Here is a 217,911-nt window from a genome sequence, read left to right on the forward strand (position 1 = left end):
ACGAGCGCACGGTGCTTTCCGTCGCGCGCACCGTCTGCGAACAGTGCCGACTGTGTACCGATCTCTGCCCACGGCATCTGATCGGCCACGAACTCTCTCCGCACCTGCTGGTGCGGGCGGTGAACTTTCACCAGGCGGCCACGCCGCAGCTGCTGCTGAGCGCCCTTACCTGCTCGGAATGCAACGTTTGTGAAAGCGTGGCCTGCCCGGTGGGGATCTCGCCGATGCGCATCAACCGCATGTTAAAACGCGAGCTGCGGGCGCAAAACCAGCGCTACGTAGGGCCGCTGAACCCGGCCGACGAAATGGCGAAATATCGCCTGGTGCCGGTGAAGCGGCTGATCGCCAAACTGGGACTAAGCCCCTGGTACCAGGAAGCGCCGCTGGTTGAAGAAGAGCCGTCAGTAGAAAAAGTCACTTTGCAGCTGCGCCAGCATATTGGTGCCAGCGCAGTACCGACTGTTGCCGTCGGCGAGCGCGTGACGCGCGGGCAATGCGTTGCCGATGTCCCGCCTGGCGCGCTCGGCGCACCCATTCACGCCAGCATCGACGGCGTTGTATCGGCCATCAGCGAACAGGCCATCACGGTTGTAAGAGGTTAACCATGTCTCAGGCTATAGGAATTTTAGAACTCACCAGCATCGCCAAAGGCATGGAGCTTGGTGATGCCATGCTGAAAAGCGCCAACGTCGATCTACTGGTCAGCAAGACCATCTGCCCAGGTAAGTTTTTACTGATGCTGGGCGGCGATATCGGCGCTATCCAGCAGGCCATTGAAACCGGTACGTCGCAGGCCGGCGAGATGCTCGTCGACAGCCTGGTGCTGGCAAATATTCATCCCAGCGTACTTCCGGCCATCAGCGGCCTGAACAGCGTCGATAAGCGTCAGGCGGTCGGCATCGTCGAAACCTGGAGCGTGGCGGCCTGCATTAGCGCCGCAGACCGGGCGGTGAAAGGCTCAAACGTCACCCTGGTGCGGGTGCATATGGCCTTCGGTATCGGCGGTAAATGCTACATGGTGGTGGCGGGCGACGTTTCTGACGTCAATAACGCCGTGACGGTTGCCAGCGAAAGCGCGGGCGAGAAAGGGTTGCTGGTTTACCGCTCGGTGATCCCGCGCCCGCATGAAGCCATGTGGCGACAGATGGTGGAGGGATAATGGAAAGACAACCGACAACGGATCGCATGATTCAGGAATACGTGCCGGGGAAACAGGTCACTCTCGCGCACCTGATTGCTAATCCAGGGAAAGATCTCTTTAAGAAGCTGGGCCTGCCGGATGCAGTGTCCGCCATTGGCATCCTTACCATCACGCCGAGCGAAGCGTCGATTATCGCCTGCGATATCGCCACCAAATCCGGCGCGGTGGAAATTGGTTTTCTTGACCGATTTACCGGTGCCGTGGTGCTGACCGGCGACGTTTCTGCTGTGGAATATGCCCTCAAGCAGGTAACGCGCACGCTGGGCGAAATGATGCAGTTCACCACCTGTTCGATCACCCGGACGTAACGTCATGAAGCGTTTGATGTTTATCGGCCCCAGCCAGTGCGGGAAAACCTCGCTAACCCAAAGCCTGCGCGGCGAAGCGCTCCATTATAAGAAAACCCAGGCCATTGAATGGTCGCCGATGGCCATCGACACGCCGGGCGAGTACCTGGAGAACCGCTGCCTGTATAGCGCCCTGCTAACCAGCGCCTGCGAGGCCGACGTTATCGCCCTGGTGTTAAATGCCGACGCCCAGTGGTCGCCCTTTTCTCCGGGGTTTACCGCCCCGATGAACCGCCCGACGATTGGCCTGGTCACCAAGGCCGATCTCGCCGAGCCGCAGCGTATTTCGCTGGTTGCGGAATGGCTTACGCAGGCTGGCGCCCGGCAGATTTTTATTACCAGCGCGCTGAATAACTCGGGTCTCGACGCCGTGCTGGATTTTCTGAATTCGAAGGAACCTTTATGTCTTACAAAATAATGGCCATTAACGCCGGTAGCTCATCGTTAAAGTTCCAGCTGCTGGAGATGCCGCAGGGCGACATGCTCTGCCAGGGGCTGATTGAGCGTATTGGAATGGCGGATGCGCAGGTGACAATTAAGACGCACAGCCAAAAATGGCAGGAAACCGTCCCCGTTGCCGATCATCGCGATGCGGTAACGCTGCTTCTGGAAAAGCTGCTGGGTTATCAAATCATTAACAGTCTGCGGGACATTGACGGGGTGGGCCATCGTGTGGCGCACGGCGGTGAGTTTTTTAAAGACTCGACGCTGGTCACGGATGAAACGTTAGCGCAAATCGAACGTCTTGCCGAACTGGCCCCGCTTCACAACCCGGTAAACGCGTTGGGTATTCACGTTTTTCGTCAACTGTTGCCTGATGCCCCTTCCGTAGCCGTGTTTGATACGGCATTTCACCAGACGCTGGATGAACCCGCCTATATTTACCCGCTTCCCTGGCATTATTACGCGGAACTGGGGATTCGCCGTTATGGCTTTCATGGCACCAGCCATAAGTATGTCAGCGGCGTTCTGGCGGAAAAGCTGGGCGTACCACTCAGCGCATTACGGGTGATTTGTTGTCATCTTGGAAATGGTAGCAGCATCTGCGCCATCAAGAACGGGCGTTCGGTCAATACGTCGATGGGCTTTACGCCGCAGTCAGGCGTGATGATGGGCACCCGTAGCGGAGATATTGATCCCTCTATTCTGCCGTGGATAGCCCAGCGCGAAAGCAAAACGCCGCAACAGTTGAATCAGTTATTAAATAATGAGTCAGGCTTGCTGGGCGTTTCTGGCGTGTCGTCTGATTACCGCGATGTCGAACAGGCAGCCAATACCGGTAACCGGCAGGCTAAACTCGCTCTCACTCTGTTTGCCGAACGCATTCGCGCCACCATTGGCAGCTATATTATGCAAATGGGAGGACTGGATGCGCTGGTATTCACTGGGGGAATTGGCGAGAACTCAGCGCGCGCCAGATCGGCGGTTTGCCATAATTTGCAATTTTTAGGCTTAGCCGTTGATGAAGAGAAAAATCAGCGTAATGCGACATTTATCCAGACGGAGAACGCCCTGGTGAAAGTCGCCGTCATCAACACCAACGAAGAGTTAATGATCGCACAAGACGTTATGCGCATTGCGCTACCGGCCACGGAAGGGCTTTGTGTACCAGCCTGAGAGGGTTATACGACGCATTGCGGCAAGTCATGGTAATAACGCTTTTACCATGACACTATGCGCGCACACTATTCGTACCTGAAAGGTGATAACGTGGCTGTTGCGCAATGCCCCGCCTCATGCGGGGAACTTATCCAGGGATGGATTCTGGGCAGTGAGAAACTGGTCTCCTGCCCCGTTGACTGGTACAGCACCGTAGCAGTCACGGCTGCGCCGCCGTTGGTCAACGAGCGCCCATTGTCGCGGGCGATGGTGGAGCGCGTTCTGGCGCACTGGCAGTATCCTGCGCACTGGAGTAACGAGATTCGCGTCGATGTACGTTCGTCAATTCCCGTTGCCAAAGGCATGGCCAGCAGCACCGCAGATATTGCCGCTACGGCAGTGGCAACGGCGCATCATCTTGGCCATTCGCTGGATGAAACTACCCTTGCACAGCTTTGCGTCTCAATCGAACCCACTGATAGCACCGTTTTTCATCATTTAACGCTGTTTGATCATAATAATGCGGCCACGCAAATCGCCTGCGAGCCACCGCCGCCAATCGATTTGCTGGTACTGGAAAGCCCGGTCACACTGCGCACGCAAGATTACCACCGTCTCCCTCGCCAGCAGAAATTAATAGCAAGTTCAGCAACCTTGCAGCAGGCCTGGAATCTGGTGCAGGAAGCCTGTATAACACAAAATCCGCTCCGACTGGGTGAGGCGGCTACGCTTAGCGCTATCGCCAGCCAGACGCTGTTACCTAAGCCGGGCTTTACCGCCCTGCTGTCGCTGGTCGAAGAGTGTGATTTATACGGATTGAACGTGGCGCATAGCGGTAGCGTGGTGGGTCTGATGCTGGACCGGAAACGTCATGATATTGCGCGCCTGAAAGGTAAGCTGGCAGAGAAAAAACTTACCCGACACTGGCCAAAACAACATTTACTCAAGATGGTCACAGGCGGGGTCAAACTGCAGTGAGAGCCTGATATACGCTCCCACTGCCGTAGCGCATTATTCGGCTTTTACATCGGCGTGTTTCATTTCGCCCATCGCTTTCAGCTTTTTGGAAATGTCGCGACGCTCTTTGGATATTTCGGCATTTTTAATGATGTAGTCATCAACGCGATCTTCATAGTCGCTTTTCATACTGGCGATGATACCCTGAATCGCCTCAACGCTCATACCTGGCTTGATGTAGTCGCTCAGGTTGTCCAGCAGCAGCACACGCTTCTGGTTGTCACGGATCTTCTTCTCAATGTCCTGAATTTCACGTTGCAGTTTATTTTTGCGACGGAACAGACGAACAAACTCCAGCACGTCCTGGAAAGAAGGCTTGGTTGTTTCCATTTTTACACCCCTGATAATGTGAGATTCGGATTCGTTAAGCAACTGCTAGTGGATAAACATTACGTTTATCCCCGTCATACTTCAAGCCGCCAGAGGAAACACCGTTACGTCGCCGTCTGGGGAAACCTGAAGGTTCGGAGATAAAATCGTTGCCAGTAGCACTCATTTTATCCTTATATTAGTATCATACTCTTAATCTTTGCTGAATCGAAGCAGCAACAAATTCATTCGCCCCATCTGCTTTTTATTTGCGCAAAGCCCGGCAGATCAAATGCGAAAGCAGTTCCAACTGTCGGGCCGTTTCCATACTTAGCCAAACATAGCCGTGGATGGGGGTTTCAGCCACCGCGTCGCCCTGCTGCTCGTTCATTAGCTGCCGCAACTCGGCAGCAATATCATTCAGTTTACCGGTATTTGCCAGTACCGGCTGCGGGTTGCCTTCATACAACGCGTGGGCGATCGTTAGCAAGGTTTGCTGCGTCATCTGCTGGGTTTCACGCAATGTGTGCGCGTTAAGCATCACAAAATGGCTGGCGCGCGTCGCCCAGTGGGCATTGATTTGTAATTCAAGCATACAAACCAGATTGCGGTTGATGGTCTGAATGGCCTCGAAAATAGATTTTTGTATCCGGGTTTCTTTACTGGCGGGCGTTATCAGCCCGCGCATTTTGACGACATCGTTCAGCAATCGTTGCAAATGTTTATCCAACCGGGGGCGCTCCAGCAAATTCGGCGACAGCGCTGCCTGATACACCCGATTATACGCCGTGACGCAATGCGCCAGTTGGATGCGCCAGTGCAAAAAGGCGCGCTGGGGCCAGATGCCGGTAAACAACATTGCCAGTAGCGACCCCAAAATCACATCCCCGCCACGCCATAATGCCGTATTCATATCACCAGCAGGAGCGCCGACAACAACGGCGAGCGTTATGCCTATCAGTAGCGCCTGATACGGTTTTTTCCCTAATGCCAGCCAGCCGCACAAAAACATCGCTATCGCACACCACACCAGCATCAGCGGTAAGGAAAAGAGCTCCAGGCGTAGCGCCACCAGCCCTAACGCCGCGCCCAAAATCGTACCGCCTATGCGCTCAAAAGCACGAGGCACTACATTTCCCCAGAATGAGATGGGCCCCATAATCACCACTAACGTGATTAGCGGCCATGTGCCCTCGGGAATAGAAAACAGACGAACCAGCAGAAAGGTAAGAATGAACGCCAGGGCGATACGTATGCCATGCACGATGCGATAATGACGGTACAACCGTATTTCAAAAGGGCTTAATGACTTATCGGCACGCACGCTTGCGCTCCTTACGGGAATAGCAAAAAATGCATTGTACCTGCTTTATAGCAAAAATAGCGCACTGGCGGACGGAACACATTATCCGTCCGCTCTTTTCAGCCAGGAAACCAGTCGATCACTTCCGCTGTACCGGAATATACATTTCAATATCCCAGTATCCATCTTCCATACCGTTATTCAGATAGGTTTCAAAACAGGGCGCAGAGGCTATCTGATAAGCGCTATCCTGCTCCAGGACGTCAAAAAACCGTTCCCACGGCTTCGCAAAGTCACGGTCTTCCACTCGCGCGACAGCAGTGGCATATTCGCCGCCTTCAATGGCGGTCACGATTACGCCTTCACTATTGTCCGGCAGGATGAAATTCTCTGCCACGGACACCACGGTATCGCAGCGGAGTTTTTCTGCAGGTACGACATCTGGATTGTCGTAATAGACGGCAATCCATTCAACTGGCACGATCCGCTGTCGATCCACCCACGTCATCAGTTGTTCAAAACCCTGCTTCACGGTGTGTTCCCATGGACCGACCATGTGGAAACCGGCTATCTTGCGTTTTTGTTCCTGCCTGATTTCGTAATCCATGCTGCCTCCGTCACTTTACCATACTGTATGAATGTACAGTATAATTACAGCATTTTACGGTCACAAGGACAGCGTGATCATTTTGTGAGCAACCTCGCAATCCTGCCCTTTTGACACCTCAGATGACGGTGAACGGTATGTGACAACGGCTTACGCTTTATGCTGAAAATAGTCGCTCAGACGAGAGAACATACCGCCTTTACCCACCGATTCCAGAGTGACCAGCGGCCACTGAGCGATCAGTTTATCCCGATCGTAGAGCTCTATTTCACCTACCTGTTGATGAGCGGCGATTGGCGCCTCCAGCTCTTTTCTATCCAGCACATATTTTGCTTTGATATGCGGAATTTCCGCTTTAGGCAGCGCCATCCAGAAATCCTGTTCCGTACCCAGCGCAATCTTTTCTTTGTCTCCATACCAGATTCGCTCGCTGCCCACTTTTTTACCGCTGTGCAAAATCTGCACCGTCGCAAAGTTTTGCAGGCCCCACTGCAACAGTTTTCGCGCCTGTTCTTCACGGCCTTTCGAACTTTTCGCTCCCATCACAACAGCGATAAGTCGACGCTGCCCGTCCACCGCCGATGCGATAAGATTAAATCCCGCCCCCGATGTGTGTCCGGTTTTAAGCCCATCAATATGCATGGTCTTATCCCATAACAAGCCGTTGCGGTTCTGCTGCGTGATGCCGTTCCAGGTCAGGCTTTTCTCGCTGTACATGTGATAAAATTCAGGTTCGCCGTGAATAATCGCCCGGGAGAGTACAGCCAGGTCATACGCGGAGCTATGTTGTCCCGGCGCATCCAGACCGTGGACGGTTTCAAAATGGGTATCCTGCAAATTGAGTTTTTTCACATAGCTGTTCATCATCGCCACAAACTGCGGCTGCCCGCCCGCGATATAATCCGCCAGCGCCACACAAGCATCGTTACCGGAATCCACAATTAAGCCACGGCTTAAATCACGCACCGACACGCGATCCCCTTCTTTTAAAAACATCAACGAGGAGCCGACAAACACCGGATTATCCTTCGCCCAGGCGTCGCGCCCAACGGTGACGATATCGTCAGGGCTGATACGATGACTATCGATGGCGCGATCGACGACGTAGCCCGTCATTAGCTTGGTAAGGCTGGCAGGATTACGTTGCTGGTGTTCATTACCGGCGGTAAGAACCTGTCCCGTAGTGTAATCCATCAACACCCAGGCGCCTGCATCAATGGCTGGCGGTTGGGGAGCAAAACTTACGGCATCGGCCGCAAGCGCAGGAGAAAGGTGCATCGCGAATAAAGAAGCGGCAATAAACAAACGGCGTTTCAACAGCATGTCCTCAGGATGGTCTCTATTTGCCGTTCTTTTTACGGAAGTTCAGTTAAACAAACATGGATAAATTGCAAGAAAATGTGACACAAGGCACATTTTCTTGCTGATATTATTTTATGGATACGCTCAGACGGCGGACTTATCCCCGCGCGGCGCGGTACGATGACGATGATAGCCGTCAACCATGCTACGGAAAATTTGTCCCGGCGTGTCGCCAAGAGTACACAGATAGAGATGCGCGCAAATAAACAGTAAGCCGATGATAGCAAGCGCCATATGCAGCACCAGCATCACAGGGCCCAGACCCGCAACCTGCGGATAGAGACACAGCAAACCGGTGATGATTAACAGCGGTACCAGCGCGTACATAATCGCCAGATATGCCAGTTGTTGCAGTGGATTGAACTTATTCTGCTCTGTTGCCGCGAACGGATGCGCTTCCCCTTTCATAATGCCAAAAAGGTAAAAACGCGTCTGGCGTATGCAGCGCGTTACCAGTCCGGAAAAATTTACCCGATAGTGACGCCCGTTACCTGTGGTGAGGTTGATCAGCACAAACCCGACCCAGAAAGCCAGTAGGGCAAAACCACACCAGGTATGCACTTGTACCATTAGCGCTACAGGGCCGAGAGAAAAATGACCAAATAAACCGCTTAACAGTAATAAAACAAACAGTAACGCATTTCCCCAATGCCAACGGCGAATCGCCAGCGAGTAGAGATAGTCACGATGCTCTTCGCCGCCCGCCGTTTTTGGCGCCAGCATCCGGCGCAATAACGCATGGATAACCAGCCCAACAAGCATGAGCAGCACCACGACGCCTGCGTAAATTAACCACAGCGGCCAATAATCTGGCGCATAATGTAGTTCCGCTCCCCAGATAGTATTCATGCTTTACCCTCCTGATGGACTTCTTTACGACGGTACAGACTGACCGCGCCGCTACGCGCTTCCTGCTGGCGATAGACCTCTTTCTGACCGACCCAGCGCTGGATCTCGCTCTCATCCAGTCTGCCGAATTTCAGCGCGTCCGTTGGGCAAACGGATACGCACGCCGGAGACTGGCCAGCCGCCAACCGCGTGTCGGCACAGAAGTTACACTTGTCGGCGACACCGGTTTGCGGATTCAAATAGCGCACATGGAAAGGACACGCGGCAACACAATAATCGCAGCCAATACAGCGCGATTTATCCACCTGCACGATCCCGTTTTCATCACGATATGACGCTCCGGTAGGACAAACGCTGACACATGGCGCATTTTCACAGTGCTGACAGGAGACGCGGACAAATTGAAAATGGGTTAGTGCGTTGGATGCCTGTTCAGGGGCGCGAATTTGTACCTGTACGCGGCTAAATCCCTCCGGTACGTCATTAAGCACTTTGCAGGCAACGGTACACGCCTGGCAGCCGATACAACGTTTTTCATCATGCAGCATGACGTACTGATTCGTTAAATGATTCATGGTTCCCTCCTCCCTCATGCCCGGCTCAGTGTCACGCCTGCGGTATGCACTACCGTACCGGATACCGGACTCGTCACGTGCGGCAGTAAATTTCCGCAGTGGATACCGTGTGTCGTCGCCGCCGTTTTGGCCCCAGCTTTAGCGCCAAATCCCATATAGACAAAAAGCGTGTCCGGGCGGATTCCGGGCGTCACCAGCGCCTTACCTTTCTCTTTACCCGTAGCATTTTCCAGCCAGATCTCATCGCCGGTCTTAATGCCTTTTTCTTGCGCCGTTTGCGGATGGACCCAGACCGCGTTATCCCACATTAGCTCGCTGAGTAAAGGTACGTACTGCGTCGCGCCATTGGTATGCACGGCCACCTTGCCCTGAATGAAGTAAAGCTCATTCTCTTTTTTAAGCGCAAAGTCACGAACGCGCGGAACGCCGTAGCCTGGGAGCAATTCCTCCAGGGTTGCGGAATAAAGTTCGATTTTGCCGGAGGGCGATTTGAAGCGAAGCTGTTCGCCATAGGTGTTGTCGCTGTCCGTCGCGATAGCGCCGGGGTAACGCGCCGTAAACTGGCGAACGGATTCTGGTTCGCGTAATAGCAGCGGAACGCCCCATTCGAGATACCCTTTCTGTCGCAGTTCCTTCGCTAAGGCATGGTCGCCGTTCAACTGATAGAGTTGGCGCGTCTGCATATCCTGCCACGGATAGTACTGCCCTAATCCCAACTGCTCGCCAAGTTCTTTCCAGATTTGCCAACTCGGACGCGCCTCGCCAATCGGCTCTACGACCTGTTGGCGCAGAGCGTAAGCCGGGTGCAGTCCCGACATATCCGATACCTCTTCGTCCCGTTCGAGATAGGTGCATTCCGGCAGCAGATAGTCGGCATACGCCGCGCTCTCGCTCAAATAGACATCGCAACTGACCACCAGATCCAGTTGCTCAACGGTTTTTACCAGGTCCGAACGACAGGTGACGGTCTGGAAAGGATTATGCCGCGACATAATCCACGCCTTTATCGGGTAAGGCTTCTGGGTTAACACCGCGTCAATAATGCTTTGCACCACGCCGCCGCCAGCGGCGATATATTTAAACTGCGGTGCGACCAAATCGATGCGTTGCGCCGTCGGTTTCGGCATATTTTTAATGTTGAGTTTCGCCAGCGTTGGCGCGACCTTTTCTCCGGCCAGTTTATTGTAAACAGACGCGTTTTTTTTCTGATATAGCCCGCCTTCGCGCTCAATATTACCGAGCAGCACATTAAGCGTAAAAATCATACGCCGCATATCGATCTCTTCCTGCGAGAACGTCGCGCGATGACCAGGACTGACAATAGCGTGAGGCGCGCAGGCGGCCAGTTCGCGTGTCACCCGGACAATAACGTCGGCTGGGACATCGGCCTGCGCGGCGGCCCATTCCGGCGTCGTCTCTTTTACCGCCTGTGCTAACTGTTCAAATCCGCTGGTATAACGCTCAACAAAAGACGCATCGTAGAGTTGTTCATCAATCATGACGTGGCACATCGCCAGCAGAACCGCTAAATCCCCCCCGGGACGAATAGCGTGCCACTCATCCGCCTTGCTGGAAAATATCGACAGACGCGGATCGAAGCTCACCATTTTGGCCCCCTTCTCCTGCGCGGTCATTAACTCATGGGTATCGGCAACTTCAATCCCTTCATACAAATTGTGGCCAAACGAAACCAGATAGCGCGTGTTAGCGATATCCATCGCCAGATCGCCGCCCATCATCACTTTTGCCGCAATGGCTTTCCCGGCAGGGCATGTTGAGGCGTGCGTAAAGGTATTAGGCGAACCAAAGGCCGTAGCCAGATGGAAAAGATGGCTGGAGAGCGAGCCCGATTTGGAAGAGAAAGCCACGCTCTCGGGGCCATGCTGCGCTTTGATGGCATTCATTTTCGCCGCGATTTCCTGGTAAGCCTGCTGCCAGCTAATCACCTGCCATTCACCGTCACCGCGTGGCCCGGTGCGTTTCATAGGTTTTACAATCCGTTGCGGGTCATTGACCAGGCTGACGCCGCTCCCGCCCCTGGCGCATATGCGCGTCCCCTGCTGCGGCGCAGAAGGATTGCCCTGGATAAAAACGGTCTTGTTATTGACTACCTGCGCCTGAATAGGGCAACGAAAGGAACACATTTCGCACAAGCTTGGCGTTAGCGTGGTTTTACCGTTAATGCCGGCAATCGGGTTGCGCGCCAGCGCCCCGGGCGGAAAAGCGCCCAGCGCGCAGGCAGAGCAGCCGATGCCCACCCCCTGCAAAAAAGAACGACGACTAATGCTCATATAACCTCCTGTTATTAGATATAGCTGAAGATTATATTTAATTTGTATTATGAAATGTCGGCTTCAATCACAATTTGAAATAGTTGTTAAAATGAACACGCCAACACGATAAAACCTTTTATTTTATAAATATTTTACATTTCCTGAACACGCACATGGACTGTCATTGAATAATCAGCAGAATTACCAAACAACCCGCTGTTAATTATAAAAATGATACAATTCCAATAACACGTAATAATATTTAAAAGAAAACGATTATTTCCTGAAAAGCGATTTCACGCGCTTTACGCAGTTCTTTCTCATACGCGCCGGAATGTCCGCCGACGATATCCCGAATGCCGGTGAAAAACGCTGGTTGAGCATCGAAGCGGGTTTACTTTTGCGTGCACACGGGCTTCGTTACCCGACCCGCTCCCTTATGCCTTGATTTTTCCGCAGATACGTCAGCGTCCCACAATACGGTGACATGATGACAGGATGGACACTTTCTGAAAGAAACCTGCCAGATAACATGGTGAATTGTGATCTCCATCGCCATACCGACATATGAAGCTTACTTTTAAGGCGTTAAAAATCCAGACCGTTTTTCCATAATGATGTTGATAAGGAATTCTAATGAAGATATCATCAGGCGCAATTAATTTTTCTACTATTCCTAACCAGGTTAAAAAATTAATTACCTCTATTCGTGAACATACGAAAAACGGGTTCGCCTCAAAAATAACCAGTGTTAAAAACACGCATGCTTCTTTAAATGAAAAACTTAAAACAGGAAAGAGCTCATCGATTGAGTTCGCGTTACCACAAAAAATAAAAGACTTCTTTCAGCCGAAAGATAAAAACACCTTAAACAAAACATTGATTACTGTTAAAAATATTAAAGATACAAATAATGCAGGTAAGAAAAATATTTCAGCAGAAGATGTCTCAAAAATGAATGCAGCATTCATGCGTAAGCATATTGCAAATCAAACATGTGATTATAATTACAGAGTGACAGGTGCGGCCCCGCTCCCCGGTGGAGTCTCTGTATCAGCCAATAACAGGCCCACGGTTTCTGAAGGTAGAACACCACCAGTATCACCCTCCCTCTCACTTCAGGCTACGTCTTCCCCGTCATCACCTGCCGAATGGGCTAAGAAACTCACGGATGCACTTTTACGACAGAAAGCCGGAGAAACCCTTACGGCCGCAGATCGCGATTTTTCAAACGCAGATTTCCGTAATATTACATTCAGCAAAATATTGCCCACCAGCTTCATGGAGCGAGACGGCGATATTATTAAGGGGTTCAACTTTTCAAATTCAAAATTTACTTATTCTGATATATCTCATTTACATTTTGACGAATGCCGATTCACTTATTCGACACTGAGTGATGTAGTCTGCAGTAATACAAAATTTAGTAATTCAGACATGAATGAACTGACTTTACAGTATTCAATTACTACACGACAACAGCCCTCTTTTATTAATACAACATTAAAAAATACGTTTATACGTCACAAAGCCAACCTCTCTGGCGTTATTTTAAATGAACCGGATAATTCATCACCTCCGTCAGTGTCAGGGGGCGGAAATTTTATTCGTCTAGGTGATATCTGGCTGCAAATGCCACTCCTTTGGAGTGAGAACGCTGTGGATGGATTTTTAAATCATGAGCACAATAATGGTAAAAGTATTCTGATGACCATTGACAGCCTGCCCGATAAATACAGTCAGGAAAAAGTCCGGGCAATGGAAGACCTGGTGAAGTCATTGCGGGGTGGCCGCTTAACAGAGGCATGTATCCGGCCAGTTGAAAGTTCGCTGGTAAGCGTACTGGCCCACCCCCCCTATACGCAAAGTGCGCTTATCAGCGAGTGGCTCGGGCCTGTTCAGGAACGTTTTTTTGCCCACCAGTGCCAGACCTATAATGACGTTCCCCTGCCGGCTCCTGACACATATTATCAGCAGCGCATACTGCCTGTGTTGCTGGATTCGTTTGACAGGAACAGCGCCGCCATGACTACTCACAGCGGACTCTTTAATCAGGTGATTTTACACTGTATGACAGGCGTGGACTGCACTGATGGCACCCGCCAGAAAGCTGCAGCGCTTTATGAACAGTATCTTGCTCACCCGGCGGTGTCTCCCCACATCCATAATGGGCTCTTCGGCAATTATGACGGCAGCCCGGACTGGACAACCCGCGCTGCAGATAATTTCCTGCTGCTTTCCTCCCAGGATTCAGACACGGCGATGATGCTCTCCACTGACACGCTGTTAACAATGCTAAACCCTACTCCTGACACTGCATGGGACAACTTTTACCTGCTGCGAGCCGGAGAGAACGTTTCCACCGCGCAAATCTCTCCGGTAGAGTTATTCCGTCATGACTTTCCGGTGTTTCTCGCCGCATTTAATCAGCAGGCCACGCAGCGACGCTTTGGGGAGCTGATTGATATCATCCTCAGCACTGAAGAGCACGGGGAGCTGAACCAGCAGTTTATTGCCGCCACGAACCAGAAACATTCCACCGTGAAGTTGATTGATGATGCCTCAGTGTCGCGTCTGGCCACCATTTTTGACCCCTTGCTTCCTGAAGGCAAACTCAGCCCGGCACACTACCAGCACATCCTCAGTGCTTATCACCTGACGGACGCCACCCCACAGAAGCAGGCGGAAATCCTGTTCTGTCTCAGTACCGCATTCGCACGCTATTCCTCCAGCGCCATTTTCGGCACTGAGCATGACTCTCCGCCGGCCCTGAGAGGCTATGCGGAGGCGCTGATGCAAAAAGCCTGGGAGCTGTCTCCGGCGATATTCCCATCCAGCGAACAGTTTACCGAGTGGTCCGACCGTTTTCACGGCCTCCATGGCGCCTTTACCTGTACCAGCGTTGTGGCGGATAGTATGCAACGTCATGCCAGAAAATATTTCCCGAGTGTTCTGTCATCCATCCTGCCACTGGCCTGGGCGTAGTCCAGCCTCAACCCGCATGGAATTAAGGGACACAGCGTTGTGTCCCTTTGTAAATAGACCCGTTTTAGTCCATGCATTTTTTGAGCTCCCGGCCAGATTGACCCTGGCCTAAATTCCATACAGTACTAAATCAGAATCAGTAATTTCAGATGGACCGGAATATGGTTTACCATAGAGGGAGCGTAGCTTAGTGTCGCTGATGATCATTTTAGTATTTTGTACTCACCATCGCATGTACGAACATTAGCAACGATATCAATTGGTGTACAAATACAATCAATCAACGACAAAATAAAAGAATAAAATATTTCATATACAGATAACATCAGGCGTGTACATCAAGTGACAGTTAAAAACGACAGCATACAGAGCACATTCCTCTTCCACGATTACGAAACCTTCGGTACGCATCCGGCCCTCGACAGACCTGCGCAATTCGCCGCGCTCCGTACGGATAACGACTTCAACGTTATTGGCGAGCCGGAGGTGTTTTACTGCAAACCCGCCGATGATTATCTACCGCAGCCCGGCGCGGTGCTGATTACCGGCATCACGCCGCAGGAAGCGCGTGAGAAAGGAGAAAACGAAGCCGCTTTCGCCAGACGCATTCATGCGCTGTTTACCGTTCCTAAAACCTGCGTTGTGGGCTACAACAATGTACGTTTTGATGATGAAGTCACGCGCAATATTTTTTATCGCAACTTTTACGATCCCTACGCCTGGAGCTGGCAGCATGATAATTCACGTTGGGATCTATTGGATGTCATGCGCGCCTGTTATGCGCTGCGCCCGGAGGGAATTAACTGGCCGGAAAACGACGACGGCCTGCCCAGCTTTCGTCTGGAACATTTAACCCAGGCGAACGGGATCGAACACAGCAACGCGCATGATGCAATGGCGGATGTCTACGCCACTATTGCGATGGCGCAACTGGTGAAAACACGCCAGCCGCGGCTGTTTGATTATCTTTATAGCCACCGCAGTAAACATAAACTGGCGGCGCTGATTGACGTTCCGCAAATGAAGCCGCTGGTGCATGTCTCCGGCATGTTTGGCGCGTGGCGCGGTAATACAAGCTGGGTCGCGCCGCTGGCGTGGCATCCTGAAAACCGTAACGCGGTGATCATGGTCGATTTAGCAGGCGATATTTCTCCTCTTCTTGAGCTGGACAGCGACACCCTTCGCGAGCGGCTTTATACGGCCAAAGCCGATCTTGGCGATCACGTCGCAGTGCCGGTAAAGCTGGTGCATATCAATAAATGTCCGGTACTGGCGCAGGCGAATACCTTGCGCCCGGAGGATGCCGACCGACTGGGAATTAACCGCCAGCATTGCCTGGATAACCTGAAAGTGTTGCGTGAAAACCCGCAGGTCCGCGACAAAGTGGTGGCGATTTTTGCCGAAGCCGAACCTTTTGCCGCCTCGGATAACGTTGATGCCCAGCTTTATGATGGTTTTTTCAGCGATGCCGATCGCGCAGCCATGAAAATCGTACTCGAAACCGAGCCGCGTAACCTGCCCGCGCTGGATATTACTTTTGTCGATAAGCGCATTGAGAAGCTGCTGTTTAATTACCGCGCACGCAATTTTCCCGGTACGCTGGATGACGCAGAGCAGCAGCGCTGGCTGGAGCATCGCCGTCAGGTGCTGACGCCGGAGTTTTTACAACAGTATGCCAATGAATTGCAGATGCTTTCTCAGCAGTATGCGGAAGATAAAACAAAGCTGGGGTTGCTGAAATCACTGTGGCAGTACGCAACCGAGATTGTGTAATTGACCAATGCCTGACGGACATTGTTAATCCAGAGCGGATAAAGAGTGACGCCACCATCCGGTAAACATGCTGGATGACAAAAAAACCGGAGGCACTGCCTCCGGTTTTACTATTGCCGATAATACGTGCGATTACGCGACGTCTTCGTACTGTGGAACCGGGTTGCGGAAGCTTTTAGTTACGCACGCCAGATAAATCAGCCCGATACCCGCCCAGATCAGGCCCAGTACCATTGAGCTCTCTTCCAGGTTAACCCACAACGCACCAACCGTGAGCGCGCCGCACATCGGCAGGAACAGATACTGGAAGTGATCTTTCAACGTTTTATTACGCTTCTCACGGATCCAGAACTGCGAAATCACCGACAGGTTAACAAAGGTAAACGCGACCAGCGCACCAAAGTTAATCAGCGCCGTCGCCATCACCAGGTCAAAATTAATCGCCAGCAGCGCGATCGCCCCGACCAGGATGATGTTCATCGCTGGCGTACGCCATTTCGGATGAACGTAACCGAAGAAGCTTTTCGGGAATACGCCGTCGCGCCCCATTACGTACATCAGGCGCGCTACGCCTGCATGCGCTGCCATACCGGAAGCCAGCACGGTGATAGTAGAGAAGATCAGCGCGCCCACCTGGAAGGTTTTACCCGCCACGTACAGCATGATTTCCGGCTGAGACGCATCCGGATCTTTAAAGCGAGAGATATCCGGGAAGTACAATTGCAGGAAATAGGTTGCAAAGATGAAGATCAGGCCGCCAATCAGCGCGGTCAGGAAAATCGCACGCGGGATCACGCGTTCAGCATCTTTGGTCTCTTCCGACAGGTTACTGATGCCGTCAAAGCCAGTAAAGGAGAAGCACAGGATCGTCGCTCCCGTAATCATCGGGATAACGTGCGCATCGCCGGACCAGAACGGACGGGTGCTCGCCAGCGTACCGGCGCCTTCGCCTTCAAATACGCCATAAACCACCATGCCCAGAATGACCGCAATCAGCACTACCTGTAGCACCACAATCACGGTGTTGAAGTTAGCGACTGATTTGAGGCTGCGCAGGTTAAAGGCCGTCATAAAGGCCACCAGCGCCACGACAAACACCCATGACGGAATGGAGGGCACCAGCGCTTCAAAATAAATTTTCGCCAACAGAATGTTGATCATCGGCGCGAACAGATAATCGAGCAGAGAAGACCAACCCACCATAAAGCCAACGGTCGGGCTGATGGATTTCTGGGCATAGGTGTACGCCGAACCCGCGGAAGGATAGCGACGCACCAGTTTCCCGTAGCTCAACGCCGTAAACAGAATCGCGATTAACGCGAATGCATACGCCGTCGGTACGTGACCGTCAGTGAGGCCTGAAACGATACCAAATGTATCGAACAGCGTCATCGGCTGCATATAGGCAAGACCCATCATTACAACCGGAACTAACGTAAGCGTTTTACGTAATTCCACGCGAGAGGTGTTTGGAGTAACGTTATGCGACATGGTCATTCTCCTTTACGGCGAATGCCGTCGCGTAAGCAAAAAATTGCCCCATTTTCTGGATTCCTCAGCGACAACAACTGTCGATTTTTAAGTAAGTATCTATCCGGTACGAAGCCCGGCCTCTTGGTATTGAATGATGTGTTTGAAGCAAAAAAATAACCGACGCGTATTAAAACGTCGGTTAGTGTCATTTTTTGCAAGCGGCGTATTCTGCCCTAAATTGAAGTGAAATGACAAGAGAATGCGAGCGCGTTCAAAAAATTATTTTTCATAAGCGATTGATTTTTAAACCGGCGATTTTGCATACACCCCAGCAATAGCATTATTTGCTAAAATTTCATCCCGCCACCAGCCGCTGGCCAGCCCGGCGGTCTGTTCATTCCAGCCAACCCACACCGGTTCATAGACGATTTGCGCTACAACTTTCTTCTCTATAAGCGCGCCGCTTTCCAAAAATCGCTGCGCCAGATAACGCGGTAAATAGCCGCATCCCAGGCCGCTAATTTGCAGCTCCAGCTTGGTTTTAAAATCAAACACGGTAATCGCTTCCTGAGCGTCGAGCAGTTCAGACCCTATTGATCGCGAGGAATGGACGCTATCGCCAACCACAATCGCGCGAAAACGTTTGATCGTCTGGCGGCTAAGCGGTTCCTCTTCATGAACCAGCGGATGATGCGGGGCGACAGCAAACACCAGTTCAAGATCGCCCAGTCTTGCAAAGCCAAAGCCGGTGTCAGGCGGCGGCGCGCGCATGGCGCCAACGATGATATCCGCCCTTCCCTGCGTCAGCGTCTCCCATGAACCGCCGAGAACGCCATTGACAAATTTAAGGCGCGTCACGCTGTGGCGTTGATAAAAAGCGTCGATAAGCGGGGCCAGAAGAGAAAAGGGAAAGGTATCATCCACACCGATGACCAGTTCGTTCTCCCAGCCTTCATGCAGTTTAATCGCCTGCTTTTCCAGCTCGCGAACGGTGTGCAGCACTTCACGGCCTTTTTCCAGTAGCATCTTACCGGTTCGCGTAAATCGCGCGCGATGCCCGCTACGGTCGAGCAGTTGGATATTAAGATCGTTTTCCAGCTTATGAACGGTATAACTGAGGGCGGACGGCGTTTTGAATAATTTTGCCGACGCCGCCGCGAAGCTGCCTTCTTTTTCTAACGCATCAAGAATAATCAGAACGTCCAGCAGTGGTTTCATACTCGTCCCCTTGCGCTATATGGCGACCACCTGCTGGACAGCGACTCACTCCATCGGCATCACCAGCGGATCGGGATATTGATATTCAAATCCCAGCTCATTACAAATCCGGCTACCGTCGATAATCTTCCCTTTGCCGTTGTCCGGTGCGTCACGAAAATGCGGCGGCGCCATTCCCAGCAAGCGCGTCATTTGCGGATAAAACACGTTGCGGGCTGGATGCGCCGGCGCACATATATTATAGATGTGCCCTCCTTTCGGCGCCTGTAGCAAGAGGGTAATTGCGCCAACCACGTCTTCAAGATGCACCAGATTGACCCCGTGTTGACCATCCGGCGCGGTTTTTCCGGCAAAGAAACGACCGGGATGGCGTCCAGGCCCGACCAACCCCGCCAGCCGCAGAATATCTACTGACGTGCCCGGCAGATTATGCAGCCAATCTTCCAGTTCCTTCAGGGTACGCCCGCTGGCCGTGACCGGATTACGCGGCGTATTCTCTTTCACCACGCCTTGCGCATCGCCGTAAACAGACGTCGAACTGGTAAAAATAATACGCGGGATACGATAAGCCAGCGCGCTGTCGACCAGCTCCTGCATCGCCTGCAGATAAAAATCCTCTCCCGGACCGCTACGGCGCGCGGGCAGTGTTATCACCAGCGCATCGACATCCAGCAGAGCGTCAAGATCGTCCGCCTCACAGACCAGCTCCGGCTCCAGACGCAGCGGATAGCTTTCAATTCCACTCATACGGGCCGCTTCCACCCCGTCAAGGGTGGTTTTGCTGCCGGTAACCTGCCAGCCTCTCGCTGCCAGCGACATTGCCAGCGGCATGCCTAACCAACCTAAACCGACAATTGCGACCTTTTTCATCCATTTTCTCCTGACTTTAACGCCTTATACATAAGGCTACGCCAGCCCGCCGTGACTGACAATTCATACTATAAATGCGAAATGAAAAAAGCGCTTGCTTTAAGGCGTAAAAGTGGTTTAGGTTAAAAGGTATCAAATGAATAAGCATTCATCGGAATTTTTATGACACGCGTTCAATTTAAACACCACCATCATCACCATCATCCTGACTAGTCTTTCAGGCGATGTGTGCTGGAAGACATTCAGATCTTCCAGTGGTGCATGAACGCATGAGAAAGCCCCCGGAAGATCATCTTCCGGGGGCTTTTTTTTGGCGCGCGATACAGACCGGTTCAGACAGGATAAAGAGGAACGCAGAATGTTAGACAACACCCGCTTACGCATAGCTATTCAGAAATCAGGCCGTTTAAGCGATGATTCACGAGAATTGCTGGCCCGCTGCGGCATAAAAATTAATTTACACACTCAGCGCCTGATTGCGATGGCGGAAAACATGCCGATTGATATCCTGCGCGTGCGTGATGATGACATTCCGGGTCTGGTGATGGATGGCGTGGTCGATCTCGGCATTATCGGCGAGAACGTGCTGGAAGAAGAGCTACTCAACCGCCGCGCGCAGGGCGAAGATCCGCGCTATTTTACCCTGCGCCGTCTTGACTTCGGCGGCTGCCGTTTATCGCTGGCAACGCCGGTTGACGAAGCCTGGGACGGCCCGGCCGCGCTGGACGGTAAACGTATCGCTACCTCTTATCCGCACCTCCTCAAACGCTACCTCGACCAGAAAGGCGTCTCTTTTAAATCGTGTCTGTTAAATGGTTCTGTCGAAGTCGCGCCGCGCGCGGGGCTGGCCGATGCTATCTGCGATTTGGTCTCTACCGGCGCGACGCTTGAAGCTAACGGCCTGCGTGAAGTCGAAGTTATCTACCGCTCTAAAGCCTGTCTGATTCAGCGCGACGGTGAGATGGCACAGAGCAAGCAACAGCTGATCGATAAATTGCTGACCCGTATTCAGGGCGTGATTCAGGCGCGCGAATCGAAATACATCATGATGCACGCGCCAAGTGAACGCCTGGAAGAGGTTATCGCCCTGCTGCCAGGCGCTGAAAGGCCGACAATTCTGCCGCTGGCGGGCGAGCAACAGCGCGTGGCGATGCACATGGTCAGCAGCGAAACGTTGTTCTGGGAAACCATGGAGAAACTGAAAGCGCTTGGCGCCAGCTCGATTCTGGTACTGCCGATCGAGAAGATGATGGAGTGATCTGACGCCTGATGGCGCTGCGCTTATCAGGCCTACGTAATGCGTTGATATTTTGGGTTCTGTAGGCCGGATAAGGCGGAACCCTGTGATGGAGTAAAGACCATGAGCTTCAATACCCTGATTGACTGGAACAGCTGTAGCCCTGAACAGCAGCGTGCGCTACTGACGCGTCCGGCGATTTCCGCCTCTGACAGTATTACCCGAACGGTCAGCGATATTCTGGATAATGTAAAAACACGCGGTGACGATGCCCTGCGTGAATACAGCGCTAAATTTGATAAAACAGAAGTGACAGCGCTACGCATTACCCCTGAAGAGATCGCCGCCGCCGGCGCGCGTCTGAGCGACGAATTAAAACAGGCGATGGCCGCTGCCGTCAAAAATATTGAAACGTTCCATTCCGCGCAGACGCTACCGCCTGTAGATGTGGAAACCCAGCCAGGCGTGCGTTGCCAGCAGGTTACGCGTCCCGTCGCGTCTGTCGGTCTGTATATTCCCGGCGGCTCGGCTCCGCTCTTCTCAACGGTGCTGATGCTGGCGACGCCGGCGCGCATTGCGGGATGTCAGAACGTGGTTCTGTGCTCGCCGCCGCCCATCGCTGATGAAATCCTCTATGCGGCGCAACTGTGTGGCGTGCAGGAAATCTTTAACGTCGGCGGCGCGCAGGCGATTGCCGCTCTGGCCTTCGGCAGCGAGTCCGTACCGAAAGTGGATAAAATTTTTGGCCCCGGCAACGCCTTTGTAACCGAAGCCAAGCGTCAGGTCAGCCAGCGCCTCGACGGCGCGGCTATCGATATGCCTGCCGGGCCGTCTGAAGTGCTGGTGATCGCCGACAGCGGCGCAACACCGGATTTCGTCGCTTCTGACCTGCTCTCCCAGGCTGAGCACGGTCCGGATTCCCAGGTGATCCTGCTGACGCCTGATGCTGACATTGCCCGCAAGGTGGCGGAGGCGGTAGAACGTCAACTGGCGGAGCTGCCGCGCGCGGACACCGCCCGGCAGGCCCTGAGCGCCAGTCGTCTGATTGTGACCAAAGATTTAGCGCAGTGCGTCGCCATCTCTAATCAGTATGGGCCGGAACACTTAATCATCCAGACGCGCAATGCGCGCGATTTGGTGGATGCGATTACCAGCGCAGGCTCGGTATTTCTCGGCGACTGGTCGCCGGAATCCGCCGGTGATTACGCTTCCGGAACCAACCATGTTTTACCGACCTATGGCTATACTGCTACCTGTTCCAGCCTTGGGTTAGCGGATTTCCAGAAACGGATGACCGTTCAGGAACTGTCGAAAGCGGGCTTTTCCGCTCTGGCATCAACCATTGAAACATTGGCGGCGGCAGAACGTCTGACCGCCCATAAAAATGCCGTGACCCTGCGCGTAAACGCCCTCAAGGAGCAAGCATGAGCACTGAAAACACTCTCAGCGTCGCTGACTTAGCCCGTGAAAATGTCCGCAACCTGGTACCGTATCAGTCCGCCCGCCGTCTGGGCGGTAACGGCGATGTCTGGCTGAACGCGAATGAATTCCCGACAGCGGTGGAGTTTCAGCTCACCCAACAAACGCTTAACCGCTACCCGGAGTGCCAGCCAAAGGCCGTGATTGAAAACTACGCGCAATATGCTGGCGTAAAGCCGGAGCAGGTGCTGGTCAGCCGCGGCGCGGATGAAGGGATCGAACTGGTGATCCGCGCCTTCTGCGAACCGGGAAAAGACGCCATTCTCTACTGTCCGCCCACTTACGGTATGTACAGCGTCAGCGCCGAAACCATTGGCGTAGAGCGCCGGACGGTTCCCGCGCTTGAAAACTGGCAGCTGGATCTACAGGGGATTTCCGACAACCTTGACGGCGCAAAAGTGGTGTTCGTTTGTAGCCCCAATAATCCCACCGGGCAACTTATCAACCCGCAGGATCTGCGCACGCTGCTGGAGTTGACACGCGGTAAAGCGATAGTCGTCGCCGACGAAGCTTATATTGAGTTTTGCCCGCAGGCCACGCTGACAGGCTGGCTGGTTGAATATCCTCATCTGGTTATCCTGCGCACATTGTCGAAAGCTTTTGCGCTGGCGGGTCTGCGCTGCGGCTTTACGCTGGCTAATGAAGAGGTGATCAACCTGCTGTTAAAAGTGATCGCCCCTTATCCGCTTTCTACGCCAGTGGCGGATATCGCCGCCCAGGCGCTGAGCCCGCAGGGAATAAACGCAATGCGCGATCGCGTGGCGCAGACAGTGCAGGAACGTCAGTATCTGGTGAATGCCCTGCAACAGACCGCCTGCGTAGAACACGTCTTTGACTCTGAAACCAACTATATTCTGGCGCGGTTTACCGCCTCCAGCAGCGTGTTTAAATCCTTATGGGATCAGGGCATTATCTTACGCGATCAGAATAAACAACCTTCTTTAAGCGGCTGCCTGCGGATTACGGTCGGCACCCGCCAGGAAAACCAGCGCGTCATTGACGCCTTACGTGCGGAGCCAGTATGAGTCAGAAGTATCTTTTCATCGACCGGGACGGAACCTTAATTTCCGAACCACCGAGCGATTTTCAGGTAGACCGCTTTGATAAACTGGCCTTTGAGCCAGAGGTGATTCCCGTATTGCTGAAGCTGCAAAAAGCCGGTTTTAAGCTGGTGATGATCACTAACCAGGATGGACTTGGCACGCAAAGCTTCCCGCAGGCGGACTTCGACGGACCGCACAACCTGATGATGCAGATTTTCACCTCTCAGGGCGTACGCTTTGATGAGGTGCTGATCTGCCCTCACCTGCCCGCAGACGACTGCGACTGCCGCAAGCCCAAAGTGAAGCTGGTGGAGCGTTATCTTGCGGAACAAGCGATGGATAGCGCCAACAGCTATGTGATTGGCGATCGTGCGACCGATATCCAGCTCGCTGATAACATGGGCATTACTGGTTTACGCTATCACCGTGAAACGCTGAACTGGACGATGATTGGCGAACAGCTAACGAAACGCGATCGCTATGCGCATGTGGTCCGCAACACCAAAGAGACACAGATTGATGTCAGCGTCTGGCTGGATCGCGAAGGCAACAGCAAGATTAATACCGGCGTCGGCTTCTTTGACCATATGCTCGATCAAATCGCCACCCACGGCGGCTTTCGCATGGAGATTACCGTTAAGGGCGATCTCTATATCGACGATCACCACACGGTAGAAGATACCGGACTGGCGCTCGGTGAGGCATTAAAACTGGCACTCGGCGACAAGCGCGGTATCTGCCGTTTTGGCTTTGTACTGCCGATGGATGAATGTCTGGCGCGCTGCGCGCTGGATATTTCCGGTCGTCCGCATCTGGAATATAAAGCTGAATTTACCTACCAGCGTGTGGGCGATTTGAGCACAGAGATGATTGAACACTTTTTCCGCTCACTCTCTTACACGATGGGCGTCACTCTGCATCTCAAGACTAAGGGTAAGAACGATCACCACCGTGTCGAAAGTTTGTTTAAAGCCTTTGGTCGGACGCTACGCCAGGCTATTCGCGTGGAGGGCGATACATTACCGTCCTCGAAAGGAGTGCTGTGATGAACGTCGTCATCCTTGACACCGGCTGCGCCAATTTAAGCTCGGTAAAATCCGCCGTGGCGCGCCACGGTTACACCCCGGTGGTCAGCCGCGAAGCGGAAATCGTATTACGCGCTGACAAACTCTTTCTGCCCGGAGTCGGTACGGCGCAGGCCGCTATGGATCAACTGCGCGAACGTGAACTGATCGACTTAATTAAAGCGTGTACTCAGCCGGTACTGGGTATCTGCTTAGGGATGCAACTGCTGGGTCGTCGCAGCGAAGAGACGCGCGGCGTGGATCTGCTGAACATTATCGAACAAGACGTGCCGAAAATGACCGACTTTGGTCTGCCGCTGCCGCACATGGGCTGGAATCGCGTGTATCCGCAGGCGGGCAACCGGCTGTTTCAGGGCATTGAAGATGGCGCCTATTTTTACTTTGTTCACAGCTACGCGATGCCGGTCAACCCGTGGACTATCGCCCAGTGCAATTACGGCGAGCCGTTTACCGCGGCGGTACAGAAAGATAATTTCTTCGGCGTACAGTTCCATCCGGAACGTTCGGGCGCGGCGGGCGCACAGTTGCTGAAAAACTTCCTGGAGATGTAATGATTATTCCGGCATTAGATTTAATTGACGGCACCGTGGTGCGTCTCCACCAGGGTGACTACGCCCGGCAGCGGGATTACGGTAACGATCCCCTGCCCCGTTTGCAGGATTACGCCGCCCAGGGCGCCGGGGTGCTGCATCTGGTAGATCTGACCGGCGCTAAAGATCCGGCTAAGCGACAGATACCGCTGATTAAAACCCTGGTCGCGGGCGTGAACGTGCCTGTTCAGGTCGGCGGCGGCGTGCGTACCGAAGAAGACGTTGCGGCATTACTGAAAGCTGGCGTTGCCCGTGTGGTCATCGGTTCAACGGCGGTGAAATCCCCTGACGTGGTGAAAGGCTGGTTTGAACGTTTTGGCGCGCAGGCGCTGGTGTTGGCGCTGGACGTTCGCATAGACGAACACGGCAACAAGCAGGTGGCGGTTAGCGGCTGGCAGGAAAATTCCGGTGTCTCGCTGGAACAACTGGTGGAGACCTATCTCCCCGTCGGCCTGAAACATGTACTGTGTACCGATATTTCTCGCGACGGCACGCTGGCGGGCTCTAACGTTTCGCTGTACGAAGAGGTATGCGCCAGATATCCGCAGATCGCCTTTCAGTCCTCCGGCGGTATTGGCGATATCGATGATATTGCCGCCCTGCGCGGCACCGGCGTGCGCGGGGTGATTGTCGGGCGCGCGCTGTTAGAAGGGAAATTTACCGTTAAGGAGGCCATCCAATGCTGGCAAAACGTATAATTCCGTGTCTGGATGTTCGTGATGGTCAGGTGGTAAAAGGCGTACAGTTTCGCAACCATGAGATCATTGGCGATATCGTTCCGCTGGCCAAACGCTATGCCGACGAAGGCGCGGACGAACTGGTGTTCTATGACATTACCGCCTCCAGCGATGGCCGCGTAGTCGATAAAAGCTGGGTGGCGCGCGTTGCCGAGGTGATCGACATTCCGTTTTGTGTAGCGGGCGGTATCCGGTCAATTGACGACGCCGCCAAAATTCTTTCTTTCGGGGCGGATAAGATCTCTATCAACTCCCCGGCGCTGGCTGACCCAACGCTGATTACCCGTCTGGCTGACCGTTTTGGCGTACAGTGCATTGTCGTCGGGATTGATACCTGGTTTGACGACGCCACGGGGAAATATCATGTTAACCAGTATACCGGCGATGAAAACCGTACCCGCGTGACGCAGTGGGAGACGCTGGATTGGGTGCAAGAGGTACAACAGCGCGGCGCGGGGGAAATCGTCCTGAATATGATGAACCAGGACGGTGTGCGTAACGGTTACGATCTGACGCAGTTGAAAAAAGTCCGTGACGTTTGCCGCGTGCCGCTGATCGCCTCCGGCGGCGCGGGCACAATGGAACACTTTCTTGAGGCATTCCGTGATGCCGATGTCGACGGCGCGCTTGCCGCCTCCGTTTTTCACAAGCAAATCATCAATATTGGCGAATTAAAAGCGTACCTGGCAGGCCAGGGCGTGGAGATCAGGATATGTTAACAGAGCAACAACGCCGCGAGCTGGACTGGGAAAAAACCGATGGCCTGATGCCAGCCATCGTGCAACATGCGGTATCCGGCGAAGTATTGATGCTGGGCTATATGAACCCACAAGCGCTGGACAAAACCATTGAATCCGGCCATGTCACGTTCTTCTCACGCACGAAACAGCGTTTATGGACCAAAGGCGAAACCTCAGGCCATGTGCTGAATGTCGTCAGCATTGCGGCAGATTGCGACAACGATACACTGCTGGTGCTGGCAAACCCTGTCGGGCCGACCTGCCACAAAGGTACCAGCAGTTGCTTTGGCGACGCCAGCCATCAGTGGTTATTCCTGTATCAACTGGAGCAGCTACTGGCAGAGCGCAAAACCGCCGATCCGGCCAGCTCTTACACGGCGAAACTGTACGCCAGCGGTACCAAACGTATTGCGCAAAAAGTTGGCGAAGAAGGTGTGGAAACCGCGCTGGCGGCCACCGTCAATGATCGTTTTGAATTAACCAATGAAGCGTCTGATTTGATGTATCACCTGCTGGTGCTGTTGCAGGATCAGGATCTCAACCTCACCACCGTGATCGACAATCTTCGTAAGCGTCATCAATAAGCGTAAAAAAACCGGGCAATGCCCGGTTTTTTAATGAGAAATTTTACCTGTCGTAGCCGACCACCATCCGGCAAAGAAGCTTACAAGGCTTTTGGCTTATAGCTACGTAGCGCATTGCGTCCCAGCACAATCCCGGCACCGATCATCCCACCCAGCAATACAGCCAGCACAAGGGTAATGGCTTTTTTCGGGCTATCGCGACGGACCGGCAGCGTCGGCTTCATCACATAACGATAGACGTGCACCGTATCGGCAGTCACTTTCAGATTTTTAATGTCCAGCAGTGTCTGCTTCGTCTGGAAATAGGCCGGAGAAAAGACCAGTGGACGCGTCGCTTCGTTCTGTATCATCGATTTTAGCGCATCGCTCCCCAACAGGAACATCGTGTCCTGGGTAACATCCTGGGTTTGCTGAATCTGCGGCTGCGTGATTTTGGCCTCATCCGCATAGCGCAACGCTTCTTCGATTTGCTTAATACGCAGATCTTTTTGCTCCTGCGCCACAACTTCCTGCGTCTCAAGGGACTCCTGCAACGTTTTGGTTTGCAGCGTGATGTTATCTTTCAGGTCAACTTCCAGTTCCTTAGCGACCTCTTCATCCACCTGTTGGATATATTCCGCCAGCCGACGCTGCGCCCCTTCAGCGGTAGTACTCACATAAGAAACCGAGAGTGGCAGCGCCTGCCCCTTTACCGACTGTTCAATGGTGAGCTTTTCCCGCTCTTTCTGATTATCCAGCGCTTCCGATAATGCGGAAAACGCAGAGCTAAAGCGGCTTATAAAATTCGCCTGCACTTCAGAGATTTTGGGGGCATTGCCGCCATACAAGACGTTGAGCGCATTGGTATAGGTGGCAACCTGCGCGGCATCAGGTTGGGTAATAATCGCCGTGGATGTCCATTTTTCTTTGGCTATCATCAGGTAGCCTACGGCCAGCAAAATGGCGATAATAACGGCTACAATAATGGTCATCTTCCCACGCCATAACTGTAGCAATAACTCAATCAAATCAATCTGTTCCGGATCGTTCCCACGCCCGGAAGACGTATTACTATCCACTGTCATAGATACCCTAACTAAAAAAAGGATGAAGCTGGAGACAGTGTAGTCATAAAGCAAATATATGCCATAGGATTAATGATAAAAATCAGACATTATTTCCATTTGGTCAATAAATCATCGGGACTCATCAGCCCCGATTGCCTTATTAATCACTACCGAAAAGATCGCGGGTATACACTTTTTCAGCAACATCCAAAAGCTCTGCCGCCATCCTGTTGGAAATAATGACATCCGCCTGCTGTTTAAAGCAGTGCAAATCACGTTCAAGACGTGAGTTAAAGAAAGTATCTTCTTCCATTACCGGCTCATAGATGATGACCTCTACGCCTTTCGCTTTAATGCGCTTCATAATCCCCTGAATCGATGAGGCGCGGAAGTTATCGGAGCCACTCTTCATAATCAGGCGATAAATGCCCACCACTTTAGGCTTTCTGGCGAGGATAGCGTCGGCAATAAAATCTTTACGCGTACGGTTTGCTTCAACGATAGCGGAGATAATATTATTAGGCACCGACTGATAATTGGCCAGCAACTGTTTGGTATCTTTTGGCAAACAATATCCGCCATAACCAAAAGAGGGATTATTATAATGATTGCCAATACGCGGGTCGAGGCACACCCCTTCAATAATTTGTCGGGTATTTAATCCTAACGTTTCAGCATAGCTGTCTAATTCATTAAAATAAGCGACTCGCATAGCGAGATAAGTATTGGCGAAAAGTTTAATAGCTTCCGCCTCAGTGGAGTCCGTAAACAGCGTTGGAATCTCCTGTTTAATAGCGCCTTCCTGGAGTAATGCGGCAAATTCTCTGGCGCGCTCAGACTGTTCCCCAATCACGATACGGGAGGGATAAAGGTTATCGTAAAGGGCTTTACCTTCACGTAAAAACTCCGGAGAGAAAATGATATTTTCTGTCGCAAACTTCTGACGCATTGCCGTCGTGAAGCCAACCGGCACCGTAGACTTAATAATCATCACGGCTGCGGGGTTGATGCTGATCACATCCTGAATGACCGATTCCACACTGGACGTATTAAAATAGTTGGTTTTGGGATCGTAATCCGTAGGCGTAGCAATAATGACGTAATCTGCATTCTGGTACGCATCAAACTTATCCAGCGTTGCCCTGAATCTGATGTTATCTTCCTTTAAAAATTGCTGAATTTCTTTATCAACAATCGGAGATATCCGATCATTTAACAGTTCAACACGGGAAGGAACAATGTCTAACGCCACCACATCATGATGTTGTGCAATAAGCAAACCATTAGACAAGCCAACATAACCCGTCCCGGATATCGTGATTTTCATTATTCGCTCTCAGAATTAACTTAATTATGAATCATGATGTATTTCGCATCCTGATAAGATATTAAAGTTTTAACGCCTGAGTATATAAAGTGCAACGCAGACGAAAACAATTCAGATTATCTTCATTACGATAAACACAGATTATTAAGTTAATATTAAGCAAAAGCGATAAATCAATAAGAATAGAGATAAAAAAAAGCCCGGTATTAAACCGGGCTTAAACATTTTTGCAGAAATTACTCCAACCATTCGGTATGGAAAATGCCTTCTTTATCAGTACGTTTATAGGTGTGCGCACCAAAGTAGTCACGCTGCGCCTGAATTAAGTTAGCTGGCAGTACTGCGGCGCGATAGCTGTCATAGTAGGCCACTGCCGCAGAGAATGTCGGCACCGGAATGCCGTTCTGCACCGCGTAAGCCACAACATCACGCAACGCCTGCTGGTACTCATCAGCAATTTTCTTGAAGTAAGGCGCTAACAGCAAATTGGCAATACCAGCGTTTTCTGCGTAAGCATCGGTGATTTTCTGCAGGAACTGAGCGCGAATGATACAACCCGCACGGAAAATCTTAGCAATCTCGCCGTAGTTGAGATCCCAGTGATATTCATCAGACGCGGCGCGTAACTGCGAGAAGCCCTGCGCATAGGAGACGATCTTGCCAAGATACAGCGCGCGACGCACTTTCTCGATAAATTCCGCTTTGTCGCCCGCCGGCTGCGCTTTCGGGCCGGAGAGCACTTTAGATGCGGCAACACGTTGCGCTTTCAGCGAAGAGATGTAACGCGCAAAGACAGATTCGGTAATCAGCGACAGCGGTTCGCCCAGATCCAGCGCGCTCTGGCTGGTCCATTTACCGGTCCCTTTGTTGGCGGCTTCATCAAGAATGACATCCACCAGGTAGTTTCCGTCTTCATCTTTTTTAGTGAAGATGTCTTTAGTGATGTCGATCAGATAACTGCTCAGCTCGCCGTTATTCCACTCGGTAAAAGTGTTCGCCAACTCTTCATTGCTGAGGTTCAGGCCGCCTTTCAGCAGGGAGTAAGCTTCAGCGATAAGCTGCATATCGCCATATTCAATACCATTGTGGACCATCTTGACGTAGTGACCAGCACCATCGGCGCCGATATAGGTCACGCACGGTTCGCCATCTTCCGCCACAGCAGCAATCTTCGTCAGGATCGGCGCCACCAGTTCATAGGCATCTTTCTGACCGCCAGGCATGATAGATGGCCCTTTCAGCGCGCCCTCTTCACCACCGGAAACACCGGTACCGATAAAGTTAAAACCTTCCGCAGACAGCTCGCGATTGCGACGGATTGTGTCCTGGAAGAAGGTGTTACCGCCATCAATAATGATATCGCCTTTTTCCAGATACGGTTTCAGCGAATCGATAGCTGCATCAGTACCTGCGCCCGCTTTCACCATTAACAGGATACGACGAGGCGTTTCGAGGGATTCAACAAACTCTTTCACCGTGTAATAAGGCACCAGCTTTTTGCCGGGATTCTCGGCAATCACTTCTTCGGTCTTTTCACGGGAGCGGTTGAAAACGGAGACGGTATAACCACGGCTTTCGATGTTGAGCGCGAGGTTGCGCCCCATCACTGCCATACCGACGACGCCGATCTGTTGCTTGGACATTACATACTCCTGTCAGGTGTGGAAACCCTGCCACAAACGGTCATGGCAGGTTAAAGGTGAATAGTATGTTAACTCAAAGGTATGATATTAAGGTAGCGATTGATGCGTTCAGATTTTACGCAGGCTATTTTATACAATTATTATTCAGTACTTCTCGGTAAGCTTAATACGCACCATCTCGCCGCAAAACAACTTTCGCTGTTTTAAACAGAATGGCAATATCATTCCAAAGCGTCCAGTTTTTAACATACCAGGAATCAAAATAAACACGAGTGTCATAATCAACATCATTACGCCCACTCACTTGCCATAGACCTGTCATGCCCGGCTTTGCCATCAAATAATAATCAACATCATCACAATAACGCTCCAGTTCATCCGAAACGATAGGTCGTGGTCCAACCAGGCTCATATCACCTTTTAGTACATTAAAAAGTTGTGGCAACTCATCAAGGCTAGTTTTACGTATAAATCGACCTACAGCTGTGATTCGAGGATCATTTTTCAGTTTAAAATCTTTTTCCCATTCAGCTCTGGCAATAGGATCGTTAGCCAAAAGTTCTTTTAGTACCTCTTGAGAATTCATAACCATAGAACGAAATTTGTAGCATGGAAAAAGTTTTCCATGCCGGCCTACTCGCTGGTGACCATAAATAGCCGGACCACCATCTCGAGTAACTTTATACCACAGATAAATCATAAGTGGTGATGCAATTATAAGAATCATTATTGAACAAACAATATCAAATGTCCGTTTGAGAAAACGGGACGACCTTTTAGCCAAGTTATTTTGTATCCTTAATAACATAACTTCATGGCTAAAGATAAAAGACATATCTGTATTATATAACGGCAATCCTCTAAACGAGGGGACGACAGTAACAGAACGACAATGATGTTTTGAAAGTTCACGTAGCCAAAAATGTGTTTTCTCCAACTCGGTGTATTCATAAGCAAGGATATAATGGACATCACCTGTACGATTTAAATCCCAAATAGTCTCAGTATCCTTTATCACCGGCAACATATTTATTTCAGCATCTGACGCATCCGTATCAAAAAAAGCGATAACATCAAACCCCATCATCTCCTCACTTTGCAGCGCAGAATATGCACCACGAGCATTCTGTCCGCTCCCCAGGATGATAGTTTTTTTCTTCCAGATACCTAGCTTGTTCAATAAATGCTTTGTAAGTGCGCGAAAAAAAGGCACCAGGATTATGGCAAAAGTCCAACAAAACACCCAGACATAGCGTGAAAACTGCCATTTTGTAAAAGCAATTAAAGCCAAATCAAACACAGCAAAAATAACGATAGTACGAATAACCTCTTTCAACTCATACCAGAATGGCTTTCGATATGTATAGTGACGCAGCCGAACCCAAAACCATCCAACGCATACTATAGATAGAATAAAATGTGATATAAATCGATTATCCAATTGCTCTTGTGGTACAAATCGCTGAACTTCATCAAAGATTAAATATACAACACCTAGCGATGCCCATAAGGCTACATTAAAAAACAATAAATCTGATATAGCCAATAATATTTTGCATAAATTTGGGTTATACTTATTATCAAAACGATCCATTTAATCCTCACCCTCAACCTGGGTACCAGATAACCAGACAAAGTATTACTGGAAAGAAACGCTCTATATCAACAGCCATTAAGCTCTACCCAGTTTGCTTTTGATATTAGAGAGAACAGTTTCAACAATATTACATGCATCCTCTTGCGAGTCAGCCTCCGCATAGCAACGCAACTCAGGGGCATTGCCTGAAGGTCGTAAATGAATAATATTATTGTTATCGATAGTGATTCTAAAGCCATCAGTAACATCAGAATGTAATATATGATGTTTATTAAAACCAATATACTGCAAAAAATCCTCTTGATCTGTCAAACCAAGATTTATTAGAGACATACTTGTTTTAACACTTATATCCTGTAATCTGTTTGAATAGGTATAGCGAGCAGGAAGTTTTTTAACAAGCTCACTAATACTTTTGTCCTTGCTACCAAACAGAAGCATAATGGCAGGTAATAAAGCATCACGTGTTGGTAATGCCTTAAGTAAACGCTGATTAATATAAACATCGCTACCTAGCAGAAAGCCACCATTCGCTTCAAAACCAGCTATACAATTATAGTTTGCAGATAATTTAGCAAATGCTGCAATCACATAGGGTGAACCAATCTTTGTTCGTTCCACATGTTTAAAAAAGTTACCAGATGAGATTGTACTGTTGCAGCTTACAGGAATAGCGACTGCATCAGCAGCTAATTCGAGAGAGCACAGAAGGCCTAATATATCTCCTCTTAACCAATTTCCATATTCGTCAGCTATCAGAGGGCGATCTCCATCACCATCAGTTGAAAATATAGCATCTAACTGATATTTTTTTGCCCATGTGATTGCTTTATTTCTATCATCTTCACTTACAGCTTCAGTATCAATAGGAACAAATTCGTCGCTCCTTGCTAAACTAACAACTGTAGCACCCAACATTTTGAATAACGTCTTATAGAGATCACGACCCGCACTAGAATGCTCATAAATTCCAATGCGCTTATTTTTTAAGAATGGCATTGGAAATAATGAGGTATATCGTAGAATATAATTTCTAGCAGCGATTGTGGAAATTGTCAATTGTTCAAGCTTAGGCTTCATAAATGAGGCTTCAACATGAATAATAGCATTCTCATCATCTTTAGTAATTTCACCATCTGGCCTATAAAATTTCAGGCCATTACGGTCAAAAGGGATATGACTGCCAGTAACCATGATTGCAGGTACTTTATCGGAAATTGATTGATGAGCTAAAGCAGGTGTTGGAATTACGCCATAGTAAACGGTTTTAATTCCTTTTTCTTGCAAAGCAGCAGCACAAGCTTGAGCCATCGCGTAACTGCTTGGACGATTATCAATTGCGAGCGCAACCGTTGTAAATGAGAATCTTTGCTGCATTACTGTCAAAAAGGAAATGGTAAATGCTGCGCAAACTTCGGGTGTAAAATCGGTAACAAGGCCGCGGGCACCACTGGTTCCAAAATTAATTCCAGATTTGTTGATAACATCGTAAGTATTATATATATTTTTCATCAATTCATTACTCCAGATATCCAGAATGTTTCTCCAGGCGAATAATATCATCCTCCGCAAGATAGGTGCCAGATTGAATTTCTATTAGTTCTAATGGAATAGTCGCGGGGTTTTTTAACGTATGAACTGTATTAGCAGGTATAAATGTTGATTCATTCTCCGAAATTGTAAAAATTTCTTCCCCCTTAGTAATACAAGCAGTACCAGATACCACTATCCAATGCTCAGCACGATGGAGATGCATCTGAGCAGCAAACTTCGCGCCTGGTTTAACAGTTATTCTTTTAACTAAATAATTATCGCCACTATGAATTACGCTAAATTTTCCCCACGGTCGGAAAACCTCTAAATGTTTTTTATGTTCGTTTCTATTATTAGCTTTTAAATAATCAACAACTTTTTTAACATCCTGGACTGAATCTTTATCAGATACTAATAAGGCATCTGCTGTCTGCACGATAACTAAATTATTTACTCCGATTGTACTAATAAACGATTTTTCAGAATAGATATAATTATCTTTACTATTATATGCAAAAATATCGCCATGTAATACATTACGTTGTGGATCTTTCTTAGAAATATCCCACAGTGAAGACCATGACCCCACATCTGACCAGCCGGCATTCATCGGTACGACAACTGCATGCCTAGTATGTTCCATTACCGCATAATCGATAGAATCACTAGGGCACATTGCGAATGCTTCTTTATCAATACGGATAAAATCAAGATCAGGATTAATACTCCCTACCGCATTTTCACATGCTTGGTAAATATCGGGGGACAGATCCTTTAATTCTTGTAAGTAACTACTTGCACGAAAAAGGAACATACCGCTGTTCCAATAATATTTCTCTGAATCTACATAATGACGCGCTGTATCGAAATCAGGCTTCTCTACAAATTCGGCTACAGAAAAAGCATCTTCCCCGATTGCTTCACCTCTACAAATATAACCGTAGCCAGTTTCGGCCTGTGTGGGTACAATACCAAACGTTACTAGCTTACCTTGTGTTGCAAAAAATTCAGCGTGATTGATAGCTTTAAGAAACACTTTCTCATCGCGGATGACATGATCCGCAGCAAGGACAAGCAAAAGCGGGTCTTCATCGACGACATTCTGAAGTGAACAAAAAGCGGCCAGCGCTATAGCTGGGGCTGTATTACGCCCCACTGGCTCTAATATGATGTTATTTGCTAGTTTATTTATAGCTCGAAGTTGTTCAGCGACAAGGAAGCGGTGACTATCATTACAAATGACTAAAGGTTCTCCAGCCAAAAGAGGAGTCAATCTTTTAATGGTGTTTTGCAGCATAGATAATTCACCATCTACGCTTAAAAACTGTTTCGGATGCTCTTCACGTGAAAGTGGCCACAAACGGCTACCAATCCCACCGGCCATTATTACTGGTATTAATTTAGACATTCAATAAACCATAATTAACGTTTAATAATCTGTTCTGTTTTGAAAAGATTCCACTTTTCATTAACAAAGTTCTTAAATTCTTGTTCAAATCTTGATCGAGAAAATTTTTCTGCATTTTTTCTACAAGCCTGAGATGTAAAAAATGATGCATTTTTTTCAAATTCACTAACAGCTTCATGCAAAGAAGCAATATTCTGTTCCTTGAAGAAAATGCCAGTCGGTTCCTCTACACCTAGTGGGCGAACGGTTTCTAAGGCCCCCCCCTTCCCAAAGGCAATAACAGGGGTACCGCAAGCTTGAGCTTCGACAGGTATTATTCCAAAGTCCTCTTCCGCTGCAAAAACAAACGCCCTGGCGCTCTGCATATACTCTTTTAAAACAGGAAAAGATTGATAACCGAGCAATTTTATATTGTCTGTAGCCTTGCTCTTTATTTTTTTCATCTCCGGTCCATCACCAATAACTACTAATTTCTTTTCCGGCATTTTACTAAAGGCTTCGACAATAAGATCAATACGTTTGTAGGGTACCATACGGGATGCTGTGAAATAATAGTCTTGCTTTTCATTTTTTACTTCAAAATTATCCACATCTACAGGCGGATATATAACTGAAGCCTCACGTCTGTATACTTTTTTAATTCTACGCGCGATATATTGAGAATTAGCTATAAAATGATCAACCCCATTTGCGGTTCGAGAATCCCAAATTCGTATTTTGTGAAGAAGCCATTTTGCTAACCAACCTTTAATTCCTTTATTCAGGTTAGACTCATTAAGGTACTGATGCTGTAAATCCCACGCATATCGAATAGGAGAATGAACATAGCTAATGTGAAGCTGATCTGGTCCGGAAATAACACCTTTTGCAACGGAATGGGCGCTACTAATGATGATATTAGCATCTGATAAATCAAGTTGTTCAATAGCCAGTGGCATTAGTGGTAAATATTTCTGGTAAAATTTTTTAGCTTTAGGTAAATTTTGAATAAATGTGGTAGTCGCATATTTCCCCAGAAAATGTCTTCTTTGTTCATCCGTTAGAAAATCAACCACCGAATATAACTTCGCTTCAGGAAAAATATGCAGGATGGCAGATGATACCTGTTCGGAGCCTGCATAACTTAATAACCACTCATGAACGAGAGATATTTTTATTTCATTTATTTCCATCACATGCCTCTGTCAGTACCATTTCAATCTCACTAACCACGTTTTGCCAATTGAACCTCTTTGCCCGCAAAAGCCCCTTTTGGATTAAATGCTTACGAAGTTCAGAATCATTAATTAACCTCGAAATTCCTTTAGTAATAGCATCTTCCGAAAGAGGGTCGACAAGAATCGCTGCATCTCCAGCCACCTCTGGCAATGATGAAGTTAGAGAAGTTAATACAGGAATACCACAGGCCATGCTCTCCACTACAGGTAATCCAAAACCTTCATATAAAGAAGGGAAAACTAATCCTAACGAGCCCTTATATAACGATGGTAAATCTTTTTCAGACACGAACCCAAAGAACTTTACACGTTCACTTAAACCATGTTGTATTATTAGTTTTTCTAAATCATTACAAGGATTACCAGTAAAAACGAGTTTTATTGCTGGATCAATATCTGCTTTGGCAAAGGCAGATATAACACACTTCTCATTCTTATGAGTTTTTCTGTTTCCTACACATAGCAAATATTTATAGCCTAAATTCAATGGTTTTACATCGGCATTAAATAGACTAGATACCCCATTATATACCGTGACTATTTTATTAGGGTTTACACCTGACCATGCTACTATTCTTTCTTTTGAAAAATTCGAAACTGTGAATATTTTATATGCTTTTCTACAACCGCGCTTTATTATAAAATTATAAAATAACCTCTTAAAAAGAGAGGAATTATCATTTAAATCCAGATGATTTAGATCATGTATTGTTATTATGAACTTTTTCGAACAAAAAAGTGGTGGGATATAGCCAGGAAGAAAAACCACATCAGTTTTCTTTCGCAGAAAAATATTGACTGCTAAACCTAATGGGGCCAGCGGAGAAGCACATTTTCTATATAGTTCCTCCTTAGATATATCACATAGTAGTTTAGAAATTTCATCAGTAAAACGTCCAATACCCCCTTTATTAGACCAACTAATATCCATCAAAACCTTTTTATTATTCATTATCGCGTGCACCGTCTATTTGTTAATTTTAAAAATGGAATCAAAGCTAAAACTGTCCAATAATATATAGAAAAAGTTGATGACGAAGGTGCTGAACTTAACGCTGCACTTATAAAATATATACTTCCAAAGAGAAAATATAATCTATAGTGCATATTGCTACAATGACTGCCATATATTCTATTTAGTAAAGTTGAAGAATAAAATTGACTTGCTAGATAAATAATATTTATGATTAAGCCAATAATACCAGTCTCAAGGGCGATCCAGAAAAAATAATTATCCGTATTTAACCTATTATCTTTTACCGAAAGCATGTTTCCTGAACCTTGAGTACCCAGACCTATACCTGATGGATGTTCTGACAGGAAGTTTAATGAATTAATTGCCATATCTATCCGTCCCTGTGTAGATCCACGCGATGCCTGAGACGAATCTGTAAACCTGCCGATCAAAATTTCTGTATAGTTGTCAAAAATATTAGTAGAAATTGCTAAAACGGGTATAATTATTACAAATAAAGTTATTCCACAAAGAAGCATCTTCCGATTTGAAATTATATAAAGTGCGTAAATAAGCGCAGCAACAAGTATTGCTCCTCTAGTAAGACTCATGCAGATCGCTATAAATAGCACAAAACTAATAATAAGCATCAATAATCTTTTATATCCTTGGGAAAAACACTCCATACATAACAAAACACCTAATGTGAGCATATATCCAAAATTGAGAGCATCACTAAAACCGCCTGTAGCCCGGACCATCCCATCATAGCTATTAATTAAGTTTAATTGTTCTCCTGCATAATGCTCATCATATCCGAGCAATTTAATGAACTCTCCATTCATTAGTACATCAATAATAGATATTGTCGCAACTATAAACATTAGAAAAATTATGTAGCAAACTATTTTTTCAATATTTAAGGATTGCGGGTATGATACTTTTAAAATCACTAATGCTATGAAAACTGCCGGGAATAAAATATAACTCCGCCCCCCCATAATTGCTTGAATTTTATCCGGTGAGAATATAGTTAACGCTATTACCCATAGTATTACCGCCGACCATGAAAAAATAGTAAAAATCAACGGAAAATAAGTTTTTTTCCTATCAATGACAAATCGAACTAGCACTAACGCCACAAAAAATACATTGAGTACATCCCTTAGGATTGCTCCTGGTGGAAATGGCAGCATACCCACCATCCACGAACTAATATATGGAGAAAATAAGTTAACGCCTAATATCGCAGCAAGAAGTATATTCATAACATTTTTTGAAAGTGGAGGTTAAATACCAAGACGCGGAGTACCGCCTTTTTTGCTACGAATGTATTTAATTAAAGCATCATAGCCCCTCCGTTTTAGTACATACCCTAAAAAGGCATGCACATAGAAAAGCTTTTCATTTGAAAATCCCATTTCCCGAAATTTATTTATCATTTTAATATAAGTATAAAGAGGCAAGTCGAGTTGATCTCGAATATAAGGATAAAAATAGTTCGCTAAGTCTTTTCTAATTCCAGCATAAACGCCATCAATTTTTGTTGTATCTTCTATATATTTTGCAATTAGCAACAAGCCTTCAACCATATGTATACGGCCCTCTGGTTTATACCCCCCCGGGGTGAAAACTCCTTTTTCAGTTCCAGCGTTACCAAAGTCAGGAGCCTCTGTATCCCTCGACAATGTCATCACGTCGCTAAAATAGTATCCCTGACCTTCAGCCATTAGCATACCAGCAAGGTACATTTGATAATATAAACGCCCATCAAATAAATCACTCGATAGTTTTTTTGCTTTTTCAGCATTGACAATAAAGCCTGAAATAACTCCAACTCTACGGAAGAAAAATTTAATGGCATCAGCCCCCGGCTGAAATAAAGTATCGTCTGTTAAATGACGAACAGTATCACATAACTCATTCGGATTTTCCTTAAACCAACCATACGCTCGCGTAGCCAATACAATTTCAGGATTAGCCTTCAAAACTTTCACTATTTTTGATAACGCTCCATCTGCTAATAGATCATCGTTGCCCATGATCATGCAATATTTACCTGTCGTCAAACTAATGCATTTTTTTAAATTCTTATCATAGCCTAAATTATCTTCATTGAAATTAACATGAAGATTATGTTTATTATTTTTTGCTTTATAGTTTTCGATAATAGAGTTTATCTCATCTCTTTGTGGAGATTTATCTTCACAAACAATGACCTCAAAATCATTATTGTTTAAACAATAATCTTGATTATATATGCTATCCAGTAGTGGCTCTAAAAACTCAGCTCTATTATAAGACGGTATACAAATACTGATAAAAACATTCATTTTAAAATACCTTTATTACTTTAGCAGGAACCCCACCAATTAAACATGGCTTATCGACTTTTAAATCCTTGACGACTGAATTAGCTGCGATTACACAGCCATCACAAATTTCACTACCAGCCAGAATTACTGCATTATCTCCAATCCAGCAGCAATTACCTATTTTAATAGGAGCAATATCACCTAATGGCTTATTTGCTGGCGGTTCTATTTTCGGACTGCATACTTTATAACTGCCATGGCTATGATCGCCTATATAAACTTTGCTACCAATTAATATATCGTTTTCTAAAATTAAACATGATACGCAAGAAATATGAACATTATCACTTAAACATATACGATCACCTATGTACAAATAAGGTTCAAATTTTTCATCACCATAATTATATACAGCTTCAATCCAGCAGTTATCACCAACCCGCATACTACCCCATTTGGAAGAGGTGTTATTTTTTGCAGAGTAAGGTTTGACATTCAATTTAAAATTCTTCCCAACCATTTTAAAATCATATCCGCTAAGCAGAACAAAAAACTTCGCTTTTAATTTCCGCCTAACTTTACTCAATAATGATATGATAAGATTTAATTTTAATCTTAAAATATAGACAAGCATTAGATAGTCCTATAAGTCGTTTTCAGCAAACCACCTTGAATAATTTTTATTTATGCATTAAAACCGTCTTTATAATATATTTTATTTTTCTAACTAAAGGCACAGTTTTAGGGTATAGATAGAAAAACCTAAGCCCATATTTATATATAATTAAATCTATAAATGCACTATCGCAATCTCTTAAATAATTATTTGTAGCAAAATTTTTGGTTTTATCTTCATCGCCTATGAAGTTAAGTAAGAATAAACATGCTGATGCGCGAACTCTCTTACTTACACGGTGCTCTCTGGGATAAAAAACATCAAAGATTGTCGCAAGATTATTAGAAAAAACCTTATATAAATGATATCCACCTGAATTATCTGGCTCAGCCTCAATTATATTATTATGGATAACTGCGAACTCTCCACCCTGTTTAAGTAATGGCAATTGCCATGTTAAATGCATAAGATATTTTCCAGTAGTTTGCGGACTGAAAATACCAACGGCTTTGACAATTGCATCAGTTTTCTTACATATCATTCCAGAAATAAACGTGAACATAACTTTCACGTCTGAAATAAAATCTACATCATTTGTGTAGAATGACGTCCTAACATCAGCATTATAATTTAACTCAGTCTTTGCTGCTGAGTTTACATACACCATATCTAATGCAGGCCGGGACTTTAATATCGAAAAAACCTTCGAAATACCATTTTTGACTATTAGATCATCATCGCCAATCATCCAAAGATATTTTCCATTTGATAACTCAAAACATTTCTGGAAGTTACCATCCATTCCTAAGTTTTCTTCATTTAGATGATAAGTACTATTTCTTATTTTATCTAAGCCACTCTTGGCTATTCTTGCTGTTTCATCTGTTGAAGCATTATCACAAACAATAACCTCGAGTTCATCATGACAATAGTTCTCCTGTTGAATTATACTATCAAGTAAACGAGCCAAACATGAAGAGCGGTTATATGTCGGAATAGCAATAGTAAGAAGAGGTTTTTTACTCATAAGAACTCTTGAATTTTTTAAAGATTATATAAGTTTGAGGAACAAAATATAACCACGTTAGTGCTGCATACATTAACATGTAGAACCTCGAGTACTCTAAATATGCAACAAACAACATTGTAGTTATAGTCAAGAGAGCCATTATACATGATGCCAATGTCATTTTTTCAGTTTTATGCGCTCTTATATAGGTTGCAAAGCAAGCTACAATGTGATTACCAATAATTGCTAAAGATAAAAAGAAAAAATCCTGCAATCCCAAAAACCGCTCGCCAATGTTTGAACCAGATAATTTCAATAACCATAATGAAATGTATACACCAGTTAACCCTGTCAAGACAAAAAAGGATGATTGCATTACTGCACTTTTGAACGATTTACTCAGTTCCGCAAGTTGTTTGTTGGAAACCATTACTCCCCATTTTGGATATTTAGTGGATATCCAAGCCAGGCCCGTAGCCATTACCATATTGCATAATGTTAAAGACATCCCTAACTGCCCTGCATATATAGCCCCGAAATATTTGAATGCAATGGGGGTCATAACAAAATAAATAAAATACCCTGACATCCAACTTAGAGCAATTCGCCATTGCATAGGAAATATTTCATTAACCCATGAAATACCACCTTCAGTATATTTATTTTTATACCTTAAAGATTGCAGGAAAATTTTTTTAAAATACTTATATGAAAATATGGAGAAGATGATAGTCCCTGAAATAGCTATTGCAGACGTAGCATATAGTCCAAAGCCACTAATAAGTAAGCTTACTGCCAATATACCAGCTAACAGCGACTGATACATTCTCATTTTATTCACATCAGTAATTAACCCACTCCCTTCAGCGACAGAAAGTACAGAAACAAGAAAAATATTAAAAGCTGTAACTATTGTTAATAATAACCATGCCCCTTGCCAAGGTACACCTAAGCCTTCTTTTTGCGTAAAAAAAACATACCCGATGGGACCGACTATTAATATTATTAGCAAAGCTATTACTGCATACCATTTTATTGCCAACCGAAATAACGATAGGTAACGTTGCTTATTTTTACTTTCACCTATAATATCTCGTTCAGAATAATCATATTTTAACGCTGACATTTCGTGGCTAGCGAATTGAATGATTACCGTTGATAGCCCCAATTCAAATATTATCTGTAGTGCCACTACTGAATTAAATGTATAATAATAGCCCTGTGCGTCTTTAGATAAATGGTGTGATATTAACATTATTAACAGCAAACCCGTTAATACAGATATTATCTTACCAAAAATAACATAACGAATTGCTTTATCTACACCTAACATTCTAATAATACGATTCATTAATCTTTCATACTCAACATTTTTTTCACACCCTTCTCAATAGAAAACTCGGCACTCCAACCTAATTGAGTCAAGAAAGAGGTATTTGCATGTGATTCCATAATCTCATCATCACGCATCGCAACTGCACCATAATTTATCTTACTACTACTATGCGTTTCTTTTTTTATTATCTCAAACACTTCTTTTAGCTCTATCGATTTTCCAGTCCCCACCTCGACATCATAGTGTCCAGCGTTAAAACCCTCCTTTAAAATTTTCAAATAGGCCGAAACAACATCGTCTATATAAATAAAATCTCTTTTCTGCCTGGCGATCGTACAATCAATATCTTCATTGTTTTTCATTTTTTTGATAATATAGGGGATTATTTTACCTGCTTTATCCCTCTCACCGTAAACATGTTCTAAACGTAAATTTATAAAACAAACGTCTGGATGTTCCTCTACGTATATTTTTGATAGTTCTACAAAATGTCTTTTAGATGCCATGTAAGAACGCATATATCCATAGTGCTTCTCATATTTCCCAAAAAAAGAGTCAGTAGAAATAAAGAATTTAGTTTTAAGCGCTGGCATTAACTCAAGCAGTCTTGTTGGTAATAGGACATTACATTTATATTGTTCAGATATAGGGGTTCTGTTTCGACCATAGTCTGTTGCAATATGGACAATCGCATGAATATTCATAGATGATTGACATATTTTTTCTATATCTTGTATATTCAACCATTCAATCAAGGTATTGATAATCGTTGGCTCGGTTATAGGACGCTTTAATGCAATAATACTATAACCTTCCTTTATGAGACTATGTAGTAGATGGGTACCTACAAAGCTAGTAGCGCCAGTCATTAGGATTTTCTTATTCACATCAAGCATCCTATTCTAAAAATTAGAAATTTAAACCAAAAAATTCTTCAAACTTACTTACGACATAATCTAAATGCTCTGTAGTCAAGCCTGGATAAATACCAATCCAGAACGTTTGATTCATTATACGGTCGGTATTTGTCAACTCACCCACTACACGATATTTCACATTAGCAAAATACGGTTGGCGAATCAGATTTCCAGCAAACAGTAAACGTGTACCGATTTTTGCTTCATCAAGGAATTTCACCAGTTCGACACGGTTAACACCGCTAGTTTCTTTCAGGGTGATAGGGAAGCCAAACCAGGATGGGTCTGATTTCTCTGTTGCTTCTGGTAATTCGAGGAATTCAGTGCAAGATTGCAAACCCTGTTTCAAATAGGAAAAGTTAGCTTTACGCTGCTCTACAAACTCTTCCACGCGTTCTAACTGAGCCAGACCACATGCTGCCTGCATGTCCGTGATTTTGAGATTATATCCGAGGTGGGAATAAGTATATTTGTGATCATAGCCTTGAGGAAGTGACCCCAATTGCTGACCAAAACGTTTACCGCAGGTGTTATCGCATCCTGGCGCACAATAACAATCCCGGCCCCAGTCACGGAACGACTCAATAATTTTCTTCAGTTCACCTGACCTGGTGAATACAGCACCACCTTCACCCATTGTGATATGGTGAGCCGGATAAAAACTAACGGTTCCGATGTCACCAAAGGTACCTACCATCTGGCCTTCATAAGTCGTCCCAAGGGCATCACAGCAGTCTTCAATCAACCATAAGTTATATTTATCGGCAATCCGACGAACTTCACTCAGGTTAAATGCATTACCGAGTGTATGAGCGATCATTATCGCTTTTGATTTCTCAGTAACTGCAGCTTCAATGAGAGAGGCATCGATATTATATGTCGGGATATCAACATCCACGAATACCGGTATTAAACCATTCTGGATCGCCGGGTTTACTGTAGTCGGGAAGCCAGCAGCGACAGTAATAACCTCATCACCAGGTTTGAGAGCACGCTCGCCTAATTTTGGGGAAGTCAGCGCAGTCAGTGCCAGCAAGTTTGCCGAAGAGCCAGATGTAGTCGTTAAAACATGAGGAACCCCAATAAATTCCCCAAGTTTTTTCTCAAAGGCATCATTGAAACGACCAGTAGTTAGCCATCCATCAAGAGACGCCTCAACCATCAATTGTAACTCTTTGGCACCAATAACCTTCCCGGAAGGAGGCACAACGCTTGTACCTGCAACAAAAGGTTTCGGGCTCAATGCCTCATTCGCATACTGAGCGACAAGCTGAGAAATTTGCTCACGCAGGTTATTTGCTGTCATTACTTTGATTCCTTAAACTTATTTTCTTAACGAGTAGTTGCAGACATATAGTCGCTGATTTCACGCTTTGAACAAATCAACATATCTTCGCCGCGAATCCATGCTTTATGCCATTTTACGATGCGACCAAGTGTTTCAGTCAATCCCCAACGCGGATGCCATCCTAATTGCATATTTGCTTTAGAGCAATCCAGTTTCAGATAATGTGCCTCATGAGGATGATTCTCACCATCCAGTAACCAGCTTGCATCATCACCCCAAAGCGTGACCATCTTGTCAACAATAAATTCGACCGTCTTCGCATCTTCATCACGCGGGCCGAAATTCCATCCTTCAGAAAACTTAGCACCTTCTGTATATAAGCGTTGCGCCACCACAATGTAACCAGAAAGAGGCTCCAGTACATGCTGCCATGGACGGATAGAATATGGGTTTCGAATAATAACCTGCTGGTTATTTTCAAATGAGCGCAGAATATCGGGAATTAAACGGTCTTTAGCCCAATCGCCTCCGCCTATGACATTACCAGCCCTCACAGACGCCAAACCAACGCCATGTTGCTCATAATTTGCAGGATTGAAGAATGAGTTCCGGAATGCAGACGCGACTAATTCTGCACAACCTTTACTATTAGAGTATGGATCGTACCCTCCCATGGGTTCGTTCTCACGATAGCCCCACACCCACTCACGATTGTCGTAGCACTTATCACTGGTGATATTTACGACTGCCTTTATGTTACCTACTTGCTTAACTGCTTCAAGCAAATGGACAGTACCCATAACATTTGTTGAGTATGTTTCGATTGGCTGTTCATAAGATAGGCGCACTAAAGGCTGGGCTGCCATATGGAAAACAATTTCTGGCTTAAATTCTGCAATAGAATTGCGCAGCTTTTCAAAATCACGAATATCGCCAATATGAGATTCCATAAGATCATTAAGATGCACTATCTCAAATAAACTTGGAACAGTTGGCGCATCAAGTGCATAGCCTTTTACAATTGCACCCATTTCAGTCAGCCATAGCGAAAGCCAGCTTCCTTTAAAGCCAGTATGGCCGGTAACGAATACACGTTTACCTTGCCAAAAATTTTTATCAATCATCTAGTTACTCCCAGGTTTTCCACGGAGCTTTACCTTTTTCCCACAGCCCTTCGAGGTAAACTTTATCACGTAGGGTATCCATCGGCTGCCAGAAACCTGGGTGTTCAAAAGCCATTAACTCCCCCTGTTGTGCCAATGTCATTAATGGCTCTTGTTCCCAGGTTGTTGCATCGTTATCGATGAGATCGATAACCGATGGATTCAACACAAAGAAACCACCATTGATCATTGCCCCATCGCCTTTCGGTTTTTCCTGGAATGACCGGACCTGACCAGCTTGGATATCTAATGCGCCAAAGCGTCCTGGTGGAAAAGTAGCTGTTAAAGTCGCTTTCTTACCGTGAGCCTTATGGAAATCGATAGTCGCTTTGATATCAAGGTCGGCAACGCCATCACCATAAGTAAACAGGAAAGCCTCGTCATCTTTTACGTATTCAGCAACACGTTTCAGACGACCACCAGTCATTGAAGAATCACCCGTATCAACCAATGTGACATTCCATGGTTCAACACGTTTATGGTGAACTTCCATACGGTTTTCAGCCATATGGAATGTTACATCTGACATGTGAAGGAAGTAGTTCGCAAAATATTCTTTAATCACATATCCTTTATAACCACAGCAGATAATAAAATCCTTGATACCATGCACAGAATACATTTTCATAATGTGCCAAAGAATAGGCTTGCCACCAATTTCTACCATCGGTTTTGGTTTTACAATTGTTTCTTCACTTAGTCTGGTACCAAGTCCACCAGCCAGGATGACCGCTTTCATAAATTACCCTCAATATTATTTAGATGCAGTAAATGCATCAGAATAGAAATGTTCTACAGAGAGATTTTTCATCATAAAGTCCTTTTTACTGGCATCGATCATCACAGGTGAACCACATGCATATATATCGAAGAACTCTAGAGAATCAAAATCATTCATCACGGCATGATGGACAAATCCCTTTCTCCCCCCCCATTCGGCGTCATCACCAGAAACAACAGGGATATAGTGAACGTTGTCGTACTGTTCACTCCACTGCTGCGGTAATGCAGAGTAAAAATCTTTACTATCTTGCATTCCCCAGTAAATGTAGATCTCACGACGACATTTCCCCTGAATGAGATGCTCAACCATTGATTTAACTGGAGCGAATCCAGTACCGCCTGCAAGGAAGATTATAGGTCTGTCACTTTCACGAATAAAAAATGTTCCGCAAGGCCCTTCAATGCGCATAAGAGTATTTTCTTGTAACTCCCCAAAAATGAGCGAGCTCATCTGACCATTGGGAACATTCCTTACATGCAACTCAATACCATTCGACTCATCACTATTAGCGATAGAATAACTGCGAGTTACACCTTTATAATGTAAATTGATATACTGCCCTGGAAGGAAGCCAATTTTTGCTGTTGGTGGTGTGCGTAACTTCAAAGTCATAACATCGCCTGAAACCAGTACAGCACTATTTACCTTGCATGGGACAATTTTTTTTGTCTGTCCAGCTAGTTCAGGAAAAAAATGCGCATTTAGCTCAAGGGCGGTTTTAGGTTTACAGCAGCAGGTTAGTATTTTATCACCCTGTCCAAAAATATTACCTTTGGAGTCAACAACTTCTCCCGCCAACAAATCGGACTCACAGATACCACAATCACCCGCTTTGCAGCTATGTTCAAGATGGATGCCAGCCGATAGCGCAGCATCGAGGATTGATTCATCCTCTCTTCCGGAAAATTCAATATTTGATGGAAAAATCTTAATAATATGAGACACGATGCTTACTCTGTTAACAAGGCTTGATGCAGTAAAGGTGCTGCAGCATCTTTTGCTGAAAGCTCAGGCAGCTGAGAAAAAGGCCATTCAATACCTATTGTCTCATCATTCCATAGAATGCTACCTTCCGATGAAGGTGAATAATAATTAGTTGCTTTGTACAAAAACTCTGCATAATCACTGAGAGTAACAAAACCATGAGCAAAACCTTCTGGAATCCAAAGCTGTCGCTTATTCTCAGCAGATAGATTTACGCCAACCCACTGACCAAAAGTAGGCGACTCTTTTCGGATATCGACCGCAACATCAAAAACCTCACCGACAGCACAACGAACTAACTTACCCTGTGCATTTGCTCCTCTCTGAAAATGCAGCCCTCTGAGTACGTTCTTTTTGGATTTTGAATGATTATCTTGAACAAATGTAATTTTACGTCCAATCAACTTTTCAAAGGCCTGCTGGTTATAACTTTCAAAAAAGAATCCCCTCTCATCACCAAAAACTTTAGGCTCTAAGATCAAGACATCTGGTATTGCTGTTTTAATCACAATCATCACTTATAAACCTTTCACCATCGTCAGCAAATATTTGCCATAATCATTTTTTAATAATGGCCCAGCCAGTTCTATAACCTGTTGTGCATTTATAAAATTTTTACGAAATGCGATCTCTTCCGGGCAGGACACTTTTAGCCCCTGGCGTTCTTCGATGGTTGCAATAAAATTACTGGCCTCTATCAAACTCTGATGCGTTCCCGTATCCAGCCAGGCATAACCGCGCCCCATCATAGCGACAGACAATCTTCCCTGCTCCATATAGATACGGTTAATATCCGTGATTTCTAACTCACCGCGAGCGGAAGGCTTAAGATTTTTCGCCATCTCCACCACGCTATTATCATAAAAATACAGCCCCGTTACCGCGTAATTACTCTTCGGTTGTAACGGTTTTTCCTCCAGACTAACGGCTGTGCCACTTTGGTCAAACTCAACCACACCGTAGCGCTCCGGATCGTTTACATGATAAGCAAAGACGGTAGCACCACTTTCTTTATTAACGGCAGCTTCCATTAACTTTGGTAAATCATGACCATAGAAGATATTGTCACCCAGTACTAATGCACAATCATCATGACCAATGAACTCTTCACCAATAATAAACGCCTGTGCTAAGCCATCCGGGCTTGGCTGTACTTTATATTGAAGATTCAGCCCCCACTGGCTGCCGTCTCCCAGTAGTTGTTGAAAACGCGGCGTGTCCTGTGGCGTACTGATGATCAGGATATCCCGAATGCCTGCCAGCATAAGCGTGGAAAGGGGATAGTAAATCATCGGTTTATCATAAATTGGTAGCAATTGCTTACTTACCGCCATGGTCACCGGATAAAGACGAGTGCCGGAGCCCCCCGCTAAAATAATGCCCTTACGCGTTTTCATTTCCATTTCTCATTCATAGAAAATGCCCTGATGGGCATTTAAATTTATCAGATGGTTGTCGTCGTAAACATTTCAGTCAGCATACGCTTAACTCCTAATTCCCATTGCGGCAGAATAAGGCCAAAATTACGCTGAAACTTTTCAGTATTGAGACGCGAATTTCCAGGTCTGCTCGCCGGCGTCGGGTAGGCGCTGGTCGGCACAGCATTAAGCTCAGTCAGCGCAAGCGTTATCCCTGCTTTGCGCGCCTCGTCAAAGACTAAGGCCGCGTAGTCATGCCAGGTTGTGGTTCCCCCGGCAACCAGATGGTAAAGACCTGCGATTTCTGGTTTCTTTAACGCCACACGGATCGCATGAGCCGTGCAGTCAGCCAGTAATTCCGCACCGGTTGGCGCACCGTACTGATCGTTGATGACTGAAAGTGTCTGACGCTCTTTCGCCAGACGAAGCATTGTCTTTGCGAAATTATTGCCCTTACCTGCATAAACCCAACTGGTGCGGAAGATAAGATGCTTAGGGCAGTTATCCTGCAGGGCCTTTTCTCCCGCTAGTTTGGTCTTGCCATAGACATTCAGCGGCGACGTAGCGTCCGTTTCCTGCCATGGGATATCGCCGGTACCAGGAAATACATAATCGGTTGAATAATGCACTACCCATGCGCCAGTTTCGTTGGCCGCTTTAGCGATGGCTTCCACACTGGTGGCGTTAAGTAACTGCGCCAGTTCTGGTTCAGACTCTGCTTTATCTACTGCAGTATGGGCTGCTGCGTTAACAATCACATCGGGACGAAGCTTACGAACGGTTTCGGCAACGCCTTTCGGATTACTAAAATCACCGCAAAACTCTTTTGAATGGACATCCAGGGCAATCAGATTCCCTACCGGTGCCAGAGAACGTTGCAACTCCCAGCCTACTTGCCCTGTCTTACCAAAAAGTAAGATATTCATTACTAGCGTCCTTCATAGTTCTGTTCTATCCAACTCTGATACGCCCCACTTTTAACATTGTTTACCCATTGAGTATTTGCAAGGTACCATTCCACTGTTTTACGAATACCGCTTTCAAAGGTCTCCAGCGGTTTCCAGCCTAATTCGCGGCTAATTTTACCTGCATCAATGGCATAACGACGATCATGGCCCGGACGATCCGCGACATAAGTGATTTGTTCACGATAAGAAGTCGCTTTGGGTACAATCTCATCCAGCAGATCACAGATGGTAAATACCACATCGAGATTTTTCTTCTCATTGTGTCCACCAATGTTATAAGTCTCCCCTGCCTTGCCTTCAGTCACTACCATATGAAGCGCGCGAGCATGATCTTCTACATATAGCCAATCGCGAATCTGATCCCCTTTGCCATAAATTGGCAAAGGCTTTCCTTCCAGTGCGTTCAAAATGACCAACGGAATCAGTTTTTCAGGGAAGTGATAAGGGCCATAGTTATTAGAACAATTGGTAACGATCGTTGGTAGACCATAGGTACGCCGCCAGGCACGGACTAAATGATCGCTGGATGCTTTTGACGCAGAATAGGGGCTACTTGGCGCATATGCCGTCGTTTCAGTAAATAACGGCAGCGTAACGCTGTTTTCAACTTCATCAGGATGCGGTAAATCGCCGTAAACTTCATCAGTGGAAATATGATGAAAACGAAAATTATTTTTTTTATCTTCGCCAAGTGCAGACCAGTATTTACGCGCAACTTCAAGAAGTACATAGGTGCCGACGATATTGGTTTCAATAAATGCTGCCGGCCCGGTAATCGAACGGTCCACATGACTTTCCGCAGCCAAATGCATCACCGCGTCCGGCTGGTACTGCTCAAAAATACGCGTTATTTCAGCGGAATCACAAATATCCGCGTGTTCAAAATTGTAGCGATTACTTTCAGAAATATCGGAAAGGGATTCAAGATTACCGGCGTAGGTTAATTTATCAATATTAACTACAGTGTCCTGTGTATTCTTAATAATATGGCGGACAACAGCTGATCCAATAAAACCTGCCCCGCCAGTAATAAGTATCTTCACTTTTCTATTCCATAAGGCGTATTTAATGTGGTATTTAATTTGCCAATAAAAATTAATTGCTCAAGTCGTTACACACGCTACCGCCCCTGGCTCATCAGCTACCAGTGCACTGCGTACATATCGACTTGTTACAAACCTCGCCCAGCAGGGCAAAGCTCACTAAAACTTAAACGCTAATTGTCTTATTAATTGCATCCGGAAACAAGGATTAATCTTATAAAATCAGCATTAAAATGCTCCAGATAACCCCTTGTTACTTAAGCCCTTTATACAAAACTAAAACGGCAGTCAACACTCGTTTCAGCCAACTTGCCGCTTCGAATGTTCACTGCCGTTATTATGTTTATCACCAACCATTTATCACGGTTGTTAATACTTATTCATGCAGAAGCTGCTCTATGCTCTTACGGAACTTCGCTCCTTCTTTCAGGTTGCGCAGCCCGTACTTCACAAATGCCTGCATGTAGCCCATTTTTTTACCGCAGTCATAGCTGTCACCCGTCATTAGCATCGCGTCAACCGACTGTTTTTTCGCCAGCTCAGCAATGGCATCGGTGAGCTGGATGCGGCCCCAGGCGCCCGGTTCGGTTCTTTCCAGTTCCGCCCAGATGTCGGCTGAAAGCACATAACGGCCTACCGCCATCAAATCGGAATCCAGCGTCTGCGGCTGATCCGGTTTTTCGATAAACTCCACAATCCGGCTGACTTTGCCTTCATTATCCAGAGGTTCTTTCGTCTGGATAACGGAATACTCCGATAAATCACCTTTCATGCGCTTCGCCAGCACCTGGCTGCGACCCGTTTCATTGAAACGCGCCACCATCGCCGCAAGGTTATAGCGCAGCGGATCGGCGGTAGCATCATCGATAATAATATCCGGGAGTACCACAATGAAAGGGTTATCGCCCACGACCGGACGCGCGCACAGAATAGAGTGCCCCAGCCCTAACGGCTGTGCCTGGCGAACGTTCATAATCGTCACGCCCGGTGGGCAGATAGATTGCACTTCCGCCAAAAGCTGACGCTTAACGCGCTGTTCAAGAAGTGATTCAAGTTCATAAGAGGTGTCGAAGTGGTTCTCAACGGCGTTTTTAGACGCGTGAGTCACCAGTACGATTTCTTTGATCCCTGCAGCCACAATTTCATCGACAATGTACTGAATCATTGGCTTGTCGACGATCGGTAGCATCTCTTTTGGGATTGCCTTGGTGGCAGGCAACATATGCATACCCAAACCCGCTACCGGTATAACTGCTTTCAAATTCATCATTGTTTCTTCCACCTGTAAAATGGTTGCTGAATTATAGCTCTTTAGCTTGTTTTCGCCAGCATGAATTACTCTGCTGCCAGGGATAATGATGGCACGCTCTACATTACGTCTTAGTCGGCACCATAACATTAAGTATGAACAACTTTTTCCCAGGAATTTTCGTAAAAATAACGGTACTTACCCTCCCCGCTTCGGCAGCGGAAAATTCACTGCTTCGACATTCACGGTTTGGTGATTAATCCTGTCGATATCCACGGAACTCTGCCCGTTTTCATTGATGGCATGAACATTAGCGAGGGAAAGCAGCGTGTCCTGGCGGGCCATAAATTGACCACGGACATCTTTACGCAAATCGAAATGCATTTTTAACGCCGGGCCAATCGCTGAAGTTTGCATCACGTTGATATTGCGCAGAAAGAGGTGCTGCGGTTGATTATGCAGTTCCAGCGTAGCACGCGTCATCCGTACGTTGGTGATGGCGACAAAAGAGGGGGTGTTACCGGAGGAAATTTGAATGCCGCGTAATTTATAAGCAATCTGGCGATTATCCAACCGAATAGCGTTTAATTTAAAGTTTTGCGGAATTGACAGGTATTTTCCTTTAACGACGCCATAGCCGATGAGCATCCCAGCACTATTCGTCATATCAATATTATCAATGACGAAATTATCACAGCCATAAATTGCGATCGTTGCGTTATCAATACCCGCCTTTTTACTGAAATCGGGCGTGATGTTTTTGGCTTTGACATTGCGAATGACGAAATGTTTGCCATTTTCTACGTGCACCAGCTGTCGGCAATCAGATCCGGTAATATTGGCCACCACAAAGTTTTTTACTGCCTGGTCTTCAGGATAACTATTGTCATAGGTGCTACCCGCCAGCCCGATGCCGATCCCCCAGTTGATTTTGCCATTGGTACAATCAATGCGTTCGATGACATGATCGGAAATCAGGATGTCGCGGTCGTGAATCGCGACATTCCACTCAATGGCGTCCCCCTGTAAATCTCTAAAACGGCTATGCGTAATCCGCGCTCCATCCATTTGGTTATGAAATCCCTGGCGGAGAATGGCGTAGTTGGCGTGGGTAACGGTGATGTCATCGATAATGAGATTACGCATCACCTGCGGTTCCTTACCGCCGATGAAAATTTGCGCGACGGGGCCAAAGCCGCTCATCGTCACGCCTTTAATCACACAGTCCGACCCGCGAACATCCAGCGTCACATTGTGCAGACTGCCGCCCTGCTCCCCCACCACCTGACACCCGTCCTGCAAAATAAACCGTCCCCGGCCATTCCCACGCACCGCGCCCTGTACCCGCAGCGTTTTTCCCGCCGGAATCGTTATCGCCGCATTGATATTTTCACACACCCATCCTGGCGGTACGACCACGGTCTGCCCGTCGCCGAAGGCCTGTTTGAACGAGGCGATACCGTCATCCGCCGGATAATCCTTAATATTGACGGTCTGGCGAGGTTCACGCGCCTGTACCGGCAAGGCGCGTAGAAAAGGAAGAACAGCAAGCGCGGAACCTGCCGTCAGGAGGGTACGTCGGGAGAATTTAGTCGTGGGCATACCACCTCGTTTATATCGTTTGTAGCAGGCTGGCTAACTGGCGATTAATCGCCTGCTGATTAAAATCTTGCGCCACTTTTTCACGGGCGCGCGTGATCACCGACTCCAGCGTGTCGTGGTCAATCCGGCTGAAATCAGCGAGTCGGGCCGCCAGCGCCTGCGCATCGTTTTCCGGCACCAGCCAGCCGGATTTGCCGGCCTCCACCAGTTCCGGAATACCGCTATGCACGGTAGATACCACGGGAATCCCTACCGCCATCGCCTCCATCAGCGCTACCGGAATACCTTCCATATCGCCATCCGTACCGGTAATCGACGGCAGCAAAAAAACATCGGCGTCATCCAGCATCGCCTTCACTTCATGGCTCGGTTTAAACCCCGGCATCTCAATGACATCCTCTAGCTGATACTGCTCGATGAGCGTGCGCAGCCGACGTTCCCACGGGCCAATCCCCAGAATGCGGTAGCGAAACGCCACGCCCTGTGCTTTCAGTTGCCGACAGGCTTCAATCGCCACATGCAGGCCTTTTTTTTCTGTCAGGCGCGCGACGGAAATCATCTCCAGCGGCATCCCTGGCGCTTTCACCGAACGATGGGTAAAACGCGTCATGTCGACGCCCATGCGCGAAACGGCAATCTTTTCCGGCGGACAGCCCATACTTTTCAGGCGACCGGCCCACAGTTCGCTGATGGGCAGCATCAGATCGCCACGACGAAACAACTGCTGATACTCCGGCGTGTAATGACTGAGCACTTCGCGGCTGGAAATATCAATCCCGTGGAAAATAGTCGCTATTTTGCCGCGAAGCACGCCCAGTTCGCGTAGTTTGGCCGCCGTCACGCCCGCCGGACCAAAGTGTGCGATAAACACATCCGCCACAAAAGGGTGGCTCACCTGCGCGCAAATCGCGGAAAGGATCAAATTGCGTGATTCATCGCCATAGCGGGTAAAATTGAGCGCTTTCCAGGTCGCCGCCCGATGCAGCCCCGGCAGCGTTTTACATGCCCGGTAGCGCAGTTTCGCCAGCCGTCCCTGGGGCTCATCCTGTAACCAGCGGGTTTTCGCCGCCAGGCCATACTTCTCCCAGGCGGCGTGAGTATGTTGGGTATCGCCTTTTTGTAACGCGACAATCTCCACCTCATGGCCCATATCAATAAACGCAGTAATCTGATTCAGCACAAAGGTTTCCGATGAGAGTGGAAATTTCAGCAGAAAAAAGCTGACTTTCATTGCGCCTCCCGAATTCTGTCGAGAACAGATTTGATCATCGTGAACCCTTTCGCCCGCTCCTCGGTGACGGCGTTAGCCACTTTTGCCTTTAGCGCAGGCAATTGATTGAGCGTATCGGCCACCACGCTTTGTAATGAACCGTTCAGCAAGTGACGGATATCGATGGCCAATTCCGCCAGGCCTAGCTGCTGCATAATCCCGGCGGATTTATGTTCATAATTAATGGCGATGGCGGGTGTGCCAAAATTCATGGAGATAATGGCGGAATGCAGGCGCGTCCCGATGGTCAGTACGCAGGATGCGAGGATCTTTCCGATTTCCACGTCATTGAGTTCGTCCATCGCGATATGGAAATGCTCTGAGTCGTTTACATACTTCGCCATCCGTAACGCAACCATCCGGTCATCGCGGTTATAGCGATCGATACTGGTGCAGGTCGACAGCGCCAGTACCTGATAACCGTCCGCAATCAGGCGATTCACGACCTGGGCAAATGCCTGCTCATAGGCCTGCTGAGTGGTGCCCAGGCGTTTATCAAACGGCTCCAGATCGCGCAACGTAATCGCGACGGTTTTGCGGCGCGCGGTGACGTCCAGCCAGTGCTGCACAGCATAACTGGCAACAAACTCGTCGTGACGGCGTTCGACTAACCAGGCGGTATCCACCCCCTGCTCCACTTTCCGGGTATCGATCTGCGCGGCGGTCATCAGATCGCGGCTGACGGTTTCACGCAGGATCAGCGCACTGGTGCGCCCAAAAACATAATTGGCGAGCTGGTTAAAGTCAGGGTTCTGGAAAGGGCCGACGCTATGTCCCACCATATAAATTGGTTTGTTCGCCATAAACGCGCACAGCGGATATTCAAAGTGAGTCAAACCGTATAAGTCGACATAGTTTGAACCGCCCACCTGAATGACGGCGTCATACTGCGCAATAAATTGTGCGAATTCGGCAAATTCCGGCGCGATAGCAAAATTACGCAGCGATCCTTCCTGGGCGACTTTAGACAATAAAATTTTATGCTGAAAACGACGGCGTAATACTTTTTTCACCCGACCGTTAAGCCCTGCCGCCGCCTGCTGTTTCTGGCTTAACTGATACAGCGGGTCGGCAATAATCGGGCGCCCCTGCAACCAGGCGGAACTCACCGGGAAACGGCTCATCACATCCATCTTCGCCTCTGGCGCCTGTTGACGGATGGCATCAAGCAAACCGCGCATAATGGCGCTATCACCACGGTTGCCGCATGTGTGGTTGCCTAAAATTAATAATTTCATAAATAGCCTCTTATATCCCCGTCATCCGACACGTAATAACTTTTTCAGTTTTGCACTGCCAACAAGCTGATTTTTAATTTCCATCACCAGCGCATTGCGTGAAAAAATAATCATTAAAATAAAACTCAAAATACCGACCATAACCTGTAGTGCGAATACCCCCGACAACGGTAAATAACCGTCGACCAGCTTTCCTGCGCCGTAGCTGGTAATAAATGTTGGCAATGAGAGATAAAACGGTAGCCACAGGCTGAGAATATACTGACGATAGCTGGAGCCGAGTACCGGCTTAATCATCACGAAATAGCTCAGAATGGTGTTGATGATTTGCACCACCAGGAACCCCAGCGTCACGCCAATCGCCCCCGCCAGATGGCCGCCAATGAGAATTGCCGGGATAAACAGAAACGTTTTAAAGACGTTGAATTTAAAGCTGATATCCACGCGCGCTTTCGCCATCAACAGCGAACCAATCGGGTTGCCGACCGAGCGCAACAGCCCCACCACGCACAGCAATTGCAGGATCGGGATAATGCTGTTCCACTTCTCGCCAAACACTAACGGCACAAAATTGTTCGCCACTACCATCAGGCCCAACAGCGCGGGAAAATTGATAATTCCCACCACGGAAAGCAACTTATAGAAGTTGACGCGCAGCTTCTCGGTATCGTCCTGGATTTTGGCGAATGCCGGAAATAGCACGCGAGTAATGATGGGGTTAAGCTTCGCCGGCGGCACAACAGCCACGTTGTACGCGAGGTTATATCCCCCGGCGACGCTTGCGCCGAGAATTCTCGCCAGTACCAGCGTCGATAAATTCGTGTTGATGTAATTGACGATACTGTCCGCCGTCAGCCACGCGCCAAAACGCAGGTTCGTGGACACCGATGCCAGCGAAAAATGCAGCCCCGGACGGTAAATCTTGCGGCCGAAGTAACCAAACAGCAGCGTTCGCACCGCACTGTTCACCAGATAGCCGAGAATCGCGGTTAACGCCAGCGGCCAGTAATGGGCGCTAATCACCGTAAAGGTGAACCCCGCCAGCACGGAGGTCGTTTCGATCATGCCGATCTTATTGAACTCCAGCTCTTTTTGCATCAGCGCGCGGAACTGCTGCCCGTGAGGGATCACGATGAACGCCAGCGACAACGTTTTGATTAACGGCGCGAGATCCGGGTTATGCAAAACATGGGCAATCGCATCGCTCAGCCAAAAGACCACCGCAAATACCACAATCCCAAGCCCAACGTTTAGCCAGTAGAGCGTGGTCAGCTCCAGATGCCCAATCGTTTTACGCTGGATAATCGAGTTCGCGATGCCAAAGTCCGAGATCGTGTCGGCCAGCGCGATAATCACCAGCGAGACGGTCAACAGGCCAAACTGGTGGTTGTCGATGATCCGCGCCAGCACCGTCATCTGAATTAACCCCAGACCGATAATCACTATCGTGGCGATAGCCGACCATTTAGCGCCGCTGATCGTTTTTTGTCGTAAACTCATTCTTTTCTCCAGAACCTGTTCACAAGGCGTCATTGGCGCAGCCAGATTGAGCACTGACCTGGTTCAATATGGCAAGTAAAATAGCCTTGTGGGTCAGGTTCTTAATACGCCGCTTTATTAACAAACCCTTTAAAAATAGTCAGAAAAACGATTTTGATATCGAACCAAATACTCCATTCGCGGATGTATTCCAGGTCGAATTCCACGCGTTTTTCCATTTTCTCCAGCGTATCGGTCTCACCGCGCCAGCCATTAATTTGCGCCCAGCCGGTGATGCCCGGCTTCATCTTGTGGCGTAGCATGTAACCTTCAATCAACTGACGATACTGTTCGTTATGCGCCACCGCGTGCGGGCGAGGACCGACGATGGACATCCCGCCGGTTAATACGTTGATAAACTGCGGCAATTCATCCAGCGAGGTACGACGCAAAAAGTTACCTACCCGGGTGACGCGCGGATCGTTTTGCGTCGCCTGGGTAACGACCTTATCGTTCTCCATTACCTTCATTGAGCGGAACTTCCAGACCTTGATCGGCTTGCCGTCCATCCCGTAGCGCGTCTGACGGAAAATCACCGGCCCGGGCGAGCTCAATTTGACCGCCAGCGCAATGCAGCACAGTACCGGTGAGATGAGCAGCAGAATCAGCGACGCCAGCACGATATCTTCTGCCCGTTTAAGCAGACGGTTAATCCCTGACAGCGGCGTGTCATACAGCGGAACGACCGGAACGCCGCTCATCTCCTCCACGCGCGAGTGGAGAATATTAAAGGTGAACACATCGGGAATAAGGATCACCGAGCAGGTGGTGTCGGCCAGCTCGCGCACCAATTTTTTCACCATGGCGCCGTCGCTCATTGACATGGCGATATAAACATTGTGAATTCGCGAGGCTTTCGCATCGTCAATTAACTGCTCGAAGTTCCCGGCCCAGTCAGCAGAGACGCCGCCCGGTTTGGGATCGTGATAGACGCCCACCACCTCAAAACCCAGCCACGGCTCATTACGGAAGCTATCCAGCAACGCCTGGCCCGCAGGCAAATCTCCGGCGACGGCGACCCGGCGAGTGTTATAACCACGATTGCGTAGCCAGCCCGCGCCGAAACGAATAAATGAACGGCATAACACTAAGCCCAGGCTGGACAGCGCATACCAGGCCAGCCAGGTGGCAAGGCGGTTGTCAAAGTCATCATTAAACGCCACCAGACCGGCGCTGAAGATCAGGCTCAGCGTCCAGTTTTGCAGTAACAGCGTTAACTCTGTCGACATTTTGACGCCGCGCCAGGAGCGATAAAAATCGGTCATCCCGCCCAGCATTTGAAAAACAACCAGCGTAATCAGCGCCACCAACAGGTGCATGTACAGGAATGGCAGTCCACTGACTTCACAGATGAACCACAGCCCGCCAAACATGATGGTGATATCTGAAAAGCGTTGCACCATAGAGATTAACGATGCATTGGTTTTGGCTCGTTCGCGCTTTTTTAGATTTGTCATCGTTGTTCCTGTGATTGGCCCCTTACCCGCAGGCGGTAAGGGGAGATCTGACGTTACTGATTCAGCAGCGCCAGCAGAGTGCGTGTTCGCGCTTCCATCAGCGGAATATCGCCGCGTGATTCCACATTCAGGCGCACCACCGGTTCGGTGTTCGACGAGCGCAGGTTGAAACGCCAGTCCGGGAATGACATGCTGAGTCCGTCCGTGCGGTCCACCGCCTGCGCCTCTTCCGCGAAGTGCGCTTCCACCCGCGCGATGGCCGCTGCCGGCTCCGCCAGCCTGCTGTTGATTTCCCCGCTCGCCGGGAACGCCGCCATCCGGTCGCGGACCAGTTCACCCAGCGACTGTCCCTTCAGGCACACCAGCTCCGCCACCAGCAGCCACGGGATCATTCCGCTGTCACAGTAGGCAAAATCACGAAAATAGTGATGCGCGCTCATTTCCCCGCCATAAATGGCATCCTCCGTACGCATCCGCTCCTTGATAAAGGCATGTCCGGTTTTTGACATCACCGGCGTCCCGCCCGCCGCCGTCACCACTGCCTCCGTGTTCCAGGTCAGGCGCGGGTCGTGGATAATCTTCGCCCCCGGGTGTTTTTCCAGAAACGCTTCCGCCAGCAGCCCGACGATGTAGTACCCCTCGATAAACTGCCCTTTCTCATCGAACAGGAAGCAGCGGTCGAAGTCGCCGTCAAAGGCGATGCCCATGTCCGCCCCGTGTTCAATAACGGCCTTGCGGGTGTCGTCGCGACACTCCGGCAGCAACGGGTTGGGAATGCCGTTCGGGAAGGTGCCGTCCGGGGTGTTGTGGATTTTGATGAACTCCACCGGCGCGCCCAGCGCCTTCAGACGCGCTTCGATGGCGTCAATGACCGGCCCCGCCGCCCCGTTGCCGGAATTCACCACCAGCTTCAGCGGGGTGAGATTGTTAACACTGATGTAGGCGAGCAGGTGGTCGATGTAGGCGTCGCGCAGGCTGATTTGTCTGTAGCTGCCGCGCGCGGCGTCGTTCACCGGCGGGAAATCGCCCGCTTCCGCCAGACGCTGAACGTCGCGCAGACCGGTGTCGCCGCTTATCGGGCGGGCGCCCTCGCGCACCAGCTTCATACCGTTGTAGTCCATCGGGTTATGGCTGGCGGTCACTTCAATACCGCCGTCCACGCCGAGGTGGAAGGTGGCGAAGTAAATCTCTTCGGTGCCGGACATACCGATATCCAGCACGTCGACGCCCGCGTCCTGTAACCCTTTCGCCAGCGCCAGCTTCAGCGCCTCGCTGGTCAGGCGCACGTCGCCGCCCAGCACGATGGTTTTCGGTTTTAAATATTCGCCGTAAGCGCGGCCAATCCGCCACGCGATATCTTCATTGAGCTCTTCGCCCAGCCTGCCGCGAATGTCGTAGGCCTTGAAACAGGTTAATTTTGTCATGTTCTTACCCTTCTTCAGGCAACAGTTAGCCCTGACCGTAAATGGCCAACATCGTTATTGTTGTTCATTGCCGGATGGCGCGTTGCGCTTACCGGGCACCATTGCAGGCGTCAGACCCGCCCGTAACGGTCCTCGAACCGCACCACGTCGTCCTCTTCGAGATACGAGCCGGAACGCACTTCAATTAAATCGAGCGGTATTTTTCCCGGATTTTCCAGGCAGTGGGTCGCCCCCAGCGGAATATAGATGGACTCGTTTTCACCGATCAGCTTAACCTCGCCGTTGATGGTGACTCTGGCGGTCCCCGCCACCACCACCCAGTGCTCGGCGCGGTGATGGTGCATCTGCACCGACAGTCCTTCCCCCGGCTTGACGGTAATACGCTTCACCTGATAGCGCTCGCCCGCGTCGATGGAGTCGTATTTGCCCCACGGACGGTAAACCTCGCGGTGCATGTGGTGCTCATGGCGTCCGTCGGCCTTGATCTTCTCCACCACCTTTTTCACGTCCTGCACCGCGTGGCGATCGGCAATCAGCACGGCGTCTTTGGTCTGCACCACCACCAGATCCTTCACGCCGACGGTGGTCACCAGGCCGGATTCAGCGTAAACGTAGCTGTTTTCCGTTTTATGGCTGATGACGTCGCCGTGGTGGACATTTCCCTCCGGGGTGTGGGCGCTGATTTCCCACAGCGAGGACCACGAGCCGACATCGCTCCAGCCCGCGTCCATTGGCATCACCACCGCGTCCGCCGTCCGCTCCATCACCGCGTAGTCAATGGACTCTTCCGGACAGGCGAGGAAGGCCTCTTCATCCACGCGAATGAAGTCAAGATCCGGATCGACGCCGCGCATCGCCTGTTCACAGGCGGCCAGAATATCGGGGCGGAACTTTTTCAGCTCTTCCAGATAGCGTCCGGCGCGGAACAGAAACATGCCGCTGTTCCAGTAGTAATCGCCGCTGGCGACGTAGGCCTGGGCGGTTTCCAGCCCCGGCTTCTCAACGAACTGCGCCACCTCAAAAGCCACCGCATCCGTCGCGCCCGGCACGACATCACCGCGCCGGATATAGCCATAGCCGGTTTCCGGCAGATCCGGCACGATACCGAAGGTCACCAGTTTGCCCGCGTCGGCACAGGGTATGGCGCCGCGCACCGCGTCGCGGAAGGCCTCTTCATTGGCGATCGCATGATCCGCCGCCAGTACCAGCATCAGCGGATCGCAGTCCGTATGCTGGCGCGTCGCCGCCAGCGCCGCCAGCGCAATCGCCGGCGCGGTATTGCGCCCGGCGGGCTCAAGAATAATGTTCTCCGTCAGCTTATTGAGCTGGCGGAGCTGTTCGGCAACGATAAAACGGTGCTGTTCGTTGCAGATCACCACCGGGCTTTCGCACTCCACGCCGTTCAGACGGCAAATGGTGGTTTGCAGCATGGTGAGATCGCCTTTCAGGCACAGAAACTGTTTTGGATAAAGCACGCGAGAAAGCGGCCACAATCGGCTACCGGAGCCACCGGCCATCACAACCGGGTAAAGTTTTGTCTGACGCATTATCATCCCCGAATATCTGCAATAAATTGGCGTAGCACGTTCTCTTTATTGAGCGTGCGTTCGGCGTATTCACGTGCCGTCATGTTGTTTTTCGGCATGGCGAGCGCCTGGCTAATCCCGTCGACCAGCGCGTCGGTCGATTCCGGTTCCACGCAAACGGCGATGCCCGGATAGCGCGCGCAAAGTTGTCCTAATTCGGTGTGCGGCTCAGCGGTAATCACCGCATTACCGCCGACCGCCAGAATGTTAGTCAGCTTGGAGGGCAGTACCGCATCCGCTGCGCCGCGCTTTTGCACCACCAGATGGCAGTCGCCCATTTTCAGCAGCGCGGGTAAGGCGTCGTAAGGCTGCAGCGGGAGGAATTTAATATTTGCCAGGCCGCGTTCGCGGGCCATGTTCTCCATCCGCGCCTTGCCGCCCCCCTGGCCGACAATCGCGAAAATCAACGGTCGATCGCGTAATCGTTCCGCGGCGTCAATTACCTTTTCCAGCCCTTGTTTTTCGCCGATATTGCCGGAATAAAGCACAATTTTTTTGCCCTCTGGCAAGCCAAGCTGCTGACGCAAAGCCGTCACGTCAGCGTCATTAACGTCCTGAAAGCGCGCCACTTCCGACCAGTTCGGAAAAAAGAGGATTTTTTCCGCCGCGACGCCCTTTTCCCGCGCTTTATTCATCATGGAGCGAGAGATGGTCGAAACATTATCAACGTTACGCAGCGCGCTGCGTTCAAAGGCCGTCGCTAACCGCGCTATGCTGCCGCGCTTGCCTTTTCCCGCCATTCCTAAGCCGAGCATGGCGTCCACTTCGTAATCCTGAATATGCAGTACGGTACGCGCGCCGGAGAGTGTCGCCAGCAGACGCATTCCCGGCGTACAAAAGAGCGTCGGTACAACGCCGATAATCCGATCCGGCTTCCAGCGACGCTGCGCCATCAGTGGGAAAAAACTGCTCAATGCAAAGCTCCCCAGATGAAGTAGTCGTTTTAGGGTGGAGGGCTGTTTCGGCACATACAGCGGGCAGCGCCAGACGGTAGCCTCGCCCTCTTCCCGGCGATAGCGCCAGGCGGAATAGCGCTCACCGACCTTCCACTGCGGGTAGTACGGCGGCGCAGTAATGACCCGCACCTCATGGCCTTCCCGCGCCATCCACGCCACCATTTCGCCGGTATATTTGCCGATACCGGTCAGTTCCGGCGAATAGTTAATGCCATAGACCAGGATCTTCATAGGCCCACCGCCGGCGCGTCAGGAGAGAAGTAGGCCCGACTGTTCTCATGAACATTGTCGCTTGCCAGAAGCTGTTCCGGCGTCAGCCAGCGGTAACTGCCATGCTGCGCGTCAGGCAGGCGTAAATCGCTCTCCGCCACGCGCAGACGAAAGCCGAGCACGATGTAGTGAGTTGAAAAATCCTCACCGGAAAAGTTGTCGTCATAGAAGTGCTGCCAGACGCCATAAAACGTCCCTGCCGCCAGCGGCAGACGCACGCCCAGTTCCGCCTGCGTCAGGCGTGCAAAGGCGGCCTCCAGCGTTTCGTCTTTGCGCACCCGTCCCCCCGGCACAAACCAGTAGCCCTGCGCCGGACGGTTGAGACGCTGGCCCAGTAAAATTTCCCCCTGGCCGTTTTCCACAATGAAATCGAGGGAGATGAGGGGCGTGGCCCGCACCACGGCGGCGAAATCTTCCTGACGTAAAAACATTGTCACCCCCGGAACCGTTGCTGATTCTCAAGGAACCACTGGTAAGTACCGGCAAGCCCTGCCTCCAGTGAAATTTCGTGATACCAGCCAAGCTGATGCAGGCGCGTGACGTCGAGCAATTTACGCGGCGTGCCGTCCGGCTTCGCGGCGTCGAACACCACCCGGCCCTGGTAACCCACCACCTTTGCGATGGTCTGCGCCAGCTCGCGGATGGTGCAGTCCACGCCAGTGCCGACGTTAATGTGCGACAGCATCGGGGCAGTGTTCTCCTGCCACACTTCGCGCGCCAGCTCCATCACGTGAATACTGGCCGCCGCCATATCGTCAACGTGCAGAAATTCACGCATCGGCGTGCCGCTGCCCCACACCACCACCTCCGGCGCGTGGCTCTGCGCAGCCTCATGAAAGCGGCGCAGCAGCGCCGGGATCACATGTGAATTGTCCGGATGGAAATTGTCATGCGGGCCGTACAGGTTGGTTGGCATCACCGAACGGTAGTCGCGACCGTACTGCCGGTTGTAGGACTCGCACAGTTTAATCCCGGCGATCTTGGCGATGGCATACGGCTCGTTGGTCGGCTCCAGCGTCCCCTGCAGCAGCTCGCTTTCCGCCATCGGCTGCCTTGCCAGTTTCGGATAGATACAGGACGAACCGAGAAACAGCAGTTTGTTCACGTTGTGCAGGTGCGCGGCGTGAATAATGTTGCTCTCTATCATCATGTTTTCATAAATAAAATCCGCCGGATACGTGTTGTTGGCGACAATGCCGCCCACTTTCGCCGCCGCCAGATAAACCTGGTCGATACCCGCCCCGGCAAAGAACGCCTGTACCGCACGCCCGTCGAGCAGATCCAGCTCATCGCGGGTGCGCAGCACCAGCTCCACGTCGCCGCGCTGCGCAAGCTGCCGTACAATGGCGGAGCCCACCATCCCGCGATGGCCCGCCACAAAAATTCGTTGCTTATTCATTCTCAGGACTCCAGCGCGATGGCCACCTCGTAACCGTGAGATTTCAGCAGTGAGTGTTTTTTCGCGGCTTCCAGATCGTTCGCCACCATCTCGGAGACCATCTCCGACAGGGTGATTTCCGGTTTCCAGCCCAGTTTCTCATGCGCTTTGGACGGGTCGCCCAGCAGGGTTTCCACTTCCGCCGGACGGAAATAACGCGGATCAACGGCCACAATCACATCGCCCGGTTTCACGCCCGGCGCATCGTGTCCGGTAACGGATACCACGATCCCTTTCTCATTAATGCCTTCGCCTTCAAAGCGCAGTTTTATCCCCAGTTGCGCCGCCGCCAGCTCCACAAACTGGCGCACGGAATACTGCACGCCGGTGGCAATCACGAAATCTTCCGGCTGCTCCTGCTGTAACATCATCCACTGCATCCGCACGTAATCTTTCGCATGACCCCAGTCGCGCAACGAGTCCATGTTGCCGAGATACAGGCAGGACTCCAGTCCCTGCGCGATATTGGCGATGGCGCGGGTGATCTTACGGGTAACGAAGGTTTCGCCGCGACGCGGAGACTCGTGGTTAAACAGAATGCCGTTACAGGCGTAAATACCGTAGGATTCACGGTAGTTGACGGTGATCCAGTAGGCGTACAGTTTCGCCACCGCATAGGGAGAACGCGGGTAGAACGGCGTGGTCTCTTTCTGCGGGATTTCCTGCACCAGCCCGTACAGTTCCGAGGTGGAGGCCTGGTAGAACCGCGTTTTCTTTTCAAGACCGAGGAAGCGAATCGCCTCCAGCAGGCGCAGCGTGCCCATCGCATCCACATCGGCGGTATATTCCGGCGACTCAAACGACACCGCCACGTGGCTCATTGCGCCCAGATTGTAGACCTCATCCGGCTGCACTTCCTGTAAAATGCGGGTCAGGTTGGAGGCGTCGGTCAGGTCGCCATAATGCAGATGAAATTTCGGGTTGCAGCTGTGCGGGTCCTGATAAATATGGTCCACGCGCTCGGTATTAAACGATGACGCGCGGCGCTTGATACCATGCACCTCATACCCTTTTTCCAGCAGAAATTCTGCCAGGTAAGACCCATCCTGTCCGGTTACGCCAGTAATGAGAGCGACTTTTGACATTTTCATTTCCTCAAATAGTCCCGTTAGGGAGTAACTTTCTGAACGCGCTGGCGCGTTACCACTGCGGGATTGCCCCGACAAATCGCATTTGCCGGTAATGATTTAAATACGCTGCTGCGCGCGCCGACGACGGTGCCATGACCTATCGTCACGCCGGGCGCGACAAAAACATCGGTTGCCAGCCAACATTTTTCGCCAATAACAATCGGCGCGGCGTTAATATCGAAATGGGCGCTGGTATAATCATGGCTACCGGTACACAAATACCCTTTTTGTGAAATAACCGCATGTGCGCCAATATTAATTTCACCCAACGTATATAACACAGCGTCGTCGCCTACCCAGGCATAATCGCCGACGGTTAATTTCCACGGATAGGTAATTTTTACTGACGGTCGAATAACCACATTCTTTCCAATTTTGGCGCCAAACAGACGCAGCAAAAAGGCTCGCCAGCGATACAATATTTGCGGCGATCCGGCGAATAATGTCGCCTGTACCGCCCACCATAATTGTACTTTTAGCGCATTAGCGCCGCGGAACCCTTTCGGCACCGTAAAGCCGCTAAGATCCTGCATAATAACTCCCGGTGATTAGACTTTGTTATACCGCGCTTTTGTTTTACCCGTCGTTTTCAGACGTAATAAATAGGATAATTGCGCCCAAAACCCTGGCACACGTAATATTTTTCGCTGTACGTTTTTTGCATCCTGACATAATTCCAGATTATTCGAGGTTGACACGCCGCCCATCGAAAATTCAGATACCAGTCCGTTAATTCGCCGAAAAGGATAGCCTGCTTTATAGAGACGGGCCGCCAGCGCATAATCTGAAGAGACATGATATTGCAGATCATAAGGATACTTTTTTAACGCTGCCGTCGGGAAAAATATCGCCTGATGGCTGGCTGGCAAACTATGGTAGATATAATACCCGGGTTTAGCCTTCCGGCGTATTTTATGCCCGCCGCCGAAATCCAGCAGCGCGTCGCCAATATACATCGCCTCGCCCTTTTGTCGCGCCAGTTGGCGGACAAACAGCGCGGCATCATCATGGAACGCATCACCGGAATTAAGAAACAGGGTATAGCGCCCCTGCGCCAGCGCAATGCCTTTGTTCATGGCATCATAAATACCGCGATCCTTTTCACTGATAAAACGCAGGTTAAACTCACCGTGACGTTTTTGCAGAAATTCGCGCGTGCCGTCCTCCGAACCGCCATCCACTACGATCCATTCAAATGACAGACCCGGATCGCGCGCCAGATTGCGCAGCGAGCGCCAGGTTTTTACCACCCCTTCGTAATTGCGAAAGGCGACGGTAACGACGCTTAAAAACATGCCACCACCCCGTTATGAAATTTTTAACGCCTTGCGCAAAATGAACGGACAGACGATTAAAAAAGCATATTCCGGGCTAAATATTGAACCGGTAAAAAACAGTGACACCGGCGTAAAAAGATAGAGCTGTACCCGAAAATTGCGATTATCGCCAAACGCATTTAGCGCCATTTTTAAAACTTTCCCCATATACCACAGCGTCATTAGCACTGCGAACCAGGAAAAATAAATAATCAGCAGATACAATCCATTGTCTATGGTTTTCCCGACATCCGCACCGTTAAAGATTCCGAATGATGCGACATATTCATAAAGTGAGCCAAATCTGACTACACCATCAATATGGGTCAAGGAATATCCGACCATGACTAACGGGCCCACAATACGATAATAAGAAGATGAGCCTTCCGTCCCTAAATCGCCAAGTCGTGTCGCGATATAAGGAAATGCAATAATTACCCCAACCAAAAACAGGGTTAATGAGACCAGCGCCAGTGGAAGTTTTTTCTTTATCGCATCCTTATTCAAATATTGGAACGCCCACTCCAGAAGGTAAAACAGGATAAAGGTCATTACCCCTGAAAATGATCCTGATAATATTATCCCTGCCAGAATCATAGCATCGCTTTTCGGTGTTTTGATACCAAACTGTTTGATGCTCAGCCAAATTGAGATTAGTGCCAAAGCGAAAAATGCCGGTTCAAAATAAAGCGCAGTGGTACGCTTACCGCCAAATTTTATGAAGTTCAGTACGTAGCTATTACTGTAAATGAGATATTTCGAAATTCCTTCCATAATACTGCTGCCGCCGGTAAGGATAATTTGCGCCATCTCAACCGCGGCGAGCGCGACCACTATACCCACCACCAGATAAAAAAAACGCAAAATCTTTCGGTGGTTATGCACGGAAATGGTTTTGAATCGGATACTCCAGACCATCCCGATAATGACCACAATATAGACAAACAGCATCGTGGACGTGACATATTTACCAGCATTCAGCGACTGGCCGAACAGGAAGTTAAATGCCGTAAGCCCCGCGCCGATGCCTAAGGCGATCATTAATTTTTTTACGCTAATGCGTTCCACAAATAACAGCAGCAACAGCGGTAAAAAAGTGACGATGGTAATGGGAAAGCTTTCCCCCAGTTGGGCAATCTTGACATTGACCAGTAGGTAGATCAGCGGCAGCAGCAGATAGCTACAGATTCTGATAGAACGAGACATACTCCTCCAGCATCTGTTGACCGCTGTACGCGACGCGGCTACGCATACGAAAGGCGTCCAGCGTTGCGCCGAATACCGCCTGAGCAATCTCTGGCTTACGCCGCTGCGCCAGGCGCAGTACATCTGTAGCGGCAAAAGTCTGGCCGCCGGATTTCGCCAGCACCTCCTGCGCCGCCTCGCTGTGGGTGGCGATTACCGGTACGCCGATCGAGAGCGCTTCACACAAGATCAGCGGATAGTTATCGACCCGCGAGCTAAAGACCAGCGCATCCATCTCATTGAGCGCGCTCATTAATTTGCGCTTATCGGTTTCAAAACCGTGATTAACAACGTTTTGGCCAGTAAAAGGCGAAAATTTACCGAAGGTATGCAGTTCAATTTTTTCGCCCAGCGCCATCATGTCGTGTACCAGACGCTGGTCAGTTTTGCCGTCATAACGCAAGTCATGCGCCACAATGGCAATTCGCGGTTTGCCCGGATTCAGCGGCACAGGTGATAGCTGCGCGAGAATCGCCTCGGTCGCCAGATCGATACCGTTGTTAATAATCTGGCAGCGCCCCGCGCCATAAACGCTGTTAAAGGCCTCGGCCACGTGCTGGCTCGGCGAAATAAACCGGCAGCCCAGCCGCAGCATGTCCCGAAAGCGCTGACGTTTGCCGCCAATAAGCTGGTGCGCCCGATCCACCCTGACCGGCGGATAATTGCTTAGGGTCGGACATTTTTGGCAGCCGCTTTTCCAGCCCTCGCAACCGTCGGTGAAGGCGCAACGCCCGGTGACGCTCCAGTGATCGTGCAGCGTCCAGACCAGAGTGACGTCTGGTTTTTGCGCTTTGACTTTTTCGCAAAACGTCACGATGTCCGCCAGGTTTAGCCAGTAACTGTGGAGAACATGAAAATGCAGCACCAGCGGGCCGGATGTCTGGATAACCGTGCGGTAAAGATTGTCGAGATTGCCAAACAGATCGCGATTCAGGAAACGAAACAGCGCGATATTAGCGATTGCCGTGCCGCGCGGCGTCTGTTTTATCACCTGCGGATAACGGTGGTGGCTGACGCTTTTTTTTCCGCCTTTGCCATAACCATAGACAAAACGTGACGTCAGCCCTTTTTGCAATGCCCGCAGATGGAGATCCAACGCCACTCCCGCCGCGCCGCCTTCCGCCAGCCGTACATTAAATTGCAGAATATTCATGTGCTGACCTTCACCCGTGCTTTTTCCCCCACCACCAGCGCATGGTCCGGAATACTGTCAAGCACCACGCTACCCGCGCCAATCGTGACGTGATTACCGATAGTAATATCGCCAAGCAGGATGACATTCGCCCCCAGCTCAACGCCGTGACCAATCACCGGACAAGCCAGACTGTCCGCGCCGCGATTGCCGATGGTGACGCCGTGGCGAATGGTAAAATCGTCGCCGGCGACGACATGTTTGTTAATCACTACCGCGTAACCATGATGGATAGTGAACCGCCGACCAATGGTCGCGGCGGCCTGGATTTCATACCCGAACAGGCATTCCGTGATCACGCGATACAGCACCAGCACCGGCGCAGCCCACAGATTATTCAGCACATTCTTTTTGCGCCAGACGGAACAAAAATGAGCGATACGGTAGGCCAGCACCATGCAACAGGGGCGTAAGCTCCAGCTATTCGCGCGTAAGTCTTCCAGCATCGTTATCGCCCCCGCAGCCCGGCCGCCAGGCGTTTGCTGTTACGCACGGAGAGCAACGTCAGCAACGTGCGCCAGGTCATTCGCTTATTGCGAATTTGGTACAGCGTAAAAAGCTGGTATTTTTTGCTGGCGCGATCGAATTTATCTTTGTGCTTACGATAAAAATGGAAATAGCCGGAGAACTTTTTCGGCGAAGAGGTAATCTGCATCTCGCCGTGGTTGATATGTAAAATTTGCGTCGCCTCTTCGACTTTCCACGGTTCGCCATACTCCACCACCATGCGCAGAAAAATGTCGTAATCCTGCGCCGCCTTGAGTTCGGTATCGAACAAACACGCTTTAAAGCGCCAGGCCCAGGTAAAAACCTGATTGCCAATAATATTGCGCTTGTAGAACAAGCGGCGCGAATAAGGGGATTTCGGATACAGCGGCAGGCTGGCAGGCTGAGAGTAGACCTCGCCCTCGCACACATAGTCGTTGGCATACAAAAAGGCGTGCGTAGTCAACTGGTGTTTATGGGCCAGAAACACGCTCAGACGGTTGGGCGTCCATTCATCGTCATCATCAATACCGGTAATGTAGTGCCCTTGCGCCTGCATAATGGCCTGGTTGCGAACCGCGCAGGCGCCGGTATTCCTGGCGTTATGAGTATAACGAACGCGCGGGTCGTTCAGCTCCTCAACAAATTGTTGTAGCTGCTGATAAGACGAGGAGCAATCATCCACGATGATCATCTCCCAGTGACGGTAGTCCTGACGTAGTACTGATTTAATCGCCCGGATAGCCAACTGCTGCCTGTTCCAGGTTGGCATATAAATTGAGATCAGCGGATTGTCTGTTGTCATGCTTATTCCCCAGATAGTTTTGCCGCATGGCGCTACGCTTGTCCGGCCTACAGTCACAGGCCGCGCCATCCGGCACGCCTTATTTTTTATTTGGAATCTGACTGGTATTCATACTCGTAATAGCCATAATCCTGGTAGCCCGTCGCCCGGCGGAAAATGGAGTTGAGAATGACGCCTTTGACCTGAATGCCATTCTGGTCAAAACGGCTCAGACTGGTTTCCACCTCTTTTAAGGTGTTGACGGCATAACGCGCCACCATCAGCGTTGTCCCGACGTGACGACCCACAATCGCGGCGTCCGTCACGGCCAGAATCGGCGGCGTGTCGATTAATACCAGATCGTAGCGGCTGCTTGCCCAGGCGATCAGCTCGCCGAAGCGCTCGCTCATCAGCAGTTCCGATGGGTTAGGCGGTACCTGACCGCGCGGAATAAGATCAAAATTAGCGATCGCCGTGGGTTTCGCGCAGGAGGCTATCTCGCCTTTGCCCGCCAGAATGTCAGATAAGCCGTCCACGTTATTGGTGCCGAGCAGTTCATGGGTGTAGCCTTTGCGCATATCGCAGTCGATCAGTAATACCCGTTTATGCGTCTGGCTGATGACGGCCGCCAGGTTGGCGCAAACAAAGGTTTTGCCGATAGAGGGGCTGACGCCTGTGAGCATGAGTACATTATTTTGCGCCTGCATCATGGCGAAATGCAGGCTGGTGCGCAGGCTGCGAATCGCCTCAATCGCCAGATCGGTCGGATTGCCCACCGCCAGCAGTTGGCTCTGCTTGTAACGCTTAATTCCTTTAATGGTTTTGACGCTATCGCGCGCTTTTTGCCATTCCGACAGCGGAATACTGGCATAGACGCTGATCCCGTGCTCCTCCAGCGCCTGCGGGCTTTCAATACCGCGATTAAACAGCGAGCGCAGCAGCACGCCGACAATCGATAACATTAATCCCAGAATAATGCTGCCGAGAATAATCAACGCCTTTTTCGGCTTCAGCACGCCCGGCTGGGTAATCGCCGGGTCAACGATGCGTACGTCGCCAACGGTGCTGGCTTCGGTGATTTTCAGCTCCTGCTGTTTATTAAGCAGTTGCATATAGACCTGCTGGCCGGACTCCACATCGCGGGTCAAACGCACAATCTCCTGCTGGGTTTTCGGCATTGCCGTCACCCGCCCGTTCAGTTTGGCTTTTTCATCTTCCAGCGCTTTACGTTTTTCCAGCAGGGTGCGGTAAGCCGGATGCGCTTTGGTAAAGAGCTTGGAAATTTCCGCCTCTTTAAACGTCAACTCATTCAACTGGGCGTCGATATTAACCATCGAATCGAGCACCGCCTTCGCCTCCAGCGGTAAATCCACCGAGTCTTTATCCTGGCGGAAAGCGTTTAGCTTGTTTTCCGCCACATCCAGGCGGCTGCGGACTTCCGGCAGTTGTTTTGCCAGAAACGCCAGGCTCTTCCCCGCCTCTTCAGATTTCCGCGCAATATCCTGTTGCAGATAGTTACGGGTAATACTGTTGAGAATGTCGCGGATCTGGTCGCGATCCTCTCCCGTGAACGTCAGGCTCAGAACGCCGGTATCTTTGCCGGTTTCCGTTACGGTGAGGTTATTTTGCAGGTTATTAATCATGCCAAGCGTTGAGAATTTACTCACCGTAAATTCCGTATCAGGACGGGCGTCAATCGCCTCTACCTGCATCGTCACGCCGTCTTTATTGAGTGGCTGGCCCACAACGCCCTGAGCGCTAAATCCGCCGTCGCTAACCAACTGATAACGTTTGTCGCCCAGCACTTTGAGGGTGAAGATCTGTCCGCTCATCGTCTCTGGTCGGGTGAATGTCGTGACTTTCACTCTTTCATTCTGACGTCCCATCAGCCGCTCCCACCCGGCGCCGAACAGCGGAAAGGTGTTTTTGGTGACGGCAATATCCAGATCCAGATCGTCAACGGTCTTCCCCAGCACCAGACGCGATCGAATGAGCTGAATTTCCGCATCGGAAGCCGGCGGCTTATTCGCTAATGCGCTGTTGATATCCTGTACCAGCGAATTACCGGCGTTTTGTTCAATCTGCACCAACGCATCGGCGCTATAGATGGGCGTGGCGAAGAACGTATAAATTACCGCGCACAGCGCAAATATGGCCGTCGTCCCCAACACCCACCAACGCGCTTCAATCACCGTTCCGACCAGACGCCCGATATCGATTTCATCGCTACCCGTAACCGCCGCAGATTGTTTTACTTTTTCTGTCATGGTTTTCCCTGCTCTGCATTCAGTGCCTGCGCCCACTGGCGGGCAGACCTTTCCAGTAATGTGTACACCGCCTCAAACGCATCGCGGCTTTTGCGATACGGGTCTGGTATTTCACGCTCGCTGTCCCAGTGACCAAACAGCATTACCTTGCCGCGCATTTCCGGCGCAATGTCGCACAGGGCGGCGATGTGGCGTTTCTCCATCGTCAGAATCAGGTCATATTCCCGGCACAGACGCGCGGAAATTTGCCTTGCGCAGTGATTTTCCAAAGACAGATCGTGGGCGCTCGCCACGCTCGCCGCCGCAGGATCGGCTCCTTTGCCGACCAGCGCGCCTAACCCGGCGGACGCAACCGTCAGCGAGGGATGAAAGCGCTTTAGCAAACGTTCTGCCGTCGGGGAACGGCAAACATTCCCCACACAGACCACTAAGATTTTGTTAAACATAACGATTACCAGGAATGAATGTCGCTGGCCGTATCCGTCATATAACGGACACCGCTAATGGTCGGCAGCAACTGATTGATCAGACGGTTCCAGCGAGCAACCGGCGCGGTCGTGACGTACACCACATCGTAAGGCTGAAGTCGGAATTCCGTCGCCATCACTAATGACGTGGCGTCAGACATATCAAGCTGGTAGATATTGGCGATCTTGCCGCCGCGTCCCCCCTCGCCTTTCAACGGACGAATCACAAAAATGCCGCTGGCGTTGGAGGTGGTCAGATCGATGCCTTCCGCATTGCCTAATGCTTCGGTGAGCGTCATGCCGCTGAAATCCATTTTGAGGGTGCTCTGTTTTTTCACTTCGCCCATGACAAAGACTTTCAGATCGTCATTGCGCGGCACATACAGAATGTCGCCAGGGTAGAGCAAGCGGTTCTGGCTAAGATCGCCATTTTGCATCAGCGCCTGTAGCGAAATGCGCTGTTCTTTGCCGTTGTGCGTCAACACGACGTTGCGCCAGTCCGCCATATCGGTCAGACCGCCCGCGGCGTTAATCGCATCCAGGACGGTTAGCGGTACGTTAGTAATGGCCTGCTGACCGGATTTATTCACCTGGCCGGAGATGTACGCTTTTTGCGAGCGGAAAGCGGCGATATTGACATCCACCTGCGGGTCCGCAATGTACTTCGCTAAACGCCCGGTAATATCGCTGCGAATCTCTGACAAAGTTTTACCGACGACGCTAACCTTGCCAATGTAGGGATAAAACATGGTGCCGTCCGGCTGAACCCAGTTGCCGGTATCGCTTGAGCTACGGTACTGGCCCGCTGGCGTGGTCAATTCCGGGTGATCCCAGACGGTGACATTCAGCACATCGCCAGGCCCGACACGATACTGATAGCTGGCGATCTCCTGGTCCAGCGACATATTCGGTTGCGCGACATTGGGCCGCGGGCGTAATTGCTCAACCAGCCGTGGCGTCAGCGGATACACATTGACCATCCGGTCGAGATCAAAGTCAGCGTCTTGCTGTTTGATCACATCTTTCCCCATCGTAGACATATTGCTGCCCGGAAGTACTGTGCAACCACTTATCAAGCTGAGCGACGCCAATAATGGCATCAATTTCATTTTGGATTTCATCATTGATTATTTATCACTTTGGCAGAGTCATTATCCTGTGCAATTTAAATAGCGGCTTCGTCCGTGCACATTTACCTTGCAGTTAATGGCAGAGAAAATTAACTGGCATCATTCTGAAAAAAAATCAATTCATCCGCAGGCTATTGACAGAATAATAAAGGCTTATATTCAGGCTTTCAGGCACGCTACCGCCCCTGGCTTCTTAGCTACCAATACACTGATTATTCTAAATTTTCGCATTCCCCTCCGATTTCATCCTCGTTCAGATAAAAATCTTCAGCGAAATAAAGGTTACGTATTAATAGTTTTCTCGATGTCGTGACAGGATATTTAAGAGCGCTATCTTAATCCTGCAAGAATTGTTGCAGCTAACCTAATGACAGGCAAGGTAACAAACCCGCCATTCTATATTTTTAAGATTAATATTAAATGAATTAACAGATGATTTTAGGATTTTATTGATGTTGACAATATTTATTTACTCCACTCCACCTGCGATATTTCCTAAATATATTCTTGACATTATTTAGTTTCCGACAGAAACATTACGGCTATTTTAAAGTTATTTTATAGCCGCGTAACAAAGATAAATTGCTCTGCGGCATTGCATTTTTCCGCCGTATTATCCATGATCGAATTGTGACAATTGTCATATTACAGAAGGTATTGCTCTTACTATGGAATGGATTGCCGATCCGTCAATCTGGGCCGGACTGGTGACGTTAATCGTTATCGAACTTGTTCTCGGCATTGATAACCTGGTCTTTATTGCCATCCTCGCTGAAAAACTACCGCCGGGGCAGCGCGACCGCGCGCGCATTACCGGCCTGATACTGGCGATGATCATGCGCCTGCTGCTGCTGGCGTCAATCTCGTGGCTGGTCACCTTGACTAAGCCGCTCTTTAGCGTACAGGCGTTAAGCTTCAGCGCCCGCGATCTGATTATGCTGTTCGGCGGCTTCTTCCTGCTCTTTAAAGCCACCATGGAGCTCAACGAACGGCTGGAAGGGAAAGATAGCGCCAACCCTACCCAGCGTAAGGGGGCGAAATTCTGGGCGGTGGTCGCGCAAATCGTGGTGCTGGACGCTATCTTTTCTCTCGACTCCGTGATTACCGCCGTGGGGATGGTCGATCACCTGGCGGTCATGATGGCGGCAGTGATAATCGCCATTAGCCTGATGCTGCTCGCCAGCAAGTCCCTGACCCGATTTGTGAACAACCATCCCACCATTGTCATTTTGTGCCTTAGCTTCCTGCTAATGATCGGCTTTAGCCTGGTGGCGGAAGGGTTTGGTTTCCACATTCCGAAAGGGTATCTGTACGCGGCTATCGGCTTCTCGGTAATGATCGAGGCGCTCAACCAACTGGCTATTTTTAACCGCCGCCGTTTTCTTTCCGCTAACCATACGCTGCGCCAGCGCACAACGGAGGCCGTGATGCGGCTGATTAGCGGTAAAAAAGAGGATGCCGAACTGGATGCGGAAACCGCCGCGATGCTGGCAGACCATGACGACAGCCAGATTTTTAATCCGCAGGAGCGCAGGATGATTGAGCGGGTGCTGAATCTCAACCAGCGCACCGTAAGTAGCATCATGACGTCGCGTCACGATATCGAGCATATCGATCTCAACGCGCCGGAAGCGGAAATCCGCGCTCTGCTGGAAAAGAACCAGCATACGCGTCTGGTCGTGACGGGTGAAAATGAACAGGAAGATTTACTCGGCGTCGTCCACGTCATCGATCTGTTGCAACAATCGCTGCGCGGCGAACCGCTCAACCTGCGGGCGCTGATTCGCCAACCGCTGGTTTTCCCGGAAACATTGCCGCTGCTGCCTGCGCTGGAGCAGTTCCGTAACGCCAGAACCCATTTTGCCTTTGTCGTAGATGAGTTTGGCTCGGTTGAAGGCATTGTGACATTAAGCGATGTCATGGAGACTATCGCCGGTAATCTGCCGAATGAAGTCGAGGAAATTGACGCCCGCCACGATATTCAGAAGAACCCGGACGGTTCCTGGACAGCAAACGGCCATATGCCGCTGGAGGATTTGGTGCAGTACGTGCCGCTACCGCTGGATGAAAAACGGGAATACCATACGATTGCAGGATTATTGATGGAATATTTGCAGCGCATACCGCAAACCGGTGAAGAGGTTCAGGTGGGCGATTATTTGCTGAAAACATTGCAGGTAGAAAGCCATCGAGTGCAGAAAGTGCAGTTAATTCCGCTGCATAACGGCGAGCCAGACCAGGAGATGTAACGTCTGTTCGCCTGCCCCGGCCTGCTTACCAGGCAGGCCGGAGGCGCGTTAGCCTCGCCATCCGGCGCTGCCCTTTGGCCAAAAACTACAGCTTATTCAGCAGCTTCTTCACATCTTTACCGTTGCGGGTATCTTTATTGCGATCCGCCCAGTCATTGAGCCGACGCTTCGCCTCATCCTGTAAATGCTTACGCAATAACTGATCCACTTGCAGGGTATAGTTCAGCTCCTGCCACTTGCCATAGACGCGCAACGGCACCGGCGTCTCTTTCAGGAAGGTGATCAGGTTGCTATTGCCGTTCCAGCCGCCCAGCACACGCAGATTAAATTGTGTATCACAGCTCTGCTTAACCAGATCCAGCGTTCCGCTGCCGGTTAACGCCAGCATAGAAGATTGCCCGACCATGTCGTCGAGCGTCAGCGTGCCCTTATTTAGCGTCAGATCGGTCGTGAAGCGATCCAGTCGGGTCGCGTTGTCCATATTTTCCTGCGACTGCTGCGCGTCGCCGCCGCTTCGCTCTACGGCCTGCTGCACCAGTTGCTGGAAATTCATTCCTTCGAGGCGCGTATTGCTCATGTCAACATGCGCTTTTCCTTTCCAGCTGTGGCGAAATGCCTCTGCGTCAATATCCGCCCCGGAGAAATCGCCAACCAGCGACATCTTACCGGTCAGGCTAATCGGATAATTGAAGGCTTTCAGGATAGTCCCAATCTCAACATGGTTGAGGCGAGGATGGAACTCGATGCGTGGACTGGCGGTGCGGGCGTCCAGCGTGCCGGGCAGCGACATCTCTCCGTCGGCCAGTTTCCCCTGCAACTCGGTGATATCCAGCAATCCGGCCTGATTAGACATCTTCGTCGAAACCTGGGTAAAGTCCATTCCCCGCCAGCGAACTGAATCCGCCTGTAAAGCAATCTCCGCCGTAAAGCTTTGCAGCCCCTGATAAGGCGGCGCACCAACACGCGACGCGATAACTGGCCTGGTCAGGGGGAGCGTATTTTGCCCCTGCGACACCGCGCCGCCCGTCTGTGCCACGGCGCTATGATGCGGCAACAGGTTGTCCAGATTAAGCTTGCTGGACCGGAGGTCAATTTGCCATTCCGGCTGCTCCGCCAGCGTTACCTGAACATGCCCGGTCAGAGAACTGTCATTCGCCGTTAAATTTAAGTGGTTAAATGAAAGACGTTTTTGCGCCTCCTGCCACTGCGCCTGCAATTGTCCCTGCCCCTCAATCCCCTGCGCCGGTAGATCCGCGCCCTGCAATTGCCAGCGCAGTTGCTCAATACCCGCGGTTAAATTATGCGGATAATCGGAAGCATCCACCGTTCCGCTGAACGATAAAGCAAGATCCCGCTGATCGCGGTTCACGCGTCCCGAAAAATCAAACGTGCCGCGATGCTCGGCATCTTGTTCCATATTCAGACGAATATCGCGCACCGTGACCTGATCATCATTTTCATGTTGGAAAACCAGCACGCTGTCGGCAACGCGCAGGCTACGAATATCAAACGACCAGCCGCGATCTTCCGCTACGTCCGGCAAGGTATTATCTTTCGGCGCGACCGGCGCATCATCACTGCGTACCGCTTCCGTTTGCGGCGTCAATTGAATCACCCCGCCTTTCAGCATCACCTGCTTAACATGAAGCTGATGACTCAACAGCGGCCATAAAGCGACATCCAGGCGCATATTGTCAGCCCGCACCAGCGGTTCGCTGGCGCCTCGCGCCGTTAGCGTCATTCGCCCGGAAAGGATGCTGAGTTGCGGCCATACGTGCCAGCGCAGCGGCCCGTCAAGTTGCAACTGATATTCACTACGCGCGGCAACCTGCTGCACCATATAGGCGCGGAAATCATTCGGATTGACCAACAATACCAACGCAGAGAATCCGGCCACCAGCACGACCAGGAGAATCATCAGCGTCGTCAGAAATCGTCTCATGCTACCCTCAATGGACCGGCAGTATTGCGCCGAATGGCTCAGTCTTTATCAATCCGGCTGGCAACAGCGCCCTGCTGATCGCGATATTTGGCATCCTGACGGCGGTTATAAGGCCGCGCCGCCGGGCCGGACAGCGGCTCAAAGCTCAGCGCGCCGATGAGCATACCCGGACGCAACGCCAGCGGCAGCTTCCCGGAGTTGTAAAACTCAAGCACAATGCAGCCCGACCAGCCGGGATCGATACGGTGCGCCGTCACATGCACCATCAATCCCAGACGCGCCAGCGAGGAGCGACCATCCAGCCAGCCCACTAAATCCGGCGGCAGGGTAACGGATTCAAAGGTGACGGCCAGCGCCAACTCGCCCGGATGCAGATAAAATGCCTCGCCGTCCGGCAAAACGATTTCATCGCTCATCACGCGATCCAGCGCCGCGCTGACCTCATCTTTCGGCCCGCTCAGATCGATAAACGCCGCCGTATGGCCACGGAAGGTTCGAAATTTATTGCCAAGACGTACATCGACCGTCGCGCCGTTAATGCGCTCTACGGGAGGTCGCGGGGTGATAGACAAACGGCCTTCATCCAGCCAGGCTTCAATATCTCGGTCGCATAAACGCATGGCACTTTCTCCTTTCGCGCATCAAGCCCTTAAATCAAGCACATCAAGGGCTAACCAGGTTATCACTGAACGGTACACAATTCGCCAGATTTATTCAAAGAACTGGCTGATTTTCGCTTTCAGAATATCAATAGCGATGCGGTTTTTACCGCCGCGCGGCACGATAATATCCGCATATTGTTTGGAAGGCTCAATAAATTGCAGGAACATCGGACGTACCGTTTTCTGATATTGCGCCATCACCGAATCCATTGAGCGACCACGCTCGTTCACATCGCGTTTGATACGGCGCATCAAACAGATATCCAGCGGCGTATCGACAAAAATAGAGAAGTTCATCTCTTCACGCAAACGCGCGTCGGTCAGTAACAGAATACCTTCAAGAATAATCACTTTCTTCGGTTCTACGCGAACCGTTTCCTGCATACGGGTATGCTCAACATAACTGTATACCGGTAATTCAATCGCCGAACCGCGCTTGAGCGCCTGAAGATGCTGAAATAGCAGGCTGTGATCCATCGCATTCGGATGGTCATAGTTGGTTTTTACGCGTTCTTCCATCGACAGATGGCTTTGATCTTTGTAATAACTGTCTTCGGGAATAACGCCAATATGTTCGTCACCCACTTGTTCACGCAATTCACGGTAAAGGGTACTGGCAATAAGACTCTTGCCGGAAGCCGATGCGCCAGCGATACCGATAATGACGCACTGATGAGACTGATCAGTCATAAATTTAGCGACCTGATTAACCTGGATGTAAGGAAGGGGGCGCCGAAACGCCAAACGCGGCAATTATAGGGATTTCAGCAGCGCGATACCAGTCCGGCGCTATGCCACGGTGAATTTGTTGGCGGCGCATTCGACGTCGCGACGTAAAAGCGTTCAGTTTTAACGCGGGCAGCGGTTTTATCGACCCGTCTGGAGGAGGAATACGCCGGGAGCCACAATTTATATTCAGCCAGCGTATAAATCATTACGCGTTTATACTAGCATAATCACAGAGTAAACTGACGCGTCCGGTATTCCGCGACGTTACCGGCGATTCGGATAGAGTGGTAATGAGTAAACCATCCCAACATGTTTTCGTTACCGTCCCCCACCCGCTATTGCGTCTGGTCAGTTTAGGCCTGGTCGCGTTTGTCTTTACGCTCTTTTCGCTCGTATTATCGCGTGTCGGCACCCAACTGGCGCCGCTGTGGTTCCCCACCTCCATTATGATGGTCGCGTTTTACCGCCATGCGGGCCGTCTGTGGCCTGGGATCGCGGTCGCCTGCTCGCTCGGCAGCATCGGCGCCTCACTGACTTTATTTCCGGCCGCCTCGCTTAACTTTAGCTGGACGGCGATAAATATTATCGAGGCGGCCACTGGCGCGATACTGCTGCGAAAACTGCTGCCCAGCTACAACCCCTTACAAAATTTGAATGACTGGTTTCGTCTGGCTATCGGCAGCGCCGTGATTCCGCCGCTACTCGGCGGCCTGTTATTTTGGCTGATAGCGCCGGAAGCGGTCGCCTCGAAAGCGTTTCTGATTTGGGTATTATCGGAAGCCATCGGCGCGCTGACGCTGGTGCCGTTAGGTTTACTGTTTAAACCACACTATCTATTGCGTCATCGCGACCCGCATCTGTTGCTGGAAACGCTATTGACGCTGGTCATTACGCTGGCGCTAAGCTGGCTCGCTATGCGCTATATTCCGTGGCCGTTTACGTGCGTTATCGTCCTGTTGATGTGGAGTGCGGTGCGCCTGCCGCGAATGGAGGCGTTTTTAATTTTTTTAGCTACCGTTATCGTGGTCTCGCTCATGCTGGCCAATGACCCCACGCTGCTCGCCACGCCGAAAACCGACGTGATGGTTAATATGCCGTGGCTACCTTTTTTAATGATCCTGCTGCCTGCCAATATGATGACGATGGTGATGTACGCGTTTCGCACGGAACGTAAACATATCACCGAGAGCGAATCCCGCTTTCGCAACGCGATGGAGTATTCCGCCATTGGTATGGCGCTGGTCGGTACGGAGGGTCAGTGGCTACAGGTCAATAAATCTCTGAGCCATTTTCTTGGCTATAGCCAGGATGAATTACGCACGATGACATTTCAGCAATTGACCTGGCCGGAAGACCTGAATAACGACCTTGAACAGCTAAACATGCTGGTGCGCGGCGACATCAATAGCTATTCCATGGAAAAACGCTACTACACCCGCAACGGCGATATCGTCTGGGCGCTGCTGGCCGTCTCGCTGGTTCGTCATAAAGACAATAAACCTCTCTATTTTATTGCTCAGATCGAAGATATTAACGATCTCAAGCAAAGCGAGCAGGAAAACCAGCGGTTGATGGAGCGTATTACACAGGCGAACGACGCGCTGTTTCAGGAAAAAGAACGGTTGCACATCACGCTTGACTCTATCGGAGAAGCGGTGGTGTGTATTGATGTCGCGATGAATATCACCTTTATGAACCCGATCGCCGAGAAGATGAGCGGCTGGCGGCAAGAGGATGCTTTAGGCGCGCCATTATTAACGGTTCTGCGCATTACGTCAGGTGATAAAGGGCCGCTGCTGGAGGATATTTATCGCGCCGACAGGTCGCGATCGGACATGGAACAGGAGATAGTGCTCCATTGTCATAACGGCGGTAGCTACGATATTCATTACAGTATCACGCCGCTCAGTACGCTTGACGGCGATAAGATTGGTTCGGTTCTGGTTATCCAGGACGTTACCGAATCACGAAAAATGTTACGCCAGCTCAGCTACAGCGCAACGCATGACGCCCTCACCCATCTTGCCAACCGCGCCAGTTTTGAAAAACAGCTTCAACAGCGCCTGCAAACAATACAGGAATCGCCTCAACATCATGCGCTGGTGTTTATCGATCTGGACCGTTTTAAAGCGGTTAACGACAGCGCGGGACATGCCGCCGGCGATGCCTTATTGCGCGAGCTCGCGTCACTGATGCTCAGTATGCTTCGCTCCGGCGATCTCCTGGCCCGTCTGGGTGGCGATGAGTTTGGCCTGTTGCTGCCGGATTGTAATAGTGACAGCGCGCGCTTTATCGTGACGCGGCTTATCAACGCCGTTAATGAGTATCACTTTATGTGGGAAGGACGCCTGCATCGGATCGGCGCCAGCGCCGGGATCACAATGATAAATGAACATAACTGCCAGCTCACAGAGGTCGTGTCTCAGGCCGATATTGCCTGCTACGCCGCGAAAAATAGCGGTCGAGGCCGTCTGACCGTGTACGAACCGCAGCACGCATTAACCTCCTCAAAGGGAATGATGCCGCTGGAAGAACAGTGGCATATGATTAAAAATAACCACCTGCTGATGCTTGCCAGAAACGTCGCGCCGCCGCGTACGCCGGAGGCCACCAGCTTTTGGCTGGTCTCACTCAGGCTGTGGACCAGCGAAGGGGAAGTGATGGAAGAGCGCGCGTTCCGGGCAGGGTTAGCCGACTCCGCGCTGCATCACGCGCTTGACCGACGGGTATTCCATGAGTTTTTCCACCATGCGGCGACCGCCGTCGCCAGCAAGGGATTAAGCGTTGCGCTGCCGCTGTCCGCCGCGGGATTATACAGCGCGACCCTTATTGATGAGCTGCTGGAACAACTGGAGCATAGCCCACTGCCGCCACGGTTATTACACCTGATTATCCCGGCTGACGTTATCGTTAAGCAGGCGCAGACCGCCGCTGCGACTCTGCGAAAACTGCGGCAACGCGGCTGCCAGGTGATTCTCAGCCATGTCGGGCGCGATTTACAGCTGTTTAATTTACTGCCCCCGCATATCGTCGATTATTTACTGCTGGATAGCGACCTTATCGCCAACGTTCATGAAAGTTTAATGGATGAAATGCTGACCTCGATCATCCAGGGACACGCCCAGCATCTGGACATCAAAACGCTCGCCGGGCCGGTACAAAACCCACAGGTGCTGGATACGCTCTCCCGTATTGGCGTGGATCTGATTTATGGCGACACTATCGCCGAAGCACAACCGCTGGATTTATTACTGAATACCAGCTATTTCGCTATCCATTGACGGTTGCCAGCCGTGGGTATACCAGATATGCAGTAGCGCGTAGGAACGCCACGGTTTCCAGCGCTCCGCGTAGCGACGGATCTGCGCGGCCGTCATCCCGGCGAAGCGCTGCTTAATTAAGTAATCATCGGGTAAAAAGATATCTTTTGCCTGCCAACCGCGCAGGGCGAAATAGTTCGCCGTCCAGCGGCCAATTCCCGGAAACGTTTGTAAATTTTTAACGCTCTGCTCAATATCCGGCGGCGCGGCGAGCGCCAGTTTTCCCGCCAGCGTCGCCTGCGCCAGATGAATCAGCGCTTCGGCGCGCCGCAGCGGCATCCCCAGAGCTTTAAGCGCCAGCGGATCGGCCAACGCCAGCGTTTCCGGACCGGGAAAACAGACATAATCGGGCGCATCCGGCAACGCCTCGCCATAGCGGCGCGCCACTTTCGCCGTCAACCTTGCCGCCATCGCGACACTCACCAGTTGCCCCAGTATCGCCCGCACGCCTTGTTCAAACGTATCAACCGATCCCGGTAAACGCAGCCCCGGTCTGTCCTCGCCCAGTGGCCCCAGCACGGCGGCAACCTGCGCGGGCTGGCAGTCAAGATCAAACAGACGCGAAACCTTCGCCAGACACGCCGGCGCGACGGGAAGTAATCCGGCGCTCACGCTGACCTGCACAGTGTGGGTGGGCAGATGGGGGCTCACGCTGATCAGTCCGCGATGCTCGCCCACCACCAGGCTGCGCGCATAAAAGCCCTCGCCTACCGTTTCCACGCCGTCCACCGCACGCGCGGCAAGAAAGCCCAACATCCACGACCAGTCGTAAGGCGGCTGCCAGCTCAGGGTAAACATACTTTTCTCCTTTATTTGACCTTTCAGCATAAACGCTAATCGCACGTAACGCCTTGCTTTCATATTCCAGTTGTCGCCGCGACGACATTTCGCTAAAGTCACGCCCCTTCTTCACTGGCATGGGGATTTTAAGGTGTTTATAGGATTTGATTACGGTACGGCAAACTGCTCGGTCGCCATTATGCGCGACGGGCATCCACAGTTGCTGACAATGGAGAATAACAGCGCATTACTGCCGTCTATGCTGTGCGCGCCGACGCGCGAAGCGGTGAGCGAGTGGCTGTATCGCCATCATGATGTGCCGGCAACGGACGAAGAAACCCAGGCGCTGCTACGCCGCGCGATACGCTACAACCGCGAGGAAGATATTGAGGTTGGCGCGCAAAGCGTACAGTTTGGTCTGGCGTCGCTGGCGCACTATATTGACGATCCCCAGGAGGTCTGGTTTGTCAAATCGCCAAAATCCTTTTTAGGCGCCAGCGGCCTGAAACCGCAGCAGGTCGCGCTGTTTGAAGATTTGGTCTGCGCCATGATGGTACATATTCGTCATACGGCGCACAGCCAATTGCCGGAGGCCATTACCCAGGCGGTGATCGGTCGCCCGATCAACTTTCAGGGACTGGGTGGCGATGACGCGAACCGCCAGGCGCAGGGTATTCTGGAGCGGGCGGCAAAACGCGCCGGTTTTCAGGAGGTGGTATTCCAGTATGAACCGGTTGCGGCGGGCCTGGACTACGAAGCTACGCTGCGGGAAGAGAAGCGTGTGCTGGTCGTGGATATTGGCGGCGGCACCACCGACTGTTCCATGCTGCTGATGGGGCCGCAGTGGCGTCAGCGCGCCGATCGTGAAAGCAGCCTGTTGGGGCACAGCGGTTGCCGCGTGGGCGGAAACGATCTGGATATCGCGCTGGCCTTTAAAAATCTGATGCCTTTGCTGGGCATGGGCGGCGAAACCGAAAAAGGTATCGCCCTGCCGGTGCTGCCATGGTGGAACGCCGTGGCGATTAACGACGTCCCGGCGCAAAGCGATTTTTACAGTAGCGCGAATGGTCGTCTGTTGAACGATTTGGTTCGCAACGCGCGTGAAGCAGACAAGGTCGCGTTGCTGCTCAAGGTCTGGCGTCAGCGGCTTAGTTACCGCCTGGTACGCTGCGCGGAAGAGAGCAAAATCGCCCTTTCCGGCCAGGCGGATGTTACGGCGAGGCTGCCATTTATCAGCGACGACCTGGCGGTCGCTATCAGCCAGCAAGGACTGGAAGCGGCGCTGGATCAACCGCTGGCGCGTATTCTGGAACAGGTGCAACTGGCGCTGGACAGCGCGCAGGAAAAACCGGATGTCATCTATCTGACCGGCGGCAGCGCCCGTTCGCCATTGATTAAAAAAGCGCTTTCCGAACAGCTACCGGGCATACCCGTCGCTGGCGGCGATGATTTCGGCTCCGTCACCGCAGGACTGGCGCGCTGGGCGGAGGTCGTTTTCCGCTAAGCGCCTCGCAAGCCCAGCGCTGATGGATTGACATTATTCTTGATGTGGCTTAACGTCAGGAGTGAGGGTAAGGGAGGATTCCTCCTCCCCCTGGTGTCTTAGTAAGCTGGTAGGCTAATCACTAAGAGTATCACCAGTATGATGACTACCTTCATCATAACCCTTTCCTTATTTTGGCCCCTTCCTCGGGAGGGGCTTTCCCGTTTCAGCGTCCTGCTGAAATCGGTGGCTTACCTTCATTGCCGTGCCGCCACTTTACCGCACTCCGGCGCGTTAACGATTTTCACCGATAAGAGTTGCGTAGCGCCTCGCAAAGCGGGCCGCCATTCAGAATAATCCCGGCCGTGTTCCATAATTCCTCCATTTTTCTCCCTTCCCTGCTGACTACAATAGAGGGAGCAACATTCCGCAAAACGTTTCAGGATGAGAAACTTATACCGATGAAAGGCAGTAATACTTTCCGCTGGGCAATAGCGATTGGGGTTGTAGTGGCCGCCGCCGCATTCTGGTTCTGGCATAGCCGTAGCGAAAGCCCGACCGCCGCGCCGGGCGTCGCCGCGCAAGCGCCGCATACCGCCGCCGCAGGTCGCCGCGGTATGCGCGACGGCCCTCTGGCGCCGGTACAGGCCGCGACCGCGACCACGCAGGCCGTACCGCGCTATCTGAGCGGGCTGGGTACCGTGACCGCAGCGAATACCGTTACGGTGCGTAGCCGCGTGGATGGTCAACTCATCGCCCTGCACTTTCAGGAAGGTCAGCAGGTCAACGCAGGCGATCTGCTGGCGCAAATCGATCCCAGCCAGTTTAAGGTCGCCCTGGCGCAGGCTCAGGGACAGTTGGCGAAAGATAACGCTACGCTGGCGAATGCGCGTCGTGATCTGGCGCGCTATCAGCAACTGGCAAAAACCAATCTGGTTTCCCGTCAGGAACTGGATGCGCAACAGGCGCTGGTCAACGAAACCCAGGGAACCATTAAAGCGGATGAAGCCAATGTCGCCAGCGCGCAGTTACAGCTCGACTGGAGTCGTATCACGGCCCCGGTCTCGGGACGCGTGGGTCTGAAACAGGTGGATGTCGGCAACCAGATTTCCAGCAGCGATACCGCCGGTATTGTCGTCATTACGCAAACGCACCCGATTGATCTCATTTTTACTCTGCCGGAAAGCGATATCGCGACCGTAGTTCAGGCACAGAAAGCGGGGAAAACGCTGGTCGTAGAAGCCTGGGATCGGACTAACTCGCACAAATTGAGCGAAGGTGTGTTGCTCAGTCTGGACAACCAGATTGATCCCACGACGGGAACGATCAAAATTAAAGCACGCTTTACCAATCAGGACGATACGCTGTTCCCCAATCAATTTGTGAACGCCCGGATGCTGGTCGATACCGAACAAAATGCCGTTGTGGTGCCTGCCGCGGCGGTGCAAATGGGCAATGAGGGCCACTTTGTGTGGGTGCTGAACGACGAAAATAACGTCAGCAAGAAGCGGGTAAAAATCGGTATTCAGGATAACCAAAACGTGGTGATCAGCGCAGGCTTGTCGGCAGGCGATCGCGTCGTTACCGATGGTATTGATCGGCTGACGGAAGGCGCAAAAGTCGAGGTTGTTGAGCCGCAAACCACCGTGGCGGATGAAAAATCCCCTTCCCGCCATGAAGGTCAAAAAGGAGCGCGCGCCTGATGCAGGTATTACCTCCGGGCAGCACGGGCGGCCCTTCGCGTCTGTTTATTCTGCGCCCCGTGGCCACCACTCTGCTGATGGCGGCGATTTTACTCGCCGGGATTATCGGCTATCGCTTCCTGCCCGTCGCCGCTTTGCCGGAGGTCGACTACCCCACTATTCAGGTTGTTACGCTCTACCCTGGCGCCAGCCCGGATGTCATGACCTCCGCCGTCACCGCGCCGCTTGAGCGCCAGTTCGGCCAGATGTCAGGACTGAAGCAGATGTCGTCGCAAAGTTCCGGCGGCGCATCGGTGGTGACGCTACAGTTTCAGTTGACGCTGCCGCTGGACGTTGCCGAGCAGGAAGTACAGGCGGCGATTAACGCAGCCACCAATTTATTGCCTTCCGACCTGCCGAATCCGCCGATTTATAGCAAAGTCAATCCGGCGGACCCGCCGATTATGACGCTTGCCGTCACCTCAAACGCGATGCCGATGACCCAGGTAGAGGACATGGTAGAAACCCGCGTGGCGCAGAAGATCTCGCAGGTCTCCGGCGTCGGACTGGTGACGCTTGCCGGCGGGCAGCGCCCTGCGGTGCGTGTAAAACTGAATGCTCAGGCTGTCGCCGCGCTCGGTCTGACCAGCGAAACGGTCCGTACCGCAATTACCGGCGCCAACGTCAACTCGGCGAAAGGCAGTCTGGATGGCCCCGAACGGGCGGTGACGCTTTCTGCTAACGATCAGATGCAGTCTGCCGACGAATACCGCAGGCTTATCATCGCGTATCAAAACGGCGCGCCGGTACGGCTGGGCGATGTCGCCACCGTCGAACAGGGGGCGGAAAATAGCTGGCTCGGCGCATGGGCGAATCAAGCGCCGGCTATCGTGATGAATGTTCAACGCCAGCCTGGCGCCAATATCATTGCGACAGCGGACAGCATTCGCCAGATGCTGCCCCAACTTACCGAAAGCCTGCCGAAATCGGTGAAGGTCACGGTCCTGTCCGATCGCACCACCAATATTCGCGCTTCCGTGCGCGATACCCAGTTTGAACTGATGCTGGCGATCGCGCTGGTCGTCATGATTATCTATCTGTTTTTACGTAATATTCCTGCCACAATTATTCCCGGCGTCGCCGTACCGCTGTCGCTTATCGGCACCTTTGCGGTGATGGTATTTTTGGATTTTTCCATTAATAACCTGACGCTGATGGCGCTCACTATCGCCACGGGTTTCGTGGTGGACGATGCGATTGTGGTGATTGAGAACATCTCGCGCTACATCGAAAAAGGAGAAAAACCGCTGGCGGCGGCGCTCAAAGGCGCGGGCGAAATCGGCTTTACCATTATTTCCCTCACCTTTTCACTGATTGCGGTGCTGATCCCGTTGCTCTTTATGGGCGATATTGTTGGTCGACTGTTCCGCGAATTTGCGGTGACGTTGGCGGTAGCGATTTTAATCTCCGCCGTCGTCTCTTTGACGCTCACGCCCATGATGTGCGCGCGTATGCTCAGCCAGCAGTCTCTGCGTAAACAAAACCGCTTTTCCCGCGCCTGCGAGCGGATGTTTGACCGCGTGATCGCCAGCTACGGACGCGGATTAGCGAAAGTGCTCAACCATCCGTGGCTTACATTGAGCGTGGCATTCGCCACGCTCCTGCTCAGCGTTATGCTGTGGATAGTCATCCCGAAAGGATTCTTTCCGGTACAGGATAACGGCATTATCCAGGGGACGCTGCAGGCGCCGCAATCGTCATCGTATGCCAGTATGGCGCAACGTCAGCGCCAGGTGGCGGAGCGGATATTACAGGACCCGGCGGTGCAAAGCCTGACGACTTTTGTTGGCGTAGACGGCGCTAACCCCACGCTGAATAGCGCGCGCCTGCAAATTAACCTCAAGCCGCTGGATGCGCGTGATGACCGCGTGCAGCAGGTGATCTCCCGGCTGCAAACCGCCGTGGCGACGATTCCCGGCGTGGCGCTGTATCTCCAGCCGACGCAGGATTTAACCATCGACACGCAGGTCAGCCGCACGCAGTATCAGTTTACCCTGCAGGCCACGACGCTCGATGCGCTCAGCCACTGGGTGCCAAAACTGCAGAACGCGCTACAGTCGTTACCACAGCTTTCCGAGGTAAGCAGCGACTGGCAAGATCGAGGATTAGCGGCCTGGGTGAATGTCGACCGCGACAGCGCCAGCCGTCTGGGTATCAGCATGGCGGATGTGGATAACGCGCTCTACAACGCGTTCGGACAACGCCTGATTTCAACGATTTATACCCAGGCGAACCAGTACCGCGTCGTGCTGGAACATAATACCGCCAGCACGCCGGGCCTGGCGGCGCTGGAGACGATTCGCCTGACGAGCCGCGACGGCGGCACCGTACCGCTCAGCGCGATTGCCCGCATTGAGCAGCGCTTCGCTCCGCTCTCCATCAATCATTTAGATCAGTTCCCGGTTACGACATTTTCGTTTAACGTGCCGGAGGGCTATTCGCTCGGCGATGCGGTGCAGGCGATTCTCGATACGGAAAAAACGCTCGCCCTGCCAGCGGATATTACAACGCAGTTTCAGGGCAGTACGCTCGCCTTCCAGGCGGCGCTGGGCAGCACCGTCTGGCTTATTGTCGCCGCCGTGGTGGCGATGTATATCGTGCTCGGCGTGCTGTATGAGAGTTTTATCCATCCGATCACGATTCTCTCAACGCTGCCTACGGCGGGCGTCGGCGCGCTGCTGGCGCTGATCATCGCTGGTAGCGAGCTCGATATTATCGCCATTATCGGCATTATTTTGCTGATCGGCATCGTGAAGAAAAACGCCATCATGATGATTGACTTCGCCCTCGCCGCCGAACGCGAACAGGGGATGAGCCCGCGCGACGCTATCTTCCAGGCCTGTCTGCTGCGTTTTCGACCGATTCTGATGACCACGCTGGCGGCGTTGCTCGGGGCATTGCCATTAATGTTGAGTACCGGCGTTGGCGCGGAATTACGTCGCCCGTTGGGGATCGCGATGGTGGGCGGCCTACTGGTCAGCCAGGTATTAACTCTGTTTACCACACCGGTGATTTATCTCCTGTTTGACCGCCTGTCGCTGTACGTGAAAAGTCGCTTTCCGCACCATAAAGAGGAGGCGTAGATGCGCTTTTTCGCCCTTTTCATCTACCGCCCGGTCGCCACCATTTTGATTGCCGCCGCCATTACGCTGTGCGGCATTCTGGGCTTTCGTCTGCTGCCGGTCGCTCCGCTGCCGCAGGTCGATTTCCCGGTGATTATGGTTAGCGCCTCGCTGCCGGGCGCCTCGCCGGAAACCATGGCTTCGTCAGTGGCGACGCCGTTGGAACGCTCTTTGGGACGCATTGCAGGCGTCAATGAAATGACTTCCAGCAGCTCGCTCGGCAGTACGCGCATTATTCTCGAATTTAATTTCGATCGTGATATTAACGGCGCGGCGCGCGACGTGCAGGCCGCCATTAACGCCGCGCAAAGCTTGTTGCCAGGCGGAATGCCCAGCCGCCCGACTTATCGCAAGGCCAACCCGTCCGACGCGCCGATTATGATTTTAACGCTCACCTCGGAGAGCTGGTCACAGGGCAAACTGTATGATTTCGCCTCTACCCAACTGGCGCAAACCATCGCGCAAATTGACGGCGTCGGCGATGTTGACGTCGGCGGCAGCTCCCTGCCCGCAGTACGTGTAGGCTTAAACCCGCAGGCGCTCTTTAACCAGGGCGTCTCGCTGGATGAGGTCCGCGAAGCGATCGACAGCGCCAACGTACGCCGACCGCAAGGCGCAATTGAAGATAGCGTGCACCGCTGGCAAATCCAGACCAACGACGAACTGAAAACCGCCGCCGAATACCAGCCGCTGATTATTCACTATAACAACGGCGCGGCGGTACGCCTGGGCGACGTCGCCAGCGTCACCGACTCGGTGCAGGATGTCCGTAACGCCGGGATGACGAACGCTAAACCCGCTATTTTATTGATGATCCGCAAGCTGCCGGAGGCCAATATTATTCAGACGGTCGACGGCATCCGGGCAAAACTGCCGGAACTGCGGGCAATGATCCCCGCCGCTATCGATTTACAAATCGCCCAGGATCGTTCGCCGACGATTCGCGCGTCGCTGCAAGAGGTAGAAGAGACGCTGGCTATCTCTGTCGCGCTGGTGATCCTGGTGGTGTTTTTATTCCTGCGTTCCGGGCGCGCCACGCTAATCCCCGCCGTCGCCGTTCCCGTTTCGCTCATCGGCACCTTCGCCGCCATGTATCTGTGCGGCTTCAGCCTCAACAATCTGTCGCTGATGGCGCTGACTATCGCGACCGGATTTGTCGTTGATGATGCCATTGTGGTACTGGAAAATATCGCCCGCCATCTGGAGGCGGGAATGAAACCTTTGCAGGCGGCATTACAGGGTACGCGGGAAGTCGGGTTTACGGTCATCTCCATGAGTCTGTCGCTGGTGGCGGTATTTCTGCCGCTGCTGTTAATGGGCGGTCTGCCAGGGCGATTATTACGGGAATTCGCCGTTACCCTCTCGGTGGCGATTGGCATTTCGCTGGTGGTCTCGCTCACGCTGACGCCGATGATGTGCGGCTGGATGCTTAAATCAAGCAAACCGCGCACCCAACCGCGTAAACGGGGCGTTGGCCGTCTGCTGGTAGCTTTGCAACAGGGTTACGGCACGTCGTTAAAATGGGTGCTTAACCATACGCGTCTTGTCGGTGTGGTTTTTCTTGGCACCGTTGCGCTGAACATCTGGCTTTATATCGCCATCCCTAAAACATTCTTTCCGGAGCAGGATACCGGCGTGTTGATGGGCGGTATTCAGGCTGACCAGAGCATCTCTTTCCAGGCCATGCGCGGCAAGCTACAGGATTTTATGAAAATTATTCGCGACGATCCGGCGGTGAATAATGTCACTGGTTTTACCGGCGGCTCGCGGGTGAATAGCGGCATGATGTTTATTACGCTGAAGCCGCGCGGCGAACGCAAAGAGACGGCGCAGCAAATCATTGATCGACTGCGGGTCAAACTGGCAAAAGAACCCGGCGCCAGGCTGTTTCTGATGGCGGTACAGGATATTCGCGTCGGCGGGCGGCAGGCTAACGCCAGTTATCAATACACATTGCTGTCTGACTCTCTGGCGGCGCTGCGCGAATGGGAGCCGAAAATACGCAAAGCGCTCTCGGCCCTGCCGCAACTGGCGGACGTAAACTCCGATCAGCAGGATAACGGCGCGGAGATGAACCTTATCTACGACCGCGACACCATGTCACGGCTGGGTATTGATGTTCAGGCCGCAAACAGTCTGTTAAATAATGCTTTCGGCCAGCGGCAAATTTCCACCATTTATCAGCCGATGAACCAGTATAAAGTGGTGATGGAAGTCGATCCGCGCTATAGCCAGGATATCAGCGCGCTGGAGAAAATGTTTGTTATCAACAGCGACGGAAAAGCGATTCCCCTCTCTTATTTCGCCCAATGGCGGCCCGCCAATGCGCCGCTGTCGGTGAACCATCAGGGACTTTCCGCGGCGTCCACGATTGCCTTTAACCTGCCGACCGGCACATCGTTATCGCAGGCGACAGAGGCCATTAATCGCACCATGACGCAGCTTGGCGTCCCCTCGACGGTACGCGGCAGTTTTTCCGGAACGGCGCAAGTCTTCCAGCAGACCATGAATTCACAGCTTATTTTGATAGTGGCGGCGATCGCTACCGTCTACATTGTGCTGGGGATACTGTACGAAAGCTACGTCCATCCACTGACCATTCTCTCTACTCTACCATCGGCGGGCGTTGGGGCGCTTCTGGCGCTGGAACTCTTCAATGCCCCTTTCAGCCTAATCGCCCTGATAGGGATCATGCTATTAATTGGCATTGTGAAGAAAAACGCCATTATGATGGTCGATTTTGCGCTTGAAGCGCAACGAAGCGGCGGCCTGACGCCGGAACAAGCCATTTTCCAGGCCTGCTTGTTACGCTTCCGTCCAATAATGATGACCACGCTGGCGGCGCTGTTCGGCGCACTGCCATTGGTGTTATCTGGCGGAGACGGTTCGGAATTACGGCAGCCGTTGGGGATAACCATTGTCGGCGGTTTGGTCATGAGCCAGCTCCTGACGCTCTATACCACGCCGGTGGTGTACCTCTTTTTCGACCGTCTGCGGCTGCGTTTTTCGCGTAAAAATAGCAAACCGGTAGTAGAGATATGACAGAACTTCCTGACAACACCCGCTGGCAACTCTGGATTGTGGCATTCGGCTTTTTTATGCAGTCGCTGGATACCACCATCGTCAACACTGCGCTGCCCTCCATGGCGAAAAGCCTGGGGGAAAGCCCGCTGCATATGCACATGGTAGTGGTGTCATATGTTCTTACCGTCGCCGTGATGCTCCCCGCCAGCGGCTGGCTGGCAGACAAAATCGGCGTGCGTAATATTTTCTTTGCCGCCATCGTGCTGTTCACGCTGGGTTCGCTGTTTTGCGCCCTCTCCGGCACGCTTAATCAACTGGTATTAGCGCGGGTTTTACAAGGCGTAGGCGGCGCGATGATGGTGCCGGTCGGACGCCTGACGGTCATGAAAATCGTGCCGCGCGCGCAATATATGGCGGCGATGACCTTCGTCACCCTGCCGGGTCAGATCGGGCCGTTACTCGGCCCCGCGCTGGGCGGGGTGCTGGTGGAATATGCTTCATGGCACTGGATCTTTCTGATCAATATCCCGGTGGGAATCGTCGGCGCTATGGCAACCTTTATGCTGATGCCAAACTACACCATAGAGACCCGGCGTTTTGATCTGCCGGGGTTCCTGCTGTTAGCTATCGGCATGGCGGTACTCACCCTGGCGCTGGACGGTAGTAAAAGCATGGGGATCTCGCCCTGGACATTAGCCGGACTTGCTGCGGGCGGCGCGGCAGCCATTCTGCTCTATCTCTTCCATGCTAAAAAAAACTCAGGCGCGTTATTCAGCCTGCGATTGTTCCGCACGCCCACGTTTTCACTGGGGTTGCTGGGCAGTTTTGCCGGGCGTATCGGCAGCGGTATGCTGCCGTTTATGACGCCGGTCTTTTTGCAAATTGGTCTTGGTTTTTCACCGTTTCATGCCGGTTTGATGATGATCCCCATGGTGCTGGGCAGCATGGGAATGAAGCGGATTGTGGTGCAGATAGTTAACCGTTTTGGCTATCGTCGGGTTCTGGTAGCGACCACGCTCGGACTGGCATTGGTTAGCCTGTTGTTTATGTCGGTCGCGCTGCTCGGCTGGTATTATCTCCTGCCGCTGGTACTGCTTTTGCAGGGAATGGTGAACTCGGCGCGCTTTTCTTCCATGAACACCTTAACGCTAAAAGACCTTCCCGATACGCTGGCCAGCAGCGGCAATAGCTTATTATCGATGATTATGCAGCTCTCGATGAGTATCGGCGTCACTATTGCCGGAATGCTGCTGGGTATGTTTGGCCAACAGCATATCGGGATAGACAGTAGCGCCACACATCACGTCTTTATGTACACCTGGTTATGTATGGCGGTTATTATCGCGCTACCGGCGATAATTTTTGCCCGCGTGCCGAACGATACACAGCAAAACATGGTCATTTCACGGCGTAAAAGGAGCCTGTAATGAAAGTCTGGCGGCCCGGAATCACCGGCAAGCTGTTTCTGGCGATTTTCGCCACCTGCATCGTGCTGCTGATCAGTATGCATTGGGCCGTGCGCGTCAGTTTTGAACGCGGATTTATTGACTATATCAAACACGGCAACGAGCAGCGGCTACAAATGCTGGGCGATGCGCTGGGCGACCAGTACCAGCAACACGGCAACTGGCGTTTTTTACGCAACAACGATCGCTTCGTTTTCCAGATCCTGCGTTCATTTGAGCATGACAACGACCGCGATAAACCCGGCCCCGGTATGCCGCCGCACGGTTGGCGCACCCAATTCTGGGTCGTCGATCAAAATGGCCGGGTGCTGGTCGGCCCACGCGGTCCGGTGCCGCATGACGGTACTCGCCGCCCCATTCTGGTCAATGGCGCCGAAGTCGGCGCGATTATCGCCTCTCCTGTCGAGCGGCTGACGCGCAATACGGATATTAATTTTGATATGCAGCAGCGGCGCGCCAGTTGGATGATCGTGGCGTTATCAACGTTGCTGGCCGCGCTGGCGACATTTTTGCTGGCGCGTGGCCTGCTCGCCCCGGTCAAACGGTTGGTCGAGGGTACGCACAGACTGGCGGCGGGGGATTTTACCACGCGCGTGACTCCAACCAGCGCCGATGAGCTGGGAAAACTGGCGCAGGACTTTAACCAGCTTGCCAGCACGCTGGAAAAAAACCAGCAGATGCGCCGCGACTTTATGGCGGATATTTCCCACGAACTGCGCACGCCGCTGGCGGTATTGCGCGGCGAACTTGAAGCCATTCAGGATGGCGTTCGCCAGTTCACGCCAGAATCGGTTACCTCGCTACAGGCGGAAGTCGGTACGCTTACCAAACTGGTTGACGACCTGCATCAGCTGTCGTTGTCTGACGAGGGCGCGCTGGCTTACCAAAAAACGACCGTCGATCTTGTTCCCCTGTTGGAAGTCGCTGGCGGCGCGTTCAGAGAACGCTTTACCAGCCGGGGGCTAACGTTACATTACGCGTTGCCGGATAGCATGACCGTCTTCGGCGACCCGGATCGCCTGATGCAACTGTTTAATAATCTACTGGAAAACAGTCTGCGCTACACCGACAGCGGCGGCGGCCTGCATATTTCCGCCGAACAACGCGACAAATCATTATTCCTGACCTTTGCCGATTCTGCACCGGGCGTCAGCGATGAACAGTTACAAAAGCTTTTTGACCGTTTTTACCGCACGGAAGTGTCCCGTAACCGCGCCAGCGGCGGTTCTGGACTGGGGCTGGCAATATGCGTCAATATTGTACACGCGCATAACGGTCATCTTCACGCCGCTCATTCGCCTTTTGGCGGGGTTAGCATTACAGTAGAGTTACCGCTGGATCGCGATTTACAGAGAGAAGTATGACTGAATTACCCATTGATGAAAACACGCCGCGCATTTTGATTGTTGAAGATGAACCCAAGCTGGGACAGCTGCTTATTGACTACTTACGCGCGGCGAGTTACGCCCCCACGCTCATCAATCATGGCGACAAGGTACTGCCGTATGTGCGTCAAACGCCGCCGGATCTGATCCTGCTGGATCTGATGCTGCCGGGTACCGATGGTCTGACGCTATGCCGGGAGATTCGCCGTTTTTCCGACATCCCCATTGTGATGGTCACGGCCAAAATCGAAGAGATCGACCGGCTGCTTGGACTGGAAATCGGCGCCGATGATTATATCTGTAAGCCTTACAGCCCGCGCGAAGTCGTGGCCCGCGTGAAAACCATTTTGCGCCGCTGTAAACCGCAGCGCGAACTCCAGCAGCAGGATGCCGAAAGCCCGTTAATGATTGATGAAAGCCGCTTTCAGGCCTCCTGGTGTGGTAAAGCGCTGGATTTAACCCCCGCTGAATTCCGCCTGCTAAAAACCTTATCGCTTGAACCGGGTAAAGTTTTTTCCCGCGAGCAGTTGTTAAACCACCTCTACGACGACTACCGTGTGGTGACCGATCGTACTATCGACAGCCACATTAAAAACCTGCGCCGTAAACTGGAATCGCTGGATGCCGAACAGTCATTTATACGCGCGGTCTACGGGGTGGGATATCGCTGGGAAGCGGATGCGTGTCGCCTGGTATAATGATTATTGGCATAACAATAACAAGGTCGTAAGACGATATTTTCCGCCAACGCTATTCTGGCGGAATTAACACACTGCCCTCTTTCATTTGGCCGAGCGGTATCCCGAAAACCACGACGAACGCGATCGGGGACAATAAATTATTTGGCCGCTCTTTTTAGTTTACCGATATACTGTGAGTAGTTTTTTAAACTTATTGCGCATTAATTCATTAAGTGAATCTAAAAATACATAAACATAATACCAGCTTAATTATACATGGATTTTTATGACAGAAACGTCATCTCACCGCTATAAACCACGCAATATAATAAATGCGCCAAATGTAAAATCGTCTATTTTTTCCCGGAGCCAACAACGCGGCGACAGCGAAAATATCCAGCGCTGGTTAAGCAACCATTTTTATCGTTGGATCATCGGTGACTTTCCTCATGTTTATCCTGTGCGTTCCGTCGCCGATTATGCCGTTTATTTTAGCGCTGATGCAGAAATCCCCGCCTGGCTGGCGCCAAAACTGGGTGGCGATGAGCGCTTTTACTACCTTAACGTTCAGCACCCGCAACTTATGGCAATGGAAAGAGATTTAGTGGAATTTCTTTCGCGTCAGGAAGGAAAGCGGCTGGAAACTAAACTGCAGCGCATCAACTGCTTTACCGTGCTGGCAATGCGCGAAGCGGAGCATCAAAAAATGCAGCGCCTGCGTGAACAAGGTTGGTATCCCTCCAACAGCGAGGCGCTAAAACCGGTGATGACGGTGAATAACGGTGTACTGGTTGAGCTTGATGCAACAAACCCCGGCCTGCGCAGTGAGATGGCGTATGAATCCTGGCATATGCAACACTGCGTCGGAGATTTTGATAATAAAGGCGCGCTTTCCGGCGGCTACGGCGATTACTACGCCCGGCAAATTGAACAACAAAAACTTCGCCTGTTCAGCCTGCGCGACGGCAATAATATTCCCCACGTCACAATAAGCCTGGTGGTTGGTAATAACGGCCTGAGCATTGATCAGATTAAAGGTAAGCAAAATCGCCACCCTATTAAGAAATATGCTAACGATGTTTTATCTCTGTTACGCCATCTGCAACCACTTCCTGAACGCCACGCTGATTGCGAAGGGATGGGAATAGTTTATGAATCGACGCCGGAATATTCAGGTTGGAAATTTATTACTCATATTCATGACCTCAATTTTCTGCTCAATGTGCTGCATGACAATTTTCATTTAATGGAACACTTCCCCACTCCCCCGGTAGCTTTACAGTGGCTGCTGCTGCACAGCGCCCCGGAGGCACTGCGCTACCTTCAGGTTGTTGATCCTAACGTGGCGACGGCTGCGGAAATGCTGTTTCCGCAGCATGAATGGCATCCTACGCTTGCCGGGAAAAACACCAGTAGCGAACCTTTCGAAATTGAAAGCCTGACGCTACAAACCACGCGCTATCTTTCTGCAACCAGGGAGGAGCGCTAATGTTCTGGATTGTTCTTATTATTGCCGCCCTATTTTTTAGCTGGCGCAACTACAAAAAAAACAAACCGCTGATTGCGGCCCGTATCGCCGAGGAGAAAGAAAAAGATCGTCTGAAGGATCTGCGTCGCGATACCCGGCGGCGGCAATGGGCGCTGGCGCTAGCCGATATCCTCGCCCGGCGCAACGGGCTACCGACCAAAGGCGTTGAACTGGTCTTCAAACTTGACGATGACAAACGCCGCTATCTGGCGCAGCAGGTAAAAAAAGAGCTGGGCTTGAGCGAAAACCTCGACGGCGCGGCGTTACGCCACAAGGTTGAGGATATCTTACGCCGCTGGCCTGCGGGCATCGGCAGCTCGCCGCGCACGTTTTATCATCATCTGGCGGCCCAGGGCCAGGTCCGCGACGCGCTGGCCTTCGACTGTATGCGCACCGCCTTTCTGACCCGCTGTATCGCCGGGCTCGACTGGTGCGACGTACATCAGGCCTGGCTGGTGTTATTACTTAACGCCCAGCGCGCTCAGGACTGTTTTGATTCCTGGGAGGATTACGCCACCGCCTACGTTCGCGCCCGCCGGGTATGGCTCACGCTACGTGACACGCCAACAGCGCTTGCCGGACGGGATTTACAGGAAGCCACCCATTATTTGCAAGACCCGGTCAGCCGCTGGCGACAACTGCCGTGGAATGAATTCAAAATTTTCGAGCCGATTTAAAGGACGCTTTATGGAACAGGATGATCGTCTGCTCAACGCTATGTTTGAGATGTGCAACCACAAAAATCCCCTCAATGACGGGCAACGAGAGTGGCATATTGCCGATATTCCCGGCCTGCTGCGCGAAGAACGCTATGACGAACTGGACGAACGCTACAACCAGGCGCTGACGGAGAGCTTTACCAGCCGCGAAGCGGAAAAGCGCTATTTCTTCGCCTGGAATCAAATGGACAACCCTTTTTACGATATGGACACGCTGGTTGAGGCTGGGCCGCAAGGATTAGCGCTGATCAAAAAGTGGCAGCGCGCTCGTCCCCGCTCCACTCACGCCTGGCTTGCCGAGGCGCAATACTGGAATCACCGTGCGTGGCTTTACCGCAGCTATGGCTGGGCGAGAGAAACCACCCGAGCGATGTGGATCTGCGCCGCCGCCTGCAACGAACGGATGGTCATCGCCGCGCTCAATGCTATCGACTGTGAACCGCGCCAGTGGATGGCGGCGGCCCTGACCAGCACCAACTCAAAAGTCTTCGGCCAGCCCGACTGGCTGGTTGAGTTCCTCGTGGGCGCGGATGTTGCCGGGCAGCCATTAATGGAGGATCTGGCTGAATATCATCGCCATTCACCGCAGGAGGTGGACGCGCTGATGGCCCATTCCGGGCTGTCGTTTGCCGACGCGGTTTGCCCAAATTTGCCGCGCCCGTCCGTATTGCCGGAGTGCGATGACGATGCCGGGCAAAAATACTGGCTCGCCGTCTGCCTGGCTATTTTCCCGACGGCATTTTACGTGCTGGATGAATATATCCCGTTTCGTATGCCACGCTGGAGAGGGTCTCACGAGGAAATCCGCGAATTTCTGGAATCAAGCGTATGCGATCACCTTTCTGCCGCAGAACGTGAACATCTGGAGCTATTAATCTGGTGGGACGATCACCGCGATCTGCGCATCAAAGAGGTTGACTCCCCGGCAGAACAGGAACGTATTATCGCCAAAGCCGAAGAGATTAGCCTACGAGCGCATATCCAGGAATCTCGCCACAACGCGCTGGAGTGGCTGCGGGTCTGCTATAGCGATCTGGACGATAATGACGCGCTCTGGCGAACCCTTCAGCGTTCGATCGTGGAAAAAGTTAAGCTCAACAATTACTTCTCTGATGACACGATAAAGTTCGCCCTGCGCGATTTTCCTGACACCTGGTGGATGTATAACTTTCTCTGTCAGAATGCGCAGCAAACGGAATTCGCAGTGCCGAAAATCCGTCGTGGCTACTTTCAGTACGCCGGGTTATTGGGTTTCGAAAAGGATGAGGCGCAAGGCCTCGCCTGGCTCGATAGCGTCGCCGACATTCAATATAACCATAGCTGGCGGGCGGCGATTAAAAATTTCAACTGGTTCGGGCTCCCGGAACATTTCGTGCCGCTGGCAGAGCTGGGCGCACAAAGAAATATACCCGCCGCGCTAAACCTGCTGGGCCTTGAACACAATAATAAAGAGAACAACGGCCTACTACCTTACGATCCTGCCATCGCGTTAGGGTATTTTCAGCGCGCGGCGGAGATTTTGCACCGGCAGTTAGCGCTGCGCGAGAGCACCCCGTACAAATTAATAGATAACGGAGGCTATACCGACTATGAAAATGACCTGCAAAATATTCATTTCAGCATCGGCGTCTGCAACCAGCGTCTGAGTAAACAAGAACCTGATACCGAAAAACGTTCCGCTTATGAAAAAGAACTGCTCGATAATCTCTGGCTGGCGCATCAGTTCGGGCATAAAGAGGCCTGGGGCTTGTTCCTGCTGAATATTTTTGAAGTGAAGGATATTACGCTGGCGCATAAGCATCTGGAACTGGTGCAACAAGAGGCCAACAAAGGCACGCTACATGCTATGGTGACCCTATCGCGCCTGCACGGTAATAAACACGATCGAACGCTGTTTAATATGAAGCTAAGCGCACGCTGGGCGCATTTTGCCTTCACACTTTACCCGGATAATGAAATCGTTATGGACTGCCTGGTCCACCTGCATTTCGATTCTTTCTGGAAACGCTTTCGTTTCGCCTGGTATACCGTCCGCATCCCGAATTCAGAGCTGCCGGGACAGGTCAACTCAATGGTGTAATGGAGTGATAATACAAAGAAAATCTCTATTTCTTTGCGCCCTGCTTCTACTCTGCGCCACCGCCAGGGCTGAAATTACGGAGCAGCAGATCGAGGCCGACTGCGCAAAAATTCCAGTTTTGGCCAGCCAGGGCGAACAGCTTTACAAGACCCAAAAATATGCCAAAGCGCGCGACGCTTTTGAACAGCAGGCCGCATGGAGCGAAAGCTGCGCCCTTGACGACAACGCCATCGCGACGGCCTACAACAACGTGGCGCTAACCTGGATACACGAAGGCGAGTGGCGTAAAGCCCGCGCCTGGCTAATGCTAAGGCCGAATGATAGCAAGTCGATCTACAACCTGAAACTTATCAAAGATAAGCTATCGGCCCTACCGCCACCGGTTTTTGCGGCGGGTGAATACTGGCGCTATGCCGGACGCGCCTCCTGGAACGTGCTTAACGTGAAGGCATTACCCACCCCATCACGCTATCAGGTTAATTTTCAGGGTTACTGGTTCGGTTTAATGGGGATCTACTTCGGCCCCAATATCGGCGAGTTCTCCGCAACGGTAACGCTGGAAAACGATAAAGCCATCGTGGCGCTTCGGGAAGGCGATGATATTCACTGTGACATTTCACTGGCTTTTTCTTCTGAAACCATTGATGCCAGCACCGATACGTTTGTGGACTGCGGTTTTGGCGCAAATGTCCGCGCCGACGGGCACTATTTGCGCGTTGAATAAATCTGGCGCGGAAACTGAAATTTCATGATTAACCTGAGTTCAGTTGAAATTAACAATCTATTTATAATTCTCATAACGTTCCTCATTCTTTCCTGCTATCCATATTAACTTAACACCTCCATTACAATTATTAATGTCGTAAGCATGATATATTTAACGCTCGCTTCTTTTTTTTACCCTGTGATACTTCATTTCTGGATATCAATTTGAACCGACCATTTTCCATTTGATATTGTTCCTTTATATAAATCTGAGGCGCCTGATCTTTAAACTTTATAGTTACAAGCTGACCATCTTTGCTGTCTTCATACCACCTATATATAACATAACTATCAATGCTTATTGTGTAATCCTGGCGGATGACAAAATCAGAAAAACGCACGATATCTTCATAAGCAAAAAAGCTACTAAGCAATAAAGCATCCACCAGGTTTCCTTTTGCATCATAACTATTTATTTGTACATTAAGCAATAACGTATCAGACTCTCCAATTTTATTATAAATTATCAACTTGTAAGTATTACCATCATGTTCAAAGTACCCTAATTCATAATAACGAACACCATCACCAATATACGGAGAAAGAAAATTCTCACCTTTTACCGGCACCTTAATTTCCTGTTGATTAAATAAGTTAGTTTTCTCTTTATATTCACCTGGTGATTTTAACTCCATTACATTATCATCGGAATTAATATCCTTATAATAACAAGCCAATTGCGCAAACTGCGTGGAATCAACAGGAAGAACCAATTCTTTACTCTTTTGATTATTACAACCAACACTTGTTAAAATAATGCCAAACAATATGGCCGAACGCAGTAAACATAAAGAAAAAGTTAATCTATAACTATTCATAGTCGGCATTAACATTGGATTATATGTTGAAAACTATATAATAAAATATTGTCATCATACATTGTTGTATTTTTCAATTAAAGACTCATGATATGATTGCTAAATAAGCGTCAATTATTAAGATGTGCAGATGACGGTGTTGATACCAATTTTTAGTGTTTTTGCTGTATCGCGCACGTCAGCACCATTAAAGGCCATATCAACAATGTGTTCTTTGACGCCGGGCTTACGGGCTTCACAGGTATAAGACAACTGGAAAACGCGTCTACATGACCGGCAACGAAAGCGCTCGTGCCGGGAAGAACTATGACCATGACGATAAATTTCATCTGAATGGCAACAGTAACCATAGAAAACCTAAAATAACAGTACATACTATAAATTCTATCGATTGAAGGCATTACCCCTGTATCCCCCACAAAACGTTGCCCCGGAGGATAGAGCTCGTTTACAAAACACCACATTATTCACACTTTATTCTTTCTGTACTATTTAAAGAACTTCCAAACTCATAAAAATAGTTCATATTAGTAATATAATCATGATAATTATCATCATTTAATTCACGTTCCTTCTGCATAACCAACGAAAACAATTCGCTGTCAGACTTAACATCATAGCAACCATGAACTGACATCACAGATAACAAATATATAATTGTCATTTTTTCAAAAGAACTATTTGTGGTGGAAAGTTTGTCTCTCAATAGAGGAATAGCCTTCGATCCCATAGGGGCAATACCATCAGCCATCCATAATGGATATGGTCTTTTAGCACGTGTACCATAATAATAAAAATCATACCTTTTATCTAAAGGCAATCCCTTCATATACACCAAAACATCCTGGATAGAGTGCCCGTTGAGGGTACTCCTGACATATTCAGGAATAGAAGACTGGCAAGCTGTTATCGCCGCAACGAATGATATGACCATAATTATAGAGAAAAATTTTTTTGACATAAATTATCACCTGCATCAGTTATTTTTTTCATATCAGATTTTATTTTATTCCCTGTCGCATAGGCATCCTTTTCAAAACCAATATTTCAAAGTCAGAAAAAATGCACGGCACGATAAGAACATTAGCTGGTATCTGACAATCAATCACTATCACTAAATTTGCGTCATTACCGGATTCTACATATTTAAATAAATACCATCATGATTTCCCAAAATTCCTCCAAGCCAGAGCATGTTCCTTAGATTTTACTCCCAATAACCCCTCTATTTCCCCCCATAAATGTTGATTGGCGTCTGTCGATGTAACTATTGCCTCAACAAGACCTGTTGCTATGGCAGTGGCTAATTCATCATTATCTGAAGTTATTCCATCTTCAATATATTTAAACAATAACTCTTTTTTAACACAATCAAGTTCAGAAAATATCGCTACCAAAGACTTACCAATCTGCGAAAATAGCATAATCAACGGTGACTCATCAGGAATCCAATACTCATTAACGGACCCAATTGTTTCTGATATAGAGTCCGAAAAAGAACTAAGTTTATCCACATAGTCAGCAATAATTTTATCCATTACTCTCCCCTTAAAGCTCGCTGTAAATCTTTCAATATATTCTCTGCCGCCGACCTTCTCACCAGTAGACAATTCATAAAGCACAGCATCCGCAGTGCTTCTGCAAATAGCCCCATTTTAGTTCAATGCATTTTTTGAGAGCCCGGCCAGATTGACCCTGGTTGAGTTGTATCCATTTCTTGTTTGGACCAACATCCCCCCCCAATGCTCTACTTTTCCATCAGAATATGGTCACAGTGGCAAAGGTAGAGTTTTCTCTCCAGCTCATGGTGTGGCTCCAGTTGCCCCGTCATCTGCTCCGGCGTCAGTCCGTCCCTCTTGACTGAAATTCACACAACTCATTGATAATAAAAAAATATTTACATCATAGCTAATTCTTTAATTTTTTCAGTTCTTGTAGCTTGTTTTGAGCACCTATATCACCATTTTTTGAAGCCAATCCCATCCAATAAATAGCTTTGTCCAAATCATAATACTTTGAAAAGGCTGGATTTGTATTGGATAAATAAATACCATAATTATATTGAGCTATGATATTTCCTTGAGATGCAGATATCTCCAAATACCTTAATTGTTCGTCAATGTTATTTATGGTGAAGCAATAATATTGATATAATCGAAATGATGCTTCCGAGTCTCCATCTTTCGATTTGTTTTCAAGCTCGAATTTTTGCCCATCCGTTAGATTATAGATGGTGGAAGTGGATTCCGACCTCCATTTATTACCGTCTTTAGACTTAGTCATTTTGCCACCAAATGTGTAAAATGATACTATTAACATTATAAATACAATAACAAATCGCATTTATTTCCTCATCATATAAATTTATTTTATATCTCCTGGTGTCTGAAGCGCTCCAGTGGTCGTTGATACGGGTTTAATCCCTCCATAAGCCCTATCGGGTCCTGTATGATATTCCTCCTTTGCAGCAAATCATACCATCGACATCAGTTGTAATCTCGACACCAGATAATTTTATATCTCATTAGCAGTAGCACAGATAGACTATTATTCACAAACATTTTCTTTTATTTTTTTTATCGATTCATTAATTTTATCTATAATACGTTCATCTCTAAATTCATTTAATAGTTCATTTAGAATAGGAAGTAATTCTTTACTCCCGGCATTCCCGGCTGCAATAATAATTTCATCAAAAATCACATCTTTCTTAAGTTCTTTAATTATGGTTTCCAGAACACGTTCATCCTTTCTCTCTGCCAGACCTGATATAACCTCAATTCTTATATCATCATTCGTATCCAATAACATCCCCACAAACTCCTCTCTGATATCCTCGGTGTCATATTGATTGAAATTTATAGAAAATGCAGCCCAATTCTTCACGTCGCTATTATTATCACGAAGTAAACATAGCAATAAAGGTATTGTCGAGTTATCATTAATATTTGATAGTGCTGCTGCAATTGCACATCGAACATTTGCCGATTTATCATGAATTACTTTAGTGCATAAATTAATAAATTCCTTTTCGAAATGTTTGTCTTTTTTACAAAAACACCCTAACGCATTGATAATAGAGGCTCTTATCAAGACTGATTTATTGAGTTGGAACATGTTTTCTAAAAAACAAAAAGATTTTCGCAGTTTCTCATATGACATGGTCATTTGACTTAAAATAGTAACTCCAATTTTCTTTTTATAGTTATCCCTGGAATGACAAAGATTCATGGATAAATTAAAAACATCGTCTCCACTTAATATTTGCAGGCAAAATATAGCAGCATTTCTTTTTAAGGGGTCATTATCATACAAAATAGGAGTGAGTTGTTCTATTGTGTAGTTTTTATACTTTTCATATAGAAAAATCTCTCTTCTTTCTTTTTTTTGTTTGTATTTTTCAATAACTTTCATAACGATTATCACTTGGTAATTTTATCTTTGGATTGCCGTGTATGTTTGCATCCCCATGCCTTCATGGTGTACTTGTCTCCAGTGCAGTAAATCTACCATCTGCAATTAACTCTTCGAGCATCTCACATCGGCCAGGTTTCTTACCTGTACTTTGCCCTCGCTCACTTATTAATGAATCAACCAGCTTCTGTATTCCTGTGTTAGCTTGATTAGGCGCGGGTGAGTATGAACGGCAGCGGGCCGGGCAGCGTGAAGTCGGTCTCACCCGGCAGCACCTTCGCCCCCGGCAGCGGGTTTACCGGCCTCGCCGGACGTCATTCCGCCCGGACACACCGAGCACGCCACGCCTGTCGGCGCGCCTATCAGCCCCCCCCCGCAGCCCCTGGACTATCGGGCCACCTTCTGCTGTCATATCATTCTGGCGCGCCGCTGGTTTTCCGCTCATCACTCAATTCCTTTTATTATTTAATTTGATGTGAGGAATAAGGTATGTACGTATTTATCACTTGTGATACTCCTCGTTTTTTATCATTTTCCCCACCAAACAAAACCATTGAACATATCCACCAAATAAAAACCACCCCCATATTGCCACTGTCAAAACATATTCACTGTGAATGGTTGTAAAAATAAAACCAAAAGACAATAAAAATAAAAACAAAACAATAGCAAATATTATTCCTGTCGGAAATGATATTATTACCATCCCATACATCATAATACTATTCAGTTCACTTATATCGTAATTTGAATCTAACTGAGAAAGTCTAAGTAAAGAAACACATAATATAGAGATTGACATTGTTATCCAGATCATTTTTATACTTCTAATAAAGTGTTTCATTATAACACTCCAGTTAAAATAAATCTCATAAGCCGTCCTGCATTATTCCCGGAACATTTCATCTGACATGTTTTTAAAGTATCATTAGACCAATCCTGACAATTATTGACCAATCCAAATTTCATCGGGAACATCCAGTCGGGTAATACGGTATAAAAAGGCCTTGCTCCTTTAAGTTTTTCTTTTAGGCAGCTTTCAATACAATCATTATCTGGTTCGACCGATTCGCACCGGCTAGCATCTTCTCTCGTATCGTTGCTCGCTTTTCCTGGTCCTAACATTCCATCAGTTGGCCATTCTCCTCGTTGATCCTGACCACCACAAACATATCCATTTTCCCCGTCAGGAACACAAAGATATTGATGATTTAAAGGATTACCCCATATATCAGGGCCACTTTTTTCACCCGTACCTCCTAGTGAATGCAATGGTTTAGTACATTTTAGTGTTTCCAATCCTAATGGATCTATATCTGTGACCGGATTCAGCGGATATTTATAAAGGTTTCATCCCCCGGCTAATCCGATAGGATCCTGCGTGATATATATTCCCTGTTCCGGATTGTAATAACGGTACCGGTTGTAATACAGTCCCGACTCCTCATCGTATTGCTGCTCCGGCAGCCGTATCACCTGCTCCAGGTGCTCAGGGTTTTCCTCACCCGACAGGTTTTCCCATTCATTAAACGCTACTAACTTATACAATACTTCTATTAACGCCGATTAACATCTGCGATAGTCTCTAATAACCACGATAATATAGGTTTTTACCTACTGGTCACGATGCAAGCCTCTACTAGCTCTCCTCGTTTGCTGCGTTTTTTCATCACGTAAGTTTTCGATAAGAGCGTCGACATCACGATCAAAGTGTGATGACTTTTTTATATATCGAATGATATCTTCCGATAAAAATTGGTCGGGATCAATAAGTGCCAACCTAACTAATTTCATCAATTCATCTTTAGATGGTTTCTTCTTTAACCACCAATGAAACGCGCCATTCCGATCATGTTCCGAACTATCCTCATGACCAACCTCATATCCATTAAGTTGTTTTAAAAACAATAAATCAGGATACATATCAAGGTCTAACCACTCCATTGGAAAAGACATTAATGTTATAAACTCTATTTTGTTCATAAACCACCTTATTAAACAGGATCCGCACCAGTATATTGAATTTCTCCACCTAACCTTTCGAATATCTCACACATCGACACATCCCCACGCAAACACCCTTCTCAAGCAGCCCCCATTGATATATATTGTAATAGTAAAAGGTCAGCACTTAATAACTTACCAAATTTAAAAATCATCTTCTGCCTGGCAGATAGAATTTTCTTACTTGCATCAGATAGTTTTCTACAAAATGAGCTTTGTTCCTTTGTCATTTTAGTTGAATCTGCTTCAGAAAGAGGTTTCCATGTATCGGTACTTACACGAGGACCATCATTTTTCCCTAAGTGAATATGATCTGGAGCATGGTCAGGCCGAAATCTGTGGCCTCTGGGCCAGGGTTCGCATGTACCGAAGTAGGACCATTAGCCCCAGGGATACCTTGTCCAAGGTTAACCAGCCCCAAAGGGTCACTTCTGCTAATCGGATTTAGTGGATACTGGTACAGGTTCCATCCTCCCATCAGCCCAATCGGATCCTGCGTGATGTACCTTCCCTGTTCCGGATTGTAATAACGGTGCCGGTTGTAATACAGCCCCGATTCCTCATCATATTGCTGCCCCGGCAGCCGTATCACCTGCTCCAGGTACGCCGGATTTTCCTCACCCGACAGGTTTCCCTATTCACCATATTTCCGCACGTCGACAAAGTTATCTTAAATATCAGATCAGTCATGCCTATAGATTGTGTACCATGCGAAACATCGAGCCAACCTATCTGGAATGTATGGAACATGATCTTTTACCCATTTTTCTATATTTTTTTCCTCTGATATTTCAGCCGCACCACTCCATATTGTGATAAAATCATCCTTAAACTCATCTCCAGAATAAAAAATAAACGCCTCATCGGCACCATATGTTTCTATATAGACGATTGAACTATTTTGCTCTTTAAAAAATTCGAGTATATTTAATCGTTCTGTTTTTAGTTGTCTTTTGATATTATTTTGCAAAGAATCTCTTTGTGCAGCACTTAATTTATCAGACATATTAGTACATGGTGTTTTTGCAAATGAAAAACCACAAGCCAGGCAAAATACTAACGTACATTTAAGTATATTTATTCTTATCCATCTCATTATCTCACATCCCCAAATTTCATATTCACCCGATTTTATTATTTCAAAAAAGCTCTTGACATTTCCCCTTCTTATCCTGCAATCATCCTCGTTCATCGCCACATCCAAACGCCAGTACAATTTATTTCTCACATTCCAATGATTTCTCATCGCATTAGAAAATTTTTCTGATGTTAAATCCGATGAACTTATATAATATCTCACCCAACATTTCCTGTTCTTTCTTTCCGCTATGTTTCTCTGAACGAAAAGATACCGTCACACATAGTTTTTTAACCCCTCATTCAAATGTAAAATCAATTAGCTCATCCGGAACATCACTGACAATATGAGTCACATGTTATTTAACATTAAATGAGAAATATATTTCTTTGTAATCTTTAAATAAGGGTGAATCCCCTACGCCCATAAAAATGAACATTATTTTTGTTGGTGGTAATGCCACCTCTGCCTGAAGGCACTGATCTATCAGGGAAAGATCATAACAACCATAACTCAAACATTAATTTATGAATTTAGTAATAACGCAACATTAATCTGTAAAATCCAGCACTGACTTGTATTTAAAAAGTTGTATTTAACGTGCTAAATATACGACCCCTGGTTATTTTATTCTTTATCCAGACGTGTGCAAAAATATACTTTCATACTCTCGTCATGATGCTGAAGGTTAAATTTAATTCATTTTAAAAGGCTAAAACCCGGATGAAGTTCTACCTCGTCACCAAATCAATTTACCACCACCACCTATATAACTTCGGCCTGGGTATGGAAGTATAAACATGTCATCACATTTTTCCCTGGAACACCCCCAGTATATCGTTTCCTTACCATCGGACCATTCTGCCGTGGCAGCAGCATTAATAGAAAAATGCCATTTTTTCTTATTATAAATCAACTCACCCGTTATTTCACAGGGAAACCAGAGCCAAAATCCAGTCATGGTATCACTCATTTCCTTGTATTTATCACTTAACGAAAATATTTTTTCTATCTGACTTGCATTTAAAACCCATTTATTGCATAAGTTTCTATCCCCAGGCTCTTTATTATAAGGACTCATATAATGGGACTGATTTATTTTTAATATCTTCATATCAGCAAAACAATAACTCACAGAGGATAAAAATAGAATCACAAAAATAATCACATTATTCGCTTTCATATTAACACTCTATCCAGGTCGAACGCATACCATTGTCGTTTAGTCGAGCGACGGCGGGCATATAGTTTTCCTCATTATATATTGATGTGATTTTGTATCATTGCAATTATAATATTAAAGTTACCTTACTCAGTTTAGTAAAAAAAGGCAGAACATGTTTGACGTCAATATTATTTAACATTCTATGAAGAAGTACAAATTCAAACTAACAGTTTGCACTTGCTTTTTGAATAAATAATGAGAAATTTTTTATCTGACTTGTTCTTTGCCCTAATTACTACAAATCCGTGAGTTTGTACTCGATTTTACATTATTGTCGATAGTCAGGAATTATTGATATATAATTCAGTAAATTTGACAAATTCGTTTCAGAATGACCTTGCTTTTATGTGAACTTCATTCATTTTTCAAACCGTTTCATATAATCTTTTCATGCAAATTTTCTTGTCATACACATTGAAAACATATAACAAAAATATGTTCACGATATATCCAATTAATATTTCATACCATCATTAACTTCATCATCATAATTTATGAAATATAGAATTATTTTAGTGTGACACGTTTGAGTGGCAACCACTCACCAGGCTGAGAATATGAAAACATTTTCCCTTTTATATAATATGCTTTTCCTTTATTGCTTATCTCAAATTGCGGTGATGGATATGGACATGCATTTTCTTCGTCGCCGTTATAGTATAATGCCAAAACACCAGAATTGATTTTTAAAGAGTAGTCACCAATGCATGTTATCCCCGCATGCCAGGTTGTCATGGATAAAGAAGCACGATTATTTTTACTATCTATCTTTAAATTATATTGTAAAAAAACCTGACTCCCATCATTTAACTCCTCGCCAAGTTCCTCGACTCTAAAGTTACCATCCCATTGTGTTTGAGTAATCGCAAAAGAATTTGCGCTCCATAAGCAAGAAAAAATAAATAGATACTTTATAAAATCGCCCATACCACTAACCCCTGATTTAATATGTAGAAGGTTTCAATTCAGTATTCAGCATTGTCACACTATACACAAAACCATTCAAGTTGCATCAGGGCGGCAAGGATTTGCTATTGCGCAATGCGTAAAAAACATCAAGAAAAATATATTTTTTATAATAAAATCTACTAATAAGTAGATTCAATGGATTCCATCTTATCAATAGGTATTTATCATTTTCTTTTCAACCTCAACCTGATTTCCTCTTAGTACTGAGTATCGTCTGCGATCGTTAATTCTACCTCTGATGATATCTCGTTAAAAAATAACGCTACCGCCATACCCTGGTTTACAAACCTGCACACCCTAAGATTACTCTCTTATCTGCATTAAGAATATCATTGTGTTTTTTTTCGGAATATATAAAGATTACCCATAGTGGATACATAACGTGAGCCAAATTAGTCAAAGACGGGATCACTGACGCTATAATAAGTCAAATGACCTTTTGTATTTTCTTTAATGCATGTTGCCGAGGTGATTTCACCTTTATTTTTTAGTGAATTAGTTTCATATTCAGGAAATGCTTTATTTAAATTCTGAATATTGAGGGGGTGCCATAACATCCTGATAGCAGAAAGATATAAATAAGCAGCCATTTACCCTGATTAAACATATATGCCTCACGCACTACAATCTTCCGTGACCAAATCCAGCAGCGTTAAACTCCACCCTTTGCCCAAGCCATGAAGCTCGCTCAGATGAAAAATCAAACCATCACCCCATTCTTTCGGCACTGCCACCACTCGCTCTGATTGCAGCTCAAGCCGCCTGGCGTTTGCTATACGGGTATCAGACGCCTGATCCCCATTATCCGCTCCATTCACCATGCTAAACGTCAGCAGCGCATTATTAGTACCGGTATAGCTGACAAAAAAACCGGCGTGATCCCATCCCTTTTCACAAACGTACTCAACCTCCGTGTGGTGATCAAATTCGTTATCCACAGGAATATGCTCTGAAAACCAACCTACCTGCCCCAACAGGTAGTTAAAACCGGGTATCGGCTTATTAATATCAAAACTTTTCATCCACTTATAATCAACCCCAGCCCCAATTCGGTACAGCACATACATCCCAACTTTTTTATCAATCAGGGCATTAATTTTCGCGTTGTCTCGCTGCTGAAAAGCGATAATCACCTGTCTTGCCGTCTCTTCAAACGACGGAGCGGCACAAACGGGATGCGCGACCATTCCCAGCAGACTCAACGCGATGGCCGTGCGGCTCATTTTCATCATTGGCTCTCCATTAACATCCGGTGTTCTATTAGCGCCAATATACTCTCGCAATATTTACTCGGCCTGTCCGTAAGCGTACAATGCCCGCCCTTAAAGTGAGGACTCTCCTCAAGCCGCCTCATCAGGTGAGGCGGATCTGACCTGTCATCAGAACGAGAAAATGATGTTTAAACCAGAACTTCTTTCGCCGGCGGGAACGCTGAAAAATATGCGTTACGCTTTCGCTTACGGTGCCGATGCCGTCTATGCGGGCCAACCACGCTACTCTTTACGCGTGCGTAATAACGAATTCAATCACGAAAATTTGCAGCTTGGTATCAACGAAGCCCACGCGCTCGGAAAAAAATTCTACGTGGTGGTGAACATCGCCCCGCATAACGCCAAGCTCAAAACCTTTATCCGTGACCTGAAACCCGTCGTCGAGATGGGCCCGGATGCGCTGATCATGTCCGATCCAGGGTTGATTATGCTGGTACGCGAGCACTTCCCGGCAATGCCGATTCACCTGTCGGTACAGGCTAACGCCGTAAACTGGGCGACGGTAAAATTCTGGCAGCAGATGGGGCTGACCCGTGTGATTCTCTCCCGCGAGCTGTCGCTGGAAGAGATTGAGGAAATTCGCCAGCAGGTGCCGAATATGGAAATAGAAATTTTCGTCCACGGCGCGCTATGCATGGCCTATTCCGGCCGCTGCCTGCTTTCCGGCTACATCAATAAACGCGATCCGAATCAGGGCACCTGCACCAATGCCTGCCGTTGGGAATATAACGTGCAGGAAGGAAAAGAAGACGTTGTCGGCAACATCGTGCATAAGCATGAACCGATTCCGGTACAGAACGTTGAGCCGACGCTCGGTATCGGCGCGCCGACGGATAAAGTGTTTATGATAGAAGAGGCCCAAAGACCGGGCGAATACATGACCGCGTTCGAAGACGAGCATGGCACCTATATCATGAACTCAAAAGATTTGCGCGCTATCGCCCACGTGGAGCGCCTGACGAAAATGGGCGTCCACTCGCTGAAAATCGAAGGCCGCACCAAATCCTTTTATTACTGCGCCCGTACCGCGCAGGTCTACCGTAAGGCCATCGACGACGCCGCCGCGGGTAAACCCTTCGACCCTACGCTGCTGGAAACGTTGGAAGGTCTGGCTCATCGCGGCTATACCGAAGGTTTCCTGCGTCGCCATACGCACGACGATTACCAGAATTACGAGTACGGGTACTCCGTTTCCGAACGCCAGCAATTTGTCGGCGAGTTCACCGGCGAGCGTAAAGGCCAACTGGCGGCCGTGGCGGTGAAGAATAAATTCTCCGTTGGCGATAGTCTGGAGCTGATGACACCGCAGGGAAATATCAATTTCACCCTGGAACAGATGGAGAATGCCAAAGGCGACGCTATGCCGGTGGCGCCTGGCGATGGCTATACCGTCTGGATGCCCGTCCCGCAGGACGTTACGCTGGATTACGCACTATTGATGCGTAATTTCTCAGGCGAATCAACGCGTAACCCCCATGCTAAGTAGTTAATTGCGGTTATTTTTTCATGACGGGAAGATTCTTAGAAATTGATCACATACCGCTTCGCTCAATGCGGGTATTATTCAACGCGCTGAAAAACATAACCCATAAATGCTAGCTGTACCAGGAACCACCTCCTTGGCCTGCGTAATCTCCCTTACGCAGGCTTATTTTTTGCGTTTAATCAATAAAAAAGTGGTACTTCCCGCCATATCCAAAATTGACCACACTAACCAAAGCGCAAATGGGCGCTTAGGTTTACAGACCTCCACTATTCATGGCCAGCCAGCAAGTCACAATCCTCCCGCATCCGGTCAGACTCAGGACTTAGCATTCTGACGTTTACGTTTAACATCAGTGAATTAAATCAATAACTGCTTTGTGCGGACTTACACAAAAAGTTTCCAGGTTATTAAATTAAGGTTAAAAACTGATAATTTAAGCGTGTAAAAATATGGCACGTTTTAATGCCGCTTTTACAAGGATTAAAATAATGTTTTCCCGGATTAGAGATTTGATTTCATGTCAAAGTAATACTCAAACCATCGCACCTACGCTCAGTCCACCTTCATCAGGCCATGTAAGTTTTGCTGGGGTTGATTATCCTCTATTACCACTAGATCACCAAACGCCGCTCGTTTTTCAGTGGTTTGAACGCAATCCAGATAGATTTGGTCAAAACGAAATTCCCATTATCAATACGCAGAAAAACCCTTATCTTAATAATATTATCAATGCTGCTATAATAGAAAAAGAAAGAATTATTGGTATTTTCGTTGATGGCGATTTTAGCAAGGGACAAAGAAAAGCATTGGGAAAATTGGAACAAAATTATAGAAACATAAAGGTTATTTACAATTCTGACCTTAATTATAGCATGTATGATAAAAAGTTAACGACGATTTATTTAGAAAACATCACCAAACTGGAAGCTCAGTCAGCAAGTGAACGAGATGAGGTCTTGCTTAACGGGGTAAAAAAAAGCCTGGAAGATGTCTTGAAAAACAATCCGGAGGAAACGCTTATTTCATCTCATAATAAAGAAAAAGGTCACTTATGGTTTGACTTCTACAGAAATCTTTTCCTGCTAAAAGGAAGCGATGTTTTTCTGGAAGCTGGTAAACCTGGTTGTCATCATCTGCAACCAGGCGGCGGTTGCATATATCTTGATGCAGATATGTTACTTACTGATAAACTCGGTACTTTGTATTTACCTGATGGTATCGCTATCCATGTAAGTCGTAAAGATAATCATGTTAGCCTTGAAAATGGGATTATTGCTGTTAACCGCAGCGAGCATCCAGCATTAATAAAAGGACTCGAAATTATGCACAGTAAACCTTATGGCGATCCCTATAATGACTGGCTCAGTAAAGGGTTGAGGCATTATTTTGACGGTTCTCATATACAAGATTATGACGCATTTTGCGATTTCATTGAATTTAAACACGAAAATATCATTATGAACACAAGCAGTTTAACTGCCAGTTCTTGGAGGTAATCATGATAGCCTTGTTTTACTCACCCTTCCCACCGTCACGTATAATCGGTATCCAGAGTTATTCCTTTATCCTGTAAAATGTGATACAGATTCTCCATTGATCTAATAACTACCTCAATTTCACATTCAAGTTTCTCTACAGAACTTTCATTGAGTGAGAAGTTGAGAGCCAGTAATAATGATTGTGAGTTATTATCATAACACAAATGTGGTCCATTATTCTCTGCAAACCATAAATTAGCATTGAGAAATTCAAAAGCAAGATTATTATTATCCGGAGGTCTTCCGCAAAAACCGTATATCATTATATACTCACTGTTAGTGCTTGTTAGTAAGATACGGTAACGGTTATCTATAATAAATGAGCATAATCTGTTTTCGTCAAAGACAATTGAATCGGTATTTAATTTTAGTGAAAACTGTCTTAATAAGCGATCGGCTCTTGAATACATAACACCCCATACTCTATTTAAAGCGTTTCTATATAAGTCATAAGCCTCTGGTCTGGACGCTTAACACCCCGTGTCATCGTCAGAATTCGTCTTTTCCCTATGACTTGCTGTGTTTGCTCATTTATGGCCAGGCTGGCCGGGTTCTGACGCCATTTGCGCTAAGGTATAGTCCGGCGCATATTCCCATCATACCAATTCCCCCCATGCCAAACGATGCGCCTAAAACCGTCAGAGCGGTAGTATATGCAGCACCACTACTGACACTGGCGACAGCCCCTGAGCATACCCCACTGAAAATACCTGTAAACAATGCCGTGGTTCCCACGCATATTAAACATCTGGGTTTATTGCCGTGAGCGTTAAACTCAACGATTTCAGCTGCCGGAATTTCTTCATTACACCGTTCAGAAGGGGAGAGCAATGGCGTTTGCGCATTCACGCCTGAAGTAACATTCATATAAACCTCTTCATGCACATGCCTGTTTATGTTTATGATAAAAGCGATACCTCAGGCAACGGTACGACTATAAGACACCGCGCTAAGTCATCATCTAAATAGGTTTTATTTGATAACAAGAATAGTGTACTGCTAATAGTGCGCCTTGTTCCTGCCAAAGCAGTCTAAAGAACATTTCGATTTTATGCTATTAAAAAGTATGTTTGGTAATAAATATCAGGTTTTTATCTGATATTATGAAGTTTGAAATTAATACTGATAACTGACGTATGTTCGTCTTGTTAATTCTCCGTTTCGTTATTAAAGGCGCTATATCGGAAAGCGTCTGACTACCCCTTGTGGTTTCCTTGCACTCTTACAAGCGATACTCAATGCGCATACCGGCATCTCTCTTGTCGCCATTTGCCTTAAACCATGCTTCACTTACCGCTGCGTACAGCAGGAAGAAAAACGGTAAAGCAATAAGTGCGCAACATTTCAATTTTCATCCTGTTCTGACCTCGCTTTTTCATTTCTGCTATACACTTTCTGGAGATTGTTGTTCAACCTATTAAGGCATAACGGATGGCTAACTTTCCCGCCAGCTTACTGATCCTCAATGGCAAAAGCGCTGATAACCAGCCGCTACGTGAGGCCATTACTCTACTTCGCGACGAAGGTATACAGATTCACGTTCGGGTAACCTGGGAAAAAGGCGACGCGCAGCGTTACGTTGATGAAGCCCGTAGACTGGGCGTTGAAACGGTGATTGCCGGCGGCGGAGACGGTACCATTAATGAAGTGTCGACCGCGCTCATCCAGATCCGCGACGGCGTAGCCCCTGCACTGGGCCTTTTGCCGCTCGGCACTGCCAACGATTTTGCCACCAGCGCCGGTATTCCTGAAGCGCTGGACAAAGCGCTGAAACTGGCGATTGCCGGAAACGCGATGGAAGTTGATATGGCCAGGGTCAATGATAAAACCTGTTTTATCAATATGGCGACGGGCGGTTTTGGCACCCGCATTACCACCGAAACGCCGGAAAAACTTAAAGCCGCGTTGGGCGGCGTCTCCTATCTTATTCACGGTCTGATGAGAATGGATACGCTGACCCCTGACCGCTGCGAAATACGTGGCGAAAACTTTCACTGGCAGGGAGATGCCCTGGTGATCGGCATCGGCAACGGTCGTCAGGCCGGCGGCGGGCAGCAATTATGTCCCACCGCGCTGATTAACGACGGGCTGTTACAGCTACGGATTTTTACCGGCGAAGAACTGCTGCCGGCGCTGTTTTCCACACTCACGCAGTCAGATGACAATCCGAATATTATTGACGGCGCCTCAGCGTGGTTTGATATTCATGCGCCGCATGAAATCACGTTCAATCTGGATGGCGAACCACTCAGCGGACAAGAATTTCATATTGAGGTGCTGCCTGGCGCATTACGCTGTCGGCTGCCGCCAGACTGCCCGTTGCTACGTTAATAACACCTGTCGCTGGCCGGATGCGCTCACATCCGGCTTTTCTTCGTTGAACTCAGGCGATGGTGACTTTGCTATCCAGATAGACATCTTGTACGGCGTTAATCAACTTCACGCCATCAGCCATCGATTTCTTAAAGGCTTTACGTCCCAGAATTAGCCCCATTCCACCGGCTCGTTTGTTGATCACCGCGGTACGAACCGCGTCGCCGAGATCAGTGTCACCGCCGTCCGCGCCGCCGGAGTTGATAAGCCCGGCGCGTCCCATATAGCAGTTCGCCAACTGGTAACGAACCAAATCAATCGGGTTATCGCTGGTCAGTTTGCTGTACACGCGATCGTCGGTATAGCCGAAGTTGACCGCTTTATAACCGCCATTATTCTCGGCCATTTTCTGTTTCACAATATCCGCGCCAATCGTAGCGGCCAGATGGTTGGCTTGCCCCGTCAGGTCAGCGGATACATGGTAATCAACGCCGTCTTTTTTAAAGGAAGAATTACGCAGGTAAGCCCACAATACGGTCACCATACCCAGCTCATGCGCACGCTCAAAAGCGGCGGAGATCTCTTCAATCTGGCGACGAGACTGTTCCGAACCGAAATAGATCGTCGCGCCTACCGCCACGGCGCCCATATTGAACGCCTGCTCAACGCTGGCGTACAGGGTCTGATCGTACTCTGTCGGATAGCTCAATGTTTCGTTGTGATTCAGTTTGACCAAAAACGGAATACGGTGCGCATAGCGCCGTGAAACTGAGGCCAGTACGCCGTAGGTAGAGGCCACGCAGTTACAGCCGGCCTCAATCGCCAATTCAACAATGTTTTTTGGGTCAAAGTAGCGCGGGTTGGCCGCAAAAGAAGCGCCGGCGGAGTGCTCCACTCCCTGATCGACGGGCAGTATCGAAAGGTATCCTGTTCCCGCCAGGCGTCCAGTATTATAGAGCGTCTGCATATTACGCAGAACGGCTGGTGGACGATTATTGTCAATCATCACCCGGTCAACGTAATCCTTGCCGGGTAGATAAAGCTGATCGGAAGGAATGGTCATACAACGATGCTGTAAAAGGCTGTCGGCGTCTTTGCCAAGCAACTGCGCAATATCAGTCATAGCTATGCTCCCGTAAGTTCCGATAGGGTATCGGAAGGTGAATAGTCCTGCCCCGCAGATTGCGGGTCGCAATAAGCCTGGTACTGACCGACCATTTTTGCCAACTTTAGCGCATTTTTTCGGCGCTATCTGCTGACTCGATTCACGTCCGAAAAAGTGTTAGATCGGTCAAAATTAATGCTCAATGGTATTTAAAAGGTACTATTAAATGGTATTGTCGTGGCGTACCTTACCTGTCATGAAGGATTCAAAAATGAAAACGACCTTTAAACTGTCGTTCATGATGTTCGTGGAGTGGTTTATCTGGGGTGCCTGGTTCGTCCCCCTGTGGCTATGGCTAAATAAAAGCGGGTTTTCCGCCGGTGAAATAGGCTGGTCTTATGCCTGTACCGCCATTGCGGCGATCCTGTCGCCGATTCTGGTCGGCTCCGTTACCGACCGTTTTTTCTCGGCGCAAAAAGTCCTGGCGGTACTGATGTTTGCAGGCGCCGTGCTGATGTATTTCGCGGCGCAGCAAACCACCTTTGCCGGATTCTTTCCGCTGCTTCTGGCCTATTCATTGACCTATATGCCGACCATCGCGCTGACAAACAGCATTGCCTTCGCTAACGTACCGGACGTTGAACGCGATTTTCCACGCATTCGCGTTATGGGAACCATTGGGTGGATAGCCTCCGGCCTCGCCTGTGGATTCCTGCCGCAAATGTTAGGCTATAACGATATTTCCCCCACCAACATTCCACTGCTCATAACCGCCGCAAGTTCAGCGTTGCTGGGCGTATTTGCGTTCTGTCTGCCAGACACGCCGCCAAAAAGCACCGGCAAGATGGATATTAAAGTGATGCTGGGGCTGGATGCGCTGGTCCTGCTGCGCGATAAAAACTTTCTCGTTTTCTTCTTCTGTTCCTTTCTGTTTGCGATGCCGCTGGCCTTCTACTACATCTTCGCTAACGGCTATCTGACGGAAGTGGGAATGAAAAACGCCACCGGCTGGATGACGCTCGGCCAGTTCTCTGAAATCTTCTTTATGCTGGCGCTGCCCTTTTTCACTAAGCGCTTTGGTATTAAAAAGGTATTATTACTTGGTCTTATTACCGCTGCGATCCGCTACGGCTTTTTTGTCTATGGCGGCGCGGAAACGTACTTCACTTATGCCCTGCTGTTCCTCGGTATTTTGCTGCACGGCGTGAGTTACGATTTCTACTACGTCACCGCCTACATTTATGTCGATAAAAAAGCGCCGGTTCATATGCGTACCGCTGCGCAAGGGCTTATCACCCTCTGCTGTCAGGGATTCGGCAGCCTGCTGGGCTATCGTCTCGGCGGCGTGATGATGGAAAAAATGTTTGCTTATCCGCAACCGGTTAACGGTCTGACATTCAACTGGGCGGGCATGTGGACGTTTGGCGCAGTGATGATTGCCGTCATCGCGCTACTGTTTATGATTTTCTTTCGCGAATCGGACAAAGAGATCACTGCTATTGACGATCGCGATATTGCGTTGACACAAGGGGAAGTAAAATGAAAGCAGAACGTATTCTCGGTGCTCTTTACGGGCAAGCGTTAGGGGATGCGATGGGAATGCCCTCTGAGCTGTGGCCGAGAACGCGCGTCAAAGCGCATTTCGGCTGGATTGACCGCTTTCTGCCCGGGCCAAAAGAGAATAATGCCGCCTGCTATTTTAACCGCGCGGAGTTTACGGATGATACCGCAATGGCACTCTGCCTGGCCGACGCGCTACTCGAATGCGAAGGCAGCATTGATCCCGAGATTATTGGACGTAACATCCTCGCCTGGGCGGAACGCTTTGATGCGTTCAATAAAAATGTACTCGGCCCGACGTCAAAAATTGCGCTGAACGCGATTCGCGACGGCAAACCCATCGCGGCGCTGGAAAATAACGGCGTGACTAACGGCGCGGCCATGCGCGTTTCGCCGTTGGGCTGCCTGTTGCCGCCAACTAACCTGACAGCCTTTATAGCAGAAGTAGCGTTAGCCTCCAGCCCGACGCATAAATCCGATCTGGCGGTGGCTGGCGCCGTGGTTGTCGCCTGGGCCGTCTCGCGAGCGGTTAACGGCGACACGTGGCAAAGAATTGCCGACTCGCTCCCCGCCGTCGCCCATCAGGCGCAGACAGCGCGTATTACCACGTTTAGCGCCTCGCTATCGTCACGTCTGGAACTGGCGCTAAACATTGTCCGCCGCGCCGACGGCGTCGAATCTGCCAGCGAACAGCTCTATCAGATCATCGGCGCGGGAACCAGCACCATTGAATCGGTTCCCTGCGCTATCGCCATGGTGGAACTGGCGAATACCGATCCTAACCGCTGTGCCGTGCTGTGCGCTAACCTCGGCGGCGATACCGACACTATCGGCGCGATGGCTACCGCCATTTGCGGCGCGTTGCACGGGGTAAGCGCCATTAACCCCCAGTTAAAGCAAACGCTGGACGAGGTTAATCAGCTGGATTTTGCGCGCTATGCCGTTGCGCTGGCGAGTTATCGTCAACGGCGGGAGGCACTATGAACGGCGCACGGTTGCTGACATTATTACCGACCCTGCATACCCGGCGTCCGCTCACCGTTATCGGCGCGGCAGTGGTCGATATCATTGCCGACGCCTGGACGTTGCCGCGTCGCGGAGGCGATATTGAACTGCAACAACAGAGCGTCAATGTCGGCGGCTGTGCGCTGAATATTGCCGTGGCGTTGAAACGACTGGGGATTGACGCCAGCAATGCGCTGCCGCTGGGCCAGGGCGTGTGGGCGGAGAGGATTCGCCGCCGTCTGGCAAAAGAGGAATTATCCAGCGTGATTGACGCGGTTGAAGGGGATAACGGCTGGTGTCTGGCGTTAGTCGAACCGGATGGCGAACGCACGTTTATGTCTTTTAGCGGCGTGGAAAACCAGTGGAATGCGGACTGGCTGTCGCAGCTCAGGACACCGCGGGACAGTCTTGTCTACCTGTCCGGTTATCAACTGGCCTCGTCCTGTGGCGAACCACTGATCCAGTGGCTGGAAACCGTCGACGATGTCACGCCTTTTATCGATTTTGGCCCACGAATCGGTGATATTACAGACGACGCAATGGCGCGCATTATGGCCTGCCGACCCATCGTCTCCCTCAACCGCCAGGAAGCCATCATCGCTGCGGAACGCGCCGGGCTTGCGACCGATACGCGCACTTTCGGCGAAGCATGGGTAAAACGCTTTTCCGCGCCGCTGGTGGTGCGCCACGATAAAGACGGAGCGTGGTATTTTAGCGCGCAATCTTCCGGCGTTGTACCAGCGTTTCCGGCAACCGTGGTGGATACCATCGGCGCGGGCGACAGCCATGCTGGCGGCGTGCTGGCAGGACTGGCGTCAGGCTGGCCGCTCGCGGATGCCGTACTGCTGGGAAATGCGGTGGCAAGCTGGGTGGTCGGGCATCGCGGCGGCGACTGCGCGCCCACGCGCGAGGCGCTACTCCTCGCACACAAAAACGTATAGGTCGCTACGACAATAACTGATGCTGTATTCAATAGGCCGCTGCTGCTGATCGAGCGCCACCTGCTTAATCACCAGCACCGGCACTTTACCATCCATTTGAATATGCGACTGAAACTCATCATCCGGCATCCGGGCGCTGACGCGGGATCGGGTACGCTGAGGGTAAATGTGCTGGCGACGAAAATAGTCATACAACGAAATGCCAATCGCGTCGACATCATGAATCAGATGCGCGGGCACCCAGGACTCTTCAATCGATACCGCGTCCTCATCAACATAACGAATGCGTTTGAGTAAAAAGACGTCGCTGCCTGCGGGGATCGCCAGGTGCTGCGCGACCTCATCCGGACAACTTACCACGCGTTTGTTAACCCATAGCGTATCCGGTTTTTTGCCGCGCAAGACAACCTGCTGAGAAAATCCCCGCGCCTCTTTCAGGGAATATTCAAAGATATTATTGATTTGCGTACCGTAGCCACGGGCGCGCGTGACGACCCCCTCTTCTTCCAGCGCCTGCATCGCTTTCCGTACCGTGATACGCGAGACGCCAGTAAGCTGGCTGAGATCGCGTTCGCCAGGCAAAATATTACCGTGCTCAAGAATACCGATGCGCACGGCATCCTTTACCGTCTGGGCGAATTTCATGTATAGCGGCGTATTATCCGCCGCTGAAATTCGTTCATTCAGTTGCGCGATGAGCCGGGTATGCGCTTGTTCCATTTATCTTTCCTGACGACGGGTCTGTAGGCAGTATACTACCACCACGCGTGGAAATGATGTACCGGACCAATGCCCTTCCCCACTTCCAGCGTGTCCGCCTGCGCCAACGCCGCCGAAAGCCATGCCTTCGCCTCGTTTACCGTCTCTCCCCAACAACGATGCCGGGGCCGTAACGCCGCCAGCGCCGCCGACAGCGTACAGCCCGTTCCATGCGTATTTTTGGTGTCCACACGCGGCGCGCTAAAACGTTGCTCGCCCTCACGGGTAAAGAGCCAGTCCGGGCTTTGCGCATCCTCTAAATGCCCGCCTTTCATCAATACCGCTTCACACCCCATCGCCAGTAACGCCCGCCCCTGCGCCAGCATCTCCTGTTCCGTACGCGCATGGGGCGCATCCAGCAATGCTGCGGCTTCCGGCAAGTTAGGCGTAATCAGCGATACCTGCGGCAACAGCCGGACGCGTAATGTTTCTATCGCAGAGGGCGAGAGCAGCGGATCGCCGCTTTTCGCCAGCATCACCGTATCCAGCACCACATTACGTACATGATGGCGCTGTAGTCGTTCCGCCACGGCCTCGACAATATCGGTTTCCGCCAGCATCCCGATTTTTGTGGTATCAATGCGCACATCGCTGAGCACGGAATCAAGTTGAGCGGCGACAAAGTCCGGCTCTATCCGGTACACCGACTGTACGCCACAGGTATTTTGCGCCACCAGCGCGGTGATGACCGAACAGCCATACGCGCCCAGCGCGGAAAAGGTCTTGAGATCCGCCTGGATACCGGCCCCGCCGCTGGGATCGGTGCCGGCAATCGTCAGCGCGTTAATTCGTTGCATTGGCCGCCTCCACATCCAGATGATAGAGCGCATCAAGAAAAGCCGGGATGAAGCTACCCGGTCCTTCGCTACGCTCTGCCGCGGCCTGTCCAGCCAGTTTCATCCAGCAGCAGGCCGACGCGACATTGTCCAGCGCGGCGCCCGGTAACGCGCAACTGGCGGCGACGACCGCCGACAACGCGCAGCCGGTGCCTACAATGCGAGTCATTAACGGATCGCCGCCAGGAATGCTCAGCGTGCGCTGACCGTTAGTGACGTAATCTATCTCTCCGGTAACCACAACGATGCAGTCTATCTGACGCGCCAGCGCCTGCGCCGCAGGCAGTGCGGCCAACGCCGCCTCGGTGGTATCTACGCCGCGTCCGCCCAGCGCCATGCCGGATAACGCCAGGATTTCCGAGGCGTTGCCGCGTATTGCCGCCGGGCGCAGGGGCAAGAGATCCAGGCAAAATCGCCGACGAAATTCCAGCGCGCCCACCGCGACAGGATCAAGCGTCCACGGCGTTTTGGCATCATAAGCGCTTTCTACCGCCGCACGCATCGCGTCAGCGCGTGAGGCGGTTAAGGTTCCGACATTAACCAGCAAGGCGTTGGCGATGACGGCAAACGGTCTGGCCTCGACAGGATCAATCACCATGGCGGGTGAAGCGCCCAGCGCCAGCAGCGTATTGGCGGTAAACGTTTGTACAACGTCATTCGTCATACAGTGCGTAAGCGGGGAGAGCGCGCGAAAGTGTTTTAACGTATGCGCCGCAAGCGTGCGGCAGTGCAGGTCAGGCTGCATGGTTCAGCTCCTGCCCGCGTGAAGAAGGGACACGAGCAGTGTCAGACTTCCCTACGCTGGCATTATCCAGATCAGGTGGTACGGGTATTTCTCAGCCTTCACAAAGAAGGGCACCCCGAGTCGTCAAGCCCCGCCGTGTTAAGCGGGGGTTTCGCTATTAAGCATACTGTCTGCGCCAGACAATGTAAATTTACAGCCAACAGCGGACGATAATTTCAGCGTTATCAGATAGTTCTCAAAACCTATTCGGTTCTGGCAAACTTGCTGGCGGATATGTTGCTGCACGACGCTTTCGTTTACACTTTTTACGAAAAGGGGCGTGAGATAACAAAATAGCGCTTGTCAGATACGCCACCAGCAGAAATGATACACACGATGTTAACTGACCCGCATATGTGGAGGGTAAAAGTATGAAAAGTAAGTTGCTGCCTTGCGCGCTGTTGCTTGCAACCAGTTTTGCATGGGCCGCCCCCGCGACAACGGGCATTGATCAATATGAGTTAAAAAGTTTTATCGCCGACTTCACCCACTTCAAGCCCGGCGATACCGTTCCGCAGATGTACCGCACCGATGAGTATAATATTAAACAGTGGAAATTACGTAATCTGCCCGCGCCAGATGCCGGTACTCACTGGACCTATATGGGCGGCGCGTATGTACTGATTAACGATACCGATGGAAAAATCATCAAAGCCTATGATGGCGAGATTTTTTATCATCGATAAAAAAGCACACTCTCCGTTAAGGAGAGTGTGCTTAGCATTGATTACTGATAACTTGTAATAATATAAACACTACTTTTTACATTGCCCGGTTGGACGTTACCATATTTATAGTATTGTACACCCAGCTTCAGTTCTGAAGCTTCAGTCATTTCTTTATTATATCCTAACAGTTGCCTTTTCTCATCAGAGTTTACATGAATAAGGTTATCATTAAGGAAAATTTTAAACCCAACATTTTTTGCACTATCGGCGCTTGTTAATTCATTTGCCAAATAATCTCCATTGGTTGCTGAAACGGCAGAAAAATGATAATTTACAATACTTGTCGTCATTCCCAGCCCTCCATCACATGTAAATTTCAGTGCATCAGGAAAGTATTCGACCTGAGCATTACCAGCCAACAGATCACTTAATGAAATAGGAGGCAACGTAATCTCATTATTAGACAAAGAACATGTTGTCTTAGTAAAAAATATTTTTATCGGCACTTTAAAACTATATTCATGATTGGTGTTATCATGATTACAAATAGCTGCTCCATGACAATCCAATGGTTTAACTTTGATATAATTTCCTAACAAAAAAGCTTCACCTGCAGATTTGGCTTCAATACTATTATCATCTGACTCCACTTTTACCACCTTAGCCAACACCTTGTATTTTAAGTTATTGTTTAGTTTACTGGCTTGAGAAGTCTCATTGGCTTTTTGTTTTCCTGTTTGGCTACCATCAACAAACAATGTCACATCAACATACAACCTATGTCCGCTATCATCTTTTATTTTATATCTTACAGTCTCCCCATTACCACTTGAATACGTTGTCTTAAAGCGGTTTTCTACAGCAGTCCCTCCCAAACAATGGAATCCAGAGAAAGAATCTGGAAATACCATTGATACTTCTTTTTCAAAAACATTCCTGCTATCTAATTTAATTTCAATTACATCCTCTATTTTTGTATTACTAGCAGATTCCGGATTTATAATATAACAATACGCTTGCAAATTTGAAGATATAAAAATCATAAATAACATCAATAAATATCTCATGACATTCCTCACCGACAAATATAAACTTTACTTTCATCAATCGTTTTGCCGAAAGTGATTGAGCATGAAAGTCCCTGTTGTTTATCAATCGCCACATTTATTTCCGGCGGTACTTCATTGGTGCGAATAAAGAGCTGGCTTCCCTGGCCTACCACGCCAATATTATGTCCATGAATATCCTCTACTTCGTAACCAAAGGTCAGCGGTGAACCATCGGGACGCTGCGCCCGGATATACCAAGGTTTACGTTGGTCGGTATCAAACGTCGCCAGAACGACTGCCCCCCGATATGGGGCTGTATTACGCCGATTCCCTTGCAGATCGGTTTCACTATTAGTGTTGGAGACATCCAGCATCAAGTGGTTTTCACGATACGGCGTTAAACCATCGTAGACCACCACGCCATTACGGTTGGTGGTGCGGTATTTCTGCCCATTAACATACGCTCCTTCCAGGCCCGGCGCATGCATCACGGCAAACGTTTCCGACAGTCGGTTGGCTAAATTCACGCCCCCAGACCAGGCCACCAGCCCCCCGGAAATACTGCCGCCAGTTTGCGTGTATTTAGAAGACTGACTGTAGCTACCGTTAAGCGTGGCGACCGGCGCATTCCACGTCAGATTCCCGCCAGCCGTTGTCTCGCTGTCCTGCCGTTGATGGCTGAGATTCACCCCATAGTTAAACTGATCGCGACTGCCTGCGGTGCCGGAAAGCCCGGTATTATTTGACGCAAAACCGTCATCATCAAAGGTCGTTGAGTTAGACACATACAAATGCCTGCGCGGAGCGCTAATATCATCTCCCCAATCGAACGGAATAGAGATAAAGACGTTAAAACGCTTATCTTCGTGATGATCTTCATCGTAAGTCTGGCTGGCGGAAAAGGTATAGCTAATCCGTTGCCAGCTATTGGAATAGCTCAGCTGATAATCTTTACTGTTACCGCTACGCCCCCAATAATCACGCCACAGCGTGCTCAAAGATACAGAGCCCCAGCCCTGCGGCAAAGATTGGCTGACGTTCGCCGAAAAACTGTTCTTACGACCAAAATCGTTCTGATAATAATCCGCAATGTCGTACACATCATTTTCATCACGATCATAGCTGTCTTTGTTATTGGCCCAAACGTGATCGTTAAACGTTCGGTAATCTCGTGACGAGTAACGATAGGCAGCAAGCCCAAAACGGGTGGCGGTTTGCGTCAAATACTTGTTATAGGCAATCTGGTAACTTTGCCCGTCAAACACATCACCATTGTCTTGCTTGCTATGCGATTGTGTCATATCGACGGAAATCGCGCCGATACGCGTATTCCAGCCAGTACCCAACGTAAATGCATTGTAGTTATCCGCCAGCATGGTGCCGCCGTACAGCGTTAAGAGATTATTCAGCCCGTATTGGTAGCTCATCTGCGCAAAATCGGTCTGGTTGCTGGCGCCTTCGATATGGCTACGCCCTGCCGCAAAATCATATTTTGAAACACCCGGCTGCAACATATTGGGCACCGCAGCATAGGGCACCAGATAGGTTGTTACCGATCCGTCAGCCTCTTTGATGCTAACATCAAGATCCGCACCGCCGCCTGCCAACTGTAAATCCGCAATAGAGAACGGGCCTGGCGGAACCTCTTTCTGGTAAACCACAAAACCGTTCTGTTCGATGGTGACCAGCGCGTTACTTTGCGCAATCCCCTGCACCAGCGGCGTAAAATTCTGTTTTGAGTTCGGCAGCATCTGCATATCGCGATACAGCCGTACGCCACGAAAACGCACCGCATCAAAAATATCTGATGAGGTATACATATCCCCGGCACGCAGAGTGCCCAGAATTTGCGGGATGCCGCGCTCCAGATACAGGGTGTTGCTTTTCCACTCCCCGCTGCTGTCATCGGTTTTGTTATAGCTGGCATCGGAATGCAGCTGCCAGCCCAGCAGGTTTAACCCGCTGGTGAAACGCGCGTAGGTACTTTTACTGTTGCCAGAATCCTTATAGTCGCTGTAATACTGGCTGGCATAGTACGAGGTATAGAAGGCATTAATGCCACGATCCCAGTTTTCCGGAGGAACATACCCTTGCTCAAGTTCATCGACAAACGCCTGCGGAACGCTAAGATCCAGACGAAACGTGCCAATATTCCAGGCATAACTGCCCCCTTGTACCGCCTGCTTCAAGGTTGGGCATTCATTCTGCTTGTCCAACGCTTGTATATTTATCCCCAGACGCGTTAATGCATCGCGGGATAAACAGGTGTCATCCGGATTATCCTTAACAGTAATATCATACTTACCACGCCACTGCTTATTGACGTAGATGTCAATATCATATTGGCCTGGCAGGGGTTGGTTATCATCGAGGCGAAAATCAGAAACCCTCTCACCTTTCATTCCACCCATCATAAAATTTGTATCAAACGATTCTTCTGCGGCATGGGCGTCAATGCCGAGTAGCAACAGTAATACCGCCGAAGCAATCGGAGTCATCCTTAACATAACCAGCTCCTGTTATTTTAAGCTGACGTTATCGCTAATATAATTACCGTGATCGTCAATAATGGTCATTTTATACTGATTGGCATTAGCACTTTTTAATGCCACATCTGCACTGGAGAGCGGTGCAAGCATAATACTTTCGTTATTTATTTTAACACCATTAACTTTAACTTCTATTATCGTGACCCAATTAGCTGTATCATTCTGAATAGAATAACTACTAGCAGTACGTTTCATGGACAGTTTCTGAAAAGTACCTCTATTAACTGGGGCAATTCCTTTAGGCCGATAGAATAATTTGATGCGATTCTGCATGGCAAATTTCAATACATTTTTACCGGTACTATTTGGATTGTTTGGTGGAATATCCAGTACGTTGAGATAAAACAAACTTTCTTTATTATTTGGTAGCATATTTGGCATTTTTTTAATTTTAATCTGCTGACCTGAATCCCCAGCCACCTTCGCAACAGGAGGTGTTAGCAAAAATGGAACCTTAATCTTTTCCGGTGGTAACGATGTATCTCCATCATCAATCCACGACTGAACCAATGAAGAACGCCCACCCTGATTCATTAACTGCACCAGTACTTCATTTTTCTCTGCTGGATAGATAATGCGAGTACCGTAAATAACCACACCGGCATTTGCCGTTGAAATGAAGAACAGCGAAAAAAAAAGAAGTTTTTTCATGGGTAACTACCTTATAAAAGGCCGGCAGGTTATGCCGGCCTACAAATCAATTATATGCAGCTTGCAGTGTTACGGTAGCGTTCACATCCCCTGACGTTACTGCGTCAGTACCTTGCTTAGCATAATAAACATCCAGTGGAATCGTATAGATCTTATCTGAGTCAAAATCTGTGGCTCCCACGATGATATTATTTGAGCTATGATCAACAGCTTTGTTTTTATATTTCAAAGCAAAACCGACACCTTTAGCACCATCAGGTAACGTATTTCCAATTACACCTTCAGCATCTAAAGTTGGTGCCTTGACAGTAATATTCAGACTTTTTCCTTCTTCAATACCTGGGCAGTAAATTTTGAGATGTGTGGTCTGTTCCGTGATTGGTGTATAAACCGAACCGGGACTCATCGTATCAAATACATTAGTTTCAACCTGACTTAACACCACATCCTCTGAATTATTTCCTGACACAAACTGGCATGATGTTCCAACTACGGTGCCAATAATGTTTAAAGTTCCGGTATCTTCAGCAAACGCCCCAGCACTCATAAATACAGCAGACAGTACAGCAGCAGAAATAATTGAACGTTTCATAGTATCTTCCTTAATAAAATAATTTCTATTTGTTAAGAGGGTTAACTCTTGGATTTAAATTCGCACACCAAAAACGTTACTGCAATGTAAACGTGTTGTTTTATTGATTTAAAACAAGTTACAAATATCAATATAGTTGTAGCAAATAAGTGAAGGTGAGTACTATTTTAAAATCTAATAAATTAGCGTAATTAATTGACAATAATTATTTGTATCGCAAATAAAAAAAGCCTCTATCATTCATCAAAATGATAAAGGCTTAATAAACAATATATTTTCTTAGTCGTAGCGATTTAACACTATCTGTCGTGTGGAATCCCCAGGAACAGCGACAATTTCAGTAACAATGCCTTGTGCAGGAGTGGGGGTAACATTGTTAATATCTGTATGATGAAGAGTCTGACCACATCGCTGCTGCACCGTATTATTCACAACATCAGTACTGCATGTTGGTTCAACAACCCTCCCGGTAATGGTTAAGGTTGCCGTATCAGAAGCCAAAGCCTGTAAACTCATTCCATAAGCCAAAGTTATAAATCCCAAGAATAAACTTTTCTTCATTGCGTTCATTATTCCTGTTTTAAGTGGAAAACAGCGTACAAGCCATTTTTCCGTTGAATTATGTATTAACGTCCCTGCTAAAACCAATTGGAATGGTAGATTAATGAGATAGGTTTGATCAATTCAAATGATGCATTGAGGCGAATTATTCAGAAAAAGACATGGATTATACAGGCAGGATAAACAATATTACGCAGCTTTTCCATTCCATATATTCACCGCATCAATATATCATTGATGCGGTGAATAAAATTTAACGCCAGAAATTACACCGCGCGGAAGGCGATTTCTCCCGGAATCACTTCACCCTGCCAGTAAAGCTGTGCCGCAACGCGATCGGCCAGTTCGCGATAGATCGCGGTAAAGTCGCTCTCCGGACGGCTAACCACCGTCGGCGTACCGCGATCAAGATCTTCGCGCAGACTAATATGCAGCGGCATCTGACCCAGAAGCTGAGTATGGTATTTTTCCGCCAGCTTCTGCGCGCCGCCCGTGCCGAAGATCGGTTCGTGATGGCCGCAGTTGCTACAAATATGCATACTCATATTTTCCACAATGCCGAGCACCGGCACTTCCACCTTCTCGAACATCACGATACCTTTTTTGGCGTCGATTAACGCGATATCCTGCGGCGTAGTCACCACCACCGCGCCGGTAACAGGAATGTTCTGCGCCAGCGTTAGCTGAATATCCCCGGTTCCCGGCGGCATATCCAGTACCAGATAATCCAGATCCGGCCACAGAGTCTCCTGTAACATCTGCATCAGCGCCTTACTGGCCATTGGGCCGCGCCATACCATCGCGTTATCGTCAGTCACCAGATAGCCGATCGAGTTGGTCGCCAGGCCGTGAGACATAATCGGCGCCATATGCGTACCGTCTGGCGATGTCGGGCGCTGATCTTCTGCGCCAAGCATGGTTGGGATCGACGGACCGTAAATATCGGCATCGAGAACCCCGACCTTTGCGCCTTCAGCCGCTAACGCCAGCGCCAGGTTTACCGCCGTGGACGATTTACCCACCCCGCCTTTACCGGAGCTCACGGCAATGATGTTTTTCACGCCATTAATGCCAGGCTGATTTTTGACGCGTTTCAGCGTCGCAATGTTGTACGACAGTTTCCAGTCGATCGCTTTTGCGCCTGTAATACGTAACAGATCGGCGCTGCATTGCTCTTTTAATACCTCAAACGCGCTGTTCCAGACGAACGGCATGACCAGCTCAACGTGCAGCGTATCATCCATCCAGGCGACGTGGTGCAACGCCTTAAGCGTGGTGAGGTTATGCTTCAGGGTTGGGTGCTGAAAATTCGCCAGCGTCCCGGCGACCATCGCTCGCAGGGTATCTGGTGATTTGGCCTGGGATTGTTCGTTCATCCCGACTCCTTTTGTAGTTCTGAAAAGTACGATTGTAACTTTGTAGTTTACTCCAGCGGTAACAATTATTCATTTACGGATAAATGCCCTTATCGATTGGCGCAGTAATTACCATTTTGGTACTATCAAAGCCCTTTTTTACAACAGAAGAAGTAATACCCACTATGACTCAAGTCGCGAAGAAAATTCTGGTAACGTGCGCGCTGCCGTACGCCAACGGCTCTATCCACCTCGGCCATATGCTGGAGCACATCCAGGCTGATGTCTGGGTCCGTTACCAGCGAATGCGCGGCCATGAGGTTAACTTCATCTGTGCCGATGACGCTCATGGCACGCCGATCATGCTGAAAGCGCAGCAGCTTGGTATTACGCCGGAGCAAATGATCGGTGAAATGAGCCAGGAGCACCAGACCGATTTCGCCGGTTTTAATATTAGCTACGACAACTACCACTCAACGCACAGCGACGAGAATCGCGAGCTGTCCGAGCTGATTTATACGCGCCTGAAAGAGAACGGTTTTATTAAGAACCGCACTATCTCTCAACTCTACGATCCGGAAAAAGGCATGTTCCTGCCGGACCGATTTGTGAAAGGCACCTGCCCGAAATGTAAATCCGCAGACCAGTACGGCGATAACTGTGAAGTGTGCGGCGCGACCTACAGCCCGACCGAACTTATCGAACCGAAATCCGTGGTGTCCGGCGCGACGCCGGTAATGCGTGACTCCGAGCACTTTTTCTTTGACCTGCCGTCATTCAGCGAAATGCTGCAGGCGTGGACCCGCAGCGGCGCGCTGCAGGAGCAGGTGGCGAACAAAATGCAGGAGTGGTTTGAATCCGGCCTGCAACAGTGGGACATCTCCCGCGACGCGCCGTATTTTGGTTTCGAAATCCCGAACGCGCCGGGCAAATATTTCTACGTCTGGCTGGACGCGCCGATTGGCTATATGGGCTCCTTCAAAAATCTGTGCGATAAGCGCGGTGACACGACCAGTTTTGATGAGTACTGGAAAAAAGACTCCGACGCCGAGCTGTACCACTTCATCGGCAAAGACATCGTCTATTTCCACAGCCTGTTCTGGCCGGCCATGCTGGAAGGCAGCCACTTCCGTAAGCCGACCAACCTGTTCGTTCACGGTTACGTGACAGTGAACGGCGCGAAGATGTCTAAGTCTCGCGGCACCTTTATTAAGGCCAGCACCTGGCTGAAACACTTTGACGCCGACAGCCTGCGCTACTACTACACCGCGAAGCTTTCTTCACGCATTGATGACATCGACCTGAACCTGGAAGACTTTGTCCAGCGCGTCAATGCCGATATCGTCAATAAAGTAGTCAACCTGGCATCCCGTAACGCAGGCTTTATCAATAAGCGTTTCGACGGCGTGCTGGCGGCTGAACTGGCCGATCTGCAATTGTATAAAACCTTTACTGACGCCGCTGCGGTGATTGGCGAAGCATGGGAAAGCCGTGAATTCGGCAAAGCTATCCGTGAGATTATGGCGCTGGCCGACGTCGCTAACCGTTATGTTGACGAGCAAGCGCCGTGGGTGGTGGCTAAACAAGAAGGCCGCGACGCGGACCTGCAGGCCATTTGCTCAATGGGCATCAACCTGTTCCGCGTGCTGATGACGTATCTGAAACCGGTACTGCCGACGCTTTCTGAACGCGTTGAAGCTTTCTTGAACAGCGAACTGAACTGGGATGCCATCGAACAGCCGCTGCTCGGTCACAAGGTCAACACCTTTAAGGCGCTCTACAATCGCATCGACATGAAGCAAGTTGAAGCGCTGGTTGAAGCGTCTAAAGAAGAGGTGAAAGCCGCAGCTGCGCCGGTTACCGGCCCGTTAGCCGACTTCCCGATTCAGGAAACCATCACCTTTGACGATTTCGCCAAAATTGACCTGCGCGTAGCATTGATTGAAAACGCTGAGTTCGTAGATGGTTCTGACAAATTGCTGCGTCTGACGCTGGATCTGGGCGGCGAGAAGCGTAACGTCTTCTCCGGCATTCGTTCCGCCTATCCGGACCCGCAGGCGCTGATTGGCCGCCAGACGGTAATGGTCGCCAACCTCGCGCCGCGCAAAATGCGCTTTGGCGTCTCCGAGGGAATGGTGATGGCCGCAGGACCTGGCGGGAAAGATATCTTCCTGTTAAGCCCTGATGACGGCGCGAAGCCTGGCCAACAGGTGAAATAAGCAACAAGCCGGAGCATGCTCCGGCTTTTTTAACCGCTTAATCCTGACTGGCATATCACCCCATCCGCGTGTTTTAACTTTTTCCTTAATAAGCAATAGCGTTAAGACTCCATATCCGGACTGCTAAATAACGGCTAAAAGTCATATTCTATCTCTCCCTGATACATTGCTATTACTGGGTTAAATTAATTCATTGAAATTATTTTAAAAACCCAATCATTATATAAAATGGAGTTTTAGATGAAAATTTCTGGCAAGTTATTGTCCGCGGCTTTGGCTTCCGTACTGGTGTTCTCTCTTGCTGGCTGTGGCGATAAAGAAGAATCAAAGACCTTTAACGCAAACCTGGCGGGGACAGAAATTTCAATTACTTACACCTATAAAGGTGACAAAATCATTAAGCAGACGTCTGAAAGTAAAATCAGCTATGCCACTGTAGGCGCTAAAACGAAAGAAGATGCCGCCAAAATTCTCGATCCGCTGAGCGCGAAATATAAAAATATCGCCGGAGTGGAAGAAAAATTAACCTATGAAGATACCTATGCCCAGGAAAACGTCTCTGTGGATATGGAAAAAGTGGACTTTAAAGCGTTACAGCAAATCTCAGGGACAATGGTGTCCGGCGATACCAGCAAAGGTATCAGCATGAAACAAACCCAGACGCTGCTGGAAGCAGCTGGTTTTAAAGAAGCGAAATAACTGGCAGGCATAATGTATTGCATCGACTGGTAAAGTCGCTCAGGGCGCTGCTTCGGCAGCGTCTTTTCTTTATGAATTCCGAAAAAAGACAGCCTCGCTGTAAGTCCCCTCGCCAAAGCCTATAATCCCTGAATTCCTGGCCACACCAATACTTAACGACAAGGAATTGTTATGCGGGTTCTACGCCTTATGGCACTGCCACTATTCGCGCTCTCTCTATCGGTTAGCATAACTGGCTGCGATCAGAAAAACGATACTCTCCAGGGAAAGCAAAATAACATGACAGCGTTTATCAAGAAGATAGCCGCTAACAAAGAGTCAGAGGAAACACAACGCTATGCAGGTAATCTCAACGATATTGAAATCAAGTTAACCTATTACTACAAAGGGGATATCGTTTTACGTCAAATATCTGAACATAAAATACTTTATAAAACCCTGAAAGCCAATAATAAAGAAGAAGCACAAAAAATGCTGAGTCAAGTCGGCGAAGCTTATCAGGGTATGCCGGGTTTGACTGAACGAATCGACTATTATGATAGCTATGCTACGGAATATGTGGATATTGATTTTACCCAGGCAAAAATAAGCGACCTCTGTAAATTGCCAGGATCATCAATTGACAACTGTTCCGCGTACTATCTGTCAATGATTCGCTCGCAGAAACTGTTGGAAGAGAGCGGGTATCATAGAATCAATTAGTATAATAATGCGTTTTCCCGGTCAGACAGGACGCTGCCGGGAACAATACCGCAGAATTACTTCGCCGCGTGTTCACGGGCCGCCAGACCGCGCAGAAAATAACGCATAAACTGATCGCCGCATTCGCGGAAGTTCTTATGATCCGGCGCGCGCATCATCGCAGTGATCTCTGGCATTGAGACACGAAACAACTGACCGGTAAGTATCGCCAGGATATCATCTGTTTTTAGCGAAAAGGCAATACGCAGCTTTTTCAGCACAATATTGTTGTTGATACGACGTTCCGCCGTCAATGCAGGCGCCGCCTCATCTTTGCCGCGTTTTTCATAAATGAGGCCATTGAGAAATGAGGACAACACGATATCCGGGCAACGCTGAAACCCCTCTTCCTCTTCTTTGCGCAACCAGATTGCAATCTGCTCCGGCGTAGCATCAACGTTACCCAGCGCCAGGATACGCGCCAGATCGGTATTATTAGCTTTTAAAATGTAGCGCACGCTACGCAGAATATCGTTACTCAGCATGAGGCCTTCGGTCGTTTCTATGGCAAAACGATATTCTAACAGTCTTTTACAGGCCAATCGCCTCTTTTAAACTTTTCAGATAGCGACGGCTTACCGGCACCGTCAGGCCGTTGCGTAAAATCAGCTCTGCCTGCCCATTATCCTCCAGCCGAATTTCCTGCAAATGGGCCATATTCACCAGAAACTGACGATGACAACGCAGTAGCGGCGTCCGGCTTTCCAGCGTGCGCAGCGTCAGCTCGGTAAACCCCTCTTTACCTTCACTGCTGGTCACATAAACGCCGCTCATACGGCTACTGACAAAGGCGACATCATCCATTTGCAACAAATAGATCCGGCTGTGTCCGGTACAGGGAATGAATTTAAGCGCCTGCTGGTTTTCCGGCAGCAACGAAACATCCTGTTTACTGCGCTCCTGACGCAGACGATGTAACGTTTTTTCCAGCCGTTTCTCCTCTATCGGCTTGAGCAGATAATCAAAAGCGTGTTCTTCAAAGGCTTTGATGGCGTATTCGTCAAACGCGGTTAAAAAAACGATATACGGGCGGTGTTCCGGGTCAAGCATTCCTACCATCTCCAGTCCACTGATACGCGGCATCTGAATATCCAGAAACAGCACATCAGGTCGCAGCTTATGTACCGCGCCAATCGCTTCTACCGCGTTCGCGCACTCTCCCACAATCTCAATGTCATCCTGCCCCTGGAGCAAAATCCGCAGATTTTCCCGCGCTAACGGCTCATCATCCACAATCAGCACTTTAATCATGCGTCCTCCTCCAGTGGAAGTCGTAATGTAATTCGGGTAAAACAGTCCGGCTCGCAGGCCACGCTAATACCATAATCATCGCCAAAGTGTTCGCGCAGACGTTTATCCACCAGACTCATCCCCAGCCCGCTACTGCCGGCGGAAGGCTGATACAGTCCCGCATTATCTTCAATATCTAACATCAAATGCTGCCCTTCGCGCCGGGCGCGAATAGCGACGTTACCGGTATCAAGCAGTTGCGACGTGCCATGTTTAATGGCGTTCTCAACAATCGGCTGTAATGTAAACGCAGGCAATTTCTGACGTGAAAGCGTCGATGGAACATCAAGCTGTACCTGCAGACGCGACTGAAAACGCGCTTTTTCAATTTGCAGATAAGCGTTCACGTGTTCAATTTCATCCGCCAGCGTGACAATTTCCGACGGGCGTTTTAAATTTTTGCGAAAAAAAGTCGACAAGTATTGCACCAGTTGGCTGGCCTGTTCGCTGTCGCGGCGAATCACCGCTTTAATGGTATTGAGCGCATTAAACAGAAAATGCGGATTCACCTGCGCGTGCAACAGCTTGATCTCTGACTGCGTCAGCAACGCCTTCTGCCGTTCATACTGTCCGGCCAGGATCTGCGCGGATAAAAGCTGTGCAATACCCTCTCCCAGGGTGCGGTTAATTGAGCTGAAAAGTCGGTTTTTCGCTTCGTACAATTTAATGGTGCCCATGACTCGCTGATTTTCGCCACGCAGCGGGATCACCAGCGTCGAGCCGAGTTTACACTGCGGGTGTAGCGAACAGCGGTACGGCACTTCGTTGCCATCGGCATAAACCACCTCTCCGGTTTCAATTGCTTTCAGCGTATAACCTGATGAAATGGGTTTGCCCGGTAGATGGTGATCGTCGCCAATACCGGTAAAAGCCAGCAGTTTTTCACGATCGGTGATGGCGACGGCGCCAATATCCAGCTCCTGATATAACACCTGCGCCACCTTCATACTGTTCACTTCGTTAAATCCCTGACGCAGAATCCCCTCCGTTGACGCGGCGACCTTCAGCGCGGTAGCAGAAAATGCCGAGGTATATTTTTCAAACATGGCGCGCTTATCGAGCAAAATACGCATGAACAGCGCGGCGCCAACGGTATTCGTCACCATCATCGGCGCGGCAATATTACTGACCAGATGCAGGGCATCGTCAAACGGCCTGGCTATCAGTAAAATGATCAGCATCTGCACCAGTTCGGCAACACACGTAATTGCTCCCGCCGTCAGCGGGCTAAACACTTTGTCCGGGCGTCCGCGACGTATGAGAACGCTGTGTACCAACCCGCCCAGCAGCCCTTCGACGATGGTGGAAATCATACAGCTCAGCGCCGTCATGCCGCCCATAGAATACCGATGTAACCCACCGGTCAGGCCGACCAGTCCGCCGACGACCGGCCCGCCGAGTAGGCCACCCATCACCGCGCCAATCGCGCGGGTATTGGCAATCGAATCTTCGATATGTAGCCCAAAATAAGTGCCCATAATGCAGAAGATAGAAAACGTGACGTAACACAGAAGCTTGTGCGGCAGTCGAACCGTGACCTGCATAAGCGGGATGAACAGGCGCGTTTTACTCATTAGCCACGCAATGACCAGAAACACGCACATCTGCTGAAGCAGCAGCAACACCAGATTAAACTCGTACATACCCGCAAACCACACTTCAATTAAAAGCGCGTAACATACATTGAGTACGATTAACTTTCTTTGAACTGTTGCATAAAAATATGAATTCGTGAATACGATCACTTAAACGCCGCGCCGCAACCCGCTACTTCGCGTTTTAATGCATAAAAAACAGGCAAAACTTCCTGGTTCCTAAAAGAGCGTCTAAAGTTAAACTGGGACCTCGCGAGCAAGGGTGAAACGATGGCGCTTTACACAATTGGTGAAGTGGCTTTGCTTTGTGATATCAATCCTGTCACGTTGCGCGCGTGGCAGAGACGTTATGGACTTTTAAAACCACAGCGAACGGATGGCGGTCATCGTCTGTTTAACGATGCCGATATCGACAGAATCCGCGAAATCAAGCGCTGGATAGATAACGGCGTCCAGGTCAGCAAAGTCAAAGTGCTGCTCAGTAGCGACAGTAGCGAACAACCTAACGGCTGGCGCGAACAGCAGGAGATCCTGCTGCACTACCTGCAAAGCAGTAATCTGCACAGTTTACGGTTATGGGTCAAAGAACGCGGTCAGGATTATCCAGCCCAAACATTGACCACTAACCTGTTCGTCCCGCTGCGACGACGGTTACAGTGCCAACAACCCGCCCTTCAGGCGCTGCTCGGCATTCTTGACGGTATCCTAATCAACTATATTGCGCTCTGCCTGGCGTCTGCGCGTAAGAAACAGGGAAAAGATGCGTTGGTGATCGGCTGGAATATCCATGATACCACCCGCCTGTGGCTGGAAGGTTGGGTCGCCAGCCAACAGGGATGGCGAATCGACGTGCTGGCGCACTCGCTTAGCCAGTTCCGTCCGGAACTGTTTGACGGCAAGACGTTACTGGTATGGTGCGGAGAAAACCAGACGCTGGCGCAGCAGCAGCAACTTTTGGCCTGGCGCGCCCAGGGACGCGACATTCATCCCCTTGGCGTTTAAACAGCAGCTAACAAATTCGCTTTAATGTATACTCCTTTTATTAACATAAGGAGTACATAATGCGCGTAGCGAAAATCGGGGTGATCGCCCTTTTCCTGCTGATGGCTATTGGCGGTATCGGCGGCGTGATGCTGGCAGGTTACAGTTTTATTTTGCGTGCCGGGTAAGCGCGCGCGTCAGCCTTTCAAACAGGCGATCGATAATGATCGCCGCCAGCGCCACCAGCAGCGCCCCCTGGATAACATAGGCCGTATTAAAGCCGCTAAGCCCGATAATGATCGGCGTGCCTAACGTACTGGCCCCCACCGTTGAAGCGATGGTCGCCGTACCAATATTGATAATCACCGAGGTTCGGATGCCCGCCAGAATCACCGGCGCGGCCAGCGGCAGCTCAACCTGATACAACTGTTGGCGACGGCTCATACCCATACCGCTGGCAACGCTCATCACGCTGGCAGGCACCGCGCCCAGCCCGGCCAGGGTCGCCTGCAGGATGGGCAACACCCCATACAGGATCAAGGCGATAATGGCCGGTTGCTGACCAAAACCCATGACGGGTACCGCGATCGCCAGTACCGCGACCGGCGGAAAGGTCTGCCCGACGGCAGCGATAGTCTCCACCAGGGGACGAAACTCCTTCCCACTTTCTCGCGTGACCGCAATCCCTGCGCCGACGCCCACCACGACGGCAAACAAACTTGAGATGCCCACCAACCAGAAATGGGCGAGCGCGAGGGCGGCAAAACTCTCCTGTTGGTAGACCGGGCGCGGTAAATCGGGAAACAGCGCGGCGAAGAACGGCTGGCTATAAGGCAATCCAAACAGCAGAAGCAAGAACAGAACAATAAGCCAGAGAAGCGGATCACACAGTCGTTTCACGGGGGGACGTCTCCGAAAGCAGATCGCGGAAATGGAGCGTACCGCAGGGCTCGCCCTGCTGATTCGCCACCGGCAGGACGTCGCACCGGCGGGCGACAAACATCGATAGCGCATCGCGTAACGTCATCTCTTCCACCAGCGCGTCGCCGCTGAGCTGTTCATGCCGACGTACATAATCGCCTACGCTACGTAACGAAAGCAGCCTTACGCCCAGCTCGCTGCGGCCAAAAAACGCCTGCACGAAATCATTTTCCGGCGAGGTCAGCATAGAAAGCGGCGATCCCTGTTGGATAACGTGGCCCCCGTCCATCAGCACCAGATGGTCGGCGAGGCGTAGCGCCTCGTCGATGTCGTGCGTCACCAGTACGATGGTGCGCCCCAGTAGCTGATGAATGCGGGTCATCTCCTGCTGCAATGCGCCGCGCGTTACCGGATCAAGCGCGCCGAAAGGCTCGTCCATCAGCAATACCTGCGGATCGGCAGCCAGCGCCCGCGCAACGCCGACCCGCTGCTGTTGCCCGCCGGAAAGCTGATGCGGATAACGATCGCGTAGCGCGCTTTCCAGACCCAATAATGCCATCAGTTCGTCAATACGATCGTTAATCCGCGCACGCGACCACTTTTGTAGTTGCGGTACGGTGGCGATATTTTGCGCCACCGTCCAGTGGGGAAAAAGACCGATAGACTGAATGGCATAGCCCATGCGACGGCGCAGTTCAAGCACCGGCAGGCTGCGGATCTCTTCCCCGGCAAAACGGATCGTTCCGCTATCATGCTCTACCAGCCGGTTAATCATCTTCAGAGTGGTCGATTTTCCCGAACCGGAGGTGCCAATTAACACCGAAAAGCTGCCTTCGCTAAAGTGCAAATTGAGGTCGCTAACAGCCTGTTGATCGCCGAAGGTTTTACTGACATGGTTAAATTCAATCATCGGTTGCTCCCTTCAAAAACGCGATCCATAAATCAAACAGCGCGTCGATCACTACCGCCAGCGCAATCACCGGAATGACGCCCAACAGGACTAAATCAATGGCGCTGCTCAATAGCCCCTGAAACACCAGCGCGCCGAAACCTCCCGCGCCAATCAGCGCGGCGACGACGGCCATTCCCACTGTCTGAACCATTACTACCCGCAGGCTACGTAAAAAGACCGGCAGCGCCAGCGGCAGTTGCACATGCCAGAAGCGCTGGCCGCTACTCATTCCCATTGCTCTTGCGCTCTCCAGCACATCGCGCGGCACCTGATTGAGCCCGGCGACCACGCCGCGCACCAGCGGCAATAACGCATAGAGCACCAGCGCTATCAGCGCAGGCGTCATGCCGGTTCCCGCGACGCCGAATGCGGCAAGCCACGGAAACTGTTTCACCAGCCCGGCCAACGGCGCAATCAGCAGGCCAAACAGCGCGACCGAAGGAATAGTCTGGATCACATTCAGCACGGTAAACACCGGCCCCTGGCGTGAGGCGGAAAAATAACACCAGACGCCCAACGGTAGTCCGATCGCCAGCGCCGGCAGCACCGTGCCCGCCAGTAACATCAAATGTTGCACCAGCGCGGCATCGAAAACATCCTGCCGATTGGTATACTCTTTTAGAAGCGAGAGGTTGTCGAACGTGCCTGAAAACAGCAGCGCCAGCGGGACAATGACAATTTGCGCGTGCAGCAACCAGCGCCACAGCGGCCCAGTGGTAATACGGCGGATCGCATCGCTACAGGCCAGCAGCATCAGACCGAGGCCCAGCCACAATCCACTTCCCAGACTGGTACGCGCCAGCGGACTGCCCTCCTGCGCCAACTGGGTCGCCGCCCTGCCGACTCCCCACAGCATGACAATAAAAAGCGTCTGCGCCATCATCAGCGTCAGTACGCTACCGCGTTTACCGGGTATAAAGCACAGCGTAAACAGCGCGCATCCCGCGCCAGTCAGCATCCAGATGGTCGTCGGCCAGATCTCCCATAACTGTCGCCCCTCGCCGCTCACCAGACGATTCGGGGCGTAATTAATGAAAGGCAGCGCGACAGCAAGCAAGGTCAGAACAACCAACAGCAACAGCACACGATTAACCGTGATTTTTTTGGCAGCATCACTCACAGATTACTTCACCCACCCTTTTTGTCGGAGGTAATCTGCGGCGACTTTTTTCGCATCCAGCCCTTCTACGGCGATTCTGGCATTCAACTGTTGCAGCGTTTTCTCATCAAGGCTGGCGAAAACGGGTTGCAGCCAGTCGGCTATCTGAGGATAGGCCTGTAACACCGATTCACGCACTACCGGCGCGGGCGCATAAATAGGCTGGACGCCTTTCGGGTCGCTCAGGGTTTGCAGACCCAGCGCGGCGACCGGGCCGTCGGTGCCATACGCCATCGCGGCGTTAACGCCGGATGTTTGTTGCGCGGCGGCTTTGATCGTGACCGCCGTATCGCCGCCCGCCAGCGACAAGAGCTGGTTCTGATTCAAGGTAAAATCATAGGCTTTTTCAAATGCCGGCAGCGCATCCGCCCGTTCGATAAATTCCGCAGACGCCGCCAGTTTAAAAGTGCCGCCCTCTTTCAGATAACGGCTGAGATCGGCAAGCGAGGAGAGTTTATTTTTTTCCGCGATGTCCTGGCGTACCGCGATGGTCCAGGTGTTATTTGCCGGCGCAGGCATCAACCAGACCAGCTTATTCTGCTCCGCATCCAGTTTTTTGACTTTCTCAAAGCCTTGCTTTGCATTCTTCCATGCCGGATCGTTTTCATCTTTAAAAAAGAACGCCCCGTTACCGGTGTATTCCGGATAGATATCCAGCTCTCCGGCGGTAATCGCGCCACGAACGACTGGCGTCGTCCCGAGCTGAATTTTATTGACCGTTTTAACGCCGTGGCTTTCCAGTACCTGCAAAATCATGTTGCCGAGCAGCGCGCCTTCGGTATCAATCTTTGACCCGACCGTCACGGGCGATGCCGCCTGTAGAGGTAAACTCACCGTCGCCAGCAACGCCAGCGAACTTACCCATAGCTTTGAGATCGTCATGATGCTTTCCTTATCCTTTTACGGCCTTTTTCAGAGACTTGAGAAAAAAGCATAGTTGAAAAGTCTGCGTTTAACCTGGGATTTTCCGGCAGTTTAAGTGACGTGGCAGGCAATAAAAGGGGGGACAGGAAAAGTCATTGCCAGACAGGGCGCTGCTATCGCGCCCTGTTGACGGCAGGCTTACAGTAGCTCGAACGATCCTTGTTTAACGCGAGCGGAATCCACGCCGATAAAGACGTTGAACTTGCCGGGTTCCGCGTCATATTTCATCTGCTGATTCCAGAACTTCAACGCCTCGATATCAATCGGGAAACTCACGGTTTTACGTTCGCCAGGCTTGAGGGTGATTTTTTCAAAGCCTTTTAATTGCTTCACCGGGCGGCTCATTGACGCCGTGACATCCTGTAAGTACATCTGGATGACCGTTGCCCCTTCGCGTTTACCGGTGTTCGTGACCTCTACGCTGGCCGTGACTTTGCCGTCGCGTTGCATTGTCGGTGAGGAGAGCGTGACGTCAGACACCGTAAATGTGGTGTAGCTCAGACCGTAACCAAACGGATAGAGCGGTCCATTCGCTTCGTCAAAATAACGTGAGGTGTATTTGTTTGGCTTTTCAGGATTATACGGGCGTCCCGTATTGAGATGGCTGTAATAGACCGGAATTTGTCCCACCGAACGCGGGAAGGAGATCGGCAGTTTGCCTGACGGGTTGTAATCGCCAAACAGCACATCGGCAATGGCGTTGCCGCCTTCCGTCCCGGCAAACCAGGTCTCCAGAATCGCATCGGCCTGTTGATCTTCTTTTACCAGCGCCAGCGGTCTGCCGTTCATTAATACCAGTACCAGCGGCTTACCGGTGGCTTTCAGAGCGGTGATTAAGTCGCGCTGACTCTGCGGAATGGTGATATTGGTACGGCTGGAGGCTTCATGCGCCATCCCCTGCGACTCGCCTACCACTGCGACCACTACATCGGCCTGTTTCGCCGCCTGCACCGCCTCATCAATCATCGCCTGCGGTGAACGCGGATCGATTTTCACCGCCTCTTCATACAGGTTTAAGAAATCGACGATATCTTTATCGTTAGTGATATTCGCCCCTTTGGCATAGAGGATCTTCGCCCCGTCGCCGACGGCATTTTGAATACCCGCCAGCACCGTCACCGACTGATTCGCGACCCCAGCAGCAGACCAGCTCCCCATTACATCACGTTGACTGTCGGCCAGCGGCCCAACAACGGCAATGGTGCCCGATTTTTTCAACGGCAGCGTTTCCAGCCGGTTTTTCAGCAGTACCACACTTTCCCGCGCCACTTCCCGCGCCTCTTTACGATGCAGGCGGCTTTCGGCATTGGTGTCCACCGGGTCGCTCTCTTTCGGCCCCAGATGGCTATAGGGGTCGTTAAACAATCCCATGTCATATTTTACGTTGAGCACATGGCGCGTCGCGTCGTCCAGTTCCGCCATCGTCACTTTGCCCGACTTAATCAGACCCGGCAGATATTTGCTGTAATACTCATCCGCCATGCTCATATCCACCCCTGCCTTTAGCGCCACGCGCACCGCATCTTCCGGGTCGGCCGCGGTACCGTGTTTAATCAGTTCTTTAATAGCGCCGTGGTCGGAAACGGTAATTCCCTTAAAGCCCCACTCATCGCGCAGGACATCTTTCAATAGCCAGGAATCTGACGTCGCAGGCGTGCCGTTCAGCGAGTTCAGCGCCACCATCACCGCGCCGCTCCCCGCATCCAGCCCCGCTTTGTACGGCGGCATATAGTCATTAAACAGACGCTGGGAACTCATATCCACGGTGTTGTATTCTTTACCGCCTTCAACGGCGCCATAGGCGGCAAAATGTTTCACGCTGGTCATCACCGAATAGCGATCCGCCGGACTTTTGCCCTGCATCGCTTTCACCATGGTTTCGCCCATGATGGAGGTTAAATATGTATCTTCGCCAAAGCCTTCGGAGGCGCGTCCCCAACGCGGATCGCGGGAGACATCCACCATCGGCGCCCAGGTCATATTCAGACCGTCGTCCGCCGCTTCATACGCCGATACGCGTCCTACGGTTCTTACCGCATCCAGATTAAAAGAAGAAGCCAGACCGAGGCTTATTGGGAAGACGGTTCGCTGGCCGTGTACCACGTCATAGGCAAAAAAGAGAGGAATTTTCAGGCGGCTCAATGCCATCACCTGATCCTGCATTTGACGGATATCCTGGCGGGTGACGGTATTGAAAATCGCCCCTACCTGCCCGTCTTTGATCATCTCGCGAATCGCTTCTTTCGGGTTATCAGGGCCGACGCTAATCAGACGTAACTGACCAATTTTTTCATCGACAGTCATTTTCTTGAGTAAATCCGTGACGAACGCGTCGCGCGCTTCGGGCGTCAGCGGGTGATTGCCAAACAGGTTTTCCGCCAATGCTGGCTGCATCGCCAGACTCACAGCAACACCTACTGAACATAACCATTTCATGTTGAGTCTCTCTTTATCTTTATCCCGACGAGGCGGTAAAAACAGAATAAAAACCGCAGTTTGCCATAAGCCTAAACGCGAGAGGAGAAGAAAGCGAAGGTTATTCTCCTAATTTTCCACACAGTCGAATACGCAACCGCCAGCAAATGGTATCAAGGCGGCAAATGAATACCACCAACACAGAGACAATTTGAATGAGAAAGCGTATTGTCATACCAAGCGCTATGCTTAACGCTGATATTTTGTCCCACCACAAGGAGTGGAGAATGTCTTCCATAACAATGACTGATAATAAAACGTTCCTGAATGAGCTGGCCCGCCTGGTAGGCCATTCTCACCTGCTGACAGACCCCGCCAAAACCGCCCGCTATCGCAAGGGTTTCCGTTCCGGTCAGGGCGACGCGCTGGCCGTTGTTTTCCCGGGTTCGTTACTGGAACTGTGGCGTGTGCTCAACGCCTGCGTTAACGCTGACAAAATTATTCTGATGCAGGCCGCCAACACCGGTCTGACGGAAGGCTCCACGCCGAACGGCAACGACTACGATCGCGATATTGTGATTATCAGCACCCAGCGGCTGGATAAGCTGCACTTACTGGATAACGGCCAACAGGTTCTGGCCTGGCCCGGTACGACGCTCTATGCGCTGGAAAAAGCGCTTAAACCGCTGGGCCGTGAACCGCACTCGGTGATTGGTTCGTCGTGCATCGGCGCGTCGGTCATCGGCGGTATCTGTAATAACTCCGGCGGCTCGCTGGTGCAGCGCGGCCCGGCCTATACCGAGATGTCGCTCTTTGCCCGTATTGACGAGCAAGGCAAACTGCAACTGGTCAATCATCTGGGTATCGATCTTGGGCATACCCCGGAGCAGATCCTGAGCAAGCTGGATGATGAACGGATTAAAGATGAGGATGTGCGTCACGATGGTCGTCATGCGCACGATCACGACTACGTGACGCGGGTACGAGATATCAACGCCGATACGCCCGCCCGCTATAACGCCGACCCGGACCGTTTGTTTGAATCTTCCGGCTGCGCCGGAAAACTGGCGGTTTTTGCCGTTCGCCTTGATACCTTTGCAGCGGAAAAAAATCAGCAGGTTTTTTATATCGGCACCAATCAGCCCGCGGTACTGACTGAAATCCGTCGGCATATTCTGGCGAACTTCGACAATCTGCCAGTGGCGGGAGAATATATGCATCGCGATATCTACGATATTGCGGAGCAGTACGGTAAAGATACCTTTCTGATGATCGATAAACTCGGCACCGACAAGATGCCATTCTTTTTCACGCTAAAAGGCCGAACCGATGCGATGCTGGAAAAAGTAAAATTTTTCCGTCCGCATTTCACCGACCGCGCGATGCAGAAATTCGGCCACCTGTTTCCCAGCCATCTGCCGCCGCGAATGAAAAACTGGCGCGATAAATATGAGCATCATCTGCTGTTAAAAATGGCGGGAGACGGCGTCGCAGAAGCGCAACGCTGGCTGAATGAATTTTTTAAATCCGCTGAGGGCGGTTTCTTCACCTGTACGCCGGAAGAAGGCAGCAAAGCCTTCCTGCACCGCTTCGCCGCTGCTGGCGCAGCGATTCGTTATCAGGCCGTACACGCTGATGAAGTGGAAGATATTCTGGCGCTGGATATCGCTCTGCGCCGCAACGATACCGACTGGTTCGAGCATCTGCCGCCGGAAATCGACAGCCAACTGGTACATAAACTCTATTACGGTCACTTTATGTGCCACGTTTTTCATCAGGACTATATCGTGAAGAAAGGCGTCGACGTCCATGCGCTGAAAGCGCAAATGCTGGAGCTGTTGCAGGCGCGCGGGGCACAATACCCGGCGGAGCACAACGTTGGACATCTGTATAAAGCGCCGGAAACGCTGACGCGTTTTTATCGGCAAAATGACCCGACCAACAGTATGAACCCCGGTATCGGCAAAACGAGTAAGCGGAAATTCTGGCAGGAAAATACGCCCGACGAAACGCATTAACACCGAGTGGTTTACCGTGAAGCCCGGCGGCGCGATGCCTGCCGGGCCTACGGCGACTTAATCGTTCTGTGCGGTTTGCGCTCCGGCGCTGGCGCTGGCTGCCGCCATTTGCGCGGCTTTTTGCTTTTTATAGCTCAGCGCGGCAGCCGGAACGGGCATGACTTTACCGGTTTCAATCCATGTACGCAGGCGACTGGCGTCCGCAAAGTGGGTATATTTGCCGAACGCGTCCATGACCACCAGCGCGACCGGTTTGTTATTGATCACGGTACGCATCACCAGGCAATGCCCCGCCGCATTGGTAAAGCCGGTTTTCGTTAACTGGATATTCCAGTTATCACGGTAGACCAAATGGTTGGTATTGCGAAACGGCAGCGTATACGCCGGATGCGAGAATGTCGCCATATCTTCGCGCGTGGTGCTTAGCTGGCCAATCAGCGGGTATTGCTTCGTGGCAATCAGCAATTTTGTTAAATCCCGCGCGGTCGAGACGTTATGAATCGACAGCCCCGTCGGCTCAACGAAGCGGGTATGCGTCATGCCCAGCGCTTTCGCCTTCGCATTCATCGCTTTAATAAACGCGTTATAACCGCCGGGATAATAGTGCGCCAGGCTTGCCGCCGCGCGGTTTTCGGATGACATCAACGCCAGCAGCAACATATTTTTGCGGCTAATTTCGCTGTTCAGGCGCACGCGGGAGTAAACCCCTTTCATTTCCGGCGTCTGGCTGATATCGACCTTCAGTATTTCATCCAGCGGCAATCGCGCGTCGAGCACGACCATCGCCGTCATTAATTTGGTTATCGAGGCAATCGGACGCACCAGATCCGGGTGGTTCGAATAGATCACTTTATTGGTGTTGAGATCAACAATCATTGCGCTACCGGAGGCAATCTCAGGTTGAGACGCCGCGGTTGTCGCTGCCGTTTTCGCCACGGCCTGCGGGGCAAAAGGTACGGCCAACATCAGAGCAAGGCTCAGGAATGAAGCTCGGAATTTCAGCATGATGAGATTTCTGATAATGATTCACGCGCGTCGTAACGCACACCGCCTGAGCTAAGATTATACTCAAGCTAGCAGTGGCATCATAGCGGCACGCCAGCGTTGCCGCTACAGAAGAATCGTCAGCAAATGCTGCATTGCTGGCTTTTGCGCCAGCCCTTTTCGCATCAGAACAGGCGGTAGCCGTATCCCCACAGGATCACGGTGATCGCCAGTAGCACCTCCAGGACCAGCACGCCGATAGCGAGCGTCGAACTGGAGAAGCTTAATCCTTCCTCTCTATTAATGTTAAGGAAAGTCGGAATACCCAAATACAGCAAATAGCCGGTGTAAAAGAGCGCGACAGCGCCGACCAAAGCGCATAGCCATACCAGGGGATAGAGCGCCACCAGACCACTTAAAAACAGCGGCGTCGCGACATAGCCGGCAAAAACCATACAGCGCGCAAGCGATGGCCGTTGCGGATAGTTTCGCGCCATCCACCAGATGACGCGTCCCATCACCGCGACGCCCGCCAGCATCACGCCGTAGAACAAGACCGCCAGCGCAAAAGCGGTAAACAGCGAGAGTTGTAACACGTTGCCGTCGCCAAAATTCCAGCCGATTTGCGTCGTGCCGATAAAGGCGCAGACGACGGGAATCGCCGCCATCAGCAAAACATGGTGCGTATAGTGATGCGAAACGGTTTCGTTTTCGCTTTTGATCACCTGCATTTCCCGATCGGGATGGGAAAAAAGCCCCCATACATGGTTCATACTGCCCCCTTCTGCTGCCTCAGATGCCAGTATGTTCAAGTATAATTCAGTTTCTGGTTATTTTATGAGCAATAGCAAAATAGTCTCCGGTAAAACGTCGGCTTTGCCGCGCACGCCTCTTGCCAGGGTGTATGCTTAATGCCGGAGGTGGTTTACGCATGGATATCAACACGCTTATTACGCATTATGGCTATGCGGCGCTGGTTATCGGCAGTATGGCCGAAGGTGAAACCGTTACCCTGTTGGGGGGCGTCGCGGCGCATCAGGGATTGCTCAAGTTTCCGCTGGTGGCGGCGGCTGTCGCGCTGGGAGGGATGATGGGCGATCAGCTACTTTACCTGTTAGGACGATGCTATGGCGGGAAGATCCTGCGTCGTTTCCCGCGTTATCATACGAAGATTCGTCGCGCGCAGAAAATGATCCAACGCCATCCGTATCTGTTTGTGATCGGCACGCGTTTTATGTATGGCTTCCGGGTGGTTGGTCCGCTGCTGATTGGCGCCAGCCGCCTGCCGCCTAAAATTTTTCTGCCGCTGAATATTGTAGGCGCGCTGATCTGGGCGCTGCTATTTACCACGCTGGGATATCTTGGCGGCGAGGTGATCGCGCCATGGCTGCACGACCTCGATCAGCATCTCAGGCACGGGGTCTGGCTGATTCTGGCCATCGTCCTGGTGGTGGGCGTGCGCTGGTGGCTGAAAAGACGCAGCAAAGCGGAGGCCCGTTAAACCCGATGGTATCCGGATGGCATAACGCCGCCATCCGGCACCCGGCGTTTATTTGGCGTTGAATTGCGGATTCGCCAGCATAAATCCGCCGTCGACAATCAGCGACTGACCGGTGGTATAGCTTGCTCCTTCCGAACACAGCCAGGCGACGAGGCTGGCTATTTCATGCGTAGAACCCGGTCGGGCAATAGGGATCGAGGGTTCCGATCCCGGCTCAATGTCGCTGTCATCCATATCATTCATCGGCGTGGCGATAGCGCCTGGCGCGACGGCGTTGACCAAAATATGATGTTCAATCAGTTCCAGCGCCATGGATTTAGTCAATCCGCCCAGCGCATGTTTCGCCGCGGTATAGGCGCTGGCTTGCGGAAGCGGCGTATGCTCATGGACGGAGGTGATGTTGATAATGCGCCCTCCCTCTCCTTGTTTAATCATATGCCGGGCGGCGATCTGCGCGCAGAGAAACGCGCCATCGACGTCCACGGTAAAAATTTGCCGCCACTGCGTAAACGGCATATCAATAAACGCGGATTTGGTCATCGCCCCGGCATTATTGACCAGCACGTCAACGCGCCCCAGGCGCTGAATAAGATGTTCAATGGCCTGCGCGCCCTCGGGTAACTGGCTCAGGTCAAGATGAATGGTCTCAGCCCGCACACCAAACTGCGCCGCTTTTTTCGCCGTCTCCTGCGCGCCGCGTTCATCAGAATGCCAGGTGATACCAATATCAAAACCGTTTTGTGCTAATAACAACGCACACGCTTTGCCAATTCCCGAATCTGATGCCGTTACAATTGCGACTTTGGTCATATTCCTCTCCGGATGAATCATACACAGCCTAAGTATAGGAACCCTGTCTGAATCATCCGGAAAAATCAGGAATGATAACCGCCGCCCAGCGCGCTGGTAAGCTGAATAGAGGCATCCAGCCACTGACCCTGCAACAGCAAGCCGTTACACTGCTCGCGCAGTGCCGGGATTTTGGCCTCGCTCACGCGGGAACCCGCAATAATGCCGGCATTAAAGCGCGCTTGCGCCAGACCGACCACACGCTGCGCGTCATGCTCAATCTGCTGCTGATGCTGATTTTTCTGCGCCAGCGTCTCTACCTGACTGGCGGCGCGCGCCACATCATTAACCGCATCTACCACCGCTTTGTTGTAGTTGGCGATAGAAAGATTGCTTTGCGCTTTGGCGATATCGAGGTTGGCATTCAGCCTGCCGCTGTCGAAAATCGGCAGCGTCAGCCCGCCGGTAATGCCATATTGCTGTGCGGAATGGCGGAACAGATCGCTCAGATGTAACGCATCCTGCTGTAAAAAAGCCATCAGATTGATATCGGGATAAAACGCGGCCTTCGCGGCGTCAATGCTGCTCAACGAGGATTCAATGTACCAGTGCGCGGCCTGTAGATCCGCCCGGCGCGCCAGCAACGAATACCCCAGTTGTGACGGTAACTGGCTTTCAACGGCGGGGAGACTCACCTGACGCAGCTTGAGCGCCGCCGATTGCGTATTGGTTAACGCGCTGAGCCGCGCTTCAATAACCTTCATTTTACCGTTAACGTCATTCAACTGCTGCTGGGTTTTGCTGGCGTCGATATCGGTCTCGACCCCTTCAACAGAAGAAGTAATGCCGTGTTGATACAGCTCCCGGTTTACCGTCACCACGTTTTGCTGCTCATGCTCGATTTGCATCAGCACATTTTTCAGCGCCGCCTGCGTCTGCCACTCCCAGTAGAGTCGCGCCACGCCGCTTGCCAGCAGTTGTCGGGTCTGCTCCTGCTCCGCTTCGCGCGCTTTGACCGCCCCGATCCGCGCGGTAACTTCAGCGCGGTTTTTCCCCCATAAATCCAGATCCCAGCCCGCCGTCAGGCCGAATGTACCGTTGGTATACCACGGCCCGGTCGTTCCCGCCGCGGGGTCGGTAATCGCGAATGGCCCCATCAGCCCTTCCGCGGACATTCGCTGGCGCTCAATGTCGGCAGAAAAGTCGAGCTGCGGGCCGTCCTGCGCCTCAACCGCTTTCGCCTGCGCTTCCGCCAGTTGAATACGCTGTTCAGCCACCTGCATATCCGGCGAATGCTGTATGGCATTATCAATCAGCGCGTCAAGCTGCGCATCGTGATACGCCTTCCACCACTGGCTATCCGGCCAACCGTTTTTCAATGCCGCCGGCAGGCTGGAATCAACATGAGAAGAGGGCGTCTGCTGGGTCAGCGACTGGCGGGTATCGTGCATAGGGGCGCAGCCCGCCAGCAAAATAAAAAGCGGTAAGCTCGCTGTCGCGGCAAGGAAAGAATTACGATTCATGGAGGTGTTCTGATAAAAAAAGGTGCGCAGAGAGTACGTCTTACGGCGATCTATTTTTTAGTTACGCGTGGCAATACATCATCAGACAACAAAAGACATATTTTGAAATTTATATGATTAGCAAATAATTTCATCTGATACATTTTTTGATGTAATACTTCAATGAAAAGTCCCACTAACCCGTTCATAAATGAACGATTTTGCTGCAATACGCGCCAGCAGCCTTCATGAGTTAAACGTCGCCGCGCCCAACAAGGCAGCAGATGGCTTAATACTTTCCTATACTTTGTTTGTATTTACCAATAAAGGGACAAACAATGAAAATTCTTCTATGGGCAATCTTAATTATTTTTCTGATTGGGCTGTTGGTGGTAACGGGCGTGTTTAAGATGATTTTCTGATTCCTGCGCCGGGCAGCAATAATGTCTGTCCGGCACACGTTCTGGACGCTGTAGAGATTAGATTTTAATAGCCTGAATCGCCCGCGCAATCTCGGATGAACGGTTTAACGCCCGAATCGACTGAAAGAGTTCCGTCGCCTCAATATATTCCTTACGTAAATATCCCAACCACTGTTTAATACGCGCGACATGGTATAAACCAGTATCGCCCTGCTTTTCCAGCCGGGTATATTTTTGTAATAACGTCACCACTTCCGGCCACGGCATACGCGGTTCGTTATACTTCACCACCCGGCTCAGGTTAGGAATATTTAACGCCCCACGGCCAATCATCACCGCATCGCAGCCGCTGGTCGCCATACATGCCTGCGCGCTCTGCCAGTCCCAGATTTCGCCATTAGCGATAACCGGAATAGTCAGACGCTGGCGTATTTCGCCGATCGCCTGCCAGTCGATATGCTCGGCGCGGTAGCCCTGCGCTTTGGTACGACCATGCACCACCAGTTCACTGGCGCCGGCCTGCTGCACCGCATCGGCGATTTCAAATTTTCTATCGCCGCTATCCCAGCCGAGACGCACTTTTACCGTCACCGGAAGATGCGACGGTACCGCGGCCCGCATCGCTTTCGCGCCCTGATAGATGAGTTCGGGATCTTTGAGCAATGTCGCGCCGCCGCCGCTGCCGTTCACCACTTTTGACGGACAGCCGCAGTTCAGGTCCACGCCATATGATCCCAACGCCGTCGCCCGCGCGGCGTTTTCCGCCAGCCACTGCGGATGCTGGCCCAGAAGCTGAATACGCACCGGCGTGCCGGACGGCGTGCGGCTGGCGTGAAGCAACTCCGGGCAGATGCGATGAAACACTTTTACCGGCAGCAGCTGATCCACCACGCGCACAAATTCGGTGATGCAGAGATCGTAATCATTCACTTCGGTCAGCAGCTCGCGCACTAACGCGTCGAGCACGCCTTCCATCGGCGCCAGTAAAACACGCATATCGGTATCCACAGCAAAAAAAGAGGCGCTATCATAACGCCTCTCTGCAATGAGCAAAACTTTTTGCCGGGTGGCGGCGCAAACGCCACGCTACGTCACGTAAGGCGCTCAACGCGGCTCAAGACAGTTATCTTCTTTCCAGCCGTACAGCCATTCGATACCGCGATAAAACGCCTCTTGCGATTTCCCTTTCCACAAAAGATTACGCACCTGACGCTCCACCCCGGCGGCGTGATAGAGACGCCCCATCTCGCGGGTAGACCAGACGATACGCGCCGTGCGGGGAATACGCACCGACTCATACAGCGCAAATGCCTGCTGCGCGTCGCCGTCGCAGCGTTCCAGCGCTTTGCCCAGCGTGACGGCGTCTTCCAGCGCCATACAGGCGCCCTGGGCCATATATTGCGCCACCGGATGCGCGGCGTCGCCCACCAGAGTGATACGCTCGGTTCCCCATTTCGCGACCGGCTCGCGATCGGCGGTCGACCAGCGGCGCCAGGAGGTCGGCTTATCCAGCATCTGGCGCGGGCGGGGATGAATGCCGGCAAAATAAGAGAGCACCTCTTCTTTACTGCCGTCTTTCACGCCCCACTCTTCTTGCTGGCGGCTGTGGAATGTCACCACCAGATTGTACTGTTGGCCTCCGCGCAGCGGATAATGGACCAGGTGGCAATGCGGGCCTGCCCACAGCACCGGTGCGTTAATACGTAAATCGTCCGGCATATCGTCGCAATCAATCACCGCCCGATAGACTACATGCCCCGTTACGCGCGGCGCGTCGCCGAGTAAACTTTGCCGCACGACCGATTTAACGCCGTCGCAGCCCACAAGAATATCCGCCGTCCAGCTATTTCCCTGCTCATCAAACACCGTAACGTCATCCGGCGTCTGGCGGATATCGACAATATGGGTCGAGGTACGATACTCCACGCCAGGGTGCGTCAGCACCGCTTCCCATACCGTTGCATGAATATCTACCCGGTGAATTACCGCATACGGCCCGCCAAAATGGTCGCAGAACGCCTGTCCGGTTTCAATGCATACCACTTCTTCGGCATTCACGGCATCCATCATGGTAATGTGATCGGTAAACACCGCACGCTGGCGGGCAACATCGCCCACACCGAGACTATCCAGCGCCGAAAAAGCGTTCGGCCCAAGCTGAATACCCGCGCCAATCTCGCCAATTTCGTGCGCTTTTTCCAACAGCATGACTTTTATTCCCTGGCGCGCCAGCGACAGCGCGGTCGCCGCGCCGCCGATTCCGCCACCTACAATAATTGCGCTTGTCACGTGAGTCATGGTCATTCTCCTTTTCAGGCCGGGATTTTATCTTGTTGATTTTCCGGCGCGGCGGCAATAAACGCCGGTAGCTGTACGCAGGCGTCATAAACGGCTTTACAGCGCGGATAGCCTGATAAATCGCAGCCCATCCTGAGCGCATTCGCCCACTGAGGAATCAGGCAGCAGTCCGCAAGGCCTGGCGCGTCGCCCACGCAGAATCGTCCGGACTGACTTTTACGCAATAGCTGCTCTACCGCGCTTAACCCTTGCTGTATCCAGTGGGCGTACCAGCGTTTTTTATCCTCTTCGCTAACCTTCAGCTCATCGGTCAGGTAGCGCAACACGCGCATGTTATTGATTGGGTGTATATCGCAGGCGATAGCGTAGACAATTTCCAGCGCCTGGCTGCGCGCCGGGTCGCTCGTAGGCAGCAGCGGCGTTTGCGGAAAATGTCGGTCCAGCCAGTCGACGATGGCCAGCGATTGCCCCAAGGATTCGCCGTCATCAGTGACCAGCGTCGGCACCAGGCCTACCGGATTCATCCGTCGGTAGGCCAGCGCATTCTGCTGGCCGATACGAATATTGACGCCCACTGTCTGGTAATCAATCCCCTTTAACGCCAGCGCAATACGTACACGATAAGACGCCGAACTATTAAAGAAACTGTACAGCTTCATCGTTCACCTCAGACAATTTTCACAGCAATCGGCGTCAGACCTTCTACGTTCCCGGTGATGACATCCCCTTTCACCACTGCGCCCACCCCCTCTGGCGTACCGGTGAAAATCAAATCGCCTGGCTGCAATTCAAAAAAGCCGGACAAATAGCTGATGGTTTCATTCACCGACCAAATCAGGTGACGAATATCGCTGCGTTGATGGTCTTCGCCGTTAACCTGTAGCCAAATAGGGGCGTTATCCACATTATGCGTTTCAGCGGCTTTGTGTAATGGCGCAATGGGCGCGGAGAGATCGAACGCTTTGCCGATTTCCCACGGGCGTCCCATCTGACGCATTTCCATCTGACGATCGCGACGCGTCATGTCCAGACCGGTGGCGTATCCCCAGACATATTCATGGGCTTTTTCGAGCGGAATATCGCTCCCCTTTTTACCAATCGCCACCACCAGCTCAATTTCATAATGGTAGTTATCGGTCTGCGCCGGATACGGCAGTTCCAGGGTATCCCCCTCCGCTACCGGGACGACAGCGTCCGCTGGTTTACAAAAGAAGAACGGCGGTTCGCGATCGGGATCAAAGCCCATTTCACGGGCATGGGCGGCATAGTTGCGACCCACGCAGTAAACGCGACGTACCGGAAACTGCTCATCACTGCCCGCCACGGGTACTGTCACTGGGGCCTGCGGCTGGAATACATATTTGGTCATGTTCTCTCTCCCTAATTAATAACGTGCTTCGCGGAACAGCCCCAGGGCTTCCTGAACCGGCTTGTCCGAAAAGCTGAATAACACCGTGTCTTCGCTGCTGCGAAACGACACCTCATGCCAGGTCGGCGCCACAAAAATGTCTTTTGCGGAAAAATGAAAAGTTTCGTTGCCGATAGTGACCTGCCCTGCCCCTTCAACGACGTGGTAGATAGTGCTGTCGGTGCTCCGCGCCACACGCGAGGCAAAGCCTTTTGGCAGCAGTTGCAGGAACGCGCCCATCGACGGCATCGGATAACCGCCGGTGACGGGATTAACGTAACGCAGCTTGTAACCTTCCCACTCATCCGGATCGCCCATACGGGTCAGATCGTGCAACGCCTCGCGGCTGCGGTCGTAACGGTAGTTGAAAATCGGCGACGAGTTCCCGCGCTGGTGGCGCAGCGGCAGCATATTCGCTGCATAGCGCGGCAGATAATCGCCCTCTTTTCGCGTCACCGGCTGCTGATCTTCGGGATAATCTTCCGCAAAACCACAGCCCAGGAGATTGACTAACGGCAGATCCAGACCATCCAGCCATACCACCGGCTCTGATCCCGGATTACCATGATCGTGCCAGCGCCACTGCGGCGTCAGGATAAAATCGCCGGTATGCATTGGCGTGCGCTCGCCGTCCACCGCGGTAAATGCGCCTTTACCTTCGACGATAAAACGCAGCGCCGACTGGTTATGGCGATGACTCGGCGCGACTTCGCCGGGCAGGATCAGCTGTAAACCAGCGTATAAGGTCGCCGTGATCGACGACTGACCGCGCAATGCCGGATTTTCCAGCACCAGCACCCGGCGGATCGCCTCTTTCGCGCCAATGACATTGCCGCTTTCCATCAGTAGCGGACGAATTTCCTGATAATTCCAGTAGGCCGGCGCGCAGTTGGCGTTTGGCGTCTGCGGTACCAGGTGATGTAACGATTCCCACAGCGGCGTCAGATTCTGCCCGGAAATATGCTGGTAATACTGTTGACGGCTATCTTTTACGTTCTGATTTATTTCAGACATGGAGATTCTCCTTATTCGTTTACGACGCTGGCACGCGGCAGGTCGTCAGGTACAGAAATCGAAAGGCGGACAACCACCGTCAGCAGGGTAAGCATTACCGCGCTGATAGCCGCCGGAATAGCAATGACAAAAAACAACGTATCGAAAGAGAAATTGAGGGCCATCATCATGCCGCCGGAGAGCGAACCGACAATCGCCCCGCAGCGTCCAATGGCGTTCGACCAGCTCACGCCCGTCGCCCGGCTTTGGGTGGGGTACAGCGTCGCCGTCAGAGCATTAAGCCCTACCTGGGAACCGCTAATACCGATGCCGGTACCAAAAATCGCCAGCGCCATCAGCCAAAGGCCGTTTTCGCTCAGGCCTATCATGACAATGCAAACCGCGCCCAGCGCATAGCTCACCGCCAGTACCCGGAACGGGTTAAGCCGATCCATCAACACGCCGAGTAACAGCGCGCCAAGCGTGCCGCCAACCTGGAATGCGGCAGTCACCCACGACGCCTGTTGCAGATTAATACCGCGATGGTTAAGTAACGTCGGCATCCAGCTGGAAAGCAGATAGATAATGAGCAGGCTCATAAAGAACACCACCCATAACATCAGGGTAATGACAAGCTGTCGCCCGGCAAAAAGCTGGCGAATACTGCCTTTGGCGACGGCTGCCGTCTCATGCAGAAAGAATTGCGTACCGTGATAGCGCTCGCCGGTAATGGCGCTGACCGTCCGGGCGACAACGGCTTGCGGTAGTTGGCGACGTACCTGCCAGCGGGGAGATTCCGGCAGCGCGAACAGCAGGCCGAAAAACAGCAGCAAAGGCAAGATGCCGCCTAACGCCAGAATTCCGTGCCAGCCAATCAGCGGCACCAGTTGCGCGCTCACAATCCCGCCCATCGCCGACCCCAGGGTAAAACCGCAGAACATCAGCGTGACCAGCGCTCCGCGTCGACGAGCGGGAAGGTATTCCGACGTCATGGTGATGGTATTAGGCATCGCTCCGCCCAGTCCCAGACCGGTTAAGAAACGCAGCAACACCAGGGTTTCTATATCCGGCGAGAAAGCGGAAAGCAGGCTCAATGCGCCGAATAGCGCCACGCAAAGCTCAATGACCCGCTTGCGGCCAAAGCGATCCGCCAGCGGCCCGCATAGCAGCGCGCCGGCCGTAAGCCCCAGCAGCCCTGCGCCAAACAGCGGCGCAAGTTCGCTGGCGCTTAGCTGCCAGTGAGTACGAATATCCGGGGCGATGAAGCCAATCGCGGCGGTGTCAAAACCGTCGAGCATAACCACCAGAAAACAGCAGATGATAACGCGCCACTGCATTTTGCCGACGGGCGCGGCATCAATAAGGGCTTGTAGATCACGTTGTTGAGTCATAGCTAATGCCTCAGTGCAGGGAGATAGATGTTGTTTTTATGTTTGCTATGTTACGAGTTTGTAGAGGGAGCGATAAAATGTACAATGGCTTTTCAGGCAGAGACATAACCTGGAGGTTATAGCGAATGGCGAACTGGGCGCAGAAATTGAAATTACATCACCTGCAAACGCTGGTTGCGCTGGGCGAACAGGGCAACCTGACGCATGTCGCCCGGATGATGAATATCTCCCAGCCGGCGCTATCGAAGTGGTTATCTCAACTCGAAGATGAGATAGGCATCACGCTTTTTGAGCGCCACAGTAAAGGGCTACGGCCCTCGGAAGGCGGTAAATTACTGCTCCAGCACGCCCAGCGCCTAATTAACGATCTGGAGCGTTCACAGTATGAAATCGCCCGTTTCAAGCAGGGCGGCCTGGTTGGCAGCCTGAAGATCGGCTGTTCGCCCGTGGCGACTGACTGCGTATCACAGGCGATTCTGAGCCTGCTTAACGAAATGCCGACGCTGCATCTGAATATTGAAGAGAAGGTAATGACGCCGCTGCTGCACGATTTGCTTGCCGGTCAGGTGGATGTGGTGGTAGGGCGTGTCGGCGGCCGCGCCCTGCAACTGCCGCTTAATTATCAGGTACTTTATACCGAGCCGGTCTGCTTTGTGGCGCGTCCGCACCATCCGCTGGCCGCGCGAGCGCAGATCGCCTGGAGCGATCTGGCGCACTGGCGGTGGATAGTCTGGCCAACCGGCACCCCTATTCGCATCAGTATTGATAACGCCCTCGTCGATAACGGCGTCATGCTCCCGGAAAACACCATTGAATCGGCGTCAATGAACGTCAGCACCAATTTGCTGCAAAGCAGCGATATGATCTCTATTCTTTCTTTACGGCTGGCGCAACGCTATGCCAGCCAGGGACAACTGGCGATTTTAAACTTGCCAAAAATTGAGCAAAAAGGCAGCGTAGGGATGTTCTGGCGTAAGAATGAGACGCCGTCTTTGGCCCTGAGTCGCTTTTTGTATTTTTTAGCCCAGGTTTAACGCCGCCGACCAGGGGCATTGCCCGATGTTCCTGCTGTCTATACCCACTATGCTAAGAATTCATGATGTGATCGGTAGCACGTTTTAACGTTTAATTGTATGATGAATCCATCTCATCAAGGGCTTTAAACATGAGTAAGTCACTGAATATTATCTGGCAATATATACGCGCTTTTGTATTGATTTATGCCTGTTTGTACGCAGGCATTTTTCTTGCATCACTGCTTCCTATCACTATTCCCGGCAGCATTATCGGGATGTTAATTCTGTTTGTGTTGCTGGCGCTGCAAATTCTGCCGGCAAAGTGGGTTAACCCCGGCTGCTATGTGCTGATTCGTTATATGGCGTTGCTGTTTGTGCCGATTGGCGTCGGGGTCATGCAATATTTTGATTTACTGCGCGCGCAATTCGGCCCGGTGGTGGTCTCTTGCGCTATCAGTACGCTGGTCGTTTTTGTGGTCGTAAGCTGGAGTTCACATCTGATACACGGTGAGCGTAAAGTGGTTGGGCAGAAGGGAACGAAAAAATGATGACATATATCTGGTGGTCGTTACCGCTGACGCTGGCGGTATTTTTCGCCGCCCGCAGACTGGCGGCGCATTTTAAAATGCCGTTGCTGAATCCGCTGCTGGTGGCAATGGTAGTCATTATTCCTTTTCTGTTGCTGACCGGTATTCCCTACGAGCACTACTTCAAAGGCAGCGAAGTACTTAACGATCTGCTGCAACCGGCGGTGGTGGCGCTGGCCTATCCCCTTTATGAACAGTTGCACCAGATTCGCGCGCGTTGGAAATCCATTATTAGCATCTGTTTTGTCGGCAGTCTGGTAGCGATGATTACCGGAACATCCGTTGCCTTGCTGATGGGCGCAACGCCTGAAATCGCGGCATCGGTACTGCCTAAATCCGTGACTACGCCTATCGCGATGGCGGTGGGCGGCAGCATCGGCGGCATCCCCGCGATCAGCGCGGTATGCGTAATTTTTGTCGGTATTCTGGGCGCGGTGTTTGGCCACACGCTGTTAAACGCGATGCACATCCGTACTAAGGCCGCACGCGGGCTGGCAATGGGGACCGCCTCACATGCGCTCGGTACTGCGCGCTGCGCCGAGCTGGATTACCAGGAAGGCGCGTTTAGCTCCCTGGCGCTGGTGATCTGCGGCATTATTACCTCGCTGGTAGCGCCCTTTTTGTTTCCGCTCATTCTGGCGGTAATGCGCTAACGACGGGACAAAAGACCGGGTTAAAATTTGCGATACGTCGCGCATTTTTCATTTAAGTTTCACAAGTTGCATAAGCAATGAGATTTAGATCACATATTAAGACATAGCAGGCCCGTAAACTACGGTTCCATTACATTGTTATGAGGCAACGCCATGCATCCACGTTTTCAAACTGCTTTTGCCCAGCTTGCGGATAATTTGCAATCAGCGCTGGCCCCTATCCTGGCGGACCACCATTTTCCCGCCATGCTGACCGCAGAGCAGGTCTCGACGCTTAAAAATACGGCGGGACTGGACGAAGACGCGCTGGCTTTCGCACTGTTACCTCTGGCGGCGGCCTGCGCCCGTACCGATTTGTCCCATTTTAACGTCGGCGCGATTGCGCGCGGCGTTAGCGGCAACTGGTATTTCGGCGCAAATATGGAGTTCCTGGGCGCCACCATGCAACAAACTGTGCATGCTGAACAAAGCGCGATTAGCCACGCCTGGCTACGCGGCGAAAAAGGGCTCGCCGCCGTCACCGTTAACTACACCCCTTGCGGCCACTGTCGCCAGTTTATGAACGAGCTGAACAGCGGTCTGGATCTGCGCATTCATCTGCCGGGCCGCGCGCCGCATACGTTACGCGATTATCTGCCTGACGCTTTCGGGCCAAAAGATCTGGAGATCAAAACGCTGCTGATGGACGAGCAGGATCATGGCTTTACGTTAACGGGCGATACGCTAACGCAAGCGGCGATTACGGCAGCCAATAAGAGCCATATGCCTTATAGCCACTCACCGAGCGGCGTGGCGCTGGAATGTAAAGATGGCCGTATTTTCACCGGCAGCTATGCGGAAAACGCCGCCTTTAACCCTACGCTTCCCCCGCTGCAAGGCGCGCTAAACCTGCTGAGTCTCAATGGCTATGACTATGCGGATATTCAGCGTGCGATTCTGGCGGAAAAAGGCGATGCGGCATTAATTCAATGGGATGCCACCGCCGCAACGCTGAAAGCGTTAGGTTGCCATAATATTGACCGCGTGCTTCTCGGCTAAGCAAATGTGCCGGATAGCGACGCACTGGCGTCTTATCCGGCCTGACTCTCCTCTCCCGCGACCCGATACAAGGGAAATCATGCTGAAAATCTCCGCAATCAGACGGCGGTTTCTTGCGCTACGTCTTCGGGTACAGTAGCCTGATCGTACTTTCATCCTGGTATCGAGTTTCCTGCATGTTAAAGCGCGTGTTTTACAGCCTGTTGGTCCTGGTAGGCTTGCTGCTGTTGACGGTGCTTGGCCTCGATCGGTGGATGAGCTGGAAAACAGCGCCCTATATCTATGACGAGCTACAGGATCTCCCCTACCGCCAGGTTGGCGTCGTGTTAGGGACAGCCAAATACTATCGCAAGGGTGTCATTAATCAGTACTATCGTTATCGTATCCAGGGCGCGTTAAACGCTTACAATAGCGGTAAAGTCAATTACCTGCTGCTCAGCGGCGACAATGCCCTGCAAAGCTATAACGAACCGATGACCATGCGCAAAGACCTTATCGCGGCGGGCGTCGATCCTGCGGACATTGTGCTTGATTACGCTGGCTTCCGTACGCTTGACTCCATTGTGCGTACCCGCAAAGTGTTTGATACCAACGACTTTATTATCATCACTCAGCGCTTCCACTGCGAACGCGCCTTGTTTATTGCGTTGCATATGGGCATTCAGGCGCAGTGTTACGCGGTACCTTCGCCCAAAAATATGCTGACAGTGCGCCTGCGCGAATTTGGCGCCCGCTTTAGCGCGCTGGCGGATCTCTATATTTTTAAACGCGAACCGCGTTTTTTAGGCCCGCTGGTACCTATTCCCACGCAGCATCAGGTGCCGAATGACGCCCAGGGGTATCCGGCCGTTACGCCGGAACAATTGCTTGAACTGGAAAAGAAAAAAGGGAAATGATCATGGATGTACAGACGATATTTGTCATATTAGCCTTTCTGCTACTCCCGCTTTTTTGCTTCCGTGAGGCCTGGAAAGGCTGGCGAACCGGCGCGGTAGATAAAGTTGTCAAAAATGCGCGAAAACCGGTTTATGTCTATCGCCATGCCGATCCCGTACAATATTGGTCTTATCTTTTTCTTTATACCGGTTGCGGTTTTTTATTTACGGGAATGATTATTTATCTTCTTTTTTATCGTTAATCTATTTATTATCCCTTTAAAATTGAGAATAGTTATTATTATGATATAAGGAACAAATGCTGTTTTGCATTCTGGTTTCATTTTTTTGTGAATTCTTTCACAGAATACCCTTCTTTCAATGCTTAGGCTGGCGGTAGATTTTAGATCATTAAAACGCGTTATTTGCGTTTCGCCTTAATTTATTCAAGCATTAAGGAAGATTATATGCCGCAACAAAATTATCTGGATGAACTCACGCCTGGTTTTACGCCATTACTGGCAATAAAAGAGGCTTCACGTTGTTTATTATGTCACGATGCGCCCTGTAGTCAGGCTTGCCCGGCGCAAACCGATCCGGGGAAATTTATTCGTTCTATTTACTTTCGCAATTTTAAAGGCGCAGCGGAAACTATCCGGGAAAATAACGCGCTTGGCGCTGTCTGCGCCAGAGTCTGTCCGACGGAAAAATTATGCCAGCGCGGATGTACACGTTCCGGAATAGATAAACCTATTGATATTGCACGCCTGCAACGTTTTATTACCGATTTTGAACAGCAGACTGCCATGCAGATTTATCAGCCCGGGAGTAAAACACGCGGGAAAGTCGCGATTATTGGCGCGGGTCCGGCAGGTTTGCAGGCAAGCGTGACGCTCACGCATTTAGGCTATGACGTCACCATTTACGAAAAACAGCCGCAGCCCGGCGGATGGCTGCGTCACGGCATCCCGGCATTTCGTCTGCCGCAAAGCGTACTCGATCAGGAAATTGCCCGCATTGTAGAAATGGGCGTCAATATTAAATGTAATTGTGAGGTGGGCGGGTCGCTATCGCTTGCGCAACTCAAAGCCGAATATCGCGCCGTGCTGATGACCGTCGGGATGTCCTGTGGCTCTGATTTACCGTTATTTGAGCAAGCCAGTCACGTAGAGATTGCCGTTGATTTTTTACAGCGCGCCCGTCAGGCCGACGGCGATATTAGCGTTCCGCGTAGCGCATTAATTATTGGCGGCGGCGACGTAGCGATGGATGTCGCCAGTACGTTAAAAATTCTCGGCTGTCCTTCCGTCACCTGCGTGGCGCGGGAAGAATTAGCCCAATTCCCCGCCAGCGAAAAAGAATTTACCAGCACGCAGGCATTAGGCGTATCGATTATTGATGGTTTTACGCCTGTCGCCGTCAGCGGAAATAAAGTGACCTTCCACCATGTACGCCACTCAGGAGAACTGACGCTGGAAGCGGAAAATATTATTTTGGCCGTGGGGCAGCACGCGCGACTGGATAACTTTGCGGAGATAAAAGCGCAGCGTAATATTATCGACACGCATAATTATCAAACCGACGACCCGGTGATCTTTGCCGCTGGCGATATTGTTAAAGGTGATAAGACCGTCGTTTATGCGGTAAAAACCGGAAAAGAAGCCGCTCAGGCTATTCATCATTATTTAGAGGAGGCCTGCTCATGTTAACAAAAGATTTGTCTGTTACCTTTTGCGGCGTTAAGTTTCCCAATCCGTTTTGTCTTTCTTCTTCTCCGGTAGGCAACTGTTATGAGATGTGCGCCAAAGCCTATGATACCGGTTGGGGCGGGATCGTTTTTAAAACCATTGGTTTTTTTATTGCCAACGAAGTCTCTCCACGTTTTGACCACCTGACGAAAGAAGATACCGGTTTTATTGGTTTCAAAAACATGGAGCAAATTGCTGAGCATCCGCTGGAAGAGAATCTGGCCGCCATTCGACGGCTGAAACAGGATTATCCGGATAAGGTGCTGATTGCTTCCATCATGGGAGAAAATGAGCAGCAGTGGCAAGAACTGGCGCGTCTGGTTGAAGAAGCCGGCGCGGATATGATTGAGTGTAACTTCTCTTGCCCGCAGATGACCTCGCACGCCATGGGAAGCGATGTAGGGCAAAGCCCGGAGCTGGTTGAAAAATACTGCCGCGCCGTAAAACGCGGTTCATCTTTGCCAATGCTGGCGAAAATGACGCCGAATATTGGCGATATGTGCGAAGTCGCGCTGGCCGCCAAACGCGGTGGGGCCGACGGTATCGCCACCATCAACACCGTGAAATCCATTACTAACATCGACCTGAACCGCAAAATCGGGATGCCGGTGGTTAACGGTAAATCCAGTATCTCCGGTTATTCAGGAAAAGCGGTGAAACCCATTGCGCTGCGTTTTATCCAGCAGTTGCGAATGCACCCTGAACTGCGCGATTTCCCGATTAGCGGTATCGGCGGCATTGAAACCTGGGAAGACGCTGCCGAATTTCTGCTGCTGGGCGCGGCGACCCTACAGGTGACGACAGGCATTATGCAATACGGTTACCGCATTGTAGAAGATATGGCGAGCGGCCTCAGCCACTATCTGGCCGATCAGGGATTTGCCTCATTACAGGAGATGATCGGGCTGGCGAATGGCAATATTATCCCGGCGGAAGATCTGGATCGCAGCTATATCGTCTATCCGCGGATTAATCAGGAGAAATGCGTCGGCTGCGGACGTTGCTATATCTCCTGCTATGACGGCGGTCATCAGGCGATGGAGTGGGATGAACACAGCCGCACGCCGCATTGCAATACGGAAAAATGCGTCGGTTGTCTGCTGTGCGGTCATGTCTGCCCGGTCGCCTGTATTGATTTAGGCGAGGTCAAATTTAAAAAAGGCGAAAAAGAACACGCGTTAACGCTGTAACTCCCGGTATGAAGCCCGGCGCGCAGTTTCGCTGCGCCGGGTTATCTGATAAGCAAGGTAATACGTCTGGATAACTACTTCTTACGCGCGTATTTCAGCGAGTCCAGCGCCACGGCGAAAATGATAATGCCGCCTTTGATAATGTACTGCCAGTACGGGTTTACCCCGATATAGGTCAGGCCATAGTTGATGACGGTAAAGATAATGACGCCGGTCACCACGCCGAAGACCGTCCCCACTCCGCCGCTAAACGATACGCCCCCGACCACGCACGCGGCAATCGCATCCAGTTCATACATAAAGCCGAGGTTGTTGGTGGCAGAACCAATACGCCCTGCTTCCAGTAAGCCGCCGAAGGCATAAAACACGCCGGAGAGCGCATAAATCATCAGCAGGTTCAGCGCCACGTTTACGCCAGAAACTTTCGCCGCTTCCGGGTTGCCGCCAATAGCAAAAATGTTTTTACCAAAGCGGGTCTTATTCCACAGCACCCAGACAAACGCTACCGCAATCAGAGCGTAAAAGGTGATGTAGGAGAGCCGGAAACTGCCCATCGCCACAAAGCCCTGCGCAAAGGTGGAAAAGCCGCTGTCAAAGCCGGAAATGGGCGAAGCGCCGACAAAGTCATAGTAAAGGGAGTTGATCCCATAAACGATAATCATCGTGCCAAGCGTGGTAATAAACGGCGTCACGTTCAGGTAAGCAATGATGATGCCGTTCACCAGGCCAATCACCGCGCCAATCGCGCAGACAATCAGGATGACCAGCGCAATCGGCATGGTCGCCATTTCCGGAAACACTTTGTTGGCGTTTTCCATTGATTGCAGTAATGTTGCCGCCACGACCGCCGCCAGCCCTACCTGACGCCCCGCCGACAGGTCTGTCCCCTGGGTGACGATGAGTCCCGCCACGCCCAGCGCGATAATAATACGTACCGAAGATTGCGTCAGAATATTACTTAAATTCAGCAAACTTAAAAAAGTCGGGTCCTGGAAAATAATAATCGCCAGCAACACTAAAAGAACGACGTAAATTCCGCCCTCTTTCAGCCAGGTCAAAAAGCTTTTCTTGTTTAACGCACTCATAAGGAGCCCCTGATCTTAAAGGTGCAAAGAAGCAAGACGCAAAATTTCGTTTTGCGTTGTTGTTTTAGTATCGACAATGCCGGAAACGAGACCGTTACTCATCACCAGGATACGATCGGTAATCCCTAACAGCTCCGGCATTTCAGAAGAGATAATGATGATCCCCTTGCCTTTTTTCGCCAGTTCCGCAATAAGCTGATAAATTTCAAACTTTGCGCCGACATCAATGCCGCGGGTCGGTTCGTCCAGCATTAATATTTCCGGCTGCGTTAATAGCCAGCGACCAATGATCACCTTTTGCTGATTGCCGCCGGAAAGCGAACCAATTTGCGTGCGATGCCCCGGCGTTTTTACCCGCATGGAATCAATGACCCATTGGGTGTCGCTTTTCATCCGGGAATTATCCAGTAACCCCACTTTATTTTTATAATTACGGATATTCGAAATTAATGAGTTAAATCCGATATCCAGATAGGCGTAAATTCCGGTGGAACGACGCTCTTCCGTCACCAGCGCAAAACCGTGGTTAATCGCTTCGTTCGCAGTGTGATTATTAATTTTCTTGCCATGTAAAGTGATTGTCCCGGACGACTTCTCACGAATACCAAACAGCGTTTCGACGATATCGGTACGCTTTGCCCCAACCAGGCCGGCAATGCCCAGAATTTCGCCCTTGTGCAAATCAAAGGAGACATCGCGAATGGAAGGCTGGCGCAGCGAGGTCAGGTGACGGACCTCCAGAATCACGTCGCCCGGCTTATTTTCTTTATCCGGAAAGCGCTGGTTCAGGGAACGCCCGACCATCATCGCAATGATCTTATCCATATCCAGCCCTTCCAGCGGCTGGGTGGCAATCCACTGACCGTCGCGCAAAATAGTAATTTCATCGCACAATTGAAAAATTTCTTCCATTTTATGCGAGATATAAACAATTCCGCAGCCGCGTTCTTTCAGCTTGCGAATAATGGTGAACAGATGATTAACCTCTTTCTCAGTTAACGATGAGGTCGGTTCATCCATAATAACGATCTTAGCGTTATAGGAAAACGCCTTCGCAATTTCGATCATCTGCATTTGCGAAACGGATAACGTTCCTACGCGCGCGCGTGGGTCAATATCGATATCCAGTTCATCAAATATCGCTTTGGTATCCTGGTACATTTTATCCTGGTCGACAAACATACCTTTGGTGGGATAACGTCCCAGCCACATGTTATCCATGACCGAACGTTGTAATACCAGGTTTAACTCCTGGTGTACCATCGAAATCCCATTCTCCAGCGCTTCTTTCGCCGAATGGAAGTCCACTTCTTTTCCCTGAAATACAATGCTGCCGGAATCTTTTTGGTAAATACCGAAAAGACATTTTAATAATGTTGATTTGCCTGCGCCGTTTTCGCCCATTAATGCATGAATAGAGTGCGGACGAACGTTTAAGTTGACATTATCAAGCGCTTTCACGCCGGGAAATGATTTGTTAATGCCACGCATTTCCAACAAATATTCACCCGACGACGGAGAGATCGTGCTGCCCATAATGATACCCTGTCGGCCTTTTTAATTATGACTATCCGCGCCGGATGGCAAAAGAAATACGTTATCCGGTCTGCGGCGCGTCACCCTTCCACGGTTTCAGGGCGCAACAAAATTGCGCCCACAGACGGAAAAGTTATTTTTGGGTAAATTCGCTCAGATTGTCTTTGTCCACGCCGACATAAGGCACGCGCACGATTTTGTTCTCAATCTTCCAGTTGGTGCCGTCAGCCGCGCCCTTGCCTTCGGCGAGGTTTTTCGCCAGATCGAATGTCGCTTTCGCCTGATTGTTGGCGTCATTCAGTACCGTACCGGCCATCGCGCCCGATTTCACCAGCGCCAGAGCTTCCGGTAACGCATCGACGCCAAAGACCGGAATCGACGATTTATTATGCGCTTTCAGCGCCTCTACCGCGCCCATCGCCATCGCATCGTTATTCGCGATAACCACTTCAATCTTGTTAGCGTTCGGGCCAGACAGCCAGGCATCCATCTTATCTTTTGCCTGCGCGGTATCCCACATGGCGGTGTCTAACGCCAGTTGCTCGGTCTGAATACCTTTATCATTTAATTCTTTCACCACATACGTCGTACGGGCTTCAGCATCCGGGTGCCCCGGCTCGCCTTTCAGCAGAACATACTGAATTTTACCGTCTTTATTCAGATCCCAACCCTGATTCGCCTGCCAGTGTTTGGCAATCAAGTCGCCCTGAATCACACCGGATTCTTTAGAGTCAGTCCCGACATAATACGCCTTGTCATAGCTGTCCAGCGCTTTGCGGGAAGGCTCTTTGTTAAAGAACACCACCGGCACATTTTGCCCGCGCGCTTTCTCAATCACCGTACCGGCGGCTGCCGGGTCGACCAGGTTAATCGCCAGAGCTTTAACCCCTTTCGCTAATAAAACGTCAATTTGATCATTCTGTTTAGATTGATCGTTTTGCGAGTCATTCATCAGTAGCTGAACATCCGGCGCGGATTTGCCATCTTTTTCAATAGCCTTACGCACCACGGACATAAAGTTATCGTCATATTTATAAATCGTCACGCCAATACGAGTATCAGCCGCGTGCGCGTGCGCGCCGAATAACAGACTTGCCATCACGGCAGAAAGGGTCAGTACCTTCTTATTCATGGTAGCTCCGGTTTTATTATGTAGGGTATAGCGTAAAAAAATGCCCGGCTGTTCAGCACGTTAACGCGTGTTACTGAACGCCGAAGCGTATTTAGAGCCTATCCCACCAGGCGTTATTGGCGCAGCCAGTTTGGACACGGACAGCGCGCAAAAACCGGAGCGTACACGTAGTACGTGAGGTTTGACTCGCTACGCTCGCCCTTCGGGCCGCCGCAAGCGGCGTTCAAAACGCTAACGCGTTTTGGCGAGCACTGCCCAGGTCCAAAATGGCAAGTAAAATAGCCCTAATGGGATAAGCTCTTATTCAACTCTTTATTTTTGTCCGGTAGTCGCGGGATATTGTGATAACGGTTTTTATAAGCGAAATACCCCAGCAAAACTGACAACTAACTGTTACACGTTAGTTACAGTGCGACAAACGTTGTCATCATAGCTATCACAATGTTAATAAACTGTGAATTTACTCACAGATTGAAAACGGTTACATGCGGGGCGTAATCAGTTAGTGATCAGTACCGCATTCTGTCGCCATGCCACCGAATGGCGCCGTACCAGGGTCGGCATGAAGCAGTGCGTCGCCGTGATATCCAGCGTACCTGCAGCCCCCTGTAACGCCAGCTCGGTCGCGATTTTCGCCATAGAAGCAATAGGATAGCGCACGGTAGTCAACTGAGGATCGGTATAACGAGCAATAGGGATATCGTCGAAACCGATGACAGACAGATGCAAGGGAATGGCGATGCCGTTATCTTTTAACGCCGTCAGCGCGCCCGCCGCCATGTTATCGTTATAGGCAAATACCGCCGTCAGTTGCAGATTGCGTCCCAGCAACTCAACCATTGCCGACTCGCCGCCCTGCATATCCGGCGTGCCGGTGCCTATCCAGCTCTCCGACGCAGCAATCCCCTGCTCTTGCAGCGCGTGTAACCACCCTTCTCTGCGCATCGCGTCATCTTCAATACGGTGGCTGGAGGCCAGGTAGCCGATGCGTTGATGTCCATTATTCAGCAACATTCGGGTCGCCATTCTGGCGCCGCTCACATTGTCGAGACAAACACAACGATGCGCATAACCCGGCACGATACGGTTAATCAGCACCATACCGGGGATCTGATCCATAAAGTCGCTCAGCTCGCGATCGGTTAAGGCTTTTGAGTGAACAATCAATGCGTTACAACGCTGACGGATCAAGACTTCAATCGCATGGCGCTCTTTTTCCGCCTCATGATAACTGTTGCCAATGAGAACATATTTCTGGTGCTGCTGCGCGACCAGATCTACGGCTTTCACCAGAGCGCCGAAAAAGGCATCGGAAACATCCATGACCACGACGCCGATGGTGTCGCTCACCTGAGTGGCCAGCGCTTGCGCATTCGCATTTGGCCGATATCCCAGCAGGGTGACGGCCTGCATAACGGCGTCACGGGTGTCGGGACTGACCAACGCGCTGTTATTCAGTACGCGGGAAACGGTCGCTACAGACACGCCAGCCTGGCGCGCTACATCACGAATGGTGATCATATTCACTGCCCTGTTTGAGTTCAAAAATGCTCACAAATGCCCCGTTAGCAGGCGGCTATTTTGTCAGCACCCTGCCCAGGGCTGCGTGAGAAACATCACAGGGATGGAAACGGTTACAGCCATTTTGTTAATGAATGTGATCCAGATCGTTATCTGAGCGATCCTGACGCGCGCAACGTGAGTTGACGCCATAACCACTCGACCGGTCCCTGTCGCCAGAAACGTAGCCAGATGACGGAAAAGAGAAGGTTTATTGCCCATACCGGAACGACAAAGAACAAGAGTTCCAGTCGATTGAATTTCATAAATAAGCCAAACTGATAAAACAGCGTGGTACAGATGATCGTCTGCAGCAGATAATTGGTCAGCGCCATTCGCCCTACGCAGGCAATGGCAAGCGTCAGTCTGCATCGGCTAAGCTGCGGCCAGAAGCCAAACATCAGCGCGGCATAGCCCAGCGTTTGCAACGGCGCGCTCAGTTCGCGCGGCGCCTGCAATAAGAAGGCGCACCAGCGGTACGCCCAGTCCAGCCGCCATTGTAAAATGACCGCAGGCAGGTTGATCATTAGCCCTAACGCCACCAGCAGAACCCCGGTACGGCGATAGTGCCGCAGACTGTACTGACCTTTCAGCCAGCCGCTACGCATTAGCGCGGCGCCCAGCAGCATCATACCTGCCAGTTGCCAGCCATACTGCGCGCCGAGCGCCAGTAAACTATTCGACAGCATCTCTGCCCGGTTGCTGATAGCCTCCATGCCGCCGTTCAGCTTCCAGTATTTTTCATACAATATTGCCGACGCATCCGGCGTCCAGGCGCGGCTGGTTTCGCTACTCGATACCACGCCCAGCAGCAGTAGCACGCCAATCCCGACCAGATAAAGGAGTATGCCGGTATTGAACAGGCTTTTTACCGAAGGCGCGTCGCGTACCAGTCGCCAGCAAATTAACCCGACCAGACCGTAGGCCAGCAGAATGTCGCCGTCCCAAAAGAATAACGCATGGATAAAACCTAACAGTACCAATAGCGTTAAGCGCGACTGAATCCACTGTTTACCACGCGGAAGCAGCATTTGTAGCCCCGCGCCAAACAACAACGCGAACAGCGTAAGAAACTTAGCCTGCGCCACAATATCGAGAATCGCCCAGGACCAGGCGTCTTCGGGAACGATCGCGCCGTACCAGGCGGGATTGAGATAAGCCGCCTTCGGCAATCCAAAGGCGCTAATGTTAAGAAGCAGGATACCGAGGATAGCGACGCCACGTACAAAATCCAGCGTGACATTACGCTCCATCGTCTCCGCCTTAATCATGGATGATGGCGAACGGCACGCAGAAACTCCTGGCGCGTATTCTGGCTGGACTTAAACAATCCGCCCAGCGACGTCGTCGTCGTGGCGCTGGTTGCGTCACGAATACCGCGCGCTTTCACGCAGTAATGCACCGCATCAATCGATACCGCTACATTATTGGTGCCGAGCAAGGTTTGCAGCGCCGTCAGAATTTGTTGGGTCAAACGTTCCTGAACCTGCGGACGCTGGGCGAAGAATTGCACGATGCGGTTAATTTTCGACAGGCCGATCACGGAATCTTTGGGGATATACGCGACGGTCGCTTTGCCATCAATGGTCACGAAGTGATGTTCACAGGTGCTGGTCAGCGTGATATCGCGGACGGTGACCATTTCATCCACCTTCATTTTATTTTCAATGAGGGTAATTTTCGGGAAATTGGCATAGTCGAGGCCGGCGAAAATCTCGTCAACGTACATCTTAGCGATACGATGCGGCGTTTCCATCAGACTGTCATCGCTCAAATCGAGATTCAGCAACTGCATAATCTCAGTCATATGCCCTGCGATAAGGCTTTTTCGCGTTTCATTATCCAGTTCATCCATAGGCGGGCGCAGCGGCGTTTCCAGCCCCCGGGCAACCAGCGCGTCATGAACCAGGGCCGCTTCTTTACTGAGTGATGGCATTAATCGTGTTCTCCTGCAGGTGTGGCGCCTCTGCCCTGCATGGGGCAAAGTTTGTCAATATTGTGACAGTGTGATTATTGTGCGTGAGGTAGCGCACATAATCCAGTATTCACGCCCATAATTGTTGAAATTGTCGCTGCCTTTCATGACATCTTTTCCGGTGCGAGAATGCTGGCAGGACAAAGGGCATATTTGTTAACGCAACGTTATTTAAATGATGAAGCATGTTTATGTATTACGGAAGTGAAAGTTACTCACAACGCGGTGAATAATCTGTATTATGAAGAATCTGCATACCTTATCAGGTTCACTATAAAAGGAGCCCCCGCATGGAAATGCTCGAAGAGCACCGATGTTTTGGCGGCTGGCAGCAGCGCTGGCGTCATCATGCCGCCACGCTAAACTGCGCCATGACATTCAGCATTTTTCTTCCGCCGACTCAGGATAATGAACCGCCTCCGGTACTGTACTGGTTGTCCGGGTTGACCTGCAATGATGAGAATTTTACCACCAAAGCAGGCGCGCAGCGTATCGCAGCAGCACTGGGCATTGTATTGGTGATGCCGGATACCAGTCCACGCGGTGAACAGGTCGCCGACGATAGCGGATACGATTTAGGCCACGGCGCCGGGTTTTATCTCAATGCCACACAGCCGCCCTGGGCCAGCCATTATCGCATGTACGATTACCTGCGCGATGAGCTTCCGGCGCTTATCCAGACACAGTTTAACGTCAGCGACCGTTGCGCCATCAGCGGGCACTCGATGGGCGGCCACGGCGCGTTAATCATGGCGCTGAAAAATCCGGGCAAATATACCAGCGTCTCTGCTTTTGCGCCCATCGTCAACCCCAGCCGCGTGCCGTGGGGAATCAAAGCGCTTACCGCTTATCTCGGCGAAGATGAATCAGCCTGGACTGAGTGGGATAGCTGCGAATTAATGCTGGCCAGCCAGCCGCAGGACGCCATTCCTGTGCTCATCGATCAGGGCGACAGCGATCAGTTCCTCGCCGATCAGCTTCAGCCCGCCGTACTGGCGGAAGCCGCGCGGCAAACCGCCTGGCCGATGACGCTACGAATCCAGCCTGGCTACGATCATAGCTATTATTTTATTGCGTCCTTCATCGAGGACCATCTGCGCTTTCATGCCCGGTATTTACGGGACGAGCGTGAGACGTCACCAACATAATGAATTTTCCAGCGCCGCGCTGTAATTCACCTCCTCCGACTGCGGCGCGGAAGATTTATTATTTAAATCCGCGGCCTGCTGGCGTACCTGAAGGCGGCCGCTGCCCTCTCCGCCTTCATAACTTTCGTGAAAATTACGCAGCTCGGATTCAAACAGCACCGCATCGAGGTTATGCAACTTATCCAGCGCCCGCAGGAGAGAAATTAACGTATCAAGATTGAGCCCTCCCCCCTTCTCGATACGCTTGATGGTAGCGATGCCAACGTGCGCGCGATCGGCAAGCTGCTGCTGGGTCATCGAAAGAGACAGACGCGTCTCCTTTAAGCGGGCGCACAACGACAGGATAATCTCGTCGTTATTCATCGTATTGTATTTCACGCTGTTACCCTCTCTTGCGCGGCTGAATTTTCCCCAGCGAACCATGATACGTTTCACGGTATTTAGCGCTCATGTCTTTACCGGTCTCGTACATCGCAGCAATGATCTCATCGAGCGAAATACAGGGTTCGCTTACGCGACTCATCGCCATCGTCGCTGCGTTTATCGCTTTCACGGCAGAGATGGCGTTTCTCTCTATGCAGGGAATTTGTACCTGCCCGCCCAGCGGATCGCAGGTCAATCCCAGATGATGTTCCATGGCAATTTCAGCGGCGCTCAGCGTTTGCTCCACGGATGCGCCCATCAGTTCAGCCAGGCCCGCCGCCGCCATTGAGCACGCCACGCCGACTTCCCCCTGACAGCCAACTTCAGATCCCAGAATAGAGGCGTTTTGTTTAAACAATATCGCGATAGCGGCGGCGGTCAGGAAGAAACGGGTCAGAGCACCGGGCTCCAGCGGCGTGACAAATTTATCATACCAGCAGAGCGCTGCCGGAATGATGCCGCACGCACCATTGGTTGGCGCGGTAACAATCTGTCCGCCGCTGGCATTTTCTTCGCTTACCGCAATCGCGAAGGCATTGACCCAATTCAGCGCGGTGAAAAAATCGCTGGCGGAACGGTTCGCCTGTAACGTCTTATGTAACGCACAGGCGCGCCGCGGTACCTGATAGGGACCGGGTAATACCCCCTCAGTATGCAGGCCGCGATAAACCGCCTGCTGCATCACGTCCCATATTTGCGCCAGATAATTCTGCAACGTCTGTGGCGAGTGGCGGCACAGCTCATTTTTCATCATCAGCGCCGCCACGGACAGGCCATTACGTCGACACAGCGCCAGCAACTGCGCGGCATGACTAAATTCAAAGGGCGACACTGTACGCAAAGGAAGCGATGGCGTCAGCGGCTCGCCATGTTTGCGAACTTGTCCGGCGCCGGTCGAAAACCAGGTCTCTTCATACACCGTGAAATAATCATCTCTGGCGCGAAACGTCATGGCATAAGGATGGCCTGGATGCGCCTGGTGATTGGCGATAATCTTGACTTTTATCGTGATTCCGCCCGCGTCGGAGAGCGGGAGTTCGATTTTGTTTTCATTTTCCGCACGCTTAATCACCGTCATATGCGAACGGAGATCGACATTCTCCGGCTGGCAACCCAGCAGCCCAAGATACAGGGCGGTATCCACATTGTGGCACTTGCGGCTTAACGATAACGCGCCATACAGCTCGATTTCAATTTCCCGAATTAGCGGCAACGTCTCTTGTTCTCTGAGCAATGAAATAAAGTGACAGGCGGCGCGCATCGGCCCTACGGTACGTGAGCTGGATGGACCTATTACTATTTTGAATATATCAAGGCAACTCTCCATCGTTATATCAATCCTTTCAGTCTCATTCGCGTTCAGTAATAAATAACATCCTCGCACAGTTGGCATATCAAAAGTGATACCTTTTGTGTCTGAACTTTACCTGGTATCAAAAACAACGCTTTTTTAGCCCTTTTCTGGCTGTGATATCTGTGATAGCACGAGATTCCACGCCGCAAAAGAGCCATTATAATACCCGTAAATTAAGGGAGTTATCATATGAGCATTATTTATTTTATTACTACACAGGATATCGATACGTTTCAGAAAAAATTACAGGAAACGTTATTTAATGCCGTCACCATGCCGTTTCCGCTATTATTTGATAAACGTTATGCCGCGCTTATCAATACCGTTTATTTAAAGCTTACGCTGCCAGCGGAATGTCTGACGCCTGAATTTTATCGCTATTTACGCGAACTCTCATTGCAATGGCAGTTTGATTTTTTTATTAAGCCGCAGCCACTGCCTGCTAACGGTATTATCGTGTTTGATATGGACTCGACATTTATTGCGGAAGAAGGCGTGGATGAAATTGCCCGCGAGCTTGGCATGTCGACGCAAATCACCGCCATTACCCAACAGGCGATGGAGGGCAAGCTTGATTTTAACGCCAGTTTTACCCGACGTATCGGAATGTTGAAAGGCACACCGAAAGCAGTGCTGAACGCCGTATGCGATCGCATGACCCTTTCGCCAGGCCTGTTAACTATTCTGCCAGTCATCAAGGCCAAAGGATTTAAAACCGCGATTATCTCCGGGGGACTGGATATATTCACCCAGCGTCTAAAAGCGCGATATCAACTGGATTATGCCTTTTCGAATACGGTTGAAATACGCGATAACGTTCTGACGGATAACATTACCTTACCGATTATGAACGCCGCAAACAAAAAACAGACGCTGGTTGACCTGGCTGCCCGGTTAAATATTGCCACGGAGAATATTATTGCCTGCGGCGATGGCGCCAACGATCTGCCGATGTTAGAACATGCTGGCACCGGTATTGCCTGGAAAGCGAAGCCGGTTGTACGGGAAAAAATCCACCATCAGATTAATTATCACGGTTTCGAATTGCTTCTTTTTCTTATTGAAGATGAATTATAACGCGACTCACCTCGCCGGAAGGGAATTTTAAAATGAGTATAAAAACATTTATTTTCAGCCAGCCCGATAAGCCGATTGTAAAAGAGAAAAAAGAGATAGACCAGACCTATAAAAAATTTCGTTTTGAGATTATCGCCTCGGTCTTTATCTCTTATGCCGTCTTTTATCTTACCCGTAAAAACTTCTCCGCCGCGATGCCGGCCATGCTGACGGAAACGTCGCTGACCGCAGAAGACTTCGCCATTATGTCTTCTATTTTTTACATTCTTTATGGCGCGATGAAGTTTGTCGGCGGGATGCTGGTCGATAAAATTAACCCGAAAGCCATGACCGGCCCGGTGCTGATTGGCGTGGGGATTGTAAATATTCTGTTCGGCTTTTCCGACAGCGTGGCGGCATTCTACGTGCTGTACAGTCTCAACGCGATCTTACAGGGCACCAGCTTTCCGCCGATGGCGAAAATTATGGCCTCGTGGTTTTCGAAAAACGAACGGGGACGCTGGTGGGCTATCGTTGAAGCGGCGCACAATATCGGCGGCAGCCTCGCGCCGCTGCTGACCAGTTTTGCTATCGCCTTTAGCGGTAGCTGGAAAATGGGATTTTATGTTCCCGGCGCCATTTCGCTGCTGATGGGGATAGTGGCGCTATTTACCATTAAAGATCGTCCCGGTACGTTAGGTTTGCCCAACGTGGGGCAGTGGCGTAACGACCCGACGGAACTGGCCCAGGTCAAGGCCAGCCCGGTCAACCTGAGCTTCTGGCAGATTTTTGTGAAATATATCCTGACCAATCCACTGGTATGGATCATTATTATCGGCGATATGTCGGTTTATATTGCGCGCACTATTCTTAACGACTGGCCGCAGATTTACTATTCGCAAGTTCACGGCTGGAGCCTGATAAAAGCGAACTCGATTATTTCCTGGTTTGAGGCGGGCGGACTGGCGGGCGGGTTGCTGGCAGGCTACTTGTCTGACTTTATGTTCAAAAGTAACCGCTGGATGACCGGATTAATCTTCGCGTTAGCGCTGTGCATATGCATCGTGCTGGTGCCGCTGGTTCAGGATACCTCTTACACCCTCACCGCGATTCTGTTCACCATCATGGGCTTCGCCTTATACGGACCGCATATGCTTTTTGCCGTCGGCTGTCTGGATGTGACCCATAAGGATGCGGCGGGATCGATTACCGGCTTTCGGGGATTGTTCAGCTATGTCGGCGCGGCAATGGCCGGTGTGCCGGTAATTATGGTGAAAAATAGCTGGGCGTGGTCGGGCGTTTATATCTATGCGGTGATCGCCATTCTGCTAACGACTCTGTCGCTGGCGCTGCTCTCCAGGCTGCATCGGTTATAACATTCTGGCGACAGCGGCAAAACGCAGCTGTCGCCAGTCTCTGTCAGAAACGGTAATCCACCGCCATAAAGTAACGACGTCCGTCTTCGGTATAACCGTAGTCGTCGCGTTTGAGATCTTTATCGCCCACGTTCAGAACGCCCGCACGCAGTTTAACGTTTTTCGTCGCCTGCCATGCCGCGCCGGTATCCCAGACCACGTACCCGCCCGGCGTTTTCGCCGTTGCGCTGTCGGCCCGCTTACGCCCGGTATAATTCCCTGATACGTAGAATGACCAGTCTTCGAGCTGCGCCGGTTTCCAGTCCAGCGTACCGTTCGCGGTGTGGAACGGCAGATCGGAAAGCGGCTTGTTCCCGCCATTACTGACGTCGCGTCCGTCGTTATAGGTGTAATTCAACGACAGTTTCCACGCCTCGTTAAACGGAACTTTCAACTCGGTTTCCACGCCCTGAATACGCGCTTTATTCACGTTGTAATAACGGAAGACCGGAACGCGCTGTCCCCGACTGTTGGTTTCGAAACCGACAAAGTTGGAATAGCCGGGCGCGGCGTTAACGTCAGGGGTACGGCTAATGCTGATGCGATTGTCCACATCGTTACGGAACGTGGTAACGCTCGCTTCCACACCCTCCAGTATGCCTTCTTCGCCCCGGTAATAAAGGCCGAGCTCCCAGCTTTCACTGGTTTCAGGTTTCAGATCCGGGCTACCGATAATGCGGCATCCGCCACGGCAGGAGTTGGTCGCCCAGTCCGGACTTAATTGCAATAGCGACGGCGCTTTAAAGGCCGTGGCCCACCCACCTTTCACCGTCAGGGTATCCGTTGCGTTATAGACCAGATAAGCACGCGGGCTCCAGTGATCGCCATAGGTTTCATGGTCATCCATACGAATACCGGTGGTCAGCGCCAGCGGTTCGAAGATGCGCCACTCATCTTCAAGGAACAGAGCATACTGGCTGGCGGAGGTTTTAGTACTGGAACCGCCGGTCAGGTTCACCGCATCGCTCAGTTTATCGTGACGCCATTCGCCGCCGAAGGTGAGGAACTGGTTGACAGACGCTAACGGCAGAACGTATTTCCCGTCAATCGAATTGCTTTCTGACGTGATAGGGCTACTGTTGCCGGGGTTTTTGTTTTCCACTTTTTCGCCGTAGAATTTGAGCTCACTATTGCCGAGATCCCAACGTCCGTTATGGCTCAACGCATAGTTTTGTCGTTCCAGACGGTTTTTATCCAGCGAGTCGGAGTCCCGGTCCTGGCGATCAAAACCGTAGCCTGCGGTAACGTCATGATTTTCGTTTGGTGTCCAGGCAAACTCGACGTTTCCATCCCGGCTGGTAAATCCTTCAATGCGCGGCGTTTCACCCGTAGCGGTGGTGGCGGAACTCTGCTGCTCGTCTTTTTCGCGTTTCGCCAGGCTACCGTAGGCTTTCATTCCCAGCACGCCGTCGATCAGCGGACCGCTGGTAAAGAACTGACCGTTATAGGTATCGCCACGGTCGCGATGTTCCTGAATAGTGGAGTCAACCGTGACGCTGCCGTGCCATTTCTGACCAATTTTTTTGGTGATAATGTTGACCACGCCGCCCAGCGCATCGGAGCCATACAGCGAGGACATGGGGCCACGCACCACTTCAATGCGTTCGATAGCGTCAACCGGTATCCAGTTCAGATCAAAATCATTATGGCGGAAGACCGCGTTACGGGAGTTAACGCGCTTACCGTCGATCAGGATCAGCGTATAACTGCTGTCCAGACCACGAATACTCACACCTTTACGGTTATCCCCTTCGTTAGTGAGCTGTACGCCCGGCACCTCTTTCAGGACATCTTTCAGGTTTTGCACGGGCCTGCGCTGTAAATCTTGCTGGGTAATGACGCTGATACTTGCTGGCGCATCTTTCAGATTTTGTTCGATGGCGGACGCGGTAACGACCATAGTTTCACCATCATCCGTTGCCGCGGCAACCGGCCAGGCCAACGTAACTGCGGACATACAAAGCCCTACCCGAACGAAAGGGTTAAACCTAAACATTCCATTTCTCCATGAGGTAAATACGACAAAAAAAATCGGTTATCGCTCACAACGCATTACGTTTCGCCTGCGATAACGGTTATCACGGCGAACTCTTTTTATGCAGGCGAGTCGGGCTCATGAGTGACGGTCGCGCCCGAATCTTCATCCTTTCTGATTTCGATCGTAACGATAAAGCAAACGATAATAATTATCAATTTAATTGTTAATAATTATGTCATTTGAACCAATCATAAAGAAAAAACAAAAAACCCTCTCGAATGAGAGGGTTAGAAGGGTCAGGTTCAGGCAGTCAGTGCCGGATAGCGGCATAAAGCCTATCCGGCCTATGACGAGAATACTACGTTACTTTTTAACGCGTTCCGGGAAGTGCATTTCGCTATAGCGCACGAAATGCGTACCTTTTATCAGCTTGTAGCCGAACCAGATAAGCAGGAACAGCGGAATACCGATATAGGTCGCCGCGACGCCGCCCCAGTCGATGGTATCTTTCAGGAACGCTTCATAGTTCTGCCCCAACGTAATAATCAGGCACAGTACAAAGGCGAAAATCGGCCCCAGCGGGAAGAACCCGGAACGGTACGGCAAATCATTCACATCATACCCTTGTATCACGTAACCGCGACGGAAGCGATAATGGCTAATGGCAATCCCCAGCCAGGCGATGAAGCCCGTCATACCGGAGGTGTTCAACAGCCACAGATAGACCGTCTGGTTGCCGAACATTGAGGTCAAAAAGCAAAGACCGGCAATCACGGTGGTGGCATAAAGCGCATTGCGCGGTACGCCGCCGCGGGACAATTTCGCAAAAATACGCGGGGCCTTACCGTCACAGGCCAGGGTGTAGAGCATACGGGTCGAGGCATACATCCCGGAGTTACCCGCAGACAGTACCGCCGTCAGGATAACCGCATTCATTATCGCCGCCGCAGACAACAAGCCCGCATGCTGGAACACTAAGGTAAACGGACTGACGCTAATGTCTTTGACGTCGTTACGCAGCAGGTTTGGATCGGTATAAGGAATGATCAGGCTGATAATCAAAATCGCGAAAACATAAAACAGCAGAATACGCCAGAACACCTGACGCACCGCGCGCGGAATATTCTTCTCCGGGTTTTCAGATTCCCCGGCGGCAATACCAATCAGCTCAGTTCCCTGGAAAGAGAAGCCCACGATCATCGCGACGCCAATCATTGCCGCAAAACCGCCAGCAAAAGGCGCATCGCCTGTCGTCCAGTTGCTCCAGCCGACCGGCTCGACACCTTTAAAGATACCGATAATCATCGCTACGCCAACGATGATGAAGATAATAACGGTCGCGACTTTAATTAACGAGAACCAGTACTCCGCCTCGCCAAAACCGCGTACAGAAATGTAGTTCAGCAAGAAAATGACGCAGAGGAATAGCGCGCTCCAGATCCAGCCCGGCGTGTCCGGGAACCACCAGCCCATCACCAATTGCGCGGCAACCAGGTCAACAGCGATAGTCACCGCCCAGTTGTACCAGTAGTTCCAGCCCAGCGCGAAACCAAAGCCTTCTTCCACATAGTTCTGACCATATGTCGCAAACGAGCCAGATACCGGCATATAGGCCGCCAGCTCGCCAAGACTGGTCATCAGGAAGTAGACCATCAAACCAATCAGAATATAAGAAAACAGCGCGCCGCCTGGCCCCGCCTGAGAAATTGTCGCACCAGATGCAACGAAAAGACCTGTCCCGATGGAGCCGCCAATGGCAATCATCGTCAGGTGACGCGCCTTTAATTCGCGACGTAGCGCGGGCGCTTCTGTGGTTTTAGTTTTGGAACCCATGTGAAAATGCTATCCATCCAAAAAATGAGGCGCGATTGTAACAGACGAAATACTATCCTTCCGACACAAATGCGCGGTTATAAGAGACCTTCATGACCGGCCACGGATTATAAGTAAAGCAGAGAATAACGTATACGTAAGCGGATACTAAAAATGGCGATGCCGCCCGGGCAGCCCTCCTCTTCACCTTTATTCACAGTAACTCAAAAAACGCTGCAACGCGTTAGAAAGATGTTTCTGCCGATGATGAACACGCCACAACGTGCGCACCAGGCGCGGTAACGGCACCGCGACTTCGCCCAGGGTTCCCGCCTGAAGTTGTTCAGCAATCACCCGGCGCGATAAACAGCTTATCCCCAGTCCATGACGCACCGCATGTTTGATCGCTTCTGAATTCCCCAACTCCATCGCCATATGAAAGCGCGGCAAATGCGACAACAGCAAATAATCGACAATTTCCCGCGTACCGGAACCGCGCTCGCGTAAAATCCATGGGGATGCCGCAAGCTGTTCCAGCGTCACCGGCCCCTGCGTCAGCGGCGAGGACGGCGCGGCAAAGACCACCAGCTCATCTTCCAGCCACGGCTCAGAAATAATCTCTGTACTGTGACATGGTCCTTCAATCAGGCCGATATCAACCCGAAAATCCAGCACCGCGTTAATCACGTCCTGGCTGTTTCCCACGCTGAGTTCCAGCGGTAAGGCCGGATAATGCTGGCGATAGCGGGCAATCATGGCGGGTAAAATGTAATTGCCGATGGTGCTACTGGCATAAACCCGTATCGCGCCGTTATCTTCACGAAATAGCTGCTCAATTTCTACCGCTTGCTCCAGCAACGCCAGCGCGCGCGGGTATAACAAGCGCCCATGTTCGTTGACCACCAGCCGTTTCCCCACCCGATCAAACAACTGTACGCCGAGCTGACCTTCCAGATCGGTGAGCGCGGCGCTAACGGCGGACTGCGATAATGACAGCATGACCGACGCCTGGGTTGTTGAACCGCTTTTCAGTACTTCAGCAAACACTTCAAGTTGTCGTAGCGTAATATGCATAGTCGTATCCCACCGATAGCGTTTCACTTACCACTTATAAAGATTAATTATAAATATATAATCAATTTTATTTTTAAACCAGATCACCGTAACCTTATTGTCCATATACAGGAGAAGGTTATGACAGAACTCACCTTGCAGAATCATCGTCGTACAATGTGGCATTTTATACCGGGGCTCGCTCTGAGCGCCGTCATTACAGGAGTCGCCCTGTGGGGCGGCGCTATCCCTGCCGTTGCAGGCGCGGGGTTCAGCGCCCTGACCCTGGCTATCCTGCTGGGTATGGTTATCGGGAATACCGTCTATCCACAAATATGGAAACAATGCGACGGCGGCGTGCTGTTTGCAAAACAACATCTGCTGCGTTTAGGGATTATCCTTTACGGCTTCCGCCTTACCTTTTCACAAATCGCCGACGTGGGCATTAGCGGCATTGTGATTGACGTATTAACGCTTTCCAGCACGTTCATGCTGGCCTGCTTCTTAGGCCAAAAAGTCTTTGGTCTGGACAGGCACACCAGCTGGCTGATTGGCGCCGGTAGCAGTATCTGCGGCGCGGCGGCGGTACTGGCGACAGAACCGGTGGTAAAAGCGGAAGCCAGTAAGGTTACTGTAGCCGTCGCGACTGTCGTTATTTTCGGCACCATCGCTATTTTCCTTTACCCGGCAATGTATCCGCTGCTGGCGCACTGGTTCAGCCCGGAAACTTACGGCATCTATATCGGCTCAACCATGCATGAAGTCGCGCAAGTGGTCGCAGCGGGTCATGCCGTTAGCCCGGATGCGGAAAATGCGGCAGTTATCGCTAAGATGCTGCGTGTCATGATGCTGGCGCCGTTCCTGATCATTCTGGCGGCACGCGTTAAACAGCTTTCACCGGCGACCGGCGCGGAAAAAAGCAAAATTACCATTCCGTGGTTTGCTATTTTCTTCATCGTAGTGGCGATCTTCAACTCTTTCCACCTGCTGCCGAAAGCCGTGGTGGATATGCTGGTGACGCTGGACACGGTGCTGCTGGCGATGGCAATGGCGGCGTTGGGTCTGACCACTCACGTTAGCGCATTGAAAAAAGCGGGGGCGAAACCGCTGCTGATGGCGCTGGCATTATTCGCCTGGCTGATTATTGGCGGTGGCGCCATTAACGTCCTAATCCATAGCCTTATCGCATAAATTATTACGTTTCACGCCTGTTAACCCGTTATCATAGCGTTCGTAATGAACCGTTAGCGGGTTTAACAGGAGTCTTTTATGAAATACATCGGAGCGCACGTCAGCGCTGCTGGCGGTCTGGCTAACGCCCCTGCCCGCGCGGCTGAAATTGGCGCAACGGCCTTTGCGCTTTTCACAAAAAACCAGCGTCAGTGGCGTGCCGCCCCCCTTACTCCCCAGGTCATTGATGACTTTAAAATCGCCTGTGAAAAGTATCATTTCTCGGCGGCGCAAATCCTTCCCCACGATAGTTACCTGATTAATCTGGGCCATCCGGTCAGTGAAGCGCTGGAAAAATCACGCGATGCCTTTCTCGATGAAATGCAGCGCTGTGAACAACTCGGCTTAACCTTGCTTAATTTTCATCCCGGTAGCCATCTGATGCAGATTGCACAGGAGGATTGCCTGGCGCGGATCGCGGAATCCATCAATATTGCCCTCGCGCAGACCGAGGGCGTTACGGCGGTTATCGAAAATACAGCCGGTCAGGGCAGTAATCTGGGGTTTGAGTTTGAACAGTTAGCCGCCATCATCGACGGCGTGGAAGATAAGTCGCGCGTTGGCGTCTGTATCGATACCTGCCATGCCTTTGCCGCCGGATACGATCTGTGTACGCCAGAGGCGTGCGAAAAAACATTCGCCGAATTCGGGAAAATTGTCGGATTTCAGTATTTGCGCGGAATGCACCTGAACGACGCCAAAAGCGCCTTCGGTAGCCGCGTTGACCGTCATCACAGCCTGGGTGAAGGCAATATCGGCCACGATGCGTTTCGTTGGATTATGCAGGATGGGCGTTTTGACGGTATTCCGCTGATACTGGAGACCATCAATCCTGATATCTGGGCGGAAGAGATTGCGTGGTTAAAAGCCCAGCAAATTGCCGAAGCGGTGGCCTGACGCTTAATGTTCTTCAGGCAATAAAAAAGGCAGAGCGCGCTCTGCCTTTTTTAGCGTGTTTCTCTTACGCCGCTTTTGCCGCGACTTCCGTCTCCGGACGTTTCAGGACGGCATAAGCCAGCCCTGCCACCAGCGTACCGGCCACAATTGCCAGCAGGTATCCCAATACCGGCGTAATTGCGCCTGGGATAAGCAGAACAAACAGACCGCCATGCGGCGCCATCAATTTTGCGCCTACCGCCATAGAAATGGCCCCGGTCAACGCGCCGCCAACGATACAGCACGGCAGTACACGCATCGGGTCGCGCGCCGCAAACGGAATAGCGCCTTCAGTGATAAAGCACAGCCCCAGCACCAACGCCGCTTTACCGCCTTCCTGCTGCGCTTTGTCGAACTTACGACGCGCCACCATCGTCGCCAGACCCAGCGCTAACGGCGGTACCATACCTGCGGCCATGATCGCCGCCATCGGCGCGTAAGTTTGCGTACTCAGCAGACCAACGCCAAACGCATACGCCGCTTTGTTCACCGGGCCGCCCATGTCGGTACACATCATCCCGCCGAGAATCGCGCCCAGCAGCACCGCGTTTGCCGTCCCCATGGTTTGCAACCAGTGGGTGAGCCCTTCCAGAATCCCGGCAACCGGTTTACCGATCAGGTAAATCATCGCCAGCCCCACCACCAGACTGGAAATTAACGGGATGATCAGGATTGGCTTCAGCGCTTCCATACTTTGCGGAAGTTTCAGTTTGGTACTGATAAGCTTCGCCATATACCCGGCAAGGAAGCCGGCAATGATCCCGCCGATAAAACCGGAACCGGTGCTAACCGCCAGCATACCGCCAATCAGACCTGGCGTAAGGCCAGGGCGATCCGCGATGGAGAAAGCGATATAACCCGCCAGTACCGGCACCATCAGCGCAAACGCCGAACCGCCGCCAATCTGCATCAGCGCCGCCGCCAGCGTGTCCGGCACCTTAAAGGCTTCAATACCAAAGGCGAAGGAAAGCGCAATACACAGTCCCCCGGCAACCACCATAGGCAGCATGTAAGAAACGCCCGTCAACAGATGCCGGTATGCGCCAGCGCTCTCTTTCTTCCCTTCGGTCGCCGCTTGCGATGCCTTACCCGCCGGTTGATACGGCGTTGCTTCCGCTACGGCTTTATCCAGCTCCTGCGCCGTCTTTTTCAGCGCCAGGCCGGTCGACGTGCGGTACATCGGGAGACCGGCAAACTTCGCCAGATCCACTTCGATATCCGCCGCCACAATCACTAAATCCGCTTCCGCCACCTCTTCCGGGGTGATGGCATTGCCGGCCCCCACGGAGCCGCGCGTTTCGACTTTTACCCACCAGCCGCGTTTTTTCGCTTCCGTTTCAATGGCTTCAGCCGCCATAAAAGTATGGGCGACGCCGGTCGGGCAGGCCGTTACCGCGACCACGCGTTTCGGACCGCCGCTCGCCGCAGGAGCAGCCGCAGCAGGGGCGCTGTAAGGGGTCGCATGGCTTTTGGCTTCACTCAGAAACAGTTCCGGATGCGCAACGGCGCGACCAATATCCCCCAGCCAAACCTTTTTGCCGTTCAGAGCATTGTCGTTCGGCAGAGATTCGCCCAACACGATCGCCAGCTCAGCATCATTCGGATTATCGATAATTTCCAGATTTGCTTTATGCGCCGCCGCTCCAAGCAGGGTTTTCGCCATGTAAGCGCGAGCCTGGCCGAGATTAGCGTCAATTATCAGCAGCGTTTTCATTATGCCTCTCCTGCTGTCAGTTAAACGGTTGTAAGTCGACACGCGCCATCATTGCGGCCAACTGAGGACGATCGGTAATACCCACATTGCTCTGGCTGACCGCCAGCGCGGCAACCGCCGTCGCCAGACGCAGCGTATGTTCGCTGGACTCGCGCATCAGCAGGCCGTAAATCAATCCGCCAACCATGGAATCGCCTGCGCCGACGGTACTTACCACGTCAACTGCCGGTGGTTTAGCGATCCATTCTCCTGAGGCGTTAACCCACAGCGCGCCTTCCGCCCCCAGCGAAATCACCACATGGGCGATACCCTGTTCGCGTAACGCGTGCGCCGCATCAATCACATCTTTCATTTCCGGGAGCTTACGACCCGCCCAAATTTCCAGTTCGCGGCGATTCGGTTTCACCAGCCACGGCGCAGCTTTAAGACCGGCGACTAACGCTTCACGGCTACTATCAAAGATAATGCATGGACACTGGCTGCGCAGACGCGTCATCCAGTCGGTGAACGCTTCCGGACTCACGCCAGCCGGTAAGCTACCGCTGACGCAGACCATATCGAACTGGCCCAGCCAGCTCAGGGAGTCGTTAACAAAGCGTTCCCAGTCTGCGGGGGTCACGTCAAAGCCGGAAAAGTTGAAGTCGGTCACTTCGCCATCTTTTTCCGTCAGCTTCACGTTGATGCGAGTCCGGCCCTGAACCACCTGAAAGCGGTTAGCGATACCCAGTTCGCTGAACAATTGCTGAAAACCGTCCTGGTTATCTTTACCGAGAAAACCGCCGACGGTGACGTCGATGCCTAAGTCTTTCAGCACCTTGGCAACGTTAATGCCTTTGCCCGCCGCGTGCAGACCCGTGGTTTTCACCAGGTTCACTTCGCCGCGTTCGATTTCAGGGCAAAACCCAACCAGATCATAAGCCGGATTAAGGGTAATGGTGGCGACACGCCTGCTCATTATGCGCCCTCCCCGAGACCGGCGGCGATCGCATCGCCAATCGCTTTCAGCGCCTGTTCAGCATCTTCACCCTGCGCGGTAAAGCGCAGACGATGGCCTTTCTTCACGCCTAATGCCACCACTTTCATCAGACTACGTCCGTTTGCCGGTTTGCCGGTTCCATCAAGGTTTGTCACGGTAATTTCACTGTTAAATTGTTTAATCGTATTCACCAGCATGGTGCCCGGACGGGCATGGAGACCATGCTCATTACGCACTACAAATTCCGCGCTCAGTACGTCATCCGTCAGCGCATCATCACTGGTCAGCAACGCCAACAGCGTCGCGGCGTCGGCGCTCAGCAGACGATCGGCTTTATTGTTCAGCAACAGGTCGCCGAGGCGTTTTAACACGGCAATCGGCTGCTCATCGTTCATCGCGACAGTGACTAATAAGGCTGCTTTTTCACCCTCTACGTCAAACGCCTGGGTCGCACGGCTTACCGCAACAGCGCTGCGCAAATTGCCTTCCGCGCTGTCGTTCAGCCAGATGCCTTGCCCCAGATTCATCGGACTATCGTTAATCGTTTTTGCGACGAACGCCGCATCAACCGCTCCCGCCTCTTTCAGACGCGCCGCATTTAGCGCCTGCAATGTGACCAGCGAGCTGGCGATGACATCCAGCGTCATCGTCTCGTTATCAAGTTTTAATTGTTCACTTTGCTTCTCGCCCATCAGCAATGCGCGCAGCTCTTCCGCCGTTGTCGCGGATTTCAGCTGTTCAGCCACGGAGTCATCGCTCAGCACATGCGTCAGCTGACGCAGCAGGCCAAGGTGTTCGTCCGAACTGGCGGCAATACCAATCGCCACGTAGGCGACCTGGCCTTCTCCCCAGGTAACGCCCTGCGGAAATTGAAAGACCTGGACGCCGGTTTTCAGCACCTGATCGCGCGTGTCTGTTGTGCCATGGGGAATCGCAATACCATTGCCAAGAAAGGTTGAGGTTTGCTGTTCGCGCGCCAGCATACCGTCAACATAGCCGCCCGCCACATTCCCCGCCTGCGCTAACGCGGCGGCGATTTGCCGAATGGCCTCTTCTTTATTTCCGGCCTGCTCGCCCGGATGAATGTCCTGAACCGATAACTGGAACATGTGTCTCCTCTCCTGCTGAATTGAAACGATTCAGCCACTATGAGAAAAAAAGCGCCAATCTGAGTTATCAAAAAAACCAGATCGCGCTGAAACGTTTCAAGAAGTCTGGATCTTTCTGCTTCAGCACGCAAGAAAAGTTACCGGTTTTGTAGCAATTTTTTGAGGTGAAGCACATTTTTTCTCCAACAGACCCTCAATAGCTGACGCATAAAAGGCTTCAGCTTTTTTCTTTCAGCTTGCGTCAGCACCCCCCTGGTAACAAACTGGAATGCTATTTTGATTTTTCGTGTCGATTTTGATTCAGACGCCTGTTTATTTTCTGACGGGCAGCGTAAACTCCGCCTCTCTTCACACCACTGATATAGAAACATGCACAACAGTCCCGCCGCCGCTGCGCCTAAATCGTTTGACCTGGCGTCTACCGCCTTTTTGATCGTCGCTTTTCTCACCGGTATTGCCGGTGCGCTACAGGCGCCGACGCTCAGTATTTTTCTGACGGATGAGGTTCACGCCCGTCCCGGCATGGTGGGATTCTTTTTTACCGGCAGCGCGGTTATCGGCATTATCGTGAGCCAGTTTCTGGCGGGTCGCTCAGATAAAAAAGGCGATCGCAAAAAACTGATCGTTTTCTGTTGCGTGCTGGGCATGTTGGCCTGCGTGCTGTTTGCCTGGAACCGCAACTACTTTATTTTGCTGTTTATCGGCGTCTTTCTCAGTAGCTTCGGCTCTACCGCCAACCCGCAGATGTTTGCGCTCGCCCGTGAACATGCCGATCGTACAGGTCGTGAAGCGGTGATGTTCAGCTCAATCCTCCGCGCCCAGGTCTCATTGGCCTGGGTCATTGGGCCGCCGCTGGCCTATGCGCTGGCGATGGGTTTTAGCTTTACGGTGATGTATTTGAGCGCGGCGGTAGCTTTTATCGTCTGCGGCGTCATAGTGTGGTTCTTTTTACCGTCAATGCGCAAAGATGCGCCGCTGGCGACCGGCACGCTGGAAGCACCGCGTCGTAATCGCCGCGATACGCTGTTGCTGTTTGTCATCTGTACGTTAATGTGGGGAACTAACAGCCTGTATATCATTAATATGCCGCTGTTTATCATCAATGAGCTGCATCTTCCGGAAAAACTTGCAGGCGTGATGATGGGCACCGCCGCCGGGCTGGAGATTCCCACAATGCTGATTGCAGGTTACTTCGCCAAACGGTTGGGAAAACGCCTGTTAATGTGCATCGCCGTTGTCGCCGGACTGTGCTTTTATGCGGGGATGTTGCTGGCGCACGCACCGGCGACGTTGCTCGGCTTGCAGTTGCTGAACGCGATTTACATCGGCATTCTTGGCGGGATTGGCATGCTCTATTTTCAGGATCTCATGCCAGGCCAGGCGGGTTCAGCCACCACGCTGTATACCAATACCATTCGCGTCGGCTGGATCATTGCCGGTTCGTTGGCGGGAATCGCCGCAGAAATCTGGAATTACCATGCGGTCTTCTGGTTTGCGTTAGTCATGATTGTCGCCACCATGTTCTGCCTGGCGCGTATTAAAGATGTTTAACTTGCAAGCCTGATACTTTTACTCTTCGACACATTTCAGCGCAGAGTTTATCTCTGCGCAATGTTCATGCACGGTCATTCATTGTCTTTTTCTCAATACGATATTCTGTTAGCGCCCTCCTACATAAAAGACCGGTTATTGAGAAAATTACGCCCATCAGCCCGCAAAGGACCAGCACCAGCCGCATCTTATATTTTGGTGTAACAGCAACATCTATCACTTCAATGTTAGCATTATTTTTAACCGCCTCCGACAACAATGATAGCTTTGCATATGTTTCCGTTTGTAACATATTTTTATGCACGCTATAACGTTTAATGTCACCGTCATCGATATACCATGCTGCCATTTTATCGACACTATTTTTCAGGGTGGAAATAATATTATTGACACTTTCTTCCCTCCCCTGCGCCTTAAAAATGACAAGCTGTTTTTTCGCGTCAAAACTTATTTTATTTTTATATTCCGTAGGCAAGAAACGGCTAAACTGGTTAAGGATAACCGTTGTTTTACATTGAATATCATTAGTATAGCCACATAACGCATAGGTAGCAGGCGTATCCAGATTAGGTTTGATTGTCATACTCACAACCTTTGTATCATGCTGCACGCTCACAAAAACATAGCCAATGGCAACAAAAATAAAGGTAGCGATCATGATACTTAGCCATTTTCTTATAAGGAATAAGGAAACGTCGACTAAATCAATTTCACTATTTTCTCCCCGCATTTCACATCCCTTTTAAAACGCTAATAGTCAACCCGAATACTGAAATAACAAAAAGCAACACCAGCGTAAAAATAAACGCCCTGGCTGCGAACGTATATTTCTTCATAAGATAAAACCCACACATAAGAATTCGAGTATTTTAAAGGAAAATAACAATACATTCACACTGGTTATATCGATCGGTAAATACATCAATGATAGATATAAACTATCAAATTCATGATATCGATCGTTACAAATAATTAAAATCGATCAAAATTCCTCTTTTTAATAGATAAAAACTATCATATAAATAAAATTGATCGTTTTTGTTTTATGTGACGGTTCATTCGGTACACGTTCAGGCACCAACGGGGTTGAGCGGCGACATCTACCGCTTCAGAAGCCACGAAATAAGGGAATCATGTATTACGCTATTTAATGGTAAAAGGAGGTAATTTGAGGCGCAGCTTTTGCAGACTATTTCGGGATATAACGTAAGCCCCTGCACGTTTATCAAAAACGGCTTAGCTCATGGTAAGGTTTTCTGTTCGAGTTCCAGCAAATAAATAATGGCCTCTTCCCGGGTCGTTAAACACATGTCCCCTGTCGGTTGCAAACCAGAGCACACTTTTGGGCGTAAAGGCGAGCCAAAGATAAGGCACAAGTTATCTTCCGAAAGCTGCACGCATCTGGTATTCATCGGCTTGCCATACGGCATTCCGGGTATCGGCGACGAAATTGAAGGCGCAATACAGCAAGCGCCACAACCGCTACGACAGTCCATGCTCAGCCCTCTATTTATAACCAAATGAAAGATAACAGAATTTGTCCAAAGAAAAATCCAGATTTAAAATGTGGACGTCATCATGATCAGGCCTGCCCTCAGACATTCCGAAGACAAGGCTGGAAACAGAAGGGACAACACAGCACACTTCCCCCCTCCGGGCGACATGCCATCGCGTATTCTCGTTGAACGCGGAGCGGAAAGCGGGCGAACAGTATCACCTTTTTTGCACCAGCAAAAGTGACAATTCCACTTGCCTGGACGGCCCGGCGCGAGTAGTTTTACGCGATATTTTAGATAATCTCTACAACAGGATCTCCTCGATGCCAAGAGCGAACGAAATCAAAAAAGGTATGGTACTGAACTACAACGGCAAATTGCTGATTGTGAAAGATATCGACATTCAGTCGCCTACCGCCCGTGGCGCCGCCACACTGTATAAAATGCGTTTTTCCGATGTCCGCACCGGTCTGAAAGTGGAAGAACGTTTCAAAGGCGACGATATCGTTGATACCGTCACCCTGAGCCGTCGCGGCGTTGACTTTTCTTATGTCGATGGCAACGAATATGTGTTCATGGATAAAGAAGACTATACGCCGTATACCTTCACCAAAGATCAGATTGAAGAAGAGTTGCTGTTTATGCCTGAAGGCGGAATGCCGGATATGCAGGTTCTGACCTGGGACGGCCAACTGCTGGCGCTAGAGCTTCCGCAGACCGTGGATCTGGAAATCGTCGAAACCGCGCCGGGTATTAAAGGGGCGTCCGCCAGCGCACGTAACAAACCCGCGACATTAAGCACCGGTCTGGTGATTCAGGTTCCCGAATACCTGAGCGCAGGTGAGAAAATCCGCATTCATATCGAAGAGCGCCGTTATATGGGGCGCGCGGATTAAGTTTCGCATTTTTCGGCTGCGCCCCAGGGCGCAGTCTGACCCTTTTCTTTATTGATTGTTCTGCACCAGGCAAGAGAAACGTTAAAAATTTAACATTTTCTGCTCTTAAGATGGCAGAAGCACGACTTCGTCAACTCAGCGCTTCTCTTTTTCACGTTTATTCGCCAGGATTATTAAAAGTTGTTATGTTGTATCAATATTCTGGAGCTGACGTGACCAAAACCAATCTTATTACTGGATTTCTCGGTAGCGGAAAAACCACCTCTATCCTTCATTTATTAGCCCATAAAGATCCGGCTGAAAAGTGGGCCGTCCTGGTCAATGAATTTGGCGAAGTGGGTATTGACGGCGCGCTGCTTGCCGACAGCGGCGCACTGCTAAAAGAGATCCCCGGCGGCTGCATGTGCTGCGTCAACGGATTGCCTATGCAGGTGGGGCTCAACACACTGCTACGCCAGGGCAAACCTGATCGGTTGCTGATTGAACCAACCGGACTGGGGCACCCAAAACAGATTCTGGATTTATTAACTGCGCCGGTTTATGAGCCGTGGATTGATTTACGCGCTACGCTCTGCATCCTTGACCCTCGCCTGCTACTGGACCAACAGAGCGTCGCCAATGAAAATTTCCGCGATCAGCTCGCCTCAGCCGATATTATCATCGCCAATAAGACCGATCGCGCCACGGCACAAAGCGATGCCGCCCTGCAACAGTGGTGGCGACAGTACGGCGGCGATCGTCAACTGATTCATGCCGAACATGGACAGATAGACGGTAAGCTTCTGGATTTACCGCGACAAAATCTGGCGGAACTGCCGGCCAGCGCCGCGCATTCTCACACTCATGCCAGTAAAAAAGGACTCGCCGCGCTAAATCTGCCCGCCCAGCAGCGCTGGCGACGCAGCCTTAATAGCGGACAGGGTCATCAGGCCTGCGGCTGGATTTTCGATGCCGATACCGTGTTTGACACCATTGGCCTCCTCGAATGGGCGCGTCTGGCGCCGGTGGGCCGGGTGAAAGGCGTTATGCGCATACAAGAGGGGCTGGTACGCATCAATCGCCAGGGCGATGACCTGCACATCGAAACACAGAGTGTCGCGCCGCCGGACAGCCGGGTTGAACTTATCTCAAACACAGAAACCGACTGGAATACGTTACAGACGGCCTTGTTGAAGCTTCGTTTAGCGACGCACGCGTAAGGTTGCCACCGTTTAAAAACTATGGCGAAATGACGATGAAAACCCGCTATTCCTTGATAATTCTGCTTAATGCCGCCGGTCTGGCGCTGTTTTTGTCATGGTATCTTCCCGTCAATCACGGTTTCTGGTTCACCATTGATTCCGGCATATTCCACTTCTTTAACCAGAAACTGGTGGAAAGCCACGCGTTCCTCTGGTGGGTCGCTATTACCAATAATCGGGCGTTTGACGGCTGTTCGCTGCTGGCGATGGGCGGACTGATGCTCAGTTTCTGGCTAAAAGAAAACGCATCGGGCCGGCGGCGCATTGTGATAATCGGATTGGTCATGCTGCTAACAGCGGTGGTGCTTAACCAACTCGGTCAGGCGCTGATCCCCGTCAAGCGCGCCAGCCCAACGCTCTCTTTTGAGCATATTTATCGCGTCAGCGAGTTGCTGCACATCCCGACAAAAGACGCGTCAAAAGACAGTTTCCCAGGCGATCACGGTATGATGCTGCTGATATTTTCCGCCTTTATGCTGCGTTATTTCGGCAAAACGGCGGGGATTATCGCCCTTATTATATTTGTGGTTTTCGCGTTTCCGCGCGTTATGATTGGCGCTCACTGGTTCACCGATATTGTGGTCGGGTCGCTCACGGTTATTTTGATTGGCCTCCCCTGGTGGCTGATGACCCCGCTCAGCGACCGGGCGATAGCGCTTTTTGAGAATTATCTCCCGGGCGGAAATAAACAAATTTTAAACAAATAACCCATGTAATTAACATTACCTTCAGCGATAGTTTTACATCGTTGAAGGTAATTTATGATGATATTCCCCCAGCCCATCATTTTTCGGTCATATTATTCCTCTGCAAAATGAACAGATTGCACGATTTTTAAACGATTTGCGCTTAATTTGACCCGTACTGAAAGTTCACTTTTCGTATCATAAATTCTTATAAAAAATCACGCGAAATCGCTCGCAATGACAGCAACAATCGGGTAATCTCAAACTCGTTTTGCCTCGCCAGATAATTATTCTCATTGCGAATAAATTTGTGCGTTCCGCCACAGATTTGTGCACAAAGAATTGTCTCAAGCTGTGCAGGTAATTAGTCTCATCACGTTTGGCATTTTTATAACGATATTTATCGTTAAGGACTTCAAGGGAAAACAAACAACATGGTCAAATCTCAACCGATTTTGAGATATATTTTGCGCGGGATTCCTGCGATTGCAGTTGCGGTTCTGCTTTCTGCTTGTAGCACAACCACCAATACCGCAAAGAATATGCATTCTGAGACGCATGCTGTGGGCAATAGCGATAGCTCTTCACTGCAAGCCTCTCAGGATGAATTTGAAAATATGGTGCGTAACCTCGACGTTAAGTCGCGGATTATGGATCAGTATGCTGACTGGAAAGGCGTGCGTTACCGCCTGGGCGGCAGCACTAAGAAAGGCGTCGACTGTTCCAGCTTTGTACAGCGCACCTTCCGTGAACAGTTTGGTTTAGAGCTTCCGCGTTCAACCTATGAACAGCAGGAAATGGGCAAAGCGGTTTCACGCAATAACCTGCGTACGGGCGATCTGGTTCTGTTCCGCGCCGGTTCCACTGGTCGTCATGTCGGTATTTATATCGGCAATAACCAGTTTGTCCATGCGTCTACCAGTAGCGGCGTCATTATCTCCAGTATGAACGAACCGTACTGGAAAAAACGCTACAATGAAGCGCGTCGAGTTCTGAGCCGCAGTTAATCTTCATCAGGCAGCACCTCCCTTGGCTTACCTGATGAGACGGCATAAAAAGCACTGCTTCGGCAGTGCTTTTGCTTATTATCCCTTCTGAACCCGTTTTACCGAATAGCGACGTGTCGCCTCTTATCCAGCCTACAACACACGAACATAGGCCTGATAAACATAGCGCCATCAGACATTCAGGTCGTTTCCGCCAACGACTACTGCGACAATACGCTTTCCTGCGCATCACAGAAAAGCATGACTATCCGGGGTAATCCAGGCTATAGTCTTATAAATCAACCAGTTTAACCGGCATCCGCCTTTTCAGGTCACACCAGGAATTATGCTAACACGCGACTCCTCTTCCGGTCGGAAAATCCTGCTTACCTGTATCATTACGGGGATGGCGGCAGCATTACTTATTGGTAGCCTGCAATTTTTCCTGTCGTGGCATAAACGGGATGTTAAATACAATACGCTCCTTTCTGATGTACAACATTACCTGGCCAGCTATTTCGCCGACCTGAAAGCCACCACCGATATTCTTCAACCGTTGACGATCAACACCTGTCAGCAGGTTGGCGCAGAACTCACCTCAAGAGCCGCTTTTAGCCTTAATGTCCGCGCCTTCTTATTGATTAAAGATAAAAAAGTGTTCTGCTCTTCCGCCACTGGCGCCATGAATATGCCGCTTCAGCAATTGGTGCCGGATATAGATATCCGCAAAGACGTTGCTATGGCGATTCTGCCCGGCACGCCAATGATGCCCAACAAACCGACAATGGTGATTTGGTATCGAAACCCATTACTAAATGACAGCGGCGTATTCACATCGCTGAATATTAACCTGACGCCCTACTTACTCTATACCACGCGCCAGGACGATTTTAACGGCATCGCGCTGATTGTCGGCAATACCGCGCTGTCGACCTTTTCTTCGCGTCTGCTGGCCGTCGCGGAGCTGCCGGGCACGCCATCACGACAGACAACTATCAACGGCCTGCCGCTTAAAATACAGCTTTATGCCGATAGCTGGACCTACAATGACTTGTGGTATGCGTTGATGCTGGGCTGCATTAGCGGCATCGTAGCAGGGTTTATCTGTTACTTTATCTATGCCCTCCGGACGCGACCGGGCAAAGAGATTTTAACGGCGATCAAACACGAGCAGTTTTATGTGGTTTATCAGCCCGTCGTCGATACTCGTACGCTAAGCGTCACCGGGCTTGAAGTCTTACTGCGCTGGCGTCACCCTACGGCAGGAGAGATTCCGCCGGATGCCTTTATCCACTATGCCGAAGCGCAGCAACTTATCGTACCGTTAACGCAGCATCTGTTCGAGCTGATCGCCCGCGATGCACCCACGCTACAGAAGGTGATGCCCGTCGGTGCCAAATTTGGCATTAACATCGCGCCGGAACATCTGCACAGCGACAGTTTTAAAGAGGATATGCACCGGCTCAGGGACGCCCTGCCCGCGCACCATTTTCATATCGTGCTGGAAATCACTGAACGCGATATGCTCCAGCAGTATGAAGCGGCCAAACTGTTCGAATGGCTGCATTCCGCCGGGTTTGAAATCGCTATAGATGATTTCGGTACAGGCCATAGCGCCCTGATTTATCTGGAGCGATTTACTTTAGATTATCTGAAAATCGATCGCGGCTTTATCCAGGCGATCGGCACGGAAACCGTCACGTCTCCGGTTCTGGATACCGTGCTGACGCTCTCCAGACGCCTGAATATGCTGACGGTGGCCGAGGGCGTTGAAACGCCGGAGCAGGCCCGTTGGCTACGCGATCACGGTGTTAATTACTTGCAGGGGTACTGGATTAGCCGTCCTTTACCCCTTAAAGATTTCGTGCTGTGGATGTCGGCGCCTTCCGTGCCTGAATGGTAGCCCCCTTACGGTTTTAACGGATTCACATCAGACGCAACGTCACTTATTATTCAGCGAAACGCCTGCCGGTTTGCAGCGGGCAATACGATAAGGAAACCGCCTTCAGATGATTGCGCGCGTAATGCTTCTGCTTGTCGCACTGGTTAGCGCTGGCGCCCAGGCCCAGGAAATCAAAGAAAGCTACGCTTTCGCCGTACTCGGCGAACCTAAGTATGCTTTTAACTTTGATCACTTTGATTATGTGAATCCTGCTGCGCCGAAAGGCGGTCAGATGACGCTTTCCGCCATTGGTACGTTCGATAATTTCAATCGCTATTCGCTGCGCGGCAATCCCGGCGTACGTACCGAAGCCCTTTACGATACGCTTTTTACCACCTCGGATGATGAGCCCGGAAGCTATTACCCGCTGATTGCCGACCATGCCCGCTATGCCGCCGACTATTCCTGGGTGGAAATCTCGATTAACCCCCGCGCTCGTTTTCACGATGGCACGCCCATTACCGCCCGCGATGTGGCTTTTACCTTTCATAAGTTCATGACCGAAGGCGTACCACAGTTCCGTCTGGTCTATAAAGGTACTACCGTGAAGGCGATTGCGCCTTTAACCGTGCGAATTGAGCTGGCGAAGCCTGGTAAAGAAGACATGCTTAGTCTGTTTTCACTACCGATCATGCCCGAAAAATTCTGGAAAAATCACAAACTCAGCGATCCACTTTCAACGCCGCCCTTAGCCAGCGGGCCATACCGGATTACTCAGTGGAAAATGGGCCAGTACATTGTCTATTCACGCGTCAAAAACTACTGGGCGGCTAATCTGCCGGTCAATCGTGGACGTTTTAACCTCGACACTATCCGCTACGATTACTACCTTGATGACAATGTCGCTTTCGAGGCGTTTAAAGCGGGCGCATTTGATCTACGGCTGGAAAACGACGCTAAAAACTGGGCAACGCGCTATATCGGTAAAAATTTCGATAATCATTACATCATTAAAGAAGAGCAGAAAAACGAGTCGGCGCAGGACACACGCTGGCTGGCCTTTAATATTCAGCGCCCGGTATTTAAAGACCGGCGGGTACGTGAAGCTGTCACCCTGGCCTTCGATTTTGAGTGGATGAATAAAGCGCTGTTCTATAATGCCTGGAGCCGAACCAACAGTTACTTCCAGAATACCGAGTACGCCGCCAGAAATTACCCTGACGCCGATGAGCTGGTATTACTCGCGCCGATGAAAAAAGATCTTCCTCCTGAAGTCTTCACCCAGATCTATCAGCCGCCGGTCTCTAACGGCGACGGCTACGATCGCGAAAATCTTCTTAAAGCTGACGCCTTGTTAACGCAGGCCGGATGGGTGATCAACGGACAGCAACGGGTCAATAGCGTCACCGGTAAGCCCCTGACGTTTGAACTTCTCCTTCCTGCCAGCAGTAATAGCCAGTGGGTTCTGCCCTTCCAGCATAATCTTCAGCGTCTGGGCATTACGATGACTATCCGTCAGGTTGATAATTCTCAACTCACCAACCGGATGCGTAGCCGCGACTATGACATGATGCCGAGGCTATGGCGGGCGATGCCCTGGCCCAGCTCCGATCTACAAATCTCATGGGCATCGGAATACATTGACTCCAGTTATAACGCTCCCGGCGTACAAAGCCCGGTGGTGGATAAGCTGATCGCGCAAATTATCGCAGCGCAGGGTGATAAAGCGAAACTGGTGCCGCTGGGACGGGCGCTGGATCGCGTGCTGACCTGGAACTATTACATGCTGCCGATGTGGTATATGGCGCAAGACAGGCTCGCCTGGTGGGATAAATTCTCCCATCCGGCGATTCGCCCGGTATATACCATCGGGTTAGATACCTGGTGGTATGATGTCAACAAAGCCGCCAAGCTACCGGCAGCCAGGAGGTAGTAAGAATCAATGGGCGCCTATCTTATCCGCCGTCTGTTACTGGTGATCCCCACGCTATGGGCCATTATTACCATTAACTTTTTTATCGTGCAGATCGCTCCCGGCGGCCCTGTCGATCAGGCGATTGCCGCGATTGAATTTGGCCAGGGCGGCGCGTTGCCCGGCGCCAGCGGCGAAGGCGTTCGCGCCAGTCATGCGCAAACCGGCGTCGGCAATATCAGCGACAGCCATTATCGCGGCGGCCGGGGACTCGATCCGGAGGTGATCGCGGAGATCACCCATCGCTACGGCTTCGACAAACCGCTGCATGAGCGTTATTTCAAGATGCTACGGGACTATCTCTCTTTTGACTTCGGCGACAGTCTGTTTCGCAGCGCATCCGTGCTGACGCTGATCAAAGATAGCCTTCCCGTCTCCATTACTCTGGGATTATGGAGCACGCTGATTATTTATCTGGTGTCTATCCCGCTGGGGATCCGCAAAGCCGTCCATAACGGCAGCCGCTTTGATGTATGGAGCAGCGCGTTTATCATTATTGGTTATGCGATCCCCGCCTTTCTGTTCGCTATTTTATTAATCGTCTTTTTTGCCGGCGGCAGTTACTACGATATCTTTCCGCTACGTGGCCTGGTCTCCGCCAACTTTGACACGTTACCGTGGTACCAGAAAATCACCGATTATTTGTGGCATATTACGCTACCGGTGTTGGCGACCGTCATCGGCGGTTTTGCCGCCCTGACGATGCTGACGAAAAATTCGTTTCTCGACGAGGTACGTAAACAGTATGTCGTTACCGCTCGCGCTAAGGGCGTGAGTGAAAAAAACATTCTCTGGAAACATGTTTTTCGTAACGCCATGCTGCTGGTGATCGCCGGGTTTCCCGCCACTTTTATCAGTATGTTTTTCACCGGCTCGTTGCTAATTGAAGTCATGTTCTCGCTCAACGGCCTGGGGCTGCTGGGTTATGAAGCAACCGTTTCGCGCGACTATCCGGTGATGTTCGGTACGCTTTATATCTTTACCCTGATTGGCTTATTACTGAATATCCTGAGCGATATCACCTATACGCTGGTCGATCCACGCATTGATTTTGAGGGACGATAATGCCGCGATTAAGCCCGGTCAATCAGGCCCGCTGGGCGCGTTTCCGCCATAATCGCCGGGGCTACTGGTCACTATGGATTTTCCTGGTCGTGTTCAGCCTGAGCTTATGCGCGGAACTGATTGCTAACGATAAGCCATTGCTGGTGCGCTATGAAGGCCAGTGGTATTTTCCGCTGGTAAAAAATTACAGCGAGCGCGATTTCGGCGGCCCGCTGGCGACAACGGCAGATTATCAGGACCCCTGGCTACAACGACAGCTTGAGAATCGGGGCTGGGTGTTGTGGGCCCCCGTACGCTTTGGCGCCAATACCATTAATTTTGCCACTACGCAGCCTTTCCCCTCCCCGCCTTCGGCGAAAAACTGGCTGGGCACCGATGCGAATGGCGGCGACGTTTTCGCCCGCATCCTGTACGGCACCCGCATTTCTATTTTATTCGGCCTGATGTTAACGATTTGCTCCAGCGTCATGGGTGTACTGGCGGGCGCGCTACAGGGCTATTATGGCGGCAAAGTCGATTTATGGGGGCAACGTCTCATCGAAGTCTGGTCGGGGATGCCGACCCTGTTTCTGATTATTTTACTTTCCAGCGTAGTGCAGCCTAACTTCTGGTGGCTGCTGGCCATAACCGTGCTGTTTGGCTGGATGAGTCTGGTGGGCGTGGTGCGCGCCGAGTTTTTACGGACCCGCAATTTTGACTATATCCGCGCCGCGCAGGCGCTTGGCGTCAGCGATCGTGACATTATCCTGCGCCATATGTTGCCTAATGCGATGGTCGCTACCCTGACATTTTTACCGTTCATTTTATGTAGCTCCATCACCACCCTGACGTCGCTGGATTTTCTGGGATTTGGTCTGCCGCTTGGCTCCCCTTCTCTCGGCGAACTTCTTTTACAGGGGAAAAACAACTTACAGGCTCCCTGGCTGGGGATCGCCGCCTTTCTGTCTGTCGCCATTCTGCTATCGCTGCTGATTTTTATCGGCGAAGCGGTACGCGACGCCTTTGATCCTGCTAAGGCGGTATAAGATGACATCTCCATTGCTTGCGATTGAAAATTTATCGGTAGGTTTCCGTCAGCAACAGCACGTGCGCCCTGTCGTTAACGCCATTTCGTTACAGGTGAACGCCGGGGAAACGCTGGCGCTGGTCGGCGAGTCCGGGTCAGGAAAAAGCGTGACGGCGCTTTCCATTCTGCGTCTTTTGCCTACCCCTCCCGCCGTCTACCTCTCCGGCGATATTCGCTTTCACGGCGAATCATTGCTTCATGCCAGCGAGCAGACGCTACGCGGCGTGCGCGGCAATAAAATCGCCATGATTTTTCAGGAACCGATGGTTTCACTTAACCCGCTGCATACGCTGGAAAAACAGCTCTATGAAGTGCTGTCGCTCCATCGGGGAATGAGTCGGGAGGCGGCAAGGGCGGAGATGATCGGTTGTCTGGATCGGGTCGGTATCCGCCAGGCGAGCCAGCGTCTGCGCGATTATCCGCATCAGCTTTCCGGCGGCGAACGCCAGCGCGTCATGATAGCCATGGCGCTGTTAACACGGCCGGAATTACTGATCGCCGATGAGCCGACCACCGCCCTCGACGTCTCCGTACAGGCGCAGATTTTATCTCTACTGCGGGAACTCCAGCGCGAGCTCAATATGGGATTGCTGTTTATCACCCATAACCTCAGCATTGTAAAAAAACTGGCGGATTCGGTGGCGGTAATGCAACACGGCAAGTGCGTAGAGAACCAACGCGCCGACACGCTGCTCTCCGCGCCGACCCATCCGTACACGCAAAAACTACTCAACAGCGAACCCACAGGCGATCCGGTTCCGCTCCCCGCCGGGCAGACGCCGTTGCTGGAGGTGGACAGGCTGCGCGTCGCCTTCCCGATCCGCAAAGGCATTCTGAAGCGCGTCGTGGATCATAATGTGGTGGTTAACAATATCAGTTTCACCCTGCATCCAGGCGAAACGCTGGGTCTGGTCGGCGAGTCAGGATCGGGAAAAAGTACCACCGGTCTGGCGCTGTTACGGCTTATCCGCTCCGAAGGCCGCATCGTATTTGACGGTCAATCGCTGGATACGTTAAACCGCCGCCAGCTTTTACCTGTTCGCCACCGTATCCAGGTCGTATTCCAGGACCCAAACTCATCGCTAAACCCGCGTTTAAACGTGTTGCAAATTATCGAAGAAGGCCTGCGCGTCCACCAGCCTACGCTTTCAGGCGCGCAGCGCGAACAGCAGGTGAAAGCGGTCATGATGGAAGTCGGCCTGGACCCGGAAACGCGGCATCGTTACCCCGCTGAGTTTTCCGGCGGCCAGCGTCAACGTATCGCCGTCGCCAGGGCGCTGATTTTAAAACCGTCGCTTATTATTCTGGATGAACCGACCTCATCGCTGGATAAAACCGTTCAGGCGCAGATTCTTGCCCTCCTGAAATCGCTCCAGCAAAAACACCGTCTGGCCTATATCTTCATTAGCCACGATCTGCATGTAGTACGCGCGCTGTGCCATCAGGTTATCGTGCTGCGGCAGGGGGAGGTGGTTGAACAGGGGCAATGCGAGCGCGTGTTTACCGCACCGCAACAGGCCTATACGCGTCAGCTACTCGCGTTAAGCTGACGCCTAAAAAGGATTATTGTTAGAAAAAGGTTCCGCTATCGCCACGCCGAAATTTTTCAGCCGACAGGTGGCGGCAAACTCATCCTGACGATTAACGAACAGGCACGGTTCCCCTTCGCATTCCAGCACGGAGCAAGGAACTTCAATATCGCTTAGCGCCTGGCTGAGCTTATGCATCACTGACCACGCGCTATCGCCTGCCGGACTCAACAGTTTAAGCGCCACCAGACTATTCTCGGTGCTCTGCCCGTTTTGCGGAATCGGTTCAACCTTTGACCCCGCAAAACCCGCCGACCAGCGATAGTTTTGCGGCAGACGGTGAACAATTGAGAGCTGTAATGTATTCACTTTCTTTCCCCGGAAGCACAATTACTTCACAATTTACTTACATTTATATTAACACATCATTGACAACCCGTCCTTAAACAGATTGCTAACGCCCTTCTCTCCGTCAGTGGCTCTACAGCAAGCGGGAGTTAAAATAGTTTTACCGACGCGGAGATAGCGGCGGGCTATATGTACCCGTTTCTGCGATCTAACTCAACCTTTTTAACTACAATGATGTGACTTTTTACATAAATGGATTTTACATAAAATAAACATAAAGGAGGAAAATGATGAATTGGTAATTGATATACATCAACTATGAAAGCCGCTTGGCTTTGCCATCGTGTAGCGGATAGCGTCCCCCAACGCCGCCTGCGCATTCTTCGGCGCCATTGAGGGACAGCGCGCCCGTCACCGTTTTTTGGGACGGCTGGCGTAGAGATAAAACAGAATGGAACAGGCGGCGCAAAGCGCAATCGACCAAATCATCGGCCACGCACTGGTAAAGGTAGCCAGCGACAGCAACGCGCCGACGATAGCGCCAATACCAAAGCGGAAAGTGCCCGCCAACGAAGACGCCGTTCCGGCCATATGCGGAAACTCATCCAAAATGACCGCCATCGCATTGGACGAAACCATCGACACACAGCCGACAAACGCCGCAACGCCGACCACCAGCGCCCAGAATCCAATGCCCATCAGCGCGCTGAAAACCATCCACACCGCCATCGCAAACTGAATCCATAGCCCGGCCCGAAACATGTTTAGCGCCCCTACCCGTCTGACAAAACGGCTGTTGATAATCGTCATCACAAACAGAAATACGATGTTCAACGCGAAGTAGTAGCCGAAATCCTGCGGCGGAACATGATTAATTTCGATATAAACAAACGGCCCCGCGCTCAAAAAAGAGAACATACCGGCAAAACTAAACCCGCTCGCCAGCATATAGCTCAGTACGCGTTTGTGGCGAAACAACGCGGCAAAGTTACCTATTGTGGTACGAATATGAAAAGGCTGACGCCGCTCAACGGGCAGCGTCTCTTTAATCAGAGCAAAGATCATGACTGACGCCAGAATCGCCGCAATGGCCAGTATCCAGAAGATATAGTGCCAGCTTAACCATACCAACACCCAGCCGCCGACAATGGGCGCCATTAACGGCGCTATCGTAGTGACCAGCATGACAAATGACATCATGCGCGAAAACTCTTCCTTTGGATAAATATCCCGCATCAGCGCATTGATGACGACGCTTGCCGCCGCGGCCGCCAAACCGTGGAAAAAACGCATCACGATCAGTTGATCGATAGTCTGCGCCAACGCACAGGCGACCGCCGCCGCGGCAAATACCAGCGTCCCGCCCAGGATGACCGGCTTACGCCCGAGGCTATCCGCCATCGGTCCATAGATAAGCTGACCCAGCGCAAACCCCAGAATATAGGTACTGAGCGTCATCTGCGCGCTACCGGCAGGCACGCCGAATTGCGCAGAAATCACCGGCAGCGCTGGAAGATACATATCAATCGACAGCGGCATTAACATGGCCAACAGGCCAAGGATAAAGACAATGGCAAAGGAAGAGTGCTGCCGGGTGGTCACATCGAACTCCTGAATTTAACGAGATAGTTAGCCGACGCTGGCGATTTCTTCTTCAGTCAACGGGCGATACTCGCCGGGAGCCAGATTCTCATCCAGCGTAATGGCGCCAATCCGTTCGCGGTGCAGTTCCACAACGCGATTGCCTACTGCGGCAAACATCCGCTTCACCTGATGATAACGGCCTTCGCTGATGGTCAGACGGACCTGCACAGGTGTTATCACCTCCAGCGTAGCGGGTTTAGTGAGATCTTTTTCATTATGCAACTGCACGCCTTTCGCAAATTGCGCTGCCGTATCGTCGGCCACCGGCGACTCCAGGGTCACCAGATAGGTTTTTTCACAGTGATGGCGCGGCGACGTAATGCGGTGCGACCACTGACCGTCATCTGTCATTAACACCAGACCGGTAGTATCGATATCCAGACGTCCTGCGGCATGCAGCTTATACGCCACCGGCTCATCCAGGAAATACAGCACTGTTGGATGATCGGGATCATCGGTTGAACAAACGTATCCCTGCGGCTTGTTAAGCATAAAATAGCGTGGCCCGTGTTGCTGCGCTAAGGGATTGCCGTCATACGCAACCGCATGTTCCGGGAGCAGTTTGAAGGCCGCATTTTTAATGATGTCGCCATCGACGGTAACGCGGTTACCACGAATTTCACGCCCGGCAATAGCGCGGCTGACGCCAAGCTGCTGAGCGATAAATTTATCAAGTCGCATGTGTGTGATTTAGCCTGTAATAATACGGAAATCGGGCATTCTACCCGAAAAAAGGGAATTGCTATCCGCTCAGTATAGCGGGCTAACTATATCCCTCAAGGGAAATGATTCATGGCATACTATTCCCGGAACCGTTTAACGTAGTGAGACCATGATTTTTACACTCCGCCCCTACCAGCAAGAAGCCGTAGACGCCACGCTCAACCACTTTCGCCGCCACCGTACGCCCGCCGTGATTGTTCTGCCGACCGGCGCAGGTAAAAGCCTGGTGATCGCCGAACTGGCGCGCGTCGCCCGCGGACGGGTACTGGTGCTGGCGCATGTGAAAGAGCTGGTCGCGCAGAACCACGCCAAATATTGCGCGCTGGGGCTGGAAGCGGATATTTTCGCCGCCGGACTCAAACGTAAAGAGAGTCAGGGCAAAGTCGTGTTCGGCAGCGTACAGTCGGTGGCGCGTAATCTTGACGCCTTCCAGGAGGAGTTTTCGCTGTTGATTGTCGATGAATGCCACCGCATCGGTGACGATGAAGACAGTCAGTATCAGCAAATCCTCACTCACCTGAGTAAAGTTAATCCTCACTTACGTCTGCTTGGGCTCACCGCCACGCCTTTTCGCCTCGGAAAAGGCTGGATTTATCAATTTCATTATCACGGTATGGTGCGCGGCAACGACAACGCTCTATTTCGCGACTGTATTTATGAACTGCCGCTGCGCTATATGATTAAACACGGCTATCTGACGCCGCCTGAGCGGCTTGATATGCCAGTGGTCCAATACGATTTCAGCCGCCTGCAGGCCCAAAGCAATGGGCTGTTCAGCGAAGCCGACCTGAACCGCGAGCTGAAAAAGCAGCAGCGGATTACGCCGCACATCATCAGCCAGATTATGGAATTTGCGCAAACGCGCAAAGGCGTGATGATTTTCGCCGCCACGGTCGAACATGCGAAAGAGATTGTCGGTCTGCTTCCGGCGGAAGACGCGGCGCTGATTACCGGCGATACGCCAGGGCCCGAGCGCGATGCGCTGATTGATAATTTCAAGGCGCAGCGTTTTCGCTATCTGGTTAACGTCTCGGTGCTGACCACCGGCTTTGACGCCCCACACGTTGATCTCATCGCGATTCTACGTCCCACCGAGTCAGTTAGTCTTTACCAACAAATTGTCGGGCGTGGTCTGCGCCTTGCGCCGGGAAAGACCGATTGCCTGATTCTTGATTACGCTGGCAACCCGCACGACCTGTATGCCCCCGAGGTCGGTAGCCCGAAGGGAAAAAGCGATAACGTCCCTGTCCAGGTATTTTGCCCGGCCTGCGGCTTTGCCAACACCTTCTGGGGGAAAACCACTGCCGACGGCACGCTGATTGAACACTTTGGCCGTCGCTGCCAGGGCTGGTTTGAGGATGACGACGGCCATCGCGAGCAGTGCGATTTTCGCTTTCGCTTCAAAAACTGCCCGCAGTGTAATGCCGAAAACGATATTGCCGCCCGACGCTGCCGGGAATGTGACGCCATTCTGGTCGACCCGGACGATATGTTAAAAGCGGCGCTCAGGCTCAAGGATGCGTTAGTCCTGCGCTGTAGCGGAATGACGATGCAGCATGGGCAGGATGAGAAAGGCGAATGGCTGAAAATCACTTACTATGACGAGGACGGTGCGGATGTCAGTGAGCGCTTCCGCTTGCACACGCCCGCCCAGCGTACCGCTTCCGAACAGCTATTTATTCGCCCGCATACCCGCACGCCCGGCGTTCCTTTACGCTGGATCACGGCGGCGGATATTGTCGCGCAGCAGGCGCTGTTGCGGCATCCCGATTTTGTGGTCGCGCGGATGAAAGGCCAGTACTGGCAGGTGCGTGAAAAAGTGTTCGACTATGAAGGCCGCTTCCGCCGGGCGCACGAATTACGTGGTTAATTGTACTTTTCATTGATGTAACGGCGATTTGAGTATAGAATCCCGCCCGCCTTTGCATACGCAAAGCAGATCACTTACCTGTTGCTGGGTCGCCTGTAGCAGGAATTATTAAAGAGAGATTTAAATGTTTACTATCAACGCAGAAGTACGTAAAGAGCAGGGTAAGGGTGCGAGCCGCCGCCTGCGCGCCGCTAACAAGTTCCCGGCAATCATCTACGGCGGTTCTGAAGCCCCGATTGCTATCGAACTGGACCACGACCAGGTGATGAACATGCAAGCTAAAGCTGAATTCTACAGCGAAGTTCTGACCCTCGTTGTTGACGGTAAAGAAGTAAAAGTTAAAGCTCAGGCTGTACAGCGTCACGCTTACAAACCGAAGCTGACTCACATCGACTTCGTTCGCGCGTAATCGCCTGGAAGTTGAAGAAAAACCCCGCCCCGGCGGGGTTTTTTTATGCGTTTAATTGAATTTGACGACATGCAAAGCAACGAGAACCCACTTTGCTTTTCTGCTTTCTTACACCTCGCCATATTCAATTAGCGCCTCCCCTAATCGAGGATCTGTAGTTTCCGCCGCGGTATTCATACCTTTAAGCCGATTGAATAATGCCCGTTGACGAACGCTGGCACTTTCTGGTTTCCATGGCAAAATTCGTATTGGTATCGTTTGCCCGTCATTCAACGCATCAAATACCTTTTCATTGGTCAGTAAGTCGCCGCAGCTCCATGTCTTGCTATCAAACTGAAAATCAAATAAGACATGGAGCTCCAGTTCATCTACACGCACTTGACGCTTTGCATTATCGATGCGTATTTCCACCTTCTCTTTATGCGTCAAAGTTGCATCAAGATTGAGTCCATACCGTTTCAACTGCCCCTTGTCGTAATAGTAACGTATGCTGGACCAGGTTGATTTAAAAGCAAATCCAGTAATGAATAAACCACTTAACAAGAACAGCGGGCATATGAACAAGCTCAGTAACCAGTTGGCGCCATAAGTATAAAACAGTACCAACGAGAGAACGGTGAACACCATCCCGAGCACCAACATCATCAAAAATGCGACAATGTGCGCATACAAAACCTGCCGAAATAAACTGAAATTAACAGGCGGCTTCTGACGTATTCCTTTACTCACTACAGCGTCCTTTTATGTCGTATGCCTTTATTTCCCGCCCGACGTGCGTCGCTGCAACTGATCGCGCAGATTCGGCGGCGTCCCTTTGATAGTCAGGGTATCGGTCGCCGGGTCCCAGAAAATCCGCTCGCCCAGCAGCATCGCATCAAAGTTAATCGTTAACCCGCCGCCGCTGCCGGCATATTTGGTTAGCTGGCGCAGCGTACTGCGATCCGCCGGGAAGCTCTCTTCCAGCTCATAGCCTTTTTCGGCGGTAAATTCGCTGAAGCTGACTTCACTGACGCCGGAAAGCTCTTTAGACAGCGATTCCAGCTCAATCTCTTCCCCGGCTTGTAACTGCTCGTTGCAGTAGCTGTACACCTGCTGACGCACGTTCTGACGTTCCGCTTTATCCAACTGCGCTTCTGCGGTGAAATCATCCACTGCCTGCAACAGGCCGCGATTCTGCGCTTTGGCGTTCAACCCTTCGCTGGCGCCGAGGAAATCCATAAAGAAGTCAGCGACCTTGCGCCCTACCCGACCTTTCAGGAACGTCAGATAGCGGGTCGATTGCGGATTAGTTTCCCACTCGGTAAGATCGATACGCGCCACGATATCCGCATGGTTGATATCAAGATAATGCGTCGGGTTAATGTCCAGATTTTCATTGACCCGCATACTACTCAGGTTGTTCAGTACCGTAACCAGCAGATACTCCACCGCCAGGTAGCGATAATGGCAGAACAATACAATGCCGCCGTCCGCAAAGGGATATTTCGCCAGTTCGTCACGCAGGCGTCCGGTCGCCGCCCGGCTAAAGGCAAGAAAATCTTCTTCCCCCTGACGTTGCAACCGCAGCGCTTGCGCCAGTTCACTCTCTTCATTAAACAGGCCATACGCCTTATTCTTGGCGCTATAGACCCGATGCAGTTCAGCCACCATCTCGACAACGGTGGTTGTCGGCTCCAGCAATGAATCGCGCAAGACCAGCTCAAGATTTTGCTCATCGCGCTTGATAAGCTGGTGCAGGGCAATCTGGTTGATATCCAGACTCATGATAAACTCTCCTTTAAGACCGGGCGGTATTCAACCACCGCCTGCCGGAAGACGCAAGCAATCGCCCTGTCATTTCAGGCGTTATCCGTAACGCGAATGATTTAGGGGATAAAAATGCAGAAAAAAAACTGTTGCTACGGTAATATGTTGCCCTTTCATGAACAAACAGATTTTGATTTATGCCACAACTCTCCCGCTATAGTGATGAACATGTTGAACAACTGCTGAGCGAACTGCTCAGTGTACTGGAAAAACATAAGGCGCCGACCGATCTTTCCCTGATGGTGCTGGGAAATATGGTCACCAACCTTATCAACACCAGCGTTGCGCCGGCTCAACGCCAGGCGATTGCGAACTCTTTTGCCCGCGCCTTGCAGTCTTCGATTAGCGAAGACAACGCGCACTAAAAAGCCGACTCCGGAGAAACAAGCGACAGGTATGGTAACTCATCGTCAGCGCTACCGTGAAAAAGTCTCCCAGATGGTTAGCTGGGGGCACTGGTTCGCTCTGTTCAATATACTGTTGGCTACGTTGCTCGGCAGCCGTTACCTGTTTGTCGCCGACTGGCCGACAACGCTTGCGGGTCGCATATACTCCTACCTGAGCATTGTCGGGCACTTTAGCTTTCTGGTGTTCGCCACCTATTTGCTTATTCTTTTTCCGCTCACGTTTATCGTGATGTCCCAGCGGCTGATGCGGTTTTTATCAGCCATTCTGGCGACCGCGGGTATGACGTTGTTGCTTATCGACAGCGAAGTCTTTACCCGTTTTCACCTGCATCTTAATCCCATTGTCTGGGAGCTGGTCATCAACCCTGACCAGAACGAAATGGCGCGCGACTGGCAGCTTATGTTTATTAGCGTGCCGGTTATCTTATTGATTGAGATGCTATTTGCGACATGGAGTTGGCAAAAGCTGCGCAGTCTCACGCGCCGTCGCCATTTCGCAAGGCCGCTTGCGGCATTCTTTTTCGTCTCCTTTATCGCATCGCATCTTATCTACATCTGGGCAGACGCTAATTTTTACCGGCCGATTACCATGCAGCGGGCAAACCTGCCGCTCTCTTATCCGATGACGGCGCGACGTTTTCTTGAAAAACACGGTCTGCTGGATGCGCAGGAATATCAGCGCCGTCTGGTAGAGCAAGGCAATCCGGAAGCGGTCTCCGTTCAGTACCCGCTCAGCAATTTGCACTATCGCGATATGGGCACCGGTCAGAATGTGCTGCTCATTACCGTAGACGGCCTGAACTATTCTCGCTTTGAGAAGCAGATGCCGGAGCTGGCTACATTTGCCGAGCAAAACATCGACTTCACCCGTCATATGAGTTCAGGGAATACCACTGATAACGGTATTTTCGGCCTGTTCTATGGCATATCGCCAGGCTATATGGATGGCGTGTTATCCACCAGAACCCCTGCGGCGCTCATTACCGCGTTGAATCAGCAAGGCTACCAACTGGGACTGTTTTCTTCGGATGGCTTCGCCAGCCCGCTTTATCGTCAGGCATTACTGTCCGATTTCTCGATGCCAACAGCGCAGACGCAGTCTGATGCGCAAACGGCCAGCCAGTGGATAGACTGGCTTGGGCGCTACGCACAGGAAGATAACCGCTGGTTCTCATGGGTATCGTTTAACGGTACTAACATTGATGACAGTAATCAGAAGAATTTTGTTAAGCGTTACGCCAGCGCCGCCAGCGACGTGGATGCGCAAATCAATCGGGTTCTGAACGCGCTGCGAGAGGCCGGTAAATTCGACAATACCGTCGTGATCATTACTGCAGGACGCGGAATACCGTTGACGCCGGAAGAAAATCGCTTCGACTGGTCGCAAGGTCATCTGCAAGTACCGCTGGTGATCCACTGGCCGGGGACGCCTGCGCAGCGTATTAATGTGCTTACCGATCATACCGATGTGATGACCACGTTGATGCAACGCCTGTTACATGTCAGCACGCCAGCGAACGAATATTCACAGGGCCAGGACATCTTTACCGTTCCACGTCGTCATAACTGGGTAACGGCGGCAGACGGCAGTACGCTGGCAATCACGACGCCGCAAATGACTCTGGTGCTCAATAATAACGGTCACTATCAGACCTATGACTTACACGGCGAGAAGATCAAAGATCAGAAGCCGCAGCTCAGTCTGCTGCTGCAAGTGCTAACAGAAGAGAAACGTTTTATCGCTAACTGATTAATTATAAATCAGTTAGCACCGTTTCCCCTTGCATTCGCGTTGGAAAGAGGTAGTATTAGCACCCACAAGTCGGCACGTAGCGCAGCCTGGTAGCGCACCGTCATGGGGTGTCGGGGGTCGGAGGTTCAAATCCTCTCGTGCCGACCAAAATTCCCCTTAAAAACCAGCCTCTCAGGGCTGGTTTTTTTATGCCTACAATTAAAAAGTTAGCTGATGCCAGAGACGTTATTTTGCATGAACTGATTTTGCATAAACTGATCGGACACCTTTCCCGTGCAGTGGTCAACGTAAAGTCAATGCAGGCAAATAACGTAAACCATGTTTGTACTAAAACAGAAAAAGCGCATCTACACCCTATGCTGGAAGAAATGTTTGCAGTGGCAGGTAAATGAGTAAGCAATCTGTCGCAGCAATAATAAAACGTTCTGGTAAGGTAAACGGCCTACCACTTCTTTGTCACTAACAATTAGCCTCCCTGTCGCCATAGGGCCGATAATGATCGGCTAGTCACAACACGTTTTTGTAGACAACGTACGGTGATTAATTACTCCTTCAGCCAGCAACTCGCTAATTGTTATTCAACTTCAGAAATTATAACTAATTGAAGCACCTACAAAATTATGCCCTGAATTTTTATCCGTGAGTGATCCATTCGAGAAATGCCGGATATAAGCTTCTGTAGAAAAAGCCCCAAAGTTCCAGCCAAGAAACGCTTTTTCTCCAAAGGTAAATGCAGAATTGACACGCATATCATCTCGCGACTTAGATTTTATATAAGCCCCCAGACCAATACCGGTATAGATGCCAGCGAAATGAACCAGCGCCACATCCTTCGAGATACCCAATACGCCCTGGTTATATTTATTGCAGGGAACGCTGCCAGAATGTTTACTGCAATCATCGCTACCCTTAGCCTTAAATCCTCCTAACTCCAGATTATTTCTTGCCTGTAAAAAGAAAAAATCGCTGGGTTCACTGTATGTCAGAAATGCCGTATATAAGTGCTCAACCCCTCCTCTTCTTATACTTTCTCCCGCAGCAAAAGAGATCTGATGCTTGTTGCCCTTGCCAAAAAAAACATTATCATTAGCAGAACATGCGAATGCACAAAGTAATAATATATATATAAATATTCTCTTCATATACACTCCACCACCATTTCAATGTCAATAGTTATTTTTAACCGGCTAACATATTTAAAATTTTCTACGCCACGCTTACGCTCACAGAAACGGCTGCTATAGCATCCAGTATTAATATTATTTTCATAATTACTCCAACCAGCATTTTTGATGCAAACAGGCTGGACATGGACTGTGTGCAGAAATCAAAACATACTCACTACGCTCTCCCCTTGAGTCGCCCCAACGGGTGCTCAAAACGCCGCGAGTGTTGTTCAAGCACATCCAGGATAAGTTATAAGTGAATGACTCTCATTCCTGACCACATTTTCATTTATGATAAGAATATCGTCAGAATCTCTTTATCGCATAAAAATACCTCTGCTATTGACTTAATATTTAATTTAACAGATGTCGCGGTTTATTCGTTCTGCTCAGATGTATTTCATTGACATTAATAAAACCATAAATAAATTCAGTTAAAATAATTTGTTAATAATGAAAAGTTTTAGACGCTATGACTTTTAATAAGGAATTTCCTGCCAGTAAAGATAGTCTGGACTTACGGGTGCAAGGGCGCAGCAACATATGCCACACTTCTGTTATGTCACATTGTCCGAAAAAAGCGTCCAGACCAGTATTCAACTTTAGAGAGTATTCTGTTTTCTCTCACAACGGGTTGTTTTATCCTTTCTATCGTTCAGCTAATTACTAGCCTGTCACAGGTTTTACTACTTACCCATGCACTAATTAGGGTAAAATTTACGCGCTTGACAATGTGGCAAATCTGGACGATTTCCGCGCTGAAAACAATAATCATTCTAATAAAACTCAGGAGATATAGCATGCCTGAAGTAACACCTTTTCAGGTGCTTATTGTGGACGACCATCCACTTATGCGGCGAGGTATTCGTCAATTACTGGAACTGGACCCGGCTTTTTATGTCGTTGCCGAAGCGGGTGACGGGGCGAGTGCGATCGATCTGGCGAATCGCATTGAGCCCGATCTGATCCTGCTGGATCTGAATATGAAAGGTCTGAGCGGGTTAGATACCCTGAACGCGCTACGCCGGGATGGTGTGACGGCGCAAATTATTATTCTTACCGTCTCGGATTCCGCCAGCGACATCTACGCGCTGATCGACGCCGGCGCCGACGGTTATCTGCTCAAAGATAGCGATCCGGAAGTGCTGCTGGAGGCCATTCGCAAAGGCGCTAACGGCGGTAAAGTCTTTAGCGATCGGGTCAATGAATATCTGCGTGAGCGCGAACGGTTTGGCGCGCAGGAAGATCCCTTTAGTATCCTGACCGAACGAGAGTTAGATGTCTTGCATGAGCTGGCGCAGGGGCTTTCTAACAAACAGATTGCGTCAGTACTGAATATTTCTGAGCAGACGGTTAAGGTGCACATTCGTAATCTACTTCGCAAACTAAACGTGCGCTCGCGCGTCGCGGCGACCATTCTATTTTTACAAACACGCGGAATGCAGTAACAAGCCAGGCCCAGTGGCGCCACGCCACCGGGCCGTCAGGGTCTTATTTCTCCTGCGCCAGCCGGATACTGCGCTCTATCACCGCCCGCC

General features: G+C 50.6%; 198 protein-coding genes, 1 tRNA gene, 9 pseudogenes, 1 riboswitch and 1 other annotated feature (1 of these 210 cut by a window edge). Of the genes and pseudogenes, 76 read left to right on the forward strand and 132 right to left on the reverse strand.

Going from position 1 to position 217,911, the window contains the following annotated elements:
• The 6 genes from pduS to pduX all read left to right on the forward strand — a co-directional run.
• Nucleotides 1-602, forward strand: partial view of a cobalamin reductase PduS gene (gene pduS / locus NA330_RS14500; protein WP_023242000.1) — the 3' end only. The gene continues 754 nt to the left of window position 1, outside the view; only the last 602 of its 1,356 coding nucleotides appear in the window; the start codon falls outside the window, past its left edge; the stop codon is at nucleotides 600-602.
• A 2-nt stretch (nucleotides 603-604) separates the two neighbouring features.
• Nucleotides 605-1,159, forward strand: a complete 555-nt coding sequence (gene pduT, locus NA330_RS14505; RefSeq protein ID WP_000075772.1) for a propanediol utilization microcompartment protein PduT — start codon at nucleotides 605-607, stop codon at nucleotides 1,157-1,159.
• Nucleotides 1,159-1,509, forward strand: coding sequence for a propanediol utilization microcompartment protein PduU (gene pduU / locus NA330_RS14510; protein WP_000441100.1), 351 nt, complete (start codon nucleotides 1,159-1,161; stop codon nucleotides 1,507-1,509). The genes pduT and pduU overlap by 1 nt, the downstream gene beginning before the upstream one ends.
• Before the next feature lie 4 nt (nucleotides 1,510-1,513).
• Nucleotides 1,514-1,966 carry a propanediol utilization protein PduV gene (gene pduV / locus NA330_RS14515; RefSeq protein WP_000826278.1) on the forward strand — a complete coding sequence of 151 codons (453 nt, stop codon included), beginning with the start codon at nucleotides 1,514-1,516 and terminating at the stop codon, nucleotides 1,964-1,966.
• A complete protein-coding gene (pduW, locus tag NA330_RS14520) occupies nucleotides 1,951-3,165 on the forward strand; it encodes a propanediol utilization propionate kinase PduW (RefSeq protein WP_000120647.1) in 1,215 nt (404 codons plus the stop codon). The genes pduV and pduW overlap by 16 nt, the downstream gene beginning before the upstream one ends.
• A gap of 93 nt (nucleotides 3,166-3,258) precedes the next feature.
• Nucleotides 3,259-4,125: an L-threonine kinase PduX gene (gene pduX / locus NA330_RS14525; protein ID WP_031608356.1), complete on the forward strand. Its 867-nt coding sequence runs from the start codon at nucleotides 3,259-3,261 to the stop codon at nucleotides 4,123-4,125.
• Between the two features lie 33 nt (nucleotides 4,126-4,158).
• Here pduX and NA330_RS14530 read toward each other — a convergent pair whose 3' ends face one another.
• The 8 genes and pseudogenes from NA330_RS14530 to NA330_RS14565 all read right to left on the reverse strand — a co-directional run.
• Nucleotides 4,159-4,494, reverse strand: coding sequence for a DUF496 family protein (locus tag NA330_RS14530; RefSeq protein WP_000450405.1), 336 nt, complete (start codon nucleotides 4,492-4,494; stop codon nucleotides 4,159-4,161).
• 244 nt (nucleotides 4,495-4,738) lie between these two features.
• A complete protein-coding gene (locus NA330_RS14535; RefSeq protein ID WP_023137033.1) occupies nucleotides 4,739-5,797 on the reverse strand; it encodes an FUSC family protein in 1,059 nt (352 codons plus the stop codon).
• A gap of 118 nt (nucleotides 5,798-5,915) precedes the next feature.
• Nucleotides 5,916-6,383 (reverse strand): DNA gyrase inhibitor SbmC, encoded by a 468-nt coding sequence (sbmC, locus tag NA330_RS14540; protein WP_000384326.1) that lies wholly within the window; start codon nucleotides 6,381-6,383, stop codon nucleotides 5,916-5,918.
• A 150-nt stretch (nucleotides 6,384-6,533) separates the two neighbouring features.
• Nucleotides 6,534-7,706, reverse strand: coding sequence for a serine-type D-Ala-D-Ala carboxypeptidase DacD (dacD, locus tag NA330_RS14545; RefSeq protein ID WP_000925038.1), 1,173 nt, complete (start codon nucleotides 7,704-7,706; stop codon nucleotides 6,534-6,536).
• Between the two features lie 123 nt (nucleotides 7,707-7,829).
• Entirely contained in the window at nucleotides 7,830-8,594 is a 765-nt protein-coding gene (gene phsC / locus NA330_RS14550; protein WP_001092553.1) for a thiosulfate reductase cytochrome B subunit, read from the reverse strand.
• Nucleotides 8,591-9,169 carry a thiosulfate reductase electron transport protein PhsB gene (phsB, locus tag NA330_RS14555; protein WP_001016236.1) on the reverse strand — a complete coding sequence of 193 codons (579 nt, stop codon included), beginning with the start codon at nucleotides 9,167-9,169 and terminating at the stop codon, nucleotides 8,591-8,593. The genes phsC and phsB overlap by 4 nt, the downstream gene beginning before the upstream one ends.
• 14 nt (nucleotides 9,170-9,183) lie before the next feature.
• Nucleotides 9,184-11,460: a thiosulfate reductase PhsA gene (gene phsA / locus NA330_RS14560; RefSeq protein ID WP_001523462.1), complete on the reverse strand. Its 2,277-nt coding sequence runs from the start codon at nucleotides 11,458-11,460 to the stop codon at nucleotides 9,184-9,186.
• Nucleotides 11,461-11,719: 259 nt separating this feature from the next.
• A pseudogene (locus NA330_RS14565) lies at nucleotides 11,720-11,812 on the reverse strand (heavy metal-binding domain-containing protein); the annotation flags it as partial.
• 266 nt (nucleotides 11,813-12,078) lie between these two features.
• Between NA330_RS14565 and sopA the strand changes: the two are divergent.
• Nucleotides 12,079-14,427: an SPI-1 type III secretion system effector HECT-type E3 ubiquitin transferase SopA gene (sopA, locus tag NA330_RS14570; RefSeq protein ID WP_023242366.1), complete on the forward strand. Its 2,349-nt coding sequence runs from the start codon at nucleotides 12,079-12,081 to the stop codon at nucleotides 14,425-14,427.
• 129 nt (nucleotides 14,428-14,556) lie between these two features.
• On the opposite strand, the pseudogene NA330_RS14575 reads toward sopA, so the two are convergent.
• Nucleotides 14,557-14,634 (reverse strand): annotated as a pseudogene (locus tag NA330_RS14575) (hypothetical protein); the annotation flags it as partial.
• A 135-nt stretch (nucleotides 14,635-14,769) separates the two neighbouring features.
• On the opposite strand from NA330_RS14575, the gene sbcB reads away from it, so the two are divergent.
• The gene (gene sbcB, locus NA330_RS14580) at nucleotides 14,770-16,200 is read left to right on the forward strand and encodes an exodeoxyribonuclease I (RefSeq protein ID WP_000216702.1); all 1,431 of its coding nucleotides are present in this window, start codon (nucleotides 14,770-14,772) and stop codon (nucleotides 16,198-16,200) included.
• A 132-nt stretch (nucleotides 16,201-16,332) separates the two neighbouring features.
• Here the strand turns inward: sbcB and plaP are convergent, their stop codons facing one another.
• The 4 genes from plaP to NA330_RS14600 form a co-directional block, all read right to left on the reverse strand.
• Nucleotides 16,333-17,691: a putrescine/proton symporter PlaP gene (gene plaP, locus NA330_RS14585; RefSeq protein WP_001519005.1), complete on the reverse strand. Its 1,359-nt coding sequence runs from the start codon at nucleotides 17,689-17,691 to the stop codon at nucleotides 16,333-16,335.
• Nucleotides 17,681-17,743: a membrane protein YoeI gene (yoeI, locus tag NA330_RS14590; RefSeq protein ID WP_096335044.1), complete on the reverse strand. Its 63-nt coding sequence runs from the start codon at nucleotides 17,741-17,743 to the stop codon at nucleotides 17,681-17,683. Before yoeI ends, plaP begins: the two co-directional genes overlap by 11 nt.
• 233 nt (nucleotides 17,744-17,976) lie before the next feature.
• Nucleotides 17,977-18,891 carry a LysR family transcriptional regulator gene (locus tag NA330_RS14595; protein WP_000803316.1) on the reverse strand — a complete coding sequence of 305 codons (915 nt, stop codon included), beginning with the start codon at nucleotides 18,889-18,891 and terminating at the stop codon, nucleotides 17,977-17,979.
• Nucleotides 18,892-18,936: 45 nt separating this feature from the next.
• Complete coding sequence (locus tag NA330_RS14600; RefSeq protein WP_000754712.1) at nucleotides 18,937-19,761, reverse strand: SDR family oxidoreductase; 825 nt, start codon at nucleotides 19,759-19,761, stop codon at nucleotides 18,937-18,939.
• Between the two features lie 162 nt (nucleotides 19,762-19,923).
• Between NA330_RS14600 and hisL the strand changes: the two genes are divergently transcribed.
• The 9 genes from hisL to hisIE all read left to right on the forward strand — a co-directional run bounded on the left by hisL (nucleotide 19,924) and on the right by hisIE (nucleotide 27,256).
• Nucleotides 19,924-19,974: a his operon leader peptide gene (gene hisL, locus NA330_RS14605; protein ID WP_001364200.1), complete on the forward strand. Its 51-nt coding sequence runs from the start codon at nucleotides 19,924-19,926 to the stop codon at nucleotides 19,972-19,974.
• Nucleotides 19,950-20,073 (forward strand) — a sequence feature (His leader region). (Overlaps the previous gene by 25 nt.)
• 46 nt (nucleotides 20,074-20,119) lie before the next feature.
• Nucleotides 20,120-21,019 (forward strand): ATP phosphoribosyltransferase, encoded by a 900-nt coding sequence (gene hisG, locus NA330_RS14610; protein WP_000886600.1) that lies wholly within the window; start codon nucleotides 20,120-20,122, stop codon nucleotides 21,017-21,019.
• A 102-nt stretch (nucleotides 21,020-21,121) separates the two neighbouring features.
• Complete coding sequence (gene hisD / locus NA330_RS14615; protein ID WP_000009613.1) at nucleotides 21,122-22,426, forward strand: histidinol dehydrogenase; 1,305 nt, start codon at nucleotides 21,122-21,124, stop codon at nucleotides 22,424-22,426.
• On the forward strand, nucleotides 22,423-23,502 hold the full coding sequence (hisC, locus tag NA330_RS14620) for a histidinol-phosphate transaminase (RefSeq protein ID WP_000102710.1): 1,080 nt from the start codon (nucleotides 22,423-22,425) through the stop codon (nucleotides 23,500-23,502). Before hisD ends, hisC begins: the two co-directional genes overlap by 4 nt.
• Nucleotides 23,499-24,566, forward strand: coding sequence for a bifunctional histidinol-phosphatase/imidazoleglycerol-phosphate dehydratase HisB (hisB, locus tag NA330_RS14625; RefSeq protein WP_000080050.1), 1,068 nt, complete (start codon nucleotides 23,499-23,501; stop codon nucleotides 24,564-24,566). Before hisC ends, hisB begins: the two co-directional genes overlap by 4 nt.
• Nucleotides 24,566-25,156 (forward strand): imidazole glycerol phosphate synthase subunit HisH, encoded by a 591-nt coding sequence (gene hisH, locus NA330_RS14630; protein ID WP_001103591.1) that lies wholly within the window; start codon nucleotides 24,566-24,568, stop codon nucleotides 25,154-25,156. The genes hisB and hisH overlap by 1 nt, the downstream gene beginning before the upstream one ends.
• Complete coding sequence (gene hisA / locus NA330_RS14635; protein WP_000586406.1) at nucleotides 25,156-25,893, forward strand: 1-(5-phosphoribosyl)-5-[(5-phosphoribosylamino)methylideneamino]imidazole-4-carboxamide isomerase; 738 nt, start codon at nucleotides 25,156-25,158, stop codon at nucleotides 25,891-25,893. The genes hisH and hisA overlap by 1 nt, the downstream gene beginning before the upstream one ends.
• Nucleotides 25,875-26,651, forward strand: a complete 777-nt coding sequence (hisF, locus tag NA330_RS14640; protein WP_000880125.1) for an imidazole glycerol phosphate synthase subunit HisF — start codon at nucleotides 25,875-25,877, stop codon at nucleotides 26,649-26,651. Before hisA ends, hisF begins: the two co-directional genes overlap by 19 nt.
• Entirely contained in the window at nucleotides 26,645-27,256 is a 612-nt protein-coding gene (hisIE, locus tag NA330_RS14645) for a bifunctional phosphoribosyl-AMP cyclohydrolase/phosphoribosyl-ATP diphosphatase HisIE (RefSeq protein ID WP_017441797.1), read from the forward strand. Before hisF ends, hisIE begins: the two co-directional genes overlap by 7 nt.
• Nucleotides 27,257-27,336: 80 nt before the next feature.
• On the opposite strand, the gene wzzB is transcribed toward hisIE, so the two are convergent.
• The 43 genes and pseudogenes from wzzB to NA330_RS14860 all read right to left on the reverse strand — a co-directional run bounded on the left by wzzB (nucleotide 27,337) and on the right by NA330_RS14860 (nucleotide 75,863).
• Nucleotides 27,337-28,320, reverse strand: a complete 984-nt coding sequence (gene wzzB, locus NA330_RS14650; protein ID WP_021000486.1) for an LPS O-antigen chain length determinant protein WzzB — start codon at nucleotides 28,318-28,320, stop codon at nucleotides 27,337-27,339.
• Between the two features lie 142 nt (nucleotides 28,321-28,462).
• Nucleotides 28,463-29,629, reverse strand: coding sequence for a UDP-glucose 6-dehydrogenase (gene ugd / locus NA330_RS14655; RefSeq protein WP_000704829.1), 1,167 nt, complete (start codon nucleotides 29,627-29,629; stop codon nucleotides 28,463-28,465).
• 236 nt (nucleotides 29,630-29,865) lie between these two features.
• Entirely contained in the window at nucleotides 29,866-31,272 is a 1,407-nt protein-coding gene (gene gndA, locus NA330_RS14660) for an NADP-dependent phosphogluconate dehydrogenase (RefSeq protein WP_000043532.1), read from the reverse strand.
• 163 nt (nucleotides 31,273-31,435) lie between these two features.
• Nucleotides 31,436-32,866 carry an undecaprenyl-phosphate galactose phosphotransferase gene (locus NA330_RS14665; protein ID WP_000373565.1) on the reverse strand — a complete coding sequence of 477 codons (1,431 nt, stop codon included), beginning with the start codon at nucleotides 32,864-32,866 and terminating at the stop codon, nucleotides 31,436-31,438.
• 78 nt (nucleotides 32,867-32,944) lie between these two features.
• Nucleotides 32,945-34,381, reverse strand: coding sequence for a phosphomannomutase (locus NA330_RS14670; RefSeq protein ID WP_000790547.1), 1,437 nt, complete (start codon nucleotides 34,379-34,381; stop codon nucleotides 32,945-32,947).
• 7 nt (nucleotides 34,382-34,388) lie between these two features.
• Nucleotides 34,389-35,810: a mannose-1-phosphate guanylyltransferase/mannose-6-phosphate isomerase gene (locus tag NA330_RS14675; RefSeq protein ID WP_001519056.1), complete on the reverse strand. Its 1,422-nt coding sequence runs from the start codon at nucleotides 35,808-35,810 to the stop codon at nucleotides 34,389-34,391.
• Nucleotides 35,811-35,824: 14 nt separating this feature from the next.
• The gene (locus NA330_RS14680; protein ID WP_023242365.1) at nucleotides 35,825-36,982 is read right to left on the reverse strand and encodes a glycosyltransferase family 4 protein; all 1,158 of its coding nucleotides are present in this window, start codon (nucleotides 36,980-36,982) and stop codon (nucleotides 35,825-35,827) included.
• The gene (locus NA330_RS14685; RefSeq protein ID WP_001060529.1) at nucleotides 36,969-37,979 is read right to left on the reverse strand and encodes a glycosyltransferase family 4 protein; all 1,011 of its coding nucleotides are present in this window, start codon (nucleotides 37,977-37,979) and stop codon (nucleotides 36,969-36,971) included. The genes NA330_RS14680 and NA330_RS14685 overlap by 14 nt, the downstream gene beginning before the upstream one ends.
• Nucleotides 37,979-39,178: an O-antigen polymerase gene (locus NA330_RS14690; protein ID WP_001529369.1), complete on the reverse strand. Its 1,200-nt coding sequence runs from the start codon at nucleotides 39,176-39,178 to the stop codon at nucleotides 37,979-37,981. The genes NA330_RS14685 and NA330_RS14690 overlap by 1 nt, the downstream gene beginning before the upstream one ends.
• Nucleotides 39,179-39,271: 93 nt before the next feature.
• Complete coding sequence (locus NA330_RS14695; RefSeq protein ID WP_001100432.1) at nucleotides 39,272-40,315, reverse strand: glycosyltransferase family 2 protein; 1,044 nt, start codon at nucleotides 40,313-40,315, stop codon at nucleotides 39,272-39,274.
• A 1-nt stretch (nucleotide 40,316) separates the two neighbouring features.
• Nucleotides 40,317-40,931 carry an acyltransferase gene (locus tag NA330_RS14700; RefSeq protein ID WP_001529348.1) on the reverse strand — a complete coding sequence of 205 codons (615 nt, stop codon included), beginning with the start codon at nucleotides 40,929-40,931 and terminating at the stop codon, nucleotides 40,317-40,319.
• 46 nt (nucleotides 40,932-40,977) lie between these two features.
• Complete coding sequence (locus NA330_RS14705) at nucleotides 40,978-41,940, reverse strand: glycosyltransferase family 2 protein (protein WP_023242364.1); 963 nt, start codon at nucleotides 41,938-41,940, stop codon at nucleotides 40,978-40,980.
• Complete coding sequence (locus tag NA330_RS14710) at nucleotides 41,933-43,273, reverse strand: hypothetical protein (RefSeq protein WP_001079813.1); 1,341 nt, start codon at nucleotides 43,271-43,273, stop codon at nucleotides 41,933-41,935. The genes NA330_RS14705 and NA330_RS14710 overlap by 8 nt, the downstream gene beginning before the upstream one ends.
• Complete coding sequence (gene rfbJ, locus NA330_RS14715; protein ID WP_000887842.1) at nucleotides 43,273-44,154, reverse strand: CDP-abequose synthase; 882 nt, start codon at nucleotides 44,152-44,154, stop codon at nucleotides 43,273-43,275. Before rfbJ ends, NA330_RS14710 begins: the two co-directional genes overlap by 1 nt.
• A gap of 13 nt (nucleotides 44,155-44,167) precedes the next feature.
• Nucleotides 44,168-45,481: a lipopolysaccharide biosynthesis protein RfbH gene (gene rfbH, locus NA330_RS14720; protein WP_000126351.1), complete on the reverse strand. Its 1,314-nt coding sequence runs from the start codon at nucleotides 45,479-45,481 to the stop codon at nucleotides 44,168-44,170.
• A gap of 26 nt (nucleotides 45,482-45,507) precedes the next feature.
• The gene (gene rfbG / locus NA330_RS14725; protein WP_000565902.1) at nucleotides 45,508-46,587 is read right to left on the reverse strand and encodes a CDP-glucose 4,6-dehydratase; all 1,080 of its coding nucleotides are present in this window, start codon (nucleotides 46,585-46,587) and stop codon (nucleotides 45,508-45,510) included.
• Nucleotides 46,588-46,591: 4 nt separating this feature from the next.
• Nucleotides 46,592-47,365, reverse strand: a complete 774-nt coding sequence (gene rfbF, locus NA330_RS14730; protein WP_000648783.1) for a glucose-1-phosphate cytidylyltransferase — start codon at nucleotides 47,363-47,365, stop codon at nucleotides 46,592-46,594.
• Nucleotides 47,362-48,355: pseudogene (locus NA330_RS14735) on the reverse strand (CDP-6-deoxy-delta-3,4-glucoseen reductase). Before NA330_RS14735 ends, rfbF begins: the two are co-directional and overlap by 4 nt.
• A 5-nt stretch (nucleotides 48,356-48,360) precedes the next feature.
• Nucleotides 48,361-48,912 (reverse strand): dTDP-4-dehydrorhamnose 3,5-epimerase, encoded by a 552-nt coding sequence (gene rfbC, locus NA330_RS14740; RefSeq protein ID WP_072103223.1) that lies wholly within the window; start codon nucleotides 48,910-48,912, stop codon nucleotides 48,361-48,363.
• Entirely contained in the window at nucleotides 48,913-49,791 is an 879-nt protein-coding gene (rfbA, locus tag NA330_RS14745) for a glucose-1-phosphate thymidylyltransferase RfbA (RefSeq protein ID WP_023224546.1), read from the reverse strand.
• 47 nt (nucleotides 49,792-49,838) lie between these two features.
• Complete coding sequence (gene rfbD / locus NA330_RS14750) at nucleotides 49,839-50,738, reverse strand: dTDP-4-dehydrorhamnose reductase (RefSeq protein WP_023242360.1); 900 nt, start codon at nucleotides 50,736-50,738, stop codon at nucleotides 49,839-49,841.
• Between the two features lie 2 nt (nucleotides 50,739-50,740).
• On the reverse strand, nucleotides 50,741-51,823 hold the full coding sequence (gene rfbB, locus NA330_RS14755) for a dTDP-glucose 4,6-dehydratase (RefSeq protein WP_023242359.1): 1,083 nt from the start codon (nucleotides 51,821-51,823) through the stop codon (nucleotides 50,741-50,743).
• A 376-nt stretch (nucleotides 51,824-52,199) separates the two neighbouring features.
• Nucleotides 52,200-53,093, reverse strand: coding sequence for a GalU regulator GalF (gene galF / locus NA330_RS14760; protein ID WP_000981469.1), 894 nt, complete (start codon nucleotides 53,091-53,093; stop codon nucleotides 52,200-52,202).
• 177 nt (nucleotides 53,094-53,270) lie between these two features.
• Nucleotides 53,271-54,674, reverse strand: a complete 1,404-nt coding sequence (gene wcaM, locus NA330_RS14765) for a colanic acid biosynthesis protein WcaM (RefSeq protein WP_023242358.1) — start codon at nucleotides 54,672-54,674, stop codon at nucleotides 53,271-53,273.
• Nucleotides 54,675-54,684: 10 nt separating this feature from the next.
• Complete coding sequence (gene wcaL, locus NA330_RS14770; protein ID WP_023242357.1) at nucleotides 54,685-55,905, reverse strand: colanic acid biosynthesis glycosyltransferase WcaL; 1,221 nt, start codon at nucleotides 55,903-55,905, stop codon at nucleotides 54,685-54,687.
• Nucleotides 55,902-57,182, reverse strand: a complete 1,281-nt coding sequence (wcaK, locus tag NA330_RS14775; RefSeq protein WP_023242356.1) for a colanic acid biosynthesis pyruvyl transferase WcaK — start codon at nucleotides 57,180-57,182, stop codon at nucleotides 55,902-55,904. The genes wcaL and wcaK overlap by 4 nt, the downstream gene beginning before the upstream one ends.
• Nucleotides 57,183-57,203: 21 nt before the next feature.
• Complete coding sequence (gene wzxC / locus NA330_RS14780; protein ID WP_000058681.1) at nucleotides 57,204-58,682, reverse strand: colanic acid undecaprenyl disphosphate flippase WzxC; 1,479 nt, start codon at nucleotides 58,680-58,682, stop codon at nucleotides 57,204-57,206.
• A 101-nt stretch (nucleotides 58,683-58,783) separates the two neighbouring features.
• Entirely contained in the window at nucleotides 58,784-60,178 is a 1,395-nt protein-coding gene (gene wcaJ / locus NA330_RS14785) for an undecaprenyl-phosphate glucose phosphotransferase (protein ID WP_000183163.1), read from the reverse strand.
• A gap of 53 nt (nucleotides 60,179-60,231) precedes the next feature.
• Nucleotides 60,232-61,602 carry a colanic acid biosynthesis phosphomannomutase CpsG gene (gene cpsG / locus NA330_RS14790; RefSeq protein WP_023242355.1) on the reverse strand — a complete coding sequence of 457 codons (1,371 nt, stop codon included), beginning with the start codon at nucleotides 61,600-61,602 and terminating at the stop codon, nucleotides 60,232-60,234.
• Between the two features lie 110 nt (nucleotides 61,603-61,712).
• Nucleotides 61,713-63,155, reverse strand: a complete 1,443-nt coding sequence (gene cpsB, locus NA330_RS14795; RefSeq protein ID WP_072101865.1) for a mannose-1-phosphate guanyltransferase — start codon at nucleotides 63,153-63,155, stop codon at nucleotides 61,713-61,715.
• Nucleotides 63,152-64,375: a colanic acid biosynthesis fucosyltransferase WcaI gene (gene wcaI, locus NA330_RS14800; protein WP_023194957.1), complete on the reverse strand. Its 1,224-nt coding sequence runs from the start codon at nucleotides 64,373-64,375 to the stop codon at nucleotides 63,152-63,154. Before wcaI ends, cpsB begins: the two co-directional genes overlap by 4 nt.
• Nucleotides 64,372-64,845, reverse strand: coding sequence for a GDP-mannose mannosyl hydrolase (locus NA330_RS14805; RefSeq protein WP_023202789.1), 474 nt, complete (start codon nucleotides 64,843-64,845; stop codon nucleotides 64,372-64,374). The genes wcaI and NA330_RS14805 overlap by 4 nt, the downstream gene beginning before the upstream one ends.
• A gap of 2 nt (nucleotides 64,846-64,847) precedes the next feature.
• Nucleotides 64,848-65,813 carry a GDP-L-fucose synthase gene (gene fcl, locus NA330_RS14810; protein WP_001041701.1) on the reverse strand — a complete coding sequence of 322 codons (966 nt, stop codon included), beginning with the start codon at nucleotides 65,811-65,813 and terminating at the stop codon, nucleotides 64,848-64,850.
• A 2-nt stretch (nucleotides 65,814-65,815) separates the two neighbouring features.
• On the reverse strand, nucleotides 65,816-66,937 hold the full coding sequence (gene gmd, locus NA330_RS14815; RefSeq protein WP_000048160.1) for a GDP-mannose 4,6-dehydratase: 1,122 nt from the start codon (nucleotides 66,935-66,937) through the stop codon (nucleotides 65,816-65,818).
• A gap of 23 nt (nucleotides 66,938-66,960) precedes the next feature.
• Entirely contained in the window at nucleotides 66,961-67,515 is a 555-nt protein-coding gene (gene wcaF / locus NA330_RS14820; RefSeq protein WP_001153603.1) for a colanic acid biosynthesis acetyltransferase WcaF, read from the reverse strand.
• Between the two features lie 15 nt (nucleotides 67,516-67,530).
• On the reverse strand, nucleotides 67,531-68,277 hold the full coding sequence (wcaE, locus tag NA330_RS14825) for a colanic acid biosynthesis glycosyltransferase WcaE (RefSeq protein ID WP_000480132.1): 747 nt from the start codon (nucleotides 68,275-68,277) through the stop codon (nucleotides 67,531-67,533).
• Between the two features lie 12 nt (nucleotides 68,278-68,289).
• Nucleotides 68,290-69,504 carry a colanic acid polymerase WcaD gene (gene wcaD, locus NA330_RS14830; RefSeq protein WP_000091402.1) on the reverse strand — a complete coding sequence of 405 codons (1,215 nt, stop codon included), beginning with the start codon at nucleotides 69,502-69,504 and terminating at the stop codon, nucleotides 68,290-68,292.
• Complete coding sequence (gene wcaC / locus NA330_RS14835) at nucleotides 69,479-70,696, reverse strand: colanic acid biosynthesis glycosyltransferase WcaC (RefSeq protein WP_001023845.1); 1,218 nt, start codon at nucleotides 70,694-70,696, stop codon at nucleotides 69,479-69,481. Before wcaC ends, wcaD begins: the two co-directional genes overlap by 26 nt.
• Complete coding sequence (gene wcaB, locus NA330_RS14840; protein WP_000888724.1) at nucleotides 70,693-71,181, reverse strand: colanic acid biosynthesis acetyltransferase WcaB; 489 nt, start codon at nucleotides 71,179-71,181, stop codon at nucleotides 70,693-70,695. Before wcaB ends, wcaC begins: the two co-directional genes overlap by 4 nt.
• A 2-nt stretch (nucleotides 71,182-71,183) precedes the next feature.
• Nucleotides 71,184-72,026, reverse strand: coding sequence for a colanic acid biosynthesis glycosyltransferase WcaA (gene wcaA, locus NA330_RS14845; RefSeq protein WP_000205695.1), 843 nt, complete (start codon nucleotides 72,024-72,026; stop codon nucleotides 71,184-71,186).
• An 86-nt stretch (nucleotides 72,027-72,112) separates the two neighbouring features.
• A complete protein-coding gene (gene wzc, locus NA330_RS14850; protein WP_023242354.1) occupies nucleotides 72,113-74,272 on the reverse strand; it encodes a tyrosine-protein kinase Wzc in 2,160 nt (719 codons plus the stop codon).
• Entirely contained in the window at nucleotides 74,269-74,718 is a 450-nt protein-coding gene (wzb, locus tag NA330_RS14855; protein WP_000482224.1) for a low molecular weight protein-tyrosine-phosphatase Wzb, read from the reverse strand. Before wzb ends, wzc begins: the two co-directional genes overlap by 4 nt.
• A 5-nt stretch (nucleotides 74,719-74,723) precedes the next feature.
• The gene (locus NA330_RS14860; RefSeq protein WP_000978077.1) at nucleotides 74,724-75,863 is read right to left on the reverse strand and encodes a polysaccharide export protein; all 1,140 of its coding nucleotides are present in this window, start codon (nucleotides 75,861-75,863) and stop codon (nucleotides 74,724-74,726) included.
• 674 nt (nucleotides 75,864-76,537) lie between these two features.
• Between NA330_RS14860 and NA330_RS14865 the strand changes: the two genes are divergently transcribed.
• Nucleotides 76,538-78,118 carry a TerC family protein gene (locus tag NA330_RS14865; RefSeq protein ID WP_000454713.1) on the forward strand — a complete coding sequence of 527 codons (1,581 nt, stop codon included), beginning with the start codon at nucleotides 76,538-76,540 and terminating at the stop codon, nucleotides 78,116-78,118.
• Nucleotides 78,119-78,203: 85 nt separating this feature from the next.
• Here NA330_RS14865 and asmA read toward each other — a convergent pair whose 3' ends face one another.
• From asmA to udk, 3 genes are all read right to left on the reverse strand, one after another.
• Nucleotides 78,204-80,060 (reverse strand): outer membrane assembly protein AsmA, encoded by a 1,857-nt coding sequence (gene asmA, locus NA330_RS14870; RefSeq protein WP_001252265.1) that lies wholly within the window; start codon nucleotides 80,058-80,060, stop codon nucleotides 78,204-78,206.
• Nucleotides 80,061-80,098: 38 nt separating this feature from the next.
• Nucleotides 80,099-80,680: a dCTP deaminase gene (gene dcd, locus NA330_RS14875; protein ID WP_001234783.1), complete on the reverse strand. Its 582-nt coding sequence runs from the start codon at nucleotides 80,678-80,680 to the stop codon at nucleotides 80,099-80,101.
• Between the two features lie 90 nt (nucleotides 80,681-80,770).
• Nucleotides 80,771-81,412, reverse strand: a complete 642-nt coding sequence (gene udk / locus NA330_RS14880; RefSeq protein WP_000132082.1) for a uridine kinase — start codon at nucleotides 81,410-81,412, stop codon at nucleotides 80,771-80,773.
• Between the two features lie 329 nt (nucleotides 81,413-81,741).
• On the opposite strand from udk, the gene NA330_RS14885 reads away from it, so the two are divergent.
• Nucleotides 81,742-84,732, forward strand: coding sequence for an MASE1 domain-containing protein (locus NA330_RS14885; RefSeq protein WP_023242353.1), 2,991 nt, complete (start codon nucleotides 81,742-81,744; stop codon nucleotides 84,730-84,732).
• On the opposite strand, the gene alkA is transcribed toward NA330_RS14885, so the two are convergent.
• Nucleotides 84,700-85,569: a DNA-3-methyladenine glycosylase 2 gene (gene alkA / locus NA330_RS14890; protein ID WP_000494703.1), complete on the reverse strand. Its 870-nt coding sequence runs from the start codon at nucleotides 85,567-85,569 to the stop codon at nucleotides 84,700-84,702. The genes NA330_RS14885 and alkA overlap by 33 nt on opposite strands.
• 133 nt (nucleotides 85,570-85,702) lie before the next feature.
• Between alkA and yegD the strand changes: the two genes are divergently transcribed.
• Entirely contained in the window at nucleotides 85,703-87,055 is a 1,353-nt protein-coding gene (gene yegD, locus NA330_RS14895) for a molecular chaperone (protein WP_023206606.1), read from the forward strand.
• 98 nt (nucleotides 87,056-87,153) lie between these two features.
• Here the strand turns inward: yegD and NA330_RS14900 are convergent, their stop codons facing one another.
• On the reverse strand, nucleotides 87,154-87,213 hold the full coding sequence (locus NA330_RS14900) for a type I toxin-antitoxin system Ibs family toxin (protein ID WP_105887528.1): 60 nt from the start codon (nucleotides 87,211-87,213) through the stop codon (nucleotides 87,154-87,156).
• Between the two features lie 282 nt (nucleotides 87,214-87,495).
• On the opposite strand from NA330_RS14900, the gene mdtA reads away from it, so the two are divergent.
• The 10 genes from mdtA (at nucleotide 87,496) to NA330_RS14950 (ending at nucleotide 103,504) form a co-directional block, all read left to right on the forward strand.
• Nucleotides 87,496-88,737, forward strand: coding sequence for a multidrug efflux RND transporter subunit MdtA (mdtA, locus tag NA330_RS14905; RefSeq protein ID WP_023238546.1), 1,242 nt, complete (start codon nucleotides 87,496-87,498; stop codon nucleotides 88,735-88,737).
• Nucleotides 88,737-91,859, forward strand: coding sequence for a multidrug efflux RND transporter permease subunit MdtB (gene mdtB, locus NA330_RS14910; RefSeq protein ID WP_023242111.1), 3,123 nt, complete (start codon nucleotides 88,737-88,739; stop codon nucleotides 91,857-91,859). The genes mdtA and mdtB overlap by 1 nt, the downstream gene beginning before the upstream one ends.
• Complete coding sequence (mdtC, locus tag NA330_RS14915) at nucleotides 91,860-94,940, forward strand: multidrug efflux RND transporter permease subunit MdtC (protein ID WP_023242112.1); 3,081 nt, start codon at nucleotides 91,860-91,862, stop codon at nucleotides 94,938-94,940.
• The gene (locus tag NA330_RS14920; protein WP_000137818.1) at nucleotides 94,937-96,349 is read left to right on the forward strand and encodes an MFS transporter; all 1,413 of its coding nucleotides are present in this window, start codon (nucleotides 94,937-94,939) and stop codon (nucleotides 96,347-96,349) included. Before mdtC ends, NA330_RS14920 begins: the two co-directional genes overlap by 4 nt.
• Nucleotides 96,349-97,752 carry a two-component system sensor histidine kinase BaeS gene (gene baeS, locus NA330_RS14925; protein ID WP_000870073.1) on the forward strand — a complete coding sequence of 468 codons (1,404 nt, stop codon included), beginning with the start codon at nucleotides 96,349-96,351 and terminating at the stop codon, nucleotides 97,750-97,752. The genes NA330_RS14920 and baeS overlap by 1 nt, the downstream gene beginning before the upstream one ends.
• Nucleotides 97,749-98,471 carry a two-component system response regulator BaeR gene (gene baeR / locus NA330_RS14930; protein WP_000137854.1) on the forward strand — a complete coding sequence of 241 codons (723 nt, stop codon included), beginning with the start codon at nucleotides 97,749-97,751 and terminating at the stop codon, nucleotides 98,469-98,471. Before baeS ends, baeR begins: the two co-directional genes overlap by 4 nt.
• A 268-nt stretch (nucleotides 98,472-98,739) precedes the next feature.
• The gene (locus NA330_RS14935; protein WP_023242113.1) at nucleotides 98,740-99,942 is read left to right on the forward strand and encodes a hypothetical protein; all 1,203 of its coding nucleotides are present in this window, start codon (nucleotides 98,740-98,742) and stop codon (nucleotides 99,940-99,942) included.
• On the forward strand, nucleotides 99,942-100,658 hold the full coding sequence (locus tag NA330_RS14940; protein WP_023242114.1) for a DUF1266 domain-containing protein: 717 nt from the start codon (nucleotides 99,942-99,944) through the stop codon (nucleotides 100,656-100,658). Before NA330_RS14935 ends, NA330_RS14940 begins: the two co-directional genes overlap by 1 nt.
• Nucleotides 100,659-100,668: 10 nt before the next feature.
• Entirely contained in the window at nucleotides 100,669-102,780 is a 2,112-nt protein-coding gene (locus NA330_RS14945; RefSeq protein WP_023242115.1) for a DUF4034 domain-containing protein, read from the forward strand.
• Nucleotides 102,781-102,784: 4 nt separating this feature from the next.
• The gene (locus NA330_RS14950; protein ID WP_023242116.1) at nucleotides 102,785-103,504 is read left to right on the forward strand and encodes a hypothetical protein; all 720 of its coding nucleotides are present in this window, start codon (nucleotides 102,785-102,787) and stop codon (nucleotides 103,502-103,504) included.
• Between the two features lie 130 nt (nucleotides 103,505-103,634).
• Here the strand turns inward: NA330_RS14950 and NA330_RS14955 are convergent, their stop codons facing one another.
• The 18 genes and pseudogenes from NA330_RS14955 to NA330_RS15040 all read right to left on the reverse strand — a co-directional run bounded on the left by NA330_RS14955 (nucleotide 103,635) and on the right by NA330_RS15040 (nucleotide 114,285).
• Nucleotides 103,635-104,372, reverse strand: a complete 738-nt coding sequence (locus NA330_RS14955) for a hypothetical protein (RefSeq protein ID WP_024149247.1) — start codon at nucleotides 104,370-104,372, stop codon at nucleotides 103,635-103,637.
• A gap of 114 nt (nucleotides 104,373-104,486) precedes the next feature.
• A pseudogene (locus NA330_RS14960) lies at nucleotides 104,487-104,687 on the reverse strand (IS1-like element transposase); the annotation flags it as partial.
• 139 nt (nucleotides 104,688-104,826) lie between these two features.
• The gene (locus NA330_RS14965; protein WP_000037401.1) at nucleotides 104,827-105,324 is read right to left on the reverse strand and encodes a hypothetical protein; all 498 of its coding nucleotides are present in this window, start codon (nucleotides 105,322-105,324) and stop codon (nucleotides 104,827-104,829) included.
• A gap of 199 nt (nucleotides 105,325-105,523) precedes the next feature.
• Nucleotides 105,524-105,901, reverse strand: coding sequence for a hypothetical protein (locus tag NA330_RS14970; RefSeq protein ID WP_023242119.1), 378 nt, complete (start codon nucleotides 105,899-105,901; stop codon nucleotides 105,524-105,526).
• 370 nt (nucleotides 105,902-106,271) lie between these two features.
• Complete coding sequence (locus tag NA330_RS14975) at nucleotides 106,272-106,646, reverse strand: sel1 repeat family protein (RefSeq protein ID WP_049828069.1); 375 nt, start codon at nucleotides 106,644-106,646, stop codon at nucleotides 106,272-106,274.
• A gap of 264 nt (nucleotides 106,647-106,910) precedes the next feature.
• A complete protein-coding gene (locus NA330_RS14980) occupies nucleotides 106,911-107,777 on the reverse strand; it encodes a HEAT repeat domain-containing protein (RefSeq protein ID WP_023242121.1) in 867 nt (288 codons plus the stop codon).
• A gap of 61 nt (nucleotides 107,778-107,838) precedes the next feature.
• Nucleotides 107,839-108,042: a polymorphic toxin type 34 domain-containing protein gene (locus tag NA330_RS14985; RefSeq protein ID WP_071786064.1), complete on the reverse strand. Its 204-nt coding sequence runs from the start codon at nucleotides 108,040-108,042 to the stop codon at nucleotides 107,839-107,841.
• Nucleotides 107,993-108,222, reverse strand: a pseudogene (locus tag NA330_RS14990) (DUF6531 domain-containing protein); the annotation flags it as partial. The pseudogene NA330_RS14990 and the gene NA330_RS14985, both read right to left, overlap by 50 nt.
• Nucleotides 108,223-108,279: 57 nt before the next feature.
• Nucleotides 108,280-108,621 (reverse strand): hypothetical protein, encoded by a 342-nt coding sequence (locus tag NA330_RS14995; protein WP_023181949.1) that lies wholly within the window; start codon nucleotides 108,619-108,621, stop codon nucleotides 108,280-108,282.
• Nucleotides 108,621-109,076: a hypothetical protein gene (locus NA330_RS15000; RefSeq protein ID WP_181317980.1), complete on the reverse strand. Its 456-nt coding sequence runs from the start codon at nucleotides 109,074-109,076 to the stop codon at nucleotides 108,621-108,623. Before NA330_RS15000 ends, NA330_RS14995 begins: the two co-directional genes overlap by 1 nt.
• A gap of 54 nt (nucleotides 109,077-109,130) precedes the next feature.
• Nucleotides 109,131-109,307: pseudogene (locus NA330_RS15005) on the reverse strand (RHS repeat-associated core domain-containing protein); the annotation flags it as partial.
• A gap of 84 nt (nucleotides 109,308-109,391) precedes the next feature.
• The gene (locus NA330_RS15010; protein ID WP_023216344.1) at nucleotides 109,392-109,760 is read right to left on the reverse strand and encodes a hypothetical protein; all 369 of its coding nucleotides are present in this window, start codon (nucleotides 109,758-109,760) and stop codon (nucleotides 109,392-109,394) included.
• A 319-nt stretch (nucleotides 109,761-110,079) separates the two neighbouring features.
• Nucleotides 110,080-110,415: pseudogene (locus NA330_RS15015) on the reverse strand (RHS repeat-associated core domain-containing protein); the annotation flags it as partial.
• Between the two features lie 417 nt (nucleotides 110,416-110,832).
• Nucleotides 110,833-111,208, reverse strand: a pseudogene (locus NA330_RS15020) (ISAs1 family transposase); the annotation flags it as partial.
• Between the two features lie 390 nt (nucleotides 111,209-111,598).
• On the reverse strand, nucleotides 111,599-112,042 hold the full coding sequence (locus NA330_RS15025; RefSeq protein WP_000646715.1) for a hypothetical protein: 444 nt from the start codon (nucleotides 112,040-112,042) through the stop codon (nucleotides 111,599-111,601).
• A 549-nt stretch (nucleotides 112,043-112,591) separates the two neighbouring features.
• Entirely contained in the window at nucleotides 112,592-113,011 is a 420-nt protein-coding gene (locus NA330_RS15030; RefSeq protein WP_024149248.1) for a hypothetical protein, read from the reverse strand.
• Between the two features lie 434 nt (nucleotides 113,012-113,445).
• Nucleotides 113,446-113,643: a hypothetical protein gene (locus NA330_RS15035; protein ID WP_001805514.1), complete on the reverse strand. Its 198-nt coding sequence runs from the start codon at nucleotides 113,641-113,643 to the stop codon at nucleotides 113,446-113,448.
• A gap of 24 nt (nucleotides 113,644-113,667) precedes the next feature.
• Nucleotides 113,668-114,285, reverse strand: a complete 618-nt coding sequence (locus tag NA330_RS15040; protein WP_023242123.1) for a hypothetical protein — start codon at nucleotides 114,283-114,285, stop codon at nucleotides 113,668-113,670.
• A 163-nt stretch (nucleotides 114,286-114,448) separates the two neighbouring features.
• Between NA330_RS15040 and trhP the strand changes: the two genes are divergently transcribed.
• Nucleotides 114,449-115,810 carry a prephenate-dependent tRNA uridine(34) hydroxylase TrhP gene (trhP, locus tag NA330_RS15045; RefSeq protein ID WP_023242124.1) on the forward strand — a complete coding sequence of 454 codons (1,362 nt, stop codon included), beginning with the start codon at nucleotides 114,449-114,451 and terminating at the stop codon, nucleotides 115,808-115,810.
• Between the two features lie 449 nt (nucleotides 115,811-116,259).
• Nucleotides 116,260-117,306 carry a type III secretion system effector arginine glycosyltransferase SseK2 gene (gene sseK2, locus NA330_RS15050; protein WP_077943779.1) on the forward strand — a complete coding sequence of 349 codons (1,047 nt, stop codon included), beginning with the start codon at nucleotides 116,260-116,262 and terminating at the stop codon, nucleotides 117,304-117,306.
• 35 nt (nucleotides 117,307-117,341) lie between these two features.
• Here sseK2 and NA330_RS15055 read toward each other — a convergent pair whose 3' ends face one another.
• Nucleotides 117,342-117,758 (reverse strand): CesT family type III secretion system chaperone, encoded by a 417-nt coding sequence (locus NA330_RS15055; protein ID WP_001540404.1) that lies wholly within the window; start codon nucleotides 117,756-117,758, stop codon nucleotides 117,342-117,344.
• A 121-nt stretch (nucleotides 117,759-117,879) separates the two neighbouring features.
• A complete protein-coding gene (gene steD / locus NA330_RS15060; RefSeq protein ID WP_006497691.1) occupies nucleotides 117,880-118,215 on the reverse strand; it encodes a type III secretion system effector SteD in 336 nt (111 codons plus the stop codon).
• A 564-nt stretch (nucleotides 118,216-118,779) separates the two neighbouring features.
• On the opposite strand from steD, the gene yegS reads away from it, so the two are divergent.
• Nucleotides 118,780-119,679 (forward strand): lipid kinase YegS, encoded by a 900-nt coding sequence (gene yegS / locus NA330_RS15065; protein WP_023242126.1) that lies wholly within the window; start codon nucleotides 118,780-118,782, stop codon nucleotides 119,677-119,679.
• A 52-nt stretch (nucleotides 119,680-119,731) separates the two neighbouring features.
• Here yegS and fbaB read toward each other — a convergent pair whose 3' ends face one another.
• Nucleotides 119,732-120,784 carry a class I fructose-bisphosphate aldolase gene (gene fbaB / locus NA330_RS15070; RefSeq protein ID WP_000129590.1) on the reverse strand — a complete coding sequence of 351 codons (1,053 nt, stop codon included), beginning with the start codon at nucleotides 120,782-120,784 and terminating at the stop codon, nucleotides 119,732-119,734.
• A gap of 253 nt (nucleotides 120,785-121,037) precedes the next feature.
• On the opposite strand from fbaB, the gene NA330_RS15075 reads away from it, so the two are divergent.
• From NA330_RS15075 to NA330_RS15085, 3 genes are read left to right on the forward strand one after another with little or no spacing between them, the layout of a single operon-like run.
• Complete coding sequence (locus NA330_RS15075) at nucleotides 121,038-122,309, forward strand: nucleoside permease (protein WP_000858692.1); 1,272 nt, start codon at nucleotides 121,038-121,040, stop codon at nucleotides 122,307-122,309.
• Nucleotides 122,306-123,310: an ADP-ribosylglycohydrolase family protein gene (locus NA330_RS15080; protein WP_023242127.1), complete on the forward strand. Its 1,005-nt coding sequence runs from the start codon at nucleotides 122,306-122,308 to the stop codon at nucleotides 123,308-123,310. Before NA330_RS15075 ends, NA330_RS15080 begins: the two co-directional genes overlap by 4 nt.
• Nucleotides 123,307-124,272: a PfkB family carbohydrate kinase gene (locus tag NA330_RS15085; protein WP_023242128.1), complete on the forward strand. Its 966-nt coding sequence runs from the start codon at nucleotides 123,307-123,309 to the stop codon at nucleotides 124,270-124,272. Before NA330_RS15080 ends, NA330_RS15085 begins: the two co-directional genes overlap by 4 nt.
• Here NA330_RS15085 and NA330_RS15090 read toward each other — a convergent pair.
• From NA330_RS15090 to thiM, 3 genes are read right to left on the reverse strand one after another with little or no spacing between them, the layout of a single operon-like run.
• Nucleotides 124,246-124,992 (reverse strand): GntR family transcriptional regulator, encoded by a 747-nt coding sequence (locus NA330_RS15090; protein ID WP_023242129.1) that lies wholly within the window; start codon nucleotides 124,990-124,992, stop codon nucleotides 124,246-124,248. The two genes, NA330_RS15085 and NA330_RS15090, sit on opposite strands and share 27 nt — an antisense overlap.
• Before the next feature lie 35 nt (nucleotides 124,993-125,027).
• On the reverse strand, nucleotides 125,028-125,828 hold the full coding sequence (gene thiD, locus NA330_RS15095; RefSeq protein ID WP_023242130.1) for a bifunctional hydroxymethylpyrimidine kinase/phosphomethylpyrimidine kinase: 801 nt from the start codon (nucleotides 125,826-125,828) through the stop codon (nucleotides 125,028-125,030).
• Nucleotides 125,815-126,612, reverse strand: a complete 798-nt coding sequence (gene thiM, locus NA330_RS15100; RefSeq protein WP_023242131.1) for a hydroxyethylthiazole kinase — start codon at nucleotides 126,610-126,612, stop codon at nucleotides 125,815-125,817. Before thiM ends, thiD begins: the two co-directional genes overlap by 14 nt.
• 31 nt (nucleotides 126,613-126,643) lie before the next feature.
• Nucleotides 126,644-126,740, reverse strand: a riboswitch (TPP riboswitch).
• 282 nt (nucleotides 126,741-127,022) lie between these two features.
• On the opposite strand from thiM, the gene rcnB reads away from it, so the two are divergent.
• Nucleotides 127,023-127,337, forward strand: a complete 315-nt coding sequence (gene rcnB, locus NA330_RS15105) for a Ni(II)/Co(II) efflux transporter accessory subunit RcnB (protein WP_000837534.1) — start codon at nucleotides 127,023-127,025, stop codon at nucleotides 127,335-127,337.
• A gap of 41 nt (nucleotides 127,338-127,378) precedes the next feature.
• Here the strand turns inward: rcnB and NA330_RS15110 are convergent, their stop codons facing one another.
• The 6 genes from NA330_RS15110 to apbC form a co-directional block, all read right to left on the reverse strand.
• The gene (locus NA330_RS15110; protein ID WP_017441991.1) at nucleotides 127,379-128,386 is read right to left on the reverse strand and encodes a fimbrial protein; all 1,008 of its coding nucleotides are present in this window, start codon (nucleotides 128,384-128,386) and stop codon (nucleotides 127,379-127,381) included.
• An 8-nt stretch (nucleotides 128,387-128,394) separates the two neighbouring features.
• The gene (locus NA330_RS15115) at nucleotides 128,395-130,875 is read right to left on the reverse strand and encodes a fimbrial biogenesis outer membrane usher protein (RefSeq protein WP_023242132.1); all 2,481 of its coding nucleotides are present in this window, start codon (nucleotides 130,873-130,875) and stop codon (nucleotides 128,395-128,397) included.
• 12 nt (nucleotides 130,876-130,887) lie between these two features.
• Entirely contained in the window at nucleotides 130,888-131,568 is a 681-nt protein-coding gene (locus NA330_RS15120) for a fimbria/pilus periplasmic chaperone (RefSeq protein WP_000734580.1), read from the reverse strand.
• Nucleotides 131,569-131,614: 46 nt separating this feature from the next.
• Complete coding sequence (locus tag NA330_RS15125; RefSeq protein ID WP_000830494.1) at nucleotides 131,615-132,160, reverse strand: fimbrial protein; 546 nt, start codon at nucleotides 132,158-132,160, stop codon at nucleotides 131,615-131,617.
• 279 nt (nucleotides 132,161-132,439) lie between these two features.
• Nucleotides 132,440-132,721, reverse strand: coding sequence for a DUF2574 family protein (locus NA330_RS15130; protein WP_001543027.1), 282 nt, complete (start codon nucleotides 132,719-132,721; stop codon nucleotides 132,440-132,442).
• Nucleotides 132,722-132,987: 266 nt separating this feature from the next.
• The gene (gene apbC / locus NA330_RS15135) at nucleotides 132,988-134,097 is read right to left on the reverse strand and encodes an iron-sulfur cluster carrier protein ApbC (protein WP_023202768.1); all 1,110 of its coding nucleotides are present in this window, start codon (nucleotides 134,095-134,097) and stop codon (nucleotides 132,988-132,990) included.
• Between the two features lie 164 nt (nucleotides 134,098-134,261).
• On the opposite strand from apbC, the gene metG reads away from it, so the two are divergent.
• The 3 genes from metG to NA330_RS15150 all read left to right on the forward strand — a co-directional run bounded on the left by metG (nucleotide 134,262) and on the right by NA330_RS15150 (nucleotide 137,696).
• Nucleotides 134,262-136,295 carry a methionine--tRNA ligase gene (gene metG / locus NA330_RS15140; protein ID WP_023242133.1) on the forward strand — a complete coding sequence of 678 codons (2,034 nt, stop codon included), beginning with the start codon at nucleotides 134,262-134,264 and terminating at the stop codon, nucleotides 136,293-136,295.
• A 240-nt stretch (nucleotides 136,296-136,535) separates the two neighbouring features.
• Complete coding sequence (locus tag NA330_RS15145; protein WP_000703137.1) at nucleotides 136,536-136,994, forward strand: YehR family lipoprotein; 459 nt, start codon at nucleotides 136,536-136,538, stop codon at nucleotides 136,992-136,994.
• A gap of 171 nt (nucleotides 136,995-137,165) precedes the next feature.
• Nucleotides 137,166-137,696, forward strand: coding sequence for a YehR family lipoprotein (locus NA330_RS15150; protein WP_023242134.1), 531 nt, complete (start codon nucleotides 137,166-137,168; stop codon nucleotides 137,694-137,696).
• Between the two features lie 56 nt (nucleotides 137,697-137,752).
• On the opposite strand, the gene NA330_RS15155 is transcribed toward NA330_RS15150, so the two are convergent.
• Genes NA330_RS15155 through NA330_RS15165 form a run of 3 tightly spaced genes read right to left on the reverse strand, consistent with a single transcriptional unit; the run spans nucleotide 137,753 to nucleotide 140,668 of the window.
• Nucleotides 137,753-138,220, reverse strand: a complete 468-nt coding sequence (locus NA330_RS15155; protein WP_000950413.1) for a DUF1456 family protein — start codon at nucleotides 138,218-138,220, stop codon at nucleotides 137,753-137,755.
• 46 nt (nucleotides 138,221-138,266) lie between these two features.
• Nucleotides 138,267-138,986 (reverse strand): two-component system response regulator BtsR, encoded by a 720-nt coding sequence (gene btsR, locus NA330_RS15160; RefSeq protein ID WP_000598637.1) that lies wholly within the window; start codon nucleotides 138,984-138,986, stop codon nucleotides 138,267-138,269.
• Nucleotides 138,983-140,668, reverse strand: coding sequence for a sensor histidine kinase (locus NA330_RS15165; RefSeq protein WP_000272850.1), 1,686 nt, complete (start codon nucleotides 140,666-140,668; stop codon nucleotides 138,983-138,985). Before NA330_RS15165 ends, btsR begins: the two co-directional genes overlap by 4 nt.
• A 222-nt stretch (nucleotides 140,669-140,890) precedes the next feature.
• Between NA330_RS15165 and mlrA the strand changes: the two genes are divergently transcribed.
• On the forward strand, nucleotides 140,891-141,622 hold the full coding sequence (gene mlrA, locus NA330_RS15170; protein ID WP_001240418.1) for an HTH-type transcriptional regulator MlrA: 732 nt from the start codon (nucleotides 140,891-140,893) through the stop codon (nucleotides 141,620-141,622).
• Nucleotides 141,623-141,681: 59 nt separating this feature from the next.
• A complete protein-coding gene (locus tag NA330_RS15175; RefSeq protein ID WP_001261696.1) occupies nucleotides 141,682-141,789 on the forward strand; it encodes a protein YohO in 108 nt (35 codons plus the stop codon).
• Here NA330_RS15175 and NA330_RS15180 read toward each other — a convergent pair.
• The 5 genes from NA330_RS15180 to bglX form a co-directional block, all read right to left on the reverse strand.
• On the reverse strand, nucleotides 141,770-142,501 hold the full coding sequence (locus NA330_RS15180; protein WP_000824854.1) for an ABC transporter permease: 732 nt from the start codon (nucleotides 142,499-142,501) through the stop codon (nucleotides 141,770-141,772). The two genes, NA330_RS15175 and NA330_RS15180, sit on opposite strands and share 20 nt — an antisense overlap.
• The gene (locus NA330_RS15185) at nucleotides 142,485-143,432 is read right to left on the reverse strand and encodes an ABC transporter ATP-binding protein (RefSeq protein ID WP_000569166.1); all 948 of its coding nucleotides are present in this window, start codon (nucleotides 143,430-143,432) and stop codon (nucleotides 142,485-142,487) included. The genes NA330_RS15180 and NA330_RS15185 overlap by 17 nt, the downstream gene beginning before the upstream one ends.
• Nucleotides 143,425-144,594, reverse strand: coding sequence for an ABC transporter permease (locus NA330_RS15190; protein ID WP_023242135.1), 1,170 nt, complete (start codon nucleotides 144,592-144,594; stop codon nucleotides 143,425-143,427). The genes NA330_RS15185 and NA330_RS15190 overlap by 8 nt, the downstream gene beginning before the upstream one ends.
• A gap of 3 nt (nucleotides 144,595-144,597) precedes the next feature.
• Entirely contained in the window at nucleotides 144,598-145,515 is a 918-nt protein-coding gene (osmF, locus tag NA330_RS15195) for a glycine betaine ABC transporter substrate-binding protein OsmF (RefSeq protein WP_000155868.1), read from the reverse strand.
• Between the two features lie 180 nt (nucleotides 145,516-145,695).
• Nucleotides 145,696-147,993 carry a beta-glucosidase BglX gene (bglX, locus tag NA330_RS15200; RefSeq protein WP_000871554.1) on the reverse strand — a complete coding sequence of 766 codons (2,298 nt, stop codon included), beginning with the start codon at nucleotides 147,991-147,993 and terminating at the stop codon, nucleotides 145,696-145,698.
• A 266-nt stretch (nucleotides 147,994-148,259) separates the two neighbouring features.
• Here bglX and dld point away from each other — a divergent pair, with 266 nt between their 5' ends.
• A complete protein-coding gene (dld, locus tag NA330_RS15205) occupies nucleotides 148,260-149,990 on the forward strand; it encodes a D-lactate dehydrogenase (RefSeq protein ID WP_000095234.1) in 1,731 nt (576 codons plus the stop codon).
• A 57-nt stretch (nucleotides 149,991-150,047) separates the two neighbouring features.
• On the opposite strand, the gene pbpG is transcribed toward dld, so the two are convergent.
• Both pbpG and NA330_RS15215 read right to left on the reverse strand, forming a co-directional pair.
• Nucleotides 150,048-150,995 carry a D-alanyl-D-alanine endopeptidase gene (pbpG, locus tag NA330_RS15210; protein WP_000911555.1) on the reverse strand — a complete coding sequence of 316 codons (948 nt, stop codon included), beginning with the start codon at nucleotides 150,993-150,995 and terminating at the stop codon, nucleotides 150,048-150,050.
• A gap of 164 nt (nucleotides 150,996-151,159) precedes the next feature.
• Nucleotides 151,160-151,747 carry a Yip1 family protein gene (locus NA330_RS15215; RefSeq protein ID WP_001017057.1) on the reverse strand — a complete coding sequence of 196 codons (588 nt, stop codon included), beginning with the start codon at nucleotides 151,745-151,747 and terminating at the stop codon, nucleotides 151,160-151,162.
• 158 nt (nucleotides 151,748-151,905) lie between these two features.
• Here NA330_RS15215 and NA330_RS15220 point away from each other — a divergent pair, with 158 nt between their 5' ends.
• The gene (locus tag NA330_RS15220) at nucleotides 151,906-152,475 is read left to right on the forward strand and encodes a DedA family protein (protein WP_023242136.1); all 570 of its coding nucleotides are present in this window, start codon (nucleotides 151,906-151,908) and stop codon (nucleotides 152,473-152,475) included.
• 48 nt (nucleotides 152,476-152,523) lie between these two features.
• Here the strand turns inward: NA330_RS15220 and NA330_RS15225 are convergent, their stop codons facing one another.
• Nucleotides 152,524-153,285, reverse strand: a complete 762-nt coding sequence (locus NA330_RS15225) for an SDR family oxidoreductase (RefSeq protein WP_000169608.1) — start codon at nucleotides 153,283-153,285, stop codon at nucleotides 152,524-152,526.
• Between the two features lie 65 nt (nucleotides 153,286-153,350).
• Complete coding sequence (mdtQ, locus tag NA330_RS15230; protein ID WP_001081457.1) at nucleotides 153,351-154,787, reverse strand: multidrug resistance outer membrane protein MdtQ; 1,437 nt, start codon at nucleotides 154,785-154,787, stop codon at nucleotides 153,351-153,353.
• A 317-nt stretch (nucleotides 154,788-155,104) separates the two neighbouring features.
• Between mdtQ and yohP the strand changes: the two genes are divergently transcribed.
• Nucleotides 155,105-155,188 carry a small membrane protein YohP gene (gene yohP, locus NA330_RS15235; protein WP_000698460.1) on the forward strand — a complete coding sequence of 28 codons (84 nt, stop codon included), beginning with the start codon at nucleotides 155,105-155,107 and terminating at the stop codon, nucleotides 155,186-155,188.
• A gap of 57 nt (nucleotides 155,189-155,245) precedes the next feature.
• Here yohP and dusC read toward each other — a convergent pair whose 3' ends face one another.
• From dusC to mhbT, 6 genes are all read right to left on the reverse strand, one after another.
• Nucleotides 155,246-156,184: a tRNA dihydrouridine(16) synthase DusC gene (gene dusC / locus NA330_RS15240; protein WP_001264846.1), complete on the reverse strand. Its 939-nt coding sequence runs from the start codon at nucleotides 156,182-156,184 to the stop codon at nucleotides 155,246-155,248.
• Between the two features lie 108 nt (nucleotides 156,185-156,292).
• Nucleotides 156,293-157,486, reverse strand: coding sequence for a 3-hydroxybenzoate 6-monooxygenase (locus tag NA330_RS15245; RefSeq protein WP_023242597.1), 1,194 nt, complete (start codon nucleotides 157,484-157,486; stop codon nucleotides 156,293-156,295).
• Nucleotides 157,487-157,500: 14 nt separating this feature from the next.
• Nucleotides 157,501-158,145, reverse strand: coding sequence for a maleylacetoacetate isomerase (gene maiA, locus NA330_RS15250; protein ID WP_000781183.1), 645 nt, complete (start codon nucleotides 158,143-158,145; stop codon nucleotides 157,501-157,503).
• 8 nt (nucleotides 158,146-158,153) lie between these two features.
• Nucleotides 158,154-158,855, reverse strand: coding sequence for a fumarylacetoacetate hydrolase family protein (locus tag NA330_RS15255; RefSeq protein ID WP_000170626.1), 702 nt, complete (start codon nucleotides 158,853-158,855; stop codon nucleotides 158,154-158,156).
• A 15-nt stretch (nucleotides 158,856-158,870) separates the two neighbouring features.
• Nucleotides 158,871-159,908: a gentisate 1,2-dioxygenase gene (gtdA, locus tag NA330_RS15260; protein WP_001289857.1), complete on the reverse strand. Its 1,038-nt coding sequence runs from the start codon at nucleotides 159,906-159,908 to the stop codon at nucleotides 158,871-158,873.
• 11 nt (nucleotides 159,909-159,919) lie between these two features.
• Entirely contained in the window at nucleotides 159,920-161,278 is a 1,359-nt protein-coding gene (mhbT, locus tag NA330_RS15265; RefSeq protein ID WP_023242596.1) for a 3-hydroxybenzoate transporter MhbT, read from the reverse strand.
• 125 nt (nucleotides 161,279-161,403) lie between these two features.
• On the opposite strand from mhbT, the gene NA330_RS15270 reads away from it, so the two are divergent.
• The 8 genes from NA330_RS15270 to preA all read left to right on the forward strand — a co-directional run bounded on the left by NA330_RS15270 (nucleotide 161,404) and on the right by preA (nucleotide 168,385).
• Nucleotides 161,404-162,312: a LysR substrate-binding domain-containing protein gene (locus NA330_RS15270; RefSeq protein WP_000024658.1), complete on the forward strand. Its 909-nt coding sequence runs from the start codon at nucleotides 161,404-161,406 to the stop codon at nucleotides 162,310-162,312.
• A gap of 131 nt (nucleotides 162,313-162,443) precedes the next feature.
• Entirely contained in the window at nucleotides 162,444-162,842 is a 399-nt protein-coding gene (locus tag NA330_RS15275) for a CidA/LrgA family protein (protein WP_000045719.1), read from the forward strand.
• On the forward strand, nucleotides 162,839-163,534 hold the full coding sequence (locus NA330_RS15280) for a CidB/LrgB family autolysis modulator (protein WP_000989296.1): 696 nt from the start codon (nucleotides 162,839-162,841) through the stop codon (nucleotides 163,532-163,534). The genes NA330_RS15275 and NA330_RS15280 overlap by 4 nt, the downstream gene beginning before the upstream one ends.
• Nucleotides 163,535-163,687: 153 nt before the next feature.
• Nucleotides 163,688-164,572 (forward strand): cytidine deaminase, encoded by an 885-nt coding sequence (gene cdd, locus NA330_RS15285; RefSeq protein ID WP_000553526.1) that lies wholly within the window; start codon nucleotides 163,688-163,690, stop codon nucleotides 164,570-164,572.
• A gap of 176 nt (nucleotides 164,573-164,748) precedes the next feature.
• Nucleotides 164,749-165,468, forward strand: coding sequence for an outer membrane permeability protein SanA (gene sanA, locus NA330_RS15290; protein ID WP_000920081.1), 720 nt, complete (start codon nucleotides 164,749-164,751; stop codon nucleotides 165,466-165,468).
• Nucleotides 165,465-165,710, forward strand: coding sequence for a DUF2542 family protein (locus NA330_RS15295; RefSeq protein WP_000605187.1), 246 nt, complete (start codon nucleotides 165,465-165,467; stop codon nucleotides 165,708-165,710). Before sanA ends, NA330_RS15295 begins: the two co-directional genes overlap by 4 nt.
• A 204-nt stretch (nucleotides 165,711-165,914) precedes the next feature.
• Complete coding sequence (locus NA330_RS15300; RefSeq protein ID WP_023242163.1) at nucleotides 165,915-167,156, forward strand: NAD(P)-dependent oxidoreductase; 1,242 nt, start codon at nucleotides 165,915-165,917, stop codon at nucleotides 167,154-167,156.
• Complete coding sequence (preA, locus tag NA330_RS15305) at nucleotides 167,150-168,385, forward strand: NAD-dependent dihydropyrimidine dehydrogenase subunit PreA (RefSeq protein ID WP_000956095.1); 1,236 nt, start codon at nucleotides 167,150-167,152, stop codon at nucleotides 168,383-168,385. The genes NA330_RS15300 and preA overlap by 7 nt, the downstream gene beginning before the upstream one ends.
• A gap of 74 nt (nucleotides 168,386-168,459) precedes the next feature.
• Here the strand turns inward: preA and mglC are convergent, their stop codons facing one another.
• From mglC to folE, 6 genes are all read right to left on the reverse strand, one after another.
• A complete protein-coding gene (gene mglC / locus NA330_RS15310) occupies nucleotides 168,460-169,470 on the reverse strand; it encodes a galactose/methyl galactoside ABC transporter permease MglC (RefSeq protein WP_001275101.1) in 1,011 nt (336 codons plus the stop codon).
• Between the two features lie 15 nt (nucleotides 169,471-169,485).
• Complete coding sequence (gene mglA / locus NA330_RS15315; protein ID WP_000535913.1) at nucleotides 169,486-171,006, reverse strand: galactose/methyl galactoside ABC transporter ATP-binding protein MglA; 1,521 nt, start codon at nucleotides 171,004-171,006, stop codon at nucleotides 169,486-169,488.
• Nucleotides 171,007-171,139: 133 nt separating this feature from the next.
• Nucleotides 171,140-172,138: a galactose/glucose ABC transporter substrate-binding protein MglB gene (mglB, locus tag NA330_RS15320; RefSeq protein ID WP_001036942.1), complete on the reverse strand. Its 999-nt coding sequence runs from the start codon at nucleotides 172,136-172,138 to the stop codon at nucleotides 171,140-171,142.
• Nucleotides 172,139-172,636: 498 nt separating this feature from the next.
• On the reverse strand, nucleotides 172,637-173,659 hold the full coding sequence (galS, locus tag NA330_RS15325; RefSeq protein ID WP_000628631.1) for an HTH-type transcriptional regulator GalS: 1,023 nt from the start codon (nucleotides 173,657-173,659) through the stop codon (nucleotides 172,637-172,639).
• Nucleotides 173,660-173,808: 149 nt separating this feature from the next.
• Nucleotides 173,809-174,951 carry a DUF418 domain-containing protein YeiB gene (gene yeiB / locus NA330_RS15330; RefSeq protein WP_001518079.1) on the reverse strand — a complete coding sequence of 381 codons (1,143 nt, stop codon included), beginning with the start codon at nucleotides 174,949-174,951 and terminating at the stop codon, nucleotides 173,809-173,811.
• A 14-nt stretch (nucleotides 174,952-174,965) separates the two neighbouring features.
• Nucleotides 174,966-175,634, reverse strand: a complete 669-nt coding sequence (folE, locus tag NA330_RS15335; RefSeq protein WP_001139611.1) for a GTP cyclohydrolase I FolE — start codon at nucleotides 175,632-175,634, stop codon at nucleotides 174,966-174,968.
• Between the two features lie 329 nt (nucleotides 175,635-175,963).
• Between folE and fghA the strand changes: the two genes are divergently transcribed.
• Nucleotides 175,964-176,821: an S-formylglutathione hydrolase gene (gene fghA, locus NA330_RS15340; protein ID WP_023242162.1), complete on the forward strand. Its 858-nt coding sequence runs from the start codon at nucleotides 175,964-175,966 to the stop codon at nucleotides 176,819-176,821.
• Here the strand turns inward: fghA and NA330_RS15345 are convergent.
• Nucleotides 176,810-177,199, reverse strand: a complete 390-nt coding sequence (locus NA330_RS15345; RefSeq protein ID WP_000876817.1) for a helix-turn-helix domain-containing protein — start codon at nucleotides 177,197-177,199, stop codon at nucleotides 176,810-176,812. The two genes, fghA and NA330_RS15345, sit on opposite strands and share 12 nt — an antisense overlap.
• 4 nt (nucleotides 177,200-177,203) lie before the next feature.
• The gene (locus tag NA330_RS15350) at nucleotides 177,204-178,571 is read right to left on the reverse strand and encodes an L-serine ammonia-lyase (RefSeq protein ID WP_052894971.1); all 1,368 of its coding nucleotides are present in this window, start codon (nucleotides 178,569-178,571) and stop codon (nucleotides 177,204-177,206) included.
• A 216-nt stretch (nucleotides 178,572-178,787) separates the two neighbouring features.
• On the opposite strand from NA330_RS15350, the gene serB reads away from it, so the two are divergent.
• Together serB and NA330_RS15360 are read left to right on the forward strand one after the other, a co-directional pair.
• Complete coding sequence (gene serB, locus NA330_RS15355) at nucleotides 178,788-179,675, forward strand: phosphoserine phosphatase SerB (RefSeq protein WP_000022917.1); 888 nt, start codon at nucleotides 178,788-178,790, stop codon at nucleotides 179,673-179,675.
• 32 nt (nucleotides 179,676-179,707) lie between these two features.
• A complete protein-coding gene (locus NA330_RS15360; protein WP_000023807.1) occupies nucleotides 179,708-181,030 on the forward strand; it encodes an MFS transporter in 1,323 nt (440 codons plus the stop codon).
• Nucleotides 181,031-181,073: 43 nt separating this feature from the next.
• Here the strand turns inward: NA330_RS15360 and cirA are convergent, their stop codons facing one another.
• The 3 genes from cirA to yieE form a co-directional block, all read right to left on the reverse strand.
• Nucleotides 181,074-183,065, reverse strand: a complete 1,992-nt coding sequence (cirA, locus tag NA330_RS15365) for a catecholate siderophore receptor CirA (RefSeq protein ID WP_000488251.1) — start codon at nucleotides 183,063-183,065, stop codon at nucleotides 181,074-181,076.
• 345 nt (nucleotides 183,066-183,410) lie between these two features.
• Entirely contained in the window at nucleotides 183,411-184,880 is a 1,470-nt protein-coding gene (gene lysP, locus NA330_RS15370; protein WP_000534999.1) for a lysine-specific permease, read from the reverse strand.
• 189 nt (nucleotides 184,881-185,069) lie between these two features.
• Nucleotides 185,070-185,933 (reverse strand): DNA-binding transcriptional regulator YeiE, encoded by an 864-nt coding sequence (gene yieE, locus NA330_RS15375; RefSeq protein ID WP_000548316.1) that lies wholly within the window; start codon nucleotides 185,931-185,933, stop codon nucleotides 185,070-185,072.
• 120 nt (nucleotides 185,934-186,053) lie between these two features.
• Here yieE and NA330_RS15380 point away from each other — a divergent pair, with 120 nt between their 5' ends.
• Nucleotides 186,054-187,103: a YeiH family protein gene (locus NA330_RS15380; RefSeq protein ID WP_000137966.1), complete on the forward strand. Its 1,050-nt coding sequence runs from the start codon at nucleotides 186,054-186,056 to the stop codon at nucleotides 187,101-187,103.
• 78 nt (nucleotides 187,104-187,181) lie between these two features.
• Nucleotides 187,182-188,039, forward strand: coding sequence for a deoxyribonuclease IV (gene nfo / locus NA330_RS15385; protein ID WP_052894969.1), 858 nt, complete (start codon nucleotides 187,182-187,184; stop codon nucleotides 188,037-188,039).
• 64 nt (nucleotides 188,040-188,103) lie between these two features.
• Here nfo and fruA read toward each other — a convergent pair whose 3' ends face one another.
• From fruA to fruB, 3 genes are read right to left on the reverse strand one after another with little or no spacing between them, the layout of a single operon-like run.
• The gene (gene fruA, locus NA330_RS15390; protein ID WP_000854408.1) at nucleotides 188,104-189,792 is read right to left on the reverse strand and encodes a PTS fructose transporter subunit IIBC; all 1,689 of its coding nucleotides are present in this window, start codon (nucleotides 189,790-189,792) and stop codon (nucleotides 188,104-188,106) included.
• A gap of 16 nt (nucleotides 189,793-189,808) precedes the next feature.
• Nucleotides 189,809-190,747, reverse strand: coding sequence for a 1-phosphofructokinase (fruK, locus tag NA330_RS15395; protein WP_000091249.1), 939 nt, complete (start codon nucleotides 190,745-190,747; stop codon nucleotides 189,809-189,811).
• Nucleotides 190,747-191,877, reverse strand: a complete 1,131-nt coding sequence (fruB, locus tag NA330_RS15400; protein WP_000487287.1) for a fused PTS fructose transporter subunit IIA/HPr protein — start codon at nucleotides 191,875-191,877, stop codon at nucleotides 190,747-190,749. The genes fruK and fruB overlap by 1 nt, the downstream gene beginning before the upstream one ends.
• Nucleotides 191,878-192,246: 369 nt before the next feature.
• On the opposite strand from fruB, the gene setB reads away from it, so the two are divergent.
• Nucleotides 192,247-193,428 (forward strand): sugar efflux transporter SetB, encoded by a 1,182-nt coding sequence (setB, locus tag NA330_RS15405; protein WP_000551926.1) that lies wholly within the window; start codon nucleotides 192,247-192,249, stop codon nucleotides 193,426-193,428.
• Nucleotides 193,429-193,492: 64 nt separating this feature from the next.
• Here setB and NA330_RS15410 read toward each other — a convergent pair whose 3' ends face one another.
• From NA330_RS15410 to NA330_RS15420, 3 genes are all read right to left on the reverse strand, one after another.
• Nucleotides 193,493-194,158 (reverse strand): GNVR domain-containing protein, encoded by a 666-nt coding sequence (locus NA330_RS15410; protein ID WP_023225916.1) that lies wholly within the window; start codon nucleotides 194,156-194,158, stop codon nucleotides 193,493-193,495.
• A 1-nt stretch (nucleotide 194,159) separates the two neighbouring features.
• On the reverse strand, nucleotides 194,160-194,282 hold the full coding sequence (locus NA330_RS15415; RefSeq protein WP_001519564.1) for a membrane protein: 123 nt from the start codon (nucleotides 194,280-194,282) through the stop codon (nucleotides 194,160-194,162).
• A 387-nt stretch (nucleotides 194,283-194,669) separates the two neighbouring features.
• A complete protein-coding gene (locus tag NA330_RS15420) occupies nucleotides 194,670-194,924 on the reverse strand; it encodes a YkgJ family cysteine cluster protein (protein ID WP_010989043.1) in 255 nt (84 codons plus the stop codon).
• Between the two features lie 323 nt (nucleotides 194,925-195,247).
• Between NA330_RS15420 and yeiP the strand changes: the two genes are divergently transcribed.
• The 9 genes from yeiP to yejF all read left to right on the forward strand — a co-directional run bounded on the left by yeiP (nucleotide 195,248) and on the right by yejF (nucleotide 206,268).
• Nucleotides 195,248-195,820, forward strand: coding sequence for an elongation factor P-like protein YeiP (gene yeiP, locus NA330_RS15425; protein WP_001136822.1), 573 nt, complete (start codon nucleotides 195,248-195,250; stop codon nucleotides 195,818-195,820).
• A 212-nt stretch (nucleotides 195,821-196,032) separates the two neighbouring features.
• Nucleotides 196,033-197,019, forward strand: a complete 987-nt coding sequence (locus NA330_RS15430) for a CobW family GTP-binding protein (RefSeq protein WP_000169350.1) — start codon at nucleotides 196,033-196,035, stop codon at nucleotides 197,017-197,019.
• 29 nt (nucleotides 197,020-197,048) lie between these two features.
• Complete coding sequence (locus NA330_RS15435; protein ID WP_000178095.1) at nucleotides 197,049-197,768, forward strand: phosphatase PAP2 family protein; 720 nt, start codon at nucleotides 197,049-197,051, stop codon at nucleotides 197,766-197,768.
• A gap of 413 nt (nucleotides 197,769-198,181) precedes the next feature.
• Nucleotides 198,182-198,754, forward strand: a complete 573-nt coding sequence (mepS, locus tag NA330_RS15440; RefSeq protein ID WP_000241015.1) for a bifunctional murein DD-endopeptidase/murein LD-carboxypeptidase — start codon at nucleotides 198,182-198,184, stop codon at nucleotides 198,752-198,754.
• Nucleotides 198,755-199,079: 325 nt separating this feature from the next.
• On the forward strand, nucleotides 199,080-200,636 hold the full coding sequence (locus NA330_RS15445; RefSeq protein ID WP_023242102.1) for a cyclic di-GMP phosphodiesterase: 1,557 nt from the start codon (nucleotides 199,080-199,082) through the stop codon (nucleotides 200,634-200,636).
• A 106-nt stretch (nucleotides 200,637-200,742) separates the two neighbouring features.
• Entirely contained in the window at nucleotides 200,743-202,548 is a 1,806-nt protein-coding gene (locus NA330_RS15450) for an extracellular solute-binding protein (RefSeq protein WP_000561742.1), read from the forward strand.
• A 9-nt stretch (nucleotides 202,549-202,557) separates the two neighbouring features.
• Nucleotides 202,558-203,652 (forward strand): microcin C ABC transporter permease YejB, encoded by a 1,095-nt coding sequence (locus NA330_RS15455; RefSeq protein WP_023242101.1) that lies wholly within the window; start codon nucleotides 202,558-202,560, stop codon nucleotides 203,650-203,652.
• Complete coding sequence (locus NA330_RS15460; protein ID WP_001137761.1) at nucleotides 203,652-204,677, forward strand: ABC transporter permease; 1,026 nt, start codon at nucleotides 203,652-203,654, stop codon at nucleotides 204,675-204,677. The genes NA330_RS15455 and NA330_RS15460 overlap by 1 nt, the downstream gene beginning before the upstream one ends.
• A 1-nt stretch (nucleotide 204,678) precedes the next feature.
• Nucleotides 204,679-206,268, forward strand: coding sequence for a microcin C ABC transporter ATP-binding protein YejF (gene yejF / locus NA330_RS15465; RefSeq protein ID WP_023242100.1), 1,590 nt, complete (start codon nucleotides 204,679-204,681; stop codon nucleotides 206,266-206,268).
• Nucleotides 206,269-206,271: 3 nt separating this feature from the next.
• Here the strand turns inward: yejF and NA330_RS15470 are convergent, their stop codons facing one another.
• The 3 genes from NA330_RS15470 to rsuA all read right to left on the reverse strand — a co-directional run bounded on the left by NA330_RS15470 (nucleotide 206,272) and on the right by rsuA (nucleotide 208,920).
• Entirely contained in the window at nucleotides 206,272-206,616 is a 345-nt protein-coding gene (locus NA330_RS15470; RefSeq protein ID WP_001094639.1) for a YejG family protein, read from the reverse strand.
• Between the two features lie 390 nt (nucleotides 206,617-207,006).
• Nucleotides 207,007-208,197, reverse strand: coding sequence for a Bcr/CflA family multidrug efflux MFS transporter (locus tag NA330_RS15475; protein WP_000213349.1), 1,191 nt, complete (start codon nucleotides 208,195-208,197; stop codon nucleotides 207,007-207,009).
• 27 nt (nucleotides 208,198-208,224) lie between these two features.
• Nucleotides 208,225-208,920 carry a 16S rRNA pseudouridine(516) synthase RsuA gene (gene rsuA, locus NA330_RS15480; protein WP_001234836.1) on the reverse strand — a complete coding sequence of 232 codons (696 nt, stop codon included), beginning with the start codon at nucleotides 208,918-208,920 and terminating at the stop codon, nucleotides 208,225-208,227.
• A 151-nt stretch (nucleotides 208,921-209,071) separates the two neighbouring features.
• On the opposite strand from rsuA, the gene NA330_RS15485 reads away from it, so the two are divergent.
• Together NA330_RS15485 and rplY are read left to right on the forward strand one after the other, a co-directional pair.
• Nucleotides 209,072-210,832, forward strand: coding sequence for a DEAD/DEAH box helicase (locus NA330_RS15485; protein WP_052894966.1), 1,761 nt, complete (start codon nucleotides 209,072-209,074; stop codon nucleotides 210,830-210,832).
• 124 nt (nucleotides 210,833-210,956) lie between these two features.
• Complete coding sequence (gene rplY, locus NA330_RS15490; protein WP_000494192.1) at nucleotides 210,957-211,241, forward strand: 50S ribosomal protein L25; 285 nt, start codon at nucleotides 210,957-210,959, stop codon at nucleotides 211,239-211,241.
• A 108-nt stretch (nucleotides 211,242-211,349) separates the two neighbouring features.
• Here the strand turns inward: rplY and NA330_RS15495 are convergent, their stop codons facing one another.
• Nucleotides 211,350-211,970, reverse strand: coding sequence for a hypothetical protein (locus NA330_RS15495; RefSeq protein WP_000033430.1), 621 nt, complete (start codon nucleotides 211,968-211,970; stop codon nucleotides 211,350-211,352).
• 27 nt (nucleotides 211,971-211,997) lie between these two features.
• Nucleotides 211,998-213,005: a nucleoid-associated protein YejK gene (gene yejK, locus NA330_RS15500; RefSeq protein ID WP_000050806.1), complete on the reverse strand. Its 1,008-nt coding sequence runs from the start codon at nucleotides 213,003-213,005 to the stop codon at nucleotides 211,998-212,000.
• Between the two features lie 179 nt (nucleotides 213,006-213,184).
• Between yejK and NA330_RS15505 the strand changes: the two genes are divergently transcribed.
• The 5 genes and pseudogenes from NA330_RS15505 (at nucleotide 213,185) to NA330_RS15525 (ending at nucleotide 215,599) form a co-directional block, all read left to right on the forward strand.
• Nucleotides 213,185-213,412 carry a YejL family protein gene (locus NA330_RS15505; RefSeq protein WP_001135904.1) on the forward strand — a complete coding sequence of 76 codons (228 nt, stop codon included), beginning with the start codon at nucleotides 213,185-213,187 and terminating at the stop codon, nucleotides 213,410-213,412.
• Nucleotides 213,413-213,443: 31 nt separating this feature from the next.
• Nucleotides 213,444-215,204 carry an LPS biosynthesis-modulating metalloenzyme YejM gene (yejM, locus tag NA330_RS15510; protein ID WP_000256155.1) on the forward strand — a complete coding sequence of 587 codons (1,761 nt, stop codon included), beginning with the start codon at nucleotides 213,444-213,446 and terminating at the stop codon, nucleotides 215,202-215,204.
• A 73-nt stretch (nucleotides 215,205-215,277) separates the two neighbouring features.
• Nucleotides 215,278-215,354: transfer RNA gene (locus NA330_RS15515), tRNA-Pro, on the forward strand.
• Nucleotides 215,310-215,402 (forward strand): annotated as a pseudogene (locus NA330_RS15520) (hypothetical protein); the annotation flags it as partial. The gene NA330_RS15515 and the pseudogene NA330_RS15520, both read left to right, overlap by 45 nt.
• Nucleotides 215,396-215,599, forward strand: a complete 204-nt coding sequence (locus NA330_RS15525; RefSeq protein WP_023195426.1) for a DinI-like family protein — start codon at nucleotides 215,396-215,398, stop codon at nucleotides 215,597-215,599. The pseudogene NA330_RS15520 and the gene NA330_RS15525, both read left to right, overlap by 7 nt.
• A gap of 192 nt (nucleotides 215,600-215,791) precedes the next feature.
• On the opposite strand, the gene pagL is transcribed toward NA330_RS15525, so the two are convergent.
• The gene (gene pagL / locus NA330_RS15530) at nucleotides 215,792-216,355 is read right to left on the reverse strand and encodes a lipid A 3-O-deacylase PagL (RefSeq protein WP_000281868.1); all 564 of its coding nucleotides are present in this window, start codon (nucleotides 216,353-216,355) and stop codon (nucleotides 215,792-215,794) included.
• Between the two features lie 818 nt (nucleotides 216,356-217,173).
• Between pagL and narP the strand changes: the two genes are divergently transcribed.
• A complete protein-coding gene (gene narP, locus NA330_RS15535) occupies nucleotides 217,174-217,821 on the forward strand; it encodes a nitrate/nitrite response regulator protein NarP (protein ID WP_001115500.1) in 648 nt (215 codons plus the stop codon).
• Nucleotides 217,822-217,911 lie beyond the last annotated feature (90 nt).

This window comes from Salmonella sp. NW722 (genome assembly GCF_051702785.1).
GTDB classification, from domain to species: Bacteria; Pseudomonadota; Gammaproteobacteria; order Enterobacterales; family Enterobacteriaceae; genus Salmonella; species Salmonella enterica.

Excerpts from the sequence above, each read along its gene's own strand:
- NA330_RS15085 (WP_023242128.1), top strand. The coding sequence starts at position 123,307 with ATGAACGGCGCACGGTTGCTGACATTATTACCGACCCTGCATACCCGG.
- NA330_RS15035 (WP_001805514.1), bottom strand. The coding sequence starts at position 113,643 with ATGGCTGCTTATTTATATCTTTCTGCTATCAGGATGTTATGGCACCCC.
- hisB (WP_000080050.1), top strand. The coding sequence starts at position 23,499 with ATGAGTCAGAAGTATCTTTTCATCGACCGGGACGGAACCTTAATTTCC.
- hisH (WP_001103591.1), top strand. The coding sequence starts at position 24,566 with ATGAACGTCGTCATCCTTGACACCGGCTGCGCCAATTTAAGCTCGGTA.
- NA330_RS15415 (WP_001519564.1), bottom strand. The coding sequence starts at position 194,282 with ATGTGTGGGTTTTATCTTATGAAGAAATATACGTTCGCAGCCAGGGCG.
- rfbF (WP_000648783.1), bottom strand. The coding sequence starts at position 47,365 with ATGAAAGCGGTCATCCTGGCTGGTGGACTTGGTACCAGACTAAGTGAA.
- galS (WP_000628631.1), bottom strand. The coding sequence starts at position 173,659 with ATGATCACCATTCGTGATGTAGCGCGCCAGGCTGGCGTGTCTGTAGCG.
- NA330_RS15155 (WP_000950413.1), bottom strand. The coding sequence starts at position 138,220 with ATGCTGAGTAACGATATTCTGCGTAGCGTGCGCTACATTTTAAAAGCT.
- wcaM (WP_023242358.1), bottom strand. The coding sequence starts at position 54,674 with ATGCCCACGACTAAATTCTCCCGACGTACCCTCCTGACGGCAGGTTCC.
- yieE (WP_000548316.1), bottom strand. The coding sequence starts at position 185,933 with ATGCATATTACGCTACGACAACTTGAAGTGTTTGCTGAAGTACTGAAA.
- NA330_RS15420 (WP_010989043.1), bottom strand. The coding sequence starts at position 194,924 with ATGGACTGTCGTAGCGGTTGTGGCGCTTGCTGTATTGCGCCTTCAATT.
- yejK (WP_000050806.1), bottom strand. The coding sequence starts at position 213,005 with ATGAGTCTGGATATCAACCAGATTGCCCTGCACCAGCTTATCAAGCGC.
- cirA (WP_000488251.1), bottom strand. The coding sequence starts at position 183,065 with ATGTTTAGGTTTAACCCTTTCGTTCGGGTAGGGCTTTGTATGTCCGCA.
- wzb (WP_000482224.1), bottom strand. The coding sequence starts at position 74,718 with ATGTTTAACAAAATCTTAGTGGTCTGTGTGGGGAATGTTTGCCGTTCC.
- trhP (WP_023242124.1), top strand. The coding sequence starts at position 114,449 with ATGTTTAAACCAGAACTTCTTTCGCCGGCGGGAACGCTGAAAAATATG.
- baeR (WP_000137854.1), top strand. The coding sequence starts at position 97,749 with ATGACTGAATTACCCATTGATGAAAACACGCCGCGCATTTTGATTGTT.
- gmd (WP_000048160.1), bottom strand. The coding sequence starts at position 66,937 with ATGTCAAAAGTCGCTCTCATTACTGGCGTAACCGGACAGGATGGGTCT.
- gtdA (WP_001289857.1), bottom strand. The coding sequence starts at position 159,908 with ATGTCTGAAATAAATCAGAACGTAAAAGATAGCCGTCAACAGTATTAC.
- NA330_RS15145 (WP_000703137.1), top strand. The coding sequence starts at position 136,536 with ATGAAAATTTCTGGCAAGTTATTGTCCGCGGCTTTGGCTTCCGTACTG.
- cdd (WP_000553526.1), top strand. The coding sequence starts at position 163,688 with ATGCATCCACGTTTTCAAACTGCTTTTGCCCAGCTTGCGGATAATTTG.
- NA330_RS15450 (WP_000561742.1), top strand. The coding sequence starts at position 200,743 with ATGATTGCGCGCGTAATGCTTCTGCTTGTCGCACTGGTTAGCGCTGGC.
- NA330_RS14710 (WP_001079813.1), bottom strand. The coding sequence starts at position 43,273 with ATGAATCGTATTATTAGAATGTTAGGTGTAGATAAAGCAATTCGTTAT.
- wzxC (WP_000058681.1), bottom strand. The coding sequence starts at position 58,682 with ATGAGTTTACGACAAAAAACGATCAGCGGCGCTAAATGGTCGGCTATC.
- NA330_RS15460 (WP_001137761.1), top strand. The coding sequence starts at position 203,652 with ATGCCGCGATTAAGCCCGGTCAATCAGGCCCGCTGGGCGCGTTTCCGC.
- NA330_RS14935 (WP_023242113.1), top strand. The coding sequence starts at position 98,740 with ATGACAGAAACGTCATCTCACCGCTATAAACCACGCAATATAATAAAT.
- udk (WP_000132082.1), bottom strand. The coding sequence starts at position 81,412 with ATGACTGATCAGTCTCATCAGTGCGTCATTATCGGTATCGCTGGCGCA.
- pduT (WP_000075772.1), top strand. The coding sequence starts at position 605 with ATGTCTCAGGCTATAGGAATTTTAGAACTCACCAGCATCGCCAAAGGC.
- NA330_RS15505 (WP_001135904.1), top strand. The coding sequence starts at position 213,185 with ATGCCACAACTCTCCCGCTATAGTGATGAACATGTTGAACAACTGCTG.
- dacD (WP_000925038.1), bottom strand. The coding sequence starts at position 7,706 with ATGCTGTTGAAACGCCGTTTGTTTATTGCCGCTTCTTTATTCGCGATG.
- NA330_RS14955 (WP_024149247.1), bottom strand. The coding sequence starts at position 104,372 with ATGCCGACTATGAATAGTTATAGATTAACTTTTTCTTTATGTTTACTG.
- baeS (WP_000870073.1), top strand. The coding sequence starts at position 96,349 with ATGAAAGTCTGGCGGCCCGGAATCACCGGCAAGCTGTTTCTGGCGATT.
- rfbH (WP_000126351.1), bottom strand. The coding sequence starts at position 45,481 with ATGACAGCAAATAACCTGCGTGAGCAAATTTCTCAGCTTGTCGCTCAG.
- NA330_RS15175 (WP_001261696.1), top strand. The coding sequence starts at position 141,682 with ATGCGCGTAGCGAAAATCGGGGTGATCGCCCTTTTCCTGCTGATGGCT.
- NA330_RS14975 (WP_049828069.1), bottom strand. The coding sequence starts at position 106,646 with ATGACTAAGTCTAAAGACGGTAATAAATGGAGGTCGGAATCCACTTCC.
- hisIE (WP_017441797.1), top strand. The coding sequence starts at position 26,645 with ATGTTAACAGAGCAACAACGCCGCGAGCTGGACTGGGAAAAAACCGAT.
- lysP (WP_000534999.1), bottom strand. The coding sequence starts at position 184,880 with ATGGGTTCCAAAACTAAAACCACAGAAGCGCCCGCGCTACGTCGCGAA.
- NA330_RS15455 (WP_023242101.1), top strand. The coding sequence starts at position 202,558 with ATGGGCGCCTATCTTATCCGCCGTCTGTTACTGGTGATCCCCACGCTA.
- NA330_RS15025 (WP_000646715.1), bottom strand. The coding sequence starts at position 112,042 with ATGAAAGCGAATAATGTGATTATTTTTGTGATTCTATTTTTATCCTCT.
- NA330_RS15055 (WP_001540404.1), bottom strand. The coding sequence starts at position 117,758 with ATGTATTCAAGAGCCGATCGCTTATTAAGACAGTTTTCACTAAAATTA.
- NA330_RS14860 (WP_000978077.1), bottom strand. The coding sequence starts at position 75,863 with ATGATGAAATCCAAAATGAAATTGATGCCATTATTGGCGTCGCTCAGC.
- yohP (WP_000698460.1), top strand. The coding sequence starts at position 155,105 with ATGAAAATTCTTCTATGGGCAATCTTAATTATTTTTCTGATTGGGCTG.
- hisD (WP_000009613.1), top strand. The coding sequence starts at position 21,122 with ATGAGCTTCAATACCCTGATTGACTGGAACAGCTGTAGCCCTGAACAG.
- NA330_RS15110 (WP_017441991.1), bottom strand. The coding sequence starts at position 128,386 with ATGAGATATTTATTGATGTTATTTATGATTTTTATATCTTCAAATTTG.
- pduV (WP_000826278.1), top strand. The coding sequence starts at position 1,514 with ATGAAGCGTTTGATGTTTATCGGCCCCAGCCAGTGCGGGAAAACCTCG.
- wcaI (WP_023194957.1), bottom strand. The coding sequence starts at position 64,375 with ATGAAGATCCTGGTCTATGGCATTAACTATTCGCCGGAACTGACCGGT.
- wcaC (WP_001023845.1), bottom strand. The coding sequence starts at position 70,696 with ATGAATATTCTGCAATTTAATGTACGGCTGGCGGAAGGCGGCGCGGCG.
- NA330_RS15360 (WP_000023807.1), top strand. The coding sequence starts at position 179,708 with ATGAGTATAAAAACATTTATTTTCAGCCAGCCCGATAAGCCGATTGTA.
- NA330_RS15255 (WP_000170626.1), bottom strand. The coding sequence starts at position 158,855 with ATGACCAAATATGTATTCCAGCCGCAGGCCCCAGTGACAGTACCCGTG.
- NA330_RS15075 (WP_000858692.1), top strand. The coding sequence starts at position 121,038 with ATGAAAACGACCTTTAAACTGTCGTTCATGATGTTCGTGGAGTGGTTT.
- NA330_RS15130 (WP_001543027.1), bottom strand. The coding sequence starts at position 132,721 with ATGAAGAAAAGTTTATTCTTGGGATTTATAACTTTGGCTTATGGAATG.
- phsA (WP_001523462.1), bottom strand. The coding sequence starts at position 11,460 with ATGAGCATTAGTCGTCGTTCTTTTTTGCAGGGGGTGGGCATCGGCTGC.
- wzc (WP_023242354.1), bottom strand. The coding sequence starts at position 74,272 with ATGACAGAAAAAGTAAAACAATCTGCGGCGGTTACGGGTAGCGATGAA.
- hisC (WP_000102710.1), top strand. The coding sequence starts at position 22,423 with ATGAGCACTGAAAACACTCTCAGCGTCGCTGACTTAGCCCGTGAAAAT.
- rfbG (WP_000565902.1), bottom strand. The coding sequence starts at position 46,587 with ATGATTGATAAAAATTTTTGGCAAGGTAAACGTGTATTCGTTACCGGC.
- NA330_RS15485 (WP_052894966.1), top strand. The coding sequence starts at position 209,072 with ATGATTTTTACACTCCGCCCCTACCAGCAAGAAGCCGTAGACGCCACG.
- NA330_RS14685 (WP_001060529.1), bottom strand. The coding sequence starts at position 37,979 with ATGAATAATAAAAAGGTTTTGATGGATATTAGTTGGTCTAATAAAGGG.
- mdtC (WP_023242112.1), top strand. The coding sequence starts at position 91,860 with ATGCGCTTTTTCGCCCTTTTCATCTACCGCCCGGTCGCCACCATTTTG.
- NA330_RS15115 (WP_023242132.1), bottom strand. The coding sequence starts at position 130,875 with ATGTTAAGGATGACTCCGATTGCTTCGGCGGTATTACTGTTGCTACTC.
- dld (WP_000095234.1), top strand. The coding sequence starts at position 148,260 with ATGTCTTCCATAACAATGACTGATAATAAAACGTTCCTGAATGAGCTG.
- maiA (WP_000781183.1), bottom strand. The coding sequence starts at position 158,145 with ATGAAGCTGTACAGTTTCTTTAATAGTTCGGCGTCTTATCGTGTACGT.
- rfbA (WP_023224546.1), bottom strand. The coding sequence starts at position 49,791 with ATGAAAACGCGTAAGGGCATTATTTTAGCGGGGGGCTCCGGCACTCGT.
- NA330_RS14665 (WP_000373565.1), bottom strand. The coding sequence starts at position 32,866 with ATGGATCGTTTTGATAATAAGTATAACCCAAATTTATGCAAAATATTA.
- narP (WP_001115500.1), top strand. The coding sequence starts at position 217,174 with ATGCCTGAAGTAACACCTTTTCAGGTGCTTATTGTGGACGACCATCCA.
- apbC (WP_023202768.1), bottom strand. The coding sequence starts at position 134,097 with ATGAACGAACAATCCCAGGCCAAATCACCAGATACCCTGCGAGCGATG.
- mepS (WP_000241015.1), top strand. The coding sequence starts at position 198,182 with ATGGTCAAATCTCAACCGATTTTGAGATATATTTTGCGCGGGATTCCT.
- osmF (WP_000155868.1), bottom strand. The coding sequence starts at position 145,515 with ATGACGATCTCAAAGCTATGGGTAAGTTCGCTGGCGTTGCTGGCGACG.
- NA330_RS15225 (WP_000169608.1), bottom strand. The coding sequence starts at position 153,285 with ATGACCAAAGTCGCAATTGTAACGGCATCAGATTCGGGAATTGGCAAA.
- NA330_RS14965 (WP_000037401.1), bottom strand. The coding sequence starts at position 105,324 with ATGTCAAAAAAATTTTTCTCTATAATTATGGTCATATCATTCGTTGCG.
- mlrA (WP_001240418.1), top strand. The coding sequence starts at position 140,891 with ATGGCGCTTTACACAATTGGTGAAGTGGCTTTGCTTTGTGATATCAAT.
- dcd (WP_001234783.1), bottom strand. The coding sequence starts at position 80,680 with ATGCGTTTATGCGACCGAGATATTGAAGCCTGGCTGGATGAAGGCCGT.
- wzzB (WP_021000486.1), bottom strand. The coding sequence starts at position 28,320 with ATGACAGTGGATAGTAATACGTCTTCCGGGCGTGGGAACGATCCGGAA.
- wcaK (WP_023242356.1), bottom strand. The coding sequence starts at position 57,182 with ATGAAATTATTAATTTTAGGCAACCACACATGCGGCAACCGTGGTGAT.
- NA330_RS15220 (WP_023242136.1), top strand. The coding sequence starts at position 151,906 with ATGGATATCAACACGCTTATTACGCATTATGGCTATGCGGCGCTGGTT.
- folE (WP_001139611.1), bottom strand. The coding sequence starts at position 175,634 with ATGCCATCACTCAGTAAAGAAGCGGCCCTGGTTCATGACGCGCTGGTT.
- cpsB (WP_072101865.1), bottom strand. The coding sequence starts at position 63,155 with ATGATAATGCGTCAGACAAAACTTTACCCGGTTGTGATGGCCGGTGGC.
- sseK2 (WP_077943779.1), top strand. The coding sequence starts at position 116,260 with ATGGCACGTTTTAATGCCGCTTTTACAAGGATTAAAATAATGTTTTCC.
- NA330_RS15295 (WP_000605187.1), top strand. The coding sequence starts at position 165,465 with ATGATCATGGATGTACAGACGATATTTGTCATATTAGCCTTTCTGCTA.
- NA330_RS15525 (WP_023195426.1), top strand. The coding sequence starts at position 215,396 with ATGCCTACAATTAAAAAGTTAGCTGATGCCAGAGACGTTATTTTGCAT.
- dusC (WP_001264846.1), bottom strand. The coding sequence starts at position 156,184 with ATGCGTGTTTTACTGGCGCCGATGGAAGGCGTGCTCGACGCGTTAGTG.
- mglC (WP_001275101.1), bottom strand. The coding sequence starts at position 169,470 with ATGAGTGCGTTAAACAAGAAAAGCTTTTTGACCTGGCTGAAAGAGGGC.
- thiD (WP_023242130.1), bottom strand. The coding sequence starts at position 125,828 with ATGCAACGAATTAACGCGCTGACGATTGCCGGCACCGATCCCAGCGGC.
- NA330_RS15120 (WP_000734580.1), bottom strand. The coding sequence starts at position 131,568 with ATGAAAAAACTTCTTTTTTTTTCGCTGTTCTTCATTTCAACGGCAAAT.
- NA330_RS14805 (WP_023202789.1), bottom strand. The coding sequence starts at position 64,845 with ATGTTTTTACGTCAGGAAGATTTCGCCGCCGTGGTGCGGGCCACGCCC.
- wcaB (WP_000888724.1), bottom strand. The coding sequence starts at position 71,181 with ATGCTGGAAGACTTACGCGCGAATAGCTGGAGCTTACGCCCCTGTTGC.
- hisF (WP_000880125.1), top strand. The coding sequence starts at position 25,875 with ATGCTGGCAAAACGTATAATTCCGTGTCTGGATGTTCGTGATGGTCAG.
- NA330_RS14865 (WP_000454713.1), top strand. The coding sequence starts at position 76,538 with ATGGAATGGATTGCCGATCCGTCAATCTGGGCCGGACTGGTGACGTTA.
- NA330_RS14690 (WP_001529369.1), bottom strand. The coding sequence starts at position 39,178 with ATGCTGCCATTTCCACCAGGAGCAATCCTAAGGGATGTACTCAATGTA.
- fcl (WP_001041701.1), bottom strand. The coding sequence starts at position 65,813 with ATGAATAAGCAACGAATTTTTGTGGCGGGCCATCGCGGGATGGTGGGC.
- plaP (WP_001519005.1), bottom strand. The coding sequence starts at position 17,691 with ATGTCGCATAACGTTACTCCAAACACCTCTCGCGTGGAATTACGTAAA.
- NA330_RS15165 (WP_000272850.1), bottom strand. The coding sequence starts at position 140,668 with ATGTACGAGTTTAATCTGGTGTTGCTGCTGCTTCAGCAGATGTGCGTG.
- fruA (WP_000854408.1), bottom strand. The coding sequence starts at position 189,792 with ATGAAAACGCTGCTGATAATTGACGCTAATCTCGGCCAGGCTCGCGCT.
- mdtB (WP_023242111.1), top strand. The coding sequence starts at position 88,737 with ATGCAGGTATTACCTCCGGGCAGCACGGGCGGCCCTTCGCGTCTGTTT.
- NA330_RS14670 (WP_000790547.1), bottom strand. The coding sequence starts at position 34,381 with ATGAAAAATATATATAATACTTACGATGTTATCAACAAATCTGGAATT.
- yejF (WP_023242100.1), top strand. The coding sequence starts at position 204,679 with ATGACATCTCCATTGCTTGCGATTGAAAATTTATCGGTAGGTTTCCGT.
- gndA (WP_000043532.1), bottom strand. The coding sequence starts at position 31,272 with ATGTCCAAGCAACAGATCGGCGTCGTCGGTATGGCAGTGATGGGGCGC.
- nfo (WP_052894969.1), top strand. The coding sequence starts at position 187,182 with ATGAAATACATCGGAGCGCACGTCAGCGCTGCTGGCGGTCTGGCTAAC.
- sbmC (WP_000384326.1), bottom strand. The coding sequence starts at position 6,383 with ATGGATTACGAAATCAGGCAGGAACAAAAACGCAAGATAGCCGGTTTC.
- preA (WP_000956095.1), top strand. The coding sequence starts at position 167,150 with ATGTTAACAAAAGATTTGTCTGTTACCTTTTGCGGCGTTAAGTTTCCC.
- wcaF (WP_001153603.1), bottom strand. The coding sequence starts at position 67,515 with ATGCAGGATCTTAGCGGCTTTACGGTGCCGAAAGGGTTCCGCGGCGCT.
- cpsG (WP_023242355.1), bottom strand. The coding sequence starts at position 61,602 with ATGACAAAATTAACCTGTTTCAAGGCCTACGACATTCGCGGCAGGCTG.
- NA330_RS14600 (WP_000754712.1), bottom strand. The coding sequence starts at position 19,761 with ATGAAAAAGGTCGCAATTGTCGGTTTAGGTTGGTTAGGCATGCCGCTG.
- mglA (WP_000535913.1), bottom strand. The coding sequence starts at position 171,006 with ATGGGCAGCACGATCTCTCCGTCGTCGGGTGAATATTTGTTGGAAATG.
- ugd (WP_000704829.1), bottom strand. The coding sequence starts at position 29,629 with ATGAAAATCACGATATCCGGGACGGGTTATGTTGGCTTGTCTAATGGT.
- NA330_RS14970 (WP_023242119.1), bottom strand. The coding sequence starts at position 105,901 with ATGGATAAAATTATTGCTGACTATGTGGATAAACTTAGTTCTTTTTCG.
- rfbD (WP_023242360.1), bottom strand. The coding sequence starts at position 50,738 with ATGAATATCTTACTTTTTGGTAAGACAGGGCAAGTAGGCTGGGAGTTG.
- rcnB (WP_000837534.1), top strand. The coding sequence starts at position 127,023 with ATGAAAAGTAAGTTGCTGCCTTGCGCGCTGTTGCTTGCAACCAGTTTT.
- NA330_RS15185 (WP_000569166.1), bottom strand. The coding sequence starts at position 143,432 with ATGATTGAATTTAACCATGTCAGTAAAACCTTCGGCGATCAACAGGCT.
- NA330_RS15300 (WP_023242163.1), top strand. The coding sequence starts at position 165,915 with ATGCCGCAACAAAATTATCTGGATGAACTCACGCCTGGTTTTACGCCA.
- wcaL (WP_023242357.1), bottom strand. The coding sequence starts at position 55,905 with ATGAAAGTCAGCTTTTTTCTGCTGAAATTTCCACTCTCATCGGAAACC.
- NA330_RS15040 (WP_023242123.1), bottom strand. The coding sequence starts at position 114,285 with ATGATGAAAATGAGCCGCACGGCCATCGCGTTGAGTCTGCTGGGAATG.
- NA330_RS14680 (WP_023242365.1), bottom strand. The coding sequence starts at position 36,982 with ATGGAAATAAATGAAATAAAAATATCTCTCGTTCATGAGTGGTTATTA.
- yeiP (WP_001136822.1), top strand. The coding sequence starts at position 195,248 with ATGCCAAGAGCGAACGAAATCAAAAAAGGTATGGTACTGAACTACAAC.
- sanA (WP_000920081.1), top strand. The coding sequence starts at position 164,749 with ATGTTAAAGCGCGTGTTTTACAGCCTGTTGGTCCTGGTAGGCTTGCTG.
- NA330_RS15150 (WP_023242134.1), top strand. The coding sequence starts at position 137,166 with ATGCGGGTTCTACGCCTTATGGCACTGCCACTATTCGCGCTCTCTCTA.
- hisA (WP_000586406.1), top strand. The coding sequence starts at position 25,156 with ATGATTATTCCGGCATTAGATTTAATTGACGGCACCGTGGTGCGTCTC.
- pduW (WP_000120647.1), top strand. The coding sequence starts at position 1,951 with ATGTCTTACAAAATAATGGCCATTAACGCCGGTAGCTCATCGTTAAAG.
- NA330_RS14530 (WP_000450405.1), bottom strand. The coding sequence starts at position 4,494 with ATGGAAACAACCAAGCCTTCTTTCCAGGACGTGCTGGAGTTTGTTCGT.
- hisG (WP_000886600.1), top strand. The coding sequence starts at position 20,120 with ATGTTAGACAACACCCGCTTACGCATAGCTATTCAGAAATCAGGCCGT.
- NA330_RS15445 (WP_023242102.1), top strand. The coding sequence starts at position 199,080 with ATGCTAACACGCGACTCCTCTTCCGGTCGGAAAATCCTGCTTACCTGT.
- NA330_RS14700 (WP_001529348.1), bottom strand. The coding sequence starts at position 40,931 with ATGCTTGTCTATATTTTAAGATTAAAATTAAATCTTATCATATCATTA.
- rfbJ (WP_000887842.1), bottom strand. The coding sequence starts at position 44,154 with ATGCTTGATGTGAATAAGAAAATCCTAATGACTGGCGCTACTAGCTTT.
- NA330_RS15080 (WP_023242127.1), top strand. The coding sequence starts at position 122,306 with ATGAAAGCAGAACGTATTCTCGGTGCTCTTTACGGGCAAGCGTTAGGG.
- fruK (WP_000091249.1), bottom strand. The coding sequence starts at position 190,747 with ATGAGCAGGCGTGTCGCCACCATTACCCTTAATCCGGCTTATGATCTG.
- NA330_RS15010 (WP_023216344.1), bottom strand. The coding sequence starts at position 109,760 with ATGAACAAAATAGAGTTTATAACATTAATGTCTTTTCCAATGGAGTGG.
- wcaE (WP_000480132.1), bottom strand. The coding sequence starts at position 68,277 with ATGTTTTTAAGCGTCGTTACCGTCGCCTTTCGCAATTACGAAGGGGTG.
- NA330_RS15350 (WP_052894971.1), bottom strand. The coding sequence starts at position 178,571 with ATGGAGAGTTGCCTTGATATATTCAAAATAGTAATAGGTCCATCCAGC.
- fghA (WP_023242162.1), top strand. The coding sequence starts at position 175,964 with ATGGAAATGCTCGAAGAGCACCGATGTTTTGGCGGCTGGCAGCAGCGC.
- metG (WP_023242133.1), top strand. The coding sequence starts at position 134,262 with ATGACTCAAGTCGCGAAGAAAATTCTGGTAACGTGCGCGCTGCCGTAC.
- NA330_RS14675 (WP_001519056.1), bottom strand. The coding sequence starts at position 35,810 with ATGTCTAAATTAATACCAGTAATAATGGCCGGTGGGATTGGTAGCCGT.
- alkA (WP_000494703.1), bottom strand. The coding sequence starts at position 85,569 with ATGTTTACCCTGAGCTGGCAGCCGCCTTACGACTGGTCGTGGATGTTG.
- setB (WP_000551926.1), top strand. The coding sequence starts at position 192,247 with ATGCACAACAGTCCCGCCGCCGCTGCGCCTAAATCGTTTGACCTGGCG.
- sopA (WP_023242366.1), top strand. The coding sequence starts at position 12,079 with ATGAAGATATCATCAGGCGCAATTAATTTTTCTACTATTCCTAACCAG.
- thiM (WP_023242131.1), bottom strand. The coding sequence starts at position 126,612 with ATGCAGCCTGACCTGCACTGCCGCACGCTTGCGGCGCATACGTTAAAA.
- NA330_RS15275 (WP_000045719.1), top strand. The coding sequence starts at position 162,444 with ATGAGTAAGTCACTGAATATTATCTGGCAATATATACGCGCTTTTGTA.
- yejM (WP_000256155.1), top strand. The coding sequence starts at position 213,444 with ATGGTAACTCATCGTCAGCGCTACCGTGAAAAAGTCTCCCAGATGGTT.
- NA330_RS15410 (WP_023225916.1), bottom strand. The coding sequence starts at position 194,158 with ATGCGGGGAGAAAATAGTGAAATTGATTTAGTCGACGTTTCCTTATTC.
- mdtQ (WP_001081457.1), bottom strand. The coding sequence starts at position 154,787 with ATGAATCGTAATTCTTTCCTTGCCGCGACAGCGAGCTTACCGCTTTTT.
- NA330_RS15030 (WP_024149248.1), bottom strand. The coding sequence starts at position 113,011 with ATGGGCGATTTTATAAAGTATCTATTTATTTTTTCTTGCTTATGGAGC.
- wcaD (WP_000091402.1), bottom strand. The coding sequence starts at position 69,504 with ATGTCTCGTTCTATCAGAATCTGTAGCTATCTGCTGCTGCCGCTGATC.
- NA330_RS14945 (WP_023242115.1), top strand. The coding sequence starts at position 100,669 with ATGGAACAGGATGATCGTCTGCTCAACGCTATGTTTGAGATGTGCAAC.
- mdtA (WP_023238546.1), top strand. The coding sequence starts at position 87,496 with ATGAAAGGCAGTAATACTTTCCGCTGGGCAATAGCGATTGGGGTTGTA.
- galF (WP_000981469.1), bottom strand. The coding sequence starts at position 53,093 with ATGATGAATTTGAAAGCAGTTATACCGGTAGCGGGTTTGGGTATGCAT.
- NA330_RS15380 (WP_000137966.1), top strand. The coding sequence starts at position 186,054 with ATGACAGAACTCACCTTGCAGAATCATCGTCGTACAATGTGGCATTTT.
- serB (WP_000022917.1), top strand. The coding sequence starts at position 178,788 with ATGAGCATTATTTATTTTATTACTACACAGGATATCGATACGTTTCAG.
- yegS (WP_023242126.1), top strand. The coding sequence starts at position 118,780 with ATGGCTAACTTTCCCGCCAGCTTACTGATCCTCAATGGCAAAAGCGCT.
- fruB (WP_000487287.1), bottom strand. The coding sequence starts at position 191,877 with ATGTTCCAGTTATCGGTTCAGGACATTCATCCGGGCGAGCAGGCCGGA.
- NA330_RS15125 (WP_000830494.1), bottom strand. The coding sequence starts at position 132,160 with ATGAAACGTTCAATTATTTCTGCTGCTGTACTGTCTGCTGTATTTATG.
- bglX (WP_000871554.1), bottom strand. The coding sequence starts at position 147,993 with ATGAAATGGTTATGTTCAGTAGGTGTTGCTGTGAGTCTGGCGATGCAG.
- pbpG (WP_000911555.1), bottom strand. The coding sequence starts at position 150,995 with ATGCTGAAATTCCGAGCTTCATTCCTGAGCCTTGCTCTGATGTTGGCC.
- NA330_RS14595 (WP_000803316.1), bottom strand. The coding sequence starts at position 18,891 with ATGAAACCACTGCTGGACGTTCTGATTATTCTTGATGCGTTAGAAAAA.
- NA330_RS15090 (WP_023242129.1), bottom strand. The coding sequence starts at position 124,992 with ATGGAACAAGCGCATACCCGGCTCATCGCGCAACTGAATGAACGAATT.
- NA330_RS14995 (WP_023181949.1), bottom strand. The coding sequence starts at position 108,621 with ATGAAACACTTTATTAGAAGTATAAAAATGATCTGGATAACAATGTCA.
- NA330_RS14695 (WP_001100432.1), bottom strand. The coding sequence starts at position 40,315 with ATGAATGTTTTTATCAGTATTTGTATACCGTCTTATAATAGAGCTGAG.
- phsC (WP_001092553.1), bottom strand. The coding sequence starts at position 8,594 with ATGAATACTATCTGGGGAGCGGAACTACATTATGCGCCAGATTATTGG.
- asmA (WP_001252265.1), bottom strand. The coding sequence starts at position 80,060 with ATGAGACGATTTCTGACGACGCTGATGATTCTCCTGGTCGTGCTGGTG.
- steD (WP_006497691.1), bottom strand. The coding sequence starts at position 118,215 with ATGAATGTTACTTCAGGCGTGAATGCGCAAACGCCATTGCTCTCCCCT.
- rplY (WP_000494192.1), top strand. The coding sequence starts at position 210,957 with ATGTTTACTATCAACGCAGAAGTACGTAAAGAGCAGGGTAAGGGTGCG.
- btsR (WP_000598637.1), bottom strand. The coding sequence starts at position 138,986 with ATGATTAAAGTGCTGATTGTGGATGATGAGCCGTTAGCGCGGGAAAAT.
- NA330_RS14705 (WP_023242364.1), bottom strand. The coding sequence starts at position 41,940 with ATGAGTAAAAAACCTCTTCTTACTATTGCTATTCCGACATATAACCGC.
- phsB (WP_001016236.1), bottom strand. The coding sequence starts at position 9,169 with ATGAATCATTTAACGAATCAGTACGTCATGCTGCATGATGAAAAACGT.
- wcaJ (WP_000183163.1), bottom strand. The coding sequence starts at position 60,178 with ATGACAAATCTAAAAAAGCGCGAACGAGCCAAAACCAATGCATCGTTA.
- NA330_RS14920 (WP_000137818.1), top strand. The coding sequence starts at position 94,937 with ATGACAGAACTTCCTGACAACACCCGCTGGCAACTCTGGATTGTGGCA.
- NA330_RS14940 (WP_023242114.1), top strand. The coding sequence starts at position 99,942 with ATGTTCTGGATTGTTCTTATTATTGCCGCCCTATTTTTTAGCTGGCGC.
- pduU (WP_000441100.1), top strand. The coding sequence starts at position 1,159 with ATGGAAAGACAACCGACAACGGATCGCATGATTCAGGAATACGTGCCG.
- mhbT (WP_023242596.1), bottom strand. The coding sequence starts at position 161,278 with ATGACTCAACAACGTGATCTACAAGCCCTTATTGATGCCGCGCCCGTC.
- NA330_RS14980 (WP_023242121.1), bottom strand. The coding sequence starts at position 107,777 with ATGAAAGTTATTGAAAAATACAAACAAAAAAAAGAAAGAAGAGAGATT.
- yeiB (WP_001518079.1), bottom strand. The coding sequence starts at position 174,951 with ATGGAGCGTAATGTCACGCTGGATTTTGTACGTGGCGTCGCTATCCTC.
- NA330_RS15215 (WP_001017057.1), bottom strand. The coding sequence starts at position 151,747 with ATGAACCATGTATGGGGGCTTTTTTCCCATCCCGATCGGGAAATGCAG.
- NA330_RS15435 (WP_000178095.1), top strand. The coding sequence starts at position 197,049 with ATGACGATGAAAACCCGCTATTCCTTGATAATTCTGCTTAATGCCGCC.
- NA330_RS15280 (WP_000989296.1), top strand. The coding sequence starts at position 162,839 with ATGATGACATATATCTGGTGGTCGTTACCGCTGACGCTGGCGGTATTT.
- wcaA (WP_000205695.1), bottom strand. The coding sequence starts at position 72,026 with ATGACAACAGACAATCCGCTGATCTCAATTTATATGCCAACCTGGAAC.
- NA330_RS15270 (WP_000024658.1), top strand. The coding sequence starts at position 161,404 with ATGGCGAACTGGGCGCAGAAATTGAAATTACATCACCTGCAAACGCTG.
- rsuA (WP_001234836.1), bottom strand. The coding sequence starts at position 208,920 with ATGCGACTTGATAAATTTATCGCTCAGCAGCTTGGCGTCAGCCGCGCT.
- NA330_RS15245 (WP_023242597.1), bottom strand. The coding sequence starts at position 157,486 with ATGACTCACGTGACAAGCGCAATTATTGTAGGTGGCGGAATCGGCGGC.
- mglB (WP_001036942.1), bottom strand. The coding sequence starts at position 172,138 with ATGAATAAGAAGGTACTGACCCTTTCTGCCGTGATGGCAAGTCTGTTA.
- NA330_RS14885 (WP_023242353.1), top strand. The coding sequence starts at position 81,742 with ATGAGTAAACCATCCCAACATGTTTTCGTTACCGTCCCCCACCCGCTA.
- fbaB (WP_000129590.1), bottom strand. The coding sequence starts at position 120,784 with ATGACTGATATTGCGCAGTTGCTTGGCAAAGACGCCGACAGCCTTTTA.